Below are 230686 nucleotides of genomic sequence, written 5' to 3' on the forward strand. Positions count from 1 at the left end.
CACAGCCTTAACAGAATCACCTTCGCGGTCTAATACTTCTTCTAGTTTTTCAGGAGTTAACTTGAAATTATCTTTAGAAGTATCAACATTGATTACTTCACCACCCAGCAACGTTACGATTGGTTCGTAAAGTGCAAAAATAGGTGTGGGTAAAATAACCTTGTCCCCAGGATTTAAAATGGTTTCAAAAGTAGCATAAAGCGCTTCTGTGGCCCCAATTGTAGCCACAATTTCAGTTTCAGGATCGTAATCAAGACCATGGGCAACTGATAGGTAATGATGAATTGCATTTCTAAGTTCAATCTTACCAGGTTGAGCTGAGTAGTGCGTATCATTGTTCTTAATCGCTTCAATAGCAGCTTCTTTAATGTGATCAGGAGTATTTAAATCTGGTTCCCCAATCGTTAACTTAATGATGCCATCAATATTAGAAATTTGCTTATCGAAACTTCTAATTCCAGATGGCTTAACTAAGTCGAGACGCTTGTTGTAAACGTCGGTTAGCTTTGGTGATAAATTAGGCATATTACTGATTCCTCCCGTAATGTTTATCAAATTGATGAATTGCGTTCATCGTAAAACATTAGAATTATCTTAATTTTACAAAAGATTTTCTAATCCGACAACTAATTCGCGTAAATTTTTAACATTCTTTATAGCAACCTTAACTCCTTGCATAAAAGACGAACGATCAAATGAGTCTTGGCGAATTGTGAGGGCTTCTCCCGAACCACCAAATAATACTTGTTCGTGCGCAATGTAGCCAGGTAGTCGAACTGCGTGAATCCGAATTCCGTTGTAGTCTCCACCACGAACGCCAGGCATCGTTTCCTTGGAATCACCTTGTTCATGTGGCTTACGGACTTCGTTGATCATCTTAGCAGTGCTTAATGCCGTCCCGGATGGGGCATCCTTTTTATCTTCGTGATGCATTTCAATTACTTCAACATCTGGGAAGTATTCAGCAGCTTGTTTAGCAAACTTCATCAATAGAACTGCGGATAACCCAAAGTTAGGTGCAATCAAGCCCCCGAGTTGTTTATCCTTTGATAGTTGAATCAATTCGCTTTCTTGATCATCAGTTAATCCAGTAGTTCCGATGATGGGATGAAAACCATGTTCAATTGCGAACTTAGTGTTTTCATATACGGAATCTGGGGTAGTAAAATCAAGCCAGATATCAGCATCAGAATCGATATCTGCTAATTGATTGTAAACGCTCACTGAATCGGCTAAGCCATAGTCAGCAGCTGATTGATTAGCTCGTGGTGAGTAGACTGCTGATAATTCAAAGCCTTCCGTTTCGTTGATCATGGTAATTGCCTTTTGGCCCATTGAACCGGTAAATCCGGCTAACAAAATCTTCGTCATTATCCTAACTCCTCTAACTTATGATTTAGCGCATCTGCGTCTAAGCCTAATGCTAACGCAAGGGCTTGCTTTTCTTCATTATCAAGTGGCAAGATTGGTAGTCGACAATCACCAACTTGATATCCTTCGGCATTCAAGATTGCCTTAACGGGTGCTGGTGATGGGTACATAAACATTGCAGCCATCTTAGGGGTCAAGTCACGTTGTAATTCACCAGCGCGCTTGTAATTGCCTGTTTCTAATGTATCATACATTTCACGCATTTCAGAACCATAAACATGGGAAGCAACGGAAATAACACCAGTGGCCCCAATTACCTTCGCAAATAGTGCTTGTGGATCTTCACCACTGAAGACTGCAAAATCAGCCGGTGCATTTTCAACTAAGAATTCAAGGTCTTCCATCGAAGTACATTGCTTAACCCCAACGATTTTTGGATTTTGCGCTAGTTGTAAAACGGTTTCGTTACTCATGGTAACGCCCGTCCGACCAGGGATGTTGTACATCACGATTGGCATATTGCCCTTTTCAGCTACGGCTGTAAAGTGCGCCACCATCCGCCGTTGGTCTGGCTTATTGTAGTAAGGAACTACGACTAAGGCTGCATCAATGCCCTTGATGTGACTAACTTCTTCAGTAAAGGCAACGGTTTCGGCGGTATTGTTACTACCAACGCCGGCAATGACTGGGACCCGACCGTTTACGATTTCACCAAACCGGGTGTATAGTTCAATCTTTTCATCGTGGGTTAACGTAGGGGTTTCACCAGTGGTTCCACCGATAACGAACCCGCGATTCCCTTCCTTAATGTAGCGTTCAGTTAAAGTTGCTAAAGTGTCATAGTCAATTTGCCCATCGGTTCCAAATGGGGTAATAATGGCTGTCATTAAATCTGCGTTTTCAAACATAATTAAGCCCTCCTTAATTTTGTTGCATTCGATAATTCAAAAAATCAGTAATTGCTTGGATTCCGGGTTCCAAAGCTGCTTCCTTAGGTGTGAAGTCAGCAGAATGGAGTTGGGCATTATCATCGACACCGAGCCAAAACATTGTTCCGGGAATCTTCGATAATAAGTAACCAAAATCTTCACCAGTCATTGCTGGTTTCGTTTCAATAAAGTTAACATGTTCATTTGATTGCATGTAATGGATAAAATTAGCGGTTAATTTAGGATTGTTTTCAACTGGTAAGTACCCACCCTGGTTCAACTCCACGTTGACTTCACAGTTATAACTGCGGGCAATTCCAGCGGCAACATCTCTGATTCGTTCGTCAATCGTTTCAATCATGGTTTGAGTTAATCCACGAATCGTTCCTTCAATGCGGGCGTTTCCAGCAATCACATTTCTGATGGTCCCGGCTTGAAGTTTACCAAAAGTAATGACCCCACTTTGAATTGGGTCAATGCTTCTAGAAATGATGGTTTGGATTTGGTTGATGAATTGAGCTGCAACCACTACCATATCATTGGCATTTTGCGGATAAGCAGCATGCCCACTCTTCCCAATTAAATCAACGTTGACTTCGGTCGTACCGGCAAATAAGGTGCCCATTCGGCAACCAATTGCACCGGCTGGTAAATCTGGTGTGTCGTGTAAGCCATAGAATTCATCAGGACGCCATTGACCTTCAAAGACGCCTGCTTCGTAAGCTAACTTACCGCCGTTCTCACTTTCTTCAGCTGGTTGGAAGAAGAAAATGAGGTTATCTTTAGGTTGATGGGTTGTAAAGTAACTCAATACCCCTAAAGCAACGGTCATGTGCATGTCATGGCCACACGCATGCATTGTATTAGCATGCTTAGAAGCATATTCTAGGCCAGTCGCTTCCGTTACTGGTAATGCATCAATATCAGCCCGATAACCAATCGTTCTGGTTGGTTGACTACCTTCGATTCGAACCAACAACGCCGTTGGTAGTGAATCAATTTCCTTCATTGTTAAGTGTGTTTGATCAAATCCACTAATGATTTGTTTCAAGTACGCATGCGTCTTAGTTTCATGTAACGCTAATTCTGGAATTTGGTGTAAGTGCCGGCGAATTTTAATTAAATCTGCTTCTTTTAATGTAGCCATTGAAATCACAACTTTCTTAAATCGTCTTCTAAACTAGTCTTAGATTGAGTTCCTGCATCAACATCTTTGATCTTACGTGCTGGGGTTCCAGCAACCATTGTATATGGTTCCACATCGTGGGTTACGATGGCACCGGCAGCAACTACGGCACCCTTTCCAACGTGAACTCCTTCGATTACTACGGCGTTAGCACCAATTAATACGTCATCATCGATCCGAACTGGTTCAGCAGATGCTGGTTCGATCACTCCGGCAAGAACGGCACCGGCACCAATGTGGGAATGTTCCCCAACGATGGCACGACCACCCATTACAACTCCCATATCGATCATGGAATTAGCACCAATTTCACAACCGATGTTAATGATGGCTCCCATCATTACTACGGCATTGTCACCAATTAATACTTGGTCTCTGATGATGGCACCGGGTTCGATCCGTGCGTTAATGTTCTTTAAATCAAGTAATGGAACGGCTGAGTTACGAGTCCAGTTTTCAATTTCGTAATCATTAATTGCAGCTTCTTTTAATAGTGGTTCAACCACTGCCCAGTCACCAAAGATAACTGCGGAATCAGTTCCCTTAAATACCTTTACATCTGCTGGGAAATCGATTTGGTCAATTTGACCGTTTACGTATACCTTAACTGGGGTTTGCTTCTTTGCAGTTGAAATGTAGTTAATGATTGATTTTGCATCTAATTGTGCCATGTTTAAATTACTCCTTTAGGGTTATAAATTTATTTTTCTACTATTATATAGTTTATCTTATTTACCATCTAATCCATAATCAAGTCGTTCAAGATCCGCTGGGGTTTCACGACGGGTTACTAGCGTGGCCTTGCCGTTATCCACAAAGACAATGGCTGGTTTTGGATTTAGGTTATAGTTAGAAGCCATTGCATAACCGTATGCTCCGGTATCTAACATTACTAATACATCCCCTGGTTGTGTCTTTGGTAGGGGTTGGTCTTGAATCAAGATGTCACCTGACTCACAGTACTTCCCGGCAATATGAACATGTTCTACAATTTCATCTGCGGGCCGGTTAGCAACTACTGCTTCGTACTTAGCATCGTATAGTGCTGGCCGGATGTTATCACCCATCCCACCATCAACGGATACATATGAACGAATGCCTTCAACATCCTTGCGAGAACCGATCGTGTAAAGGTTGTATCCAGCAGGACCGACAATGGAACGACCGGGTTCAATCCAAACGGCTGGGGTATCAAGACCGTGATCTTGGCTAGCTTGTTTAATGGTCTTAATGATCGTATCCACAAATTGTTCTGGCTTAAGTGGTTTGTCTTCATCGGTATAACGAATTCCAAATCCACCACCAACATCGATCACTTTTGCTTGGTAGTTAAAACGTTGCTTCCAATCAGCAGCTAATTCTACTAACTTGTTAGCTGCCATTTCAAACCCGTTCAATTCAAAGATTTGTGAACCGATGTGGGCATGAATTCCAATTAGGTGCATCCGAGAATGTTTCAACACCGTTTGTAATGCGCGTTCAGCTTCGCCGGATTCTAAGTCGAACCCAAACTTACTGTCAACTTGACCGGTTTGAATGTATTCATGCGTATGAGCTGAAATCCCCGGGGTGATACGAAGCATTACTTCGATTTCAGCATTGGATTTGGCAAGCACTTGTTCTAACAAGTCAATTTCATGGAAGTTATCTAAAGCAATTACGCCAATGCCATTGTCAACTGCCATTTGCAATTCGGCTAATGACTTGTTGTTGCCATGGAATGTCATCTTACTAGCGGGGAAGCCAGCGTGTAATGCCATGCTCATTTCACCAGCTGACACCACATCGATGTGACAGTTCATTGAATCAACTAATTGATACATTGCCGTGTTAGCAAACGCTTTACTTGCGTAACAAACGGCATAGTCAACGTCGTTGTTTTTGAAAACTTCTTGGAAGTGTTCAATTTGTGATTTGATCTTGTTCACATCGTAAACCACTAATGGGGTGCCAAATTCATTGGCTAATTCCACTGCATCGCAACCACCAATGGTAAGGTGGCCTGCTTGGTTAATATCGGATTGACTAATTTGCTCGTTCATAAAATTTCCTCCTGAATTTAAATGAGGTCGCTAATATTGCACAAAAAAGGATTCCTTCGTACGAATGTGGTAAACACGTTCATACAAAAGAATCCTAATGGTTTTAGACATTTTCATTATTAGTTTCTTATTGTCGAAAGCGCTCCACAAGCTTTTCCTTGTGACAGTCCGTGACCTCTTAAATCACGTCCCAGAAAGTATTTAGCTGTAACTAAGTACTAACTTCGGCAACCGCGCTGTTCGATTAATCTCGATGTCATTACAGTGACTCAATTAATCTAGTAGTCTTGGATGCGACCTCTTCGATTACTTAAAATGTTATAGCATCTCACCCGTTTCGTCAACACTTTTACTCAAAAATTTTTTTATTTTTTTTATTACTATATATGATTTTTTGAAACGCCCTGGTCATGCGGTTATCGTTGTTGATTAAATTTAATTTCATGATAGAATGCAAATTAATCAATGTGAAAATTATTAGAGGAGTGTATCCCGTGACTAAAATCATTAAATTTGGTGGTAGTTCACTAGCTAATGGTGATCAATACCAAAAAGTTATCGACATTATCAACGCAGATCCCAAAAGACAAGTAATCGTAGTTTCCGCACCTGGGAAACGGTTTGATGGTGATATCAAAGTAACCGACTTATTAATTCAATATGCAAACGAAACCGTTGCCGGCAAGGACAGTAGTAAAACCCTGGCAACCATCATTGAACGGTATCAACAAATTGCTGATCAATTTAACGTGTCCGCTGATCAATTTAAACAAATTGCTGACACATTGACCAACCTACCTAACCAAAAATATCCAAATAATGAATATTTATTAGCTGCTTTTAAGGCACATGGTGAAAAATTAAATGCTGAACTAATGGCGATGGTCTTAAATCAACTAGGCGTTGAATCCCGCTTTGTTGACCCTAGCGAAGCTGGTATCACCGTAAGTGATGATGACCCTAACGCAGCTACGGTACTGCCAGAAACCTACGAAAACCTAGGTCACTTTGGCTATGGCAAGGAAAAATTAGTCTTCCCTGGTTTCTTTGGTATCACTAAGGAAGGTAACATTGCCACCTTTGCCCGGGGTGGTTCCGACATTACTGGTTCAATCATTGCCCGTGGATTAAACATCCCCCTATATGAAAACTTTACCGATGTTAGTGCTATCTATGCCGCTAATCCAAAGATCATCGATCATCCCATCGCCATTAAAAAGATGACTTATCGTGAAATGCGAGAACTATCATATGCTGGTTTCTCAGTCTTTAACGATGAAGCCATTATTCCTGCGATTGAAGGTAAGGTCACCATTAACGTGCGTAATACGAACGACCCCGATGCTCCCGGCACCCTAATCGTTCCAGAAGGTGGCTTCCAAGCTGAACACCCAATCACGGGAGTAGCTAGTTCGAATCACTTCGCAGCACTTTATCTCCACCGTTACCTCTTAAATAAGGAAGTTGGGTTTACATTAAAACTCCTCCAAATTTTTTATAAGTACGGAATTTCATATGAACACATGCCATCTGGAATTGATGATTTAACAATTATTTTCGATAAGAACCAGTTAAATCAAGATAAAATCAAAGCAATGTGTAATGATATTCATGACATTTTGCATCCCGATAAATTACAATGGATCGACGACTACGCCATCATCATGGTGGTTGGTGAAGGCATGGTAGATCAAACTAACGCCTTAAGTAAGTCCATCGACCCACTCGCCGCAGATAATATTAAAGTCAACATGATCAACCAAGGTGCTTCCCAAATTTCCATCATGATTGGAACTCGTAAATCAGATGCTAACCGCGCCGTCGTTGATATTTATAATCAATTTTTCAATCAACAGGAAGGTGAATAACAATGGCTCAATTATTAAAGGTCCATGGTTCCGAAAATCAATTTTTTATCTTAGATCAAACTGCATTAACCACTAAACTATCCGCTGACGAATTAACTAAGTTAGCCCAAACCATCTGTAAGCCAGATAGCTTATTAGATGGTGCAGATGGAGTATTAGTTGTTGATAGCTCCAATCATGCAGACGCAATTGGTCGCATGGAAGTGGTTAACGCCGACGGGAGCCGGGCTTCAATGTGTGGGAACGGTTTACGTTGTGTTTCTCGGTACCTATCCGATCAATCTGGTCAAAATGAATTCAAGGTGGAAACTCCGGCTGCCGACCTATTCGTTGAACGCCAAGCCCCTCTAGCACCAGACGTAACTGCTTTTGCAGTTGAAATCTCACCCGTTCGTTACCAAAAGGAAGCTTTTCCCTTTGATAACTTGGGCATGGATAAAATTATCAACCAACCACTGCCCCAATTAAACGATCACCTTAAGTTCACGACGATTGCCGTACCAAATCCACACTTAATTAGTTTTGTGGATAATGACCATGATTTAAACGATACATTAGGTGAATTAGGACAACGTTTAAACGGTGAAAACAAGTACTTCCCAGACGGGGTTAACGTCAACTTCGCTAAGATCTTAGGTAAAAACCGCCTATTCGTAAGAACTTACGAACGTGGGGTTGGGTTTACCAACGCATGTGGAACTGGCATGTCAGCTACTTCCCTTGCCTTTGCGCTTAACTACCCCGATCAAGTCGACATCGATCAACCAATTGAAGTGACTAATCCTGGTGGAATGGTCAAGACTAAGGTCCACCCAAATGACGCTAAACAATGGATTCAATTGATTGGAAATGCTACGTTTACCCATCAAGTTACCATTGATGAAGCCGACTTACACCATGCCAATATTAATCAGGCTAACACTACCGTTACCGATACTGGTGAAGAAGCCGCATATCAAAAATTTGTTAAATCATTACAGTTAAATTAATTTTCATTGGAAGCGATTGAATAGCAATCGCTTTTTTTATTGCTCTAAAATGCGTTATCATGAAAATTAGTTGCGGGTACCCTAACTTTTATTTTGTTAATATTAAACGCTTTACAATTCATCTTAATAAGAATATAATTTATATTAATTAATAATGATTATAAAGTGATAATTAAAACAAAAAGGGAGTTGTTAGGAATGAAGAAACAATCATTAGCACAGAAAATCAACATCATCCGAGCTAGCGTTATGGGGGCCAATGATGGGATTTTATCAGTTGCTGGGATCGTTATTGGGGTGGCCGGAGCCACTGCCAATTCATTTGCCATTTTCATTTCCGGAATTGCCGGAATGATTGCCGGGACGGTCTCCATGGCGATGGGGGAATGGGTCTCAGTTAGTACTGAAAAGGATTCACAACGAAATGCAGTCAGCACCCAAAAGAAGGCCCTCGAAAATGACTACCAAGGTGAATTCAACTTAGTTCAAAAAAAATATGAAGCAATTGGCATCACGCCCGAATTAGCTGCCCAAGCCACTTCTGAAATGATGCATAAAAATTCATTAGTTACCACGGTTCGTGAAAAGTACGGCTTTAACGTTAATGAATTTACCAGTCCTTATGCAGCCGCAATTGCTTCTATGATTTCATTTCCTACCGGTTCAATCTTACCACTAGCCGCCATCGCCCTATTTCCAAGTCAACAACGGGTCATCATGACCTTCATTGCCGTCTTAATCGCCCTAGCGATTACTGGTTATTCAGCTGCCGTATTAAGTAAGGCTAATCGCGGCCGCTCCATGTTAAGAAATATCATCTCGGGCATGTTGACCATGGTCGTTACATACTTAATTGGTAAGATCATCGGTGCATTATAATTCGAAGGGAGCTATTAAAATGAAATCAAAGACAAAACAAACCATGGCTGAAAAATTAAATACGCTCAGAGCCGGGGTGCTGGGATCCAATGACGGGATTTTAACCGTTGTCGGCGTTCTATTCTCCGTGGCAATTGCCACCCCGAACCCGTTTACCATCTTCATTGCTGGGTTATCCGACCTATTGGCATGTGCCTTTTCAATGGCATCTGGTGAATATGCATCGGTTAGTTCTCAACGGGATGCTGAAGGGGCTGCCGTAGCATCCGAAAAGCAACTATTAAAGACCGACTTTGCTGGTGAATTAAAGGCCGTTCAAGATTACTACGTTGCCCGGGGCATCACCCCAGAAACTGCCCATAAGATTGCTCAGGAATTATTAGATAAGAATCCCCTCGCTACGATGGTCAATGTTAAAAATGACATTCAACTTGGTCACTACATGAATCCTTGGAACGCTGCTTTTTCATCTCTCTTTTCAGCAGCATTAGGTGGCATCTTACCACTAGCTGCCATGTCATTGCTCCCTACTGGCATCGAATGGCCAGGGACGATCTTAGCCGTTATTATTTCAGTGGCCATTACCGGGTTCTTGAGTGCCAAACTAGGTAACGGGCTCGTTAAAACCGCCATCATTCGTAACATTATTATTGGAATTTTAACCATGATCATTCACTATTCCGTAGGAAAATTAATGAACCAATTTTAAACTACCGACCTCAAATTAATTTGGGGCCGGTTTTTGATTGAAATCGATAATTTTATCCAATATAATTGTTATCAATATGTATTTTACAAACGTTAATCATTTTTACGGAGGAATTTTATACCCATATGGAAAAAGAAAAGAAAATCAAGATTTTAAAGGATCTCATCGATATTAAATCAGTCAATGATAACGAAGGTGCCGTTGCTGAATATCTACTCCATCTCTTCCAAGAATATGATATCAACGCTAAACTAGTGGCTGAATTCCATAACCGCAGCAATATCATTGCTGAAATGGGAAATGGACAACATCCCAAACTCGGGTTAAGTGGTCACTTAGATACTGTTCATCAAGGAGATGAGCGGACCTGGCATTCCAATCCATTTGAAGGTACCCTTAAAAAGGGCCGGATGTATGGACGAGGAACGACCGATATGAAAGGCGGAATTGCTGATTTAGCAATTGCGATGATCGAATTAAAAGAAGCTAATACGCCCATCAATGGAACCATTCGATTCATTGGAACCATCGGAGAAGAACTATCAGCCGCAGGTGCTAAGTTCCTGACCGACAAGGGCTATGTTGATGATTTAGACGCAATGGTAATTGCAGAACCCAGTGGGGTTTCACTTCATGGGCTCCGTTCCTATGTTAATAGTGATGGAGTCACGATTGATAAAAAGGTCTTAAAGGATCTCTTGAAAAAGGCCTTCCTATCAGATGCATTAGAACAACATTTTATCATTAAGGCTCATAAGGGGTGGATGGCATACCGGGTAACAGCCCGAGGAAAAGCCGCTCACAGCTCGATGCCACAAATGGGAATTAATGCGATTGATTCATTGATCAAATACTACCTCGCAGAAAAGGAATTCTACGCTAACTTGACCGAATCAGACCCTGAATTAGGGCGGACGGTTTATTCCCCTGATATTTTCCACGGGGGCGAACAAATCAACTCTGTCCCCGACTTAGCCTATGAAATCGTTAAGGTCAGAACGATTCCACAAGTCTCCAATGAAGAACTAATTCGCCGGCTTAAAATTGTAATCGCTAAACTCAATGCGCAACCAGGAATCGAATTGGAACTAACGGTAGAACACAGTGAACTACCGGTTAAAAGCGATAACCACACTAAGCTCTTTAACATCTTCCAAAAGCATGCTAAGCACACGTTGCACGAACCAGATGCCCTCCCGGCAATTGGGGTTTCATTAGGTACTGATGCCTCTGAATTCAGACGCCACAATGAAACCATGGATGTGGCGGTCGTAGGACCTGGCAACACCACCGCCCATAGTCCCAATGAATACGTTGAAATTTCCACTTACCTGGATATGATCAAACTCTACAAGGCCACCATTGTTGACTTTTTAGACCACAATCAAGACTAGGAGCTTAAAATGCGCGATTTTTTTAAGGAACATGGCATGATTATTTACGCCATTACCGTTGCCACTGCCATTTCAATTGGCGGCATCGTGTGGGTGTTAATGTCCATTTAAAATTAAAAACGGTTCCGGCTGATGATAATCAGTCGAAACCGTTTTTTTGATGCTTATTTAATTTCGTGGTGTAAATCTTGGGGCTGGTATAACTTCAATCCCTTAGTAAAAATTAGATTAACGATGATGCCAACCACAATCGGTACCACCACCCAGGTAATAATTGCCGGACCAATCCCTACCAAGTGGGTAATAAATTCACGTTCGCCTTCATCGGCCACTACCGATTGAATGGGTGACCCCCAGCCAATCCAGCCTAATCCAGCTGAAGTGGGCGTCCCCTGAACGTTAAACAGCGCGACTGGAATCGCAGCGATTCCCGCAGTCAACATAAATGCTAAAATCATAATCGGTTTTTTGAATACCGTTGTCATCATCCCCATCATTGCCCCTAAGAAGATGGCCAACGTAGTCCCCTTCTTATTCACAAATAGTGAGTTGATCAATAATACGACCGTAGTTGAAACAACGCCCACCCCAGCAGCACCAGCGCCTAGTTCTGACAATGAAATGGCGAGGGCAATTCCAACGGTCGAAATCGGCGTAATCGTTAAAAATGCAAAGAACATTGCAATAATCACACTCATCAACATTGGTTGAAAATCAGTGAAAAAGGCAATCAATTCCCCTAACTTAGTCGTAATCATTCCCACCGATGGGGATAACAGATAGCCGATCAGCCCAATCAATCCGCCCACCACTAATGGGGTTAGAATAATTGAAATCGAGCCGAACCCGTTGACATAGCGTTGTAAGAACTTAATCGTAATAATGGCTAAACTAGCAACGATAATCGAATTAATTACGTCCCCCGAGCCATTGGCAACGTAAAACGTACTCGCGACTGGATTATCAATATTCGTAATTGGATCCGTAAAGCCAGGCTTAGTCGTTACCCATTGAATCGATCCCGACGCTGCGCCAGTCGCTAGCATGACTGACCCCGTTTCTAACGAATGCAGCTTAAATTGATTCGCAACGGCCATCCCAATTAGAATTGGAATAAAAACGTTAAATAAGACTAAAATTGCATTTAAGTGCATCGCCCATTGAATCTTACTATGCACCAATGGGCTTAAAACATATTTTAAAATGGCGGCTGGTAAGACCCCCATCAAAATTCCTTGAGCAGAGCCGGTCAAAAGTCTCACGATAAACTTTTTCATCGCTCTATGCGTACGCTGTGACAAATTTTTGCTTTCCATGTTCAATCAACCCTTTCGTTGGTTCCGGTCAAAGCGATTAATTTCTCACAATCATTAATTATATTTTAGCATATTCCACGCATTTTCTCAAGATACTTTGAACTTTGAGTATAAAAAAGAATCTACAACTAGTAGATTCTTTTTTAGTTATTCATTTAAATAGCGCCGGAACCATTCGGTAATGTCTAAGAGGCGTTGGACCCGTAAGTTAGGTAACCCATGTCGAGAAAGGCCATGGTAGGATTGCGGATAACGAATATAATCAACATCCGTGCCCGTTTGCTTAACCGCCGTAAAGAACGCTTCACTTTGGTTCGTAGGCACTCGCATATCGTATTCACCATGTTGAATCCGCACTGGGGTTTTCACATGATGGGCATACTTCAATGGTGACTTATCCCAATAGTATTCATCGGCATGATCAGCATATAGGTCCTTCCCTAATTCACCTGATGCATAGCGAATTCCAATATCACCGGTACCATACAGAGCTTGCCAATCAATAATTGGCCGTTGCACACTAGCAGCTTTGAATCGATCCGTGTGGCCAACGGCCCAAGCTGCAAAGAATCCACCATATGAACCACCGGCTAAAAAGACCCGGTCGGAATCTAAGTCTGGATATTGATTTAACGCAACATCCAAGCCCTTCATGATGTCATCATAATCGACTTCGCCATAATGACCCATTACCGCCTTTTCAAACTGTTGCCCATAGGTCGTTGAACCCCGTGGATTCATGAAAATAACGGCAAAGCCCTGACTGGCTAAGTACTGAAATTCATGCATGAATGATTCACCATAGGCATCGTGTGGGCCCCCATGAACATATAACACAACGGGTGATTTTTGCTTTGGATCAAAGTTTAGCGCATGCATTACCCAACCATGCACCTCAGTTTGTTCATCCGTCGTTGTGAATTTAAAGCCACCCACTTCAGCATACTGATGAGTGGCTTCGTAGGCTTCATTTGGATTATATAACTTGCGTTCGTTAAAGTTCTTTAAGTCCACGATTCTAAGTTCACTCGGTTGTTTCTGCGAGGAAGCACTAATTAACACGTGGTTAAAGTCAATGGGGACGAAGTCATAAATTTCACTGTGATTATCACGGACTAATTCGACCGTCCCATCTAGGTCACCAATGTAGAGGCGACTGTAGCCATGGTGGTAGCCATGGAATAAATAGTGGGTACTATCTAACCAATACACGGCTAAATTCGTGCGGTGTTGAGCAAAATCCGTACTTAACCCGGCCGAAAAGCCCGCATCTACATCATCACTTAGGTTCAACTGGTACAAATTCCCATCTTCGATTGGATATAGGTACACGTGGTTGACCGTAGCATGTGTATAGTGATTATCATTCCCAATCACGATCAAGTTTTCGCCGTTGGGTGAAAACCGGACGTCAGTGAAGATTCCACTAGGCATTTCGCTAGTGACCCAGGTTTTCTTTTTCTTTTCAATATCGTATAAATAAACGGCAGCCGTATCATCAATCGCATCGGTTAAGTTATGCAACGTGGATTGAATAAAAACTAACTTTCGTAAGTCCGGACTAATCCCTTGGAAGTCAAAGTCATAGTTACTTTCAAACAGCGTCACTTCTTGGTGGGTCTGTAAATCAAACATTACTAGTGAGTAGCGTTTATCGTTTGAGATCCAGCCAATTCCATCGGCGCGGTTTTGCAACTTAGTAATGTGGCGAATTCGTGGCCGATCACTAGTGGAAAACTTACTGGAAACGTTCGTGTGCACCCGCTTAAACACTAAGACGTTTTCGTCGGGCGTCATTCGCATTTGAACAATTGAATCCCCATTAGTTACCTGCAAAGCTTCACCACCAGTCAGGGGCATTTGCATCACTTGAAAGCGCCCCTTGGCATCTAAGTGACGATAATATAGATTCTTCGCCGTTCCGAGGGGTTGTAAGTTCAAGCCGCCTTGAGCCCAAACTTGATAGTTGCCATCTACATCTACACTGGCAATTTGGGAAGTATAACGATTTGATGCTTTATCAATCCCATTTTCAACAAAGAAGGCCCGTTTGCCAATTGGATTGGGTTGGGTCAAAGATTTAATGTGGTATAAATCTTGTGCTGTTACGCCTAATTTATTACTTGTCATGATCATTCACCTTTCTTTTCAATCGTCGCTGATGCTGTTGTGCCATTACCAATGAAGTAATTGGAATCGTAATGATGACCCCAATCAACGAGAAAATGATGATTACAAATTGAGCCGCGAATACCTTATCGTTCATGATACTGCCGAATGAGTAGTTTAAACCGGCAAACCAAATGAACAGGGATAACGAGCCCCCAAACAACCCAAAGAACAACGTATTTAAGGTCGTTCCAATGATTTGCTTGCCGACGGTAATCCCATCGTTAAATAGTCGCTGGGCGGTAATTTTGGGGTGTTGTTCCACAATTTCATCTAATCCAGACGCCACCGCCATCGTAGCTTCAGCAATTGCCCCAAGCGTACTCAAAATCGCGGTCGTGGTCGCTACCTTCACGTAGTTGATGCCGACTAGAATCGACATTCCTTCCAAGTCATCACTATCCTCAAGGCCAAAACCTTGTACCTGAGCCCAATGTTCGACTGGGATGATCAACAAAATTAATAATCCCAATACGAATAATGACGCTACGAACGCAATCTGGCTGGTTTCATCGCTCGTCCCACTTAAGAAAATGGTGATGGCTAAGATAATGACTCCCGTTATGATCGTTACTAGTAACGGGGGAAAGTGAAATGCAATTAACACAATCGCAAAGAATAAGAATCCAAAGTTCAATAATAAACTAATGAACGATTGGAACCCCTGTTTGCCACCCACAATCACCATCAACCCTAATAATAGCAAGCCGAGCGCTACAATTGTACTCATTTGACTTCACTTCGCTTTCTATCAATCCATAGGGCCGTCAGTCCACTCGCCAATGGAATTGCTAATACGATTCCAATCCCACTGATCAAGCTTTGGACCATCCCTAACGACATGTTCATTGAGAACGAATACCCCCACGTGTTCCCATTCTTTAAGAACAGTAACGCCATGGGTATCGTTTCACCCATAAAAATAAAGAACAAGACGTTTAAGAGTGGTCCCATGATCGACTTACCAATTTGTTGGCCCGACTTAAAAATCTGGAGGCGTGATAAATCAGGTCGTTCTCGTTTCAACGCAAAGAGCGATGACACAATATCAGTCGATTCATCCATCACGGCCCCGAGTGAACCAATCATTGTCTCGGCTAAAAATAACGGCCGCGGCAACTGGGTCACATACTGCATTGATTCGTAATAAACGCCGCGTTCATGCGTCAATGCAAAGACCACTAACGCCAATAAGATCGAAGCGAGCGTGCCGAGTAACGTTGAGGCTAGCGTTACCATCATTTGGCGGGTAAACCCTAAAATTAAAATTAGCGTCACCACTGAAAAGACCACCGTTAATATTGAAAAGACTAATAGGACCTGGGTTCCTTGACTATGGCCGTTCAACATCACTGCAATGTAGAACAAAATCGTATTGATTCCGATGCTCAAGAGCGCCGTTAACCCGCTTAGTTTTAAGAACACCAAGAGTAAACAAACGGCTAATAGGACCAAGAACGTAATGGGGACATCGCGCTTATAGTCTTGAATCGTTGCGCGAAAATCTTCACTGGGGTGGATGACTACGAACGCCTTTTCACCGACTCGATACCGATGATCCATCGTCTGAGAAGTCGAATACGTATTGGTGATCGTTAATCGATGGCCGCGGTACTTACCATTCAATACGACCCCCTTTAGGGTTTGATTAGTCTGAGTATCTGCATTTTGAAACTCATCATTGGTCTTAGACGGTTTACCTTCCGTCACCGACTGCACTTGCATGATGGGTTGTTGGTATAGCCCATCATCATGCATGACCCCCACTAAAATGACCCCACTAACTATAATGAGGCCCAAAATTAGCTTCCAGGGGATTTTATCTATCCATTTTTGCACTAATATCATCTCGATTTAAAAAAACTTATAATTCATTCTAACATACTAATCTAATTACGATTGTCACTAACTATTAGTACTCAAAATAACCTAAAGAATTTGACACGTTCCTTAATTTTCATTAAAGTTATATATAGAGTTCAGCTAGTTAGGACAGTTTAGTCCTGCAAATAAAAAAGTGTCACACCGGCATTTTGATAATGACAGTTAGATAGGATCACACGTCCTATCTTTATTTTTGTCTAAAATAAGGAGGAATTTTATGACCAGCAAAATTGAAGTCAAAGGTTTGACTAAAATCTTTGGAAGACACGTTGGTAAAGCAGAAGAAATGATCAGAGACGGTCGTTCCAAAGCTGATATTTTGAAAGAAACGGGTAGTACCGTTGGGGTCGACCGGGCCACCTTCGATGTTAATGATAACGAAATCTTTGTTATCATGGGACTTTCCGGAAGTGGAAAATCCACTTTGATTCGGATGTTGAACCGGTTGATCGAACCGACCGAAGGGGACGTACTATTAGATGGCCAAAGCGTTACTAATGCTTCCAAGGAAGAATTACGTAACATTCGGCGGACTAAGATGGACATGGTATTCCAAAACTTTGCCCTCTTCCCCAACCGGACAATCTTGGAAAACACGGCCTACGGATTAGAAATCCAAGGGATGAATAAAGATGAACGGCTAAAAAAGGCTCACCATTCATTAGAACTAGTTGGTTTAAGCGGATACGATAACGAATTTCCTAGCCAACTATCAGGTGGGATGCAACAACGGGTCGGCTTAGCACGTGCGCTAGCCAATGATCCTGAAATCTTATTGATGGACGAAGCATTCTCTGCTTTGGATCCATTGAACCGAAAAGAAATGCAAGATGAACTGCTCGATTTACAAGAATCAGTTAAAAAGACCATCATCTTCATTAGTCATGACTTGAACGAAGCCCTTCGAATCGGTGATCGAATCATGATCATGAAGGATGGTGAAATCGTGCAAATCGGTACTCCAGAAGACATCTTACAACATCCTAAGAATGAATACGTTGAAGCCTTCATCCAAGGGGTTGACCGGACTAAGATCTTGGCTGCTAAGAACGTAATGGTGCGGCCAAACACGATCAACGTTGAAAAAGACGGTCCACGGATCGCACTACGTCGAATGCGTGATAACGAAATTTCCAGTATCTTTGCTGTCGACAACGACCGGCACCTAGTGGGACTTGCTGATGCCCAAGCGGTTGATGATTTAATTCAAAATAACGACCGTGACATTATGAAGGCCATTCGCAAGAACATCCCAACGACCTCCGTTGATACCCCAATTAAAGAGTTGTTCAAGACGGTCTCACAAACTGCTGTTCCAGTCGCAGTATTGGATGACGAAAAGCGGCTGCGCGGCATTATCATTCGCAGTTCCATTCTAGAATCACTTTCAGGAAGTCAGGTGGCTAAATAATGAATTTTACAATTGCACAAGCAATCCCAGTTGCAGACTGGGTCAATAATTTCGTTAACTGGTTAACTCAATTCGTGACCTTCTTTAACGGAATCACTAACTTTATCGGCGCAATCATCAATGCATTCCAATGGGTCTTTGATTTATTACCAATTTGGTTATTCATCATTGCCGTATTAGCAATTACGTTCTATGCATTGCGTGGTGGCAAGTATCTCGGGCTGATGGCCTTTGAATTAATTGGATTATTGTTCATCTGGAACCAAGGGTTCTGGCGGGACATGACTCAAACGCTATCCTTAGTGTTAACATCTAGTTTGTTAATCGTGGTAATCGGGATTCCCCTTGGAATTTGGATGGCTAAGTCCAAACCGGTTGCGGCAATCTTAAAGCCCATCTTAGACTTTATGCAAACGATGCCTGCCTTCGTTTACTTGATTCCAGCCGTAGCCCTATTCGGAATTGGAATGGTCCCCGGGGTCATTGCATCATTTATCTTCGCATTACCACCAGTAGTTCGGATGACGAACTTAGGGCTCCTTCAGGTGCCTGATGACTTGATTGAAGCTGCGGATTCATTTGGTTCCACTGGTTGGCAAAAGCTAGTTAAGGTGGAATTACCATTAGCAAAATCCACTTTAATGTCTGGTGTTAACCAAGGAATGATGTTAACCCTATCCATGGTAGTTATCGCTTCCATGATCGGTGCCATGGGACTTGGTTCTCAAGTTTACTTCGCCGTTGGACGTAACAATGCCGGAGCTGGTTTCACAGCCGGTTTAGCAATCGTGATCCTAGCAATTATCTTGGACCGCATCACGCAAGCATTCAATCGTTCTAAACAACCAACTAAGTAAGGAGGTCCAGCATGAAACGCAAAAAATTATTAATGATCGTACCCCTTTTATTGGTATCCATCATTTTAACGGCCTGCCAAAGTGTGACTGCTCCTTACAACCCCAAAGAAAAACTAGGGCCACAAATTAACTACACCATTACTGGAATTGATGCGGGGGCCGGAATTATGGCGTCAACGCAAAAGGCATTGACGGTCTATCCCTTAGCCCAAAACAAGTGGCAACTTCAAACTAGTTCCACGGCAGCCATGACCAGTACTTTGGAAAAAGCCGTTAAGTACAAACAACCCATCGTAGTTACCGGTTGGCAACCCCACTGGATGTTCAAGAAATATCCATTGAAGTTCTTAAAGGATCCCAAAAACGTTTATGGTAAGGCTGAACAAATTCATACCATTACGCATAAGGGCTTCAAACAAAAGAACCCCGGCGCTTATAAGTTATTAAGCCAATTCCACTGGACTGCTTCAAACATGTCCGATGTGATGTTGCAAACTAACGCTGGGGTGGACCCTGCCAAAGCGGCTAAGGATTGGATCAAGAAGAATCCAAAACTAGTTGCTGAATGGACTAAAGGTGTGCCAAAGGGCAATGGTAAACCAGTTAAGATGACCTATGTCGCATGGGATTCAGAAATTGCTTCAACTAATGTGGTTGCACAAGTTCTTGATTCCTTGGGTTATAAGACGACCATCCAAGCAATGGAAGCTCAACCAATGTGGTTATCCGTTGCGAAGGGATCCGCTGATGCCACTGTATCGGCATGGTTACCAAACACATCCGGAATTTACTACAAACAATACAAGAATCAAATCGACGATGCCGGAATTAACCTCCAAGGTGCTAAGGTCGGCCTAGCCGTTCCGAAGTACATGAAGAACATTAATTCAATCGACGATCTAATTAATAAATAATTATAAATCTAAAAGCGGTTCACGTTACTTGTGAGCCGCTTTTTTGTATACTATAGTTAACATTATTTTAATTTCGGAGGGATTTATATGAGTGATAAAGTAAATACTGCATTAATCAAAGATGACATCTATGAAGCCGTCAATGGAGAATGGCTCAAAGATGCTAAAATCCCAGCTGACCACTCTTCAACTGGTGGTTTCATGGACTTAGTCGATGGGATTGAAAAGACCCTACGTGCTGACTTTAAAGCCCTTGCTGCGGGCGAATGGGAACCAAATAACGCTGAAATGGCAGAATTCAAGAAGTTCTACCAATTAGTATTTGATTTTAAACAACGGGATCAAGCTGGCGCTGAACCAATCAAGCCCATTATTAAGCGCATTGAAGAACTGGAATCATACCAAGACTTAGATGCTCAACTGAGCGACTGGATTTTATCTGGTCTTCCCCTACCATTTAACTTCGATATTGAAGCGGATATGAAAAACGCTCAGGTCAACGCCCTCTTTGCCGGGGTGCCTAGCTTAATCTTGCCTGATAAGACTTACTATGCTCAAGGTAATCAAGCTGCAAAACAACTTATGCCCGTCTACACTGAAATGGCGCGCAAGCTATTAACCATGGTCGGCTATTCCGCAGACGAAGCTGAAGCCATGGTCGAAGAAGCTAAGCACTTTGATGCTCAAATTGCCCCACACGTTAAATCAGCTGAAGAAAGCGCTGATATGACTAAGATGTACAATCCAGAAGCATTCAGTGACTTTGCTAAGGCCACCAATAAGGTCGACTTGGTCAAAGCCGTTAACGGTTTGATCGGTACCACGCCTGATCAAATCATTGATACTGAACCAGCTTACTTTGCTGCACTAAAAGACATCATGGACGACAACAACTTCGTTTTAATGAAGAGCTGGATGATCGTCAAAACCGTTATTGCATATAGCAACGTGCTATCAGAAGACTTCCGGGTTACCGGTGGTACTTATCGGCGTGCCCTATCTGGTCAAAAAGAACCCGCTAGTCAAAGCAAGGCTGCTTACTACTTAGCAACTGGGACCTTCGATCAAGTCGTAGGTGACTACTATGGTCACAAGTACTTTGGTGAAAAAGCCAAGCAAGATGTTCATGACATGGTCGTTAAAATGATCAATGTTTACAAGCAACGGTTGACCGATAACGACTGGTTGGGCGAAGATACCCGTAAAAAGGCCATCGTGAAGTTAAACGCCCTCATGATTCAAGTTGGTTATCCAGACGCTATTGACCCTATCTTCAAGCAATACCAAGTTGATACTGCTGAAGATGGCGGTACATTGGTCAGCAACGTTCAAAAATTTACAAAGATCAATACCAAGGATCAATTTAGCAAGTGGAACCAACCAGTAGAACGTGGCAAGTGGGAAATGAGTGCTAATACCGTTAATGCTTATTACCACCCATTTAAGAACATCATTGTCTTCCCCGCTGCCATTTTACAAGCACCATTTTACAGCCTAGATCAATCATCTAGTGAAAACTTTGGTGGGATTGGTGCCGTAATCGCCCACGAAATTTCACACGCCTTTGATAACAATGGTTCTCAATTTGATGAATTTGGTAATCTTAACAACTGGTGGTCCAAATCTGATCATGAACATTTCGACCAACTAGCCCAAAAGATGATCAAGGAATTTGATGGCATCCCATTTGCCGGCGAAAAAGTTAACGGTAAGCTCACCGTTTCCGAAAACATTGCAGATGCCGGCGGTCTTAGCTGTGCCGAAGAAGCTGCTAAGGGTGAAGATGATTGTGACCTATCGGCTTTCTTCATTAATTGGGCCCGTATCTGGCGGAACAAATCAACTGAACAACACAAGCAACTCTTACTATCAATTGATGTGCATGCGCCTTCTGAACTAAGAGCTAACGTTCAAGTAAAGAACTTGGCGGACTTCTACACGACCTTTGATGTTCAACCAGGTGATGGGATGTACATGGCTCCTAGCGACAGGGTTAATATTTGGTAATTAATAAGGATAGTTAAGAGGAGGAATTAGCATGAGTCAAGGCGTTGCCAATCATGATTTATTTAAACTAAAGTCAATCACCCAACCCACTCCCGTTGGTAAGCGGTACTTCTTTGTTGAAAACAGCATTGATGAAGCAACTAACCAATACCGTAGTAAAATCGCCAGTGTTGATGATGAACAAAACTACACGGTGTGGGCAAATGAAGGGATCAATGTTAACCCAATTGTATGTAAGGATAAGCTATTTTACTTGCATCGGGATGCAGATAAACACTTCCAAATCGTGGAAATGCCACTAGCTGGTGGGGCTGCAAAACAGCTCACGAGCGGTGATAACATTCAACAAATGAAGCAATCTAGTGATCAACAAACCCTGGTGTTAAAGATTACGAAGTCCCGGGTCAAAACTAAGTACGATACGTCGGACTTTCCAGTGCCCCGACACGTAAATAAAATTTTTAACCGGTTAGACGGAACGGGTTGGTTACCTAATGATTTAAGTTACGAATTAGTATACTTTGATGTGAATACTCATCAAACCATCACTTTATTTGATGTAAAACAAGATTTCGACTTAAAATCAATTAGTGCTGATAACACTAAAATTGTTTACACCAAACCCAACCATCCCGAACTAAAGACTGACTATGACCCAACTGAAGGGGTCTACATGTACAATGTCGATACCAAGGAAGAAACCTATCTAACTAAGGATGTTGATGGTGGGATTTTTGCTGATGCCCAATTCTCACCAGATGGTAAACAATTAGGCTTAATCGGGAATACTAATGAACACCCTAACTGTACCGTTAATAATTTCTGGCGCTATGATTTTGCCACGGGACAATTAACTAACGTTACGGCTGATTTGGATGATTACGACTTTGGCTATGCCACTGGTTTAGCTGCTGACTTTGTTCAAAACCGGACTGATAAGGGTATCCAATGGCTAGATAATACTCACTATTTAGTCCATGCCTATCACCATGGCCGCAGTGTGTTAGTCGCTGGGTCAAACGATGATTATCACGTGGTTCACGATGGCATTGAAGAAGTTTATGACTTTAAGGCCATCAATGATCACCAAGCCATCATTAGCGTTTCCAAGCAAGCTAAGCCTAGTGAATTACAAATTTTAACGATTAACGAAAATGATGATGAAGTCGTTACCATTTATAACCCTAACACTAACTATGAAAAGGACCATCAATACGCTAAGTCCGACCATTATGTTTACGTAGCAACGGATGATGAAGTTCAATTAGATGGGTGGGTCCTACACGCCAAGAATGCAGATGCTACTAAGCCAAGTCCAGTTATTTTATACATTCATGGTGGCCCCCATGCTGCATATGGTGAAACCTTCTTCCATGAATTCCAAGCCCTTGCTAACCATGGATACGCCGTTGTCTTTGTGAATCCCCGCGGTTCCACATCCTACGGTCAAGCCTTTGAGTCTGACGTAATCGGTCATTACGGTGAACATGACTATGCAGATGTGTTAGCCGGCCTAGATTATGCCATCAATAACTATGATGACTTAGATGGCGACCGGCTCTTCGTAGCTGGTGGCTCATATGGTGGTTTCCTATCCAGCTGGATCATTGGCCACAACGATGCCTTTAGGGCTGCTAGTGTCCAACGACCCGTTGTTGATTGGCAATCCCTATATGGAACCAGTGACATCGGTTTTTGGTTCAACCGGACTGAACTAGGTGTGGATCTATTTGAAGATGCTAACGCCCATGCAATTTATTGGGATAAATCACCCCTTAAGTATGCCCATAATGTTAAGACACCCGTACGGATTCAACATGGTGAATACGACATGCGCTGTCCAACTAACCAAAGTGAAGCCTACTTTACAGCCGTTAAGCAAACCGGCACTGATTGTGATTACATTCGTTATCCTCAATCATTCCACGGCTTCTCACGAAATGGTTTACCGAACTTACGAATCCAACGGATCGATGATATCTTAGAATGGTTCAACCGTTATAAAAACGAACCACTGCAATAGTGAAACCTAAAAAAGACTGATGAATGTACATTCATCAGCCTTTTTAATTTGGTTCAATTTATTTTTTATGGTGATGCTTACGATAGGAAGCATAGACGCCCCAAACTGATTCGGAGAACATCCCAATCCCCATCATTCGCATCGCAATCATTTGCGCTTGCATATCGTTATTAAATGAGAAATAGAGTAACACGGCATAGAAAACTAAGAATAAGATTGACACTACTTTCGAATCGCACATAATTTTAACCTTCTTTTGAATTAGTTTGTGAACGGAGCAATAATGCAAAGATAAACCCAACAATTTCTAAACAAAGCATCGTGACGAATACAATGTGGTATGCATTGTGAGAAGCAACCATGGCTGAAACACCTAAACTTTGTTGATTCCGCGCTACGTTCGTTAGAATCAAAGTCGCCACTGCCACTCCGGTTGAACCTAAGATTTGACGTGCCGTAGTAGTTACCGCCGTTCCATCTGCAACCACATCCCGGGGCAATGAATTGGCCCCTAACGTTACGGCCGGCATCATGACGAAGGCATTCCCACCTTCAATTAGCATTGCTAATAAAATCATGATCCAAAGACCGGGTTGCCCTGGAATAATGGCTAGTAATAACCACCCTAAGACGATCATGCTCATTCCAATTAACATCGTCTTCTTAAAACCAATGCGATCGGCTAACTTACCGGTCAATGGATTTAAGAAACTTAGGAACGCTGCGCCGGGAACTAATGCCATCCCCGAAACAAATGGTGACACCCCTAAGACGTCTTGGTAATAAAGCGGAAAGACAATCGTTGTTACGATCAATGCAATGTATGAAATTCCAGTTAATAGCACTGATAAATCATAGTTAAATGTCTTTAACACCTTTAGTTGTAATAATGGTGACTTCATTGTCCATTGCCGATAAACAAAGATGGCAATGAATAATAAACTAACCACTAAAATAACGATGGCTTCGGGCAGGTTAACGTTGGGTTTTCCAATCATGTTAACCACGTATAATACCCCGGCAAACCCAATTAATAGGAAGGTTGAAATATAATCCAAGCTGCTCTTCTTGTGGGGCATGACGTCTTTAATCGCATGAAAACTAAGGATTAAAATAATCGTTGCCGTCACGATGAAGAATACGAACAGCCCGTGCCAATCAGTAAACTTCAATACCACTCCGGAAATAATGGGCCCAACTGCTAAGGCTGACCCCATTACTAGTCCGGCTAGTCCCATCGTACTCCCCCGCTGGTCCTTCGGCGTAATGTACAATAACACCGATTGATACGAAGGGAACAAGATCCCAACCGCAATGGCCTTTAAGATTCGACCGAACATCATGATTGGAAACGTGGGCGCAAACAAAATAATGGTAGAGCCGATATCAAACAAAATGATCACGGAGATAAATAATGTCCGAAAGCCAATATTGTTCAATAACCAAGGACTGATCGGCATCATAATACACATTACTAACATAAACGCAGTCGTTAGCCATTGAACCGTCGTCGCCGAAATATGGAAGTAGCGCATAAAGGTCGGATAAACGGTCGAAAGTGATGATTGACTAATCGACATCGTAAAACTACCTAACAATAGGATAAAAATGAACCATGCCCGGTTAAAGGGCTTCCCATGTAAATCGTAGCTTACGTTTTTTGCCGCATTTTGATTCATAAGATTTCACCTCAAATTATAATCATTATAAATTATGATTCTATTTTATAACGATTCTAATTAAAAGTAAAATATTTTAACATTTATCAAACAGTGAACGTTCAACTAGCCGATCCACGACTGGATGATTATTCAACCCATTATGGGAGGCATCACTACCAGTTAATTTCACGCCTTGATAACTATCAGTACGTTCATGAACTAAGTATTTCAATGATTCAGCCGAGTTAGTGGTGATCACACCATCATTGTTGCCCTTGCCGGCACTGTTACCATAAATGTTTAGGATTTTAACATCCTTTGGTAACGTCTTCGTGTTTAAGGATAATTCCTTATATGAAGGATATTGAGCAGTCTGTTTACGCATGATCAGCGGTTTACCACTGCTACTTAAGTGGTTAGAGTTAGCCTTATCATTTACCTTCATGATTCCGTTGTAACCAGCACCAATGGAAATCAATTCACTAAGGTCGGGGATACTAGTATCCTTATCACTGGCCACTGCTAGGGCGGCTACGGCGCCCCCACCAAACCCAACGATATTGTAGTTATCGTAGTCATATTTAGACTTTAGGTGTTGGAGCACATGGTACAAGCCGCGTTCTTGATAGAACACTGATGTTTTCGGATTGAAAGTCACTTTAATTAATGGTTGACTCGTCTTTTTAGTCAACTTCCCCTTATAAACGGGATCGCCCTGCTTATCAAAGGTAATTTTTAAGCTCTGCGTCCCTCCATCACGATCACCAATCGTCAACAAATGATTAGCGGCATTCGTAGTCGTATTAGCACCGTTAACGTATAGGGTGGGCACTGGCTGGTCGGCCTTCTTACTACTCTTACTATCATTATTTTTTACATTATAAAAAATCGCTGCACTTAATACTACGATCAGTGCAACTACCAACATAATGGTCTGCTTCAAATGTTTACTCACTAGAATCAGTCTCCTTTATATATCTAGTTATAAGAATACTAGAAATGAAGCAAAATTTCATTAAAAAGGCGAGATTTAATTAATTTCCTTAAAGTGGTTTAACTAGCATGATAGCGTTAAAAGTAGTAAATTAGAGTATGAGACAATAAATCTAAAGGAGCGAATTAAATGATTACATTAAAATCACCTCGTGAAATCGAAAAAATGGCTGAATCAGGCGCAATTTTGGCTGGGGTTCACAAGGGACTACAAAAGTTAATCAAGCCCGGGTTAGACACTTGGGAAATTGAAGAATTTGCCGACAAATACATCAAGGACCACGGTGCTTATCCTTCCGAAAAGGGATTCGATGGCTACAAATTCGCTACTTGCATCTCCATTAATGATGAAGTAGCACATGGAATTCCCCGTAAGGGCCTTAAGCTAAAGGATGGCGACATCGTTAAAGTCGACCTTTGTGTTAATAAAGACGGCTTCGAAAGTGATTCTTGCTGGACCTATGCCGTCGGGAATGTTTCCGATGAACTCAAAAAGTTAATGCAAGTAACCCACGATGCACTATACATTGGTATCGACCAAGCCGTAATTGGTAACCGGATCGGTGACATTGGAGCGGCCATCCAAGATTACGTTGAAAACAAGAATGGCTTTGGTGACGTTCGTGAATTAATCGGTCACGGAATTCAACCTACCATCCACGAAGCACCCAACGTGCCTGCCTACGGTAATGCGGGTCAAGGAATGCGGCTTCGTGAAGGAATGACGATTACGATCGAACCAATGGTTAATACCGGTACTTGGCAAATTACTGATCGTTATGACAAAAAAGATGACTGGACTTATTACGTTTCAGCTGATGGCACTCCTTCAGCGCAATACGAACACACCCTTGCCATTACCAAGGATGGTCCTAAGATCTTAACTTCACAAGACCATGAAGCTGATAAGAAATACATGCTTTAATTAATAAACAAAGCACATCTAGTTTGTATAAATTAGATGTGCTTTTTATAATCATAGTTAAAACAATAAGGATGTGCTTTAAATTAGACCATCATCTAAAAAAATTCAATTTGCTTTATTTAAGCTACTCAAAGATAATGAATTTGATCAGATTAAAGTAACGGACATATGCAAATTAGCTAAAATTAATCGGTCTACTTTCTATAATAGCTACGAAGATATTTACGCATTAAAAGATAATATCATTAATCATTTATTTAAAAAATACAGACAATTAGAAAAAATTCATAAGTCAAATACTTTCCTATTTTTATTAAACAACATTCAAAAAAATAAACATCTCTACCTTACTTTTTTCAAATTAACTGCTTCTAGCACTCCAATCTTTCATTCAGAAATTAAATTAATTCAATATCCTGAATTATATGGTAAGTATGATATTCTATTCGTTCAGGCCGGTATTCATTCAATTATATATCAGTGGTTATTAGACGATTGTAAACAACCCGCTGAAAAAATAAATAATATCATTATTAATAATTTAAAAAAATTAGAAATTGATAACTTAAAATAAATTCCATACATTTCCCAACAAAAATCAATTTATTGTTGGTGTTTATATGATATTTCCCTTTGTATAATAATAAAGAATAATTATTATTTAGGAGGAATTGGTATGGCATTATTTATTAATATAATTATTGGTGTAATCATGGGAGCGGGTGTTTCCTATTTACTAAATTTAGTAAATCCTAATCAAAATGGACCAGCTAGAGTATTAACATTGAACCTAATTTCAGTTATTTTAGGAGGATTAGGTTCAGTGTCTGCTGATCAGTTACTTAACTATGGACCAACAATTCTAGGTGTTAATTTCATCCCCTCAATCGTTGGAGGAATTGTACTATCATTAGTTTGGGTATTTGCTGCTAAGAAATGGTTTCATTTATAATTAATCAATATAAAAACACTCGTTAATTAAATTAACGAGTGTTTTTTATTATTGTTTTAACTGATTGTTTTTAAAATACCGCCAGAACAAACCACCATTTATAATCGCAATCCCAATTGCTAGTAATGTAAAGTTATGAAGGCCATTGGCAACACCAAACTTAGATTGAAATAATGCCCCGACAGTGGTCCCTAGTGCGCCCATAAACATCTGAAAGGTTTGAATGATTGCCGTAGCATCTGATTGCTTCACCTGTGGTTGAGTAGCAATTGCTTCGGTTTGGGCACTATTATATGCCATATTCCGTCCGATAATAAAAACGATGTACATAATGATTAATATCCAAAGACCCAACCAATTTCGTAACCCAAACATTAATAGGACCGCAACCATAAAAATCACGTTTCCTAAATACACAGACTGCTTTGGCCCGTACTGGTCATACATTTTACCAAATAACGGATTCATAAATGCCCCCACTAATGAACCGGGTAACAATAAGAAACCCGCGATAAAACTGGAAGTACGTAGCACGTTTTCTGAAAAAGTAGGAATGATTAAGTTTAGCCCTAGCATCGCAAACATATATAGTGCAATCGGAATAAACATCCTCACGAATCGTAAGTCTAAAAACAACCCTAAGTCCAGAAACGACTGCTTAGAACGCATCCCCCGCCAAATGAACAGGCATAACATCGCTAGCCACAAGCCGGCTGCCCCCCAGTTAATCTGGCTGCCTTCCAATTGATTAACGATCAATAGGCTTAACGTTAACGTCCCTGCGAGCAGACCAAATGCTAATAAATCAAACGTGTGCGTCTTGACCCGTGGATTCACGTCCAAAACGGTCCGCCACCCAATTATTAATGATGCGATTGGTGCAATTAATAGGATAAAGAAAATTGCTCGCCAACCCAGTAAGTCTAAAATTAATCCGCCATAAGTGGGGCCAAACGATGGCGCTAAACTGACCACCATTGAGGATACCCCCATCCAGGTCCCAATCTTAGCACTCGGCACTGTATACATCACAATGTTAAACGATAGGGGCATCGCAATCCCAGCTGCAATGCCTTCTAAAATCCGTCCCAACAGCAATATCCATAGGTTCGGTGCCGTTCCACCAATCAGCGTACCCACGATAAAAATTGCAATACTGGTTAACCATAAGTTCCGCAGACTATACTTTTTAACCAGGTGGGCACTTGTCGTAATCATTATGGTGACTGATAGTAAGTACGCCGTTGTGACCCATTGAATCGTGTTCAAATCGGTGCCAAACTGCTTGGCTAATAGCGTGAACGTTACATTCATCGAAGTTTCGGCCATGATGCCTGAAAACGTAACTAATGCCACCGCAACAATACTCAACACCGTTGACTTAGACACATTGTTATTTTCCATCTAAAATCCCTCCAGTTCTAAAAAAAAAGCCGAACTAAAATGAATTAGTTCAGCTTTTATTACTCGCTAGATTGAGTCCCACTCGATCGATCAAGTGGTGTTAAATTTGTTATTGCTCATTATAACGGAAATTACTTCTGATTGGAATCATGATTTTGATCATCTGGAGATAAAATCAAGTCGCCATCCACCGCATTTCGTCTTTCAACCGTTATCTTTTTGCGGTTAATGCGGTTCTGCCGTTTCACTTCACGCCATTCAGAACGTTTGACCTTCATGGTCTTAATGGATTCATCATTGCGCAGCATCTTCCAGATGGAGTAAATGATAAATGGGACCACGAACATCAATGGGAACCCGGCCAGCGTACAGAAGGTTTGAATCGTCTCAAACCCACCGACCATGACCAAACTAAATGAAAAGATAATGAAAATAACGACCCATGTCATTCGGTTGGCCCGGCTAGGTTGTTCACCCCGCGCTAATGGTAAACTGGTGAATGATGATAACACGTAGGCAGACGATGAAATCGTAGTTGCCAAGAAAATAAAACATGAAATACAGTAAAGCGCAAACATGATAAATTTAAGTGGTAATGTTGATAACACGGCTGCAATCACTGCTGATTGGCCCTGGGTGTTTAAAATATGAATTAAATTCAACGTCCCAGTCCGTTGTAGCCAAAGGGAGTATCCACCTAAAATCGCGTAGAAACTCATACATCCCAAGGCTCCATAAGTAAGCATCCCTAATACGATTTGGCGAATGGTCCGGCCCCGTGAAATCCGGGCAATGAACAAGCCCATAAATGGCATGTATGATAACCACCAGCCCCAATAGAAAATGGTTTCTTGTTGGGTCGTATCTGGAGTCCCATTTGGAATCGTATTCGTACTCAATGGGATAAACTTTTGAATTAGTAACCCAATACTGTTGGTTTCTGAATTCAAGATGTACACAGTTGGTCCAATTGCTAAAACGATCGCAAGGAAAATCAAAGCCGTCCAAATATGCATATTACTTAGTTTGTCAATTCCACCCTTTAGGCCCTTAAAGACGGTAAAGGTAAAGATAACGAACAAGATTGCGAATAAGACCATCTTAAGTAAGAGGTTATCTGGAATTCCAGTTAATGAACTTAAGACCTTTGAAATAATGGGAATTTCTAGGCCGACTGAAGCACCGACCCCACCCATGATTCCAAGCACCACTAGGATGTTAACGACCGTCTTTAAAATACTTTGCCAAGGTTTATCACCATCTAACATGATAATGGCATCACTTAGTGATTGAACCTTGATTTTTTTAACGTATAGGATGTACCCAATCGCAATCGTAGGCGCCGCAAACATCATCCATGCCATGGGCCCCCAGTTATATTGTCCCAGCATATGGGCTAGCCCGTATGCTTCTTCTGAGTATGGCTTAGCCCCAAATGGGGGATCTTGAATGTAACGCAATGGATCGACCATACTAAGCATTAGGATACTAGCATCAATGGCAGTCGCAAAGACCATTGCCCCCCATTGAAAGTTCCCATACGCCGGCTTTTCGTCCTTGTCCCCTAACTTAATGCCACCATATTTGGTAACGATTAAAAAGACAAAGAACGCAAAGTTAATTACGTAAATCCACATGTAGCCCCAACCCATTTCGCTGGAAACCCAGCCTAAAATGGCATTTAGGACTCCTCGTACCGAGGAACCCCCGATCATCAAAATAATTGAGACTACCACGAACAAAATGACCGTTGGAATAAAAATAATCTGATTGATTTTTTTATTTTTAAAAATAAAAAATCCTCCTCAAAATTTAAAAATGAAGCCAAACTTAATTGGTTCATAGTAAAATTTGAAACTAAACAGCTCGCCACAAGCGTTATGTAATTAACCACAACTATTGTTGGTGGGTTGAAAATGACTATCAAATTTTAGGTTTTCATTTTCTATAATTTATTATAACGCTATCATTAACAGATATAAAATAATAAATAACAATGTTGTCCCCCAAAATAAAAAAGCCAGTCACATCCGTAACTAGCTTCTAAAAGATTTAATTTATTTAACCGTTTTGATCACGTGAGCGGGATTACCAACGATCACTACGTTGTCACCAAAGGACTTCGTAACGACTGAGCCAGCACCGACCACAACGTTATTCCCTAGGGTCACCCCTGGTAAGATAGTCACATGGCCACCCATCCAGACGTTATCACCAATCGTAATGGGCGCACCCATTTCAACGTCTTGGCGCCGTTGGACTGGATCAATGGGATGAACTGGTGTATATAATCCAACATCTGGTCCAAAATAACAATGATCACCAATTGTAATCGGACAGGTATCCAATAGGGTCAAATGGTAATTCCCATAAAAATCATCACCGATATGAATGTTAAATCCATAGTCAAATTCAATTCCATTTTCAACGAATAGGCGGTCACCACATTCGTTAAAAAGTGGTTTTAATTGGCGATTAAATTCTTGGTTATCAGTAATTTGATTTAAAGCCCCTAATGTTTTACGCATTTTAGCCCGTTGTGCTTGTAATTCTGGATCGAACTGGTCGTAATTTTCACCAGCGGTCATTTTTTCACGTTCAGTTGTCATACTCCACCATCCTTATCAGTTTCATGATAGCACTTCTAGTCGTTATTATCATGATTCTGGTTTAAGTTTTTCAACGATTCACTGATGTTGCGTGCTGATTCATCAGGTGAAATGCGTTGATCATCATCAGAACTAGGATGTAATTGTTTAGGTGCTTCTTCACCATTTAATACCCCATTAATGTTATTAATGGCATCTTGTTTTAGTTTTTCATCCGCAACCGGCATTGAATCCTTGGGTGCCGGTTTTGATACTTTAATCGTCCCGGATTGACCCATTTGATCCATGGCTTGATTTAATAACTTATCCACGAATTGATTCCCCCGATTGTTAGCGTGGCCCTTGGTCCAATCTAATCGCAAATCTTTAAACTGGGGCAGGAGTTGATCAATTTGTTGCCATAATTCTTGATTTAAAACGGGCGCTCCGTTACTCCGTTTCCAACCACGGCGCTTCCAGCCGGGGAGCCATTGCTTGGTTGACTTTAAAACGTATTCTGAATCAGAGATAACTTGGATGGCTTCATTGGCTTTTCCTTGGTCTAACAGCGCCATTAGCGCATTGCGTAGTGCCATTACTTCCATTCGGTTATTCGTTGCCCCTAATTCACTGCCGGCCTTACTTTGGGCGTCTTGATCATCACTAAATTCAATTAAGTATGCCCACGCTGCCTTATCCGTTGGCTTAACTTGACCATTCTTGTAATTTCCATGGTTTCTAGAACCACCATCAGTGTAAACCGTAATGGTAGCAGGAGTAGCGTAAGTTTGCGTAGGTTTAGCTTCATCCTTGCCCTCAAGAAACGCTCTTGCTGCGGCTTCTGATTCAAAGCCCTTAAACCGTGGGTTCTTAAATCCGTCAACTTGTTCTTTACATGCGGCCCAAGTAGTGTAAATTCCTGGTTGGTGCCCTTTTCGAACTGCATAAAATTTTTGTGCCATAATACCGCCTCCGATAGTGGTTTAGACTTTGTTTTTAAGCCTGTTTGTGAGAAAATAAAAGTAAAAGGAGATTTTTCAATGACTAAGTTAGATACAACCTTAATCACAGTTGATGATGCTTGGGCAATGCTAAAGGATAAAAAGCAACAGCAAAATGAACGTTTTCCCCAATTCCAAAAGAATGGCAAGTTCATTTTACCTGATTATAAGCTTACCCGTAAGCGAGAAGCTTTCAAAATCCGCAAGCGGACATTTTTAAAACGGCATGCCCGTTCCTATGTCGCCTTTGACTCTAATAATGGTCAGACCCTTTGGCTCCATAACTTCCCCAGTTTATCCGAAGCCTTATTTTGGCTCGACACTGGGTTAAAATCCAATGACACGGATAGTCATTCATCCTATCGTCAATGGAAGGATCGCCATCTTGATGACATTAATGAATTTAAAGAACAACTGCGGAAGAAATCAAAGCATCGCCACATTCCAAAAGCTGAATCAACTGATTAAATAAATAATGACAAAAAAAGCCCAGTATTAGATACTGGGCATTGTTATTATTTAGCAGGACTTTGCTTTAAGAATTTTTGTAATTCAGAAATTTCTTTGTTCTTCTTCTTGTCCTTCTTTTGGTTAACTGGACGACGGCCTTGAACACCGTTTGGATGACAAATACGCATAACTCTCATCGCTCCTTTTCTCTGTCTTATTCTTGAAATATACCTACCAATTATAATACAAAGCACTATCAAAAATCAAATTTTGAATTAGCATTCTACCCTAAGCGGTCGGGTGCTTTTATTTTACCACTTATCGGGGCTCCAAATTCGACCATCTAATTCATCGTTAGCCTGTTGAATCCGCTTTGCCTGTTCGGCCACTAGCCGTTGGGCCGCTTCGTATAAACAGCGATCAGTAAAATCAGTCTCATTGGTAGCAAACTGGGCTAGTTGTTCTTTTAACCATGCTTCATTTTCCATTATTCATCATCGCCTCGCTTAATCATTGCAATTTGATCCTTTAGTGCGTCTAATTCATCCCCATTGTTTTCAATTTGATCAATGGTTAGATTTAATAACGTTCGTTGTTGTTGATCATCGATCCGGGCTGCTTTAGCGCGTAGGCGTTGAATCAACCACTTTTGTTTGCCATTAAACGAAAATGGCGTGGGATTAGCAATGTAGTTTTGATAATCAGATAGTAACCGCGCCTTTTGCGCAGCCGTCATATAACTAAATTGATCGACCGTAAATGGTGGTAAAAAGTCCATCCCCGCCTGTTTAGCAATTGCCTGATATGGCTTCACTAATTCAGAAATACTTACCCCTTCGAAACCACCTGCCACGTAGTTTTTTAAGGGATTGCCTAACGTCATGACGATGCCCAACTGTTTGCCCGCTAGCATGCCATCTTGATCGCGATAAGTAAAGTTTCTGGTCAACACATCATCTTGCCACTTTTTTAACAACGCGGGCGAACTGTACCAATATAGTGGAAATTGAAAAATAATCCGGTCTGCAGTCGATAACAATTGTTGTTCTTTTTGTACATTAATTGCAAAATCAGGATAGTCGGCATCTAAGCCGTGCCATGTAACGGCATCTAAGTACCTAGTGGCTGCCCGTAAAAACGATTGGGTCCCTGAATTAGCTAGCTCTGGGTGAGATACGATAATTAGCGTTTTCAATGGTCATCACTCCTTCCTATAAATCGTGTCCTATCAATATTTTACCGTAAAAAATATATTAATTCATTGATTGACAAATCTTCATATTACTGGTATTATAATACCAATGTGTTACGTAGTTTCGAGTTTTTAAGGTACTTGTTTTGCATAAAACTTCCTTATCAGATTCAAGCTTAATGATACATAAATTTTTTCACAATGGAGGTTCTATATTATGGAACAAGGTACTGTAAAATGGTTTAACGCTGACAAGGGATACGGATTTATTACTACTGACAATGGTGACGTTTTTGTTCACTACTCAGCAATCAACAAAGATGGCTTCAAGACTTTAGACGAAGGCGAAAAAGTTACTCTTGATGTTGAAGATGGCGACCGTGGCCCACAAGCTGCTAACGTTACTCCAATCGAAGGCTAATCCCTTCTAAATCATCGCTATGAACTTAACCATAGCTTTAAAAAACCTAGCTGTTCGCAGCTAGGTTTTTTTGTTGCATCATTTTCTTTTAAAAGCCCCCGCTCATTTGTTTGAACGGGAGCTTTTTAGATTAATTTTTAAAGTGCATGTATTTAGAAGCAAAAATCACCAATGATTCAACCGGTTCTTTCATTCCATCATTGGTCCATGTAATTAAGATTTCGGTCAAGCCACCTGAAATTAATGATACTAATAATTTAGATGAATTAGCCCGGACTTCTAGGACGTGTTGATCGATTAAGCCACCAATATAATACCGTAATCGTTCTCGTAACACCATGGTCAAATCGTTTTGAATCAATAACTCCATAACGTGTTGGTCTTGTTTAATTAGGTTAAAGAAAATCGTTGCAATATTAAAAAAGGTCCGGTCATGGCTGGACGACACCTGCTGAATGAACTCAGTAAATAATCCATCAAAATGATACATCAATAATTCATTCTTATCATGAAAATTACGGTAATAAGTCATTCGCGAAATCTTAGTTTCCTGACAGATTTCCTTTACCGTAATATCCTTATAGTCCATTCGATCCATTAGCTTAATCATTCCAGCAACAATTTTACGTTTTGTTGCTAACTTATCTCTCATATCTTTAACCCACCACTTTTCTTTCTTCTGCAATATTATATTACAATCAACAAAATTTCAAATTATTGCTATTTTCGAGTCATTTTACTAAACTATTTTACATAAGTGTTGTACAATAATAATCGAGTTCTATATATTGTAAAGGAGATTTTTATTATGGCATATGAAGAAAATACTGTTTTAGATAGAAAAATGAGTGAAGTTTATGATTGGAGCGACTCAGATACACCTGTTAGAGATGCATTATGGGATCACTTTATGGAAAACAATAACCATGACACTATCAAGACATCCGATGAAATGGATAAGTATGAAGACATGTCAGATGACGATGTTAAGAAAAATGCCGAAAAGCTATTGAAGAAATAGTTGGTTCTCCAACAAGCTCAATATTCTAACTCATTAATGGGTAAATCACAATCTTAATGGTTGTGGTTTACCCTTTTTTATTGGCATTATCCATTAACCGTGTTTAGCAGTCTCAACTAACGCTGGACTCACGAATTCGGATGTAAAGCGTTGGAGCGGTGTGTATTCGTGACGGTGGTTAAAAGCAACTGGTTCGTAGTCGATCACGGCTACCTTCATGTTATTTTCCGTTAGAAAGATTTGGCCCACCTGTTTGAACTTGCCGTTCGTGTGCTTACCAGTCCGCCAATCATGCAGTTTAAAACTACCATCATCATCCCGCTTAATTTGATAATTACCAGAATTATCCGTTTCGACCGGGACGCCAATGTAGCGATTCACCTTATATTTACCCTTCATTAATATCACTCCTTTGTGCATTTCTTTCTATCATACCATTATTTGATATTGTATAATAATCAATTGTGAGGAGATGAAACTATCGATCATCAACATAACAATTCAATGCCGGTGCGCATTATCGCACTAATCGCTGGGTTGATCATTAACGCAACTGGCAATGCCTTTACCATTATTTCTGGTGAAGGCTCCGGAATTTGGACCGCATCAGCTGTCAATTTACATATGATTACCCACGTCCAAATCGGGATCTTTATCTTAGGGTTTGGGATTTTCAACATCATCGCCAATCAAATTTTGATTCGGCGCTTAGACGTGATCCGCATCATTCAGGAATTAATTTACATCTTCTGTTTTAGTTACCTGATTGACTTTATGACCGCCCTCTTTCGGCAACTGCACTTTCAAGACGCCAGCCTCCCCATTCGAATCTTAATGGCGCTGTTGGGCGTTAACCTCTTTTGTTTAGCCATTTCATTGTATCAACGGGCTAATTTGTTTATGCATCCAAATGACGACATGAGCAACATCCTTCGGTTCAAGTACTGCCATAAGAGTGCGGTGGTGGCGCAGTTTTTAGACATGGTGATTCCCATTATTATTATCATTGCCTGTACAATTTATCAGGGCAAAGTCTACGCAATCAACATTGGGACGGTTTACTCCGTGCTCGGTAACGGCATTTTAATTGCTACGGCCGATAAGTACGTGTTCCCTAAGCTTGTGCATAATTTTAACCCTCGTGATCATTTCGACTAAAAAAAGTTGGCATTCGCCAACTTTTTTTTAGGTTAATCTCGTTTTAGTTTTCGATAGATAACATAACCAATTACGGTTAGGTAGGTCACGACTTCGACTGCTACTAACGCCTTGAACCAACGACTAATGTGATAACCAATCGTTAAGGTGTTCTTGCCAGGATGTGACTTAACGATCAATGCCCCGATCTTAGACGTACGGTAGGCCTTAAAGGCATGCCCATTCCGACTGACCGTTGTGTGGCCATATTTAAAGACTGGGATGCGAATTGATTTCACATGACGGGTTGGATTAGTCCAAGTCACCTTCAAGCCATGCTTAGTAACCTTTTTATGCACGTGGTAGTGATTCTTCTTCACTGCCGTTACGGTGTAAGCATGGTAAGGATGAAATGGGAAGTACTTATCAGGCGCTAATTTAGCCTTAATTGGCAAGTAATCAGGCGTTGACTTCGTCATATACTTCAACGCTAGTTTTAAGTTATGGGACTGCAAGGAATCCCGCAATTTAGTGACACTCTTAGTGTGCACCTTTAAATTAGTGTTGTTATCAATCACTCGTTGTGCATGATAAGATTGGGTTCCTAAAATAACCGTCCCTTCTGCGTATGCGAACACACTTAAGAGGACTAATGAGGTAATCGTCCAGTGGGCCACTTTTAGCTTATGGTCAGATTCGTTGGAAATAATCATCCCCACCGTTAGGAACATCAACGCAAATGACACGACATAGAACCGCGCTGGCATTTGAATGTAATAAGCAACGCCCGGAATAAACTTAGCAATCCAATTCCATGGGAAGTAATATGATGATAACCACATAAAGAGAATGGAGTTCCCAAAAATTACTTTAATGTATAGGTCTAATTTGCGCCACTTAACGATCATATAAATGATCACCAATAAGTATAAGATACTATACATTGGTAAGAGAACGTATGAATTCGTATTAATAATGTTAAATGCATTCGTACTCATGTCTAGTTGCGGTGCCACTGGTAACAAGGTGTTCGAACTAAATAGTTCTAACATCCCACCCCAAACATTTGCGGTCAATAATAAGGTCAACCCAATGGCTTCACAAAGGTGCAATACCAAGCGCTTCCGGTTTTGACTGTAAATAAACGCAATCACGAAAAACGGCACTAACGCTAACGCACAGATGAGACTAGTCAACAAATGCATTTGAATGACCAGCGTCATTGACAGTGCTAACGGCAATACGGCAATTTTATCATTGCGCATCATCTTAGTCCCGGCCAGCATTATCAAGGGGGTAAACATCGCCCCAAGCCCTGTGAATTGAGTCCCAGACACCCATGACAACATGGGTGAGGATAATAAGTAGATTGCACTCACCACGACCGCGGGCCATTGTTTGACCCGGTTATCAATGGCGAGTTTATACATCAACCAGCCGGCAATCGATAGGTACAACCAACTCGTTAACAATTGGAATTTAAACCACGTGCCTACGATCAATAACAAAATTCCGTTAAAATAGGCAAACAACGGGCCATAGAGGGCATTGATTACCCGTCCCGTTTGTTGGTACCCAAAGAACGATTGAAAGTAGTTGTAATGGCCGGTTTTAATCTGCATTGCCGTATCATAAAACCGGTTCATATGAAAAATTGAATCAATCCCCACAATAAACGACTTCGTCATTATTTGGGGGAGAATTTCAACCAATGCTACGATGGTGATCAATAAATACGGCCACCATCGTTTCCACTTGGCGTTAATCATTTTAAATTGCTCCCTCACTATTAAATTAAGTAAAAAAGTATCCGCAACCACATTAGCGAATACTTTTATTATAGCTTAAAAGATTAGTTTTGATACTATTTCTAATGATTCTTAAATTTTATCATCGTGCCGTGAATGAAATACTTGTAAGAGACAGATTGCAACTACCACTAATACGGCACCCACAATTTCGATAAATTTGGGCCGGAGACTAAAGAAGATGATACTTAGGATAAAGGTCACGACTGGTTGAGTCGCATCCACTAAACTAATTACTTCAGAAGTCGCGAACTTAGAAGCGTGTAGTAGTGATAAGAATGGAAAGACCGTTCCAAATAATACCACCCCAGCAATTGCAATTAAGGCCACGTTAATCCCTAAAAAGCTCATATTTGGTAGCTTAGGTGCGGCCGCCCAAAATGGAGCATGGTTACGGATAATAAAGTCCGCATTGAAAATGATCCCGGCAATTAACGTTCCCCAACCTAACACTACGATTGGTGGATTATCCTTTAATACGGGCCGTGGTAACACTACGTACAATGCAGCGGTAATTCCAGAGCCAATTCCCCATAACAATGAGCTCATTGAAATCGAAAGCTTTGAAAAATCACCCTGTGTAATGGATAAGAATACCCCGACTAATGCAATCGCAAATACTAATAAATCACTTGGAATGGGGCGTTTGTGTTGAAACAACACACTCCCCAATACGATGAAGATTGGTGCTAAGTACTGTAAAATGGTCGAAGCAGCAGCATTTCCGTCTTGGACACTAATGTAGAACGTTAACAAATTAGCGCCTAATCCAAAAATCCCATATGCGATCAACCACAGGAGTGTCTTAGAGTTCTTAAACACATTAAAAATTGCGCTCCGATACATAATTGCTGCAAGCAATAGTAAAATCACCCCGGAAGAAATGGTCCGGACTGATAAAAACCAAGGTGCTGGCATTGAAAATCCCGTCTTAGGATTGGAAATCAATTGCAGGATCGTCCCCGAAACACCCCACAATGCGGACGCAAAGACCGCCCATAAGATTCCGCCCATCGTCGACTTTTCTGCCGGCTGAAGCTGTTGGTTTTCCATTAATTTCACCCCATAATATTAAAATGACTAGTAAACAATATATTTTATTCTAATTGAATTCAATCAAATGTCAATCCTTTTCAGTAGACCACTTCAATTCAGATTGGCCCTGATTACGTTACGCTACAATCTTAGAATCAACTGAACCAATTCAAAAACGCCGCGAATTAAATCTTCGCGACGTTTATCGTTAATTATTCCATTGGTGGTAAATCATCAACGTGATTCTTGTGAATCCGTTGTAATAAGTAAATCGAATAGATTACCAATGCAGCCCCAATGAATTCAACTAGGTTAAATGGTACCCCTAATGATTGAATCAAGGCGATTGGAATGAACGTACAGATCAAACTTAAAATGAACGTCATTGCTGGTTCCACCGCATCCACAATACTTAATACTTCTGAAGAAGCAAACTTCAAACTGTAAATCATTGAAGAGAATGCACCAATCGTCCCCACTAAGATCACTCCACCTAATCCAACTAATACTAATGGACTAGCCGTTACTTGCTTAGGTGCAGATAAGAAGAATGGGGCGTGATGAACGGCAATGTAGAAAATGTTGAACGGAATACTAGCAATCAAAGTTCCCCAACCTAACACCACGAATGGTGAGTTTTCCTTGGAAAGTGGTTGTGGGACTGAGTAGTAAATGGCAGCAGAAACCGCTGAACAAAGCCCCCAGAAAATTGAAACAACTGGAATTGATAGTTCGCCTAAATCACCCTTGGTCACCGCTAACACGATTCCCACTAAGGCGATAAAGAATACCAATACGTCAGACTTTAATGGTCTGTGGCCTTGGAACAAGAACTTGTATAGCACAATAAAAATGGGTGCTAAGTATTGTAACAAGGTAGCAGTTGGTGCATTTCCAGTTTGGATGGCCATGTAGAATGTCGACATGTTAACTGCCAAGCCGAACAAACTATAAATCAATAGTAATGTAATTGATTTCTTATCTTTAAAGACCTTAAAGACGTCCTTCTTTACATGGAACGCTCCAATTACTAATAGTAAAATTCCGGCAACCGTGGTTCTGGCAGAAATAAACCAGTCCACTGGAATGGCCCCATTTTTGGCAACCATTTGCATTAAAATTCCAGAAAACGCCCATAGGGTCGAGGCCATTGCGGACCAAAAAATCCCCTTGGCAACGTTTTCCTTCAATTGTTGCTTGTCTTGCATTATTACACCTCAAATAATCATAAATTAATCTCAATGTATATTTTACACAACTAAAATTAAATTTAAATGTGATTCTTACTAATTTTTATTTAGTAAGCTGTGCTTAATTCCGTAACTAAAGTAAATAACTAACCCGATTACGAACCAAATTCCAGCAATCAAGAAGGTATCTTCAGGTAATTGCGTTGCAATTGCGACACTTAAGATAGCTGACAAGATTGGTAAGAATGGGTAAAGTGGTACTTGGAATCCAGCATTTGGAATATCTTGGCGTTTCCGCAATGGAATAATTCCTAATGAGATCACGATAAAGGCGATCAACGTTCCAATGTTAACTAAACTAGCTAATTTATCTAATGATAAGAATCCACTCATAAATGCGATCACTACCGTTACAATGAACACACTCCGGCTAGGAACACTCTTGTTATTGACCTTGTGTAAGCCCTTTGGCAATAGGCCATCCCGGCCCATGGAGTAAAGCAATCTGGAGCCACCGTAAATCATGGTCAACATCATAGTGAACATCCCAGCTAATGCCCCGACCGCAATAATTCCGGCCACAGCATTTTGGTGAACTAATTGCAATGCGAATGATACTGGATCGGCAACGTTTAAGTCCTTGTAGTTAACCATTCCGGTCAATACTAATGACACTAAGATGTACAATACCGTACAAATCATTAACGTCCCTAAAATTCCAATGGGCATGTTCTTCTTGGGATTCTTAACTTCAGATGCAGCTGATGATACACAGTCAAATCCTAAGTAAGCAAAGAAGACTAGGGATGCACCATGAAACACACCCTTAACCCCGAATGGTAATAATGGGTTCCAGTTGGTAGGCTTAATAAAGAATGCCCCCACCACTAGGAATAAGATGATAATCAACACTTTAACCGCAACAATGATGTTATTTAACTTCGTGGATGATTTCGTCCCCGTAGTTAAAATAAAGGCAATCAAAATCACGATCAAGATGGCAAATACGTTAACGTACGTCCCCTTACTAGGGTCGTAAAACCCACTGATTGCTTTGGGCACGTGAATCCCAAACCCACTCAAGAAGGTTTGGAAGTACGCCGACCAACCAGCGGCCACCGCAGCCACCGATAGGGTATATTCAAGCACGAGGGCCCAACCTAACACCCAACCGATAATTTCACCAAAGACCACGTTTCCGTACGAGTATGCACTCCCGGCCACTGGTAGGGATGATGAAAATTCAGCATAACACATTGCACTTAGTGAACAAATCAAGGTCGCCACTAAGAACGAAAACATAATTCCAGGACCGGCAGTCGTGGAAGCAACCGTTCCTGGTAAAATAAAAATCCCAGCACCAATCACGGTTCCGACCCCCATCGCAACTAAGTCAAACGCCCCTAAGGAACGCTTTAAGTTACTATCTTGGTCAATGTAATTATCCAACGTTTCTTTTCTAAACATCTTAGATAATAAGTTCATAAATTTCCCTCCTTAAATCAATTAATAATCGATAGTGAATAAAAAATAGGACCATACTAGAAATTCTAGTATGGCCCTATTCACCAACTAGAAAATAATCGCGCTATTTCCTAGTGGCCGAAGAATGTATGCGTAATACCCCTCTCCCTTAACCAGCAAATAGCTTTAGCTGAAAAAGAAGAAGGCCCGATTAATATTTTTAATTAATAACATCGAAGTACACATAACATAATCTCCTATCTGATTTTTAATTAATATTATTTTAACTTATTTCTCATTGTTTTGCAATTCCTTTTTTGTACTTTTTTGACTCGGAATGGCTAAAACAAAGACGGTACTTAGGATTAACAATCCCCCAATTATCTCGGGGCCGTTAAAGCTCGTGTTCAAAAACGCAATTGAACCAATCGTTGCAGAAAGTGGTTCAAAGGTATCTAACATTCCAGCTACCGTTGGTGAAACGTACTTTAAACTACTCGTAAAGCAAATAAATGAAACCATCGTGCCAAAGAATACGATGAAGGCAACGCCCAACACTCCACCGACCGTAAACTTAGGTGGATTGACCCAAAAGGGATGCACGATGCTAAAGACGATTCCGCCAATCACCATGGCCCAGCCGACAATGACCATTACATCATATCGCTTTAATAAACTAACCGGTAACATGGTCTGTAATGCACCAGATAGTGCTAAGAGCAGCCCTAACGTTAACGCCCGGCCACTAATTGCCAGATGAAATAAGTCTCCTCGCGTTACTAACAACCAGGTCCCAATTAGGGCTAACCCAACGGCAATCGCCTCATTGCGTGATGGTAGATGGTGATAGATCAACGCCGTTAAGATCACAATAATAATGGTCCCCAGGCTCTGTAAAATCGTTGCGGTCCCCGCGTTACTGGCACTAACCGTCACTAAGTAAAAATATTGAACTGCCGCCAAACCCAATAATGCATATAAGAACAATAGTCCTAAGTCACGCTTTTGCCGCCAGATATGCGTAATTGATTGCCGCTTGATTGTTTTCGTAAATAATAAGATCAAGACGCCGGCAATCGACATTTTGATTCCCATTAGCCACTCTGGCGAATAACTGGCATCTTGAAATAGGAATTGTGAAACCGGCCCCTGAATGCCCCAACAAATCGCTCCGATGATTGCTAGGATGGCCCCGATTCCCTGTCGTTTCACTTGCAAACCAATCGCTCCTTATTTTTAAAATCATAATTATTAGTATACCACAAAAAAAAGCGAGAAATTAATCTCGCTTTTTTTGATGGTTCTAATATTTAACCATTAATTATTGCATTTTATCGTTCATGGCCTTAGCTTCATTGACCACGTGGGTAATATCATCAATAGTCTTGGTCTTATTGGCTTGAATTTGATCCGCATCATCAGTTGAATCAAATTGACGTTTAGCATCATTAACTAATTCCTGAAGCGCATCCTTAGTTGGTTCTAGGATCACTTCATTAATATTGCTAATTTGAGCTAATTGGTCATCGACCGCTTTTTGAATGTCAGCCATTGCGTCTTCACGACTTTGGGCTGATTTTATAACCACGTTTGGTTGGGCAGAAGCCGGTTTTGAATCAGCACTCGATGTCGCTGTTGACTGGGCATCAGAAACTGGACCTTGTGAATTGATTACTTCTGGAATATCAGTTCCAAAATTATTGTTACTCATTTTAATCGATTCATTGATCATGTTTTCAACGTTCATGCTCGTTGAATTCTTGGCCCGGTTCACTTGATCTACAGACGTAGCACCATCGATTTGTTTCAATGCGTCATCAACAAAGTTGCTTACCGTTTCAATTGCTGGATCCCGAACCATTTCATTTACGTTCGCTAGACTAGTAACGCTTTGTTGCTTAATCTGTTCTAATTCATTATGCGCAGCTTGTTTAGCTGTCCCTAATTCATCTGATTCAGCATTCACAACTGGTTCGTTATCATCCACACTCGCACTTGATGGTTCAGCTGGTGTTGGAGCTTCAACTGAATCATTTTGACTAGCATCAAATGCAGATTGTTTTTGATCCATTAACACGGCTTCACGGGCAACCCGACTGATGTCATTACTGGTCTTGTTATTGATTTCAGTAATATTTTCAACCGTCTTGGCAGCATCGATTTGCTTAAAGGCATCATCGATTAATTCATGAATGGTAGATACGCCCGATTCATGAACTTGATCTGACAAGTGATCCAACTTACCAATGGCGATATCGGCATTGCTAGTTAGCACTTGCTTAGCCGCCTTAATTGATAATCTAAGTTCATTGGTGTTCACACTAGTGATCTGGGCTTCAAATTTATCTTTGGCACCCTTTACAATATTGCTAATTTCAATGGAACTATTGGATTCGTTCACCCGCTTGTTCAACGTATCAATTTCAGCATTGATAGAACGCGTAGCAGATTGTTTAGCAATTGCACTTAGGTGGGCTAAGGATTCGATCACGTCATTTGCAATCACGCTAATCTTAGCCTTAGCACTAGCCCGAGTTCCATCTAGCTTACTAAAGTCATTGTCACGAATTAACTTGTTCAAACTACCAATCGTTAGGTCAACTAACTTGTTGGCCCGATCAGAATCGCTGGTCCCCCGTAATTCAATCTTAGTTCCTTCCACGATTTGTGAAATTGACTTATTCATTGAATAACGAGTTGCTTCATCGAACGCATCGGTCAACATGAAGGCAGAGTTAGCAGCTGATTCGACTTGTGAACTAGCACTGGAACGAATATTTTCAGTGTAAAGGCCTGCAGCGGAATTAGTAGCACTGTGAAGGGCTGCAATTCCGGACCGGGCAATTTCGTTCACGTCATCTTCATTTTCAGCCACTGTGATTTGCCGATCAGCAATACTTGCCGTCCGACTAACGTATTCATTTACCACGCTTGCGGCACCACTATCTAAGTTGGCCGTAGATGCATATGCTGCATCCGCTGCACTCTTAACTTGAAGCCGGACTGAATCCCGTTCGTTTTGCGCTGACAAGTTGTTAGCCATTGCCATTGCACTACTAATTACACTAGCAATCGTGGAGTCAATAGCAGAACTGATGGCACTCGTTCCGGTACTAATTGCAGCTGAAGCATCAGCAACGTTACGAGCCGCATTCAATTCAGCATTGGCAACATTCGCCAATGAACTAATTGTACTGTTAGCCAATGACTTATCAACTGGTGCCAAGGTCGTGGTCCGACCCGTAGCAGAGTTAGCAGCACTAGCAATAAATGAATTTCCGCTGGCCTTCACATTGCTTACGGCTACGCTAGAAGCTTCATTAATTGAAGCAATTCCGGCGCTCGTTAGCATTTGAATTTCAGCTAATTCGGCAGTTTGATCAATATTAGCATTGGCATCACTAGCCGCCATACTGATGGCAGCGTTAGTTAATGATTGAGCATTGGCATCTAGCCCACTAACCCCTTGGTAAGCATTCGTAGCGGCACTAAGGATTTGTTCCTTGTAGCCAGCCTTGATGTTCCGTAAGTTAGCAGATAATGCATCGCTAACCGTGCGCTTAATTTGATCAACGCACCGGTTTACTTCATCCACGATGGCCACCGTATTATTAGCCATGGAAATCCGTGCTTGGACGTTCGCCATTAACGTATCGATCGAAGCAATCACTGCTTGTTTAGCATTTGGTTCCATTGTATTCAAGGCTTGGTCTGCAGATTGGTTAGCATTTGCTAACTCAGCCTTCGCAGTCCCACGCGCAAAGTCAACCGCTACGTTAGCCACACTGCCAATTAAAGCATCAGCACGCCGGTAGGTAGCAGCCACACTACTAATGGTAGTAGCTACACTTACGCTAGCGTTAGCCGAGTTGGCTACTGAACCAGTCAAGCTGTTAATTTGACCACGGTTATTGATACTCAATACACGGGCTTGACTGTAAACGCCACCGGCAATACTGTCCATATCAGCAGCAAAGGATTGCTTAGCATCAGCAACCGCATTGCTGTTTTGCGCAGCGTATTTACCAACTAAGAACTTCATGCTGTCAGCAGCACTCTTCACGTTGGCAAAAATCATGTCCGGTTCGTTAGCGTTATCAACAAATGCTTGCTTAGCCTTGTCAACTTCAGTTGATACGGCATGGTTTGCAAGTTGCTTGAATTCATCATCCATTACGTCAATTTGTGCGTATGCAGAAGCAGCATAACTAGTGGTTGCATCATTAGCAGCAGCGCCTTCATACATATTAACGTAACTATTCATTGAACTAGCTGCATCATTAGCCAATTGTGAATCGAGCAACGAGTTCGCTGGGTTCATCGCAATTAACGTGTTAGCTTGCACTGCAGCACTCGAAACCGCATTACTCATGTCAGATAGATAGTTACCAGTTAAGTTCGCAGCCTTCGCATTAGCAGATGAAGCTGCACTAGCAACGACTGAGTGCGCAGATGCCACTGGGTCGCGTTGAATGTAGTCATTCATCAAGCTACTAATGGCACTTGCTGCTGAATTAACATCCGATAGCGTAGCTTTGGCTTGGCCGAAGTGGACGTTAACCGCACTGTGGGCTGCACTGGCATGGAGACTGATTCCATTGACCACGAGTGGCTTCAAGGCATCGTTTAACACGTCTGCCATCGAAGCTTGGGCACTGGCGTTGGAATCAATCATTGCATGAGCGTAGCTGTTTTCATTAGTCTTCACTAATTGATCAATGGCACTCGATGCGTTGTAAGCATCCAATGAGACCGTAGCAAAGTTACTACTGTCACTAGCCACTGCATTCATGGCTTCGGTCACTACATTGGCAACCGAGCTGTATACCGTTGCATTCGAATTATCGAACATAGAATCAAGGATTCGACTAGCATCACTAGCGGCACCATTAATTACTGATTGAGCAGAGGTAACCACGAAGTCACGCGCTACAGTATGCAATTGATCAACGGTGTTGGCCGTAATCGTTGCAATGGCGGACGTATCATTCGCAGCACTCATGAATTGCATGTTCGCAGAACCCACCACTTGTAAGATGGCGTTACTAAAGGCAGATTGTTTGTCTTCGTTCATACCATCCACATCAGCAGCTGCTGATGCAATTTGACTTGAAATAACTGCGTTCGCAGATGCATACGGATCAGAAGCCACTGCACTGGCAACCACACTACTGATGGCTAGCGAAGCATTGTCAGCATCAAGGGATGCATAGGCAACGTTGGCAGCATCATCATGAATTTGATCACTAGCCGTAGTTGCAATAACGTTAACCCGTTCGTTCACATCATTTCTGACGAGTTGGTTATCCAATCCTTCCACTTGAATGGAGGCCGAATCAGTAACCGAACTAACGATTGAGTTAGCTGAATTAGCCACATAGCTATTGGCAATGGAGTTAAATTCAGCATTGGCTGAACTAGCCCGTTGGCCAATTGTATCAGCGTTACCAGCAGCCGCACTGATGGAACGGTTGGTTTGATCCACAATGTTTAGAATCCGGTTGTTTAATCTAAATTCTTCGTTTGGATCGATCAATGGTTTCAACTTCGCAACTACATCATCGGCTGCCTTAGCCACGGCAATGATGGCACTGGCAACAGCATCTGATTTAACTGCGCGTTGCGTAACCTTAGCAATCTTAACGGCTGCATTTTGTGCATCCAAGTATGCAAAGAATGAATTATAGCCGTCTTGTTGGATTAGTTTCCGCGCCTTACTAGTTTCCGCACCGATTGCAGAAATCGTTTGGTTCCGGCTATGAATATCATCAATTTCAACCGCTTGGTTATTGGCGATATCTAAGGCCTTATTTACAATTTCATTAGCAGTTTGCATTACAAAGCGACTTGCCGCTTGAACTAATGCCTGTTTGGCGTCCGTTACGACTTGGACCGTATCCACACTAGAAATTAATTCATAACTAGCGGAACTTGCGATGCTAGCGTGAACAGATGCATATGAATGCTTAGCATGGCCTGATAATTCAGCATCACTAAGCAATGAATCTGCAGTCTGATCAATTGAGGCCAATGCCGATGCCTTTGGATCAGCATTGATCGCATTGATGGCAATATAGTTAGCTTGGCTCGCCACTTCATCCAATAGTAATGCCACAACATCTGATTCGTTTTGATTAGCTACAATTGCTGCGCTCGTTACACTAGCAGCACTGCTAATTGCTTGTTCAGCACTGGCATAACTAGCTACCATAGCCGTCTTAGCGTTGGCAGAGTCAACAATCGATCCTAATGACTTAACCGCTGAGTCTAAGATGTAGTCATTAGCCAGACTATTCATCGCACTTGCGGCACTCGCGATGGCTACATCGTGATTGCTAAAGGTTGCGATTTGCGTCTTAGTCCCGTTGGCAATCCGATCGGCAGCACTACTGAAGTTAGCAGCACTATGCGTATCCATCTTCCCAACCTTCGCACTGGCAGAACTAGCTTGGCTGATTAATTGCAAGTCTAAGGCAGCGGCTGGATTTTGTGCTAACGCTGTATCTCTGACGCCGACCAATTGACCAATGGCATTAGTAGCATCTAAAGCTGCCAACTTATGATCATGGGCATCGTTTTGAATGAACTGCTTAGCCCGGTTCGCAATAAATTGAACCTGTTGTTGTTCATTATCAGCTAATTGTACTTGTTGTTGAATATCAGCAGCAAATGAATCGATCATCGCATCCGCAGACTTTTCTACGTACTTACTTGTAACGCTACTGATCGTGTCATTAACGCTAGCAACCACACTTGCATTTACATCCGTTAATGAGGTGTTAGCTGCTTGTAATGACTTCGTTACCCGGGCAAAGTCGCTATCATAATTAGCAGCTAAACTTCCGGTCAACGCTGCCGTTTGAGCCGATGCACTAGCAGCAGCACTTGTCATTAGGCGACTAAATGCTACGCTGGCATCGTCAGCTAACGCTTGGTCCACTACGGATTGAATTGCTAAGCGGCCGTTATCAATGTCTAAGGCAATCAATGAATCGTTTGCTACGTCCTTAGCGATAACTTCGCTAGCCGCACTGGTTTCATTATTGATCCAGTTAGCAGCTTGAGACCGCGCTACGTTATTCTTGATACCATTGATCATTGTCATTGCTGAAGTTGCCGCTTGATTGATTAATTCACTAGCGGAGTCATTCGTGTATTGATGGGCGATGGAAGTAATTGCAGTCGCTGCACTGGCGGCAATACCAGCGTGGTCAACAACTGAATCATCAGCCCGCATTTGACTAACCGCTTGTTTACTAGTTTTCGCAACCGCACTTAAGAAGTTCATGTCAGCTAAGCTATCGCTCATTAACACGTCTCTGGTGGTTGCATCCACTAGTTGATTCAATGAATCCACTGCACTTGCAAATGGTTGGTCCGCAATTAAGCTATCTGCATATGAGTTAGCCGCGGTAATGCCATCATAAGCATATAGTGAAGTAGCCATTGAATTAGCGGAGTTACTAATAATTTGGTTGGTAGCATGGGCCATGGCACTCTTCAATACGGCATTTGCCGCATCATTGTGCAATAACGCAACCCGTTGACTAGCACTGGCTGCCACTTGGTCCACGTGTTCGATTGCCCGTTTACCAATGAAGTGGTTAGCAATCGAATCGATTTGGTGCATTACGCTAGCCGCAGTCGCACTCACTTGTTGTGGTTCAGTAACACTTAATTGAGCAGCTGAACTAACTACTTGAGCGACCGCACTACTAAAGCGAATTTGGTCATCCGCATCGAATTGCTTAGCCACTGCTGAAGTTTGAGCAGCAAACCGTTCGATTTGATATTGAACGGCAGCTTGTGGCTGCGCATTCACGGCGGATAGCGCTAACTTAGCTAGCGCCATTGACGCATTATCAGCATCAAGTGACGCAAATGCACTGACCTTAAAGTCCTTATTGATCAAGTTACGGTATGAGTTATGAACCGAACTCAATGAAGCGTTAACTTCATCCCCCGCAGCCAACGACATCGTTAACTGACTGGCACTACTAAACGCTTGGTCATTTTCAGCATTCGCCGAACTATTAACATAGCGGTCAGCAATTTGGGTAATATCATTTTGCACGCTTGAAAGTTGCGCTGCAATTGAATCATTATTCGTAACGGATTGATCAGTTGCTGAATAAGCATGAGAAATAACTGAGTTAACAGCACTACTGAAGTTAGCAGCTGCCCGTGAATCGCTAATGGAACCAATACTATTGGTTGCTGAATCAGCAACGGACTGTAATGCTAACTTATCTGATGCTACTTGGTTACCAGCTGTCACGTCGTCTACAAATTGTTGCATGGTATGACTAGCGTTTTGGCAGTCGAGGCGCACCGTAGCATAGTTATCAGCATCACTGTCGACCATACTGTTGAATTCACGAATAATGCCGTTCATTGTGGCATTAACGTCATCATCAACTAACCCAAAGCGGTTCAATTGTTGCGTGGTTGCACTTACCGCAGCATTCAAGGAAGCATATCCTGCATTGGCTACGTACTTACGAGCAACTTGGGAGAATTGTTCTGCAGCAGAATCAATTAAATCATTGGCCGCTTGGGAATCAACTACTAATCGTTGCACGTTAGCATCCGCATTTTGCTTCAAGGCGGCAACTTCACTGGTAAAGTTGGCTTGGTTACTACCGCTTAGAGCGGCACCAATTTGACCATTAGCCGCAGCAAAGGAAGCTACCGCAGAACTAGCAAACGCCTTTGGTGCTGCATTGATTACACTGGATGCAAGTGAGTCTAATTGAGCTTGACCCTTGCGCAATACCAATCCTCGTGCATCACGGTCGTGTTGATATTGATCAATTTGTTGGTTCAACGAATTAGTAAGCCGTTCAACCGTCGTGGATTGATCAGCAGCACTTGCTTGGTCAATGCCACTTAATTCAGCATTCACGCTGCTTGCTAGTGATGCAATGTGTTGGTGAGCATCACTGACTGCAAATTGGTTCGCTACACTGTTCATGACAGCAGCAGTCGAATCAACCGTTGCGTTGATCAAGTCATTGTTCATCCCCGCACTAGTAATGTCGCTCGTCGCCTTATCAGCGATGCGTTGCATTTCTAGTTGCATCCGTAATGCTTCGTGGTCGTTATCAATTACCGTAGATGCAATTAATGAATCTGCCACTGATTTTACGTGTTGGTTCGCAGTCGCATAAATGTCATGACTGATTGCTTCATCTACTAGTGAATCCAGATTGCGTTGAACGTTACGAATATCTAATGCTAGTAAATCATCATTGGTAGCATCAGCAGCAATCGTATCGAGAGCAGCGGATTGAATTGAATCCAACCCGTTTTGCACATCACTACGAACGCTTTGATCCGCAAAGAGACTTAGGCGTTCCGTTGCATTATCGGTAACGGAAGCAATCGTACTCTTCGCCGCATCCACTAGGTAATCGTCAGCTAACTTAGCTAACAATGAAGTCGTGGAACTAGTAGCAGTTGATACTAATGGGGCATCACTAGCCGCGTATGAAACTAAACCGTTAGTTTGACTAGCGGCACTGGTAGCAGCACTAGCAAAGTTTGCACCCGCACTAGTTGGTAGGTGCGCTAGCCGACTTGCTTCTTCGCTAACCGTTTGTGCTAAGGCTAAACTAGTGGCTACCGTTGGATCAGATAGCGTTGCCGTCTTGATGGTGGTATTGAATTGATCAATTCCGTTCCGTAAGTCTAAGTCCACGTAACCAGCACTGTAAGCATCAGTACTGATCAATGAACTGTAGTGTTGACTAGCTGAGCGTAATTCTGAGTTCGTTGTTGATTTTTGATCAGCATCACTTAATTGAGCTGCGATTTGCGCAGCAGATGCATAGGCACTGCCTAAGTTAACTTGGGCTAGTGATTCACGGTAATCAATGGCTAATTGGTTCATCCGGTTCGATGAAGAATTAGCGGCCCGATTAACCAGCGTCAAGTTCTTACTTACTAAGCTAACTGATAGGCTGGCTTGGTTGGCAACACTATTGATGGCACTGGTAAAGTTAGCTTCATCAAATTGGGTGCCGACCGCCATACTATCTAATGCTGAGTTTGCGGCACTGGAAATAATGTATTGACCAGCAGCGCCCGGTTCGCTCCGGACCATTGAATCAGCTAAGCTGTCCAACGTATTAATTCCATTTTGGACATCCACATCCACTAACGTAGCGTCGGCACTATCACTGCTGATATTTTGCTTCAAGTCAGTAATGACGTTATTTAGGATGCCAATGTATTCGCTGCGCCGGTCTGGATCAGTAATATGCTTGATATTATCAATTGAAACTTGCGCTTGATTATCAATGGCATTATTCGCATAGGTCACTACATATTGATCAATCATTGACGTAACTGCACTGGTAGCAGAACTAGCTAAGGCACTGTTGTCAGCATCGGCACCAAATGATGTTGATGCTGATTGACTAGCCACGGCTAAACTAAATTCGATTTGGTCATCGCGACTTAGGTTCGTGGCAAAACTAGCGGCACTGGCATAAGCACTGCTTACGACCCGCTTACCAGCAGCAATGGAATCATTAGCTACCGCTTGGTCTAAGACCGTATTAGCAGAACTAATGGCATTATCAGTATCCAATGATACAGCTGCAAAGTCAGCAATATCGCTATTGATACTCTTTTCAGCATTACTTGCGATTTGATGCACTGCACTATATGCAGATGATTGGGTCACAAAGTTACTTAAGTCCTTGATTTGACCATCAAGGCTTTGGACTTGCCGGTTCACCGTATCCATGGCTTGACTAGCAACATATGATTGCGTCAATAGGTGAATATCAGTAAAGGCTTGTTCCTTGAAAATTGGGTTGCCATTGCGGTCTGGATTATTTTCAAAGTCGCTGACCACATGGTTAACCGCACTACTAAAGTTCAAGTAGTCATCGTCATTAGCGGCACTAAATTGTTGTTGCACCGCTGCACTGGCGTGACTAGCAACTTCACTAAGCATTACTGCTTGTGGTTGGTCTTGGATCAATGATTGAACTAATTGGTCGATTTGCGTTTCGATGTTCATCAAATCAAGCTTGATTAGTTCTCCATCATGTGAATCCTTGTCTAACGTTGCCTTAGCATGACTAACAAAGTTATTGATGTTTTCTTGCGCTGATTCGTAATCATCACTATTGAGCAAGTGGCTCAATTGTTCATCAGCCGCACTGACTAATGTTGATAATTGTTGTTCAGCCGCATGCATTACAAAGTCAGTGGTGAAGGTCTTAATATCGCGCGTAGCATTATTTACAACTAAGTCGACATTATCGCCATCCCCAAGGTGTTGGTTAGCATCCGTTAACACATCATGGATTTGTTTGTTTAATTTAATCGTTTCACCTAGCCCAGCCGTTGCGGCATAAGCGGAATCGGCAGTGTTACTTAGGAAGATGTTTCCGGAAACGATTTCATCCGTCGTGGTGATAAATTGCGCTGCGGAATGAATCGAATCAATCGCATTTGCCGCGTCAAGAGCCATTAATTCGGCATTATCACGGTCTTGCGCAAAGGCAGTCGCAACTGAATTCAATGCCCGGTCGATCGAAGCACTAGCCGTTGAAGCAGCCGTTTCATTGTTGAACTGCTTGATCACTGCATCGGCAGAAGAAGTTGCGTGACTGATCAATTGACTAGCGGAACTTGCAACATAGCTGTCCGCAATATCGTTCATTGAACTAACCGTGCTGGATTGAATCCCACTAACCGTTGGTTCATCAATGCCACGCACTGCTAAGCTAGCCGTTGCTTGCTTCTTAAAGCGGTTCATAGCACTGCTTAAGTTAGCAGCGGCAAATGAATCTAGTCCTTGAACCCGTTGCATTGCAAAACTAGCTGTTGAATTGATCACGGAACTAGCACTAGCAACCGGTTGACTAGCGACCACTGAATCAGCATAGCTAGTAATGGATTGATTCCCTTCCTTAACGTCTAAGCTGATCAATTGGTCGTCACTAGCATCGGCACTGATCATTTGAGCCACGGAACTAGCAATTGTATTGATTTCCTTGGTTGCATCCAACTTCGTTTGATCATCAACCATTTGCATTGCTGAATTAGCTGCACTCGTAGTCGATTGTAGATGATCATAAGCAGAACGCGTTAGGTAGTTGCTTACCGTTGAGTTAATTTCTTGGTTGGTAGCACTCGTAATCGTATCTAAGGCGTGTTGATCAGTGTGTTGTGCTGCCGCATCGTTGGCTTGTCTGGCAACACTCTTGACCGCACTACTAAAGTTAGCAGCTAGACTTCCCGTTAGGTTTGCTGCCCGCCGGCTAGCATCAGCAACTAGTGAAGTTACTTGATACGTCGCACTGGCAACTGGTTGGTTATTCACCGCACTGGTTGTTACCCGGTTAAATGCTGATTGAGCATTTGATAAGTCCAATTGCACGAATGGTTGGGAGTAAGCGTCCGTTAGGATTTGCTTAGTCGTATATGCTTGAATCGTTGCCATTTCATTGTGAAGTGAATCCATGAAGTTACTGTCATTAATGCCGCTGAGTCGGTCATCAATAGCGGAACGCACATTGGCTAATTCAGCCGTAGCTGAGTTCACCACGTTCTTTTCAAACAATGCATCCATTTCACTAACGGCGGAGTTCATTGCATCCACAACTGAGCTTGGTTGATCACTAACTGAGTGCATAGCAGCAGCTGCTTGGCTGTTAATATCATTGACCGCACTGCTCATGTTGGCACTAGCAAGGGACGTAAAGTCACCCGCTTCAACGGCCATTGAGCTGGCATGGTGGTCTAATTGAGCCATCGCACTAGCAACGTAATCATTTTGCACGGCCGCCTTAGTAATGGCAGCAAATTGCTTCCGGGCGTTTAAAACGTCTAAGTTAATCAACGCGAGATTATTAGTATCGTTTTGAATCATCGTCCGGTAGTAATCTAATTGATCCGCTACCTTAGTTAAGGCGTCATTACGTTGTTGAATGTCAGCTAAGCGTTGGATGGTATGTTCAGCATCGGTTGCGGCTTGCTTAACTTGAGCAATCGCACCCTTAGCCGCATGGAAATTCGCCGTATTGCGCATTACTTGCGCGGCATTTTGCAATGCTTGTTGGTTCGCAGTCGCATCATCAGCCGTAAATTGACTAATGGCACTGTTAGCAACACTGGCGATTTCACTGTTAAAGTTAGCAGCGTTGCGACCCGTAAAGGAATCAGCAATCGTAGTGGCGGAACTTTGGACGGAGGCCAAGCTAGACTTAGCGGCCGCAATTGGTGAATCAGTCACTGCGGTACTGGTTAAGTTATCAACTACGTTCGCAGCCGCATTCACAGCATCGGCCACTAGTGAAGTGGACATACTGTGGGCACTGATTTGAGAATCAGCTGAGCTGATGGCACTGTCGATCTTGGTCTTAACGTTTAGTGAATCGTTAGCACTTAAGTCACGAAGTTGGTAGTTGGCTGATGAAGCTAGTGCATTGACCGCACTATAAGCCGACCGCAACATGTAACTGTTGGCAACACTATTCATTTGAGCAGCAGCATTGCTGATCACGTTGTTCTTATCCGCAAATGGACCAATCAATGAAACGTTGGCGTTCAACGTAATCTTTTCAATTTGCTTATTGAAGCGGAGGTGTTGATCAGCACTAAGCGTAGTCATCCGGTCGGTAACGGAACTAGCAGCCCGTTCGATAGATACGCTAGCTGATGCAACGGGGTCGCGTTCAATGGCATCGTTCACTAATGCCGCCACGGAACTAACCGCGTTGTTGGCATCAAGCGAAGCAAATTGAGAATGATTGGCATCCATTTCAATGGCAGCACTAGCCTGTTCAGCAGTCGCACTAACCATCTGAAGTAAGCTATGCTTGTTGTTATTATCACTGATGGCCTTAGCCCGGTCAGCTGCACTACTTACCGTTTGGTCAACCACTGCGTTAGCAGATAGTTTGATAAATTGGTTGGCAATTGAGTTTAAGCCCGCTTGGTAATCAGCAGGTTGATTAGCATCTAAAGCCGCAATTTGACTATCAAACGTGGTTGATTGACGACTCGATAGTGAACCTAATTTAGCATGCGCTGATGCTAATGCAGCCCGGTTGAAGAGCGCTTGACTGGCTGCTGAGTCCGCACTAAAGGCAGCCGCTGCGATTGAATGAACCGTAGCAACGGCATTGGAGGCGTCCAAACTAGCTAGGTGATAATCGAACGCATCACTATTGACCATTGAATTAGCACCGGTAATGGTAGCTTTAATGGTACTTGTTGCTTGACTCCGTTGGTCATCATTAGCGATTAGTGCCATGTCAGAACGCACGGCGGCAGTTTCCGTATCGATTAATTGTTGCGCTGAATCAGCAACCGCACGGGTTACTAACTTGTCAATTTCTTGTCCTGCATAATCGATTTCGTCGGTTACCCGGGCTGGGTTATCCAATTGATCAGATAAAAAGGCACTGGTCCGGGCATTGATACTACCGACGGCACTACTAAAGTTCGCGCTGGCCAATGAATCCAATGGTCCCACGTGACTGGCAGCAGAAGCCGATAGGTCCCGTAATGCAATTTCAGCACTAGCAGCGGCATTTTGCTTAAATTGGTTCACTGCAGAGCTAGTAATGGTTGATAACCCGGAAGTGGTTTCCATTGAAACCGTCACTGGGTAGTTAGAATGGTTATCAATTTGAGTTGCTAGACTATCGGCCGCATCCTTAATTGAACTGATCAACGTAACTTGGCTGTTACTGTCACTAATTAAGTGGGTGGCATCTGACATTAATGAATCAGCAGCACTGGTAACGGTAGCCCGTGCCGAACTAGCAACGACCCCATTGGCAATAGTGCTCATGGCCGAAGAAGCAGAGTTGATGACCATCATGACGGCGTTTAAGTTACTGTATACTGAGCCTAATTTTTCGTTGGCTTGGTTAGCCACACTATCCATTTGCATATCAGCAGTACTGTCAGTCCGGCCCATGATATCGGTCAAGACGGAGTTCGCACTACTAATTTGATCACTAATGGCAGAGTTGGCAAATGCAATTGAGTCATTGTAAGCCGCTTCAGAAGCAGCAGAACTAATGGCACTAACTGCGTTTTGTGCATCTAAGACGATTAAGTCAGCATTGGCACTGTCCAACGCAAATTGACCGTTAAAGTCAGTTTGAGCTTTGACTGCCCGTTGACTAGCCCGGTTACGGACTTCTTCGTTGTAACGACTAGCTTCGTTCAATAATGAGTCGGTAGCATAACTAACGGCACTATGAGCCCAGTTGCCATAGTATTGATTAGCAACACTAGTCAACCCAGCCTTAACTGACCCCACAAATGACGTGATCGTTTGGTCATCGTTTCCATTCAATTGATCAGCTTGGAATGAATCCGTCACGCTAGCAATTGCACTTGCATAGTTGTCAGCTTGGCTACTGGTCATTAAGTTGGCGTTGCTAAAGACTGCATCAGCAGCATTCTTAATATCGTAGCTAGCGGATGCAATTTGGTCGTTATCAACAGCTTGAGTAGCAATTCGGTTAATTTCTAATACTGCATTATTGGCGTCTAATGATGCTAGTGATAAGTCATTGGTATCACTTTGGATTAACTGTTTAAAACTATCAGCAACCCCATTGATTTGAGTCTTAAGTTGTTGTTGATAGTCATGGTCAGCAATCTTGCCCGTGTAGGCAGCCGCACTATTAACGGCAGCTTGCATTACTGAGATTGCAGAATCAGCTACAAATGATTGTTTGATCGTTGCTAACTTGTGATCAACAGCAGCTGCTACTGAACTCAAGGATTGGCGTTGCTTACCAACTGCAAAGGCTTCACTAGTAAATTGACGGGCAACACTAGCAGCCGCACTGCTTACGTTGGCATGATCAGCATAGCCAGTTGCAACCGCTAGGCTAGCTAATGAATCAGCCTTACCATCAATGGCAGTAACTTGTTTGGCTACTAAGTCCGTTTGGTACTTATCCACAATTGCATTCAATTGGGCTAACCCGTTTTCGATATCAAGGGCTAGGTAAGCTGGCTTTTCAATGTCCTTTAAGACGTTGTTCTTCGCAGTCGTTAAGCTTTCATCGATTGCTGAATAAGCATCAGCCCGGTTATCACTGGTGCTTAATTGGTTCCGCACCATCGTGGATGCTGAATCTAACTTAGCTTGCGCTGAATCTAAGATGTAGTGATTAGCAAACGTATTGATCTTGTCCGCAAGTGTTGGCATTGGGCTAGAAGTCCCGGCAGCTCTGTCCACTAATTGTTGAATTTGATTTGCAGCAACTAATGATTCAGATTCATTCATGGAGCCCATTCTAGCGTAAGCAGAATTGGTCAAACTAGTGGCAACACTAGCTAATGAAGCCGCTGAATCCTTGTCCACTGCTGATGAAAGTAACGTATCAATGGCCTTGATACCATCTTGGGCATCCAAGGCAGTATAACTAGGTTGAGCTTGGTCCGCACTGATCTCAGCATTAATGGAGCTAACCACACTATTGATGGCAGCAGACGTACTAACCTTAGTTACGTTGCTTAGTTGTAATACTTGTTTATGCGCATCGTTGGCCGCTGCACTCACTTGAGATTGAGCCACGGAAGCGTGGTAGGAGTTAACAACGTTTGCCATTTGAGCACTGGCGACGGTTGGTTGGCCATCAGCCACACTGACTACGTGGTTTAACGCACTACTCATGTTAGCAGAAGCTAAGCTGTCCATTTGACCAGCGGCAGCCGTAGCAGAACGCTTCAAGCGGTCAATATGGTATTGTTGGTCCGCTACTTCATTGGCAGCAACGGATGAACGTAAAATTTGGTATAACTTTTCAATCGCATTATTAGCATCTAATAATGAAAGTGATAAGTCATGATGATCTTGTTGAATCGTTTGTGCAGCATCACTTACTACGCCTTGTAATTGGTTCTCAAGGGCGTTCATGTCCACACCTAAATAAGCGCTGGCTTGGTGACGAATTTTTTGTGCCGCGTTATTAATTAAGTCGTTAGCATATGCTTCAACGTAGTTACCAGTAATGTCATCGATTGTTTCAATGGCATGGGATGTAACTTCTGATACTGACGTGGTCGTTGCTAATTGATCAGCATAGCTACTGTGCGCCTTTGCCACTTCACTATTTAAGTTGGCGGCAATGCTACCGGAAATTTCATCCGCCATGCGATTAGCGCTTTGAACGGATGCATTGACCTTCGTAGCAGCAATTGCCTTTTGATCATCAGCAATCGTTTGATCGGCAAAGGCTTCAATATCTTCCAACACGTTGTTAATGTCAGTATTTAATAGTGCTGGGTTTTTAATATCATTATTTAATTCAATGTTGATCCCAGAAGCAATTGCGTACAATTGTGGTTCAGCAGCAGATGGGTTTTCAATCACTGCTAAGCGCTTGCTTGCCGCATCCATTGCTGATTTGATTTTGGCATTAACGGCCGTTTTTACGAACCGGTTCGTAAGCGTATCTAATTCGAGAGTGAAAGCCTCTAACTTAGGATCAAAGGCTTCCGCATTGCTGGCCGTTTTAAGTTCCGTAGCCAATTGATCTGTCAAACTAGCAACCGCACTTTGGTAGCTAATCGATGGTTGGTCATAAATTGACAACCGATTGGCTGCACTATCAGCGTATGAGGCTACCGTAGACGTAGCAGATGCTACAAAGTCATCGCTAACTGCAGCAGCAGCTAATGAAGCTAATGCGGAACTAGTATTTTGTACATCGGTAGCAACCACCGTTGGGAATGCTTGGTCGGCTTGAACCAATGAAGTTCCATCATTCGTCGTGGAATTAATGACGTTACGGGCATCGATCAATTTGGATGTATCGTTAATCGTTGCCACTTGACTGTTGGCTGAACTAGCCGCTGCACTAATTTGGTGTAATGCATCAGAGGCAATGTGAGAATGCGCCACGGCGGCAATGCCACTGTTGGCACTAGCGGCAATGGATGCCATCGTTTGATCATCGGCAGCACTTAATTTGTCACTGAGGCCGCTCGTGATCCGGTAAACATCTCGCTTAAAGCCTAATTGATCATCAATATATTGATTCATCAAGGCGCTGGCGGAAGCAACCGTTTGGTCAATTTGATACCGCGCAGCAATCTTTGGTTGTTCATTTAACGCATCGAGCAAGTGCCGCTTTAGTTCAGCTTCTGCATTCCGCCGGTCTAAATCAGCAAATGCTGGGTGTTGTTGATCTGCATCAATGATGCCCTTGTACTTATCTAAAATGGTTTGAATCGTAACGTCTAAGTTCAACCCAAAGTGGTTCAATTGGGCCTTCATGTCATCGGCAGCAATCGCCACCCCATTCATGGCTGAAGCGGAAACGTTGGAACCAAAGTGACTGCCATTTTCACCAATCGCAAGACTAGTGATTTCTTCAACGGCACTATCGTTATCAACTAAGCCCGCTGTATGTTCAGCATCATGAGTGGTCTTATTGACCGCACTACTAAAGTTGGCGTAGTCAAAGTTTGCAGCAGACCGTTCTGATAATAATGTAGCCGCATTGGAATGTAATTTAACCGCAGCAGAAGCCACTGGATTTTGATCAATGGTGTCACTTAACACTGCGGATACCTTTTGGTGTGCATTGTGTAAGTCTAAGTCAACGACGGCTGATGACTTGGCATCTTTGGCAATTTCAGTTTGTGAATTTGCAATAATCGCTTTGATTTTCGCAACTGCGGCATCATCAGTAATCTTTAAATCAGTAAGCCGCTTAATAGCATCGGCTTGGATTTGGTTCAACGTTGCCTTGGCGTTGGCAAACATGTACCGATTTAAGATCGATGTAATCGTTTGGTTCGCTTGCCGTGCGACTTGGACGTGGTCGTGCGTGGAAGCTAAGTTGTGTTCCGCATTCATAATTTGCTTAGCTACTTCGCTACTTGCGTTGTTCCGATTATGGTCATTGAACCGCGCAGCATCAGAATATGCCGCACTGGCAATGCTATCCACACTCGCGTAAGCAGATGCTGCTACGTCAGTTCCGATGTAGCGCGCAGTAATGCTATCTACGGATGAGTACGCAGAACTCATGGCAAGTGAAATGGTGGTAATCCGATCAGATGCCCGGTTCAAAGTCGCCGTTAATGAATCTTGAATCATCACAACGGCTTGGGAAGCTTGCGTTGAAACTTCAGAGTCTGCAATGTGACGCATTTGATGGTGCGCACTTTGGGCTAGTGAACCCATTTCAGATTGAGCAGAGTTAACGTTGTAGCGGTTAACGATTTCATCCATGGCTCCAGATGCATTGGCCACATCTTGAGTCAACGCATTGGCATTTCCAATGTCATCGTTCATAGCGGAACTAGCGTGTACCATGACGCCGTTAAATTCACTATCCGCATTGGCACGTTGGGCCGCATTTAAATAAACCGCCTTATCAGCAGCGGAGCTAAATGCACTTTGGACCGCATAGTAAGCAGAGACGGTGGGGTCATTGGCAACTAGAGAATAAGCCGTTGACTTTAGTTCTGCCACACCAGAATTCGTTGTTAATTGTACGTCTGGTGATAATTGGATGGACCGCTTGATCGTAGTGTGGAGTTCAGCCACGGTACTAGCAGCATTGGATTGATCAGCCACGTTGCTTAGTTGGTCGATCATGGAGTCAGCTTGATCAGCAGCCTGACTTAATTGGTCAAACGCAGCTGAAGTCGCATAACTATTAATCACTTGATCGATCGTGGTGCTGATTTGCATCCCAATCCGCCCTAATTGGGTTTGATTATCCTTACTAATGTCTAATTCTTTGTACGCTTGCGTAGTTGCGCGGTTAACCGCACTCGCTGCATTGGAGTAAGCATCGCCACTAAGTAAGTTTAATTGATCATCAGCAGCTTGGGCCGCTGAGTCTACTGATTGCCAAGCAGAAGCATAGGAATCCCCTTGCACGGCTTGATCAGCAATTGATGTCACGGTGTTTACCCCAGAACGTAATGTCGAACGCATTAATTCTGGTTGGTCTAACAAACCGTTAATCTGAGTCCGAAGTTGATCTAAGTATTGGTTGATTTGCGTTGTTGCTAATGCTTGTTGATCATTGGATACCCGTTGAACAGCACTTTGGGCACTAGTAGCGGCCGCACTTAAATTAGCATCCGCATAACTAGCGTTAACGGAATGCGCAACGGATTCAATGGCAGCTGATGCAACTGGAATTAAGCTGTAAAAGCGGTTCACGGCATCTGAAGCATTCGCGTCGATATTATCGGCTGCAGCAAATGCTGAATCAGCAGCACTTGCGACTAAGCTATTGGCGTTAGCTAAATCATAGCCAGTTAAATAGTCCACGTTATTGTGGGCGGCTTTAGTATATTCATTAATCCCAGCGGCAATTAAGTCATGGCCGTAGCTGGTAAAGATGGAGTTCATGGCACTAACTGCTGAAACCGCATTGTGGCTGGCACTATCTGGATTAAAGGCATTGCCCTTAATTGATTCGTAAGCCGGTGCCACTACGTTTTCAATTGCACCCAAGGCACTTTGGGCCACGGAGTCACTCACTTGATTTAAGTCATCCTTGAACCGGTGATAAGTTGTCGCAACTTCATGGTTCGCGGAGTCCACCGTGACACTATTAACTAGGGAGTTTAGATAGGAAGTCCCTGAATGAGCCAGTGAACCCGCACTATCAATGTCGCTAGCGTGTTTGTTGATATCAGCAACGATGGCAACCACCGCACTAGAAAGCGCGGAGTGAGCAACATCAGATGCTGATGAGCCTAATGCAGTTGCCTTTCGATATAGGGCGTCGGCGGTATCGTTAACCACCCGACTAGCGGATGAGAACGTCGCATTATTAATCGCACTATCCAAAGAAGTGGCAAAATTAGCCATTCCAGAAGCGGCTTCAGATGGGGTCGCATAGTTAGACACTTCGCCATAGGCTGAACCTGAGAAATAAGAAATGGCAACCGTAGCACTACTTTGTGCGGTCGCATCTAATTCATCAGCTCGAACGCTAGCAGAGCTAGTGGCACTAGAAATGGTATCCTTAGCAAAATCCGCAACCACTGAACGAGCAGTTGCGCTAACTAAGGACACTGATTTTGATGTAAGTGACTTGATAGCTGCAGATTGATTATCCGAATGGGCCAAGTCAGCACCCATGGATTCAACGACGCTATCGATTGCACGTTTGGCTGATTGCCGATACTGCCTATCAATACCGCTAAATCCGGCTAGCACATCATTAGCCATCATCGATATGGTATTGCTAGCTGATGAATGTTTTTTATTAGCTTTTGATCCCATTAGTATTGCACCTTCCTGTTAAACGTTATTAATCATTAATTCGATCTCAAAAATGTAGTAATTTAGCGATTACTTGAATTGCTTAGCAAATTGTTCGTATAGTTTGTCGGCTTCTTGGATTGAAGATACGGTTTCGATTTGCGATTTCATGGTTTTACTTTGTTTTGCTAAGTCTTCTTGCATCACCTTACGGGTATTGTCATCAGGAGAAATCCGGTTGATGAGCGCTTGTAACTGAATATCAGAAAGCGACACGAACTTGCGGAGTTCCTGCTTTTTATCTGCTAATGTCATTGATTGCGAAGAATCAGCACTATGGCGATCAACATTTTTATCCGTCATAATTACCACTTCCTTATCGATAGAATTGTTTTTTAGGGTAGGACGCCCATTAAACGATTTAATAAATACTCCCTTATATTATAACACTAATGAAAGGGTGTTTGAAACACTAAAATTAAGTAAAAGAGCACTCCCGTGGAGTGCCCTTGATTTATTTGGATTCCCAAATTTTACGAATTTCTTCGGCCGCGGTCTGCGGGTCATCTGGATATAAACTATTGACCCTTGCTAAATCAGCCTTTAGCCGTTCAATTTCTTCAAAAAAGCCTTGCTGATCTGGATTTTGTGCCACCATGACTACCCCTCCTTTTACGTATTAACCCTAAATACGTAAAAAAGAACTAACAACTTGAACATTGCTAGTTCTTTTAAGTGTGTCATGAATTTATTTTAATCTTTGTAGTTAGCAGGTGAATCGTCCCACTTATCAACGTCATCTGGCGCACCCTTTGGATTGTGCCATGCGAACATATCATAAGTAAGGGTCCGCTTGTCTTCATCTAACTTATTGATGGTTTCAACGTCTTCATCGGAAAGTTCGAAGTCAAAAATATCACTATTTTCAACGATCCGCTTTTCGTGCGTGGACTTAGGAATGGTAACGATGCCGCGTTGCCAATCCCAACGTAAGATGATTTGAGCTGCGGACTTGCCGTACTTTTCAGCCAACTTATTAATGGTAGGGTTACTTAATGAAGCCCCACCACCAAGTGGTGACCATGCTTCAACTTGGACGCCTAGGTGGCCATCATGTTTTACGATGTCAGCATCTTGACCTAATGGATTGAATTCCATTTGGTTAATGGCAGGTGTCACGTTGGCATGGGCTAATAAATTGTCCATCCGTTCGTTATTGAAGTTAGAAACACCGATGGCGCGAACCTTGCCATCGTGGTAAAGCTTTTCCATTGCGCGCCAAGTATCAATGTATTTACCATCCACTGGCCAGTGAATTAATAGTAAATCAACGTATGATAATTGAAGCCGTTTTAATTGGCCTTCAAAGGCGTGTAATGTGGAATCATAACCTTGATCCCCGTTGAAAATTTTAGTGGTAACAAATAAATCCTTGCGGTTTAAGCCAATTGCATCCAGACCTTCTTTGATTCCTTCACCGGTCCCGGCTTCATTCCCGTATTGCTTAGCAACGTCAATCATCCGGTAACCATGCTTTAAGGCATCGATTACTGATTGCTTGGCAGTCGTATTATCAGTCTTCCAAACTCCTAATCCTAAACGTGGCATTTCAACACCGTTGTTTAACTTAGTCGTTGTGTGTAATCCATCCATGATGATACCTCCCTAAGAATTATTATTACGAGACTATCGTAATATAATTCATTAAGGACTTCAAACATATCGCTTGTTAATCTGCATAGCCGTTGGGATGCTTTTGGGCAAACCGCCATGCGTCGCCGATAATGGCTTCGATATCATCAAATTGGGGATGCCAATCTAAGACCTTGCGGGCCTTCGTTGAATCCGCTACTAATTCGGCCGGATCACCAGGCCGCCGGGGCGCATCTTCAGCGGGGATGGTTAAGCCAGTTACCTTACGGGCTGCTGCTAAAATCTGGCGGTTGGAGAACCCAGTCGATGAACCAATATTGAACGCATCACTAGTGCCCCCATTTAAGAGGTACTTCATTGCTAGAATGTGAGCGTGGGCTAAATCAACAACGTGCACGTAGTCACGGACGTTGGTCCCATCAGCCGTGGGGTAATCCGTGCCAAACATCTTAAAGACGTCGCGTTCACCATTAGCCACCTGTAAAATAATGGGGATCAAGTGGGTTTCAGGACGGTGGTCTTCACCAATCAAGCCGTTTGTGCTGGCGCCACCCACATTGAAGTAACGTAGAGCCACAAAGTGAATGCCGTATGCCGAATCAGCCCACTTCGCAAATTGTTCCATAATGTATTTACTTTGCCCGTATGCATTAGTGGGGTTCTTTACCGTATCCTCAGTAATTGGTAAGTGGTCGGGTTGCCCGTACACAGCCGCCGTAGAGGAGAACACTAACCGCTTCACATCGTAATCACGCATTGTTTCTAAGAGGGTAATCATCCCCCCATCGTTATTATCGAAGTATTTCAACGGATCCTTCATTGAATCTGCAACGATTGAATCCGAGGCAAAGTGAATTACTGCTTCAATTGATTCGTTCGTAAACACGCGATCCATAAAAGCCCGGTCACGGACATCACCTTGGTAAAAGGTCGCCGCTGGATTGACTGCTGATGCATGGCCAGTTGATAAATTATCAACAATGACCGTTTCAATGCCTTCATCTACTAGGCTGGCTACGGTTTCTGAACCGATGTAACCAGCACCACCTGTTATTAAAATTGCCATCCTATCCATCTCGCTTTCGCATTTAAGTAAGTATCCCCATTATTCACTATTCCCACTAGTTGCGCAATCCTCCTTAATAGTAATCCAACAAAATAAAGAAAATCCCAATAAACTAAAGAAAATCTTGACATTTAGAATTAAAATTGTATGATAATAGGTAACTAATATCTAAGGAGATTTTAATTATGACGATTACAACCCTAAAATTAAATATTAGTTATCGATTTTGGCGTAATACAGACTTTACATAATGGCTGTGTAACGTTAAAATTAATTTAAGTTGATTTTTAACACCCCACACAGTCAATTAAATGCGATTACTGTTGTGGGTGACATATTATTACAGGACATGAAACCACCCATGGATTATTCTATGGGTGGTTTCTTTTTACGCTAGGAGGATTTTTACATGAAGATTTTAATGTACGGGGCTAGACCAGATGAATTACCAGCAATGAACGAATGGGCAAAGGCCAATGACATCACGGTCGATGCAACTGAAGAACAACTTGATTTAGCGAACGTTGCCAAGGCTGATGGCTACGATGGCATTTCCGTGCTTCAATTGGAACCATTGGAAGACCCCAAGGTATATGAGGCACTTGCTAAAATCGGCATCAAGAACTTAGCCGTGAGGAGTACTGGATATGAATCATACAATTTAGCTGCTGCTAAGGAAAACGGGATCACCGTTACCAACGTCCCCGCCTACTCCCCCCGTTCAGTTGCTGAACATACATTAGCACTGACGATGAACCTATTACGGCATGTCCACATGATCGAAGTCAACGAACACCACAATGATTTCGGCTGGGCCGGCGTAGAAGCCCATGAAATCCATAACCTAACGGTCGGCATCATCGGAGCGGGTAAAATCGGGAGTACCGTTGCACGGATCTTCAAGGCCCTAGGCGCAACGGTCATTGCAAGTGATCCAATCCACCGCCCTGAATTAGAAGATACCCTCGACTACGTGGACTATGACACCCTATTGACTACCGCTGACATCGTAACGATGCACACCCCACTAACGGATGACATGTTCCACTTCATGGATGCTAAGCGCTTCAAGCAAATGAAGAACGACGCCATCTTCATTAACGCTTCCCGGGGGAAAGTGGTCAACACCCCTGATTTAATCGACGCCCTAAAGAACGGTGAAATTGCTTCGGCTGGATTAGATACCGTCGAAGATGAAGATGCCTACTTCTCACATAAATTACCTGGTAATAAGACTGGTAACAAATACATCGATACATTGTTACCAATGAAGAACGTGGTCTTAACCCCCCACATTGCCTTTTACACTGACATGGCAGTCAAGAACATGGTCCAAATCTCACTTAACAACACGAAACAAATCGTGAATGGTGAAACCCCATTTAGTCCCGTCAATTAATCGCAATGCACTTTACTTGATAAAAATTATCAAGTGGATTAAATTATAGATACTGATTATTTTAAAAAATGAAATAAAGAAGGTATTTAATATGAGTGACAAGAAAAGTGAAAAGAAAGAACCAGAAGAAGTTGCAAGAAGACTTCGCGAAATCAAGAAAAGTGCTAGAGAAGACAGCATTACCCCAGCCGATGGTTGGAACGACTTACTAGCATTATCCAAGATGGTTGATATTAGCCAATCTAAGGCTGCTGATTACCGCAAGACCTTAGTCGCTGAATTAAGCCGTAAGGATGACCGTGGTTTCTTAATCGCCGGTACTGGTAGAGAAATCAAGGCTGCTGTTAACGACAGTAAGTACTACAAGGACATCGATGTTGATGGTTTATCAGACCCAGATGCATACGAATTAGACGAAAAACGTAATTCATACCGTCCAATCGGTAAGGATTCCGTTGAAAGCGTTGTTGACAAAGTCCTCAAATAATTCATAACCACAAAAAGCCCCTGAATTAATGTTCGGGGGCTTTTTTATTAATGTGGTAAAATAACATCAATCATCAACACGAAGGAATGGATATCATGTCACTCAACAGATTCAAAGGATTTATTATCAGCATAGCCGCAATGATCACGATGGGTGTGGCCATGCCCCTGGCTAGTCCGACCACCGTGGTTCAGGCCAAACAAGCAACCACTAACCAAACCCTGGCGCAAATTAATAACACCCTCACCCGCTATCAAGTTGGCCAACGCGCCATCTACTTTGGGGATAATAACCGCGTCGTCTTGGACCACTTTCCAATCAGTGAAACCGATACACTAAGCCGGGTGCATAACGAACCCATCGACAACGTCAACGGGGTCAAGTTTGCCAAGGTCAAGATCGTAGCTACCAGGGTCGCAAAGTGGCAGGTCCGCTACTACTTAGTCCGCTTTGCAGATGGCATTGCCGGGTGGGTCAACAGTGGTGATTTACACCCCGTGGACTTCAATCAAAAGGATGTAGTGCAGTATAGCACCGGTACTTATCAAAAGGCTGCTAAATTAGCCCTTAAATATCTCAATGCGGTCCGGAAACAACATGGCCTGGGTCAACTTACCTGGAACGATCAATTCGCTCAAATCGCCCAATATCGGGGGCCTCAGATGGCAGCTAATTTTGCCCACGTCGATGCGAACGGCAATAAGTACCGCAATCTAGCATCGCAAGCCCTAGGCTATGGTGATTTAGGAAATGTAACGATCGAAAACATCGCCAATGCTAACAACTTTGCGGGGAACACCCCGAATAAAGCAATCATTCAGCGGATTAACAGCATGCTCTATGAAGATGGACCCGTTTCCAACTGGGGACACCGTAACGCCTTCTTAGACGCCAATATTAAGCAAATTGGGATTGCGATTCAAACTAATGGTAAAATGTTCAACATGGCATTTATCATGCAATAAGAAAAACGAGGTGGTTAAATTCATAACCATCTCGTTTTTTATTTTAATTAATGCCGTCTTTTACGTTTGGAACCAAAGAATAAAGCTGAAGATAAGCCTAACATTAATGCACCCGCAATTGAGGCATTTCGAGCTTGATTATCCTCACCAGTTTGCGGTAATTTTTGCTTATTCTTACGATATTGTTGACGCGTGGTATTAGCCCGCTGTTCTGATTGATGGTGCTTAGCTTGATCATTCGTAGTCTGACCAGATTGATGATGCTTCGTAGCATCAAAACCAGGATCGATGTCATCAGAATGCTTAGCGTGCGCTTTACTAGAATGATGAGTATCATTATCACTAGCAGCACTACTGTCACTACTATCACTGGCGCTACTGTCAGCAGATGAGTCAGTACTGCTGGATGCACTAGATGTATCACTAGCGGAGCTAACTGCAGATGAGTCAATACTACTGGAGTCTGAACTAGCAGCGGAACTGGCTGCAGAGCTAGCAGTTGAATCCGCACTACTAGTTGCGGAACTAGCAGCACTCGTCTTTACAACTTGAACTGAAATCGTTGAATTGTTAGTAAATGCATTCACTAAGCCACTTTGTGCTAGTTGATATCCAGCAGGCAAATCATTATTAACGTTAATTTGCGCTCCTGCTAAGTTAGTGTAGGTCTTAGAACCTAAAACATCACTGCCGCTCACAAATTGAACCGTAGTAGTGATTTGATTCTTAGCAATTGAAACGGGAACGGAGCGACTAACTGACCCTGCATTAACGGTTTGATTATTATCAGTTAAATGATAACCACCAGGAACCCCACTTTGGTAGTTAACATTAGCGTATGGAGAAGTTGTATAAGTGCTTTGTTCAACTAATTGACCATCTTCATTGTAATTAACGGTCGTATCAACACTCCCCGCTACATTATAAGTACTGTACCCATAATTAACCGCACTGGCGCTACTGGTTGAAACATTAGTTGTATTGGATGCACTACTAGCAACACTAACGCTATCATCGGCATGGGCATTAATAGATCCATATGTTTCCACACCAAGTGTAGCTACTGCTGCCGTAGCAGCAATCATTGTCCAATTTTGCCGTTTGGGTTTAAATGATTGATAATGAATTTTTCTTTTTTGCATTCGACAGGACTCCTTAAGTATATTTAAACTCATTATAAATAATTCCTTAAGAATACACAAGATTATTAAATTTATTAAAAACCAGATCAAGCTGCGAATAATCATTTAAATAGATATATTATGTAAAAATAAAAAGCATCGACCAGCGAAATCGATGCTAAATTATTAAGTGAGAGATATGCTTTATAATATGTGAATAATAAAAAGAGATACCTTTTCATTAGTTAGTGACCATTATCAATTCGCATCTGATTAATTTAACAAGCCAATGGTCAGTCAGCAATATTTCTATGGTTACAATCAGGAGCTCTATATCTATAAAGCATCGATGTATTTAATCAGCAATTGATAATGTCATTTAATATGTATTATTATATTAACTAATTCTAAAGATTTTCTCAAACGAACACTTTTTATACCGCAGTAATAAAAATGCTGTATGATAGGTAATATAGAATTGCAATTACCGATAATTTTAGACCACTAGTCAAAACGGTGTTATAATTATGTAACATTATATTAACACTATCGTAACAAAGGATGATATTAAATGATTAAAAGCAAAGACAAAATCGCTGACGCACTATTAATCCTTCTTGAAACCAAGAAAGAATATGAAATTACCAATAACGAAATTATTAATAAAGCTGGTATCTCCAAAGGAACCTTCTATAATCACTTTAGTGGTAAATACGAAGTTGGTGAATACATATTCGACCGCGAAGATAATAAAATCATGGATAAAATAAATGACTACAAGGAATACTTTAAAACTAAGAATATTACCTCCAGCGTCATCATCGATATTTTCGCCGAACATGCCCTACCAATGATTTACCGTAATCGTGAACGCCTACGAATTCTGTACAAAGGGTCACTAAGTGATCGTTGGAAAGACTTCATTGAAATGCGCTACATCCGCTTTTTAAAGAAGTGTAATTTCAACGTAAGTTATGATGATTTTGACGTCCGATTAGCCATTAACTATACCCTAAACATCATTTGTTTATGGATTTCAAGCCCAATTCCTGAAACCCCTGAAAAATTCCAAGAACATTTTAAACACCTCTTTAATATTAAGATCAAAGATATCCTAAACCTAGAAAAATAAAACCCCTCAGTTGAAAACAACTAAGGGGTTTTTATTTGTCATAAATAATTCCATAAAAAAAGCTCTCAACCGAAGTTGAGAGCTTTGAGAAAGACTTTTTAATAAAAGTTTGAAAAATTAATAATTAGAGTAAGCTAATTATTTAGTTGGTTGACCAGCATAGAAGTTTACGCCTAAAGCGTCAGCAGCTGATTCAGCAGCAGTAACGTTGCTGATACCAGTGTTAAGTTGAGTAGCAGCAGAAGCTACAGCAGACTTAGCAACTGAACTTGGAGCAGCCCAGAATGCACTAGCAGCTGAATTCTTAGCAGCAGAAGCTGAACTCATAGCAACCTTAGCATTTGAAGCAGCATTGGAGTAACCAGCTGAAGCAGCTGAGTTAGTACTGTTTGCAGTAGCTAATGAAGCATAGTAAGTGTAGTTAGCAGCTGCTGAGCTGTAAGCACCATCAGCAACACTAAATTGAACACGTGCAGCATATTGAGCTGAGTTGATTGCTGAAGATAAAGTAGTTAATCTACTGTTAAGTTGAGCATCAGAAGCAGCAAATACGGAGTTAACAGATGCATCAGATAATGCAGCTGAAGATACAGCTACAAATACTGATGAAGCTGAAGAGTAAGCAGAGTATGCTGATTTGTAAGCAACTGAAGCAACTGAGCTAGCAGCACGAGTATTAGCAGAAGCAGAAGTAGCAAGTGCTTGAGCTGAAGTAGTACCATATCCGCTACCGAATGAATTAGTTACTGATGCTGATAATGCAGTACCACTAAACAATGAATCGTAAGCGGACTTAGCAGCAGCATTAAAACTAGTAGCAGTATTGCTCCAACCAGTGTAGTAAGCACTCAATACTGTGTATGCTTGACTACCATTGTTTACAACTGCATTAGAAGCAAGATTTGCAACATATGAAGCAACTGATGCCTTGTATGAAGCAAGTGAAGCACCATCTTGTGCTGAAGCAGCATATGATGAGTTAGCAGATGAAGCACTTGAGTTAGCAATTGATACAGCAGCTACAATGTATGCAGATTGAGCATAGCTAGAGTTAATAGCACTAGAAGCAGATGCTGAACTAACTACAGAACTAAGGCTGTTGTTTGCACCTGATGCTGCAATTGCAGTACTACTAAATACCGCATCGTATGCATTCTTAAATGATACAGCAGATGAGTGTTGATCACTAACAGAATTAGCACTATTAATAACTACTTGAGCTGAATTAGCTACAGAATTAGCAGATGAAACAACACTATTAGCTGTACTGTAATCAGCAGAGTTGCTTAATGCAGAAGCTGCAATTGCACTGTTACGTGCTACTGAAGCTGTAACTGAAGCAGTAGATAATGCATCTTGTGCAGCTACCTTACTACCATTTACAGTAGTAAGATCTTGAATAGCTACTGCTGCAGCTGAACTATAAGCAGAGCTTACAAGACTTGCACCACTTGCAAAGTTATTGGTAGCAAATACAGAGTTTACATAACTAGCAACTGATGATTTAGCACTGTAGCTTGATGCAGTAGCAGAATCATAGTTACCACTCTTAGTAAAGGCAGCAGCAGCTGAACTTGCAGCAGATGATGCAACACTGTATGCCTTCAATGCAATGTATTGACTATTAGTAACACTAGTTGTTGCAAAGTTAGTAACTACACTACCATTAGCAACTAATGAACCATTAGCATCAATATATGCAGAAGAAGCATTGTTAGTACCATAGTAAAGTACAGCAGCAGATGAACCGTTTACAATACCAGTAGTAACATTTGAACCTTGGTAACCAACGAATGCTGAACCAGTTAATGATGAAACTAATGATACAGCGTTAGAAACAGCAGAAGCAGAGTTAGCGATTGCTTGTGAATCGTTAGCAGTACCTTCGTATACGTTCCGATCGTAAGTTAAAGTTTGGAAACGGTTAGCAACGTTTGAAGCAGCGGAGTAGAATGCAGCAGCACTTTGAGTGTTGTATGCACTAGCACCAGAAGCTTGAGCATTAGCAACGTAAGCACTTGCAACATCTGAACCTAAGTTGTAAACAGCTTGGTCAAAGTTAGTGATATCAGAGTTTGAACCGAAGTCACTAGCTGAGAATACAGCTGAGAAGTTACCTGATTGGTAAGCCTTAACTTGGTTAACGTAACCAGCAGCTGCTGACCAGTCTTGTGCACTAGCAGCCTTTGAAAGGTTAGTAGTAGCAACTGAGTAAAGATTACCAGCGTTGTTTAATAGTTGTGGTAGGTATTGGTAATCGTTACCACGGTTAGCATTTGAGAATACAACTTCGTTAGCACCATTAACAGTCACGCTAACAGCTGAAGCAGCTGAAGCAGCGTAGTTACTGATGGCACTAGCAACAGATGATTGAGTAGCAGCATCTGAACTGTTTGCTAAACCAGCACTTGCTGAGTTAGCAATGTTCATGAATGCACTAGTGTAAACAGCACTTAAAGCGTTGTTTGAACTAACATCGCTTGATGCACTAGTGTTTGCTAATGAGTCAAGTAAACGAGCAACCTTAACAGCAGCTGATTGGTTTACGTAGTTAGCATTAACAGACTTAGTGTTGTTACCATCTAAGCTGTAGTTGTTACCGTATAAGTTTCTGCTTACTTCTGAAGCTAATGAGTTAGCGAAACCACGGAATTCAAAGTTACTTTGAGCAAGCTTGTAAGCGTTAGTAAATGCGCTTGAAAGTGCTTGAGTATCAGTAAGTGCAGCTGATGAAGCTGATGAGCTGTTGTTAGCTGATGCGGCACTTGAAGCTTGGCTTGAGTTACTGCTTTGTGGAACAACAAGGTTTGAAAGGTCAACAGTGATGTTTGAAGTGTAAACACCTGACTTGTTGAATGCCTTACGGATCTTGTCAATCTTAGCGTAGTTAGCCTTAAAGTCCTTTAATGCGGTTTGTGCCTTAGTAAGGGTCTTCTTAGCTGACTTCTTAGCAGCAGCAGTCTTAGCCTTTGATAACTTGTAGTTAGCATTAGCTACGTTGTAGTTGTATTGAGCAACAATACGGTTGTAGTTGTATGGTAATACGTTCGCACCATCGTAAACCTTAGCTTGAACGTACTTAAGGTTAGCGTATTGAGCGTTAGCCTTTTCTAACTTAACCTTGTTTGCCTTAGTCTTGCTTGCAGCATAAACACTCTTAGCAGTCTTGTATGCAGCAGAGTAAACAGCAGCTGATTTTTCGTCAGCAGCCTTGATGTAAGCAGGGTCGTTAGAGTTTACAGAACTAGTAGCGCTTGAGCTTGAAGCAACTGAACTAGTAGCTGATGAGTTTGAGCTAGCGGATGAACTGTTAGCTGAAGAGTTTGAACTAGCGGATGAGCTAGAAACTGAAGAGCTTGAAGCACTTGAGCTAGTAGCTGATGAATCTGAGCTAGCAGATGAACTAGTAGCACTTGAACTTGAAGCGCTTGAGCTAGCAGAGCTGGTTGCTGATGAATCAGCAGCAGCGGATTGTGTTTGTGTAGTAGAAACGTTTGCAGTAGTGTCAGCGTTTGCTGAGACAGCTTCTACAGCAGAGAAAGTTAATAAGGAGAACGCAACAGTGGATAATACAACCCATTGTTTGTGTCTCTTATGCATAACCTTTTTATCGTTTTCAACACGATATTGGTTCTTATTGAACTTCATAAAAGATCACCTCAAATAATAATTTTAGCAAGACATATAAGATCTTACTTTCTAATATGCTAATACAGGACAAAACAAAATGCCAATTGAATGGCATTATGTAATCGCCATGCAACAATTACATAACAACTGGTATTATAGCATAAAGTGTTGTGATTTGTACAATATCAACTCCACTTTAACGAACTTGTAAAGTTCTTAACCAGCGTGTAAAGAAAAAAATGACGATTACGGCAATGCTTAATCCTTTAAACATTGTGCCTGTATTATAACATAACCAACAATGAAAATAGAGTTAAAAGTTAAAAATAATTCAATTTTTTTAAAATGGCTAAGCCAATTTGGAATTGCTTTCTATATATAATGAACGGATTAATTAATTCCGCACACGCTTAAATGCAAGCACGGCATTGTGACCACCAAACCCAAGTGAATTACTTAATGCAAAGTTCACTGGTTTGTTCTTATTTTCATCCGTCACAATGGTCGTTTTAACTTCAGGGTCTAAATCATAAAGACCAACATTAACTGGCATTACATTACGTTGTAATGCCCCAATCATAATAACAGCTTCTAATGATCCGGCAGCCCCTAAGGCGTGACCAGTTTGGCCCTTCGTGCTACTTACTTGCAAGTGGTCGTTAACCCCGTCAAAAAGTTTGGCAATTCCTTCTGATTCAGCAGAGTCATTGGCATGCGTAGCAGTTCCGTGCGCATTGATGTAATCAACGTCAGCTTCGGTCATGTCACTTTCTTCAATGGCTTGCTTCATCGCCTTAATTGCGCCACTACCATCAGGCCGTGGTGCCGTTAAGTGATAAGCATCCCCCGTTGCACCATAACCAGTAATTTCAGCCAGGATGTTAGCACCCCGCTGCTTAGCATGGTCATAATCTTCAAGGACTAAGGTACCAGCTCCTTCACCCATTACGAATCCATTCCGGTTCTTATCAAATGGCATCGAAGCACGTAGTGGATCAGTGGATTCTGATAAAGCAGTCAATGCCGCAAATCCAGAAATCCCCAGTTCATTAATGGAGGCTTCAGAACCACCAGTAATCATATAGGTCGCTTTACCACTCTTAATGCGTTCAAAAGCATCCCCAATTGCATTGGTCCCAGAAGCACATGCGGTTACAACAGCTTCATTAATGTTTCGGGTATCCAAGTTAATGGAAATGTTACCTGCTGCCATGTTAATAATGGAGTTAGGAACGAAGAATGGTGAAACCCGCTTAGGTCCCTTATCGTGCATCTTAATGGCTTGTTCTTGAATGGTCGTTAAACCACCAATCCCGGAACCATAGATAACCCCGATATCATCTGGGTCGTAACTACCCTTTTCTAGACCCGCCATTTCCATGGCTTCAAATGCAGAGTAAACAGCGTAGCGTGAAAAATCATCCATTCGTTTGGAGATTTTCTTTGGAATCCGTTTTAACGGATCAAAGTCCTTCACTTCAGCTGCCACTGTGATACCAGTATCAGTAGCATCAAAGTGGGTGATGGGGGCAATCCCCGTTTTATTAGCAAAGATATTGTCTAAGAAGGTCTTGGAATCGTTTCCCAATGGGGTAACGGCACCAATCCCAACAACAGCGACACGATGTTCCATGGTTAGACTCCTCCTTATTCTGGACGTTTCTTGTCTGGCACGATGAATGATAGTTCAGCTTGACAAGCCTTCTTATCGTTAACGTATGCAACACAGTCAACCGTTCCCATGTTACTGTGTTGTTTCTTCATTGTAATTTCAAAGCGGATCACATCGCCTGGGCGGACCATCTTTCTGAACTTAGCGTTCTTGATGGAACCCATGTAGGCCGTCTTATCCTTATACTTTTCACTCTTCAAAATTAAGATTGAAGCCGCTTGGGCCATTGATTCAATGATCAATACCCCAGGCATCACTGGGTTGCCAGGGAAGTGTCCTTGGAAGTAGTTTTCGTTGATTGTTACATTTTTGGTTGCCACAATCTTTTCATCAGGAACTAATTCGTCCACCCGATCAATGTATAGAATTGGGTAGCGGTTAGGAATTAAATCCATGATTTCAGTAATATCTAAAACAGCCATCAATAATCCTCCTATTATAATGAAACTTACTTTGCAAATTTAGCAATGGTGCCGATGTAATCAGCCCCTGCGTATAATGGTTCTAAATCAATTGCTTGTCCATAGCGATTGGCATGGGCGAGGGTCTCAAGATCAATTTGCATGCTCTTGACGCCCCCGGGAATGCCCATTCCGACTAACTTCAAAACGGCTTCTTTAATTGTCCATAGTTTCAAAGTCGCCCGAGTTTGCTCATCACCGGTAAACTGCGCTAGGTATTCACGTTCTTCACGGCGGAATGCCCGGTTGATCCGGTGATAATCATATGGTCGGATTTTTTCGAGGTCGACGCCGATTGGTCGCTTCGATATCGCAAGCACTACCTTATCATATGAATTCGCAATGTTATACTCAAACGCCCCACTTTTTAGGCGTGGTTTGCCATGGGGACCATGGTCAAATAAGACGCCACTAGCAATGGTCGCGGGCGTTTGCCCTAACCAATCAGCTAGCATATATTTACCAACAATGGATTGGCGTTTGTTATACAGATTGCCAACATTGTAACGAGCAAATGCAGCTTGGTAGCGTGGATTTTGAATCGAATCAATGATTAACGTGGTCATTGGACTAAACGATTAAGTGCACACCATTATCAACGTAGATAACGTCACCGGTAACTCCGGAAGCTAAGTCACTCATTAAGAATGAAGCAGACTTACCAACATCCATTGGGGTAACGCTCTTTCCGTTAACCGTAAAGCCTTCAGACATCTTAAGTAAGTCACCGTGGTGTTTGATTCCAGTAACAGCAAGTGTCTTGATGGCACCAGCTGAGATGGCGTTTACTCGAATGTTCTTTTCTGCCCCTAATTCAGCAGCTAAGTAGCGCATTTCAGCTTCAAGGGAAGCTTTCGCAACCCCCATCATGTTGTAGTTAGGAATGGCACGCACTGCACCAATGTAAGTTAGCGTAGCAATGCTACCCCCTTCATTCATGATGGCACTTGCGTACCGTGAAACGGAAATGAAGGAATAAGCACTAATGTCTTGAGCTAAGTTAAAGCCATCCTTCTTTACGTTCTTAACGCCGCCTTCAAGGGTTTCCTTGTCAGCAAAGGCAATCGCATGGATTACCCCATCAATGTTACCAACGGCATCGTGGATTTCGTTAAATGTCTTTTCAACGTTAGCATCATCAGCTACGTCACATTCAAACATCTTAACGTCAACGTCGGCTAATAACTTATCCAATGAACGCTTCATCCGTTCGTTTTGGTAGGTCAAGATCACTTCAGCTCCTTGATCTAAAAGCGATTGAGCACAACCCCACGCAATACTTTTCTTGTTCGCAACTCCCATTACGACAATTTTTTTACCATCTAAAATTCCAGCCATGAGTTTATTTCCTCCAGTCATTAGTTAAACTTCCGATAGCGGGCATGTCGATCAGCAATTAGTTGATCGATTGGTTTAATTTGTAATTCTTTAATTTTAGCCGTTAGGGCTTCCTTGAACGCAGCGACTTGATCCGCCGTCTTCACTTCTGGAATCACACGATCAATAATGTGATTGGCCAGTAGTTCTTCTGGGGTCAAGCCCATTTGTTCAGCGGCTTCCTTCGCCCGACTAGCATCCTTCCACAAAATGGTGGCAAATCCTTCGGGCGAAAGAATCGTATAGGCACTGTCTTCAAAGGCCCAGACTTCATCCCCAACTGCAAGAGCTAAGGCTCCCCCACTCCCAGCTTCACCAACGATGACGCTGATGTATGGGACGGTGAGGTTTAACCCCTGCATAATGGATTGGGCAATCATATACCCTTGGCCATGGTATTCGGCTTCGACGCCTGGATAGGCACCAGGGGTATTAACTAATGTAATGATGGGCCGATTGAACTTTTCAGCGGCCTTCATTAACCGTAACGCCTTGCGATAACCATCTGGTTCAGCTGAACCAAAATGGCGCGCTAGGTTTTCTTCAGTATCCTGCCCCTTTTGAATCCCGACAATCGTAACCGGTTTGCCATTAATGATTCCAATTCCACCGTAAACGGCCGGATCGTCACCATAGGCACGGTCACCATGTAATTCTTCAAAATCTTCAGTAATGCCAGCCACTAATTGTTGGATACTAATTTTTTCACTACTGCGGGCTGCCAAAACACGATCATACGCTGCCTTTTTAGTCATTATTAGTCCTCCTTCATTAGTTCCAAGCCAACATTTTAGCTAAGTATTGCTTTAAAGCCGGGCGCCGGACAATTTGGTCCAAGAACCCGTTTTTAAGTAGTGTCTCAGCTCGTTGAAAGTCCTTGGGTGGGACTTGTTGAATCGTTTTTTCGATGACCCGCCGACCAGCGAACCCAATTAATGCATGGGGTTCACTGATCATGATGTCACCTTCCATTGCGAAACTGGCGGTTACCCCGCCGGTAGTTGGGTCGGTCAAAACGCTTATGTATAATAAGCCTTTATCACTGTGATCAGCTACGGCTGCTGAAACCTTTGCCATTTGCATCAATGAATTAATCCCTTCTTGCATCCGTGCACCCCCAGAGGCGGTGAACATGATAACGGGAAGGTCTTCTAACGTACACTTTTCAAATAAGCGGGTAATCTTTTCACCAGTGGCAGTCCCTAGACTCCCCATGATGAAGCGCGCATCCATCACGCCAATGCCGACTTTGTGCCCGTCAATGGTCCCAATGCCCGTCAAGACACTTTCATCTAAGTCGGTCGTCTGCCGTGCTTTTTGCAACTTACCCATGTACTTGGCATCACCGCTAAAGCGGTCAGGGGCCTTGATGTGCGCATCCATTTCTTCGAACGAATCAGGATCACAAATCAATGCAATCCGTTTTTGGGCCCCAATCCGAAATCCGTAGTGACACTCAGGACATTCGTTGTACTTACCAAGCTTCTTAGAATAAAAACTACTGCCACAAATTGGACATTTGACAAATAAGTGGTCTGGAATTTGGTCCATCCGCGCTTGGTAATCAGTTGATTGCGCATTATTTGGTTGGGTCATTTTTATTCAACCACGCTTTCAAGAAAGAATTCTCAATATAAACATTATTGAAGTCACTTGCTTTGAAGTGTTCATCATCTAATAAGTCGTAGAGGAATTGTTGATTGGTATGAACCCCTTCAATCTTAAATTCCTTTACGACCCGCCGCATCTTATTAACGGCTTGGGCCTTGGTTGGCATGTGGACAATGATTTTAGCAATCATCGAGTCGTAGAACGGTGAAATCGTATCACCAGCTTCGACGCCCACATCCAAACGGACCCCCTTAGTTCCGAATGGGAAGCGTAATGCTTTGATCTTACCAGGCGATGGCGTAAAGCCCGTTGCTGGGTTTTCAGCATTAATCCGACATTCGATGGCAAAGCCCTTCGGTGCACAATCAGCTTGGTCGTAAGGCAATGGTTCGCCTGCCGCCACCATAATTTGTGACTTAATGAGCTCGACGCCAGCGACTTCTTCCGTTACGGTGTGTTCAACTTGAAGCCGCGTGTTCATTTCCATGAAGTAGAACTGCATATTGCGTTCGTCCAATAGAAATTCAATCGTCCCGGTATTTTCATAGCCAATTTCCTTCATCGCTTTGACCACGAGTGAACCGAGGTAGTCGCGTTGTTCTTGACTCACTAGCATACAAGGACTTTCTTCGATGATCTTTTGATGGCCCCGTTGGAGCGAACAATCCCGTTCGGGGAAGTACACGATGTGGCCCTGTTGATCTGCAATTGCTTGCATTTCAATGTGCTTGGCATCGCTTAAGTCCTTTTCCAAATAGAGGGTATCATCATCAAAGGAAAGTCTGATTTCACGCTGGGTCGTGGGGTAGATATCACGCATTGCATCGTCATCAACGATTTTACGGATTCCCTTGCCACCCCCACCAGCAGCGGCCTTTAGCATCACGGGATACCCAATTTGATTCGCAGCTTTGATGGCTTCATCCACCGTTTTAACTGCGCCATCACTACCGGGAATAGTGGGCACACCCGCTTTTTTCATGGTTGCCTTAGCATGCGCTTTATTCCCCATCAAATCAATGACCTTAGAACTAGGGCCGATAAATTTGATGTGGCACTTTTCACATAGTTCGGCAAATTCGGCATTTTCGGATAAGAATCCATACCCTGGGTGAATTGCATCACAACCGGTTAATATGGCGGTATCAATGATGGCCGGCATATTTAAGTATGATTCACTAGCTTGATAGCCCCCGATACAAACTGCTTCATCGGCAAGCTTGACAAAGAGGCTATCCTTGTCAGCAGTTGAATATACAGCAACTGATCGGATGTCCATTTCACGTAAGGACCGAATAATTTGCACCGCGATTTCACCACGGTTCGCAATCAATACTTTCTTAAACATCTAACCATCCTTTGTTATTCAATCGCAAAGACTAGGTCAGCAGTACAAATTACTTCGCCATTGCGCGTAACGGTACCGTGACCTACCCCAATTTGGCGTTTTAACTTAGTCATTTCAACTGATAACGATAGTTCATCGCCGGGGCGAAAGTCATCTTTGTATTCAGCATCCTTGATGCCCCCAAAGAAGACGTTGCGTCCTTTATATTCAGGCATTGATAACAACGATACCACGCCCGTTTGTGCTAGACATTCTAGCACGATTGGCCGTGGCATTACGGGATTTGATTGCCCTTGGAAGAACCATTCGTTAATCGTTAAGTATTTTGTTGCTTTGGATCCCTCACCCGGCCGCACTTCTTCGATTCGATCGATCATTTGAAATGGGTAGCGTTGTGGGATATATTTATCAACTTCAAAACTCACGCCTTAGTCCTCCTCGATCGCAAAGATGGGTTGATCGTATTCAACCATTTCACCATCGGAAACCAGTTGTTTCGTAATGGTTCCAGATACCGGACTCTTCACGTCGTTGATAACCTTCATGGCTTCGATCACACAGACCGTTTCACCCTTTTTAACGTGGTCGCCAACCTCTTTGAAGACGGGCTTATCTGGACTAGGGGCAAAGTAGACGATCCCAACTAGTGGTGCCTTGATCTGTGCCCCTTCATTATTAGCAGTAGCAGCCTTTTGTGGTGCTGCTGGATTGGCAGCTGGTTGGGCATTATTGCCAGTTGGTTGAGCCACTACCTGTTGGGGATGGTCAAGCTTACTGAAGTAAATTTGACCATCGATTCGTAATTCAGTTAAATTGGATTGATCGAACTTATCGATCAGTCGTTCAACATCTTGTTCATCCATAATTAAAAAACTCCTATGCTTCCTTAAATTGTCAAGCCACCATCAAGGGTGAGTACTTGACCGGTAATGTAACTATTTTCCATTAGGAACTTGATTCCATCAGCAATGTCTTCTGGGGTTCCAAATCGACCTAATGGAATTTGTTTTTCCCACTTTTCAGCATTGCGGCCACTAAGCTTATCGGTCATGGCCGACTTAACCATCCCAGGTGCAATCGCATTACAACGAATCCCGCGGAGGGCGCCTTCTTGAGCCGTAGTCTTAGTCAAGCCAATTAAACCGGCTTTACTTGCAGAGTAGTTAGCTTGTCCAATGTTTCCGTGGGTACCGGAAATACTGGATAGGTTCACAATGCTACCCGTCCGCTTCTTTTGCATGATCTTCATGGCAAACTTCGTCATGTTAAATGCACCGACTAAGTTTGTGCGTAAAACGGCTTCAAAGGAATCCGTACCCATCCGCGTTAATAACTTATCTTGGGTGATTCCGGCATTATTGATCAAGCCATCAATCGTCCCATGGCGTTCAACGATGGTATCGATCATGCGCTTAGCGTCTTCTTCTTTGGCAACGTCACCGATGACCACATCAATGTCATTAGCAAATTGTTGCTTTAATTCAGCGGTCTTTTCGCTACCAAGGGCGTTGTGGGCATTTACCACAACGAAGTTATCTGGGTTTTCAGCTAATAACTTAGCGGTTGCTAACCCAATTCCCTTGGTTCCACCAGTAACTAAAATGATGCGTTTGTCTGTCATAATTAGAATTCCTCCAACTTGGCTCTAAAATCATTTAACGTATCGACACTTTCAACATTGAAAGTTGGTTTTTTAGCAGTCTTTTTAGCCAGCTTGCTTAGGGTATTGCCAGGACCGATTTCAACAAAGGCATCGATGCCCATTGCATCGACAGCTTGAACGTCACCCATGAAATGAGTTGGTCGCACCAACTGTTCAACTAAGGTGGACTTTAAATTAGCCTTAGTGAATGGTGCTTCCAAAGTATTACTCATCACGGTGGTGGCTGGTTCAGCAAAGTCAACCGTTTCAAGGCGTTTAGCTAGTTGATCACTAGCTGGTTGCATCAATGGGGTGTGTGAAGCGACGGCCACTTTGATTGGCACCACTCGCTTAGCCCCCTTGTCTTTTAATACCGCACTGGCTTGTTCAACTGCTTGAGCAGTCCCGCCGATTACGGTTTGCTTGCTCGTGTTGAAATTAGCTGGATACACACCATCAATGTCCGCACACACTTGAGCAACTACTTCTGGTGCTAAGTTTAGCACTGCTGCCATTGCGCCCGGATTAGTTTGACCAGCGGCATCCATATACCTAGAACGATCCCGAACTAATTTTAGTCCAGATTGAAAAGAAAGTGCTTTAGCAGATACCAAAGCACTATACTCTCCCAGACTGAGTCCAAACATTGCTTTGGGCATTGGTAAATCGGCGTCTAATAGACGCGCAATTCCAGTGCTCATGGTTAAAATCGCAACTTGAACGTTTGCTGGATCATCAAAATTTTTAGGATCGGCTAGGTTTAAATTCAATACATCTGATGCTTCATCCACCGTTTGTTTGTAAAGCGGTTCGGCCTGATACAAGTCTTGACCCATGTTTGCAAACTGACTGCCTTGGCCACTAAATAAATAACAGAGATTCAAAGTTTAAACCCTCCTAATGAAGAAAAAGCTAATTAGTCAGCGTCGTCAACTTGACCAGCAACGTAATCAACTAATTGTTGAACCGTTGACATGTCGTTGTCACTGTCGATTTCGATATCGTATTCATCTTCTAATTCATCGATGATTTCGAAGATATCTAAACTATCTAAGTCTAAGTCTTCCTTAAAGTTAGTGTCTAACTTGATGTCGTCAGCCTTTACATCATCAGTTTGGTCTTCCACGATTGATTTGATCTTGTCGAAAATTGCGTTCTTGTCTGCCATAATATATTCACTCTCCAAATAAATTTAAAATTCTAGTATTTAAGCAATACGGTCCCGGTCGTTAAACCGCCACCGAAGCCGGACATTGCCAGAATGTCCCCACGTTTAATTTTACCATCTTCCACTAGCTCAGCTAATAGGATTGCTTCACTTGCAGCGGATGTGTTCCCGTATTCATCAATATTAATTGGGAACCGGTCATCAAATGGTAATTTCATCTTACGTGCCACGCTCTTTACGATACGTTGGTTAGCTTGATGTAAAATAAAAAAGTCCACATCGGATAACTTAAGGTGAGCTTGATCAGCTGCTGCTTGAATGGATGCTGGCACTTTACGAATTGCGAAGTCAAAGACCCGATGTCCATCCATATGAAGGGGTAAATCAGCCTTGTCATCCACCGTCACAAATGGGGATTGATTGGCAATGTGCCCCATCGTCAGGGCATCCCCGTCAGCGCCATAAGCATCAAGCTGACTGCCCAAGAATTGGCCATTTACGTCATTGTCACGATTCGTGACTAAGACGCCCCCAGCACCATCCCCGAATAATACGGCGGTCGTCCGGTCGTGCCAATCAATGAGCTTACTTAATGCTTCACTTCCGATTAATAAACCGGTTGAATTAGGATGCGTAGCCATTAGCGAATGCATCACATCCAACCCGTAGGAAAAGCCAGAACACGCAGCACTGATGTCAAATGCCATGGCCCGATTGGCCTGAATTTGACCCTGCACTGCAGCGGCCGTAGATGGCATCATGTAATCACCTGACATGGTAGCAACGATGATAAAATCAATCTCCTCTGGGCTAACGTGGGTCTTCGCTAATAATTGCTTAGCTACGTTTGTCGCAAGCGAGGTATTGGTCTCATCGGTCACCACATGGCGGCGCTTGATGCCAGTCCGGCGGCTAATCCATTCATCAGAAGTATCCATTATTTGAGCAAGATCATCATTAGTTACCACTTTGTCTGGAACAGCCTTAGCGGTAGCCATAATTGAAAAAGTACTCATAATATCTCCTTAATATCCTTTTGTCATCGTATCCAAATTGATACAACGGGATTTGATGTTTCAATATTAATCATATCTCAATCATCAATGAGCGCCAAATAAATTTTGCAAATTTAATTGACAACGACATATTATAACATGAAAACGCCCATTTACTATAATCTTTGCGGAATATTAAGTTGCCTTTTATGATGTGATACATAATTATTTTTGTAACATCTATTTTGCGCAAATGTTTAAGGCTCATTAAATATGCCCTATTTTTTATTAAGTTAAAAATCCTGAATTGACTTAAATTCAAGGATTGAATTATAATTTGAAGTGGGATTAGGAAATGCCCTAATTCAATATGTAAAGATATCGCTACATATTATATCGAATCAATATTCCATTCAAAGGGGAATTAATTATGGACAAAAAAATTGAATCAACCTACAAGCAATGGATGGCAGAACCAGATATGCCTGCCAATTTAATGCGTGAATTAGAAGCCATGGCTGGTCATGACGATCAAATCGAAGATGCATTTGGCGCGACCCTATCGTTTGGAACGGCGGGGATGCGGGGCATCATTGGTGCAGGGTTAAACCGGATGAACATTTACACGGTTCGCCAAGCAGCAGAAGGCCTAGCAATGTTAATGGACCAATTAGATCCAGCGACTAAGCAACGTGGGGTCGCAATTAGTTTTGACCCCCGGTATGGCTCACGCGAATTTGCCTATAACGCAGCCCAAGTGTTAGGCGCACATGGGATTAAATCCTTTATCGTGGATGATATTCGGCCCGTACCAGAACTATCATTTGCCGTTCGGCATTTACACACGTACGCTGGGATCATGATCACTGCTTCCCATAACCCAAAGCAATACAATGGATTTAAAATCTACGGTGAAGACGGTGGTCAAATGCCACCAAAGGAATCTGCCATTATTACAGAATCCGCGCATCAAGCTAACGACCTATTCGCAATTAAAATTGCTGATATCAGTAAGTTACGTGAAGCAAAGCTACTCAGAGTCGTGGGTGAAGATATCGACTTAGCATACCTTGCCGAAGCCAAAAAGGTTAACATCGACAAAGATTTAATTGACCGCGTTGGTAAAGATTTAAAATTTGTTTATTCCCCCCTGCACGGTGCTGGTAAAATCATTGGCCGGCGCGCTCTATCAACAGCTGGTTTTAAAAACTTTGAGATGGTAACTGAACAAACGATTGCCGATCCTGAATTTCCAACGACGCCCCACCCAAATCCTGAATATCGGGAAGCATTTGACCTTGCAATTAAGCAAGGTAAGCAAGTGGGTGCTGACATCTTAATTGAAACTGATCCAGATGCCGACCGATTAGGGGCCGCGGTCCGCCAACCAGATGGTGAATACAAGCTCATGACCGGAAATCAAATCGCAAGCGTGATGTTGAACTACATTTTACAGGCCAAGCAAGCTAAGGGGGTGCTTCCTGAAAATGGCATCATCGTTAAATCGATTGTTTCAACTGAACTAGCAACTAAGATTGCTGAACACTACGGCGTTGATACTAAGAACGTCTTAACTGGATTCAAATACATTGCTGAACAAATTAAGCAATTTGAAGAAAGTGGTCAACACAGCTTCCAATTTGGCTTTGAAGAAAGCTATGGTTACTTGATTCGTCCATTCGTTCGTGATAAGGATGCCATTCAGTCCACCATGATGTTGGCTGAAGTGGCAGCTTACTACAAGGACCGGGGGATGACGCTATACGATGGATTGCAAGAAATGTACACGCAATACGGCTACTTTGAAGAAGAAACCATTTCCAAGCTATTTGAAGGACTAGATGGTAAGCAAAAGATGGCTGCCATTATGGATAGTTTACGTAATGATCCAATGACTGAGTTTGCTGGTGAACACGTGGACTTCATCGAAGATTTCCAAACTGCCGTACGGACTTACGATGATGGTAAGACTGAAGCCATCGACATGCCAACCTCAAATGTATTGAAATACTGGTTAGCTGATGGTTCATGGATTACCATTCGCCCTTCTGGAACCGAACCTAAGGTTAAGTTTTATGTAGGGGTAAATGATCAATCTGAAGCTAAGGCTAAGGGCCGGCTTGACCGTTACGTTAGTGCCATTCATAAATTAATTGAAGAATTAACCAAATAAAACTAAAGGGACCAACGGCTAGTCAAAAGCGTGGATCCCTTTAGTTTTGTATCATTATATATAGTAAAGAAAAAAAGAGCAGCTGAATCATGAATTATGATTTCAGTTGCTCTTTTTGATTATAAATTAACTTAAGATTTATGCAGATGCTTTCTTAGCAGCTTTTTTAGCTGCACTATATTTCTTTTCAGCAGCTTTAAGGCGCTTGGCTGACTTAGCTTTAGCCCGCTTAGATCTAGCCTTTTTAGCTTCACGTTTAGCCTTATTTAAAGCAGCATTATCAAATTACAAATAAATAATAAATAAATAAAAAAAGTAACTGGCGAATGCCAATTACTCTTACAAAAAGTATTAACTATATTAATTAATAATTGAAAAGGTTAATATTAAGCTTTCTTAACAGCTTTCTTAGCTGCAGTGTATTTCTTTTCAGCAGCCTTAACCTTCTTAGCAGCCTTAGCCTTAGCCTTCTTGGTCTTAGCTTTCTTAGCTTCCTTCTTAGCCTTAGTTAAAGCAGCCTTAGCTTTCTTTTCAGCCTTCTTAGCTTTTTCCTTCTTAGTTTCTTTCTTTGTCTTCTTAGAAGTAGCAGCAGAACTCTTAGTTTCTGATGCACTTGAAGTAGCTGATGATGCAGCACTAGAAGTAGTTGAAGCTGATGATGAAGTTGCTACACTTGAACTAGCAGATGATGAAGTGGTTGCAGATGATGATGCAGCCTTTGAAGTATTAGTAGCAATTTGAGCTGATGAAACTTGGCTATCAGTTGAGTTACTAGAAGAACTTGAAGTAGTTGATGAACTAGAAGTAGATGCTGCGTAGTAGTATTGATTACCATTTGCAAGAACAGCCTTAACATGATTTGAATTTGCAGTTGAGAAAATACCTGAGGCTGTATTAAAAGTACTAGAATCATTAGCAGCTACAGATGAATTAGATTTTGATAATGCATTACTTGCAGTAGTGTATGCAGTAGCAGCTGATGAATAAGCAGCACTTGCAGAAACAAAAGCATCACTATTTCCAGTAGAAACAGCACTTGATGCGGATTGTGCAGCATTAGATGCTGCGTTTGCTGCATTTGTTGCTACAGATGAATTAGATGAATTAATAGAATCAGCAACAGCGTTTGAGTTTGCAGTACTTGCAGAACTGAAAGTACTTGATGCAGCATTTACATTACCCGATGCATCATTAAGATTGGAACTGATACTACCATTAGACTCAAGAGAAGTCCCACTAGCACTCGTAAATGCAGCACTTGCAGAATTGTATGTTGATACATAACTAGCATATGCAGAACTTGCAGAATTATATGCTGATACAGCACTAGAGTAAGCTGAACTATTTTGTACGTTAGAAGCATTGTTCGATGCAATAGTTGCTTCACTTGATGCAATTACTGCAACACTTGATGCTGCACTTGCAGCATTACTTGCCGCAGTTTTTGCAGTTGTTTGAGCATTAGTATCATCAGCATGAGCAGTAACAGCAAATGGAACGTTTGCTCCACCGTTGTTAGTAGCAGCAACAGCACCAACTGATACAACTGCACCAGTCATGATCATTGCGGCTAACCATTTTTTACCAGATTTGTATAGACGATAGTGTTCTTTGTAATTATCTTTTTTCATGTAAACACGCCTCCATAAAATTTAAACAAATATGTAATCAATTTATAATTACACATTAATGATAACACTATTTTCATATTTGTCCATAAAATATACTCAAATTATTTAACATAAAGAATATTTAAAACCTCTTAATGTTAAAATATCAATAATATATGAGTATAATAAAATATAAATACTTTGAATTGCGGGAGATAAGAATGAAAAACTCAACAGTACAAAAATTAATTGCTGGCAATCAACAACTAACTTCAGAGCAACAAACAATGTTAAATAACATTCAACAATTTACAATTACTCACCTGCATGATCAAAAGCATGCCGTCTATGTGATTTATGGTGATGCGGGGACTGGCAAAAGTGTTATCTTAAGTCAGTTATTCTATGACTTCCAACAACTAGCCAGTTCAAAAAGCGGGCCTCTTGCTGGTACCCACAACTACTTTTTAGTTAACCATCCCGAAATCCTCAAAGTATACAAACAAATCGCCGGCCAAGAAACCCACGTTTTAAAAAAGAACTTCCAACGGCCGACCTCATTTATTAATCAGATGAATAAAAACGATGGTCACGCCGACATTACCATCATCGACGAAGCCCACCTATTACTATCGCGCCGTGATGCCTATAATAATTTCTATCAGGATAACCAACTCCAAGAAATCATTAACAGCTCCCAAGTTACCATCCTAGTCTTTGACCACCGCCAAGTGCTTAGGACCAAGAGCTTTTGGACCGATGCGCGGCTGAAAAAACTCATCGCCCCATACACCGTGGGCGAATATCACTTGACCCATCAGTTTCGCATGAACGCTAGTCCGGAACTGGTTAAATGGATCAACACATTTACAGATGGGCAATTAACACCCATCCCAAAGCAATGTGGGCCAGGCTACGACTTTCGCATCTTCGATGATGCCGAAGCAATGCGCCAATTGATCGTCAAACGTAACCAAGAAGTCGGGATATCCCGCATCGTGTCGACTTCTGGTTATCCATCAACGTTAGATGGTGGCAAGCACTACATCGTAGAAGGTGATTTCAAAATGCCATGGGACCAATACAACTATACTCAAACCCCCTGGCCCGAAATTCCGGCCACCATCAATGAAGTCGGCTCCATGTTCACCTGCCAAGGCTTTGATTTGAACTACGTCGGCGTTATCTTAGGTCCACCAATCAAGATCAATGACCAGGACCAATTAGAAGTCGACCTCACTAAGTTCACCGATGTCGAATCACTCAAGCGACGCTCTGATATCACCGACCCTAAAGAATTCGCCGCCATCAAGCAACGGTTAGTCTTAAATTCCGTGAACGTCTTAATGAAGCGTGGTATTAAAGGTCTCTACATCTTTGCCCACGATCAGGTATTACGCCAGCGGTTACTCGACTTATGGCACGCCCACCAAGATCAATAATCGTGTATAATGAAACTAAATTCTAATTGAGGTAGGTGCTTTCATGAGTAAGCTTAATTTCTTCCGCATTGCCCTAGTCGTCGTCGCCGTTTTGATCTTGGTTCACTATGCTTTTTTGACCCGTTTCTTCTCAAATGGTATTAATACCACCATCGAAGTCGGACTATCCGTCATTGAAATCATCTTAATCTATGGCTACGTCAAATTAATGCGCAATGCCAAATGCTAAAAAAATAGAGTTGTTGGACTGAACTTGTCCAGCAACTCTATTTTTTTAGCATTTCAATCACTTGGGAGTTAAGTGAGTTCTTTAATTTCTTCTTGAAGTCGCGTTGATCCATTGGGATTAAACTAGAGATCCAGTATGAAACGATTAAGTGTACATACTTGATGAACAACAAGAGGTTAAAGTCCTTATCTTCGGGGAATAGCTTCTTTAAGACCCGTACGTAATGGGCTTCTAAATAGTGACTCCAGATTTCATCAACGTCACTGCTGATCAATACCCGCACTTGATCCCGGTTTTCATAGATGATGGGAATCACCGCATCGGCAAAGATATCGATAAAGACATCCGACGTTAGTTCTGGTTTTCCTAGCTTACGGTAGCGGGTGATAAAACTATCCACGATGGCATGGGTCAAATTCGATTCATAGTATCGCAAGATATCCATCTTTGTATGGAAGTTATGGTAATAAGTCCCCTTCGCAATTCCCGCTTGCTTAATAATCTCACCACTGGTAATTTGAAAAATCGACTTCTGATTAATTAAAAATAAAAAGGCGTTTACAATTTTGGTTTTTGATCTTGTCATAGGCAGCTTCTCTTTCCTCAATTCTACAATAGTCCGTTAATGGTCTTTTTATAAAGGTTACAAAATGTTGATTTAAATTCCTGGGCATCCGTGGGTTGGTCATCTGTGATCCATGATTCGATAATAATCATCGCAAAGCTGATCAACAGTGAATAATCAATGTTTGAATCCTTAAAGTGTTCGACCATTGGGGCTACGAACTTGGCACATTCTTTTTTGAGTGACTTTTCCCAAAGGTGGTTTAAATCACACCGGTTCAATAAACTAATCATTTCCCGTTGTTCATAGATAGCTGGCACGAATACTTCAGACATCACTAAGATGGCCTGGCCCGGACTCGTTTGTTCAATTGGAAACTTAGTGAAGTAATCATCAATTTGATTGACCAAGCGTTCGTTCACTTTGACTTGGACATAGTCTAAAATATCCTTTTGATCGGTAAAGTTGTTATAAAAGGTCCCGCGTGAAACGCCGGATGCATCAATAATTGCATCATTACTTACGTTTAAGATCGAATTCTTGGCCACTAATTTAAGATATGCGTCGGCAATATTCATCTTAGTTTTAAGCATCCCTTTTCCCCCTTGCTTGTTCTTATAAATAAATATGCACTAATTATAAACCGTTTTGCGCAAATTGTCCTTTAAATTTAGATCCCTTTAAAAATCCTTATGTAAATTAAAAGAGAATCCAAAACAGCAATTGGATTCCCCCCTGTAGTCAGTGTTCTTATTAAACTTAATATTCGTCACTAGTGGGTTAGTAACGAATTGCTTTATAATAAATTTGATTCAATACATTGTGTAAAAATGATAACATTTTTTCATTAAAAAGGATAAGGGGATGCCTAACAAGAAGACCAACTAATGCAATTATATTCTATGAGTATAAAAGTTCAATTATTTTGTATGAAAACTTTTAGCACCTTTTTTATCTTGTGTATTAATAAATCGTTGTAAATATATTGATATTCTTTATTGTTATGATACTAAGTATATAATAAATGAAACATTTTTTTAACTTTTGTGTAATATGTTTGTAATATTTAAAACGAGTCAATATCATTAAATTAATAGTAAAAGCACAATGATTATGTTATAAATTAACTATATCGATCTAATAAATATTAAAGGGGCCTTAATATGAAAAAACAACCAACCGAACGTAAAGTTCTCCATAAAGTTAAAAAGCAATGGGTCGCCATTTCCACCATTGCATTGTTAGGAATGGGTGGCGTCGTTAGTACCACTGCCCACGCCGCTACTACCACTAGTGCGGCGACTTCATCGAGTGCTAGTTCAACAGCTAGTGCCGCTGCATCAGATAGCACCAGTGAAGTGGCTGCATACTCCACTGCTATTCAAGCCGTAACTGGTGGTATCGCGAATGCTGCCGAACAAACCAGTAGCTACAATTCCATGGTGAACAGCTTTGCTAGCAAGGCCACATCTGAATATAATGCTGCTAAATCAGCGGCTAGCGTTAATTCCACGGCTAGTTCATACGCTAACTCCGTTAACGCCTATCAATCATCCGTTAACTACTACGCTAATATGGCGAACGCGTATAACTCGATGGCCCAAGATGCTAGTGCCCAGGTCAGTACCGCAAACGTTTACGCTAGTCTCGCCCTATCGACCGGGGGCTCACTTCAAGCTGCTTCCAGTGCCGCAACGCAAGCTAGCACTGCCAACTCCAATGCCTTTGCAGCCTTAAACGGCATTACGGGATTACTATCATCACTATCAGCAGCTACCAACAGCGTCACTTCCGCTGCATTCATGGCACGTTATGCTGCTAACCCTAATTTCAGTGATTCTAGTTCAGCCACTTCTGCATCAGCATCCAGTGCTGCTACTAGTTCATCTGCCACCAGCAGTAGCGCATCCAGTGCTAGCAGCAGTTCCGCTAGTGACGCTACCAGCAGCATCCATGATGATAACCAATCTAGTTATGCCGATGATCCAGTCACTGGCGCTGAAGATCAATTATCCAGTGCTAATCAAGCATTAAAGCAAGCTAAGACTGCCTCAGCCATCAAGCAGGCTAAAAAGCAAGTCAACCAAGCTGAAAAAGCCTTGCAAGTAGCTAATAATAACTACAATAACAAGTATTATTATTCATTTGACGTTAGTTTTAAGAAGGTTAAAACTAAAAAGACCCTCTACACTTATAGTCGTCAGACCTTGAATAAGAAGTACCGGGTAAGTAAAATTAAGAAGGGCACCACTTTATCCGTGAAGTCCATCATTACATCTGATAACTCTTCCGTTATCAAAATCGCTGGTAATAAATACATTACCGGGCTCAAGAGTTTCTTTGTTAAATAACCGTTTTCTTATTGAGCGTCATCTCAGATAATAATTTGCAAAAAAAATACGCCGACTAATTAGTCGACGTATTTTTTTAGTTTGATATTAACCTAACTTGCTAAATGCATTACTTAATCCGTTTAAGAAGTTAATGATTAAGTTCCATTCGTTGTTAACATCAGCGCTAGAACTCTTGGCGTTCACGGCATTTTGTTGAACGGCATTAATGGTACTAGTTAAGTTATCATTGTCATAACTAGAGAAGTAACCCTTGAAACCTTGGTATAAAGCTAATGATTGTTGAGCAAATGCTTGCACAGCTGAGTTACCGTAGTTTTGGGCATCGTATTGATCAGTGCTTCCCATGTTGTTAACCATGTCATTGATGGCGTTCTTAATGTTTTGGTTAACATCACTATCGTTGAAACGAGTACCATCCCCAACAGTGTATGAAGTCATGTTACCTGGGTTAGCGTATTGACCTAATGAAGCTACCGCGTTGTTGTAAACTTGAGCGGCGTTAACGGAACTAGTAGCTTGGGTAGTAGCAGGCGTACTAGTTGTCGTGGTCGTTTGCGTTTGGACAGCCGTCTTCTTCACTTCTGGTTGGGCACTAGTAGCACTACTGGAAGTCGTGGTGGTAGTGGTCGTCGTAGTAGTAGTCTTCTTAGCATGCTTAGCTTTCTTGTGGTGCTTCTTAGTCGTTTTCTTAGCAGCTTTCTTCTTAGTGGTCTTCTTCTTGTGGTGCTTAGCGGCGTTAACCGTTACTTGGTTTTGACCGTCATTGATCACGCCGTAGGCCACGGGGGCTGCCAAACTAGCAGCAAGTAAACTTACTAATAATGTCTTCTTTAATTTCATGGTATGTACATCTCCTTAAGATTTATATAATAAATATAGCATTATCTTAAGGAAATTACAAAACAATTTCAACGCAATTTTTTAGTACCCCGCTAATACGTTGTAGTTGTTCGTTTTTTGATGCAACTGTTTAATTACTGCCGCTGGGGCGTGCTTGATGCTGGTGGTGTGGACTAACTTCCCCCGCAGCAATAGGCGCTTGCTACCACTGTCGTTACACGTGATCAGCGTAATCAACGCCTGCTTGGTGTTATCCACTACTTGAACGGCGTAGGGACTGATGATCTTGCGTTGCGTAATCTGGTATTCATAGACTTTGTGCATGTCGGTCAAATAGACCTTCATCCCCACTTTTCCCTTTACGTACAACGGCGAAAATAATGCCTGTTTGTTGATCATATGGTGGCCGGCTAACGCATAGTTACCCTGCCCCATTTTTTGATCCGCGCGCATCGTCCCAGCAGCCAGCATTAGCGTTTCGTTATCGACACCGAGGCCGATTGGTAAGTGTAGTCCCACTGATGGCACTAACATTTGCCCGACTAGCTTTACGTTCTTGGCATGCAAGCGGGCGTTGATGACTTGATTCATCGTCACCGCTTTAACTTGGTTCATGTTATAATCCGCACGCTTGGCCTGAGCTTGGTTATGTTCGACTGCTTGGCGGGTAATCGTAGGCCGGTAGGTCGCCACTAACATCGTCTTGATCGGTTCTAAACTAATTAATCCGATCCCGACCACGAACAAAACGATTGCCAGCCATAGTTGCCATTTTCGTTTCATCTTCATCAACTCCATGCATTCAGTATAAACTAAAACGGGACTGGCTCCAATTGCCAATCCCGTTAGTTATTAGTAAAGTTTTGCAACTTGTTTTTGAATGTCTGCGTTATTTAAGAAGTCATCGTACTTCGTTTCGGCCCGTTCTACGATGCCCTTATCAGAAATTTCGATAATGTGATCAGCAATCGTTTGAATGAACTGGTGGTCGTGAGAAGTAAAGATGATTGAACTAGGGTATGCAATCAAACTATCGTTCAACGCGGTAATTGATTCCATATCCAAGTGGTTCGTAGGGTCATCAAATAAGAGGACGTTGGCCTTTTGCAACATCATCTTGGATAACATACAACGCACTTTTTCACCTCCGGAGAGCACGTTGACCTTCTTTTCGACGGCATCCCCTGAGAATAACATCCGGCCTAAGAACCCGCGGATGAAGGTATTGTCACTTTCATCCTTTTGGGCGTATTGACGTAACCAATCCATGATCGTTAAGTCAACGCCATCAAATTCAGCATTGAAGTTCTTAGGGAGATATGACCGCTTCGTAGTTTGGCCCCAGGTAACGGAACCAGAATCGGGTTCGAGTTCCCCGGAGATAATTTGCATTAACGTTGTCGTAGCCAAGTCATTGCGACTGATCAAGGCCGTCTTTTCGCCAGGCCGTAACGTAAAGGTCACGTTATCTAAGATCTTAACGCCATCGATGGTCTTTGAGACTTTATCCACGCGAAGTAAGTCGTTCCCTAAGTCGCGTTCCTTATCAAAGCTGATGAATGGGTACTTCCGTGAAGATGGCTTGATGTCATCTAAGGTAATCTTGTCCAATTGCTTCTTCCGCGAAGTTGCTTGCTTGGACTTGGAAGCATTCGCACTGAACCGCGCGATAAATTCCTTTAATTCCTTGATTTGATCTTCCTTCTTGGCGTTGGCATCGGACTTCATCTTAGTGGCTAATTGACTGGACTTGAGCCAGAAGTCGTAGTTTCCAACGTACATTTGAATCTTTTGGAAGTCCACATCACACATCATCGTACATACTTGGTTTAAGAAGTACCGGTCATGAGAGACCACGATCACGATGTTAGGGTAGTCGGCTAAGAAGTCTTGGAGCCATTCGACCGTGTGGTTATCTAGTCCGTTGGTTGGTTCGTCCAATAGCAAGATATCTGGTTTCCCAAATAACGCTTGGGCTAATAAGACCTTCACCTTTTGGCCTTCCGTTAATTCACTCATCTTTAAATTGTGCATGGATTCTGGAATCCCCATGCTTTGGAGTAATTGGGACGCTTCAGAATCAGCGTTCCAACCGTCCATTTCCGCAAATTCACTTTCTAATTCAGCGGCGCGGACCCCATCTTCATCGGAGAAGTCAGGCTTCGCATAAAGCGCATCCTTTTCCTTCATGATGTCATAAAGCTTTTTGTAGCCTTGAATTACGGTATCTAATACGGTGAATTCTTCGAATGCGTAGTGATCTTGATTTAAACTAGACATCCGTTCATTTTCACCAATTGAGATATTACCGCTGGTGGGTTCTAATTCGCCTTCAAGCAACTTCAAAAAAGTTGATTTACCAGCACCATTGGCACCAATCACCCCGTAACAATTACCGGGCGTGAACTTTAAATTAACGTTTTCGTAGAGCTTCTTGCCGGAGAAATGAAGTCCCATATCACTAACTGTAATCATAGATTGTAACTCCCATAACATAACAAAGCGCCCTGGCCATCGGTCGATGAACTAGGACGTCGTTTCGTTCCAATAATATTTATAGAATAACTTTAACACAAGTCTATCAACTACTCAACTTGAAAAACGTTGTTAATGGGATCGTCCCCACTCGTAATTTGGTAAATCTTGCGTTTAGTAGCTGGGTTCGCAAGGACTGCCACGACAGTGGATGCTACGTCGTCACGAGGAATGGAACCGCCAATGTGGTCACTGTCAACGGCAATCTTGCCAGTGCCAGCATCGTTACTAAGCGTGGTTGGCCGAATGATGGTGTAGTCTAAGTCACTGGCCTTTAATGCACGGTCAGCATAGTGTTTAGCCACGTAGTATGGGTGTAATTCACCCGTTTGAGGCCAAAAAGCCCGGTTATCCGCACCAGCGGCACTGACCATTACGTAGCGCTTAACGCCAGCTTGCTTAGCCGCATCCATCGTCTTGATGGCCCCGTCTAAGTCGATCAATAACGTCATGTCGTCACCAGTATTACCACCGGAACCAGCACTAAAGACGATTGTATCGATTTCGTGGTCGGTAAAGACCTGCGCAATAGCTTCTGGACTTTCCGTTAGGTCAAATTTAACCGGCGTTACGTGCGCTAAGTTAGCGACCGTCGTAAATTGACGATCATCCCGAAAGCCAGCAAAGACTTGGTCGCCAGCTTGGGATAACTTCGATACGATTAAGCGACCCACGTGACCATGAGCCCCCACAACAAAAATTCTTGACATGTAAATTGCCTCCTTCGATTTAATTAACTAATGTTTATTGTATCAACGATTGAAAGTGAATTATACTCAAGCGACTTATAATTTGGCAACAAAAAAACCGCCTTTGATTCAAAGACAGTTCGTTTGCAAATTATTGTTTAGGCGTGGTGCGATCAAGTAGAGCAACCCCGGAGTCAATCAACCCAGAATCGTTTTTCAACGTTAATTGGTTAAATTGAACATCGAGCTTGAGGCCCGGATCATCAATATATTGTCCTGAATAACCCTTGTAGTAAACCGGACCCATGTTACTATCAATGGCTTTATCGTAATCCGGGGTATCTAAATCAGCATTTACAACAACTAGGTCGAATGATGTATCAACTGAACAAGAACCTTCGTCTGAGAAGGGACCTACCCCGTCGTCTAAGCTCAATAGTAACTTATCATTGCTATTGAAAACTTGATCAATCTTTGCCTTTGCTGCATCAGTAATTACCATTTTCATGAATGAATCCCCCTTTTTAAAATTACACTCTTAATCCTAACGCTTTTTGAGAATAAGTCAATTATTTTGTACACAAACTATTTTAGCGTCGGTAGTGACTACGGAACGTACTCCGATGCGTCGTAAAGTTACGCCGTTCTTCCCGATATTGTTGGCGTTGCTTATGGTGTTGATAGGCTTTATAAGCCCCGTATGCACCCAGTGCAGTGCCCACTCCCGAGTGACTGCGGTGGCTACTGTTGTATCGTGGTGCATTGGCCGGCGTTGGTACGTTCATGGTGTGGTCGATCTTCGAACGCCCCGTAGCATAGTCAAATTTAATGCCCGGTTGGACGTTAAACAGGTAGACGTTGAAGTTTAACTTCCGGTCGGTCGAAATGGCTTGAATGTGTACTCCACGGGCCATCAGGTCTTGGCCCCGAAAGATTGGTTGGACCTGATAGATGACCTTTTTGTTATCCCGTAAAGCGTTACGAACCATTGTCTCATAAATTGTTTGCACCTTTTGGTTACTGAATGCAGATTGGGTAAATAAGTTCTTCGGGTTATTTTGATCCCCCGATGTTTGGTTAGGTTGATACGTCCCGTTTTGACTGATTCCCTTGGAGAGACTATATGCAATCAAGTGCCCCCGGTTCACGATGGCATCGTTGTTCACGAATTTTTGGTGCCAGCCGGTCGGATAAAACGTTTGGCGGGTCCGTAAACTATCGTTAGCAACGTTGCGTTGTTCTAAGTAGGCCGTGTTCCCGGCAGAAGTGCGGTTCAAATTATCTAAGTTAGCGTAATTGACTTTATTTTGTTGCCAGTCACTTGGATTCAGCGTACTCTTGCCGTTATTAACGTTGACGAACGCCTGACTCCCATTTTGATAGTCTAGCGATTTTAGTTGATCATCGGTAATCACGCTGCTGCGCTTGGCGCTTTGTTGCTGACTGCCTGATTGATTCGAATTAGTCGAACAGCCGACTAACCCAACTGCAACCGTTATCGTAGCAAGTAGTGCCCATAGTTTCTTCATGTTCATTCTCCTATTCAATATCATCTAATCCGTTGATCGCTTCCATTTCCAGTAGTTGACTCTTCATTGCTAAGCCGCCGCGGACGACGTTGTCTAATTTTTCTTCACAAATAATCCGGTGGACGGGAATGATCATCATCAATGGCGACTCCTTTAAGGCATGCTTGACCGTGGCTTCATCCACGCCCGCTTTTTGCGCTAGCTCAGCGACTGACATAATGGATCCATACGGAATCGTTTGAATCAACTGCCACACCCGTTGCAGCTTAGCATCCCCCGCTTCTTGAATATCGATTGGTAGATCAAATTGTTTAATTTCTCCTAATAGGAAGTCCTCAAATTGATCCACATATTCCGCGGTCACCTTCCGTTGATTGCGAAACTCGAATTGCCCCTTGGGGTAAAATTGATAGATTTGTGAGATGCCCTGGTCAGCATCCGAAATAAAATTCAACCCATTACTATTTACGGTAAAATATAGTTTTTTATCATTAATTTTAATTGTATCCCAGTATAATTTTTCCATTGTGCTCTCCTATGTTACTAATGTTACTATTTTAACATATTGGCCTTAAATACAAAAAAGGACTAGCCATTAAATGACTAGTCGCAATTGTTATTCAGCTCTGGAATACCCCACCGTATTCCACCAGGGGGAATCAATTTTTTCGGTGATCACACCCCGGTTTTGGGCGTTGATCATCTTGCCATTGCCGACATAGATGCCGACATGGCTGATGCTACGTTTGCTGTAGCCGAAGTAGACCAAGTCGCCTTTTTGTAAGTTTTTGCGCGAGACCTTCTTCGTAGTATCATATTGAGCTTGCGCAGTTCGCGCAATATTAATGTTAGCTTTTTTATAAACGTATTTTGTGAATCCTGAACAGTCGAATCGATTCGGCCCCACGGCACCGTATACATATGGCGAACCCAATTTAGACTTAGCGGCGCTATAGATCTTGTCATAGTCTGGATGGGCACCTTCTGCATCAGCATTGGCAGAAATGGTGTTGATGCTAAAGATGGCAACGGTGGCAAATAATACCGCAGTTAAAACGGCTAGCAAGCGGGGCTTGAAATAAGTGGTCATAATTGAATGTTTCGCTCCTTAATTAATTGAATGACTTCATTATAGCCAACCAATGATACAGCGAGGATGCAGTCAGGTTTCAATTCAATAAAGAAAGATTACATAAAATCGGGTTTCAGTCACATTTGTAACATTCGCCCATTTGAACGAGTAGTAAATTTGATACATTTCAATTATAATGTACATATATCCAAAATATTTTATGTTAGAAGTGAGTTTAATGAATCTGTATTCGTATCACTACCTAAGCCAAAACTTTAGTAAGGCTGGCTTATGGATGGTAATCATTGCGGCCGTTTTTGTCGTTGGATTCTTTATTCTAGGTCTGATGTACATGCGAAACCGGACGAACTTGAAGTATCGTGATTTCTTCATCTTCCTCGGTTTTCTGGCCATCTTATTTGCTAGTTTACAGGTCAGTAACCTAGCGAATATTCAATCTAGTAATAGCCAATCCGGCCAAACAGCAACGATGTTGAAAAACATCAGTAAGCAAAAGCACGTGCCGCTAAGCGAGGTCTACGCTAATTCGACCTCCTTGCAAAATGGGATGACGATTAAGGCTGGTAAGCAATACTACCAAGTTGACTTTAATAATGACCAAAGCGGTTATACATTAACGCCAACTGCGCTGGTTTATAACCAACCTAATTACATCACTGCTAATCACTTTAGCTTAAACTTCTTGAATAATGAGTACGTTGAAATTGCATTTAAACTAATCATTGGATTTATCATGTTAGTAATTCAAATCAACCTCTCCGGGAAGGGTAATTTAATGCCTTCCAATGCGATTGATCAACTCCAAAACTATGTTTTAGGGGGTATCATCGGGGGGATGATTTACAATAGTGCCATCACCGTACTCCAATTCTTCATCGTCTTGTTGATCTGGTCATTGATCATCTTCGGTAGTAAGCTGCTGATTCGACAATCGGACTTCTTCAAACGCATATTAACCGGGAATCCGCAAAAGATTATTGCGAACGGAAATATCATTGTTGATAATGCCTTGAAGAATGGGATGTCTGCTTCCGACCTTGCATTTAAGCTGCGGTTGGAAAACATCAGTAGTTTCAAAGACGTTAAGAGCGCGACACTCGAACAAAATGGTCAATTGACCATTACCGGTTACGGTAGTGAGTCCATCAAATACCCCATCATTACTGATGGAAAAGTTGACGATTCCGTGCTAGAGCGTCTCAAAAAAGACCATGCTTGGGTTGAAGAACAGGTTAACAAGCAAAACCTTACCATTGAACAAGTTTACCTAGCCCAAATCATTGATGGTCAATTCGTAATTGTGCCATATCCACAACACAAGAAACGGATTACTGATCAATTAATTGATTTCGCTAATAACCACAATTTAACCAGCAGTAGTCGTAAAAACTAACATAAAAAGCCAATCCATTTACGGATTGGCTTTTTATTTTGGTGTTATTGATTTAATGAGGCAATGACCGTCCCCATCGTCTTCATCCCTGATTTAATTTCTTCAACGGAACGGTTGGAATAGTTCAACCGCATTGTGTTAACTTCAGGATTGTCAGGGAAGAATGGAGCGCCGGGCACAAATGCCACGTCGTGTTTAATACATTCATCAAATAGTTGGTCGATATCGATGTTCTTTGGTAGCTTAGCCCAAATGAACATGCCCCCTTCTGGACGGGTAAATTCAGTCTCAGCCGGGAAGTAATCTTGAATTGCTTGAATCATTGCAGCGCCTCGTTCTTTATAGGCAGCTGTAATCTGATCAATGTGGGCTTGCATATCATAATCTTGCATGTAACGTGCAATAATGCATTGCGTGAGGTTATCAGTATGCACATCTTCAAATTGTTTTAGTAGCGTCATCTTAGCAATCAATGCAGGATCAGCACTTGCCCATCCTAAACGCAAACCGGGCGCTAAAATCTTAGAGAACGTTCCCGTATAGATTACGCGGCCAGCATCGTCTAGTGACCGAATTGGGGCAATTGCTTCGCCAGCATAGCGGATGGCCCCGTATGGATCATCTTCGACGATGATAAAATCATATTCATCGGCTAGTTCGACTAAGCGCTTCCGCCGGGCTAGTGACATTGAATTGCCAGTTGGGTTTTGGAAGTTTGGCACCACGTAAACGATTTTAGTGTCAGGATTTTGTTTTAACGTTGCTTCTAATTCATCCATCTTCATCCCATCAGCATCCATGCCAACGCCAAGGGTTTCGGCACCATAGGTCTTAAAGACGTCTAAGGCACTTAAATAAGTGGGCCGTTCGCTAATGACCTTGTCACCAGGGTCGATCATCATTTCAGCGATCACGTCTAAGCCCTGTTGGGAGCCAGTCGTAATTAACATATTAGCAGGATCTTCGGTTAAACCGCGCGTTTGCATGTACGCAGCGATTAATTGACGCAATTTTAAATTCCCCTGCGCGACGCTGTATTGAAGGACCTTTTGCCCATCATCGTCAAAGATGCGGTCGGCAACGGCTTTCAATTGAGCAACTGGAAATAGTTCTGGGGCGGGTAAGCCACCAGCAAATGAAATAATGCTAGGCTTGCTGGCGACAGTCAACACCTCACCAAATGGGTTGTCATTACTTAGCGGAACGCGGCTGGAAAATTTATATTTTGTCATTTTGGAACCTCCTAAATTGAAATTTATTCATGTTAAATAAGATTATAATACAAACTTTCAATCATTGCTATTTTTTGCGCAAAAAAAATCAGGTTCATTAACTGAACCTGATTTTTAAAGCATTAATTTAATTATTTGAAAACGCGGAATCTTTCGCTATCTTCCATGAATTCCTTGTCGCCAGCTGGGGCTTCAATGGAACCAAAGTTTAATTGAGCACGAAGACGCCAACTCTTAGGAACATCAAATTCCTTATCGATTTCAGCATCGATTAGTGGGTTGTAGTGTTGTAAGTTCGCACCAATACCGTTTTCAGCTAAGGCAGTCCAAACCGCGTATTGAGCGTTACCTTGAGCTTGTTCTGACCAGTCGTAGAAGTTGTCCTTGTATGTTGGGAATTGTTCTTCTAAGCTGTGCACAACATCCATGTCAGTGAACCAAAGGATGGTTGCGTAAGCATTCTTGAATGAGTCAATCTTTGGCTTAGTGTTAGCTTCGAATGCTTCGTCGTTGTTCATAACCTTCTTTAAGTTAGCAGCAGTGATGTCCCAGATCTTGTCTTGAGCTTCACCAAATGCAAAGATAGCCCGGGTAGTTTGGCTATTGAAAGCTGAAGGGGCTTCCTTAATTACATCTTCTAAGAATGGTACTAATTCTTCAGGAGTTTGATCAACCTTGTCCCCTAAAGCGTAAATGGTCCGACGTTTCTTTTGTAAATCTAAAAATTCTTTTTTCATAAATAAATTCCTCCTCAAACGGGTTAATATTTAATTGATGAATCTATTGTAGCACACGTGCTTACTTTTTGTAAGTGTTTTGCTCAAAAAGTTTTTAAATCGTACAAAATAATTATTCTGTACTATAATGAAAGCGTTACAATCTCAACTAAGGAGCTGTTCGCAGATGTATTATTACGTATTCTTATTGCTGGCAATCATTGGTGAAATGATCGGCACGAACCTCCTGAAAGCCTCACTCGGATTTACCCGCTGGCTTCCTGCCGTAGGTTCAATCGTCGCATTCACCCTGTGCTTTTATTTCTTATCATTAGCCATGGTGAAGATTCCATTGAACGTAGCATACGCAACGTGGAGCGGAGTCGGTTTAATCCTTGCCACCGCCATTTCCGTGCTCATTTGGAAAGATCAAATTACACTCATGACCGTCATTGGATTAGCCCTCATCGTTGCCGGCGTCATCATTCTAAACTTATTCACGCCAAAATAAAAGGCAAAGCACCTTACCGGGCCTTGCCTTTTTCGTTATACATAAAAATAAATTGAAAAATACATTAATACCGTTCCTAATAAAACGAATAGATGCCAGATTACATGGCCAAACGGAATCCGTTTGAAACTGTAGATGACCGAACCCACTGTAAACGCAATTCCACCCGCTAACAATAAGCCAAACCCGGTAGGGCCGAGGCCACTCCATAGGCGTTGAATCCCCAAGAGACAAAACCAGCCCATGACCACGTAAATGACGGTCGAGGCGACTTTATATCTCCCCATCCAAATCGATTTATAAATGATCCCACAAATGGCCATGATCCAAATGACCCCAAAGATGACCCATCCAAGGGTCCCACCAATGGTCACTAGTGAATACGGGAGGTAGGTCCCGGCAATCAAGAGGTAAATGGCCGAATGGTCAAAAATCTGAAATAAACGCTCCGCCTTGGTAAAGTAGAGGCTATGAAATAGCGTGGACGCTAGATAAAACAAGATTAACAAACCCCCATAAATGGAAAAGGTCGTAATCCGCATCGCACCACCCTTATGGACCCCATGCACAATTAACACCACGGCGGCGGCAATACTTAATCCGACCCCAATTCCGTGGGTGATGGCACTGAAGATTTCGTTCATTATTAGATATTTTTTATTGGTTAAAAAACTAGGCATGTTTTCCATCACCAAGATCCCCTCTAATCCAAATTAATATCTCTATTATACAAAAAAACGCAAAAAAAGAACCATGTTTTCAACAGAAACATGATTCTTTATGGTTAAGTTTATAATTTTAATACCAGTTGTGTGATAACCAGTGCTTCTTAGCATTGGACCAGCTACCATAACGACTGATAACGTACTTATCAGCAACTTTTTCTTGGTTGGCAGGAGAATAATTACCATGTAATAAACCAATTCCTAATTGGTACTTACCGTAGTAACGACCATTATTAGCACTGTATGAATTTTTGGATTCGCGCCATGCAATCCATTTTTTAGCAGCAGAGTCACTGCTGGATAATTTAGTTGTACTTGCACTTGCGGTTACTTGACTAGTTGATGTGATGAAGGCTCCCATCATTGATACAGAAGCTAGGATTGTTAAAACGATTTTTTGAATTGACATATAAGAAACAAGATCCTCCTTGATGTGACACTCGATTTATTTTTTCGTTCGTTGATTCAATAGTTAGTACTTTACATCATAATTCTTACGCAACCGTTATCAGACTATTACAGATTTGTTACATGATATTACGATTATGCAATAAAGGGGGTTGACGTGACATCAAAAACTGTTATAGTTAGTTACATAAGTAATTAACTAAAGGAGAACTAAAATGACAGTATTAAAGGTTGCAAACTTAAATAAAAAATACGGCAGCAAAAAGGTGTTGCATAACGTTAGTTTTGCAATTCCTAAGGGGAGCATCTTGGGATTAATCGGTCCTAATGGAGCCGGTAAGTCAACGATCATGAAGACAATCGTTGGCTTGACCAGCGCTAATTCTGGGTCGATTGAAATTGATGGCAAGCAATTAACCAAGCATAACCGCAAGGCCCTAGCTAGTGTAGGGACCATGATCGAAACCCCCGCCCTTTATGATAACTTGAGTGGAATCGAACACCTCCACTTATATAATGAAGGCCAAACTACGAACGCAGAAATTGAGCAAATTATGCAAGAAACCCAAATTGCATCGTTCGCCAAGCGCAAGGCAAAGAAGTATTCGCTGGGAATGCGGCAGCGACTAGGAATCGCAATTACCCTATTGAACCATCCCAAACTATTAATCTTAGATGAACCCATGAACGGACTCGATCCACAATCCACCCATGATTTACGGGACTTACTATTGAAGTTAGCCCAACGTGGCATCAGTATTTTAATCTCTAGTCATCTATTAGATGAACTCGCGCGGATTGCTGACTCATACGTAGTGATCAACCACGGGCGCGTGGTTCAAGAAGCACCGGCTGACGAATTTCTATCCACTGGAAATCAACTCGTTAAAATTGAAACGACCGATGCAGCCAAAGCAGCTGAAGTATTAAATGCAGCTGGGTTAGATGCCCATGTTAACGACCGCAAAGTCGAATTTCCCGCTGCCGATGATGCGTTGAACACCGGATTGGTCGCCTTAGTTAACGCCCACATTAAGATTACGAACGTTGAACAAAGCAATGCGGACTTAGAAGAATCCCTATTAAAACTATTGACCAGCGATAATCAAAAGGAGGAACAATAATGCTAACGTTATTAAGACAGGAAGCCTACAAGGCTTTTAAAGGCAAGGCCATTTACATCTCATTGATTCTATTATTAATCTACCAAGGGTTAATTGCATTTGGCACTAAGCAATACCACATTATTTCACCGAACGAATTTATCACCACGGCGGGGAATGCCGAACAAATCGTTGAAATCATCATGGTCGTTATCGCAAGTACCATCATTACCAATGAATTCGTGAACAAGACGATCAAAAACTTACTCTGCCGTCAGTATTCTCGCTTGCAAGTCTTTTTAAGCAAGTTCATCACCCTTGTTTGGATGTATGTATTAATTGTGGTGGTTAACTACTTGTTCACCCTTATTTTCAAAGTACTCCTATTTCGTTCCACTCAGGTCACTTCGCAGATGATTCACGCAACTGCCAATAACGGAATTGGGCAAACCCTATATGTATTCTTGATTACCGCCTTTGTTATTTTAATTAGTAACATTGCCAAAAGTTCTGGCGGGGCCATCGGAATCGGGGTTGCTACCATTTTAGCTAGCCAAGTCCTAGCCACCGTGTTATCACTGTTGATCAACAAAATGAACCTAGTTAAGTTCAACCCCTTCAACTTCTTCTTAGTTAGTTCTCAATATGGATCCGATGCGGTCAAATCCGTTACCCACTTGAGTCTAAATGCCATGACTATCGGCGCATTAATCTACGGGGTCATTTTCTACGCGATCGCGTACATGATTTTTAACCACCGGAACATTTAATCTAACCAAAGCTTAGGCCGTTTCATAATAATGGTTTAAGCTTTTTTGATTGCGCCAGTGCGCTATTGACTGGACCCCAAAAAGTGATAAACTCTAAATATTATATTAGGATCAGGAGGTCCAAATTTTGTTAACTGCACTTAAAGAAACCTTTGCCAAAAAGAATAAAATGACCCTAATCATGGGCATCATTTTAGCCGCGTACATTATTTTAGTAGCGCTCGGTGGTACCTTTGGTAATTTAATCAATGCCTATAATTTTTTGGGGCAACTAGGAACCGCTAGTAACATTATTGAATTATTCATCATGATTTTAGCTAGTTTAGCGTTTACCAGTAGTAATTCGAGAACCTTCCTCGATGGTCTACATCAAAAGGGAATTGCCAAACCCGTGATATTTATCGCCCAATTAATTCACATGGTCGTGGCGTACTTATTTTTCATGATTATTAGTGTCATATTAACGTTGCTCTTGCAAGTGACCCTCTTCAAGGGCGCTGATATGAGCTCAATGTCACAATTTTATGTGGCGATTTATGCTAACGCGATTCATATGTTCATTATGGCCGCATTGATCATCTTTGTATTAATGATTTTCAGTCGCATTAAGGGCAGAATGGCTGCAATTGCTACTGGAATTGGGGTCAACTATGTGGGTCTGGCATTTGCCTGGATCGGATTTCTATTCGTTTACCACCACCGGATGCTCAAATGGGAACCATTTAACTTCCTAATGGTCGAAAACCAATTAGTTAAGCCAATTAATCACACGTTGACTAAGTTATACATGAACGAAGCCATCACCGGGAGTATTATTTACGGGATTGTGTTCCTAATTTTAGCGTTTTGTCTCTTTTCATTTAGAAAGCTAAGAAAGCCTTAAAATTCACTTTTAATCTGGTATAATTAAGTTTGCATGAACTTGGATTTCGAATTATCAAGGAGGAAAATCGTGAACTTTAGTATTGATTTAGACAAACAACTCTGTTTTCAAATATCGCGTACTCACCAACTTTATAATAAGCTTTATCAAAAACCTTTAAAGCAATTTAATTTGACTTATGTTCAATACATTACGTTATTAGCGCTATGGAAGGAAGACGGCGTAACGGTTAACACCCTAAGTCGTGAATTAGATCTCACTAATGGGACGCTAACCCCCCTTCTAAAGCGGCTTGAAAAGGCTGGTTGGATTACCCGTGAACGTGATAAAAAAGATGAACGCCGGTTAATCGTTTCCTTAACTGAACGTGGTAAGCAACTCCAAGGTGAAATTACTAATTGTACTGAAATGTGCTTAAACGAAATGGGGTACACCCCAGAAGGATTCAACCAAGCATTAGCTAACGTTCAAGATATTCAAAATCGGTTGAAGATGGCGATCGAACGTCAAGCTGATTAATTAAAGTTCCCGTTTACGGGAGCTTTTTTTTTGCATTGAATTGAATTTATGCAACCATTTTCCGAATATTATCGACATAATATTTATTTTCATTCGCGTTTGCGTTAAAATAAAAGATGTTAGCGTTGTATTTTACAATTTTATAGGGTTGACTATTTTATGGTTATTCTTGTAAGATACTATTACAATTTTTAAAATCTTTTAAAGAAGGTGTAAATGTGTCAGAAAAAAACGAAGAACTAGAACGTAAGTTAGCTCCTCGTCATATGCAAATGATTGCCCTAGGGGGAACCATCGGGGTCGGACTATTTATGGGGGCATCATCCACCATTAATTGGACCGGGCCTTCCGTGTTACTTGCCTACGCAATCGCCGGGATTTTCCTTTACTTAATCATGCGGGCGCTTGGTGAAATGCTATATGTTCATCCCGTAACGGGAGCGTTTTCCCAGTTCGCGACCTTATACATGCATCCCGTCTTCGGTTTCCTAACCGCGTGGAGTAATATCTTCCAGTGGGTGCTAGTTGGAATGAGTGAAGTGATTGCCATTGGGACCTATTGTCACTTCTGGTGGCCAGGATTGCCTGGTTGGGTTCCCGGTGTTATTGCCATCATCAGTCTTTGTTTAGCCAACCTCTTCTCCGTTAAGTCATTCGGGGAATTGGAATACTGGTTTGCATTGATCAAGGTGGTTACCATCGTATTGATGATCGTAGCTGGACTTGGCGTGATCATCTTTGGTTTCGGTCACAACATGCATCCCGTTGGAATTAGTAACCTTTGGAAGTATGGATTCTTCACTGGCGGGGTCAAAGGATTCCTATTCGCCCTTGCCATTGTGTTAGGTTCATACCAAGGGATCGAACTAATCGGGGTTACGGCCGGAGAAGCTGACAATCCTAAGAAGTCCATCGTTGAAGCCATTCAATCCACCATTGGTCGGATCTTGATCTTCTACATCGGTGCCATCTTCGTTATCGTTTCCATCTACCCATGGGATAAGATCGGAACGCTTGGTTCACCATTCGTACTTACTTTCTCTAAGTTAGGAATTACTGCAGCTGCCGGAATTATTAACTTCGTGGTCTTAACGGCTGCGCTTTCTGGTTCTAACTCCGCAATCTACAGTTCTAGTCGGATGACATACTTACTTGCCAAGGAAGGCAAGTTACCAAAGAAGTTCTTAGAACTAACTAAGAGTGGGGTGCCACTTTACACAGTTATCGCGGTTTCTGCCGGAATCTTTATCGGAGTTATCCTAAACGTGATCTTACCAGCATTCGTTAAGAACGCTTCTGACATCTTCGTGTTAGTTTACAGTTCTAGTATTTTACCAGGAATGGTGCCATGGTTCGTCATCTTAGTCAGTGAAATTCGCTTCAGAAAGTTACACCCTGAAGAATTAGAAGGTCACCCATTCCAGATGCCATTCTCACCATACTCAAATTACTTGACCCTCTTCGTATTGTTCGTTACTTTGATCTTCATGGTAGTCAACAACGATACACGGATCCCAGTAATTATTGGTGCCATCTTCCTAGTAATTATGACCATTATCTACTTCGTTAAGTACAACAAAACGGACTTAGAAGAACGCCGGAAAAACCAAGGCAAAGAAGTTTTTGATAAATAATTAGTTCAGCAAATAACGTTCCCAATTAAGTTGGGGGCGTTATTTTTTTATTATATAATTGACAAATGAACAGTTGTTCAGTAATATTGAACTTGTTGATTTAAATTTGAGGAAGTGTTTAAAGTGGCAGAAAAAGATTCAGGTTTGAAGCGTGGCCTTGCGCCTCGCCATATGCAAATGATTGCATTAGGTGGGACGATTGGGGTCGGCCTGTTCATGGGTTCTACATCCACGATCGGCTGGACCGGTCCATCCGTTTTACTTGATTACGCAATCGCAGGAATATTTTTATACTTAATTATGCGTTCATTGGGGGAAATGCTTTACGTGCACCCCGTTACTGGTTCCTTTGCTCAATTTGCGAACCAATATATGCACCCCGTGTTCGGTTACTTAACCGCATGGAGTAATATTTTCCAATACATTGTGGTCGGCATGAGTGAAGTGATTGCCATTGGGACCTATTGTAAATTCTGGTGGCCATCGCTGCCCGGTTGGATTCCAGGGTTAGTGGCAATCGTGTCACTAGCCATCGCCAACTTGATTTCAGTGAAGGCCTTTGGGGAATTGGAATACTGGTTCGCCATGATCAAGGTGGTTACGATCGTCTTAATGATCATCGCCGGACTCGGCATCATTCTCTTCGGGTTTGGTCACGGAATGCATCCCGTTGGCATTAGCAACATCTGGAAATACGGGTTCTTCACTGGTGGCATCAAAGGATTCTTCTTTGCCCTAGCGATCGTGCTAGGTTCCTATCAAGGAATTGAGCTGATTGGGGTAACCGCCGGAGAAGCCGAAAACCCACGGAAGTCATTGATCGAAGCCATTCAATCCACGATTGGCCGGATCTTGATCTTCTATATTGGGGCCATCTTCGTGATCCTAAGTATCTATCCTTGGGATAAACTAGGCCAAGTTGGTTCCCCATTCGTGGAAACCTTCGCTAAGTTAGGGATTACTGCGGCGGCCGGAATCATTAACTTCGTGGTTTTGACTGCAGCGCTTTCTGGTTCCAACTCTGGAATTTACAGTGCCAGTCGGATGACGTTATTGCTAGCCGAAGATCACAAGTTACCAAAGCGGTTCTTGCGGATCAACCGGCACGGAGTCCCATTCTATGCAGTGGCATCCATTTCATTCGGGATTTTCATCGGAGTCGTATTGAACTTTGTACTCCCATTATTCTTTAAGAATGCGGGCGAAATCTTCGTAATGGTTTACAGTTCAAGTGTGCTCCCTGGGATGGTGCCATGGTTCGTGATCTTGATCAGTCAAATCCGATTCAGAAAACTCCACCCAGATGAAATGAAGGGTCACCCATTTAAGATGCCCCTTTCACCTTATACTAACTACATCACCCTATTCTTCTTGGTCGTAACTTTAATTTTCATGTTCTTTAATGATGCTACGCGGATTCCATTGATTATCGGAATCGTTTTCCTAGTCATCATGACGATCATCTACTTCGCTAAGTACAACCAAAGCGACATTGAAAAGGCCAAAAAGAGTAGCGACGATCTATACTAAAATAAAAACGTTTGTGAATGGAAATACCACTCACAAACGTTTTTTAGTACCGTTTTACTTCTGGGACCCGCCATTTAATCATAATTAAGTTAATGATCATCACGGCAGCGAAGTAAAAGACTCCGCTATAGCCAACAAAGTTGGAGATTACCCCACCGATGATGGAGCCAATTACCGAACCGATTGCTTGGGCCCCTTGGTTCAAGCTAAATGCCATCCCCGTCATGTTAGCAGGCGTTCCCTTCGCAAAGAGCGTCTGAATCGATGGGAAGACTCCAGCGTTCCCAATCCCATTGGTAAAGCGGAAAATCCCTAAGATCCAAATGCTACTAGCAAACCCCTGGGGGAAATACGATAGGATCACAATGATAAACCCAATCGTAAGCACCCGTGAGGCCCCATGTTTATCACCATAGCGCCCGAAGAATGGTGAACTAATCACCATCGCCATCCCTGGCAATGCGGTAATTAGTCCCGCCACAATTGCTACGGGCCCGTGGCCACCCAGTAATTGTTTTACATACAGCGTAATAATGGGAAAGACCGCGTTCAACCCACTTTGGACGATGACGGAAGTCAATAGCATGTAAATCACGAACCGGGGGTTAGGAAAGCGTTTGAACAGGTGCCAACCATCATCATCGGCATCTGGGTCCGGCTGATAATGTTCAGACACCATGAACAATGCCATCAAGAAGAATGCGAATAGAAAAATCCCCGTTAAGAAGAACGTGACCCGAATCGACAGAAAGCTAACTAAAATCCCGCCGAAAATAGGGCCAATCAAAAAGCCACTGGTGTATCCCGTTGATAGAATACTTAAGGCGTATTGGACCTTATCCCGCGGTGTTTCAGTCGCAATTAGGGCAATACAGTTCGGAATTACCCCATCAAAGAACCCCTGGAGAAACCGTAACAGGATAAATTGCCAGACGTTAGTGACACAGCCCATCAACGCAATCGAGATCGCCGACCCCAATGCCGTTTGTAAAATCATCCGTTTACGGCCGTGGCGATCTGCGAACTTACCCCCAAACGGTGCGGTGAATGCCACGACTAAAAAGGATGCCGCATAGACGATTCCACTTAAAATCGATAGTTCGCCAGACGAGAAATGGCCTAAATCACTAATGTATAACGACATGAACGGGATCACCTCGTTAAACGCGACCCCCGTAATAAAAGTTCCAAACAATAATACAATTAAATTTCGTTTCCAGTTTTGATTCGCTGAGTGCATATCATCAATTCCCCTTCTCTAAGCTTGAGCGAATAAAAAAAGTAATACTAAGCAAGTAGCATTACTTTTCAAACCTATTTTAATTCAGTTAATTCTTTTTCATAACCATCTACCATTACTAATGAATCAGCATCCTGATGATTTTCAAACTTCCGGTGTAATTGGGCGATAAAGCGTTCAATGAAGTAGCCCACTGACATTTCCCGGTGAAAATGTGCCTTAGCATCCGTCCTGATGGAATCGAACTGTTTGAGATAGGCATCGATGGCTTGATCTAAGTACTGGTCATATGGTTGTTCCGCATCATACGTATCTGAATCTTTATGATACGAAGCATACTTAGCAACGTAGATGCCTTGGTTTTCAGATTTATACTGACTCTTATACAGTAGTTCGCGTAGTTTTTTAGCTGGTTGATTCACGGCTGGTTGGGCCATTAAATCACTGGGAAGGCCACTATCAGCTAGTTCAACGATTCGTAAGTTTTTTGCCACGATTAATCCTCCTTTTTTGGATGTGGGTCTGCGGAGCTCCAGCGTAATTCAGGAACCCGCCACATAATTAATCCTAACACAGTAAACAACATGATGGCATTAAAGACAAACACACCACCGTAATCAAAGACGTTGGAAATAATCCCACCAATCATCGAACCGACCACGGCACCTAATGCCTGGGCCGCTTGGTTCAAACTAAAGACCATCCCCGTTAACAAACTTGGCGTTTCCTTAGCTAACATCGTTTGGATCGTGGGATAAACGGCGGCGTTGGCCGCACCACTAGAAAGCGCAGGATTCCTAAAATCACAACGCTCGTCGTAAAGGCTTGGGGGAAGTACAAAATCCCGGAAAAGACGATTCCTAGAATCAATACCTTATGCGTTCCGCGGGCATCCCCAATCCGCCCCCAGATCGATGACGTCATGAACATCGAGATTCCGGGCAGCGATGCAATTAACCCGGCCACGATCGTAATTGGCCCGTGATTATGCATTAATTCCTTCACCAACAAACTAATGATTGGATAAATTGAGAATAGACCGGCTTGAATGATCACCGTTGCCAATAGCATCCAAATTACAAAGTGCGGTTTGGGAAAGCCCTTTAATAAATGAATGTCGAACAACGATGTCTTCGCTCGTTTGGGATCTGGTTTAAAGGTTTCTTTGACCAAGAACCAGGTAATAAAGAACGAGATCAACAATAACCCCGCCGTGATCAAGAACGTAATCCGAATGTTGAAGATGTGGGCTAACACCCCACCTAAAATTGGCCCGATCAAGTTACCACCGACATAACCGGTCGTAATAATCCCCATTGCGTATCCAGCGTGTTCCTTAGGCGTTTCCGTTGCCACCAGCGCCGTGGAATTTGGAATTACACCGGCGAAGAACCCCTGAAGCGTCCGCAGTAAGACTAACTGCCAGACGTTGGTAACGAGCCCCATCAACCCCAGCGTAATCGCCGAGCCCAATGCGGTTTGTAAGACCATTCGCTTGCGTCCGTGCCGATCGGCAAAGCGGCCCCAAATCGGAGCCGTAAACATGACCACCACAAAGGAAGCTGCATATACCAAACCACTTAACAGTGATAATTGGCCCTTTGAATAGTGGCCGAGGTCACTAACATATAATGATAGAAATGGGATGACCTCACTAAAGCCCATTCCATCAATAAAAGTACCAAACCAAAGTACCCATAAATTCTTTTTCCAAGAATCAGCTTCAGCCATCTGAATGATGCCCTCTTTTCTAAAAAAATATTAAGATTGTGGTTTTCATTATAGCACACATGAATTAGCGCAAAAAAATAATATTGGTAAAAAATTACCAATATTATTTTTAACATCATTAAATGAACTTAACGAACTTCTTATTACCAGTAATATATTGATTTTTATCAATATAGAATCGGGTCAAGCCCTTATATCTAACGACATGGTCGACTTTTAATTTGGTGCCCTTCTTATAAAAGTGCCCACCTTGGCCGAACTTAAGATGGTTATGCAACCGCGCTCCAGCCCGGTTAATGACCTTAACCGTATGGCTATTGGCAGCGTCCATTTCATCTTGCCGGTAATAAGCATTCACGATCCGTTCATGACTAGTCGTGAGGTAACCGCGATTGAGATTATCATCAGCGGTCAAGTGCCCAACGACGTAGTAACGAAGGGTCCCGTCACTAGTCATGACCAGTTTTTTGACCTTAAATTCATTCACTTGATTTTGAGGTTCATGTTTATACTTCTTGATCCGGTTGCCCCGGACAAATTCAGTTGAATCATGTAGGAAGACCCGTTTGGTATTGTAAATATAAACCGGTTTCTTACGCAAAGCAGCGTTAAAGGCATCGACATATCCGCGCTTGAATCCGGCTGATTCACCAGCTAGATTTTCGCGGGCTAGATCATCAGCTCGAGCCGCCTTGGCCCCAACTCGTTTAGCCTCATTGTATGCTGCCCGGCCGACCCGGTAAGCCTTAGCGTAATCGGATTGATAAATGGCAGCACGGTCTTCAAAGTACCGTTTAGCTTCCTTCCCATTGAACGCATCCATATAACCATCGTATGCACCCGCATAGGTTGGTTGGGCATCATGATGATCATCATACATATAACCACGTTTGGCATCCGCTAATCCCATGTGATAGTAATCCACAGTCTTAGCATTTGCTGGCGTTTCGTTAGTGGCACTAACCGTAAAGATCAACTTAGCAGCTCTAATGATGGTTGCATAGTCACTTTGGGCACGCTGAGCGGCACTACTTGCAATGTAGGTTTCATCGACCAGTTGCATGTTAGCACTGTCAACGATTGAGCTTGCACTCAAGGCGACACTGGCCGCGGAACTAGCGGCGGCCGCTAAGCTGTTCCCAGTGGCAATATCTCCATTCATGTAGGCGATCGCAGCACTATTCTTGGCTGCTTGAGCCGCTGCGTTGGCACTATTGACCACGTTAGTAGCACTGGATGCCGCATCAATGGCCATTGCAGCAGCTTGGGCGGCCGAACTAGCGATTTGATTAGCCACCACTGCATCTGCCGAAGCCGAGGCAATGACGTTGGCCACTGAATTGTTATGGGCAGCATAGCTAGCTAGGGATGGACTGTTGCTGTAACGACTAGCTTCAGCAATTGCATAGCTAGCTTGTTGTTGAGCAGAGTCTGCTGGATTAACGGTCAACGAAGTTACTGAGTTAGCATTCGCAGCATAGCTGGCAGCTAGGTTATTACGATTAAAGCCGGCAAATCCAGCGGGCCCGTTGCCGTTAGTCGTAGCAGTGACGCTACTGTAAGCTGAACTAGTTTGGGCGGCATATGGAATGGCGGGGTTGGATAGATGCGTGATCCAGTACGCTAATGAAGCGTTAGATTGAGCAGTCGCCGTAGCAGAACTAACTACTGCTGCGTTAACACTCGCAACGGATTGAGCTGAACTAGCGATATCGGCATTATTAGCCGCAACCGTATTGGCGGCACTCCCGTCATTAGCATAGGATTGGACTGCTGAATTAGCGCTGTTAGCACTGGCTTCAGCAGCTGAAGCAGCAGCGGAATCACCATTAATGGCCTGACTAGTGGCAATTGAAGCGTAATGAGCAGCCGCACTCGATTGGGCACTGGCGTTACTGTAATCAGCACTGGCCCGGTTATTAGCACTGGATGCAGCGGACTTAGCACTTTGCGCAACTGAGTTAGCACTGTTGGCTTGGTTAGCGGCAGAGCTAGCCACTGCCGATGCAGAGTTAGCTAAGTAGGCATATGAGCGAGCCGAATGATTAGCTGGTGCCCCACTGGCATCGCCATTGGCATTCGAAGCAGCAATTGAAGCGGCGCGGTCATTGTCCTGGGCGCTATTATTAGCGTCACTAGCAGCACTGGCATGGGATGACGCATCATTATTGTTGGAACTAGCGGCTGAAGCAGCAACACTGGCTGATTGATTACCAGCATTTGCGCTGTGGTTCAAACCATCAGCCGCACTCAGCGCACTGGACTGTTGGGCAGCCGCATTACTTGCGGCGACACTCGCTGAACTAGCACTTGCTAATGCAGCGGAAGCAAGGCTTTCGTCTGATTGGGCCCGACTGGCTGCACTAGTAGCCGCTTGGTTAGCGGCTGAAACGGTCGCAACCGCTTGACTGGCTTGATCCATATTAGCACTAGTAGCAGCAGCATAGCTGGCAACTTGAGCACTAGCTTGGCTAGCGGCTGGTTCGTTTCCAGCACTAGCTAGACTAGCCGCTTGACTAGCATTGGAACTAGCAGCTGAATTAGCTGATTGAGCCGTACTAGTGGCAGCACTAGCTTGTTGGCTAGCCGATTGGGCAGCTGAATTAGCAACACTGGCATCGTTAGTAGCACTATTGGCAACTGACACTGCGGAGCTTGCAACCGTGGCCGCTGATTTAACGGCTGCATTGGATGGATTCCCGGCTGCTAAGATGTTAGTTTGAGTTGCAACCTTTGCAACCGAAGCACTGTCATTTGCGGTATTACTATTCGCAACACTAGCTTGACTGGCAGCTCGATTGGCTTGGTTATTAATGCTAGATGCACTGTTAGCACTAGTAGCAACCGCCTGGTGTTGGTTAGCCGCTTTACTTGCATCCGTATCAGCATTCGCAGCATCCCGTAATGCGTTGCTCGTAGCAGTGGCATTGCTTTGGGCAGCTTGGGCAGCAGCCGCAGCGGAACTAGCTAGGGATGAATCCGTGTTTGCCCGGTTCGATGCTGACTTAGCGGCATCGGCGGCGTTACTAGCATCCCGATTAGCGGCTGAAGCCGTATCATTAGCAGACTTCGCAAGTGAAGCTAAGTGCGAAACCGTTGCTGAATCGGATGGCGTAAATGGATTTGCATTGCTGGCGATTGAAGCGGCAGCTTGGGCAGCCGAACTAGCGATTGAAGCCGCATTAGAAGCGGCAGTCGTAGCAGAACTAGCCGTATCTGAAGCCACGCTAGCTTGACTGGCGGCAACTTGCCCGTCGGCACTAGCAGAACTAGCCGCACTATTGGCTAATGCAGCCGAACTAACGTCACTTTGTAGGGCTGAATTACTTGGGAAGTCCTTGGCAATGGAGCTGGTCAAAGCAGTCGCCGAACTAGCAGTATTCGCAGCCGAACTGGTCCCCGTAGTAGTTTGATCAGTGGCCGTTTTAGCACTCGAAGTGACCTGGTTATAATTACTCATTGCAGATGCATAGCTATTAGCGGAACTAGCCGCACTACGAGCCCGGTCAACATTTAGTGTTCCATCTGCAGAATTAATTACAGCTGCACGTGATTGGGCATCGTCGGTAGCGGAGCTAGCTTGCGCATTGGCTTGACTAGCAACACTGGCGGCAGAACTACCCGTATTAGAAGCCGTGTTGATGGTTGCGTTAGCTGAATCAGCAATTGACTGCGCATTTGCAGCGGAACTGGCCGCACTCGTGGCAATGGAGGCCTGCTTGGATGCCTCTGCACTAGCAGTTTGGGCAGCAGAGCTGTTACCGGTAGCAGCTGCACTGGCGGCCGTACTAGCAGCACTAGCTGCAGCACTGGCAGCATTGCTGGCGGCTGACTTAGCAGCACTAGCTGCAGCGTTAGCACTACTTACCGCGTTGGAAGCAACCGTCGCAGCACTGGCGGCATTGCTGGCCACTTGGGCGGCACTAGATGCAACTTGCTTAGCCGAACTAGCAACTGAAACATCCCCACTGATGGCAGCATCCCCTGGTTTAACCGTGTTGGCAATCGATTGGGCTCGCGAAGCAGCGACGCTAGCATCACTAGCATTGGATGCGGCCTTTGAAGCGACCTGTTGATAGCTACTGGTATCAGTGTTGTTGCTAGTAGCGCTTTGATGCGCTTGGTTAGCAGTAGCAGCGGCTGAACTAGCCTGTGCTGCTGCGTTAGCGGCATCACTGGCATCCTTTTTAGGTCCGTTGGTCAATGCTTGGGCCGCACTGGCAGCAGCGGCAGCATTATTCAACGCTGATTGAACTTGGTTGGCCGCATTACTTGCAACAACCGAAGCGGAACTAGCCGTAGTTGCAGCATGCGAAGCATCTTGAGTTGCTTGACTAGCGGCAGTGGAATCTGAACTAGCGGCACTGCTTGCAACTTGGGCTGAATTAGCAGCATTACTTGCTTGGCGAGCATACCGATCACCGGCGTTCGTATTCCCAGCGGCATAAGCGGAGCTAGCTTGACTAGCGGCTTGTTGTGCCGTGTTGACTGCTGATTGAGCAAGTGAATTTTGTTGTTGAATGTCATGATTAGCAGCATCAGCAGTGGACTTAGCAGTCGCAGCAGCTTGGTTAGCAACATCGGCAGTCCTTACAGCAGAACTAACCACTTGATTAGCGGAACTAGCTTGTGTTGCCGCACTGACAACCGATTGATTATTAGCGTTAGCAGCCGCAATTTGACTCACTTGTTGATTCATTGCACTAGCCGTGCTGGATGAAACGTTGGCATTACTATCTGATGCACTAGCTGATTGAGCATAACGGCTAGCCGCACTGTCATCTGGATTCGTTGAACTCGTTTCACCACTAATTGCACTGGATGCTGATTTAGCAACACTGACCGCACTGGCGGCGGTACTGTTACCAGCACTAGATGCTGCAGATTGTTGAGCTGAGTTCAAACTGACCAATGAACTCGAAATCGAATTAGCGGTACTATCTGCGGAGTGGGCTTGGGCTGCGAACATGCTAGCCGTATCGTTGGCACTATTGGCCCGGCTAGCGGCATCAGAACCCGCAGCAATCGCGGATGATCCCGCAGCAATGGCAGCGGATGCTTGATCTGCATCTCGTTGGGCCCGAACAGCGGCCGAAGCGGCTTTTGCAGCGGCACTGGATGCCGCATCGACGTTGTTAGCCTTAGCAGCGGATGCTTCAGCGGCACTGGCGGCACTAAAGTCTGCATTGGCACTACTAATGTCGCCGTTAGCACTCGCAGCATCGGCGGCGGCACTAGCTGCAGTAGACGATGCAGTCGAGGCATCTTTAGATGCTTGGTTAGCAACGCCAACGGCAGCACTAGCGTTAGAAGCCGCTTGACTAGCAATCGTGGCCACACTCTTCAATTGGCCATTATCAGGCGTTTGAGATGCTAGACTAGCCGCATCTTGAGCATCGTCATTGGCCTGATTAGCGTGATCACTAGCACTTGAGGTCGCCGCACTAGCCGTACTTGATTGAGCCGTGGTGGCGTCACGATCCTTACCAGTATCAACGATGGCTTGACTCCCAACTCCAGCGGCACTGCTAATCGTATTGGATGCACTTGAAACTAGATTGTTAGCACTAGTGACTCCATTGGCAACGGCATTCGAAGCGTCATTGGCAGCATTGGAAGCTGCTAGTGCGGCTGCAGAAGCAGTCGTATTGTCATTGGTATCCCGTAATGCAGCACTGGTGGCACTTTGATCCGCTTGGTTAGCAGCATTCGAAGCGGTTTGGGCACTTGATAATGCAGCATCAGCATTAGCGGCAGCACTAACGGCTTGGGATGCCAATTGCTTAGCGTTGTCCCCATGGGCGGAGGCCGCTACCTTAGCTAGGGATTGAGCCGTGGAATTAGCAGAGTAAGCCGCCGTTGATGCTGCCTTGGCACTGGCAACGGCTGAATCTGCAGCACTCTTAGCACTGGTAGCGTCATTTTCCGCAACCTTAGCATCAGATGCTGCAGAACTAGCGGTTGTCATTGCACTGGCCGTTACTGAAGCGGCGCTGGCAACGACACTGTTGGACTGGTTATTAGTGGCTAAGCTGTTAACTAATGCATTCGCCGAGCTAGTATGTTGATTTGCCATCGCGGCTTGACTAGCTGATTGGCCAGCTTGACTGGCTTTGAGGGATGCATCATTACCGTTAATAGTAGCACTTCCGGCCGCTTGACCGGCTTGTACGCTATCATTACTTGCCTGCTTACCAGCATCACTAGCAGCAGAACCATACCCAGCATCAGCCGCTTCACTAGCAGCTTGACTAGCATTTTGAGCAGCTTGGTCCGCACCACTAGCAACTGCATTAGCACTCGCCGCCTTAGCAGCTGCACTTGCTAATGCACTGGCGGCTTCACTAGCGGCCCTACTTGCCGAATTAGCTGAATTAACAGCTGTTGAAGCATTATTTGCCGCATCACTGGCAGCATTAGCTGCAGAGCTTGCTCGACTAGGATCTCCAGCAGCGGCATATGAACTAGCGGCATACGAAGCACTCGCCGCCGTTGATTCGGCAGCGGAAGCAGCGGAACTAGCTTGGTTAACAGCTGAATTGGCAGCAGTATACTTATCCTGAGCATCCTTAGCAGCAGCATTCGCCGTATTCGCATCACTGGCAGCGGCACTAACGACGGCACTGGCACTAATGGCGGCTGAATTGGCACTAGCAATCTTAGAATCATCAGGCCGGACGGAGGCTAAACTGTTAATGTAAGCAGCAGCACTGTTGATATCACTAGCATGGCTGTTAACTGCATTACTATCACTATTAATTTGTTGTTTATTAGCATCGACCGATGATGAACCGGCATTAATTGAGCTGGCAACCTTAGATACAGTTGGGGCGGCACTACTAGTTTGGACATGCGCTGAACTAGCGGCATCATTGGCACCTTGGCCAGCTGCAATATTAGCGCTAGCTGAATTAGCGGCATCGCTAGCAGCTTTAGCGGCACTGGCAATTGCACTCGATGCTTCAATCGCTGCACTCGATGCATTCGATGCATCCTTAGCAGCGGTTTGGGCTGCCGTCCGATCACTTTGAACAGTTACATTAGCTGATTCAGCACGGTCCTTGGCCGCAGATGCAATCGCTGCTTGACTAGCGGCATTGCTACCATCCCCTAAGTTAGCATAACTAGAAGCTAGGGCCGCAGCAGAATTGGCAATGGATGCCTGCTTACTTGCAAACGCAGGTAATTGATCGGCATCCGCTGCTTTTTCACTCGCTACTACACTCGCTGAATGAGCAATACTTGATGCATTAGTGGCAGCAGTTGAAGCAGAACGCATTGCACTTGATTCCCTAGCAATTGCATCGGATGCACTCGTAACCACTGTATTATCAGCATTGTGATTATGCATATCTGTAATTGCATCGGTAGCAGAGCTAACCATACTTACATTGCCATTGGTTGCCTGCGAAGTTGCACTCGTTTCGGATGAGTAACTAGCAGCAGATTGATTAGCTTGATCAGTATCACCGGTTGCCGCAGCAACTGAATTGGCATCCGTTTTAGCAGTATCGGCTGCATTGGATGCATTGGCGCTAGCCCGTAGTCCTTCAGCAGCGTTAGATGCAGTCTGATTAGCACTTTGAGCCACTGTATTAGCATGATCAGCCATAGAACTTGCGGAATCAGCGCTTGATGTAGCGGCACTGGCTGCACTTGAAGCCTGTTCAGCAATTGCATTGGCCTTATCAGCATCCGCTGCTGCTTGCTTAGCAATTGCAGCATTATTACTTGCGATGTCGGCTGCCGAACTAGCATGACTAGTATCCCCACTAGCAGCAAAGTCACTAGCAGCAACCGAGGCAGAATGAGCAGCAACATTAGCAGAGCTAGCAGTTGATGCCGCACTGGCAGCTAGTGCTGCTTGTGACATGTATACACTTTGGGCTGATTGAGCATTGACATAGGCATTGGAAGCCTGCGTATTAGCACTGGCAGCCGATTGAGCAGCATCATTGGCTTGACTAGCGGCGTTACTAATGATGGAGTTGTTCGAATTAGCTGAATTAGTCGCATTAGCTAATTGTGCAGCTGAACTTGCACTAATGGCATTCGAACTTGTAGTTTGACTATCAGCTTTAGTTTGGCTAACCGCCGCATTAACAGCTGATGAACTAGCATTAATTTGCTTTGCAACATCTGAAGTATGCGTAGCAGCACTAGCTGTTACCACGGTCGCAGAACTAGCCATCTGGTTAGCAGCATTCCCACTAGCTACGTTTTGACTAGCGGCATTGGAAGCATTACTAATGGTTCCAGCTGCACTAGCAATTTGACTAGCTGCATCGACCGCTGCATTGGAAGCATCAGCAGCATTGCTAGCTGCCGTACTAGCAGATGTATGAGCTGATTGAGCAATGTTATTATCATTTTGTGCAGCACTGAGGGCAGCCGCAGCAATGGAAACTTGTGCTTGCGCTCCACTAACGTCACCACTGTTAGCCATATCGGAAGCTGATTGAGCAGCATTCGATGCTTTTACATATTGACTTTGCGCATCAGCATCAGCAGCACTGGCCTGGGATGCATATGATGATGCGTCTTTACTGTTTGATTGAGCCTTATCATTAGCAGCCTGAGCGGATTGAGCAGCGGTACTAGCAGCACTAGCAGCGGCAGTAATTGCACTGTTGGCACTACTTACAACTGTATTGTTAGCATTATCACTAGCTAATTGACTGGTTGCAGTACTATTAGTAGCAATCGAATTCAGATTCGACTGCGTGTTACTTACAGTGGTGCTAGTCTGATTAGTAAACTGACTGGCACTACTGTTGTAACTATTCACTCCGTTACTATCATTAACGGCACTATTTGCTGAATTAGCCGCTGAGCTAGTTGCATCACGATCACTAGCTGCCGCACTGGCAGCCGACACTCCTGCATTGAAAATTGAATTAGCAAAATCAAGCGCTGACTGAACCTGACTATTAGCAGATAAAACCACATTCGCACTACTAGCAAATGCATTCGCAAAATTAATAATGTCAGTAGCATTAGCTGATGAAGCTGAACTTGCGCTAGCAACAACACTAGATTCATTAGATGCACCACTTAAATTATTTCTAACTAGTGAGCTATAAATAGACTGCGCAGTTGAACTATCGCCCTTTGCAGCCGCATTAGAGATTGCCGCATAACTATTTGATCCCTCTGCCGCTTGACTCTGCGCCTTATTATTAGCAATTGAAGTATTACTATCAATATTGCCAGCTGATAAATTGGCAAAGTCACTTCTAAGATAATCCAAATTAGCAAATGCATAAACTGCATTTCCTGCATGATAAGCAGACTGAGCGACTGAGGCTACTTGTTTCAGTGCACTGTTACTAGGCGCTTTACTAGCAAGAGATTCAATCGTACCTACTGCCGAGGATAATAAACTAAATTGACTATTCATCGCTGCAGAGTAAGATTTAGTGGCTATTACATCCGCACTAGCAAGTGATGCTTGAGCACTAGCATTGGAATAATCTGATGAAGCTTGAGAAGCAAATGTAGATGTGGTTTGATAAGCAGAGCTAGCATTGCTCATAATGGAATTAACCACCGATACATTATTAGTAGCAGTCGGATAATTATTAGTTGCATTCTGATTGGCATTCGATATTATGATGCTGTTAGAACTAGCAACCGAATATACCGAAGATACAACACTAGCTTGAGATGACGCTACTAATTGTGCAGAACTAGCAGTTGAAAAATCAATTTGTGCACTTGAATCGGCAGCCCAAGCAATATTAGATGCCGATTGAGCAGATGATAAATTACCAGCATAAGCATAACTAGATGCTAACACAGCTGCTGAACTAGCAATGGATGCTTGCTTATTGGCATCTGAAGTAGCTGATTGGGCAGCTAAACCAGCAGTGGAAGCGGTTGAAGATGCAACACTAGCAGTTGAAGATGCACTGGAAATATCTGCTGAAGCAGCTGCAATCGCACTACTAGCGCTACTAATTAAGGACGCCACACTATTAACAACTGAATTACTAGGATTAGCCTTTTGCAATGCCGCAATACTTGAACTTAAATTATTAATGTTTGTACTAGCACTACTTGTATTAGTAACATAAGCTGCGATTGATGATGCCGATTGAGTAATGCCTGAAATAAGTGATTCAGTTGCAGAAGCAGTACTATAGGTAATTGATGCCGCTGAGCTAGCTGCACTCATTGCTTGTTCTGCTGAGTTACTAGCGTTTGATGCAGTTGAAGAACCACCGTTCATAACCACTTTGGCAGCAGAAGTAAGTGAGCCAACATCCGATTGTAAGCTAGTGACCTCACTAGCATAACTATTAGCAGCAGATAATTGACTTTGCGCAAGTGCATCATAACTAGATGCCACCACATTCGCACTGTCAACAGATGATGAGGCCTGTTGAGCTTGACTAGCATTTTGACTAGCTAAATCCGCATATTTGAGAGCAGCTGAGCTATCATGATTAGCAAGTGCTGAAGATGCTAATGCAGAATTACTGGCCGCAGCCGCAGCCGCATTACTAGCCGCGATATTAGCGCTACTAGCTGCAGCATAAGCACTAGCTATCCCGCTATCAGTACTATTAACACTGTCAGAAAGTGATAATCCTGTAACATTATACGCCAAAAAGTTTGCCGACGTAGCTGCGGCACTAACACTATTAGCTATACTACCCAAGCCCGGATTATTGGCCAAAATATCATTTAACGATGTAGAAACACTACTCATACCTGTGGAAATAACGCTTAGACTATTAAAAATCGTATTAACATCGTTCCGTGCTTGATTATAATTCGAAACATGATTTGAGGCAGCAGCGGCATTAGAGGATCCGTTAGTTGCATAATTAGCTGCTGATGCGGCTTGTGATGCAGTTGAATTAGCTGATGTTGCTTCGCTACTTGGATTGATGATTTGATTATATGCAGATTGAGCTGATGATAAAGTTGCATTAGCAGCATTTTGATTATCAATAGCTTTAGAAGCAGCCGTTGAAGCGTTAGATTGATAAGAATGGGCACTAGAAAGTGCTACCGTTGCATTACTAGAATCAACAGCAGCATTGCTTGCCGCCGTCGATGCTTGTTCCGAAAGTGCCACCATTGAGTCATGGTTAACGTACGTATTCGCACTTTCGGCAGATGCATTATAAGAAGCCATCAATGCGCTAACGCTACTTGCAATTGATGCTTGTTGACTAGCGGCTAACGCTTGACTATTGGCTTGCGCTGCAGCACTAGCTGCAGCATCATTATCGGCAACGATTTGGCTACTTTGGGCGCTAGCAGACTGTTGATACTTAGCGAATGATTGGCTAGCTGCGTCCATTACTGACTTAACAGAAGCAAATGATGGATTCTGTTGAGCGGATGAACTGCTACTAATTACATTCGACATTGAGTTAAACACTTGTGCGGTACTATCCAACGGCAGCAGAAGCCGATGATGCAGTTAATGAATATGAACCAGTATTCATTGATCCAGCAGTATTAGCTACTTGTGCAGCGGCACTAGCTGCCGAATCAGCAGCGCTAACTTGTTTATCAGAATCATTGGGTACGATTACATTATCAGCTAATGTCCCAGTAGCATTCCCCGTATTATTAGTAACGGCACTAGTACTAGGGTTATGCGTAGTACTGGTAAATTGGGTATTACCATTGTTGTCACTAATGGTGGCACTTTGATTGGTAACTCCGTATTGAGCATCAATCGTAACCGATGTTGGGGCTGTATTAGTCGTGTTTAAAGTTTGTACGTATTTGTAGTAATAGGAACCATCACTATTTTGAGTAAAGGCACTAACTGGAACCTTTACCGTATAAGCATTCCGATAGTCGCTATCACTACCATTACCAGTTTGTTGATCTGGATCACTCAACATGGTCGTTGATCCCGTTGGTGTTTCGTCAGCAGTATTAGTAGTGGTTCTTAAGTAGACATAGCCATTTGAATCTTCAACATTACTTAACTTTACATTGGCCACAACGTCATAGCCACTCTTTGTATTACTATCTGCTGCTAATTGTGGCAATCCACTAAAGTAAACAGTTGGAACCGCCGTAAATTCTAAGAATTTAGAATTACTGTTATTAAAATTATTTAAAGTTGTATATTGGGCCTGATTATCGGATTGGCCGTATTTGTAGTAAACAACATTGCCATTACCTAAGACTTTAATCATGGATTGAGCAGAACCGGTATCCTTACCGTCAAGTGAACCCTTGGCAGAATAAGCAACGATGTTTCCAGTGTTCTTAAAGAACGTTCCTGCTGCAGTACCGGTTCCATCATTATTCAAGCCGTTTTTACTAAAAACGATGTTATTTCCTGGGGTGTTGATTAAAACATTCCCTGAATTACTAAACAGTGTCAAATCACCATTAGTATTGGTACCATCTGCATAAACGTAAAGGTTCCCCCGATTAATAACATTTAAGTTCCCAGCCACACTAATCAAGTTACCACCGTAATTCGTAACTCCCTTTGTAGCATGAGTAGTTAGCGAACCACCATTTTGGACCGTGACTGAACCTTGGATGTTAGTGGGATTAGTATCATTCGGATTTTGATTATAAACAATGTTAATTGAACCACCATTAACATTTATGTTACTACCAGCAGCCGTATAGATGGCATCAGCACCACTATCTTTGGGGACGATTGATAAATCAGCCCCTTGACTAATATTTACATTAGCACCAGAACCCTTTAGCGCAATTCCTTTGTTTCCTGAACTACCATAGCTTCCGGCATTTTCACCGCCACTACCACCTGGCCGTAAGATCATCTTAGCACCGGCATCTAGAATTAAATTACCACCTAATTCAATTACATTACCATCTTGCGTTTCACCATTATAGGTAGCGCCTGGTAATACCTCCAGGTTAGTAACTTCAAGGTTTTGTTGATTATAGTTATCAGTATTCCGAGAGCCCCAAATACTAGTGTATTGCCCTTCACTAATGACGTTGACGCCACCATCGATATAAACGTTGGGTACCGATGACCCGTAGAATAATTGTGAGCCTTCATAGTTGATGTTTTTATACTTTAGGGAACCAGTTGTGGAGTTATACATATTGATTTGACCATAAACATTCGTTCCATACATCTTAGCGAAGTTTTCAATCGTCAAATTAATATTAAAAGGATTATTATGCATGGTCGTTAAATCAACCACGTGATTTTGCCCATTCACCGTTACGTAGGTATCAGTCCCCGTTAAACTAGCAGAGCTACTACCAGAAGTACTTTGCATATCCTTGGTAATTCTAATTTCACTTTGGTGGCCATTATTAGCAGAATCGGCTAGATAACTATCAAGCATCACTGGATTAGCCGCAAAGTAAATATATGTTTTATTGCCTTGCGCATCGACATAGCCATTATTAACCTTATTTGCAACGTCATTGTATCCATAGGAATAATTAACACTATTATTGCCAGTCAAGGCATTAACAGACCGATAGCCACCACTATTCTCATCATCAATGGCTGCCTGAGCCCCGTTATATGCTTGAACATATGGATTATTAGAATTTTTAGTAGCATCAAGAGCTGAAAAACTACCATTCTTATCGGTTCCATTCCAACGCCCACTTTCAGCATCGTAAGCTCCTTGCCGACTTAAGAAGAAGTCGACAGCATAATTATAGGCAGCTGATTGGCCTTCAGCGGAGTCACTAGCTAAACTAATGTTACCAGATGATGCACTTTGCACATCGTTACCAGAAGTGGCTTCCGCAGAGTCAGAAGGTGAATTAACCACAACAGCGGATTTACTCCGATCAACACTACCACTAGCAAAATTAGATGTAGTAGCAGATGCACTAGTGCCATAAACTGATGACCCAGACTGAGTTCCAGCACCAGAGTTCAAACTATTATAAGTACTATAAGCATCATTAACCGCATTAAATCCATTGGCATAGTAAGCATTATTAGATGCAAAGGTGTCAGTAGAGTTAGCAGATTTTAAATCATCTGGATGCAAGGAGTTCCATGCAGAAATTGCCCCCGCATTAGCGGCGTAAAATGCTTGCACCCCACTATTAAATTCACTATCTGCACTAGTAGCTACAGAACTGCCACCGGCAGCCGCCGCAACTGCAGCTGAGAACCCATTACTAAATGCTGCAGTCTCAGAGCTTTGTGAACCAGTACTTCCCGTATCAGTTGCTAAACGAACACTTAAGTTTGCGTCATCAATACTCAAAATGTCATTTGAAACGTTTAATGTAGTTACATTACTGCTGCTAGCACTACTACTACCGTTCAAGCTAGTTCCAGACGCACTACTACTATCACTGCCACTTGTAGAGCTAGCAGATGAACTCGTAGTACTATTTTCTGAACTAGCATTTGAACTACTAGATGCACTAGTCGACTTGGCACTAGCACTACTGGTGACTGAATGATAATCTGAACTAGTTGACTTATCACGATTCGATGAACTAGCAGTTATGTAATCATCTTTAGTACTGCTTTGGGTATTACTACTACTACTTTGGGCATTGCTACTACTGCTACTTTGCACATCATTACTACTACTGCTTTGCGCATCACTACTAGCGCTACTTGATTCCGCATTAGTGCTGCTGGCACTATTTGAGCTGCTGTTTGCTGCGGAACTAGTATTAGTATCAACACTAGCTGACGATTGGTTAGTTGCATCATTATCAGTATTTGTTGTATCAGTGCTAGTTGAACTAGCCGTGGGAAGATTGCTTTGACTAGCACTCATAGTGGCCACGCTATCAGAATGATTGGCACTTTCAACATTGGATGCACCACTTTGATTAGCATTAGTGGCTGAAGCATTATCAACGGGCTTGCTTTCAACTGCTGAAGTTACGTTGGCATCACTACCACCTTGATCATCTGCATGTACAATTGATCCTTCTAGTGCAAATCCACCACTAAGTAAAGCTAATACAGACATGGATGCAACGACCCATTGTTTCTTTACCTTCTTAAGAATCTTCTTTTCATTCTTTTTACTAAAATGAAGTTTATCATAAGGCATACATGCACTGCACCCCAAAGTTTGTACAAAACTTTGGGGTGTTTTTTTGTGTCTAAATATAAAGTAGAAGATAAATTAAATGTAATTAACGCATACCTAAACGGTATGGGATCGCAAATGGTGGCTAGAAACTTTGGAGTTAAAAGTAGAAATACTGTTTTATGTTGGGTTAAGAGTTACAAAAAACATGGACTAAATGGTCTTAAAAAAAGAAAGAATATAATCGAATACTCTACCAAAGAGAAACAATATATATTAAACTGGATGAAAACGACTAAATCATCTTATCCAGAGGCAGCTTATCATTTTAATATTCCTTCTCCATCAACTATCTGGACTTGGGAAAAACGACTAGAGCAAAAAGGTATTGATGGTTTATTGTCCCGAAGGGAAAGAAAAGCCATGACAAAAAGGAAAACTAACAAAGCCGAATCAAACAATACTAATACCGATAAAGAAAAATTGAAGAAGATTGAAGAAGAAAATTTAATGTTGAGAATAGAGAATGACTTCTTAAAAAAATTGAGGGCCTTAGACGACGAAGAAGACCAGAAGTAATTATTAAAATAATCGACGAACTAAGGCTGAAATACCATACCACTAAAACATTAATACTAAAGGCATTAAGGATATCTAGAAGTACTTATTATTATATTAGATCAATCCAAAATAAGCCTGATAAGCACGCTGAAATCGCTAAAATTATCAAGGATATTAAAGATAAAAATAAATCCTACGGATATAGAAGAGTGTGTTTAGAATTAACTAATCGTGGATACCGTGTTAACCACAAACTAGTATTAAAGATAATGAAAAAGAATAATTTACTATCTTCATCATATTCAAGAAAAACACGTAAGTATAATTCCTATCGTGGTCAGGTTGGAAAACTTAAATCAAATCAATTAAATCGAAGATTTAATACTGACAGACCATATCAAAAGCTCTGTACTGATATCAGTGAATTCAGATATGGAAATTGTGATATTAATCATCGTATTTATCTTTCACCTATTATGGATTTATTTTCTGGTGAAATAATATCCTATAACATTAGCAGCCATCCAAATATGAACTGTGTTATGAAACCGTTGAAAGAAGTTATTCAATTAGTTAAGGATTTACCATACAGAACGACAATTCATAGTGATCAGGGAGCTCAGTATCAAAGTCATATCTGGCAAAAAGAGCTTAAGAAGAATAAGATATTTCAAAGTATGTCCCGTAAGGGGAATTGTATAGATAACTCACCTATGGAATCATTTTTCCATATTATGAAAGCTGAAATCATGGACTGTAATTATGACTTTAAAGAAGATTTAATGTCGTCAATGAAAATATGGATTGATTATTACAATAATCATCGTATTAAAACAAAACTAGGCGGAAAGTCACCGGTTCAATACCGGAAACTTTCCGCCTAGGAAAAACAATATAATAATGTACAACTTTTGGGGTGCACATCAACAAAATCCCCCTTTTTGTTTAATAAATATACATATCATTCACTAATAATACACAAATGTAAAACTCTATTCACGGCTATTCTATCACTGTTAAACATTTTTTTCATCATAAGCGCATTCAAATTAAAGAATTACATTATTAAATTTTCATATTATTTTTAAATCGTTATTGAAAATAATTGTATAAAAAATAAACCGCCAATGATTAGCGATAATTCTAATCATTAGCGGTTTATTTTTAGTTAAGCAGAAATTAATTAAACGAATTTAACAAATTTCTTGTTACTTGTGAGGTACTTACCATGGCCAATGTAGAACCGAGTAAGTCCCTTGTATTTAACGATCCGGTCAACGTTTAGTTCGGAACCTTGTTTGTAGTATTTTCCGTTCTTAGATGTGAACTTCTTACTACCGTGTTCACGAACCCCACTGGTTGCAATTACCTTCACCTTTTGACTATTGGCAGCACTCATTTCAGCTTTGCTGTAGTAAGCGTTGACAATGTACTTCCGGTTAGCAGTAATGTAACCCTTGTTCTTGTTGACACTAGCAGTCAAGTGATTCTTAACGTAGTAACGTACCAAACCACTCTTCGTAACTGAGATCCGTTTGATCTTGAATTCATGAACCTTATTACGAGGTTGCTTGCTGTACTTCTTGATCCGACTATCAGTACCGAAGGTAGCCTTGTTGTGAACATAGACCGTCTTGGTATTGTAGATGTATAGTGGATGCTTCTTCAACTTAGCGTTGAAGGCCTTAGCATAACCATACTTGTAGCCGGCAGATTCACCAGCAAGTGAACTCTTAGCAGCGGTATCAGCCTTAGCAGCCTTCTTACCAGCAGCTACAGCCTTCAAGTAAGCTTCATGACCAACTTGGTATGCCCGCGCATAGTCAGATTGATATTCAGCGGCCTTGCCAGTGAAGTCCGTCTTGGCCTTCTTACCGTTAAAGGCGTCCGTATATCCATCAAAGGCACCGGCATACGTTGGTTGACTACCATGAGTCGTGTCATATTGATAACCATTCTTGGCATCAGATAATCCTTGAGCATAGTAATCACCACTACCACTACCATTGCTAGATGTTGAGCCAGCAGCATTATTGCTACCAACAAAGATCATCTTAGCGGCCTTGATAATGGTTGCGTAGTCACTAGCCGCCCGGCTAGCAGCAGAACTAGCAATTTGGGTAGCCGTTACAATCGTCATGTTAGCATTTTCAAAGGCAACACTAGCACTCGCAGCCGTTCCAGCAGCGGAACTGGCAGCTGCAGCATAGCTATCTCCAGCAGACTTATCGCCACGTGCATAAGCAGCAGAAGCTTGTGCGTTGGCGCTGCTTGCCGCAACGTTTGCACTATTAACGGTGCTGGTTGCAGCGTTAGCAGCGTTAATTGCAGCGGAAGCAACAGCAGCAGCAGAATTAGCTTGACTATTTGCAATGATTGCATCAGCAGAAGCGGAATTAATAACTGCAATCGCGGAACTAGCTTGAGCAGCATAGCTTACCAATTGTGGGTTGTTGCTGTATTGAGCAGCTAAGCTGATTGCTTGACTAGCTTGTTGTTGAGCAGAGCTAATTGGCAATGCAGTTTGAGAAGTACTACTGTTTGCGTTGTTAGCATAACTTTGTGCCAAGTTATAACGAACAGCAGCAAAACTAGTATTTTGACTTAAGCTACTGTAAGCAACACTAGCTTGTGAAGCATAGGAGCTAGCTGGGTTAGCGTAGTGGGTAACCACATCAGTTGATGAAGTAGCACTTTGAATTGATTGAGCAGCTGAATTAGCAACTGCGGCTGCGGAAGTAGTGATATTTTGAGCAGCACTGGCAATTTGAGCATTAGCAGATGCAGCACTATTTGCAAGACTTCCTGCATTAGCGTAGCTAGCAGCCGCTGCATTGGCAACGGAAGCACTAGCATTGGCAGCACTGGCACTCGCACTATCACCCTTGGCAGCATAGCTAGCAGCACTATTAGCAAAGGCAGAAGCAATGCTTGCAGCTGAACTTGCATTGGAGTAAGCCTGAACAGCGTTACTACTATTAACTGATGCATTGGAAAGTGCAGATTGGGCAACACTATTAGCACTTGAAACTAGGCTCGCAGCTGAACTAACCGTTGCGTTAGCAGAACTTGCAATTGCTGCATATGAACGAGCAGAACTATTTACAAATGCGTTGCTTGCATAAGCACTGGCCAAACTAGCAGCTTGTGATGCAACGGTTGAGTTACGTTGCGTGTTGTTTTGATCATTAGCAGCTGATTGAGCATATGAGTTAGCAAGACTAGTTGATGATGCAGCACTATTAGCAAAGGCACTAGCAGAACTGTTTTGTGCAGATGCACTACTGTTGTAACCACTAGCCTGATTAATAGCTGATGATTGAGCTTGGGCAGCTGAACTAGCAAGACTATTAGCACTGGTTTCAATGTTAACCATGTTGTTAATAGTAGCAGCAGCATTTGAAGCAACCACAGAAGCACTAGATGCAAGACTAGCAGCAGTCGATGCAGCATTTGATTGATCAACGGCTTGACTAGCAGCACTAGCAGCTGATTGAGCAGCACTCAATGCAGCAGCGTTAGCACTGGATGCATTAGAAGTATCTCCATCATTAGCATAGCTTTCAGCAAGTGATGCATAACTACCAGCGCTCACATTAGCACCACTAGCGTTAGCTGCAGCTGAATGAGCTGATTGAGCAGCAGCGGATGCGGCAGCCTTAGCTGATTGAGCATCTGTATTTGCTTGGTTAGCAACTGAGTTAGCTGAACTAGCATTAGTAGCAGCTGAATTAGCAATGGAAGCAGCCGTACTGATTACTGCATTCGTGGAGTTAGCAGCGGCAATACTGTTAACTTGAGCAGCAGTAGCAGAAGCAACTCCATTTCCAGAACTAGCTTGATCAGTAGATGCACTAGTTTGTGATGCATACTTAGCTGCAGCTGCAGCGTTTTGATCAGCGCCGTTAGCAGCATCGGTTGCAGCAGTATTAGCTGATGAAGCATTATTAGATGCCTTAGTTGCATTTGAAGAAGCATCATTACCAGCTTTGGCAGCGGCACTAGCATTGCGATTAGCATCATCAGCTTGTGATGCAGCCGTGTTAGCAATTGATTGATCACGACTTGCCCGAGCAGCAGCACTATTGGCAGCATCGGTTGCATTGGATGCATCGTTAGCAGCTTGTGATGCAATTGCTTCTTGACTAGCAGCACTATTGGCAGCAACTGCAGCACTCGAAGTAGCAGCAGCACGTTGGGCTGGCGTTAAGCTTTGATCAGCAGCTTGGCTAGCAGCAACTGATGCACTAGCATATGCTGATGAAGCAGCGCTTTGCGCAGTCTTAATTGCATTAGCAGCGGAACTAACAGTACCAGAAGCACTGCTGATGATTCCACTAGCAATCACAGCATCAGAAGCAGCATTCGATGCAACTACTGAAGCTGACTTAGCAACTACGTTAGCACTCGCAATCGTTGAATTCTTAGGATGGGCTGATAATAAGCCAGCAGCTGAGGCAACAGCGTTAGATGCGTCGGTTGCAGCAGTTTGAGCTGAAGCTAAGGCTTGTGATGCATTGTTACTGTAGCTAGAAACGGAACTACTATCAGTGGCAACATCACTAGCATGAGCATCAGTAGCAGATGAAGCGTTAGAAGCCCGCTTCTTGCTTTGGTTAGCATCATAACTAGCGGCTCTAGATTGAGCGTCAGAAGCAGCACTGGATGCAGTATCTGAAGCTTGACTAGCAGCAGTTGAAGCACTATCAGCGGTTGAACTAGCGTCAGCAGCGACTTTGGCAGCACTGGATGCATTCGCGTCAGCAGATTGAGCAGCTGAATTGGCAGCACTTGCTACATCAGCAGCAGATTGCGCAGCCTGGTTAAGGTTATCAGCAGCACCACTATCACCGGCAAGAGCAGCGGAAGCAGCTTGACTAGCTAAGCTAGTAGCACTAGATTTAGCAGCAGTTGCATTATTCCGAGCAGCACTTGCACTAGCAGCAGCAGTTGATGCAGCAAATGATGCATTATCAGCATTAGTCTTAGCTTGGTTAGCACTACTGTAAGCATTTTGAGCTTGGGTAGCAGCACTGGAAGCAACTGAATTGTCGCTAGCAATTTGACCACTAACCGTTGGATCAACGTTGTTAATTGATGAAGCAAGGGAAGCAATTACACTATTAGCTTCACTCGCATCATTAGCTTGAGAACTAGCTAAGTTAGCAGTTGAAGCAAGCTTCTTAGCAACTGAATCAGTTGCACTGGCATTGCTTGAAGTAGCAACGTTGTTGCTACCAGCACTCGTACTTGCATCAGAAGCAGCATGTTCCGCAGCAGATGCAGAACTAGCGATTCTAGCAGCTTCACTCGTTTGTGCATTTTGCTTCGTAATTGCATTGTTCAAGTCATTTGCAGCATTTTGCGCATCAGTTAAGGCTTGACTAGCAACTGATGATGCTTGGCTAGCTTGAGTAGCAGCTGATGAAGCACTATCAGTCGCCGTCTTAACGGCAGCAGCAGCGGAACTAGCAGCAACGCTAGCCTTAGATGCATTGGTTGCAGCATTAACTGCAGCACTAGCATAGTTATTACCGGCAGCGTAGTCCTTAGCTGCATAAGCAGAAGCAGCATTGGAGCTGGCTTGACTAGCAGCAGTAACTGCACTTTGGGCAAGTGAGTTTTGATAACTAGCGGCGTTATTAGCTGCATCGGCACTGGCCTTTGCACTAGCGGCAACTAAGTTGGCAGCACTAGCACTAGCAGCAGCACTGTTGGCAGCTGAGTTAGCTGAACTGATCTTAGCAGCAGCTGAACTAATTACAGCATTACTTGGGTTGCTTGCAGCAACGCTAGCAGCAGATGTGTTCAAACCACTAACTGCACTAGAGTTGTTAGTAGCGCTAGTATTAGCAGCACTAGCAACAGCAGCGTAACTAGCTGCTAGGCTGTCATTAGCACTTGCATCCTTCGCACTAGCGAAAGCTCCACTAGCAAACGATGGTGCAGCACTGTTGGCACTAGTTGCAGCAGAAGATCCAGTTACGGCATCACTGGCATTTGCAGAACTAGCTGAGGAAGCAACCTTACCGTAGTTGGATGCGTCGGTTGCAGCACTAGTGGCAATGGTTTGGGAACTATTAGCCCGACTAGCAGCAGCAGCGGCATCCTTCGCAGCTTGAGCAGCAGCATTTGATGCGTTAGTAGCAATTACGGCTTGAGCGGCAGCAGCTGAAGCAGCGGCTGAAGCAGCATCCGCATGTGACTTAGCAGCTGACATGTTACCAGCAGCAGATGCATCATAAGCAGCCTTAGCTTCGTTCAATGCCGTAGCAGAGTAACTACCAGCTGCAACGTTTGCGCTAGATGCATTGTTATTAGCACTAGATGCAGTTGATGATGCAACCCATGCATCGTGAGATGCAGATAAAGCATCACCGGCAGCACTAGATGCAAGACTAGCAGCTGAACTAGCCTTAACTGCATTACTTGCAATGGATGAATCAGTTGGGTTATTTGAAGCAGCCTTAGCAGCAGCAGATGCATCGTCTGAAGCATTCGATGCAGCAGCTGAAGCAGTATCATTAGCCCCACTAGCAACCTTGTAGCTACTATCAGCAGCACTACTGTTACCAGAAGTACCAGCAGATGCAGAACTAGCAGTTGTAGATGCACTACCTGCAACTGGTTGTGCAGCACTAGCTTCATTAGAAGCAGCACTATTAACGCTAGCAACAGAAGCAGCTAAACTAGCTTGAACACTAGCAGCATTCGATGCAGCAACTGAAGTTGCACTCTTTGCAGTAGCAGCATTTTGAGAATCAGTAGTTGCATTTTGAGCAAAGCTGTTAGCTTGGTTTGCATAAGCAGAACCGGCAGCAGCGGCATTCGATGCAGCTGAAACTGCTGACTTAGCTAAGCTGGTGTTAAGTGAAGCATTATCAGGATCACCATTTTGAGCAAAGCTGTTAGCAAGTGCAGCATAACTATTCGCAGCATTGGATGCAGCAATTGCTGATTGATATTGATCACTAGCTTGTTGAACGGCAACGCTAGCAGATGCACTATCGTTAGCAGCATTGGATGCGGCAGTAGAACCATTAGCAGAAGCACTAGCACCAGCAGCGGAGTAACTAGCAATTGCACTAGATACAGCAGCAACAGATGAATCACTAGCATTTGCACTAGCAATACTATTAACAACTGAACTTGCAGCATTAATTACATTCGTATCACTACCAGTCAATGCGGCACTAGCAATTGCAGAAGCGGCATTGGAACTAGCAGATGATAAGTTTGGTTGTGCATTACTTGCAGCAATTGAAGCAGCACTTACATAACTTGATGCGTCTGGTTTGTTATTAGCAACGTTATCAATAGCTTGACTAGTTGCAATTGCATGCGCTTGGATAGCCTTGGCAGCATCAGCAGCAGAACTAGCATTAGCTAAGTCAGAAGCAGCCCGAGTTGATGCAGATTGAGCAGCAACAGCAGCAGCACTGGCATTATCAACTGCACTTGAAGCAGCATCATTAGCAGACTTAGCAGCACTAGCAGCATTAGCAAGTGAGTTTGCGTTGTCATGCGTAAGTGGCGTTTGAGCAGCAAGTGAAGCTGCAGCACTATTAGCGGCATCAGCACTAACCTTAGCAGCACTAGCAACTGCATTGGCACTATCAGCCTTGGCCTTAGCGTCAGAAGCTTGGCTAGATGCAATCACAGCATCGGCACTAGCAGATGAAGCAGTAACAACTTCATTTGAAGCGTTAGTTGCATCTTGTTGTAGTGATGGGTTGTTTGGATACTTAGCAGCGATAGAATCAACCACACTATTAGCAGTGGTGGTTTGATCAGCTAATGAACTAACTTGGTTTTGAGATTGACTAGCACCACTAGAAGCCTTAGAAGCAGCCTGTGCATAACTATTTGCTGCAGTAGCGTAGCTATCAGTAGCATTAGCAGCACTCGATGCCCGGCCAGCATTTAGTGAACCGTCACTAGCGTCCATGCTAGCAGCTCTAGATTGAGCATCATCAGTAGCTGAAGAAGCAGCTAATGCAGCAGATCTAGCAGCGGAAGCAGCTTGACTAGCTACTACAGATGCACTAGACATGCTAGTAGCAGCATCATTAGCTGATGAAGTAGCAAGCGCAGCAGCAGAAGCAGCTTGACTAGCTAGGCTAGTTTGATTTGCAACTTCGGCACTTGCGGAACTAGCAGTAGCAGTATCACCCTTTGCAGCAGCAGAACTGGCTAATGCAGCTGTTGATGAAGCAATTGAAGCAGCATTCGATGCAGCTACATTAGCACTACTTGCAGCACTATTGGCAGCAGCAGCTTCCTTACTCTTAGCATCAGCAATAGCTGAAGCACTATTAGTAACTGATGAGGCTGATGAAGCAACTGCAATCGCAGATGAAGCTAAGCTAGCATCGTTATTAATGTCACTGTTGCCACCGTTCTTGTCAGCAATGGACTTAGCATAAGCAATTGCTGAAGAAGCAGCATTAGCAGTTGATGCAGCACTGGTTGCAACTGAGTTGTAGCCACTCACATCATTACTACTATTAGCAGCATTGGCACTAGCAGAACTAACCGCACTACTGTTAGCACTAGCAATTACTGCATATGAGCCAGCCTTAGAAGCATCAGTAGCAGGACCGGTGGTGTATTTAGCAGCACTGGCAGCAGCATTGGATGCATCTGATAATGCTGAGTTAACTTGCGCAGCAGCATTCGATGCAACAACGGAAGCAGAAGTAGCACTAGCAGCGGCAGTCGATGCAGATTGAACAGCTTGCGCAGCATTACTACTATCGTTAGTAGCAGCACTAACGGCTGAGTTAGCATCATTAGCAGCAGCACTAGCTTGACGTGCATACCGATCACCAGCAAGTGTATCACCAGCAGCATATGCAGATGAAGCGGACTTAGATGCTTCTGTAGCAGCGTCTACAGCAGACTTAGCAACACTGCTTTGTTGACTAGCATCAGTAGCAGCAGAAGCAGCAATTGATTTAGCAGTCGATGCAGAAGCATTGGCAACACTTGCGTCATGGTTAGCAGCACTAACAAGTGCATTAGCAGAACTAGCAGTTGTTGATGCACTAGTGATTGCTGTGTTAGATGGTTTAGCAGCAGCTAAGCTGGCAACCGTTGAGTTAGCAGAACTGGCGTTGCTGGATGATGTGTTAGCTTTATCAACAGCATTACTTGCATCTTTGGCATAGCTATCTGCAACGCTGGATGCACTATTAGCACCATTGCTACTGTCTGATACTGCTTGGCCAGCATTAGCGGCATCATTCGATGCAGCAATTGATTTTTGTTTAGCATCGTTCACGGCACTAGCAGTTACCCCAGCAATATTATTGATTACATCGTTAGCAGATTGAACCGCACTATTAGCACTCGATACCTTACCTTGCGCAGCAACTACATTAGCAGATGCTGAGGCAACTTTTGATTCAGCGGTACTTGCGGCATTGTTGGCATCAACAGCTGCTGAAGCAGCACTCTTAGCATTTTCAGCATATGAGCTAGCTAGACTAGCGGCACTAGATGCAGCACTTTGTTCACTACTCTTAGCAGCACTAGCAGCAGCATCAGAAGCACTGTTTGCTGAGACGTTAGCGGTAGAAGCAGCAACATTAGCTGAGGAGGCATTCTTTGATGCGGTATCTGCATCACTCTTGGCCGATTGAGCAATACTATTAGCAACTGATGCATCGTTAGCAGCGGATTGAGCAATTGAGTTTTGTTCGCTAGCAATTGATGCTTGATCAGTTACAGACGAGTTACCAGAGTTTTCCTTTGCGTATGATTGAGCATTAGTATTTGCATTTGATGCATTAGCAGCTTGGTTACTTGCATCAGAATTATTATTAGATGCACTTTGCGCATCTGCATTAGCAATACTTGCCCGGGAAGCGGCATTTGAGGAATCTGATGAATCCTTACCAGATGCAGCACTAGATGCAACTGAACTGGCACTAGATGCGGTACTAGAAGCTTCAGATCCAGTTGAGTTAGCAATACTTCCGGCAATGGAATTGGCAGTACTAGTAGCACTAAGTACCTTTTCCTTCGCATTAGAAGCAGCCGTACTATTAGCAGCAACAGAAGCTTCAGCATTTGAAACCGCAATGTAAGCAGAACTAGCACTTGCACTTGCGCTATTAGCACTTTGAATTGCACTTTGCGCAACTGCATTAGCACTTTCGGCTAAGATTGCAGCTGAAGAAGCCTTTGCGATGTCAGACTTATCATAACTAGATGCAGCTTCTGATTGAGCGATTGCATCGGAAACAGCTGATGATGCAATACTGGATGCAGTCGAAGCTGCCTTGCTTGCATCATTAGCTGCTGATCTAGCAGATTGAGCAACTACGTTAGCGTTACTACCAGCAATAGCAGCAGAACTAACAATTGCAGTTTGACTACTATCAAAGTCATTGGCACTCTTAATATCAGCATTGCTTGAATAGATTGAAGCTAGTAGTGAAGCAGCAGATGATGCTGAATTAGCACTTGATAGGTAGTCACTAAATGAGGCATTTTCTGAGTCAGCTTTACTACCTAATGATTCAGCATTAGAAGCAGATACAGATGCACTATTAACAATCGTATTAACTGATGTTTGAGCATCTTGGGCACTTGTAGCAGCTGAACTAGCCTTACTATTAGCTGTATCAGCATTCTTAGTATAAATACTGTCAGCATCGTTAGCTGCACTTGATGCAGCAGATAGTGCTGACTTCATAGCACTTGCAGCTACCACAACTGCTGAACTGGCACTACTTGCTACTGATGAATCAAATTGAGCAGATGAAAATGCTGCACTAGCTAATGCTGCGTAAGAAGAAGCTGAAGCCGCATCACTATTAGATGGTCCAAAGTCATTATTGTATGGCTTAGCTTCCGCATTGTCATTTGAAGTAACATTGTTAGCATATGAGGAAGCTAAATAAGCATACGATGAAACAGCGCTAGATTTAACACTGTATTCAACAGATGCACTTTGAGCAGCTTTAGAGTTAGCTTGGGCAATTGAGTTTTGAGCACTAGCAACTGCATTAGCAGAAGAAGCAGCAGAAACGGCACTACTCATTGAACTAGCAGCATTTGCAGCATTAGAATTACCACTTGCAGCGGATGATGCTAATGCAGATGATTGACTAAGAGTAGCTGAATATAAGCTAGATGCACTATCATTATCACTTGCAATACTATCTGCCACGCTAGAAGTTGCACTTGCATCGCTACTAATTTGGGCACTAGAAGCTGAAGCAAAACTACTCATGCTAGATTGTGCAGAAGCAGCAGATGATGCAGCTGAATTAGCTGAATCAATTGCAGCTTGGTTCGTTGGGATGATTGCTGTCGCATCAGCTTGATTCTTTAAGCTACTGTAAGGTAATGAACTATTATTAGTTGTAATAGTTGGAGAATTAGGAGCTGGGTTAGTAAAGGTTTCTGTTTGATTAGCGTTGGAACCATTGGAACCATCAGTAATCTTATTATTAACAGTTGAAACGAAATAGTGCGCAGTTGCAGTAATTGTGTTATTGCTTGAATTTAATTGACTAGCTGGGAAGAGATATGAGAAGTCAAGACTTTGGGTGTCACCCTTAGATTTATCAATGGTAACTGGGATTGTATAAGTGTAAGTATTCCCATCTCCATCGTCATCATTAGTTGTGCTATCAACAACCCCACCGTCTTTTAACTGTTGATTACCGTTTACAGAAATGTTCATGTAAATTGGTTTGTTCGCTAGATCATCTGGAACATTACTAATATTATTAATGTTTATCTTACCACTAACTAAATATTGATCAGTTCCGTATTTTTGTAAGGTTAATGGGCCATCAAAGTTTGCAGATGGTGAAGCGGAGAATGATAGATAATTTGAACCACTAACGGAATTAGAATCGTTTGTATTAGTAGTTGGTAAAGACTCAAATGTCTTATCTTTAGCGTTGTAATAAGTAATTATCCCACTCTTAGGAATATTAATAGCATAATAAGCACCCTTATTATTACCATTATTGTTAACACTTACTGAATATGCATTGAATGATAAATTAGAAATTTTAGATCCGGATGCAGGAGATTTTTCGGATGGATTTGTGTGAGTAGTATCCAAATCAAATACAACTGTTTTTCCAGGGTTATTAATATTAACAGTAACATCGTCACCATCAGATTGAAGAAGGGTCGGATTAGTTGTACCATCAGAATCCAACTTTAGATTCCCTTGATTAATAATATTAACAGTGGAACCACTACTCATTTTAAGAAGGTATGGATTTCCGGTTGCAGTCCCTTTATTAGTAGAAATATGAACTAAACCACCAGTTTGCGAGGTTAAAGTCCCAGCAACATAGGTAAAAATATTAAGATAATCAGCAGTATTATTAGCAATTACATTAAGATTACCATTGTTTTGAACAGTCAATGTACCTTCAACATCAACTGGATAAGCAGCGGGTTTACTATTGATCAGAACATTAATCGTTCCACCATCAACAGACATGTTAGAACCCTTAGCAAGAAAAAGAGCACTAGTTCCCCAACTACCATTTCCAGAATTTGATTGGTTTCCAGTATGTTTGTCACCAGTATTAATATTAACAGTTCCATTAATTACAACATTTCCACCAGTAACATATAATCCTTGTGCTCTAGAACTATTGGAACCATGTGCAATACCAGGACCATTAGAATTGTCATCACCCTGTGGGTTTAAATTAACCGTAGCACCTTTAGCAACATTAAATCCACCACCGAGTTCCAAAACATTACCACTTGTAGTAGATCCTGTATAAGTTGCTCCAGAATTAACAGTTAAAGAGTTAACCTGCATGTTTCGTTGATTTTGGTCATTGCCAGTATCAACACCAGAATGTTGACTAGTATCGCCTGGAATATTTTGAGGCGTATAACTGTTAACCGAAGACAAATTAACACTATTGTTCATAAATACATTACTTGACTTAGCGTAAATTGGCTGACCACCAGTGTAGTTAATATTATCAACATATATTGGTGTATTTCCTAGTGAAGTAGTCCCACTATCAGAAATAAATCCATATCCACTAGTACCGTATACATTTTGATTCTGCATCGTATACGTCTTAACGTTTTGAATATCATAACCGACACCAACGTAGTTAATGGTCGACCAGTTGCTACTATCATTTGAAGACTTACCAAGTTGCAATCCATTAATTACAAAATCTTTACTAGAATCATTTTTAGTAGCGACTACAGTCTTATCAGTATCACTATATCCGGCATCCTTTAAACTAATGTTGCTTAAAACATTAACGTGATAAACATTCGGATTTTGCACAGCTGCATCAAATTGAGCTGCTGTATTAACGTTAACCGTCGTATTAGTAGTAGTTCCAGCATTTTTACCCGCAGTATCAGCATTAGCGTAGGCACTAGAAGTAGCTGAATATTGACTATTCAATGCAACCACTGCATTACTTGCAGCCATTGAAGCTGAAGAAACTGCAGCATAGTAACTAGAATTTAAACTAGATAAACTATCGACATTTATTTGGAAGTAGCTAACATTACTACTATTTATTTGATTACTATAAGATCCAGCTTGGCTACTTGCAGAGCTACCTTGTGAATTATAGGCACTAATAGCATTATAAGCAGACGTAAATACGGATACGTTGTTATTCATTGCACTAGCAGAGTCAATCCAAGCTCCACTAGATTGAACGTAAGCACTGTATGAATTAACTGCTGAGCTAGCTGAAGACATTGCAGAGAACCATGCAGAAATTTGGGCAGCACTACTATTAACAGAAGAAAGTGAGGCCTTTAATGAGTCAACACTAACTGAAGAAGAGCTACCAGAAGTGCTGCCACTAGAACCATCAGATCCAGAACGACTAGTTAAACTATCAGCAGAAGAGTTAGTTACGCTAGCGGAACTAACGCTGTTAGCAGAGCTTTGATCTGAGCTAGATGCAGAACTGCTCTTAGCAGAGCTACTGTCTGAACCCTTAGCAGAGCTAGATGCATTGCTGCTGTCGGCAGAACTACCGTCTGAACTCTTAGCAGCGCTGGAAGTAGCATTGCTACTATTGGCAGAACTACCATCTGAGCTCTTAGCGGAGCTAGAATCAGCATTACTACTGTCAGCAGAGCTATTATCTGAACTCTTAGCAGCACTAGAGGTGTCACTACTGCTGCTTGCGGAGCTGCTGTCTGAGCTCTTAGCAGAACTAGAATCGGCACTACTACTTGCAGAGCTACTGTCTGAACTAGTTGTGGCACTACTATCAGCAGAGCTACTGTTGGCGCTTACGTTATCACTGCTTGATGAAACAGTATCATTATTGCTTGCACTGGTACTAGTAGCATCAACATTATTTGATGCAGAACTAGTGGTATTAGTTGTTGCGTTATTATCAGTGCTACTGGATGCAGCTACTGAATTATTAACAGTGCTACTATTGGTCTTAGCGCTATCATCAGCGGCGCTAGAACTATATGTAGAACTAGTATTAGCGTCAGCTTTTACAGTTGTCTTATTCATCGCAACTGCGGTTCCACCAAGTAAAGTCAACATGGATAATGACACGACTACCCATTGTTTCTTTACTTTCCGGAGAACCTTTTTATCATTTACTTTATTAAATTTAAATTTATTATAAAGCATGAAAAATCTCCTCCCAACTTAATTTATAATCTAAATTATAAATGTATAATACACAATCTTTATTCTAGCACTTATTTCTCCCTTTTTCATGGATTTAATAGCCTAAAAATCAGAATTAAAACGACCGGATAAAATAAACTAATCAGCTTGCAATTTAATGAAGCGTTGTTGCTCAAAATCATATAATCCCTGATCGGTTAGTTTAATTGTTGGAATCACCGTTAACGTTAAAAATGACAGGGTAATGAACGGATTGAACGAAACGGATCCACTAATTTGATGGTAAGCATTAGTGATGGCAGTTAAATCCGCACTGGCCGTCTGCCAAGGTTGAGCGGACATTAATCCGGCGACAGCCAATGGCATCGTAGCTAAGGCCCGTTCATTATCTACTACGCTAATACCGCCACCAGCGTTCGTCACTGCTTGAATGGCCCGTTCAATTGCCGCATCGTTTGTACCAACTACGACTAGGTTATGTGAATCATGCGCAATCGTAGTTGCCACTGCACCCTGTTTTAAATTGAACCCATGTACCAATCCAATGCCAACGTTACCTAAATCATGATGGCGTTCTACTACGACCATCTTTAAAATATCATGATCCAAATCAGCCACAAAGTGTCCTGACTCTACCGGCACCGGTTCAATTAAGTGATCAGTTTCAATATGGTTAGGTTGAATTCCAATCACGTGGCACTTAGGATGACTGCCAGATAATGGCAACAATAAGTCGGATTGTTGACAGTGATGATGCACTGTATCAGCTTTAAACTGTAGTGGCTTAGTATCCATATCAGCGGATGTGATCCAGTGTCCCCGTTTCATCACCCGTTGCACATCAACTTGATAGGGATCATTGACCACCACTAAGTCAGCCACATAATTAGGGTTCAATGCACCTAATCCCTTCACTCGATGGGCAATGGCGGCATTATAACTAGCCATGGTGTATGCTATTTCTGGGCGAATCCCAGCTTTAATTGCCAGTTGAATGCAGTCATTAATGCCACCCTCATCTAGAATCGTGTTCACGAATTTATCATCAGTACAGAATGAAAATTGTTGGGCATTGCCTTCGTTGACCACCGGAATCGTATTTTGCAAGTCGCGTTCTACCGTCCCCTCACGCAGAAATACATTGAAACCTTCTGCGAGCCGATCTTGAATTTGGGCTAGATTAACACTTTCATGGTCAGTATTAATGCCGACTTGTCGGTATGTATCTAACATCGACCGGGTAAATCCAGCGCCATGGCCATCGACTTGATAGCCACGGCTTAATGCATCATTGATTTTATCCATGATGCCCTTTTGTCGGTGCAACACGGCTGGATAATCCATTACTTCAGCTAATCCTTTAACTTCTGGTTCATCATAAAATGGTCTTAAATCTGCAGCCGTTAAAGTGGCCCCGTTATTTTCAAATGGCGTAGCTGGTACCGATGATGGCAACATCACGTTCACGTCCAACGGCGTTTGTCTGGCATCATCAATCATATACTGAACCCCATCAACGCCACTAACGTTTCCAATCTCATGGGGATCAGTAAAAATAGTGGTGGTCCCACTTGGCAGAATTACCTTCGCTAGTTCTGATGGAACGACTAATGAACTTTCTACGTGGACATGACTATCAATGAACCCGGGTACAACGTATTGATTGCCCGCATCAAATGCATCCCTAGCTGAATAGGGTTGATCACCAGTGGCGATAATTTGGCCATCATTAATCCACAATTGGTTGCTTTCAAACCGTCTGGAAAAGACATTTAAAATATGATTCCCGGTAACTAATAAATCGACTTGCATAATTTCAATCGCTCCAATCAAATTAAGTATAAAATTATCCCAATTATCAACCCTTAAAAATTCATTGTCAACGCCAAAAAGCGCCCTACCCATCAACGGTAGGACGCTTAACTTAGCGACGGATTTAATTAACTATGGTTGAACTACAATGGCTGATTTAATTGCCTTACGATCAGTCATCGCTTGATAAGCTGCATTAGCTTCATCTAAGGTAAATTGTTGGGTGAAGACCTTGCCAGGGTTAATGGAACCCTCTAAGACGGCCTTCAATAAGAAGCCCTTGTCATAGGTCGTTACGGATGCGCCACCACCAGCTAGGGCAACGTTGCCGTAGAACATAACCGTATTATCAGCATCCCCATGTGGTAACCCAACGCGACCCACGATCGCACCTGGTGCAGCTACTTTAAGGGCGGTATCAGTTGATAATTCAGTTCCCACACATTCTAAGACGGCATCAGCACCTAAGTCATCAGTTAATTCCATAACCTTAGCCACTGCTTCATCCCCACGTTCGGAAACAATATCAGTTGCCCCGAATTCACGAGCAATTGCTTGACGGTCTGCATGCCGGCTCATTGCAATGATCCGCTTAGCACCACGTAGTTGCGCAGCAATTACCGCACATAGCCCAACGGCTCCGTCACCCACAACGACCACCGTATCACCACGTTGCACCCGTGCTGAGCGGGCAGCATGGTAACCAGTTGCCATTACATCGGCTAAGGTCAAAAACGAGTTCAACATGGATTCCTTGTAGTCTGATGGTTGACCTGGAATCTTGATCAATGCCCAATTAGCGTGTTGGAAGCGAACGTATTCAGCTTGGCAACCGCTACTGAAAATGGCGTCAGCATTGTTCTTACAGTTAGCATCATAACCAGCTCGACAAGCGGCACAGTGCCCACAACCATGGGTGAATGGTGCAATCACAAAATCACCTGGCTTCACCGTAGTGATTGCACTCCCTACTTCGGACACGATTCCAATGGCTTCATGCCCACCATTGGCTGAGTTAGCGGGTTTGTCATTGAGGCCACGGTAGGCCCATAAATCTGAACCACAGACGCTGGCCCGCACAACGTGAATGATCACGTCATCTGGTTGTTCGAGCTTAGGCATTGCTGTATCTTCGACCGCTACTAATCCGGCATGTTTAAAAATAGTATTTTTCATTCTAATTCGCTCCTTGTTGGTTTAATCATTGTTTTTAAATTCATAGCGCATTAATTATGATAGACCTTCAAGTTAGCTTTAAGACAAGCATTAATTGCAAATTAATTTACCCAAATAAAAAACACCATTCAAAGTAATGGTGTTTGAATTAGCGTTCTTCATTATATTCCCCATCAAAATCCATCATTAGGGCTACCTTACCATTCAGATGATTTTGAATCGCGTATTTGATGGCCGATTGAACATCATTGATGGAAAAAGTCTGTTCAATATAGGGACGAATGGATTGGCGTTGAGCTAGGTTCGCTACTTTCCATAACCAATCTGGACGAACGATTAACCGTTCAAAGTGGCCCCGGTTCCAGCGCACGCCCGTCTCCATCATATCGCCGAACGGATTCTTACTAATTTCAGTTTTATTTTGATGTACTTCAACATAGTACCCATTCGGGGTCAATAATCGACGCATTGCCCCGAGTGAACGACGCCCATTTAAGATAATGATACTATCGAACTTAGTGGTGACGCCCTTCGCCCAGTTTTCCCGTGCTTCAATGACGTGATCAGCGCCGAACTTTTGAACCGTTTTAAAGCCAGCTGGTCGACTAACTACCGTCACTTCAGCACCTAGGGACTTAGCTAACTGGAGCGCATATAAGCCAACGCCACCGGTGGCCCCTACTAATAAGACCTGTTGGTTCACCGATACCTTAGCCCCAGTTACCAAGCTAACCGCCGTCCCGGCAGCCATTGGTAATGCTGCACATTCTTTAAACCCTAGGTTGGATGGCGTAAACGCCAATTGCGACTCATTAACGCAGACATATTCAGCCCAGGCCCCAAAGTGAAAGTCATTGGTGATGCCAAAGATCTTGTCACCAACTTCAATATCTTGTACCTGCTTGCCCACTGCCTCAACAATTCCAGCAAAGTCGCAGCCCATGACATTGTTAATTCCTGAATCCAAAAAACGTTTAAATGACAATCTAGGCCCAATTAAGCGCCGGCCCTTAGTAAAGTGCTTTTCGAACGGTACATAGTCAAGAAAGTTAATTGAGGAACTCTTCACCCGCACTAAGACTTGATCTTCAGCCGGTACTGGCTTATTCACTTGATTCATTTTGACCCCGTCCAACTGCCCAGACTTAGTATATACAATTCCCTTCAACTTTCTCACCTACTTATTTATAGTTTTAATTTTAAATTAACGCTCGCCGAATTTGTTCTAAAATTTGCATCTGTAGGGAATTAAATTTATGTGAACGGCGATAAACAATGCTTGTTACAAACCGAGGCACATCTTGGTCCAATAAGTCTAGCTTGACTAATTGGTCGCTGGCATCTGACATCAACGTACTAAATAATCCAATGCCGACATTATTTTCAATCATTTTCAACATACTATGCGAACTCCCCGAGCGAAAGATCACCTTAGGTCGGAAATGATTACGTTTAGCCATTGCATTGAACACGTTGTTATGAATAAAGCCATCTTTAAACAAAATGAAGTCCTCTTTTTTTAAGTCCTTAAAGTATACACCTTTTTGCTTGGCAAGGGGGTGTTTTTTTGAAACATAAATGGCAAATGGTCGCCGATCAAATTCTTCTGCATAGATGGTCGATTCCACTAACGGATTAATTGAGCCCATCAAGGCTAAATCAATTTCACCATTTTTTAAGGCCTTCAATGTCGCTTCTGAGCCAATTTCAATTGTTTCAATCTTATCAAGGAGCCCATTATCTTTCAATAATGTTGAAACCTGTGGGAAGTAGTTATTTTCAATTACCGGCGGCAAGCCTAACACTAACTTGTCTTCCTTCATGTTTTCGATTTCAGAACGGGCTAATTGGTAGTGTTTAATAATGGCCTTAGCGTGCAGGAGTAGTTGATCGCCGCTATCCGTAATTATTAATTCTTGATTGCGGTGGCGAATAATTAACTTACTATTCATTTCCCGTTCTAGTCGCTGCAACGCAAACGTAATCGTAGGTTGGCTAACGTTAAATTTGTGGGCAACCTTCGAAAAGTTTTTAATTTAAGTTAAGCTAATAAAATATTCTAAATCACGAGTGTTCATAAATCCCCCTTGTATCAGCATCTAGCAATTACTTATAAGCATATTTTATCATAAATCACATTTTTGACTATAAAATAACCTTAGGCTTAATATGAAGCTATTAATTAATCAACGCAGCACTTTAGAGGAGGAAATTTCCATGGGATACAATATTTTAAACGATCCATTTAAGAACAAGGGCACTGCCTTTACAATGGAAGAACGGAAGGCACTAGGGCTTGAAGGCCTCTTGCCACCATACGTTCAATCATTAGACGAACAAGCAACTCAAGCATATGGTCAATACCAATCCAAGCCATCTGATCTTGAAAAACGGATTTTCTTGATGACCATCTTTAACGAAAACCGCGTTTTATTCTACAAACTATTCAGCCAACACGTTGTTGAATTTATGCCAATCGTATACGATCCAACAATTGCTGAATCAATCGAAAACTACAGTGAATTATTCATCCAACCACAAAACGCAACCTTCCTATCTATTAATGATCAAGATTCCATCGAACAATCATTAAAGAACGCTGCCGATGGTCGTGACATTCGCTTAATCGTGGTTACCGATGCCGAAGGAATTCTAGGAATTGGTGACTGGGGAACTAACGGGGTCGATATCGCCGTTGGGAAGTTAATGGTTTACACCGCTGCGGCTGGCATTGATCCATCCCAAGTGCTACCAGTAGTCTTAGACGCCGGAACTAATAATGAAGAATTATTGAAGGATCCCCTCTACCTTGGTAACCACCAAAAGCGGGTTTACGGTGACAAATACTACGCATTCGTTGATAAGTTCGTTAAGAGTGCTGAATCATTGTTCCCAGATATGTACCTTCACTTTGAAGACTTTGGTCGTTCCAACGCTGCCAACATCTTAAACAAGTACAAAGATCAATACACCATCTTTAATGATGATATTCAAGGAACTGGAATCATCGTGCTTGCTGGAATTTTAGGCGCATTAAAGATCTCAGGTGAAAAACTAGCGGATCAAAAATACCTTTGTTTCGGAGCTGGAACTGCCGGTGCCGGAATCGTTTCACGGGTCTGTGAAGAATTTGTTCAACAAGGCATGTCAGAAGCAGAAGCTAAAAAGCACTTCTACTTAGTTGATAAGCAAGGACTATTATTCGACGATGATGACACCCTTACCCCAGAACAAAAGCCATTCGCTCGTTCCCGGTCCGAATTTGACAACCCAGATGAATTAACTAACCTAGCAGCAGTGGTCAAAGCAGTCCATCCAACGATCATGGTCGGAACTTCCACTCAACCAGATTCATTCACTGAAGACATCATTAAGGACATGGCAGCCCATACTGACCGGCCAATCATCTTCCCAATTTCTAACCCAACTAAGTTAGCGGAAGCTAAGGCTGAAGACCTCTTGAAGTGGACCGATGGTAAAGCCTTAATCGGAACTGGAATTCCAGTAGACGACATCGAATACAATGGGGTTACTTACCAAATTGGACAAGCTAACAACGCCCTGGTTTACCCTGGATTAGGACTAGGGGCCATCGCTTCAACTGCCAGCGTATTAAACGATGAAATGATTTCAGCCGCTGCCCACTCACTCAGTGGCATCGTTGATACCACTAAACCAGGAGCTGCCGTATTACCACCTGTTTCTAAGCTATACGTATTCTCAGAAACAGTTGCTAAAGCAGTTGCTGATAGCGCTATTCAACAAGGCCTTACCCGCGAAGATATCAAGGACGTGGATCAAGCCATCCAAGATACTAAGTGGACTCCTGAATATCCTGAAAACTAAATTGTAGTTATAAAAATAAAGACTGGACTAGCTTTACAGCTAGCTCAGTCTTTTTTAGTTTGGGTTATTTAGTTAGCCACTTCATGGCCTTGACCATTTGCATCGTAAACCATGTGATAGCCATTTTTAACGTAAATTTTGACGCCATCAGACGCTGTTTCAATATGATGCGTAGAATAGAAGTAGTCATTGGTAATCTTATATCCCAATTGAGTTGGGGTGCCGACCCAACCACCACCAGCATTGGCTTGATAGGTCATAAATGGTGTATCGGTAGGTACTTGCCCCAATGCGTCATATTGTTTTTCATGCTGAGTATTAAACTTACCCATGTCTTGAACTGTATGCACATCACTAGCCTGAATCGTAGATTGATCTGCGGACCCACTCTGTGCAGTAGAAGTGCTATTATCACTACTATTAACTGTAGAAGTGCTGTTATCACTACTATTATTAGTAGTGTTAGTAGTGATCGTTACCGGACTATTCGATGAACTGGAAGAATTGTTTTGACTTTGATCAGCAAAATCTTCCGCATCATAAGTTACTGCTCCGTAATCAGAACTATTAGTGTAGCCAAAGCCAATCCCAATTGATCCATAGGATGGATTAACTAGCGATTGATAATGCCCATGTTCTTTGCCATCCCCCTTGTCAGGCCCTTCATCAATATACATTTGCGTAAGGTCATGGGCGGCACTTTGCGGCGTCTCAAGATCACCACCGCTAGCAGCTAAGTTTTCACCATCTGGTGCACTGACCCCTAATTGCTTAGCAACAGAATCACCAAGGAAATTACCATTACTGTCATAGTGACTGATCGACATGTTTCCTAGGTCAATGTTTTGTTGAACTCGAACATCAGCCACTTTATCTAAATCAGCATTATCCTGTAATGGCGCCACTCCCAATGAAGCTCTTAGTGCATTAATTTGTTTTAATGCTGCTGCGCGGTAGGCACTGCGATATGCATCCAAGTCAACGATTTTACCATCCGTTTGATCAAATCCATCCACAACGACATGCTGTTGGTTGCTATTCGAACTTGCGTTAGCATTAGCGTTAGAGGTTGTATCAGTATTAGAAGTCGTGTTAGCATCAGCGTTATTATATGTATCATTACTACTCTGACTGCTATCATTCTGATTACTATCATCTTGTGCAGCTTGCTTTTGTTGGCGTTTGATCTTGTGTACCTGATGCTTAGTGGCCCAACCATACCCCTTTAAATAGATATACCCGTGTGCCTTAGCCTTCTTAATATTGATCTTCTTGCCGCTAATCGTGTAGCCATACTTAACCTTTTTCTTCGACACCTTTTTCTTCGACACCTTTTTCTTCGACTTAGTAACATGCGTTCTAGCCTTACTGGCCTCCACGTTGATCAAAGAACCATTAACGCTTATGACCGCGGCACATACCGTTAATGCATAAATATATTTTTTCATTATTAAACCCACCTTTATCTTTAATATAAATTAATGATAATACATTTGAATTAATTTGTATAATCAGCTGCTAAGCAAATACTTTGTACACAACCGAACTAAATGCTAGAATACTTGTGTATGAAAAATGTATAATAAAGATAGTAAATAAAACTTAATTGGAGGCATTTTCTTATGGCTACAAATTATGATTATGATGTTCTTTACTTAGGTGCCGGTCACGGTACCTTTGACGGTGCAATTCCCCTTGCTGCTGCCGGCAAGAAGGTGGCCGTAGTCGAAGCAGAAGCAATCGGTGGGACTTGTCCTAACTGGGGTTGTAACGCCAAGATTGCGCTTGACGCGCCCGTTGAATTGACCCGTGAACAAGAACGCATCAAAGATCAATTGAACGGTGAACAATTATCAATTAACTGGACTGCTAACATGTCACGTAAGCACTCCATCATTGACGTTCTTCCTGGTGCTATCGAAGGCTTCATGAAGGATGCCGGCATTGACGTAATTAAGGTCTACGGTAAGTTTGCTGATGCCCACACCGTTGAAGTTGATGGCGAAAAGAAAACCGCTGACAAGATTGTAATTGCCACTGGTTTAACTCCTAACAAACTAGATGTTCCTGGCACTGAATTAGCTTTCAACAGTAAGGACTTCTTAGCCCTCACTCACCTACCAAAGAACATCGCCATTGTTGGTGGTGGCTACATTGCATTAGAATTTGCAACCATTGCTAACGCTGCTGGTGCTAACGTAACCGTATTATTACACAGTGACGTTGCACTTCGTAAGTTCTACCAACCATTTGTTAACAAGGTCTTAGTTGACTTACAAAGACGTGGTGTTCACTTCATTAAGAACAGTAACGTTAGTGGCTTTAAGAAGACTGATGATGGTTACGCAGTTGAATACGGTGATAACCAAACCCTTGCTAGTGACTGGATTTTAGACGCCACTGGTCGGGTACCAAATGTCAACGGCATGAATTTAGATGAAATTGGTGTTAAGTACGATGAACACCGTGGAATTGCCGTTAACGATCATCTTCAAACTAGCGTTGACAATATTTACGCTTCTGGAGACGTTATCGATAGTGACCAACCTAAGTTAACTCCAACTGCGATTTTTGAATCCAGTTACTTAACTTCCCTCTTCACTGGTCAAACCACCGATGCAATCGACTTCCCAGTAGTTGCTACGAACGTCTTCACTTCTCCTCGGATTGCCGAAGTCGGGGTTCCCGTTGCCGAAGCTGAAAACAACGACGACTACAAGGTTGTTAAGACTGACCTAAGTGGTGATTGGTACTACCAAGTTGATAACGATACTAACTCTGCACGCGCATTGGTATACAACAAGGCTGGTCAATTAGTTGGGGCATCTGAAGTTAGTTCCCATGCTGTTGACTCAATCAACACCTTAATCCCAGCAATTGAATTTAAGTACACTAAGGAACAATTAGGACGGATCATTCAAATCTTCCCATCAATTGCTAGTGATGTTTGGGGTACCATTTAATTCATTATTAAAAAATAAATAAACATTCAAAACGAAGTACAATCTACTTCGTTTTTTTAATACCTTAGGAGGAATTTTTATGTCAAAATCAAACTACGATTACGATGTTGTATTCATTGGAGCCGGTCATGGTTCCGATGGAGCCCCACTTCTCGCCAATCAAGGCTACAAAGTGGCCAAAATCGAGGCGGAAGCCGTCGGTGGAACCTGTACTAATTGGGGCTGTAACGCTAAGTTAGTTTTAGATGGCCCCGTTCAACTATCTCGCACCCAAGAACGGATGAAAAACGTGGTCAACGGCGACCTCGCCATGAATTGGGCTGCCAATATGAAGTACAAGCACGAAGTCATTGATCCACTTGCCGGTGGACTGGAAAATAAGTTCATTAAAGCCGGCATTGACGTGCTCCATGGTTGGGCTACGTTAAAGGATCCCCACACCATCGATATTGATGGCACCACAAAGACTGCCGACAAAATCGTCATCGCCACTGGGCTTCATCCCAACCAACTTGATATTCCCGGCACCGAACTAGCACACAACAGCAAGGACTTCTTAGCATTAGATAATCTACCCGCCCACATCGTCATCGTCGGGAGTGGCTACATTGCAATGGAATTTGCAACCATCGCTAATCAATTTGGTGCTGACGTAACCGTTATGATGCATGGTGATAAAGCCTTACGTAAATTCTATCAACCATTTGCTGAAGCAATCGTTGATGACTTAACGAAGCGCGGTGTTAAATTCGTGCGCAATGCCAACGTCAGTGCATTTAAGGAATCTGATGGAAAACTTAGCGTTGAATATGGGGATGGACAATCCCAACCAACTGATTGGATCTTAGATGCTACCGGCCGGGTTCCGAACGTAAGTGGCTATGGTCTAGATGAACTTGGTATCAAGTATAACCGCCATGGCATCGAAGTTAATGACCACTTGCAAACTAACGTTCCAAATATCTTCGCTGCCGGTGATATTACCGATACGGTTTATCCTAACTTAACCCCATCAGCAACTTTCCAATCTAAATACATCGCCCGCTTCATCAGTGGCGAAACCAATGAACCAATTGACCATCCGGTAATTCCATCCGTGACTTTCACGTCGCCACGCATTGCTGAAGCCGGCGTGCCCGTTGCCAAAGCCATCGATGATGACCGCTACCAAGTCGTCTTTACCGATTTAACTAAGGATTGGTTCCGCCAAGTTGACCACCAAGACCTAGCTAAACAAGCATTGGTATTCAATCAAGACCACCGGTTGGTCGGCGTGACTGAAATGAGTGAACAAGCGGATAATGCAATTGATTCATTGTTGCCAGCCATCGCATTGCAGATGACACCTAAGCAAATTCAATCGATCATCCCACTCTTCCCGTCCATTACCCATGAAGTTTGGAAGAAATTATAATTAAATTCCAAAAAAAGATCGCGCTATTTAGCACGATCTTTTTTATGCATGAATCAATAATTTAATTAAAATCAACGCTGCGACCACTTGAATGGCCCCAACCCCAATACTGTAAATTGCAAAGCGTTTGCCGGCCTTCAAAAAGGCGCTTAGGTTCAGCCGTAAGCCAATTGCGGCTAGGGCAATGATTTCACACCAACTACTCAAGAAGTGGGCGAAGGTACCGATAAAGTTAGGCAAGTGAACCAAACTGTTGGCAATACAAAAGATTAAGAACCAAAGCACGTACCAAGGTAGAAAATCAATTTTGTGTTTTTTAACATCTGTTTCAACTGCTTCCACAGTTTGTTCAGCACTCACGTTATGTTGGTGAATCCGTGAAAAGACGAGGACAATTACGACCAACATAATGATTCGCATAATCTTAAATAACGTCGCAAATTCAACCGTTGATTGGTTAACCATGGTGGCACTGGCAATTACCTGTCCTACTGATTGAACGGTTCCTCCGATCAACGCACCGCGGGTTAAGTCAACGTTGCCAAACACAACCGTTCCTAAGATTGGTAGCAACAACATTAAGACGGTCCCCATTAGGTTAACCAACGTGATGGCCATCCCGGCGTCTTCATCGCTAGCCCCAATGACTGGTTTAATCGATGCAATGGCTGACGAACCACAAACGGCGTTTCCACCCGCCATGGATAGGTAGATTCCATCATCGAATTGCAGCCACTTTCCAATCATGATGGCAGCACAAATGGTAATCGTCATTTGTAAGATGATGAACAATAACCCGCTCCAATGAAGTTGCAAAATGGTTTGAAACGTAATCGTTAATCCTAATAGCATTACGGAATACTCTAGTAACCGTTTTTCTGCGAACTTGGTTCCGGCCGTAAGAATTGGCTGGCGAACGAAGGTATTCCCTAAAATGATTCCGAGTAGAATTGCAATCGTTGCCGCTCCTAAGTCTGGAATGACCAGCGTTAGGAGTTGGCTAATAATGGCAATTAATAGGGCCACCCCAAATCCTGGCACCCGTTGTTTAATTGTATTAACCACTTTCATCGTCTCCCTTATTTGAACTATGCTTAAATTATAGCAAGCCTCTTTTAATAAGAGAAATTAATAATTATAATAATTACTATTACCAAAACGAATTAAAGGAGCCATTAACCATGTTCAAATTTTTCCCCGCGTTTCGCGCCGTTTATGAGAACCGTAATTTTTCACTGGCAGCTAAGCAAATCTTTGTGTCCCAATCATCCGTCTCCCAACAAATCAAAAAGTTAGAAACTTTACTCGGCGCCACCCTCTTCACCCGTAATTCACGCAGTGAGGTCACCCCGACTGAATTAGCTGATCAACTGTACAACGAAGGCGTTAGCATCTTTGAACAAGAACAAGCGCTTCAACGCCAGTTGACCAACCATCATCCCCATCGCATCCAGTGCCGAATCGGCGTGTCCAATACCACCGCTGACGTTGTGGTGCCTAAATTACTACAAACCCTAGCAATTCCCAATGCCGTTAAACTCAGCCTAACGGTTACTAATTCCACAGTGATTGCCGAACAAATGGCCAATCATCAACTAGAATTCGGCCTAATCGAAAAAGCAATCGTCACGCCCAACATTCAACGCACTGCATTTCATACTGATAAATTGGTGCACGCTGGCAATCCCAAAAGTGATACCTGGCTCGAACGAGAAAATGGTTCTGGCGTTTATCACTATACAGAAGAATTTTTTAAACAGCGCAATTTAAAACCCAAGAAGCGGATTTTAATCGACAATAATGACTTAATCGTCCGCTGCTTAGCAGCCGGCATTGGCCAATCAATCATTTCAAGAGATGTCCTACCCGCAGGGATCCCATTCGAACGCTTGAACCACAATTTTGAACGACAATTCTTCCTATTAAATCGACTTAACTATCCGTTTTCAGAACTACAAACGATTGGTCAACAAATGCAAGCCCTTTTAAAGTCAGTCAATCACTAGTAACTTAATGAATTCTTTAATAGTTGAGATGAGTTTGGTATAATAGATATGACACATATTTAGGAGGAATTATTTTGAAATTTGCTGATTTAAAAGCGGAAGCCAAGGGACAATTAGCCCCACATTACGGTTTTTTTCTGTTGTTATTATTACCAGCGTATATTTTAAGCATTATTAGTGGCGGAAGTTACGTTACACAATTCTCATCTCAAGTTAGCCAAATGACTAGCAATGCTAATGGCGTTTATAACACTCAAAACGTATCATCTTCTGGAGGTCTTTTCTCCATCTTTGCCAATGTATTATTACTTAGTGCCTTTTTCGTCATGATCAAGGTGATGCGTGGTCAAGATACCACCTTTAAGGGCGGATTCAAAAAGGCCTTCAATATCTTCACTCGTGGTGATTACTTCTTTGGCGCCTTTATGGTTGGACTACTTAAGTATGTTTATATTTTCTTGTGGTCACTACTTGGTTATATCCTAGCAATAGCTGCAGTAGCTGTAGCAGTCACATTGAATCGTAATCAAGCGGCATTTTTTGCCCTTGTCTTTCTTGCTGCTTTGTTATTAATTGCTACCTCAGTGGTTACCACAATTAAGTCACTTGCTTACTCACAAGCCCAATTTATCTTTCGGGATGGGTTAGACAATGACCAACCAGTTAGCTACAATCAAGCAATAACGAAGAGTCGGCAATTAATGGATGGTCACAAAGGGGAATTTTTCCTATTGATCCTTAGTTTTATTCTTTGGTACTTACTAGGAATCATTACGTTAGGCCTTGCCAACATCTTCTACGTAACCCCATATACTCGTTTAACATTTGCTAACTATTACGTTCATTTAACTGAAAATAATATTACTAGCGCTGAATAATCATCACTGAACCTCTGGTTTGAACCAGGGGTTTTTTGTTTACCCTTTTTTTAGCATTTATTCACTTACCAAAAATATTTATTAAAAATTAGTAAATAATAATAGTATTATTCGTCTAGTTCTGGTATGATAGTGATTAATCTAAAGGAGGTGTAGCACATGGATAGTGGCCCTGATCTCATAAGACCAAGGTTCATCATTGCCCTTCATTATTTCCTAATGGAATAGTTATTATGACTAACATAACAGCTATTTTACATTTACAAAGGAGATTATTTTTATGAAGGATTTTAAATTATCGGAAAAAGAAATTCAGAAAAAGTATCAGATTAAAGATATTGAAAGCGGACTGACTAGCTCACAAGCGAGTGAACGATTAGCCCAAAACGGTCCTAACGAACTCCAGTTCAAGAAGGATTCTAAGCTAAAGCTATTTCTACGCCAATTTAATAATGTCATTATCTATGTACTAATTCTTTCTGCAATTCTAACTTTATTAATGCGTCATTACTCTGATTCCACCATCATTGCATTAGTGGTATTAGTAAACGCAATTATTGGTTACTACCAGGAAGCCAACGCTTCAAACGCACTTGAAAAAATCAGGTCGATTCTATCAACTACTTCTACCGTTTACCGTGATGGCAAGCGAATTGACATCCCCACCAAAGACATTGTCGTAGGAGATGTCGTCTTCCTTGAAGCCGGTGACCGGGTCCCCGCTGACTTACGGTTGATTGACACTGATAACCTTCGGATTCAAGAATCAGCATTGACTGGTGAATCCGATTCAATTGAAAAAAATGCCGATGTCATTACTGCGGACAACCCATCGTTAGCCGAACAGACTAACGTGGCCTTCTCCTATACTTCCGTTACTTCTGGAAGTGGGACGGGGATTGTTACCGCAACTGGAAATGATACTGAGATCGGTCAAATTTCTAAGGAAGTTAATAACACGACTGAACGTAAAACACCCCTAATGAATGAATTAGACCAATTAGGGAAGTGGGTTTCATACGTGATCATGATTGCTTCCGTAATCCTATTCTTAATTGGATTATACTTTGAAACTTACTCCGTTTCCGTCCTAGCATTAGCCGTTGTGGCAATGGTCGTGGGTTCCATTCCGGAAGGATTACCCGCTACCACTTCCGTAGTCCTCTCCCGTGGGGTGAGTGACATGGCTAAGAACAAACACACCATCGTTAAAAGCCTACCAGCTGTGGAAACATTAGGATCCGTGGACGTGGTAGCCACTGATAAAACGGGGACGTTAACGCAAAATGAAATGACTGCGACCGATGTCTTATTACCAAATGCTACTTATCACGTGACTGGAACTGGTTATCAACCAGAAGGGCAAATCTTAGATGACAAAGACCAACCCGTTGTCCATAATAAAGCCTTAGACCTCTTCTTAGAAGCTGGGTTCGAGGCTAACGATACAACGTTGAACCATGAAGATGGCAAGTGGGAAATCAACGGTGAGCCAACTGACGGTGCATTCCTAACGCTTTACCATAAGGGGATGCAAACGAAAGCTGCTCCTAAGAACCAAGAAGTCGACTTACTACCGTTCGATTCCGCCTTTCGTTACATGGGGAAAGTGGTTCAAAACGAAGCTGGTCAAAAGACCCTGTTCGTTAAAGGTTCTCCCGATAAGATTTTAGCATTAGCGAAAAAGACCGACGCTAACTTCGATATTGATGCGTGGGAAGCTAAGGTCCACGCCCTTTCTAAGACTGGAAAACGGGTCATTGCCGTTGGTTATAAACCAGTGGCCGCTGATGTGAACGAAATTTCACATGACCTAATTAATTCTGGAGTTCAATTCCTGGGATTAGCCGGAATCATTGACCCTCCACGCGAAGAAGTGGTCCAAGCCTTGAAGGAAATGAATGCCGCTGGGGTGGAAGTGAAGATGATCACTGGTGATAACCCCGTTACCGCCAAAGCCATTGGTGAAAAATTAGGGTTAGCCCCTACGATTCACGCCATTACCGGTGCTGAATTAGATGCATTGGATGAAGCCGCCTTTACTAAGGCCGTTTTAGAAAACCAAGTGTTTGCTAGAACGACACCGCAAAATAAGCTACAAATCATCAAGGCATTACAGGCTAGTGGTAAGGTTACCGCGATGACTGGAGACGGAATCAACGATGCCCCCGCCTTAAAACGAGCTGATATTGGAGTGGCCATGGGAATTAAGGGAACCGACGTTGCGAAGGATTCCGCTGACATGGTCTTAACCGATGATAACTTCGGTACGTTATCCACTGCCATTCGTGAAGGACGGCGGATTTACGATAACATTAAGAAGAGTATTCAATTCTTACTACCAACTTCGTTTGCGGAAGGCTTAATCATTGCCTTTACCATTTTGACTAAGAATGACATGCCGTTAAACGCAACCCAATTACTTTGGATCAACATGGTCTCCGCCATTACGATTCAATTCGCGTTTATCTTCGAACCGGCTGAAAAGAACATCATGGATAAAAAGCCGCGTGATAACAATAGTTCATTACTAGGCAAGGGTGATATGTACCGCATCGCCTACATTTCTTCATTAATGGCCATTTGTGGGATTGTGGTCTTCGATCTGTTAACCAATAGTGGTTGGAGCGTTGAAGTCGCAAGTACCGTCGTGGTGAACGTAATTGTCTTTGGTAAGATTTTCTACCTCTTCAACATTCGGACAAGTGAACCACTATTTTCAAAGGCCCTCTTCAGTAATCCCGCTGCATTCTGGATTATTGGATTAATGATTTTACTACAAGTGCTATTAACTTACGTGCCATTCATGCAAGATGCGTTCAAGACCGCAAGTATTCCTGCATCCGGTTGGATTATTTCCATCATTGCCGGAATCGTGGTGCTAAGTGTTACCGAAATTGATAAAATTATTTCCAAGCGCTTTGCTGCAAACCGCTAATCATTAAGCTGGTGAATTTAAATTCACCAGCTTTTTTTATGGTAAAATATGGTTAAACTATTTCAGGAGGATCAGCATGCAAATTCGTAATCTTAAGACAGCTGCCAATCAAGAATTCATGAAGCACTTTCGCTTCTATTTTATCTTATTCTTACCCTATTTAATCTTAGTGACCCTTAGTAATATGATTGCCCGGAGTGTTTCTGACGCCCTCTTCGTTGCAGTCAATAATGGTGATTCCGTCATGGATGCCTATGCTACCCTCGCACGAGGCCCAGTATATCTAACGCAATTAATTGGGATTTTAGGCGGCCTAGTATTAATTGGCCTATCATTCAATATTTTAGATTTAATCCGACACCGTAGCGATTATCAAAACCCCATTGGTAAGTCGACCGCCCTATTCGGCAATCGAATGGTGCTAGGCGTACTGGCAATTGTATTATTACAATTCCTATTTACGTTCCTATGGACGTTATTATTCATTGTGCCAGGGATCATTAAGAATTATTCATACTCCCAGGCGGTTTATATTTATCGGGATGCCATCAAGAATGGTCATCCGATTTCACCACTCGCTGCCATTACCGCTAGTCGGAAACTAATGGTTGGTCATAAGGGTGAACTATTTATCCTACAACTATCATTTATCGGTTGGTTCTTCTTATTATATTTATCAACGAACTTGCTAGTATTTCCAATTCTAGGAATCTTTATTTACCCATATTTCCAAATCACCCTTATGAATTACTACCGTCAATTAACTAATTCATAATTAAAAAATGCCACCCTGAAATTAATCAGCGGTGGCATTTTTGATATCGCCATTTGCCATAATATTGAAGGTGCCCACTTCACCATCAGCACCATTTTGAATGGCTAATTTATCAAGAACTTGAATAATAAAGATCAGATTCGTCGGATCATAACCCAATGGAACTAACACCGTATCGGTAGTTGATCGACCTAAGTGTTGAAGTAACGCCTGGTCAGCATCGTCAAATGATTGAATGGGATGGTTACCAGTCAGATTCGTGGTCGGCCAGAAGTAACCAAATTCACCGCGATACTTCACTTTAATTAAGTTACGATGACGCTCTAAGACTTGAATGATTTCAGCCATTTGTAAATCCTCCCTTCACCATACCGCACAATGTAATAACCGATTACCACGCCAATTAAGTTCGACATGACATCGTTGACATCCACCGTTCGTTGAAAGTTCAACCAATTATCTAAGAAGAATTGGCCCATTTCAATAAATAATCCCGTTAATAATCCAATCCCTAACACTTGCCAGAAACTGAGATAGCGACGATTCAACAAGCTAATGAATCCACCAAGCGGCATCGTCATCACCACGTTAAGCCAAAAGCCAAGGGTGCCCAATTCAATCAGTGGTAAATAAACAATTGATGCATGACCATAGGTTAGTGCATGGAGATCCGGGTAACTACCGAGTTGAACGCTAACCGGAAAGCGCGGGGTAAAACAAATGTAAGCGACGCATAATAGGTATAGTCCACATAGAACTTGTAATAACTGCGTTTGCCATTTTTTAAACGTAAACATAATCAGCCTTCCTTTGCATCTATTATAACTAAAAAACTGCCATCCCCAAACAGGAATGACAGTTTTATTTAATAATAATTATCTAATGACCATTACTGAAATTGGAGCATATTTAGCCATGTATGCGGCTTGACTCCCAAAGTGACGGGCAATCCCTTTTTTCGAATGAGAACCAACCACCAATAGGTCCGGTTCAACATGCGGAATTACATCCTTCACGATGGCTTCACCAGCAGATCCAGAAGCAACTACTGCTTGAACGTCTTTTACCCCAGCATCTTGTGCTTGTTTAACGTACTTTTGCATATGAGCTTCTAGTTCTGATTTTTCACCATGAACATAGTCCTTAGTAAGTGCTTCGTAAACGTTAATTTCTTCCGTTTCCAAAACTGATACTAACACTAGTTGAGCATCGTCACGTTTAGCACGTTCGATGGAATACCGAAAGGCTAAAATCGCATCGTCAGAGTCATCGACACCGACTAAAATTCGTTTAAATTCATCCATAACAGGCACCTCTTATTTAAAATTGGTTAATTATGCGTTCTTTTGAGCATTAGCTTGATTTTGTTGTTCAGCTTCAATGCGCTTGTTACCAAAGTAGAATTCAACCATCGTCCAAATTAATAGTCCTAAGATCAAAATATCTAAGGTATATGCAATGATATTAGCTTCATTGGTTTGAGAAGCAGTTGGGTTATCACCGAAGAATCCAGCAACTGAACCAGGAAGACCGTTTAAGTTTAAGTAAATTAAACCAATTACTGAAACCCAACCTAGGAACTTAACCCAAAGGCGGTTCTTGAATTCCTTCCCCATTTGATGAGCATTATCAGTCATCAAGATCAATGGCAACATGGAGAATGGTAATGCCAATGCTAAGAAGATTTGTGAATTTTCCATTAAGTTATTCAATGCGGTATGTTCTTGTAGTTCTGATTCACCACTAGTTAATGCCACACAAATCAACACTGGAATCACTGAAATTAAACGAGTAATTAGACGCCGTAACCAAAGTGGCATCTTCATGTGAATGAATCCTTCCATGATTACTTGACCAGTTAAAGTTCCCGTAATCGTGGAATTTTGTCCGGAAGCTAATAGGGCAACCGCGAACAATGTAGATAAGATTCCTGACTTAGCAACGCTAATCAAGATTGGGTTACTCAAGGTTGCAGTGTTGTTTAAGGCATCAAACAATCCGAAGAATGATGAGTCCTTAACGGCACCGGTCTTGAATACGGCAACCCCCATAATCAATAGTAATGCATTAACGAAGAATGCAAACGTTAATTGAATGTTAGAATCCCAAGTAGTAAACTTGATGGCTCTAGCAACATCCTTTTTATCCTTAGGATTATAATCACGAGTTTGTGAGATTGCTGAATGCAAGTAAAGGTTATGTGGCATCACAGTGGCCCCGATAATCCCTAATGCACCATTATAAGGAGTTAATCCATCAGCAGCCTTACGACTTTGTGAAAGAATATCAGGTGTAGGAATTAATCCTTCGAATGCAGCTGACCAGTTAGCATTTGATAATGCTACTTGGTAAGCAAAGACAACTAGAATTACTAAGATTAAACAAACCACGATGGCTTCAATCTTTCTGAACCCAATCTTCGTAAGTAATAACAATAGTAAAACATCAAAAACGGTAATGAAAACGGCAACGACAAGTGGAATATGGAATAACAAGTTTAACGCAATCGCTCCACCAATAACTTCGGCGATATCAGTCGCCATGATGGCAAGTTCTGTCATAATCCATAAAACAATTCCTAATGGTTTCGAAGTCCGCGCACGAATGGCTTGCGCTAAATCCATTTGGGTCACGATCCCAAGTTTAGCCGCCATGTATTGCAGTAACATCGCAATCAAACTTGAAATCAAGATAACAGACATCAATAGGTAACCAAAGTCTTGTCCACCGGTGATTGAAGTCGACCAATTACCTGGATCCATATAACCAACGGCAACTAATGCCCCTGGTCCAGAATAAGCAAATAAAGTCTTCCAAAAACCCCAATCTCTAGGTACGCTAACGGTATGGTTGATTTCTTCCAACGAAGGACCATTAGCGTAGTGAATCATACTGTGTTTTTCACTCACGTGAAACTCCACCTTTCTGTAAGGTATCATTTTTTGAGATACAAAATATAAAGTTTTATTAACCAATGAACATTTTACTCTTTTTTAAAAAAATTTAAAGTCTTTTTTAGGCTAGTCGAAAAATTTTAATTTTTATGTTAAATTTTTTTCATTTTATTCTAAAAATCGTGTCTGATTGTTTAACTTAAAAATCTTTTGACATGCTTTTATTCCCATTATTATAATAGTAATAAACACATTGAAGGGATTGGTTTAGTTGGAATATCGGATTGAAAAGGATTCATTAGGTAACGTGAAAGTACCTAAAACCGCTTTATGGGGGCCCCAAACCCAACGGAGTCATGAAAACTTTAAAATTGGGCAACAAATGCCCACTGCAATCATTCATAATTTATTGCAAATTAAAAAGGCCGCTGCAATTGTTAATTATCAATTAGGGACTCAAACAAAGGCGAAGGCTGATTTAATTACCCAAGCAATTGATCGAATTTTAACTGGTGACTACCAAAGTGAATTTCCATTAGTCGTTTTCCAAACGGGAAGTGGTACCCAGACAAATATGAATGTCAATGAAGTCATTGCCCACATGGCAGCTCAAATCAATCCACAAATTAGCATCCATCCAAATGATGATGTTAACCAGTCCCAAAGTTCTAATGATACCTTTCCAACTGCCATGATGATGGCTGCTACAATGGCCATTGATAAGTTAATGCCAACCTTACAGGCGCTGATCGATTCATTTGATGCTAAAGCCCATCAATTTCAAACGGTCGTTAAAATCGGTCGGACCCACTTACAAGACGCCACGCCCATTACGGTAGGCCAAGAAATTAGTGGCTGGCGTAGTGCTTTGCAACACGATCTAGAATACTTGCAAACTAATCGAGCCACCCTCTTAGAATTGCCCATTGGGGCGACTGCAGTTGGAACTGGCTTAAACACGCCCGCTGGATTCGATACCGCAATGGTTGCACAACTAAGCAAGCAGGTCGGCATTGATTTCAAACCAGCCCCCAATAAATTTCAAGGACTAGCTAATCACACTGGCATTACCATGGTACATGGGATTTTAAAAACCCTAGCGACTGATTTAATTAAAATTGGAAACGATATCCGATTCCTAGCCAGTGGGCCTAGAGCTGGTTACAATGAATTTAACATTCCAAGTAACGAACCTGGTTCATCCATCATGCCGGGAAAGGTAAACCCAACGCAAGTAGAAGCGTTAACGATGGTCTGTGCCCAAGTAATTGGTCACGATACCACCATTAACATTGCTAACAGTCAGGGAAACTTCGAAATGAACGTTTACAAACCCATCATTATTTATGATTTCTTAGACAGCAGTAATTTATTAACGCAAGCCATTCATTCGTTTGACGTGCATTTAGTTCAAGGTCTCGAAATTAATTCAGATCGAATGAGCGAACTATTAAACAATTCATTAATGTTAGTAACTGCATTAAGTCCCCACATCGGATACGAACGCAGTGCTAAAATTGCTCAACACGCCCAACAAGCTGGCTTAACATTAAAACAAGCTGCTCTTGATAATGGAGTTACCGAAGCTGAATTCCATGATTGGGTCAACGCAAGAGCCATGACCAATATTGATCAAGACCATAACAACTAAATAGAAAGTAGGATTTAATTGAGATACTTCACCGGTAAAAATCAAGAAAAACGAGCGCGCAAAGTTGAAACTAAGGATCGAATTGAAAGTTTCATTTGGGCGGCAATCGTTACCGCATTAGTATTCTGCTGGAAACTAATTAAATGAAAAAAAGCATTAGGTTTTAGAATTATTTTAATAAAACTTAATGCTTTTTGCTTGCAATTTTGCATCAACAAGAGAACTGTTACCAAACAATTACAATCAGGTTGTAAATACATTGCAATGGCAATTCTGGGCGTTTTTAATGTTAAACTATCAAATAGTAAATAATAAAGATGGAGTGACAAATCAATGAAAATGTTCAAAGCGCTTTGCACAATGGTCGTAGTTTTAGGGCTCGCCATTATTGCACCGGTTGTCAATGCTAGCGCAGATACTAGCAACACCAAACCGATTTATGATTTATCAGAATGGCAAGGAACCATTACTAATAGTCAAGCTCAAAAATTAAAAAATGAAGCTAATTTCTTAATTCTACGGGTTCAATATGGATCATCATATAAGGATAAGGTATTCCAAAACAACGTTAAGACCCTTTCCAAATATGGTGTTAAATATGGAGTATATAGTTACAGTCTTTACAGTAGTGCTAGTAACGCTGCCAACGAAGCAACTACTTTAATCAAGTCCGCACCGAATGCATTATTCTACGTTAATGATGCTGAAGCGAACCACGTTACTTCTGGTTCACTAAACTCAGCTACGGTTGCTTGGGCTAACCGGGCACGTCAATTAACTAAGCGGCCAATCGTGTTATACAGTTACCAATCATTCATGAGTAACTTTACCACTGCTAAGAGTGCCTACGATGCCATTTGGTTAGCAAGTTATACTTCTGCTACGCCAAATACTAGTTATCACTACGACCTATGGCAATACACTGATAAGTATTACAGTGCTGCATTAGGAAAACGCGTTGATGCTAGTCGGATTCCAACGAATGGTAAGCCCCTTTCATTCTGGTTAGGTGGCAGCACCACTTCATCCACTGCCGATGACAGTGATAGTGATGATGACGATAGTTCTTCTGTTAGCACCACGGTTGATAACCCAGTTAACAATCCACACGTCATTCAAATTTCACCAAGTAACTACGTTTCAACTGGAACTCGTTTTAAGGTTCTCAGCAAGAACTTAAACGAATACAAGAATGTTTCACTATCTGAAAAAGCAACTCAAGTCCTACACCGGGGCCAAGTAGTTAGTGGAACGCCCGTTAAATACGGTCAAACTTACCGGATCAAAACTGCTGATGGTACTTACTTCTCTGCCAACAAAAAGTTAGTTCAAATCATTCAATAATTCAAAAAGGACCCCTCATTTTTTATGAGGGGTCCTTTTTTACATCAAAATAAAAGATGACCCTAAAATTAATTAGGGTCATCTTATTTATTATGGTCTAGAGTAACCAACGATACTCCACCAAGGGGCATCAATGTTTTCAGTAATAACGCCATTATTTTGCGCATCGATCATTTGACCATTACCGATGTAAAAACCAACGTGACTAATCGAATCAGAACTATCACCGAAGTAAACCAAATCCCCCTTTTTTAATTGGGTTCTTTGGATGGGCTTAGTGGTTTCATATTGACCTTGAGCAGTCCGGGCAATATTAACATGTGCTTGTTCGTATATGTACTGAGTAAATCCTGAACAATCGAACGTAGTAGGACCAGATGCACCGTAAGTGTATGGTGAACCTAGCTTAGATTCAGCAACTTGATACGCAACTTTAACTGCTCGTTTACTGGCAGCATGTGCTGCTGGTTGATGGTTATTATTAATGCCGAAAAACATTGAAACTGAAAATAATGGAACTAGTAGTAACTTGCTTAATTTTTTATAATTCAATATCTTCATCCCCAAATAATGATATTTTTTAATTTATTTATAATTTATTTAACATTTTTCATTATAGGGACGAAATAATACTAAACTAAAACAAAAGTAATACAGAGCAATTTCATTTATGTTACAAAACAGTTACAAAATAGACTTGTGGAACAAAAAAAGGCTAAGCATTTCGCTTAGCCTTTCATGATTTGTAACTTATTTTCGATCAATTTCTTCTGCATCAATATCACGATAATTAGGTTTATTCGGAATAATCAAACCAGCAATGATGTAGAGCACCACGCCCGGGAATCCAAAACTAAGGACGGTCAATGCTGCATAAATCAAGCGGGTCCAAGTTGCATCAAATCCGAAGTAGTCAGCAATTCCACCTAACACACCTAAAAAGATCCGATTGTCTGATCTATATAATTTTTTCTTCATTTCAAAACGCTCCTATTTAGTTAAAAATAATTGAATCAACCCAAATGATGCTACCAGATTGTTCAATATGTGAAATGCAATGCTTGCCTTAATGTTACCAGTTCGATGGTACAAGTAAACTAATAGTGCCCCCATCACTGCGTAAATTAAGAAACTAATGATGTTACTATTTAAGTGTCCAGATGAAAAGATAAATCCGCTGACTAACATCGGCCAAATCACGCGGCTACCCTTGAAAAAGCCATCAACAATAAAGCCACGAAATAATAGTTCCTCTACGATAGGACTCAAAATAATAATTCCCACTAGCATTACGCATAATACGATGCTATTCGAAGTTGCCAATTTTTGAATCACTACATTATTTTCAGACTGACCTTGATGATAGATCACTTGTAATAACATTAACATGATCACCTGAAATGCCATAAAGATTACATATGCAATCCCAACTAAGCCCATGTTATCACTGGTCAACTTAGTTAACGGCGCTTGGTGGTAGTAACGATAACGATTCATTAAAACAGCAATTAAGCCGGCATAACTAACAAAGTAGACTAACACCCACCCTAAATTGACCAGCAGCGGATTAGAAGTTTTAATATGCAACATTGGTAGTTGCGCCGCGCCAACCCATAGGTATAATACCGCGAATAGGACTGCGCGTGAAAAATATTCCCCAAACGTTAAATGTTTCTTCATTTTAGTTCATCCCCTTAAGCAACGGTAGTAACCGCCATTATAATCATGATGGCCCCCATTAACGGGCGCAATACCTTTGTAACTTTCCGTGAATTAAAACGGCTTAACAAGGCAGGCATTAGCGCTGAACCAATGATGGCCCCAATCATTAATGCAATTCCGGCTCCCCACGCAATATTACCCTCAGTTGAATGCATTAAAATTCCCACAATGGAGGTAATGATCAATGCATATGAGGACGTAGCTGCGGCTTCTTGCATGGATAATCCCATCAACAACATCCCGGCAACCAGTGGACTACCACCACTCAATCCGGCAATGCCGACCATTAACCCACTAAGGGTCCCAAAAAAGTAGGCCTTCCCTGGATTTAGTTGTGCCGTCATTTGCGTATTTTTTGATTCATGATGATGAAACGATTGCCATATCACTTGTAAGCCTAATAATAGAAAGACTAAGAAAATTAACCACTTATAGATATTTTCATCCAAAAATTCAGCAATGATACTCCCGATAATTGTGGCTGGAACTGCTGCAATTAACATTCGATTACCGAATTTAAACCGCATGTTCCCAGTTCGATAATGACTATAAGCCCCAATACATAGTGAGGGTAATGCCGTAAACAATGAAGTGGCTGCGGCACTGGCTGGTGCAATATGCACTAATCCGGTCAAGATGCCTAAGTAAAAGGCAGCGCCACCACCACCCATTGCGATCACAAAGCCCCCAATTATAAAGCCTAGGACTAATAATAAGATAAACACCGTTATCAATCTTCCTTTCTAATAATCAATAATAACATAACAGCCACATCCTAATGAATGTGGCTGTAATTGTTATTTAAATGGGTTGTAAAAGCGCCCGCCATCTAACATAAAGAATAAAATGCCGATGATTACGATAATAATGGTTGATAGCCATACTAGCCAATCGTTCAATGTAGTGGGTCGTTGCATGTACCAGCTCCGCTTCCGGTTACGGCCAAAGCGACGTAGTTCCATTGCTTGGCTAATCGTATCAATTTTAGCGATACTGGTAAAAATCAGCGGCATGATGATTTGTACCGCCCCCTTCAACCGTTGTGATAGTTTACCCTTTTTGGATAATTCATATCCACGCGCCTGTTGCGCCATACTAATTTCTTGATAGTCATTTTGCACATCCGGAATATATCGTAGTGCTAATGAAACGGAGTAACTAATTCGATATGAAACCCCGAGCCGGTTTAAACTAGCTGCAAATTCACTCGGGTTCGTCGTGATCAAGAAAATCAACGCTAATGGGACGGTGACAAAGTACTTCAATGCCAAGTTAAATTCATAAAATAGTTGTTCTTGGGTAAGCGCATAAAAACCATGTCCAAAAATAATGTGCTTAGTGCCATAAATGGCAACCCCATTTTCTGGTGAAAACACGTAAATCATAATTAAATTTAATAGTGAAAAGACCACGATTAATTTCACCACGAGTCGGACCTGATGCCATTTAATATGGGATTGCTGTAATAAAACAAGCGAAAGCACGAGCACAAGCGTAATAAAACGAGTGTCGTAACTCATCATCGCAATAATGGATACTAATAGAAAGAAAAATAACTTACTACTTCCGCTCAAGCGGTGAATCCAAGTGTTTTGTCGATCGTAACCAAATAAATTCTGGTTCATAATTACTTATCCCCCAATTCATATTGAATCACCCGGTCGGTAAACGCCTGTGGATCTAAGTTAAAGCGTTGGGCTAGTTGGTATAAACTCGTGGGCCGTAAGTCAGCTTGTTGACAAAGCTTAGCGTCTGATAGCACCGCGACGGGTTTGGTATCGGCTAAGATATTTTGATTGCCTAACACCACCGCACGATTAGCATATTCCAGCATCAAGTGCATATCATGCGTAATCGTAATCAATGTATTGCCCTGTTGATTTAACTGGGCTAAGAACTGCATCATTGATTGGTAGTGTTTGAAATCTTGACCTGCCGTTGGTTCATCCAAAATTAATACTTCCGGTTCTAAGACTAAGATACTAGCAATCGTCACCCGTTTCTTTTGGCCAAAGCTAAGGGCTGCAATGGGCCAGTTACGATATGGGTAAAGTCCACAAACTTTAAGGACTTGGTTCACCTTAGTTTCAATGGTTTTAGCATCGTAGTCACGCAGTTTTAGCCCTAACCCAACTTCGGCTTTTACCCCCACTTGGCTAATCATCTTATCTGGATCTTGCATTACATAACCGATTTTATCGGCCCGTTCCTTAATAGTATCATCCGCCAAGTCATGGTTAGATAACTGAATTTGACCACTTGTAGGGGTTAAAAAACCAGTAATCAACTTACTGAGCGTGGATTTACCAATCCCATTCCGCCCAATCAATGCTAAATGATCACCACGGTTAACGGTTAGATTTAAGTTGTTGAACAGTTTTGGTTGATCTGCGAACCCAAATGATAAATCATGAATGCTCAATAATGGGGTGGCTGAATTAGGCTCCACTTGAGCCGTTGGCTTTGCTAGTGGTGCCAATTGCGTTGCTAAATTAGCAGTATCCACGCGATCGACATTTGATAAGTTATCCACTTGGTTCAAGTCAATGTCAGCCGCCTTCAACGCTTCGATATATAGTGGTTCACGAAGCCCTAATTTAGGCATAATGTCTGTCTTTAAGATGGCATCTGGTTTGTCATTAGCCACAATTTGACCATCGTTTAACACGATTAACCGGTCAACGGATTGCGTTAGCACTTCTTCTAAGCGGTGTTCGATAATGACGACCGTCATGTTAAATTCACGATGGAGCCGATCGATTAATTCAATGGTCTTGTAACCAGTAGCTGGGTCAAGCGCTGCCAATGGTTCATCAAAGAGCATAATATCGCCATCGTCAATTAAAACATCCCCCATCGCAACCCGTTGCTTTTGGCCACCAGATAGGTTTTGGGGCGATTGATTCAATTGATCATTTAAGTTCAAATAATCCGCCCACTTAGCAACTCGCGCATGCATTTCATCAGTCGGCGTGTCATCATTTTCCATACCAAACGCCAAATCTTCAGCCGTTGTTAACCCAACGAACTGCTCATTAGCATTTTGCAATACCGTCCCGACCTTTAATGACAGATCAAAGACGCTTGATTCAGCAACGTTGATTCCATCAACGTTTACCGTTCCGGATAAGTCACCACGGTAGTTATGCGGAATAATCCCGTTAATTAAATTGCCTAATGTTGACTTCCCGGATCCAGATGGCCCGACGATCAACACTTTTTCCCCCGGTTGAATGGTTAAGTTAATATCCTTCAATGTGGGTTCAGCCTGGCTATAGTATTGAAAAGTTACGTGTTCAAACTTAATTCCAGCTGGTTCAGTCATCTAATCTTCCTTTCTAAGGCTGCCCTTTTTCAAACGGGTCGCTGCATATGATGCTAATAGAATCGTACCAATCACACCAGTCGAAACACTGTTTGAAATGGTGGAAATAAAGCCTTGGAGATACACTTTATTTGCTGGTTCAGCATAAATTAAAATATCACCGGTGGGCGCGATCAACGTCCACGCAATTAAGTTAATAATCACTTGCCAAACGTTATAAATCACCATTTTACTAACGGTAAACATGCCATCTTCAATGCCCAGGCGGTTATGTAGCATCCCCATACCGAGCCCAACAAATCCAGTTGCAATGACCCAACTCCACCATGGCATTCCATATTGCGTAAAGTCAGTTAATGCATGGCCCAAAAAGCCCATAAATAGTCCGGCAATCGGCCCAAATAACACGGCAGCAAAGCCTAAGAAACCGTATGAAGTATCAATATTGGTGTTCGGGACCCCACTTGGAATCGATACCCACCGTTTTAATAAGAACACGATCGCCGTTCCAATCCCAATTGCCACAACGGTCCGAATGCTCAAATGCTTGCGCTTCATTATAAATCCTCCATTTCACTAGAAAAACCCGCTCCTTTGATTTCAAGGAGCGGGCTGCTCTAACTAATCAATCGTTAAGAATATCTTAATGATATCTAGTTACTATTTAAAAGTCAATTTGTGTTTAATGGTGGTCTGATTTTCGTTTTTGAATCAATTTGTTAACACTACTAGCGGCTTTTTGATTCAGATAGTATTGAAAGGCCCATACAATCAAGTAGATGATGGTCACTTGAATAGTATATGCTAAATTGTTAGTTGCCCAGCCATTATAAGCGCCTAGGATAAACATTGAAATCAATATTATTCCGTAGTGAATCAGCAGCCTGATTGAAAACGGCAACCACCAAATATGAAAAATAAATGTGCCTTCACCAACTAACGCCGTGGTCACTAACAGACTGATAATTTCTGATTGGCTTACTTGGGCGTGTGAATAAGTTGCCAAAATGATTAAAAAGATAATCGATCCGGCCCCCATCCCAATCAACGCATATTTAATAATTAGATTTAGGATTCGTCTCACATCCGCAACCTCGCTTTCAAATCCGGTAGGTATTTCCGACTAACACTCAACTTAATGTTATGGTCTAAGAATGCGACCATATTACCAGAAAACCCAGCTTCTAACGCATTGAGATGGTCAATATTAATTGCTGTCCCCCGGGCAATCTTAATGAAGCGTTGGTCATCGATGCGCGCTAGGATGGTTTTCAATTGCCCCCGAAATGAATAATCATGTTCAGTGGTGGTAACCGTTAAATCAGTGCCAAAGACCTCAATTGATATAATGTCATCTAAACTGACCATATCGACGCGATCGTCAATAGTCAATGGCAATACATTCGTCGTGGTTTCATTTAAGTCGGATAGTTTATTGATGAGTGCCACTACGTCCGGAGTTAGTTGCTTGGCACTAACCGTTAGTTTAATTTCAGCTGGTGATAATTGATCATCTTGGTGAAAATCAACCTGCATGCACCAAAACTTCCTTTCTTCTGAGATAGTTTACTATTATTAACAATACAATAAACAACAATAAGAAACCACTCAAAAGTAAGATTATTTGGGCCATCGATAATACAGTTGAACCTAATTTTATATCCACCCCCATTGATAGGCGGAAGTTCTTTAAGACTGTCGTTGGTAAGTGTTTAAATGATGATGATAGTTGATTATCCATCAACACTTGCCGAAATGCTGCTGAAACGTATGGCGCCGGTGTACACTTCATCACCGTTTGGGCAATGCTTGGGAGGGTGCCAATTGGGACATACGTTCCTGCAAAGAATCCAGAAGCCGTTCCAATTATGGAATTAACCGTTGAAATTGATTTAACCCGATTAATGAATGAATAGATCAAGAGGTTAAAACTAGTCCACACTAAGCTACTCCCGATTGCAATCGCTAGGACTAAGTCGAAGTGGCCCCAGCCGATATTAATATTATCCACTAATTGGAAGTAGCCACCCATCAAGCCAAAGGCAACCATTTGATTAATGATTCCCACTAGCATCGCACTAATTAAGTACGAACTTTGAATTTGCCACGTTGATAAATCCGTTAATTTCAAGTCATAAATCCGTCCGGTTTCGCGATCCGTAACCATTTGGGATAGTGCCGTACCAGTACTCGTTAGTCCGGCTACGGCAAGGGTTCCAGAAATCAACCATGGATCCAATAACTTGGTGTTGCCTGGGATATGTTGCCATTCTTGTTGCATCCCGGTCTTTAAGAACAAGAGGTAAAGCACAAATGAGATCAACGCCGCTAACATTGAGAAAAAGACCATCGTCCGGTTAGCAAAGTATAGTTTTAAATTTCGTTTTAATAAGCTGAGCATTAGCGAATCTTCTTTCCGGTTAGGGCCACAAAGATGTCATTCATATCACCGCGTTTGTATTCCATCGCAGTAATGAGTGGCCGAGCTTTAGCTAAGAATTCAATCGCAGTATTAACGTCTGGCAACTTCAATTGTAGTTGCTTAGCATCGACTGAGACGATCCAATTAGCATCTAATAATTGTTTTACGGCATCAACATCCGTTACATCAATCGTAAGTAAATCACTGGCGTATTCTCGTTTTAAGTTAGTGACCGTATCCGATGCGATAATTTCACCATGGTCAATCACGTATACATAGTCCGCAAAATTGGTTTCTTCTAAGTAGTGGGTCGTTAAAATGATCGTTAGATGCTGTTCCTTGCGCAACTGGTTTAAAACTTCCCAAATCTTATTGCGCGTTTGAATGTCCAATCCAGTCGATGGTTCATCTAAAAACAATAGATTGGGTTTATTAACAAGGGCACGGGTAATGTCGACCCGCCGGCGTTGCCCACCTGATAAGGAGCCATACTTCTGATTAGCAATGGCTGCAATATCAAAGGCCTGCATTAAACTAGCAATGAATTGTTGATCAACATGTTTGTACATCTTAGCGCGCCACATTAAGTTTTGGCGCACCGTTAGTTCTGAATCTAAGACGCTGTCTTGAAACACTACGCCGATTTGGTGGCGGTATTTAGCATCCGTTGGGTGGAGTCCCGATAGGCTGATGCTGCCTGATTTTGGTTGGGTAATTCCAGTTAACATTTTAATTGTAGTTGATTTACCAGCACCGTTAGGACCTAGGAAAGCCACTAGTTGGCCGGCGTGAATTGATAGATTAATATGGTTAACGGCAATTTTGCTGCCGTAACGTTGGGTTAAATTTGTAGCAGTTAATAATTCCATGGTGATCCCTCCATCTCGATTAATGTTGATTATAGCAAGTACTACTATGTAAATGGCGATTATCGGATAAGTGGTATTAAAACCATGGTAAGTGGTCAAAAACGACAAATAAAAAAGTCGCAATTACATTGCGACTTTTGATAATCCCTATTCACCATATACTGATTTAGCAATGCCAAATGCTGACCATGCTTTAGGCCAACCAACATAAAATGATAAATGCGTAATCATTTCGGCGATTTCAGATTGGGTAATGCCGTTTTGCTTCCCCATCTTTAAGTGAGCTTCTAGTTGGGCAAAATTGCCACCAGAAATTAATGCGGAAATTGTAATCATACTGCGGTCATGGGCAGATAGTTCTTTAGTCCGTGACCACACTTCACCGAATAATACATCATCATTTAGTTCAGCGAACTTAGGAGCAAAATCTCCCAAGTTATCATGCCCTGCGGTTTGTTTAGCCATTATGCATTCCCCTTTCCTTGTTCAAATGCGGTTTGGAACTGTTGATCAGAAACTGCTTCCAACCATTCTGGAGTTCCAGCGGTAATCGCGATATGGGAAAACCAGCTATCAGGAGTGGCGCCATGCCAGTGTTTAACGCCATCATGAGTGACCACTACGTCGCCAGGCGTTAGTAGTTGGGCTGGTTTGCCATCCTCTTGGTAAAGGCCTTCGCCACCAGTAACCAGTAAAATTTGGTAGCCATCGTGATGGATGTGCCAGTTATTACGACATCCTGGTTCAAATGTCACGTTGCCGACCCCAACATTGACATCTTTTGATGGACTAACCAGTCCATTTAAATAGCTTTGACCAGTAAAGTATTGGGCGTATGCATCGTTTTTAGCCCCGCGCCCAAAGATAATTCCGTTTGCTACATTTTCATTTTGTGTCATTTAAATCATCCTTTCGTTTTAACCGTTGTAAATAATGTGAAAAGTCTTCTGTAATCGTATGATCGAGCTTGCCATCATACCAATCAATCTTGTGTGATAATACCGCTAGGTTTGCCTGCTTTTCTGCAATTTCAGCTAAACTACGGGCTTGGACCATGGCTAGTAATTCACGGCGTTCGCTAATGGTTGAATCGCCGATTGCTCGTAATTGAACATACTTAATGATTTCGCTCATGGTCATCCCCGTCCCCTTCAAATGCAGTAAGAAGCCGACCCACTTAATATCATGATCAGTGTAATAGCGGCGGCCATTTGCATCCCGATCTGGTACGATTAATGATTGTTTTTCATAGTATCTCAGCGTATAAGTTGTTAACCCAACGATAGTTGCGAATTCGCTAATTGAATATTTTTTCATCGATGAACTTCCTCTGTTAGTGAAATCAATTGATTAACTATAAGTTACTACTTAGAGTTAACTCTAAGTCAAATGAAAAATAAAAAATCCATCACCTTAATTTCGGTGATGGATTTTAATTATTGATTGCGTTGATATAAATCATATTGAACATCATATAAATTAGTTGCTGAAGTAAATTTCAACGCCTTCGTAGTATCAACTAAATGATAATGGGTGCGTAACGTCTTATTATTAGCTAAGTCACGAACCAAGCGTCTAGTGGCTGGTGTTTGCGGCTTAGTGGGTTGAATCGTTAGCACAAAGTTATTCTTTAATGACTTCAACTGTTTGGCTTGTGATTTAATCATTGGTTGATAGTTCAAATTGTTTTTTACAAAGTACTTATTATTCGGTAACGTGCCTAATTTAGTGTATAAACTAACATCAATGTTTTTATAAACCAATAGTGACCGGTCTTTACTACGGTCAATTACCTTAGCAAAACGCATTTGATATGGCTCCGTTGCCCGGTGATCTAAACTATACAATGGATTATGTGGAAACAATCGCGAATAACGATAGTTTTGATTCATCAACAATGTAGCACATGCTGATAACACAATTAGTAAGCATGGTAAGAATGGATTTTCAATGACCATATTAGGCAAAATCTTCTGGAATAAAATTCCAATCCCAACTAGGATAAAGATTGAAAAAACAGCCATTAAAGTGTAATAGTATGTGGCCGTTACCTTGACCGTAATAATTGAAATAGTTTCTAAAATTAAACCAATCTCCAATGCAGCTTTAGTACGCCAATTCAACTTAGGAATAATCGCAATCATAATAATTGTAATTAACACCATTATTTCTACCCATCTAGCGACTGGATCAACTTGTGGTAGCTGAATCAACTGCATTAAATCAAAGTTAGAACGATTATAGTACTTTAGATTAAACATAAAGTAAACGTCCAACATTTCAAATAGGATATGGTGAACGTTGTACAGAACTAAGATGGGCACGGTAACAATTGCATAGCCTAAGCCACCCCAACCCAACAAGCGGAATAACGACTGAAATTGTTTTTTAAATAGGTAGGTTAATGCAATGACTAGCCCAATGCCAAACCAAGGAATTAAAAATGTATATTTAATCCAAAACGCAATTCCTACGAATAAACCTTGTGAAAATATCGCCAATCTTGAAAAATGAAAATCAGGATGCTTAATCAGTTGATAGATCATCGCCAATAGGAATGGAATGACCATGCTTTCTGGCGTATCGCCATGTTGAAAGAAGAATTCATTAAACATCAATGGGACGATAAAGAAAGTTAATGGATATGCAATCGTACTTCGCATAAAGTGGCGCAGGATCTTAAAGCCTAAGATTAGATCAATAAACAGCCACAATGCTTCTAAAATAAACACCAGGGTAAACGAATGATAGTTAACTAGGGCGACCAGAGAATAGAATAGATAAATTAATGGTCCCCGATTATCAAACAGATCATGATACGGCATTAAACCATGCCAAAACCCCTTGCCAACTGTCATCATAATGTTGGCATCTGGGGATGGATTGACCAGATACAAAGGCGATGACGTTGATAAAAAGGTCATAATGATAAAGCTTGCAATTAATAAAAACAGCAAACTAAACCAGTTCATATTAAGTTGTTTCAGTTTCATTTTTAACTCTCCATGTTTCAAAAAATAGTTACTTCTTATTATAGTCTAATTCACAATAATTTGCCTTTAGTTCTTAGCAAATCGATATGAAACAGTGAATATTATTTTGTTCGGCTTTTCACAATATTTGATGAAAACATTGATACGGCAATCCTTTTCTTGTATAATTTTGCATTGTATTATTAAGGAGTGTTATTTATTATTCAACCCGATAAAAAAATCGAAAATGATCAACCTAAAATAACTAAACAACAAAAAATATTACAAATACTATACTACTTAATCGCCATTTGGATTATCCCTAGTTACTTAGAATTCCTACACGTTAATGGATTGCACTTGCCGATAATTACAATAGTTTTGGTTGGACTATCATTAATTTTTGCAATCGTTCATTATCAACATCTTATTACTAGTGATAATAATTACAATTACCGTTTCTTATTCACTTGGTTGACGATGTTCATCTTCAATACTACCGTCCAATTCCTAAGCAATACCTTAATTTCATCATTTATGAACCTAGACCAAACTTTTGAACTAGGCTATGTGTTTGGTCTACTTTGTTTTATCCTAGTGTTATCGTATGCTATGAGCATTCTAATCTTTTTTGAGCCTAATCATTTTACGTTAGATTGACCCTTGTTCGTTAAAACTATTGACTCAGTGATCGTTTGAGAGTAATATAATACATGAAAAACAAACATATGTTCGTTATATAATATAAAAAAAGATTGCCTCCCCCAAGGCAATCTTTTTTGCTATCTCACGATAATTTTCATAGCCCGATAACCAAATTTAATTCGCATTTCTGGATCAGCAATATAAACATCTAATTCGGGTTTACTACTAAATAGGACCGCATATTTATTAATTTGGCGTCTAGTATTAACCATTAAGATCGAACCACTACCATCTTTTTTAACTAATCGATAGATTTCATCACAAATGGCTTGGCGTTGTTTACGACTATGCGTGAACAACTGAGTTTGTTTTGAATAGCTACCGGTAATTACATCAAAGCTATCAGAATCAAATGGCATTTTCGTAATGTCAGCACTAATAACGTTAGCACGACTACTAACTTGACGCTTAAATAAATTATTTCGAGCTCGGTTCGCGGTATGTTGGTAAGCATCTTCAATCCCAGTCACTTTGGCATTTAATGCTGCTCGCGCTAGCCGGGTTGTAGAATAACCCGTCCCCACACTCACATCCAATGCATTTTTAGCAGGTAATAATGCTTGATCACTTAACAACGTATTTATAATTTGAAATTTACGGGCTGTTTTTAATACAGTCAAAATTGCAATTAGGATGAATATCACGCCTATCAACCACAGCTTTTTAAAATCGGACGCAAACATAACAATTGCAGACACTATGCTCACGTAAAACCAATACGGGTTATCTAGCCCATACATAAATAATTTTTCGGTCATCTATAATCACTCTCGTTCGTATTTATTAAATTTATCATAACAAATTATATCTTTATAAACAAAATAAGTCATCGTAATTTTAACGATGACTTCAAAAATTTAAATTTAATTATACTATTTCATACTAGTTAAGTCAGATTGTGCCAACCATTTGTGATTCTTGTAAGTAACATTACTATTCGTAGCCTTAAAGTTAACCATGTAGGCAGGACCCTTCTTGATTGAAACAATCTTACCTTTGGCACCCTTCATCCCAGTCATATGATCGGCTTCAACAGTAATTTGTTCACCCACTTTAAGTTGACCCTTTTTAGCAGTCTTGATTTCTGGAGCAACTAAGTACTTGTGGTTCTTAACTTCCTTGCCACCATTAGTTGGAGTGTAGTCAATGGTATATAAATCAGTATTGTAAGCACCAACTACGGTCGCCATGGCGCCCTTCATGCCTGACATATGGTTGGCCTTAATCATTACTTTAGCGCCCTTCATATATTTAGCATTAGTAGCCATTTTAAGCCCCTTAGGTGCTTTTCCACCATTGGTCTTCATCATCATGCCACTCATGCTCATGGATGAGCCACTACTCATCTTCATTGAAGAGCTGCTGCTCATTTTCATGGATGAACTGGTTTGTTTAGCGTTGTTCATACTTGAATGACTCATCGCACTTACTCCGGCTGGTACCACTAACAATGCTGCAACGGCAGCAGTAGCCACTCCGGTAATTAATTTTTTATTGATCATAATCAAAGCACTCCTTTAGCTTACACATTATTAAGAACTAATTTACGTTTACTATTGTAGACCAACTAGAATCCTAACGCAAATATATTGTACACAACTTATTATGTATCCGCTACCTTAGACGCATCGCCGCATCCATGTTAAAATGTACCAAGTCATAATAATAAACATGGAGGAATTTAATAATGAACTATAAACACGCATTAGTAGCACTAGCTGCTACAGTTACCTTAGGTTTATCACCAGCATTAAGTAGTAATGTACATGCTGCGACTCCTAAGGCAACATCAAGTTACTGGAGTAAGAAAAATACTGTTTACTCTGTTAAAATCAAGAAAAATGTTAAAGCAATTAAAGCAACATATGTTACTGGTAAAGGTTTAAACCTAACTAAGAAAACTGTTACTTTAAAAAAGGGTAGAATTGTAACATTATTAAAGAATAATAATGGAGATTGGGTATGTATTACCAGTGGTAAGAATAACGAATCTAACTACTATATCGTAACTGACAGTAACCTTGTAAAATCTACCAGTTGGTTCAAATTACAAAAAGCAATTAAGACTAATAGCAGTAGCAGTAGTAATAGTAATAATTCCAGCAACAAAAATAGTAGTAGTAATAGCAGCAGTAGCAGTAAAAAAACAAATACAGTTACTACTGTTAATAGCGCATACAAAACTGCTCAAAGTAGTGTTCCATCTTCAACTGACTTCCAAGATGCATTTGTTTCACCTAACTCAAATGCCGCAAATATTAATGGAACTACCATAACTCCAGGAAACAAGTACAGTGTAAAGTTAATCGATATGGGTGGTAGTGCTGTTTATCAGATTAAATTATCTGATAACAACATTGTTACAGTCCCATACAGTAACACTAGTGACAACACATTCGTATTTCTAACCACTAATGTTTACAACTATGGTAATGATGGTAATACTTTCATATCAGCATACTCACCAGACTCAAGTGATGCCGTTGTTTCAAGTAGTTTTAAACCAACTAGTGGCACAATCTGGTATACTACAAGCAACATTAACTCCAGCCAAGTAACTCCAACCGGTGCTTACGTTTACAATGCTCAAAGTAATAACTGGTCTAAAGTAAAATAAAAATTAAATTTAAAAGCCATGCTTTCAATCGAAAGCATGGCTTTTTTGATGCTAATTTTTAATTATTCAGCGTGTTCAATTGCGCCTTCAATATCATCCTTTGAGAAATCATGATCCATATATTCAGCATTATCAATTGGTAATTGTTGATCCAAGTTACTGAAAACTTGTAATTCAATCTTACCGGTGAAGCCAGTAAAATCAAGAATATGGCCACCTTGAGACTTATCATCAGCTAAGAAATGACTGTGGAAACCACCAACAGCGGCACCATTAAATAGTTGTGGTGAGAAGTACGATAGAACCGTTCCCTTCTTATTTTCACCATCAAAAACGTGTTGTTTGTCTGAACATTCTGCCAATGTAGGATATGGTTTACTTTGTTTAAAGACAGAACGCGTCTTCATCGTTTTAAATTCACCCGTTAACTTAATTGAGAAAAAGGCGTTAGCAAGGCTCTTAGCACCTAATACTGCTTCTGGCATCCCAGCTAAGTCTAAGTTATCAACCGACTTAAATGGTTTGTAATCAGCAAAGTGCATGTTCCCAAATGGAACGGTGAAGTCATCACCGAGTTCATTAACATTGCCATCACCATCAATTTGATAAGCAACGCCATCTAAAATGATCAATTCACCATCAAGACCTTCACCGGTCCCGATTCCAGTGTCACCATGTTTTAGAAAATCAGCAATCTTAATCGTTCCAGTTAATAATCCGGGAACTAATAATGCTAAGGTTCCATGTTGAAATAATGTATTAGTATCTTTCATTGTTTACATCCTCCTAATCCGTAGTGTTGAATAATCAACACTATGTAACTATTATTTCATATATATTTATAATATACAAAAATTTAAACCATTAAAAAAAGAACCACCAAATGGTAATTCTCATTTTAACTAAGCTACTCGTCTAACAACGTGGTTAAATCGCTTAGACCAATGTGGATCAGACAAGCTAGAAACGTCAACTCCATGACTATCAGTCGATGGTGAATCGTTTAAGAATAATCCATTGCCTAAATAAATTCCAACGTGACAGAATGCTCCTTCTTTTTTATCATTAAAGAAGAAGATATCACCACGTTTCATATCTTTATAATTAACGGCGCGCCCTTCGTTTTTAAGAGTGTAGGTAGTTGCAGTTACTGAACCTAAAGTCACTCCAGCCTTAGCGTAGATATAATGGATAAATGAGGAACAATCAAATCGACGTGCTGCGATACTAGCAGCAGTCCGACCACCACCCCATGAATAAGGTGATTTACCAACTAATGCCATTCCGGCACTAATTGCTTTTTCGATTTTGGTGTTGTTACTCTTTAAACCATCTAAATCAAATTTCATATCTTTACCATTAATGTAGTAGTTTTGGCCATCTTTAGTTACCCGGAAGTAACCGTCTTTAGTATTCGTATACTTACGATAGTTTACATTTAACAATTGATCACTTAATCCTAGACTATCGGCCGTTCCCACTTTTTGGGCTCCCTTAGTGTTAGCAGGGGCAGAGTAAACTGCAGCATCACTACTATTGACCTTCATCTTAGCACTCATACTACCTTGTTCTGTCACGTATTGATTAAAAGCATCGCTACTAATCCAACCGCGATCAGTTTTATAATACGTATCCTTATTAGTCTTAGCTACTCGACTTAACTTAAAGCTCTTGCCATAACTACCCTTGGCAGATGAAAGCTTATCAACGTTATTTAAATCCTTGTAGAAGTTATAACTAGTCTTATATAATTTCTTAGTAGCACTGTAAGGCTGATTATATGTAGTCGACTTAGTTTGTTTTTCTTTTGTTACTCCATTATCATTGGTTGTAGTTTTAGTCTTCTTAACCGTTTTTGAAGCACCACTTGATTCAGTGGTAGTAGAACTTTCTTCCGTACTGGTTGAATAACTACTAGTTGTATCATCAGCAGATTGATTTTGCGCAGCACTACTATCAGTCTGTGAGCTACTTTGGGATGCACTACTAGCGCTTTGGGATGCATCTTGAGATGAGCTACTAGCTACCTGTGATTGACTAGTGCTATTAGCAGTAGTATCGGCAGCAGCGCTGGTAGGATTAGTAAGTGTTAATCCTACAATTGATGCGGTAGTAATTCCAGCTACCGCTAATAATTGGTTTATTTTATTCATAATTTATCGATCACTCCTATATCTTTACATAAATATTATATAATATTAGATAACAATCAATAAACTAAATCTTTATGATGTAAACAAAATGTAATAAGCACACAACCAATTAATTTAATTTGTGATTTTCCAAATTTTCTTTTATGCTAACAATCGTTGACTTAACAGTCATTTGCAACAAAATAATAAAATGATAAGTAAATTAAATCATTATAAGTGTTGACATATTTCTCTAACCATATTATTATATAAACATAAATTAAATCGAAACTAAAAGGAGGCGAAACCATGCTAAAGGCTAAGATGATTTCAGCAGTTCAATCAAATAATAATACCAATGCTAATTACAATAATAATAATAATAGCAATAATAATAATTGTAATTCGTATGGGTATTTCTTTAGCGTGGTAAACGCCTAAAACTAACTTGTATCCATACTTTGATGAAAAGCGTGGATACCCTTTCTTAAAATTCTGCAATACCAAAGGACCCGCATTTCATCTTAAGAATGCGAGTCCTTTTTCTTTGATTCAATTTCAATTATTGCCCCGTAGTTCAATGGTAGAATACCGCACTGTTAATGCGTAGGTTGTTGGTTCGAGTCCAACCGGGGCAGTTGATCCTTCCTTAGGATCTGTTCATTTTCACTTCTTGCTCAATAGTTCAATGGTAGAATACCGCACTGTTAATGCGTAGGTTGCTGGTTCGAGTCCAGCTTGAGCAGTTCGTTCCCCTTTGGGAACGGCTTCATATCTCTCTTTTTGCCCCGTAGTTCAATGGTAGAATACCGCACTGTTAATGCGTAGGTTGTTGGTTCGAGTCCAACCGGGGCAGTTGATCCTTCCTTAGGATCCGTTCTTTCTCTCTTTTTGCTCAATAGTTCAATGGTAGAATACCGCACTGTTAATGCGTAGGTTGCTGGTTCGAGTCCAGCTTGAGCAGTTCGTTCCCCCTTGGGAACGGCTTCATATCTCTCTTTTTGCCCCGTAGTTCAATGGTAGAATACCGCACTGTTAATGCGTAGGTTGTTGGTTCGAGTCCAACCGGGGCAGTTGATCCTTCCTTAGGATCCGTTCTTTCTCTCTTTTTGCTCAATAGTTCAATGGTAGAATACCGCACTGTTAATGCGTAGGTTGCTGGTTCGAGTCCAGCTTGAGCAGTTCGTTCCCCCTTGGGAACGGCTTCATATCTCTCTTTTTGCCCCGTAGTTCAATGGTAGAATACCGCACTGTTAATGCGTAGGTTGTTGGTTCGAGTCCAACCGGGGCAGTAAAAAATCCCATGCTGTTGATCTCAGGCATGGGATTTTTGTTTTACAATTATTTAATTGCGTTTAATGCATGGGTGAAACAATTGAGCGAACAATTAATTTCAGCCTTAATGATTGAGTAATTATAATCAACGTCTTTTTCAGTAATTTCTGATAATGGGGTTTCATTTAAAAATTTAACAAATCGGTCAATGTCTTTAATTACATTACTATTTTCATTGGTTCCGTCTAACGCGTTAATAATATGGGAACGGGTTCTCCGTAATGATGTTAATACCTCTGTTTGTCTTGCTTGATCCATTTTAAAATCCCCTTTCATAACTATCTTTTTAACATTATAAATATAAATGAATATTAATCAATTAATTAGCACACAATCTATTTAACTAATTTCAATTCCCTTTGCCTTTAAATTGTCTCGGCAAACGATTAAATAAGCTAAGTCATGCTCAATGTAAATCGGCGTTGTTAATGCGACCGGCTTCAAATCTGAATATGGCGCACAACTATTACCGCGATAGTTTGAATCTAACCAACGCAAATCTGGATGGTAACCACGAATTTACATTTCATTCATCACCAACTGATGAAATTGAAACAATTTATATGGTGAATAGTCAAATACATAATCAACGGTGGCGTGACGGCGTCCCCACCCATTGCCACGTAGTGCACAAAGTTCGCGGTGCTGTCCTAACAACTGTTGACGGGGGAGCCGATTAATTAAATCCTGGTGCCATAGTCGCATTATCAATCCCTCAATTCTTGAATTAATCGTGATTGTTTCAAATACTGAACATTATACTTATCAGTTAGTTGAACTAAAAACGGGCCAAGTTGATCATTATCAGGGGTCAATGTAGCTAATGATGCTAAATAAAATTGCTTTTCAGCTGGCGTTGCTAATTTTTTAAAATAACCCCAAACATGTTGGTAGGCAGTGGTTAACGTTGCTCGTGTTGGCGATTGAACTGATGCGGTTGCTATAATTTCATGATACGCAGCCTGTTTTGCAGGGGTCCAATCGTTATGCTTCGCCAGTTGGCGAATCTGGTTATACGCTTGTTGAGAGTGCGCCATTACCCAGTACTTATTGGCTGCCCATTCTGTTTGCCAATGCATAATTTATTCCTCCATTATTGTAAAAAAATAACAGGTAATAGTGACTTAACACCGTTTACCTGTTACAAAGCTTAGCCGATATAATCGATTCGTTCTTGATTACTTCCTATCATACCGCATTTTATTTATTTGTCAAATTAAATCACAGAAGCATATTAATATTATCTTTGTTATGTCTGTGCTACACTAAAAACATAAATAATATATCAATAAGCAAGGTGATAATTATGGCTAGAGATGACGATGACGAATACATGGATTTAGACGAATTAAATGATTTAGATGATTATAGCGATGCTGACGAGGATCCACTAGAAGACCTATCTGGTGATGGCAATCGCATCATTGATGATAATGCACCCGATGATACTGATGATGATTGGGACGACAACGACGATGACACTACCGATGATTTTGATACTGACACCGCTGATGATGACGATCGTGACATTGTTGATGACTTAGGCGCTGATACCGCCGAAGATAGCGATGATGATGATAATCCAGTTGATGAACATCCTGATGATTCAGATGAACAAAACTTTGATAATCCCGATGACACCGATGCGTGGGAATAGTTAATAGGAGGAATTAAATAAAATGGAATACTTTGAATTAAATGACGGTAACAAGATCCCTGCAGTGGGATTTGGAACTTATAAACTAACTGATCCTGATGAAACTGTAAAGGCAGTTGAATCTGCAATTAGTGCTGGATACCGTTTAATCGATACTGCTAAGGTCTACACTAACGAAGCCTTAGTTGGTGAAGGAATTAAAAACAGTGGTATCGCTCGTGACCAATTATTCGTTACTTCTAAGGTATGGATTAACGATAGTGGTTATGAAAAAACTAAGCAAGCCATTGATAATTCATTAGAAAAACTACAATTGGACTATCTAGACTTATATTTAATTCACCAACCATATGGTGACAACTACGGTTCATGGCGAGCAATGGAAGAAGCTAGAGCCGCCGGTAAGATCAAGTCAATTGGAGTTTCTAACTTCCCAGACTATCAAATTACTGATTTAGCCACTTTTAATAAGGTTAAACCAGCTATTAACCAAATCGAAATTAATCCATGGAACCAAGAAAAAGCAACTGTTGACTACCTAAAGAGTTTTGGTATTCAACCAGAAGCTTGGGCGCCATTTGCACAAGGGTATGACCATATCTTTACTAACCCAACGTTAACTGAAATTAGCAATAACCATAATAAGGGTGTTGGCCAAGTGATGCTAAGATGGTTATTCCAACGTGGGATTGTTTCAATTGCCAAAAGTGCTAAACCAGCTAGAATTAAAGAAAACATTGATATCTTTGATTTCAACCTTTCAGACGATGAAATGAAAGCCATTAGTGCGCTTGATCGCAAGGACGGAGTCTCAGCTGATCATACTGATCCTAAGACGGTATTACGGCTTAGCGGTTACACTGATAACTTAAACGGATTAGATTAATCTAATCTAGCTAAAAAAGCCAAGAACGATGCAATTCGTTCTTGGCTTTTTTTAATCCGTAATGTATTTATATACCTGTTGGCCAGCTTGCCGTCCAAAAATTACGGTTTCGGCAATTGAATTACCACCAATTCGGTTATCACCATGCAGACCACCAGCAACTTCCCCACCGGCAAATAATCCCGCAATTGGTTGGCCAGCATCAGTTAGCACCTGGGTTAGTTGATTGACCTTAATGCCCCCCATGGTGTAATGAACTGCTGGGGCCACATGAATGGCAAAGTATGGACCTTGACTTAAATCACGATCCATCCCCGTTGAACGATGAAATTGCTCATCATCATGATTAGCGACCGCTTGATTCCAATGTTTAATCGTCTGGGTTAGCTCTGAAGCAGGTGCCCCAATGTTTTGGGCTAACTCATCAATAGTTGCACCATGAATCACGAGGCCAATGGAATCATAGAAATCAATCGCCTTTGCATGGTCGCGGACGCCCTGGTTAAAAACTAGGTATGCACTTGGATGTGCTAGTCGATTAATTGCATCAGTCACGTTCTTGCGCGTATCCAATTCGTTAACAAAGCGTTTACCATCAGCATCAACCAAAATAGCGCCTTCACCACGAACTGCTTCTCCAATTAAAAATGCATGGTCATTATCTTGTTGCACCGTTGGATGGACTTGAATCTTATTCATATCCACTAATCCAGCCCCCACATCAGTGGCTAACTTTAAGCCATCCCCAGTTGCTCCAGGTTGATTAGTCGTTCGATAATGAACTAAATCCTGCCGATACTTACCAATGATTGCTTTACTAGCACCAAATCCTCCGGTAGCCAATACTACGGCCTTAGCATGAATCTGATGAACGTTCCCATCACGATCTTGGGCATTAACGCCATCAATGCGGCCATTAGTAGTCAATAGTTGCTTAACATCAACTTGGTTAAACACCGGAATCCCCGCGGCTTCAATCAATTTCAAGAACGAAGTTACTAGATAGTTCCCGATTGGTGCCATGCTGCTTGGCCGATGGGTGCGCTTAGTGTGCATCCCTCCAGTAATCGTAACATCGTCTAATTCAATGCCATGATCAGACAACCAATCAACAGCTAATGCCGCATGGGTAGTGAAATAGCGTAACATCGCCTTATTGTTTTGTTTATCGCCACCAATGAACGTGTCATTATAAAAGGCTTCATAACTATCTACAATGTGGTGATGCAACTGGGTCTCCGTTTCTGCTGCGTTCATCCCGGACGAAGCCCGGTTGGAATTACCACCTAATCGATCCATTTTTTCTAAAATGACCGGCTTTAACCCTAATTCATGCGCCTGTAAAGCTGCTACTAAGCCGGTTGAACCAGCCCCTACGATTATCAAATCATATTGATCAGATAGTTGGTCAATCGATTGCGGCTGAAATGTGTTCTTATCCATAAATAAGCCCTCCTAATTGTAATTATTACCTTCCATTTTACAATAGCTAGCCTTTAAATGCTGTTCAAGCGTATTAGTTTACATATGTAGACTACGATGATATATTAATCATTGTACGAAATATATAAAAGGAAGTGATTCAATGAGTGCACCTACGAGCATTACCAATTCCGAATGGTCCGTAATGCGCATTGTTTGGACACTAAAGCAATGTACTAGCCATCAAATTATTGATGAACTAGCGCATCAAAATGATTGGAAACCGTCAACCGTCAAAACATTGATCACACGGTTGAAAAATAAAGATTATTTGAACGTGGATAAACAAGGTAATGGCTATATTTATTCACCTAAGGTTAGTGAAAAAGATGCCATGAATGCCGTTTCCATTAATCTCTTTGATAACATGTGTGAAATGAAAGTCGGTAATGAAATCGGCACCATCATTGATCACTTTGCGATTAGTAAAGATGATATTCAAATGCTAATGGATAAGTTAGCTGAAAAACAAAAAACTGCCCCGGATAAAGTTAAATGCAATTGTCTAGACAATCAATATATGAAATGTGGAGATGATATGAAATGAAAGACGATGATATGAAGGGCATGAAAATGAACAAAGACGATATGAAAAACATGAACGGTAATGATCACGATATGAAAAACATGCATCACGATCAAAACAACATGAACCACGATGACCATAACATGAAAGATATGAATATGGATCATGATCATAACAATATGCAAGGCATGGACATGAGTCATGGAAATGGTAATGGCGGGCCATGATATGGGCAATATGAACATGAGTGGTGGCGGCATGATGATGATGCATGGTGGTCACATGATGAACATGGGGAATCTAAAACTAAAGTTCTGGGTCTCATTTATCCTCATGATTCCCATTTTGATCATGTCCCCAATGATGGGCATGCGCTTACCATTCCAATTCTTCTTTAAGGGTTCGGACTGGGTCGTAGCCATTTTAGGTAGCATCCTCTTCTTTTATGGTGGTAAACCATTCTTTAGTGGTGCTAAGTGTGAATTGCAATCTAAGAAACCAGCCATGATGTCTTTAATTTCCATGGGGATTTCAGTAGCATACGTTTACAGTATCTACTCAGTAATTCACAATAACCTGACGCACAGCAGTGCGACCGTCAGCAATTTCTTCTGGGAACTATCAACGTTAATCGTCATCATGTTATTAGGGCACTGGATTGAAATGAATACGATCATGAATGCTGGTTCTGCAGTTGATAAGTTATCAAACCTTCTACCAAATACGGCCAACGTTAAACAAGCTGATGGCAGTTTCAAAGCTGTCCAACTAAATACATTAAAAAATGACGATATCGTATTAGTTAAAGCCGGTGAAAAGATTCCAGCTGATGGGATTATCGTTGATGGTAGTAGTAAGGTCAACGAATCATTAGTAACTGGTGAATCCAGAAGCGTTACTAAAAACGTTAATGATAAGGTTATTGGTGGTTCCAATAACGATGATGGAACCATCCAATTCAAGGTAACTGGAACCGGTGATTCTGGTTACCTATCCAAGGTTAAGGACCTAGTTACCAATGCTCAAAATAGTAAATCTAAGAACCAAAACATTGCCGATAGGGTCTCAGGATACCTATTTTACGCTTCCCTTAGTATCGCCATCGTAGCTTGGATCGTTTGGAGCTTCATTAATGGAGTTTCATTTGCAACGACAACGGCGGTGACCGTATTGATCATTGCATGTCCCCATGCTTTAGGACTCGCAATCCCATTGGTTACTTCACGGACGACTTCATTGGCAGCTACGAATGGATTATTGATTAGAAATCGGGATGCCCTAGAAGGTACTAAACATTTAAAATATGCATTAATGGATAAGACTGGGACGTTAACCCAGGGACAATTCAAAGTCAACTTAGTTAAGAGCCTTGACAGTTCCCTTTCCGATGATGATGCATTGCAATTAATTGCCAGTGCCGAACAAACTTCTAGTCATCCACTAGCAACCGGAATTTTAGCTGCTGCTGATCAGAAATCAATTAAGCTCCTTCAATCAGATAACGTTCAACAAATTACTGGATCCGGATTACAAGCTGAAATTAACAATAAGAATTACCTAGTTGTTTCCAGCAGTTATCTAAAGGAACACCACATTGCATTTGATCAAAAGCAATTTGACGACGTCGCTGCACAAGGTAACACCGTTAGTTATCTAGTTGCTGATAATAAGGCGCTTGCCATCGTTGCTGAAGGTGATCAAATTAAGCCTAATTCAGATAAAATGGTGAAGTATTTATTATCACAACACATTCAACCAGTAATGCTAACCGGTGATAATGAAAAGACCGCCCAAAAGGTAGCTAACACATTAGGAATCACTAAGTTCGAAGCTAACTTAAAGCCTGAAGATAAGCAAAAATTAGTTACCAAGTACCAACAAGATGGTAATGTAATCTTCATTGGTGATGGAGTTAACGATGCACCTAGTTTAGCTAAGGCCAACTTAGGAATTGCGATCGGTTCTGGAACTGACGTTGCCATCGACTCAGCCGATGTCGTATTAGTTAATAGTGACCCTCTTGATGTCATCGCCCTCTTGAAGTTAGCCAAGGCCTCTGAAGCTAAGACCATCGAAAACCTATGGTGGGGAGCTGGTTACAATATTGTAGCCCTTCCATTAGCAGCCGGGGTACTAGCATTTGCGGGCATTATCTTAAGCCCAATGGTCGGGGCAATCTTAATGTCATGTAGTACAGTCATCGTTGCAATTAATGCAATGACGCTTCATATTGAAAAATGAGACGCTTAAACTTGATTTTTATCATATTTTATTTATCATAGTAGTTGATAAGCGGATATTGGATATATCAAGATTGTAAATAAAGTAGTGGATGATTTTAATTATCATCCACTACTTTTTGATTACCATGATATTGAATAAATTTTTGTTGATGCTTTTTTTAAGGTATACTTATGATAAAAACAATGAAGGAGTCTTTTACAAATGAAAGTTAAACAATTAGTGATTGCTGGAATTGCCGCGCTATCTTTTACTGGCGCCTATCAATTATTAGCTAACGCCAAAACTACTACATACACCGCCAAGGTCAGTCGCAGTACTTTATACCGTAAGCTACCCACTACTAAGAATGTTAAAACTAAAAAGGATTACAAACTAAGTGGTGATTATACTGCTAAGTCAGTAAAGACAGCCCATGGCGTCCGCTACGCCTTTCTAGTTAAGGGCAGTCAAACCATTGGCTGGTTTAAGCTTAGTGATTTAAAAACGACAACCACTAAAGATAAACAAAAGAAGGCTGATAATAAGCAAACCACTAGTGCTGCCCAAGATGACAGTGATACCACTAGTAGCAACAGTACTACGACCACTACTAATACTAATGCCAATAGTCAATCCAGCAATACTAGCACTCCTGCCACGACTAGTTCAACGACAACCAGTACGACTCCTACCATTTCAACATCAATTCCTAATATGGACTATTCCTATTCAGCATCTAATAATCCTTCCAGTGATGTCACTAACTTAATGAACCAAACCGGTGTAAACTGGAATAGCATCAACGTTCAATCTGCAGCTGCCCAAGCCACATTCAATGCGATTAATCGGGCCCGGGCTGGTGCTGGAGTAGCACCTCTAACCATCAATGATGAATTAACTAAGATTGCTCAAACCCGTGTTAAACAAGTGGTTACCAATTTTACCCACTATGATTCTAATAACTACATGATTGCAATGGATGATGCCAATCAATTAAACCTAAACATCACTCAATGGGCTTCCCAAATCAGCGAAAACCTAGGTGAAAGTTATTATCTTGATAATGACACGCCAACTACTGCCGCAGAACGAATTGTTAATCAATTCCAAGCTGAAGGTCCCGATAACGGTGACGGTAAAGAACACGGCCACTATGTAGAGGATATGGATCCTACCAATACCCAAGTTGGAATCAGCTTCTATCATGGTAATAATAATGATACCTTTGTTGCAATTATCTTTGCTGCTTATAAAAATAATTAACCCATTCAAAAACAGATTAACTAACCTTGTTAATCTGTTTTTTTAGTTTTCAATGAGATAATTAAAAGAGCAGCATCACAATAATCATCAATATCCCCGTTAATAAAAATTAAAAAATGGGTGTTGACATTAAATTAAATTAGTTTATAATTAGAAAACAATTAGAGTTACCTATCACATATTTCAGGAGGATTATCGACATGCTAAAACCTATTAACTTCAACGCGAATATTAATAACATCTTATTATCTAACGTTGCGTTATTAATTAACTTAAATCACAATGTGGATAATCAGATGGCGTTTTAGTTGTCGAATAATCTCTGTCCACGTTCAAAAACTGAATGAGTGGACCATTTAAAACATAGCTTTACCATGGTCCTATGGGTATTCCATTAGGACCTTTTTATTTATCATTTTAGAGGAGTGATCAATGTGCCAGATTCAAATCAACAGCTACACGAGCAAGAACAAACATACTATGCGAAGGCATCTCGAATTAAGTATTTCGACATTGTCATCAAGTCTGGAAAGGGAGCCATTTTAACCGATGCAGATGGAAATCAGTATATCGACTTACTATCTAGTGCCTCGGCAACTAACACTGGTCATTCCCATCCTAAGGTTGTAAAGGCCATCCAAGATCAAGCAAGTAAGCTAATTCAATACACCCCTGCTTACTTTGCAAACGAACCAGAAGTAAAGTTAGCTAAGCAACTCGCTGAACTAGCCCCAATCGATGGCCCCGTTAAGGTTGCATGGGGTAATTCAGGATCAGATGCTAACGATGGAATTATTAAGTTTGCCAGAGCGTATACCGGTCGCCAATACATAGTTAGCTTTACCGGTGCTTACCATGGCTCAACATATGGATCAATTTCCACATCTGGCGTTAGTCTTAATATGACTCGCAAAATTGGGCCATTATTACCAGGCGTGGTCAAAGTTCCATTCCCAAGTCCATGGTATCGACATCCTGATGAAAGCGAAGACGAATTTATTGATCGGATGTTCGAAGCGTTTAAATTACCATTTGAAACCTACCTCCCTGCTGATGAAACTGCATTGATCGAAATCGAAGCTATTCAAGGTGATGGTGGATTTGCTAAGGCCCCTGCTCGTTATCTCCAACAAGTCTACGAATTCGCCCATGAACATGGCATTTTGTTCGCAGTGGATGAAGTTAACCAAGGAATGGGCCGGACTGGAAAAATGTGGTCAATTCAACACTTCCCAGATGTACATCCCGACTTAATTGCCGTAGGTAAATCCATTGCATCCGGATTACCATTAAGTGCCGTAATTGGACGTAAGGAAGTCATTGATGCCCTTAGTTCTCCTGGTAACGTATACACTACTGCTGGGAATCCTGTAACAACTGCTGCCGCCATTGCGACACTAGAAGTTATCAAGGATGAAAAACTAGTCGAACGGAGTCGTGACTTAGGCCAATATGCTGAAAAGTTCTTTAATCAATTGGCAGCCAAATTCGACTTCATTGGTGACGTTCGATTATACGGCTTAAACGGTGGAATTGATATCGTTGATCCAAATACTGGTAAGGGCGATAACGAATCTGCTACTAAGTTAATCTATCGCATCTTCGAACTAGGCGCCTTGATGATTACGGTCCGTGGTAACATTTTAAGATTTCAACCACCATTAGTGATCAAAAAAGAAGACTTAGATCGTGGATTATCTATTATCGAACAAGCCATGCAAGAGTTGAAAGATGGTACAATAAAGAGTCCGTCTGATCTCAATGAGATTGGTTGGTAAACATTAAAGGAGTTTTTGCTTATGTCAATTTGGAAAAGAATGAATGAAAAAGTCGATTTTCATTTCTATGCTCAGAAGGATAAGTCACTTGAAAAGACCCTAACGGTTAAGGATTTCTTAGCCCTTGGGTTAGGGACGATTCTTTCTACCTCAATTTTCACCCTTCCCGGAATTGTGGCCGCTAACTATACCGGTCCTTCCGTTGTAATTTCATTTATCGTTGCTGCAATCGTGGCTGGGTTAGTTGCTATGAACTATGCTGAAATGGCTTCTTCCCTCCCATTTGCCGGTTCTGCTTATTCTTGGATCAGCGTGGTCTTCGGTAAGTTCTGGGGCTGGATCGTCGGTTGGGCGTTGCTCGCCGAATACTTAATTGCGGTGGCCTTCGTTGCCGCTGGACTGTCATCAAACGTGCAAGGGTTAATTTCACCGTTCGGGCTTAAATTACCGAACTCACTAGCCTTTCCACTTGGAACTAATGGTGGAGTCGTTGATATCATTGCCGTAATCATCGTGGCAATCGTTACGTTTATTCTCTTCTTAGGGGATGACAAGAGTTCTAAGGTTGCGAACCTATTGGTTGCATTAAAGCTGATTGCCATCATCGTCTTCATCGTAGTTGGAGCAACTGCAATTAAAGCTCAAAACTACGTACCATTTATTCCTAAGCCGCACCTTAATGCTAATGGAACTACCTTTGGTGGTTGGGGCGGTATCTATGCCGGGGTTTCCACCATCTTCCTTTCCTACATTGGTTTTGATTCCATTGCTTCTAACTCTGCTGAAGCTAAGAATCCACAAAAGACCATGCCACGAGGAATTATCGGTTCCCTAATTATTGGAACTATCTTCTTCATCTTGGTATCACTAGTGCTTGTTGGAATGTTCAAGTACACTAACTACGCTAACAACGCTGAACCAGTTGGTTGGGCATTGAGACAACAAGGCCACGTGATTACCGCTACGGTGGTTCAAGCCATTGCCGTGCTAGGGATGTTCACTGCATTGATTGCAATGATGATGGCTGGTTCCCGTTTGATTTACTCATTTGGTCGTGACAAGATGCTACCAAAACAAGTTGGTAAACTAAACAAGAACCACCTTCCAAGTGTTGCCCTTTGGATCATTACCATCGTTGGAATTGTAATGGGTGGAATCTTCCCATTCACATTCTTGGCTCAACTAATTTCTTCCGGGACGCTAATTGCATTTATGTTCGTATCCCTTGCAATGTACCCACTTAGAAAACGAGAAGGTAAGGATCTTCCAATGGCGCCATTTAGAGCTCCATTCTACCCAGTTTTTCCAGCACTTGGATTCCTTGGTTCCCTCGCTATCTTCTGGGGACTTGATATCGAAGCCAAAACTTACTCTGTAGTTTGGTTCATCATCGGGGTTATCATCTACTTCGTTTATGGAATTAAGCACTCACATGCCCCAATTCCTGATGAAAAAGATGCTGAAACTGAACAAGAAGTTAAATAGTTTTCAAATTAAATCAGCTTAGCAATATTGCTAAGCTGATTTTTTAGTTGTAAGCCTAAATCTTTGTATTTATAAATTAAAATCGATATGATAGATTTAAATTAGTTATACACAGAAAGGTTTGTGAATTATGGATATTACAATCTTTGGTAAGGGTAACATGGGAACTGCAATTGGTAAGAATTTTGAAGCAGCTGGCAATCAAGTTGCTTACTACACTTCAAAGGATCACGTTGATTCATTCGGTGACCTCGTAATTTTAGCCGTTCCATATCCAGCTTTAGCAAGCATTGCTGATGAATATGGTGACTCATTAAAGGGTAAGGTCGTTGTTGATATTACCAACCCATTAGATTTCAATACATTTGATAGTTTAGTCGTTCCAGCCGATAGCTCTGCTGCTCAAGAACTACAAGCTAAATTACCAGATAGTAAGGTCTTAAAAGCATTCAATACTAACTTTGCGGCTACGTTAGAAAGTGGCAGCGTTGATGGCGTTACTAAGACAACCGTTATGGTTGCTGGTGACGATGATGATGCTAAGCAATCATTCAAATCCGCTTTAGCTGACAGCCAATTAGCAGTAATTGATGCTGGAAAGTTAAAACGTGCGCGTGAATTAGAAGCCTTTGGTTTCTTACAAATGACAACCGCCGCTAGCAAGCAAATCAACTGGACCGGTGGATTTGGTGTTATTAAATAAATCAATCAATTATAAAAGACTAGTTACCGTTCATGGTAGCTAGCCTTTTTACTATGCTTTAAATTGATTAATCATTTGAAGTAATTGATCGACTTGTTGATCAATATCCATTGCTCTTAATTCATCTGCATATTTAGGATTAGCTGCTCGCCATTTTGCTTGAAATGTTTTTAAATCATCCATATTAGTAAAGTCCTCCATTAAACCAATTCCATTTTTAGTATCATAATAACAAACGTTAGTTCATAATGCTTACATTAAGCAATGTTATAATACTAATGAATTTAAATTACCATATTAAGGAGTAAATCATGAATATTACATTCCAACATGCTACCAGTGCCGACTTAGACGCAATCATGCCGATTGAACAGGCTGGCTTTAACGCCGATGAAGCTTCTTCACGGAATACCATGTTAGACCGGATCAACAACTTAAGCGATACATTTATTGTTGCTAAGGCAGATGGTAAAGTTGTCGGCTTTATTGTTGGTGCCGCTTATAATAAACGGTATCTAGACGACCAGCTATATGAGAAGGCAACGCCCAATGATCCAGCTGATGCTTATCAAACCGTACTCAGTATCGCAGTCGCCCCTGATCAACAAGGACACGGCATTGCTAGTCAGTTATTAACTCATATCGAAACAATCGCGAAACGTGATCACAGAAAAGCAGTAACCCTCACTTGCCTACAACGGTTAATTCCATTTTATGAAAAAAATGGTTACGTAAACGAAGGTGAATCAGATTCCAGTCACGCTGGTGAAGTTTGGTACAACATGGTTAAACCATTAAATTAAAAACAGTGTTTCAACGAATTAAACGTTGGAACACTGTTTTTGTATAATCTAATTCATCCTCGTTGACAAATGTAAACAGTAGGTTTATGCTGTAGTTAATCAAGTTTACATATGTAAACACAACTTATTAAGGAGGTGCGAAATGATTAAAATAATTGTATTAATCATTGGGTTAGCCCTAATTGCATTCATTAGTTGGTGGTTCTTCGGCCACCACGTAGCGGATGCAGCAGATTCAAAGGTCGTTAATCATCATCAAAATGTCGATATCAACGTTAACGGTGGTTACTCCCCCGAAGTAGTGACACTAAAACGTGGGATTCCAGCGACTTTAAACTTCACTAGACAGGACGCATCCAGTTGTTTGGATCACGTGGTCTTCCCAGATTGGGGAATTAACCAAGCGCTTCCCAAGAATCAAACTGAATCAATTCAAATTGATACTGATAAACCTGGTACATACCAATGGGCATGTGGCATGGATATGTTCCATGGAAAAGTAATTATTAAATAAATGGAGGAATTCAATATGCAAAATGATAAACAAGTTGTAACTGTAACTGTCAATGGTGGGTATCAACCAAACGTGGTCACCTTTAAGCAAGGCCAACCCGCTGCCATCAAATTTATTCGGACTAGTGACCAGGGTTGCCTAGGCACGGTTCAATCTAATGATTTTAACTTTAAACGCGCCTTACCATTAAACGAAGCCGAAACAATGCCTGTTGATACCAGCAAAGCCGGTGAATATGGCTTTAGTTGTGGAATGGACATGGTGAAAGGAAGGATTGTGATTCAATAATGACGATTACGAAGCGTTTTTGGATTTCGTTAGTCCTATCATTGCCCATGCTAGTTCAAATGGTGATGATGCCATTAACGGGGTGGATGCTACCAAGTGGAGACTGGCTTTCGTTGATCTTAACCACCATCATCATGGCCATCTCGGCACGACCATTCTTGCAGAGTGCCTATGCTTCATTTAAAAAGCACCACTCTAACATGGACACGCTGGTGGCGGTCGGGACTGCTACTGCTTATTTCTTTAGTATCTACGCCATGTTCACTAAGCAAGCCGTGTTCTTTGAAACGGCGGCATTCGTGACCACGTTCATCCTATTGGGACAAGTCTTAGAAACTAATATGCGGCAAAATGCTTCCAACGCAATTGAGAAGCTATTAGATTTACAGGCCACCACTGCCGAAGTCTTACGCAATGGTCAATTCGTTGAGCTGCCAATTAACGAAGTTCAAGTCGGTGACTTACTGCGCGTTAAACCTGGTCAAAAAATTGCCGTGGACGGTGTGATCACCGATGGTGGGTCTTCCATTGACGAATCAATGGTGACCGGAGAAAGCATGCCCGTAACTAAAAAGGCGGGAGATGCCGTAATTGGGGCAACGATTAACCAAAACGGAACGTTAACCTACCGGGCTGAAAAGATTGGCAGCGATACTATGTTATCTAGAATCGTAGACCTAGTTAAAAAAGCTCAAAATAGCCATGCGCCCATTCAAAATTTAACCGACCGGGTTTCAGATATTTTTGTGCCAATCGTTATGATCGTATCCATTGCTACCTTTCTAGTGTGGTACGTTTTCTTGGGGGCTTCAATCGAGCAATCATTAATTTTTGCGGTAGCCGTCATGGTGATTGCATGTCCATGTGCATTAGGACTGGCTACCCCTACAGCCTTAATGGTCGGAACTGGCCGGGGCGCTAAGATGGGGATTTTAATTAAAAATGGTGAGGTCTTAGAAAAGGTAAACGAAGTTAAAACGGTGATGTTTGATAAAACCGGGACCATTACCGTGGGCCAACCCAAGGTTACCGATGTGGTTGGTAATCGTGACGAAGTCATTCGCTTAGCAGCATCACTTGAAGCGGCTTCAGAACATCCCCTCGCCATCGCAATCAATCAACTGGCTAAACAGGATCAACTAGCTTTAGCACCCGTCCAGGATTTTAAGGCCATTGAAGGCCAAGGCATCACCGGCGTGGTGGCTAAAAAACACATTGCAGTTGGTAATCAACGGATGTTTAACGAACATCAGGTTCCAAATGAACTAACGGCTCAAGCAACCCGCCTGCAAAACGAAGCTAAAACCGTTGTATATGTCGGCGTTGAACAACAGGTCATGGGCTTAATCGCCATCCAAGATGCGCCGAAGCCTACTTCCAAGGCAGCCATTGCAGCTCTTAAGCAGCGCGGGTTAAAAACCGTTATGCTCACTGGTGATAACCAACGAGTGGCCGATGCGATTGCTAGTCAGGTCGGTATCGACGATGTAATCGCCGAAGTCCTGCCTAGTGAAAAGGCCACCTACGTTAAGCAACTCCAAGCCAATGGCATGGTAGCATTTGTAGGAGACGGCATTAACGATGCGCCCGCATTGACCACCGCTGACGTGGGGATTGCTATGGGTGCCGGAACTGACATTGCAATTGAATCCGGTGGCATCGTCTTGATGCGCAATGACTTGCGGGATGTTGATCGAGCATTAAGTCTCAGTCGTAAGACGTTCAACCGCATTAAGTTGAATTTATTCTGGGCGTTTATCTATAACGTCATTGGCATTCCAATTGCAGCTGGTGTCTTTTATGGATTAGGCATCATCCTTAGTCCGGAAATTGCCGGAGCAGCAATGGCATTAAGTTCCATTTCAGTTGTTGCTAGCTCACTGTTGTTAAACAAAAGTAAATTAACGAATGCATAGCCAAATTAAAAAGCATCCCTAAGGTTAACCTTAGGGATGCTTTTGTGTTAATTATTATTGAATATTAAAGAAATGTACGATCAAAGCTGCCACAACGGCAACAATAACAATAATAACTAACAGGATGAGCGTGATTTTACGTTGCTTTGGCGACTCCTTACTAATGTCATCAGTGGTCTTGTCATTAATATTTTCTGGCTTCTTCTTGACCAGTTTATTATTAATATTAACAATGTCTTTTCTTTTGGAGATGTTAATCAACCCTCTTTAATGATTAATATTAGTTATCGTCGTGATTATAAATTAATTCAAGACCAATTTCAAATTGAAATCCATTCTACAAATTAATCCGTCTTCATATCACGATATAGTTTAACTAGTCCTTGGGTGCCGTCATTACCAAGCCCCATTTGGTCAACCATTTTTTCATAGAGTTCCTTAGCCTTTTCAGTTGCTGGTAATGGAATCGCCATCTTTTCTGATTCTTGTAATGCAATTCGTAAATCCTTTAGGAAGTGCTTAGCTGCAAACCCCGGCTTAAAGTCACCTGCTAAAATACGGGGGCCATAGTTATCAAGGCTCCAGTTGTCACCACTACCTTGCGAAACGGTTTTAACCAATGCTGATAAGTCCAATCCAGCTGCCTTCCCATATGCAAGCATCTCGGAAAGTCCCGTCATGGTCCCAGCAATCATAATTTGGTTCGCCATTTTAGTGTGTTGACCCTTGCCATGTCCACCAAACAAGTTCACGTTCGAACCCATTGCACTTAGGATTGGCTTCATTTGATCAAAGACGGCTTGTTCACCACCAACCATAATGGTAAGCGTTCCATTTTTAGCACCAACATCACCACCAGATACCGGAGCATCCAAGGTATTGATGCCCTTTGCATCAGCCGTTTGCGCAATTTTAGCCTCTAGACTAGGCTTACTGGTGGTCATTTCAATTAACGTTTGCCCAGCTTTAGCAGACTTAAATAATCCGTTATCGCCATAATAAGTTTCTTCAACGTCTTGTGGAAAGCCAACGATGGTTATCACCACGTCGACTACTTGGGCTAAGTCCCGTGGTGAATCTGCCCACTTAGCACCTGCGTCGATTACCGTTGCTGCATGTGCTTTGGTCCGGTTGTAAACCGTAACATCGTAGTTATTTTTAATTAAGTTAAGAATCATGCCCGTTCCCATAACGCCAGTTCCAATAAATCCAATTTTCATCAGTATCCCTCACTTATCATTAGTATTTATCTATATTATATGCAGGAATTAAAATGTAGTTCAATCAAACAGCTTAGCGCAATAAAAAAGATGAACCGGTATTTGGGAACCGGTTCATCTTTGCTTATTTATCATTTTTACATTTTTTATTTGTTGGCTTCTTACTTCTAAATACAAATCTAACTAGCGCTAGATATGCCACCCAGAAGCCAACGATTAAAATTGCGCGAAAAATGTAATTGTCGAATAGTGCCATATCTAATCACTCCTAAGTTAAATTAATTAAATCGTTTTCCGTACGTATGGGTCAGTACTGATCTTTTGATCTAAGATGGTGTTAGCCCATGCCTTAGCTGAGAACAATGAATGATCACGCCAGTTACCACATGTTTCCTTAGTGGTTCCTTGGACATCCTTCCATTCCACGTTGTTAGCAATTTCTTCCAATGAACTCTTAAGGGCCTTGGCCACTTCTTCAGTGGAATGAGAACCCCATGTGATTAAATGAAAACCAGTCCGACAACCGAATGGTGAACAATCAATTACACCTGATAATCGATCCCGAAGTAACCCTGCTAATAAATGTTCAATCGTGTGTAATCCAGCCGTTGGAATTGCTTCTTCATTTGGTTGAACCAATCTTAAATCAAAGTTTGAAATGGTATCACCATGTTCCCCATGTTCTTCAGTAATTAAACGAACGTATGGTGCCTTTACCTTTGTGTGATCGAGAGTGAAACTTTCTACTTTAGCCATAAATAATCAACCTTCCTGTGTTTTAAAATTTAAATGTTTGTTATTGTAATTAATAATTAAATGCTGGAACATCAACGCCTTGATACTCTTTCTTGATCAAGTCGTAAACTGCTTTAGAATTGTATGCCTTAACCACCTTCTTAAATGTAGGATTATTCTTTTCAGACTCACGGGTTACTAAAATGTTAATCCAAGGCTTGTTATATGGATCCTTCAGGTTTGGTGCAATTTGATAAATTGCATCCTTTTCTGGATTCATATGGTTAGCTTGTACAAAGTTAGCATTAGTAATTCCTGCTGCAAAGTTTGGTAATAGTTTCAAAATTGCTGCTGGATCAACTTCGATGATCTTCAAGTGCTTAGGATTGCTGGTAATATCCGTTAGTGTTGGTGAATAGCCCTTAGCTGGATTGGTCTTAATTAACCCCGCTTTTTCAAGAACTTTTAATGCGCGTCCAGCGTTGGTAGGATTATTTGGAATCGCAATCTTATCGCCATCCTTCAAGTCCTTCACACTCTTAATCTTCTTTGAGTAGATGTTTAATGGTTGGATGTAGGTTTGCCCAATTACCGCAAATTTATAGTGCTTTTGTTGTTCTTCTTGTTTTAAGAACGCGTAGTGTTGGAATGAGTTAATATCAATTTGGCCATTAGCCGTTGCTTGGTTCAATGCTTCACCATCACTGAAGACCTTGACCTTAGCGTTAATGTTTTCCTTAGCTAATTGCTTATTGATTTCCTTCCAGATTGGATCATCGGTTGCGCCAACGACCCCAACGTTAACGGTCTTAACGCTGCCGCTAGTAGCGGTTGATTTTTGATGCCCCGATAGGATAATGCCACCTAAGACAATGATTAACACCCCAACGATGCCCAGTGAGGTTAACTGTAAACGTTTCTTTTTATTCATTTTATTCCATCCCCTAATGACTTAATATTTCCGAAATTAACGTTCCTAAAATTTGAACGATCGTAACAATGATTAACAATACAATGATGCAGGCAAGCGTAACGTCAAATTGGTTTTGTTGATACCCATATTGAATGGCGAAGTTTCCTAATCCTCCACCACCGACAACGCCGACAATGGCGGTCAAGCCGACCAAACTGACAATCGTGGTTGTCGTCATTCTAGTTAAACCGGCAACACTTTCATGTAAATAAATAGCACGAATAATTTGTAGATTAGTTAGGCCGATTGCTTCACCAGTTTCAATCAAGCCATCGTCAGTATCATTTAGTGCTGATTCAACTTGACGGGCAAAGAATGGAGTAATCCCAATGACTAATGGGAAGATGGTTCCTTTAACTCCAATTGCAGTTCCTGAAATGGCAGTGGTCAGTGGAATCAACGCAACGATTAAAATAATGAATGGAATCGACCGGAATAGGTTAATTAACTTATCAACGATGTTCCAAACAACTCGGTTCGGTGCAATTCCATCTGGTTGCGTTACCACCAATAGAATGCCTAAGAATAAACTAATTACAAATGCGATAATCCCTGAAATTACCACCATCTCTAAAGTTTCAATAATGGACTGGGTAAACGCGGTCCAATTACTAGCTACATTTGGAAAATACTTACTTAGCATTTTCAATCACCTCTATGTCAACGTCTGTTTGTTGTTCTAAGTATGCTTGTGCGGCAGCAACCTTATCTGTTGTTCCTTCCAACACAATGATCAATCCACCTAAGAATTGTTTTTGAATCAACTTGATATCACCAATGATGATATTGGCATTAATGGAAAATTTACGTGAAATTTCAGAGATTAACGGGGTAACGGTTTCGCCATCTCGATAATTCAACTGAATCAAGCGTTGGCCGGTCTTTAAATGAATGCTGTTGATCAACTCACTTGAAATGTTCAAGTTCGAAGTCGTATTGATAAAGCGCTTCGTCAATTGATTTTGCGGGTTCGAAAAGACAGCATAAACATTTCCTTGTTCAACAATGCGTCCCTTATCTAAGACCGCAATATCATCACAAATCGATTCAATCACGTGCATTTCGTGGGTCACAATGATAATCGTAATTCCATAGTCGTGATTTAATTGTTTCAATAAATCTAGAATCGAATCGGTCGTTTCTGGATCCAATGCACTCGTCGCTTCGTCACAAAGGAGAACTTCTGGGTCATTAACCAACGCCCGCGCGATCGCCACCCGCTGCTTTTGACCACCGGATAGCGCTGCTGGATAGGCACTGCCCTTATCTGGGAGACCAACTAGTTCTAATAATTTGTTGACCTTATCCGTTACCGTTTGCTTATCTAGTCCCTTGTACTTGATAGGTAGGGCAATATTTTCAGCAATTGTCCGCCCCGGCATCAAGTTGAACTGTTGAAAAATCATGCTAACCTTACCCCGGAGTTGTAACAAGTCATGATGATTGAGTTGATTAACCGTTTCATCATTGAACGTTACCGTACCGCTGGTCGGTTTCTCTAATCCATTAATGCAACGAATCAATGTTGACTTCCCAGCACCACTGTAACCAATCACCCCAAAGATTTTGCCTTTGGGAATGGCTAAGTCAATATCCTTCAACACGTGGTTGACGCCCGTATCGGTATCAAATGATTTATTTACTTTGTTAAAATTAATCACGTTTGTTTCTGTCATTGTTTTATCCCACCTTTGATTGTTAGTACTAAAAAACGCTCCTAAGTCCAGTTATGAACTTAGGGGCGTCATTAATACGCGGTACCACCCTACTTAACAATCGTGATTGTTATCTTAGGCATCATTACGATGCGCGTCGACTAACGGTGACCAGCCGTAGTTAATTTATCATCAGACTCATTAACTAATTACTCCAGGACCATCTTCATCAAATCATTTGGGCTGCATCCCATCAACCACAGCTTTCTGAACCAAATGATATGATTACTCATCCCTTCAACGTAATCGAATTAGTTATTTACGGTCTGCCAAACTTGATCAGCAGTATCAATTACTAGTTTAATCTTCTTCCATTGTTGCTTTTCAGTTAAGTGATTTCCTTCTTCAGTTGAAGCAAATCCACATTGGGTACTTAATGATAAGTGATCCAATGGTACATATTGTGATGCTTCGTGAATCCGTTTGATTAGATTAGCGGAATCTTCCAATTCCGGTTTCTTACTGGTAACTAATCCAAGGACCACTTCCTTACCAGGAGTAACTTCCTTTAATGGTGCAAAGTCACCGGAACGTTGATCATCAAATTCTAGGTAGTAAGCATCAACGTTTTCTTCAGCGAATAACGTGTGGGCAACTGGTTGATAACCACCACTAGCGGCCCAAGTGGATGCATAGTTCCCACGGCAAACGTGAGTACTGATTCTAAGGTCATCTGGTAAGTCCTTGATGGCTTCGTTGTTGAAACGAACGTAGAGTTGTTGAAGTTTTTCAACATCTTCATAGTTATCAGTCATCGTCTTCCAGAAATCTTTATCAGCAAGCATGCCCCAAGTACAGTCATCTAACTTCACATCGCGACAACCAACTTCATAAAGTGCAATGATTAGGTCATGGTAAGCTTGGCCTAAATCATGAATCAATGCATCAGTGTCATCACCGTAAACTCGTTTCAATGCCGCCACGTTTTTAGGTCCGCGAACTAATTCGGCATAGCATTGAGCTGGTGATGGAATGCTTTGGCGAGCAACGATTGAATCATCGTCCTTTATCAATCCATAGAGGAACTTGTAGGCTAATAAGTCTGGATGGTTGGGATTAAATTTAATCTTGCCTTCAACTTGTGCTGAGTCATTTCTAGTTTCAAGATCATGGAAGATGTATCCATGTTCTTGTTTAGTGTGCCGAATCCCTTCAAATCCCCAGAAAGTATCAAGATGCCAGTAACTACGCCGAAATTCACCATCAGTGACAATCTTTAATCCAACTTCTTTTTCCTTGGCCACCAACTTAGTTATTTCTTCGTTTTCAACTTTAAGGAGTCGATTACGATCAATTTTGTGATCAGCAAAGTCTTTCCGTGCATCCTTTAATTCTTTTGGTCTTAAAAAGCTTCCTACAATATCATAATGTAATGGTTGTCCTTTAAATTCTGGCATATTAATAACTTCCCTTCAGTTTTAATTCAAATAAAAAAATCCGCTCCTAGTGTATAACTAGAAGCGGATTCCGCGGTACCATTCTATTTCGATAATTGCTTACACAATTATCCTCACTAACGTCTATCAACGTGTGCAGTGAATAATGGTTGCCACCCCATCGGCATTTAAATATCAATGCCGCCAAATTACAGGCCATCTTCACGACTATCGAATCGGTCTACTCACAGCAAACGTAGACTTTCTGAACCATCTTTAATCGTTACTCTCCTGATCATCTTGTTTATTTGAATTCGATTTGATTAATTGACTATATTCTATGAGCATTAACATTGAATGTCAACACTTTTCTAATTATTTTTTAATTTAATTTGTGATCAAGCATTAAAGATAACTCATTATATGGATATAAATGCTGATATAGAAGCATTAACAGGCAATCACACCTATGGATTATAATTAGTAATCTTTTTGACTTATAAGTTAATAATTAGAATAATATGAACTAAAAATTGTGACTAACCATTTTTTTGTTTTGGTTTAAGAAGATAATTAATTTGTTCAATTAATTTTATAGTCTGAGATGGAGATAAATCATATTTTTCTTTATGAATCTTTTCACATTCAGGTGGATCTTCACAAACAAGATACCATTTCATAACCATCCCAAATAATGAATTTACACCACTACTTTCAGTGTATTCATCATTATCGCTATATTTAATCAATACTTGATAGTATTTAAAATTTTTCTGATTATTAAAGAATTTTTTATAACAATCATCATTTTCATTACTTTTACTTGGAGCTGTGATTTCTTTGACTTCATATTTAAGTGGTTCTCGTTCAAGTGAATCATGGTTTTCAAAACTAAAGGTATTATTTTCATCAGCTATAATAAGCACATGTAATATCAAATGCTCTACTAAATCACAATTAACCATATAATCACTACTATCCCATTTTTTTAGCTCATTCTTGCTTACTCCATTAATCTTATTCTCTTTTCTTATTTTATTTTTATTAATATTTGGGACAATAAATTCCATAATATGATGTTTATAAAAGCCTATTTTTTCTTTTTTGCTTTTAGGCTTACCATTTTTATGTATAACCTTATAAACTGCTTCTTTGTATGAATTTGATTTAATAAGATTCATATAATAACTAAGCTCTTTTTTACTGGAGTCGATAATAATCACATCCTTTAATTTTATTATATTTTAACGTCATCCATTTAAGTGTAAACATCATTTTCTAACATATTAAACATAAATTTAATTATGCATTATATTATCATTAATTTTTAATTATACATCCTATTATAATCCAAAATACATAATCATCAATGAATTTTAAAATTATCCACTAAGTGCAAGTAACTGAGTTAACACATTTTATAACAATTTATATGTCACAATTTTAAATTAGTCATCCCTTTTGCTGCATTTAGTACTAACAGTGAACCAACCCCTACTGGGATGTTCGGTTCATCAGCAGCCTTTAACATGGGTCACTTTGCTAACAAGAAGAACGATCAATTGCTAGCTAACATGAACAATGATAAAGCATGGAACCAATCATACAGAGTTCAACAATTCAAGGATTGGCAAAAGTTCATGAACGATCAAACCGCTTACGCACCTAACGGATTCTCACTTAGTTGGGCGCCAGTTAACAAGCGGGTGGTTAACTACACTACCTCTCCTGCTAACAACTACTTCTGGAACAGTCTTCAATTAGACAGTGCTACTATCAAGTAGTTAAGCGTAAACAAAAAGACGAGCAAACGCTCGTCTTTTTGTTTGCCTAATAACCCTTACTAAAATCAACTTGGTTAATTGCCACGGTACCATCTTGTTTAAATTGTTGTAGATTCTTTTCCAAGATGGCTAACGCTTCATCCATGTATTCAGCATGTAGTCCTGAGATATGCGAAGTAATGAGCACATTGGGTTCACGCCATAGTGGATCATCAGCTGGTAGTGGTTCTGGGTCGGTAACGTCTAACCCAGCCGCCCCCAAGCGATGATCTTGAATGGCAGCTAATAGGTCAGCAGTATTTGTACTTGGCCCCCGTCCAATACTTAAGAAAATCGGTTGATTGGTTAATCGATTGAAGAAGTCAGCATTGTATAAATTAGTTGTCGCTGGCGTTAATGGTAATGCATTCACAATGATGTCGGCGCCAGTAATTAGTGGATTATCTAAATCGTCAGTGCTGGCGGTTTGTTTGAAGGCTGCAGCGGGATGGCCACTGTGGTTCACCCCAATTGGGTTGGCTCCAAATGCATCTAATAGTTCTGCAATCCGACTCCCAATGTGCCCGGTTCCAAAGATAACCGCATTTTTATTTTTAATCATCTTTAATTGATGGGTTGGTTTAAGCCAACCTTGGGCACGCGCTGCTTCATTTAAGAACCGGTATTGACTTAGGATCATTCCCACTGTCGATTCAGCAATGGGTTCGGCATGAATTCCCTTTACGGTTGTCAATATCACATTATGCGCTTGGAGTTGCTTAAGTGGTAAGTAGTCGACGCCAGCTGAAAGGGCTTGAACCCATTTCAAACGTGAATTAGGACTCGCTAACATTTGATCTAATAATTTACCATCGTAACCTACCAGTACATCAATTTGATCTAAATCAATATCTGGATGTTCCACATTATAATAAACATGATCATTCGCAAAACTATGGTTAGCAGCAAAACTCTGCTTAATATCATCAATATTAAAATTAGAATTTGGAACTGCAACTAAAATATTCATTTATATCACCTCTTTAATAATTTACGCTAATTTAATTGGCAGCTCAATCATATTGAATGCATAAATATAATATACATCCAGGAGTGCTTTATTCATTTATAAAGCATATATATTCAAATATGTTCAAATAATCAGAATAAAAATACAAAAAAGTGTTGATTTTATAAAATGGCAGTGTTATATTATGTATAACAATTCAAATAAACAACGATATATACAATTTATTTGTATATATGACCCAAACGGAGGTAACATTATGCAAAATCAGTTCGACTTTTTTTCAAATCAATTTTACGGTAAAAGCTTGTTAGCCGAAACCGATCTTACACCTAGCGAAATGGAATACTTAGTGGACTTTGGTCTTCATTTAAAGGCCGAATCCAAACGCAACGTTCACACCAAATACTTAGCCGATAAAAATATCGCCCTTGTTTTTGAAAAGAATTCAACTCGGACTCGATCTGCATTTACCACCGCTGCATTTGAATTAGGCGCTAATCCAGTATTTCTAGGTAACAACGATATTCACATTGGTCATAAAGAATCCGTTGCTGATACCGCTAAGGTATTAGGCAGCATGTATGACGGAATTGAATTTCGGGGTTATAACCAATCAGATGTTGAAACGCTTGCTAAATATTCAGGCGTTCCCGTTTGGAACGGATTGACCGATGCTTGGCATCCAACCCAAACCATTCCCGATTTAATTACGATTAAGGAAAACTTTGGTAGCTTCGATGGAATTAAACTAGCTTATCTTGGTGACGGTCGTAACAACGTTGCGCACAGTCTTTTAGTTGGTTGTGCAATGGTCGGCATTAACGTTGCCATTGTCAGTCCTGAAGAATTAATGCCAGCAGATGATGTGATCGATATTGCCAAACAATACGCTCAACAAAGCGGTGCCAAAATTGAAATCACTAGTGATCTCGCATCTGGACTAAAGGGTGCTAACGTAGTCACAACAGACGTCTGGGTTTCAATGGGTGAAGATAACTGGCAAGAACGGATTGGCATGCTCAAGCCATACCAAGTTAACATGCACGCCTTAGAACTAACAGGTAATCTTGATGGCAAGTTAATCGTTATGCATTGCCTTCCCGCCTTCCATGATTTAAATACGGAAGTTGGTAAAGAAATCTACGTTAATTATCAAATCTCAGAAATGGAAATCACCGATGAAGTGTTCAACAGTAAGTATGCACGTCAATTTGACGAAGCTGAAAACAGAAAGCACGGTATCAAAGCTATCATGGCAGCGACACTCGGTAGTATGTATATCCCCCATATTTAGTTGAAAGGAAGTTTTCACATGCAAGTTGCAATTATCGGCATTACTGGTTATGCCGGCATGGTGCTTTACGGTCTCTTAAAAAAGCATCCTGGCATCATTCAAATTAACTTATACCAACACGACTTAATTGAACCAACTCCATTAGAAGAATTGGCTCCCCAATACGAAAATACAAATAAAGCGGTCCAACCATACGACAGCGCTGAAATCATTAAAAATAATGATGCGGTTTTCTTTGCTACACCAGCGGGCGTGACATCTAAATTAGCCCAACCATTCTTAGACGCAGATTTTCCAGTTATTGATTTATCTGGCGACTTTCGGTTAAAAAATGGCGCTGAATATGAAAAGTGGTACCATAAACCAGCTGCCGATAACGATGAACTGGCTAAATCATATTATGGTCTAGCGGACTTAAGTACCAATCCTGGCAAGAACTACATTGCTAACCCTGGTTGTTACGCTACTTCAGTACTTTTGGGATTAGCCCCATTGGTACAAAGTGATTTGATCGATCCAGATAGCATTGTTATTGATGCTAAATCTGGTTTATCAGGTGCCGGTAAACAGCTCAGTGAATCTAGTCACTTCATACAATCAAATGAAAACTTACAAATTTACAAACCCAATGAGCATAAGCATATTCCAGAAATTATGGCCCAACTAAAGCAGTGGAACCCAAAGGTCGACCACATTCAATTTATGACCACCCTAGTGCCTATTAACCGGGGGATCATGAGTTCCATCTACGTTAAAGTTAAGCCAGGCGTCACTGAAGCTATGATTAAAGAACATTTTGAAAATGTCTATCATAGTAGTAAGTTCGTCAAAATTTATAACCATCTTCCAACCATCAAGGGAGTCGTTGGGACTAATGAATGCCATATTGGATTAAGTTATAACCCAACCACGCATTACTTATTAGTTGATAGCGTAATTGACAACATGATTAAGGGCGCCGCCGGGCAAGCCATTCAAAACTTTAACCAGTTATTTGCATTTGATGCAGACTTCGGCCTCCAACTTAATCCAGTTTTACCATAGGAGGAATTCATCATGAAAGTAATTGATTTTAAGTGGCCCAACGGGTTTAAATCCGGTGCCGTTCATGCTGGCTTTAAAGCTGGCGACCAATTAGACCTTAGTTGGTTAGTCTCAGATACCATCAGTGCCGCAGCAGGTGTTTACACTAAGAACCAGTTTCAAGCTGCTCCCGTTCAAGTGACTAAACACACCATTAATTTAGTCCACCAGTTAAAAGCCATTATCATTAACAGTGGGAACGCGAATTCGTTTACAGGTGATCAGGGAATCACTAACGCCCATCGCGAAGCTGAATTAGTTGGTAAGAAGTTGAATGTAGATCCTAAATTAATCGGAGTGGCTTCTACTGGAATCATCGGTAAGCAACTGGACATGACAACCTTTACCGATGGTTTAGATCAACTCACCCTCTCCGATAGCATTGATGCTCCAGAAGCCATCATCACTACCGATACGACTTCTAAAAAGGTCTGTGTTGAAACGCAAATCGATGGTCATCCCGTTACAGTGACTGGGTTTGCAAAGGGCTCTGGAATGATTCACCCTAACATGGGGACTACCCTTGGCTTCATTGCCACTGATGCTGCAGTTGATAAGGACACCCTTCAACAACTATTAAGTGCTAAGATCGTTAATTCATTCAACCAAATTACGGTAGATGGTTGTATGTCCACTAACGACATGGTATTAACGATGGCGAATGGCGCTGCCGGTAACCAAACCATTACTGCTAGTCATCCCGAGTATGCACAATTTGTAGATGCATTTACCTACGTTTTAACTAGCTTAGCCAAAATGGTGGCTAAAGATGGCGAAGGTTCATCTAAGTTCGTTGAAGTTGATGTCCACCACGCTGCTAACCAAGCGGATGCCAATCACGTTGCACGGGCAATCGTGGGTTCTAACTTGATTAAAGCAATGTTGTTTGGTGAAGACGCTAACTGGGGACGGGTCGTTCAAGCCCTAGGGCAAACAGATGCCCAAATTAACCTAACTGGGTTAGCCATTTCAATTGCCGGAGTTCAAATCATCAAAAATAGTCAACTTCAGCCCGTTAATATGGATGCATTAAGAAAGTTGCTTGGCCAAGACCACATATTAATTGAAGTGGATTTAGGTAGTGGTGACTTTAGCGGGGTTGCATGGGGATGTGACCTTACTTATAAATACGTTGAAATTAACGCAGCTTACGAGGAGTGATCATCATGATTGTAATTAAAATTGGGGGGAATTCAGTTAAAAGCCTAGACGATGCCTTTTTCCAACAGATTGCTAAATTGCAGGATGCTGGAGAATCGATATTGATCGTTCATGGTGGCGGAAAATTAATTTCCCAATGTGGTGAATTCATCGGCCACCCTGCCAATAAAATTAATGGAATTCGGGTAACTGATCCCCAAATGATGGCAATTACGGATAATGTCTTAACAAAGATAATTCAACCTGAATTACATAGACAACTTGCCGCCCACGGCATTAGCAGTAATATGATGAATGCAAGTGAAATTCCATTTGTTAGTGGTGATTACATCGACCGCGCTAAGTATGGTGAAGTTGGCAATATCAAATCACTTGCTGCTGGCTACTTTGATGTAATGACAAATCATTCTGTGGGGCTCTGTGCATCCATTGCTACAGGCGTTCAAAACCAAAAATTGAACGTGAATGCGGATACTGCAGCAGCTGAAATTGCTAGTTTACTCCATGCTGACCAACTCATATTGCTGACGGACGTCCCAGGCGTCATGCTAGATGATGCGGTCCTTACCCAGTTAGATCATCAAACTGCTCAGCAGTTATTTGAAAGCAAAAAGCTGGTGAATGGGATGATTCCAAAGGTCAATGCCGCCTTTAGTGCACTAGATCATGGCATTGATAATATTTCGATTACTAATAATTTAAGCCACGTCGGCACTGCCATCGTGAGCTAGAACGGAGCGATTTATAATGACAAAGTTATTAAATACCTATGCCCAATTTCCAATTGAAATTGTTGATGGCCATGACTACCACTTAGTCGACGCAAATGGCAAAAAGTATATTGATTTAACCAGTGGAATTGGGGTTTGTAACCTGGGGTATAGCAACCAAGCGATTAAAGACGCTGTCAGTGAGCAGCTAAATCATATTTGGCATACCTCTAATTTATACATTAACAGTAAGGCAGAAGAAGTCGCTGATAAACTATGTCCAGATGACTACCAAGCATTCTTCTGTAATTCTGGAACTGAAGCGAACGAAGCTGCAATTAAGATTGCCCGTAAGGCAACTGGTAAGCACCAACTAATTGGTTTTAACTATGGATTCCACGGTCGGACTTACGGCTCCCTATCAGTTACTGGATATCCACACATCAAGGACGGGTTCAGTCCCCTCGTTCCAGACATTACCTTTGGTGAATATAACGATAATGCATCGCTTGATTTAATTACTGCTGATACAGCTGCTGTGATTATGGAAGTGGTTCAAGGTGAAGGGGGCGTAAACGTTGGTGATTATGACTGGCTCCAAGCTCTTCAAGCCAAATGTAAGGCTACTAACACGTTACTCATCATTGATGAAGTGCAATCAGGGATGGGCCGGACTGGTTATAAATTTGCATTTGAACAATTTGATATGGATCCAGACATCATTACGGTTGCTAAAGGACTTGCAAACGGCCTCCCAGTAGGCGCAATGATGGCCAAGCTAGCAATCGCCCCTGCTTTTGGCCCTGGTTCACACGGCAATACCTTTGGGGGCAACAAGGTCGTAATGGCTGCTGCTAACCAAGTATTGACGCAACTTACCCCTGAATTTTTAAAAACAGTGCAAGCTAAAGGCGCTCAATTACAACAATTATTAGCAGACCAAATTGCACCATTAGCGAATGTAAAGTCAATTTCTGGGAAGGGCCTAATGATTGGAATTCACTTAAGTGACGACATCAAAGTCGCAGATGTAATTAGCACCCTCCAAGATAATGGTGTGCTTACTCTTTCTGCACGGGGCAATACGTTAAGATTGTTACCACCATTGATCATTGATGAATCCGCATTACAAACTGCAATCGAACGGATTAAAATTGCATTAGCTTAAGCTGACAATAAAAAAGACGTTACTAACAATTGAAGTTGCTAACGCCTTTTTAGTTTTACATTAAATCGTTTTCATCATCCCGTTCAACATCGCTAGGTTGATAGTTAAGCGGTTTTACCACTTTTTCAATGATAATCTTATCGTGGTTAGTTTGAATGGAGACTTCATCCCCAGCCCCGATGTTTAAACGCTCCCTAATTGATGCGGGCAGGACAATTTCACCGTTGTCCGCCACTTCAACGATAAATACTGGATTATAAATAATTACTCACCTCACTTTTAATAAAGTTCAAATGAAATGGCAACCAAACGCCAGGGGTTGAGCGGCGATTGGTTGCCATTTAAAACTATTTGGTTAAATACTTACTTTGTAATTTTTGAATGTCAGCATTGGTTAAGCCTAAGCCTTGTTTAAGGTAGCCCATCATTGAACCATACTTCTTTTCAGCTAATGAATAGGCTTTATCTAAGTATTCTTTTTCAACGATATCATTGTAATATTCGTTTTTAATTTCCTTTTTAGATGCACCATTTTTCTTCATTGCATCTAAATCAGCCTTGGTTGAAGCTGCACGATACTTATTAGATAGTAAGTAGTCCTTATAGATTGCTTTTTTATCAAACCCAAGGGCCGTTAAAATTAATGCCGTTGCAAATCCAGTCCGATCCTTGCCATAGCTACAATGGTACAGCACTGATTTATTCGGGGGTGTACTCAATAGTTCGTTGAACAGCTTCCGATATTCAGCTCGACCTGTTTTGTTAATGAAGTAAGTGTAGTAGAGAATCATTCCCTTTTCACCATCTTGATTAAAGACCTTAATATCAGCTTCATTTTCAGCATCTGATACTACTGGTGCTTTAACGTACTTCACACCACTAATTTTAGGATCCTTTGCTTTTGCTATTTCTTTAGGGGTTCTAAAGTCCACATCAACACCAACGTGATATTCCTTCGTTAGTTTATTAATATCGGCCTTAGTTAAGTTATTCATCTGTGCACCACGAATCAACATCTTGGATTTGATGGTTTGGCCCTTACTGTTAGTGTAGCCACCCAAGTCACGAACGTTAACTGCTCCAGAAAGCTTAATTTGCTTACCAGCTTGTTTCTTTAATGCTGTAGTTGCACTCGCATTAGCCGTAGTGGTTAGTGTATTTGTAACTACTGGGGCGATACTTGCGAATAACGTTAAGGATGTTGCGGATACATAGACGAACTTCTTAAATGGTTTATTCATTAGCTCAACTCCTAATTTAATATGGCTTTATTATATTAAACTAGCTTAAATTTAAGGTAAAAGGATTGTAAAAAGTATGTATAGAATAAAAAAACGGGCTTAGCCCGTTTTTTTAAAGTTTATTATGCAAAATTTGTTGCTTTGATTGTTCGTAATCTTCACGATCAATCACACCTGTATCAAGTAATTCTTTAAGGTGCTTTAATTGAACTTCAGTGTTATCAGTGTCTGTAATCGTGTTCACACTATCATTAACTTTTTTAGTGTGTTCATTTTGGTTGCGATTAGTCCGCCAAAAAGCAATGGCAAAAATAATCACGATAACGGCAATAATTATAATAAGCATAGATTTAATCTCTCCTTACATATGCCTAATTATATCGACTTTGCAATTAATAGTAAATTAATTACCATTACTTTCGGGTTAAATGGTCTCGGTTTCGATTAGGATTCATCTGATGGAACAATTCATTTTTAGGATCTAGACCTGCAACAATCTGATCAGCCATTTTACGTGCCCGGTCATCGATAAATTGATTAACCGCCGTGAAGTTTTTATGATCTAAATCGTTAAAAATTTCAGTAAATTGCGCTTCACTAAAATAGTCAGACTCTTTCCGGAGATTATCGTAATCAACAAATTTATCATCATCGTTGAATTCGTATAGGGTTTTATTATTCTTTTTATTATTTAAAGACTTAGGAAGAAACATGCCATTGCCTAAACTAGCAGCATGAACTACCTGAGGCTCTGGATCATTTTCTAAAATCCGCGCTTTAGGAATTACATGTTCAAATTCATAATCTTCACTAGCGGGTAAGCCATTGGCCAAATACGTAAAATTAGAATGAATTGTTATTAACGCTCTTACTTCATTATTAAAGTTCTGATGGATATTAGGATTATCCTCAATCCAGTTATTAAAAGCCATCTTAAAGTCCCTGGAATTAAGTGGTCTTAAGTAGCTCCTAGTATTCTTTACACTATAATAATCAAACAATCTTGTATCACCATGTGCATTCCAAGATTTATTAATTCCATCAAAAACGTAATATGCTGGAATATTCTCTAAAGTAATATTAAGATCATCTTCATCCAAAGACCAAGTACTTGCGAAGTAGGATAATATCTTAAACGTAGATGATAATCCGTATGCATATTCATCTTGATTAGCATTAAATCTTCCCGAAAATGAAATATTCTTTTTTAATATTTTACTAAATCTAGAATTAATACGTTTGGATAGTCGATCTGCTTTGTCCAGAATTGATTTTATATTATCTTGAATGAAGTCTCTTTGATTATGAATAGTGGCTATTTTCTTATTATCAACACCAGTGATTATTCCCATAATTCCAAACCCAATTTCATTTATACTATTTTGAGTTGGCTTTACTAATGCAAATAAATTATTAACTACTAGCGCTCCTAATGCCTTTGAAAATTCAGCTAGATTTATTTCACGACTATTGGTAATTTCATCTTCAGAAAAATCTGAAATTGTAAAAACGCCATCTTGGATTAATCGATTGTAGTATTTCTTCACTAAATCTAAAATAGTATCACCTAATGGATAATCACTTGGAATTTTAATTTTTTCATCAAACCAGGAAGCACTTAAAATTTCATACTTATTTAATGGAACTCCACCCTTATTTAAATTTTCATAAACTTCAGGTAAATCTTCTTCATTTCCAGTAAATTCTAATACTGGAATTTCTAAATGTTCTAAATCAATATATCCATTTATTTCTGATCGAGCTGATTTTAAAAATTCATTAATAGATTCAAATGTCTTCAAAAATTTAACAGGGACACTTTCGCCATCACCCTCTTGACTAATCTCATCCAAAAAATTAATTCTCCATTTTTCAAATTCATCCTGATTTAACAAGATTAAATCAAAAAATTCTTCACTTACTTTATGAATATCATGATCCTTCAACATTTGGTTAAACTTATAAAAATCGTTTTTATAGTTTACTGGTTCTAATTCTTTCCAATAATCAATTCGATTCTCATCATAGTCTTTTATTGTTGAAAGTCGTTGCTGTCCATCCAATAAATTATATTCCCTAGCACTACCTCTAGCTGGAGTGACTAGTAAAGCACCGAATGGAAAATCTTTATGCAAAGTTCTTAGAAGATCCAGTTTTTGCGATTTTTTCCATACTAATGAACGTTGAAATTTAGGGATTTTAATGTCACTTAAATCTTTACTATAAGACATTTTTTTATAATCGTAATTACTCATAAACTAAAATTACCCTCTTTAATGCCAAATATTAACAACATTTCTGCCGAGTTCATTTTGGCGCTCCTCAATATCAGATTGTGTCCATTGGTAGTTATTCAAACGAATTCGTTCAGCAATACGGTGATTAGTTTCTAAGTTGGAAGCCTCTAATAAACTAACCATTTTTTCCATATCATACTTGGAATCCTTATTTCCATGGAGGGTTCCTTCAATAATGGTCCAATTGCCTAGATAATTCTCAAGTTCTTCAAATTCCATTGAACTATTAATGTGAATTGGTACATAATCACCATTATTAAATACCCTTTCATACATTTCTTTATCAGAATTAAAGTCAGTAAAACTTTCTTCATATATGCTAGCAAGCAAATAGTTTAATACCCAACGTTTTTGTCCAGTCAATGAACCTTCTTTTTGTAGTGTCATAAACGAAGATTTAACTTCTGCATCGCTAACATTATATTTATCTAATTCATTAATAATAGACTCAGATGATACTAAATCACCTCGCCAAATTTTAATCGCAACTGTTGAAAAAGCCCCTTCAATAAGGTTAGTTGTTCGATTACAAATGAGTCGATATCTAATAAAAATTGAGATAACTTTATTTAAAACTTTAAGGATCACATCTTCAGAAGCACGAAGATGTTCTAAAGACAAAATAATAGGATAATAAAGTGTAAACTTTATCTTACCTAAAATATTTAAAGCATGGTTAATTCGTGGGTTATTAAAGTAATTTTTTCTACCCGTTCCTTGAATGTTTGCATATACTCGAACCAAATCAGCAGTGTCACTTAAAAATTCCTTGGCTTCTTTTTCGGTATTCAATGTTTGAATAATTTTTCTATATAACTTACTAGCAGTAACATGACTATTTTTTGCTGACCAATAAGAACGAATAAAATTATTTATTTTTTTACTATCACTATCTAAAGTTTCATCTAATTGAGACCACTTAGAACTAGCCCAGTCAATGTTTTCTTGTTCTAAGCTTAATAACGAGATAATATGGCTCTTAATAATATCAGACGCTGTTAAAACCGCACCACGACTATTTAGAGTTTCAAAGATTGTAAAGGCATCTTGACGGTTGGGTGCCAAGACTTTAACAATGTAAAACTTGTTGAAGAAAGAATCAAAAATGTCACTTAGTCGATTAATTTGATCATTGATACTAAGCCCTTTCAAGTCCTTTTTAATCCATTTATAGAAGTTATCATATGCATCCCACATATTATTAATTGCTTTGTTCTTAGTCTTGCTATCAATTAATCGTCCGTTCAAAACTAAGTTAACAAATGCAGCTTGAATATTCTCTTCGTTACTGGACTTTTTAGTAACTAATCGATTTCCGTCATCTAGTGCTCTACTGCTCTCTTCATATGTTTTAGAGTTATGAGAATAGATCGGTAATAATTCTTCAAAGCCTACTTTTGCTTTACCATCAAGTTCTTTTTTTATTTCTCCTGACACGTTTTTAATTGCAGCTAGTAAAATTTGACTAGTCGTAACCCGTTGTTGCCCATCGATCAATTCTTGAAAATCATCTTCAGCATTGAAAGTAACTATCTGGCCAAAAAAATGAGAGTCACGTCCACCATTAACTACTTCCATTAAATCTTCCCATAAATCCAATACCTGGTCATTCCCCCAAGAATAGCCACGTTGATATACTGGAATCCGATACTGATTAGCACTAAATAAATCAGAAATGCTTTGAACACTAGGGTTTACTTTTTCTTTAAAGTCCATGATCTATCTCCTTATGTACATGTGGATCAATCGTATTATATTTGTTAATTAAATTCTAACAAAGTTCGATCGGCCGCGCTAGATCTAACCGCAAATTTCCCTAGAAACGAAAAAAAGACCGCATTCCTCTCCGGAAAACAGCCTTAAACATACCATGAATAATTAATGTCCTGTATTAACATACTGGTATACCAATAATAATACTATATTTTTGCCGCAAACGAAAGGAATTAAGAGAATGTAAAAATCTCTTAATATAATTTAAGACGTTTTTTGTATTTTAATCTTCTTAATGATATGTTATTCATATGAGGTGATTAAAATATGACAGCTAAATTTAATATTGATGACCAGCACCTGCTGGAAATTCAAGATATTTTCAAAATCCTTAGTAACATTAATCGCATTAAAATTTTAAGTGTCTTAAAAAACGAAGCTCAGACCGTTAACGAGTTAGTCGATAAAATTGGTCTAGAACAATCAGCAGTTTCACACCAACTACGTATTCTTCGTGATTTCCAATTAGTAAGCGTTAAACAAGTTGGTAAATCTAAACAGTACCGAGTCGATGATCCTCATATTTTTGACATTATCAACGAGGCACTGGAACATTCAGACCACGTGATTCGTGGAGTGGGCCATGGCAAATAATAATATTGTTACACGTGAAACAAAATCGTCAATCATAAACTAAAATATGATTGACGATTTTATTTATAGATTCAATTCATAAGCATAGCGATTAGAATCTCTGGGTTCATCCACTTGGGTAATTCCACGGTAACTAAAGTTAAACCGTTTGCCAATCGCTTGCATCCGTTTGTTAGTTGGATGCGTATCAAAACGCACATTGTGCACACCCATTAACGTAGTAATCGTAATTAGATTAGAGAAGAAATAGCTGCTTAAATGTTGCCCTCGATAGTGACTAGAAATGGCAATTCGATGAATGGTGGCATATTGATCGTCACTTTTCCATGATCCATCAATTGTTGCATAATTAGGCTCAGGAGTCGTAATCAAAGTTGCCGTACCAGCAACTTTACCATCAACAATCAACACAAAGTTAGTGTGGTTATCAATATCAGCTTGTAACGTCTCTACATATGGATAACCATCTTGCCATTGGGGACTGCCATCTGCCTTTAAAAGTGCTTTAGCTTCATTAATAATCTGCATAATAGAATCTAAGTCAGAAGCGGTCCCCCGTCGTACATAAATTTCAGCCATTTCCATTCCTCCGTTATTCCTTTTTCATCATAATGTGTGGTGTTTGTTCATGGATAAATACATCCCCCTGTGCAACAAAACCAAAACGTTCATAGAACCCTTGCTTGTCAGCTTGGGCCGTAATAATAATTGATTGGTGGGGATGATTTACCAACTCAATTTGGTGCAACAGATAATCCATCAGTTGCTTACCAATCCCTTGGCCCCGCACAGCTGGGACCGTAAGTACCCGTCCAAAGTCTAAATGATCACCTTCAGAATAAAAGCGCGCGTACGCCACCAATTTATTATCATCATTAAACCCTAAGACGTGTTGAGCAACCAAGTCATTTTCATCCGCATCTACGAAAGTGCGGTGCTGTTGAACACAAAATGTTTCAGCACGAATGTGATACATTTCCCAAATTTGATAGTTCGTTAAATCATTAAAGTTTCGACAAATCCATTTCATATTTAAACCTCTGCTTTCATTTTTCAACTAACACGAAATCAAAGCTGGGCTTAACACCATTCTGAGGCGATCGATAACAATGACAATAATATTTAATTTTTTAGCAATGATTGCTCGATGAATTTGATCTTGTATCGCCATTTGATCGCCTCCTTTTAATTTTAGTTAATATTATAATCTTTTTAAGCAATAATTGCATAAAAAATAACCGCCCTTAAATGGACGGTTACTTTTCATAAGGTTAATTATTTAACTGAGTTATTTGATTCTTGATTATTAATGGCTTCCTTTTGGTTCTTGGCAGCAGCATTAATTTCAATTTCATGTTTCAAGTCTTCATAACCTGGCTTACCTAATAGTGCAAACATGTTTTTCTTGTATGCTTCCACACCAGGTTGGTTAAATGGATTAATCCCATTCAAGTAAGCAGAGACCGCAATTCCAAATTCGAAGAAGTAAATTAATTCTCCTAAACTATAAGCACTTTGGTCCTTAACGTTCACCATCATATTAGGCACGCCACCGTTTGTGTGCGCCAAAATAACACTTTCGAATGCTTTTTGGTTAACGTAGTTCATGGTCTTACCTTCTAGATATTGAATTCCATCCCCATTGTTACCAGTTTCTGGAACATCAACATCAAATGGTGGTTGTTTGATTGAAACAACGGTTTCCATTAGATTCCGCATTCCTTCTTGAATGTATTGTCCAAGGGAATGCAAATCAGTGGAGAAGTTAGCGGAACTAGGGTAAATTCCCTTATTGTTTTTCCCTTCTGTTTCACCAGCTAGTTGTTTCCACCATTCAGCTAAGAACCGTAAGTTAGGTTCATAGTTTTCTAGGATTTCATTAGTGTATCCTTTCCGGTATAAGATATTCCGGTAAGCAGCATACTTTAATGCCCCATTTTCAGCTAATGGTTTCGTTGTGTAGAAGTCTTGCGCATCAGCAGCTCCTTGCATCAATTCGTCAATATCAACTCCGGAAGCAGCAATTGGCAATAACCCTACTGGGCATAGTACCGAGTAACGGCCACCAATGCCATCAGGAATAATGAATGATTCATACCCATTCGCATTCACTTCTTGTCTAAGGGCACCGTTTTTAGCATCTGTGGTAACGTAGATGCGCTTTTTAGCGTCTGCTTCACCATACTTTTCAACTAATAACTTTCTGAACACCCGAAAGGCAATGGCTGGTTCAGTGGTCGTCCCGGACTTAGAAATCACGTTTACTGAAAAGTCACGGTCACCAATTAACTTAATGAGGTCATGAATGTAAGAACCACTAATTGAGTTTCCCGCAAAGATAACTTGTGGGAATTCACGTTGATCATCTGGAGTGGATTCGTAGAAGTTATCGTGTAGGAAGTCGAGTGCCATCTTAGCACCTAAATACGAGCCACCAATTCCAATTACAACTAAAACCTTGGAATCGGATTGAATTTGTTTAGCAGCCTTTTTAATCCGGTCAAATTCTTCACGGTCATAGTCCTTTGGCAAGGTTAACCATTCACGCATTTGGCTTTCAACCCCGGTCCCGTTGATCAATTCATCGCGGGCCGTGTTCAACATTGGTTGAATTTCCTTTAATTCGTTTGGTTCAACAAAGTTAGTTAATGCTGATTCATCAAATGATACGTTTGTCATATTATCACCTCGTGATTAATGTGGTTAAATTTTAACGATGTTTTCTTTGTAGTATTGTTTGAGTGCTAACGAGAAATTACCGACCGTTGCAGACCCATTGTGGGCTACCTTTGGCATTTGAATGTATTCATTCAAGTCACCAACTGCAACATAGTCATTAAAGATTTCTTTGAAGTGGACTCTGACCATGTCTAGGAATGGCTCGCTTACCACGCCACCACCAAAGATGATCCGTTCTGGCCGAATGAATAACGTTGCTTGAACCGCAGCTTGTGCTACGTAGTATGCAACATAATCCCAGGCTGGATCGGTCAATGGAACGTCCTTACCCTTCTTACCAGTCCGCGCATCGAACGTAGGACCTGAAGCAAGGCCTTCTAAACAATCACCGTGATAAGGACAAATCCCTTTGAAGTTTTCATCACCCTTAGCTCTCTTTAATTTAACATGTCCGGCTTCAGGGTGACCAATTGAACCGAGAAAGTGGCCGTTATTAACGATTCCAGCTCCAACTCCAGTTCCAATCGTGTAATATACTAATGAATGAATTGGATTGTGGTTTTTAATCGATGTAATGTATTCGCCATAAGCAGATCCATTAACATCAGTTGTCCAATACATTGGCACATCAAAGTATTTCTTCATGGTTCCTAAGAAATTAGTGTTTGACCAGTGTTTCTTAGGGGTATCCGTGATGTACCCATATTTTGGATTATCAATCCGAACTTCAATTGGTCCAAACGAAGCAATTCCAATGGCTTTAATGTCAGGAAACTTCTTGAAGTATTCAACACATTTGCCAATCGTTTCTTCTGGAGTAGTAGTTGGAATGTGAACACTATCTCTAATGTTGAAATCTTCATCCCCAACTGCACATACGAACTTAGTTCCACCGGCTTCAATACTTCCAAATAGCATTGCCATCACCTCTGATTATTTAACTTCAATTTTAATTCTCGTTTAACTTATATTATACACTGTAGAAAGCTCTCTTTGCTTTTCTACAACTAAAAGATAGCACTTATTGAAAGCGGTTTCAACAATAAACAACGATTATTTTTTATTTTTATTTTTTAGTTAAAATCATTGAAAGCGCTTTCCCATTGTGCTATTTTTAAAGTGTAAATTAGCTTAGCAAACCTGAAAAGAGGGATTGGCATATGTTATTATTAGGCAGTATTGAATTTCGTGACGAAGACGTCACCTGCGCCGTTGGTGATGGCCACGTTAAAATTATTGATAAAGTTGAATTCCCATTGACTGATCCTAAAACCACCTTGGGAAATGTAATTCGGTATTTTCAAAAATTTGATGATGTTAAAGCAATTGGCGTGTCATCATTTGGTCCATTGGAATTAAGAAATTACTCATCTAAATATGGATACATTCTAGATTCTTCGCGGCCCCAATGGTCAAACGTTAATTTATTGGGAACGCTTAAGCAATACCTCAAAGTCCCAATCTCATTCACTACTGACGTTAACAGTACTGCTTATGGTGAGTACATCACTTCCGTACTTGCCAACCATCCAGTGCTCTCCCTTGTATACATCACCATTAGTAAAGGGGTTGGTGCTGGGATCGTTAACGATGGTGAACTCATTGGTTATCAGGGTAGTCCTGAAATCGGTCACATCTACCCTGAACGCCATCCAGACGATCAAACCTTTAAGGGAACCTGTCCTTACCAAGGTGATTGTCTAGAGGGCTTGGTTGCTGAACCAGCATTTGAAGCGCGATTCGGCAAGAGCTATAAGGAAATCTCCATGTTCGAACCGATTTGGGACATCGTTGCTTACTACATTGCCCAATCTGCCATTCAAGCCACCCTATTAATGCGTCCACAAAAGATCATCTTAGGTGGCGACATTGTAAATGAAGTGGAATTACAAAAGATTAAACAACAATTTCAGAAACTATTGAACAATTACGTTGACGTTGGCCCTATCGATGACTACCTAGTTGCCCCTTCTAATTCTAGTCGTAAGTTATCTATTATCGGTAATTTATCTTTGGCTAAGAAGGAATTTTATTCGGCATCGGATGTGACGATTGAATAAGAAAATCCGATCCACATTTAAAAACTAATAATGACAAGCATAATAAATAAACAGTTCCGTTAATAGTAATAAGGAATAGCCTTCCTTTTATAGTTAACGAAACTGTTTTTTATTATATTAATTTAATTCCTTAATTCTGGCACTAAAATAATTAAGATTTTTTACCACTAATATCCATACTTAATCGTAATTTTGTAATTTGCTTAGCTCTTTTTTTAAAAAATCAATACTAGAACTATAATAAACAATTCCATAATCATATGTAAATTTATGATTATTATTCATGCCATTATTTTTCCATTTTTTTAAATTTAATTTTAATAAATCTAATTTATGTTGTTTCATATTTATTTGTTTCTCAATTAGTTTTATTTTTTCATTCTTTGAAAAATTCACACCAAAATACATTTTCATCAAAAAATCTGATTTAAATTCATCTTCCTCAAGATTTGTATGAAGAGCTTTTTTTAATTCTTTTTCACCTAAAGGGAGAATAGAAAAAATATTTTTATTAGGTTTTCCTTCTTGAGAAACCTTTTCTTTTTTTACGCATTTATTATTCTCTAATGTCCTTAGAGTTGGATAAATCATTCCATAACTACCTTCATAGAAATGATCAAATTGATTCTGAAGAATTTCGTTTATTTCATAACCGGTTAATGGTCCTTTAGAATTAAGCAATCCTAGTATAATATCTTTACCTTTCACTTAATCACCCGCTCTTTTTGCATTATACACTTAATAATAAAATTCCGTCTTTTATTTTAAAGTATTTAAACATTGCAGTATATAGTAAATTATTAAAGCTAAAAACAAATTTATTGTTTTTAGCTTTAATAATCTTAATTGAATTAATCCAATGAGTTAAATCGAATACAATAATTTTAGATGCTGACTATTTAATAGTTCATATTTTAGTTCACTAAATATATTTTTGATATTCAAGAATCATAGTTAATAATATTTTTACTTATTTCGTTAACGTCTGCACCTAATGAAGATGTTATTGAAATCTTTGTAATAACAGATGTCATTTCCTATCCACACTTTTTTTCTTAAAAAGGAATACTGATAATATTGTTATTATCATAAAAGGTAAAGCCTTTTTATACAATTCCTTAAAAGCTAATGAATAATTATATTTGCTAACGTTCTTTATTTTGTCTAACTGTTTGTTAATGCTATTGTCCATTTGCACAATGCCAGTATTAACTTTTTTAACATTCTTAGTGTTCCGATTTTTAATACTTTTATCAGTTTCACTAATTATTTTATTTTTAATATTTGATGGAGCTTGTATATTATAAATACTTTCATTGGAATATTTTAATGATTCATTTTGAGCATTATTTAGGTTTATATATAAGAAAGTTACAAAAATCGATACTGCTAATACTGATCCAAATTGTCTTAACACACCTGCTACACTTTGAGATGAATTTAATAAAGAACCATTAAAGTCTGATGCAGCAATAATAGTTATTGGTCCTGTAATAATTCCATATCCAATTCCCATTAAACATCCAAATATAATTGCCAATTTTACTGAATCTAAACCATTATTCGAAAATCCATAGTATCCAATAATCATAAAAATAAATCCTATACTTATAAGTAATCGTGCACCTATTTTTTTTAATGCAAATCCTGAAAGTGGGGCTGTTACAAATATCATTAGAGTTATAGGAACAAGCATCATGGATGATTTTAATGAATCGTAATTTTCAATATTTGAGTAGTATGTAGGCAAAATAACCGTAACAGCTACTAAAAATAAATTACTTATTAAAATTACTAATGCTGCTCCCACAAATTGTCGATTTTTAAAAAGATTCATTGGAATCATTGGATCTTTTTGTTTTATTTCTGTGAATATGAATAACATAAAAGAAATTATAGAAATTACAAATGTAATTAGTATTTTATATGAATACCAACCCCACGTTCTCCCATTAATCAGTCCTAATGTTAATGAAAACAAAAAAGTAATGATTAATAAAGATCCAAATAAGTCAAAATTAGCTTTATTCTTCTTTTCATCTTTGAAATTAAATAATAATAATCCAAGAATTAATATGAATAAAACAATAGGTATATTTACAAAAAATATCCATCTCCACGAAAGATAGTTTGTAATAATACCTCCTATAACTGGACCTAGTGCTGCTGCTAATCCTTGCGTTACTCCCAAACTTGCAATAACACCAGTACGATCTCCATCACCTACAATCTTAATACCTAAAGTCATTGATAATGGAAAAACTATAGCGGCACCTATACTTTGAATTGCTCTACTTAAAAGTAATAATTCAGTCACGTTAGATATACCAGATAGTAAAGATCCAATTCCAAACAAGAATAAACCAATTATATAAAATTTATATTCACCAAATCTTTCTGAAAGTTTTGTTAATGGAATTGTTAGTGATGCAAAAAGAATTGTATAAATATTTAATGCCCAAGAAAGACTATCTAGACCAGTATGAAAATCTGATGCAATAGAAGGCAATGAAACATTCATAATAGTGGTATCCAACATACATATAAAAATACCAAACATAAATATGATATGTTTAAAAAACTTACTTCTCATAATTATCCCCCTTATATTATTAACATCAACCATATTAACATCATTAATATAGTTGATGTTAATAATATACATTTTATTTATAAAAAAAGCAATGACCATTTTTATTAAAGTA

The 230686-nt window shown here is 41.3% G+C and carries 187 protein-coding genes, 7 tRNA genes, 3 pseudogenes, 1 riboswitch and 2 other annotated features (2 of these 200 cut by a window edge); of the genes and pseudogenes, 75 read left to right on the forward strand and 122 right to left on the reverse strand.

Annotation, left to right across the window (positions count from 1 at the left end; all coding sequences use genetic code 11):
• From R4146_RS00870 to lysA, 6 genes are all read right to left on the reverse strand, one after another.
• On the reverse strand, positions 1-525 hold the 5' portion of the coding sequence (locus R4146_RS00870; protein WP_339959582.1) for an aminotransferase class I/II-fold pyridoxal phosphate-dependent enzyme. It extends 660 nt beyond the left edge of the window; only the first 525 of its 1185 coding nucleotides appear in the window; the start codon lies at positions 523-525; its stop codon lies beyond the left edge, outside the window.
• 75 nt (positions 526-600) lie between these two features.
• Entirely contained in the window at positions 601-1371 is a 771-nt protein-coding gene (gene dapB, locus R4146_RS00875; protein WP_339959583.1) for a 4-hydroxy-tetrahydrodipicolinate reductase, read from the reverse strand.
• Positions 1371-2279: a 4-hydroxy-tetrahydrodipicolinate synthase gene (dapA, locus tag R4146_RS00880; protein WP_339959584.1), complete on the reverse strand. Its 909-nt coding sequence runs from the start codon at positions 2277-2279 to the stop codon at positions 1371-1373. Before dapA ends, dapB begins: the two co-directional genes overlap by 1 nt.
• 13 nt (positions 2280-2292) lie before the next feature.
• The gene (locus R4146_RS00885) at positions 2293-3447 is read right to left on the reverse strand and encodes an N-acetyldiaminopimelate deacetylase (protein ID WP_339959585.1); all 1155 of its coding nucleotides are present in this window, start codon (positions 3445-3447) and stop codon (positions 2293-2295) included.
• Between the two features lie 5 nt (positions 3448-3452).
• Positions 3453-4157, reverse strand: coding sequence for a 2,3,4,5-tetrahydropyridine-2,6-dicarboxylate N-acetyltransferase (gene dapD / locus R4146_RS00890; RefSeq protein WP_339959586.1), 705 nt, complete (start codon positions 4155-4157; stop codon positions 3453-3455).
• A 57-nt stretch (positions 4158-4214) separates the two neighbouring features.
• Positions 4215-5528 (reverse strand): diaminopimelate decarboxylase, encoded by a 1314-nt coding sequence (lysA, locus tag R4146_RS00895; protein ID WP_339959587.1) that lies wholly within the window; start codon positions 5526-5528, stop codon positions 4215-4217.
• A gap of 128 nt (positions 5529-5656) precedes the next feature.
• Positions 5657-5839, reverse strand: a riboswitch (Lysine riboswitch).
• A 183-nt stretch (positions 5840-6022) separates the two neighbouring features.
• Between lysA and R4146_RS00900 the strand changes: the two genes are divergently transcribed.
• From R4146_RS00900 to R4146_RS00920, 5 genes are all read left to right on the forward strand, one after another.
• Positions 6023-7396 (forward strand): aspartate kinase, encoded by a 1374-nt coding sequence (locus R4146_RS00900; RefSeq protein WP_373695324.1) that lies wholly within the window; start codon positions 6023-6025, stop codon positions 7394-7396.
• 2 nt (positions 7397-7398) lie between these two features.
• Positions 7399-8385, forward strand: a complete 987-nt coding sequence (dapF, locus tag R4146_RS00905) for a diaminopimelate epimerase (protein ID WP_339959589.1) — start codon at positions 7399-7401, stop codon at positions 8383-8385.
• Positions 8386-8583: 198 nt separating this feature from the next.
• The gene (locus tag R4146_RS00910) at positions 8584-9264 is read left to right on the forward strand and encodes a VIT1/CCC1 transporter family protein (protein WP_339959590.1); all 681 of its coding nucleotides are present in this window, start codon (positions 8584-8586) and stop codon (positions 9262-9264) included.
• A 19-nt stretch (positions 9265-9283) separates the two neighbouring features.
• Positions 9284-9973: a VIT1/CCC1 transporter family protein gene (locus tag R4146_RS00915; RefSeq protein WP_339959591.1), complete on the forward strand. Its 690-nt coding sequence runs from the start codon at positions 9284-9286 to the stop codon at positions 9971-9973.
• A 125-nt stretch (positions 9974-10098) separates the two neighbouring features.
• Positions 10099-11367 (forward strand): M20/M25/M40 family metallo-hydrolase, encoded by a 1269-nt coding sequence (locus R4146_RS00920; RefSeq protein WP_339959592.1) that lies wholly within the window; start codon positions 10099-10101, stop codon positions 11365-11367.
• A 164-nt stretch (positions 11368-11531) separates the two neighbouring features.
• Here the strand turns inward: R4146_RS00920 and R4146_RS00925 are convergent, their stop codons facing one another.
• The 4 genes from R4146_RS00925 to R4146_RS00940 all read right to left on the reverse strand — a co-directional run bounded on the left by R4146_RS00925 (position 11532) and on the right by R4146_RS00940 (position 16700).
• A complete protein-coding gene (locus R4146_RS00925) occupies positions 11532-12644 on the reverse strand; it encodes a PTS sugar transporter subunit IIC (protein ID WP_339959593.1) in 1113 nt (370 codons plus the stop codon).
• Positions 12645-12830: 186 nt separating this feature from the next.
• Complete coding sequence (locus R4146_RS00930; protein ID WP_339959594.1) at positions 12831-14813, reverse strand: S9 family peptidase; 1983 nt, start codon at positions 14811-14813, stop codon at positions 12831-12833.
• Complete coding sequence (locus R4146_RS00935; protein ID WP_339959595.1) at positions 14803-15582, reverse strand: YibE/F family protein; 780 nt, start codon at positions 15580-15582, stop codon at positions 14803-14805. The genes R4146_RS00930 and R4146_RS00935 overlap by 11 nt, the downstream gene beginning before the upstream one ends.
• Positions 15579-16700 (reverse strand): YibE/F family protein, encoded by a 1122-nt coding sequence (locus R4146_RS00940; protein ID WP_373695325.1) that lies wholly within the window; start codon positions 16698-16700, stop codon positions 15579-15581. Before R4146_RS00940 ends, R4146_RS00935 begins: the two co-directional genes overlap by 4 nt.
• A gap of 253 nt (positions 16701-16953) precedes the next feature.
• Here R4146_RS00940 and R4146_RS00945 point away from each other — a divergent pair, with 253 nt between their 5' ends.
• The 5 genes from R4146_RS00945 to R4146_RS00965 all read left to right on the forward strand — a co-directional run bounded on the left by R4146_RS00945 (position 16954) and on the right by R4146_RS00965 (position 23948).
• On the forward strand, positions 16954-18147 hold the full coding sequence (locus tag R4146_RS00945; protein ID WP_339959596.1) for a quaternary amine ABC transporter ATP-binding protein: 1194 nt from the start codon (positions 16954-16956) through the stop codon (positions 18145-18147).
• Complete coding sequence (locus R4146_RS00950) at positions 18147-19004, forward strand: ABC transporter permease (RefSeq protein WP_339959597.1); 858 nt, start codon at positions 18147-18149, stop codon at positions 19002-19004. The genes R4146_RS00945 and R4146_RS00950 overlap by 1 nt, the downstream gene beginning before the upstream one ends.
• Positions 19005-19015: 11 nt before the next feature.
• Positions 19016-19918 (forward strand): glycine betaine ABC transporter substrate-binding protein, encoded by a 903-nt coding sequence (locus tag R4146_RS00955; protein ID WP_339959598.1) that lies wholly within the window; start codon positions 19016-19018, stop codon positions 19916-19918.
• Positions 19919-20005: 87 nt separating this feature from the next.
• The gene (locus tag R4146_RS00960) at positions 20006-21925 is read left to right on the forward strand and encodes a M13 family metallopeptidase (RefSeq protein ID WP_339959599.1); all 1920 of its coding nucleotides are present in this window, start codon (positions 20006-20008) and stop codon (positions 21923-21925) included.
• Positions 21926-21956: 31 nt separating this feature from the next.
• Complete coding sequence (locus R4146_RS00965; protein ID WP_339959600.1) at positions 21957-23948, forward strand: S9 family peptidase; 1992 nt, start codon at positions 21957-21959, stop codon at positions 23946-23948.
• A 58-nt stretch (positions 23949-24006) separates the two neighbouring features.
• On the opposite strand, the gene R4146_RS00970 is transcribed toward R4146_RS00965, so the two are convergent.
• From R4146_RS00970 to R4146_RS00980, 3 genes are all read right to left on the reverse strand, one after another.
• Positions 24007-24189 carry a hypothetical protein gene (locus R4146_RS00970; protein WP_339959601.1) on the reverse strand — a complete coding sequence of 61 codons (183 nt, stop codon included), beginning with the start codon at positions 24187-24189 and terminating at the stop codon, positions 24007-24009.
• Positions 24190-24193: 4 nt separating this feature from the next.
• Positions 24194-25627, reverse strand: coding sequence for an MFS transporter (locus R4146_RS00975; protein WP_339959602.1), 1434 nt, complete (start codon positions 25625-25627; stop codon positions 24194-24196).
• A gap of 76 nt (positions 25628-25703) precedes the next feature.
• Positions 25704-26564 carry an alpha/beta hydrolase gene (locus R4146_RS00980; protein WP_339959603.1) on the reverse strand — a complete coding sequence of 287 codons (861 nt, stop codon included), beginning with the start codon at positions 26562-26564 and terminating at the stop codon, positions 25704-25706.
• Between the two features lie 168 nt (positions 26565-26732).
• On the opposite strand from R4146_RS00980, the gene map reads away from it, so the two are divergent.
• A complete protein-coding gene (gene map, locus R4146_RS00985) occupies positions 26733-27527 on the forward strand; it encodes a type I methionyl aminopeptidase (protein ID WP_339959604.1) in 795 nt (264 codons plus the stop codon).
• A 676-nt stretch (positions 27528-28203) separates the two neighbouring features.
• Positions 28204-28479 (forward strand): hypothetical protein, encoded by a 276-nt coding sequence (locus R4146_RS00990; RefSeq protein ID WP_339959605.1) that lies wholly within the window; start codon positions 28204-28206, stop codon positions 28477-28479.
• A gap of 48 nt (positions 28480-28527) precedes the next feature.
• On the opposite strand, the gene R4146_RS00995 is transcribed toward R4146_RS00990, so the two are convergent.
• From R4146_RS00995 to R4146_RS01010, 4 genes are all read right to left on the reverse strand, one after another.
• Complete coding sequence (locus R4146_RS00995) at positions 28528-29883, reverse strand: MFS transporter (RefSeq protein WP_339959606.1); 1356 nt, start codon at positions 29881-29883, stop codon at positions 28528-28530.
• 131 nt (positions 29884-30014) lie between these two features.
• Positions 30015-31640 (reverse strand): BCCT family transporter, encoded by a 1626-nt coding sequence (locus R4146_RS01000; protein ID WP_339960623.1) that lies wholly within the window; start codon positions 31638-31640, stop codon positions 30015-30017.
• Between the two features lie 300 nt (positions 31641-31940).
• Positions 31941-32492 (reverse strand): sugar O-acetyltransferase, encoded by a 552-nt coding sequence (locus tag R4146_RS01005; RefSeq protein WP_339959607.1) that lies wholly within the window; start codon positions 32490-32492, stop codon positions 31941-31943.
• Positions 32493-32527: 35 nt separating this feature from the next.
• Positions 32528-33433, reverse strand: coding sequence for a ribonuclease H family protein (locus R4146_RS01010; RefSeq protein ID WP_339959608.1), 906 nt, complete (start codon positions 33431-33433; stop codon positions 32528-32530).
• Positions 33434-33511: 78 nt separating this feature from the next.
• On the opposite strand from R4146_RS01010, the gene R4146_RS01015 reads away from it, so the two are divergent.
• Positions 33512-33940, forward strand: coding sequence for a hypothetical protein (locus tag R4146_RS01015; protein ID WP_339959609.1), 429 nt, complete (start codon positions 33512-33514; stop codon positions 33938-33940).
• A 47-nt stretch (positions 33941-33987) separates the two neighbouring features.
• Here the strand turns inward: R4146_RS01015 and R4146_RS01020 are convergent, their stop codons facing one another.
• The 3 genes from R4146_RS01020 to R4146_RS01030 all read right to left on the reverse strand — a co-directional run bounded on the left by R4146_RS01020 (position 33988) and on the right by R4146_RS01030 (position 35117).
• Positions 33988-34110, reverse strand: a complete 123-nt coding sequence (locus tag R4146_RS01020; protein WP_339959610.1) for a hypothetical protein — start codon at positions 34108-34110, stop codon at positions 33988-33990.
• Positions 34111-34233: 123 nt separating this feature from the next.
• A complete protein-coding gene (locus R4146_RS01025) occupies positions 34234-34410 on the reverse strand; it encodes a hypothetical protein (protein WP_339959611.1) in 177 nt (58 codons plus the stop codon).
• Entirely contained in the window at positions 34410-35117 is a 708-nt protein-coding gene (locus R4146_RS01030) for an NAD(P)H-dependent oxidoreductase (protein ID WP_339959612.1), read from the reverse strand. Before R4146_RS01030 ends, R4146_RS01025 begins: the two co-directional genes overlap by 1 nt.
• A 214-nt stretch (positions 35118-35331) precedes the next feature.
• Between R4146_RS01030 and R4146_RS01035 the strand changes: the two genes are divergently transcribed.
• Complete coding sequence (locus tag R4146_RS01035) at positions 35332-35535, forward strand: cold-shock protein (RefSeq protein WP_339959613.1); 204 nt, start codon at positions 35332-35334, stop codon at positions 35533-35535.
• A 130-nt stretch (positions 35536-35665) separates the two neighbouring features.
• Here the strand turns inward: R4146_RS01035 and R4146_RS01040 are convergent, their stop codons facing one another.
• Entirely contained in the window at positions 35666-36187 is a 522-nt protein-coding gene (locus tag R4146_RS01040; protein WP_339959614.1) for a TetR/AcrR family transcriptional regulator, read from the reverse strand.
• 156 nt (positions 36188-36343) lie between these two features.
• On the opposite strand from R4146_RS01040, the gene R4146_RS01045 reads away from it, so the two are divergent.
• A complete protein-coding gene (locus R4146_RS01045; RefSeq protein ID WP_339959615.1) occupies positions 36344-36556 on the forward strand; it encodes a P8 family protein in 213 nt (70 codons plus the stop codon).
• A 93-nt stretch (positions 36557-36649) separates the two neighbouring features.
• Here R4146_RS01045 and R4146_RS01050 read toward each other — a convergent pair whose 3' ends face one another.
• Complete coding sequence (locus tag R4146_RS01050) at positions 36650-36955, reverse strand: DUF7671 family protein (protein WP_339959616.1); 306 nt, start codon at positions 36953-36955, stop codon at positions 36650-36652.
• Positions 36956-37066: 111 nt separating this feature from the next.
• Between R4146_RS01050 and R4146_RS01055 the strand changes: the two genes are divergently transcribed.
• Complete coding sequence (locus R4146_RS01055; RefSeq protein WP_339959617.1) at positions 37067-37714, forward strand: DUF6198 family protein; 648 nt, start codon at positions 37067-37069, stop codon at positions 37712-37714.
• Between the two features lie 32 nt (positions 37715-37746).
• Here R4146_RS01055 and R4146_RS01060 read toward each other — a convergent pair whose 3' ends face one another.
• The 10 genes from R4146_RS01060 to galE all read right to left on the reverse strand — a co-directional run bounded on the left by R4146_RS01060 (position 37747) and on the right by galE (position 67144).
• Complete coding sequence (locus R4146_RS01060) at positions 37747-39462, reverse strand: glycosyltransferase family protein (RefSeq protein WP_339959618.1); 1716 nt, start codon at positions 39460-39462, stop codon at positions 37747-37749.
• A 111-nt stretch (positions 39463-39573) separates the two neighbouring features.
• Positions 39574-40554 (reverse strand): DMT family transporter, encoded by a 981-nt coding sequence (locus tag R4146_RS01065; protein WP_339959619.1) that lies wholly within the window; start codon positions 40552-40554, stop codon positions 39574-39576.
• A 194-nt stretch (positions 40555-40748) separates the two neighbouring features.
• Positions 40749-41744, reverse strand: coding sequence for a DMT family transporter (locus R4146_RS01070; protein ID WP_339959620.1), 996 nt, complete (start codon positions 41742-41744; stop codon positions 40749-40751).
• 78 nt (positions 41745-41822) lie between these two features.
• Entirely contained in the window at positions 41823-43211 is a 1389-nt protein-coding gene (locus R4146_RS01075) for an APC family permease (protein ID WP_339959621.1), read from the reverse strand.
• 267 nt (positions 43212-43478) lie between these two features.
• Positions 43479-44402, reverse strand: coding sequence for a DMT family transporter (locus tag R4146_RS01080; RefSeq protein WP_339960624.1), 924 nt, complete (start codon positions 44400-44402; stop codon positions 43479-43481).
• A 109-nt stretch (positions 44403-44511) separates the two neighbouring features.
• Positions 44512-64446, reverse strand: coding sequence for a hypothetical protein (locus R4146_RS01085; protein ID WP_339959622.1), 19935 nt, complete (start codon positions 64444-64446; stop codon positions 44512-44514).
• A 69-nt stretch (positions 64447-64515) separates the two neighbouring features.
• Positions 64516-64788 (reverse strand): hypothetical protein, encoded by a 273-nt coding sequence (locus R4146_RS01090; RefSeq protein ID WP_339959623.1) that lies wholly within the window; start codon positions 64786-64788, stop codon positions 64516-64518.
• 151 nt (positions 64789-64939) lie between these two features.
• Positions 64940-65083 carry a hypothetical protein gene (locus R4146_RS01095; protein WP_339959624.1) on the reverse strand — a complete coding sequence of 48 codons (144 nt, stop codon included), beginning with the start codon at positions 65081-65083 and terminating at the stop codon, positions 64940-64942.
• 95 nt (positions 65084-65178) lie between these two features.
• The gene (locus tag R4146_RS01100) at positions 65179-66078 is read right to left on the reverse strand and encodes an aldo/keto reductase (RefSeq protein ID WP_339959625.1); all 900 of its coding nucleotides are present in this window, start codon (positions 66076-66078) and stop codon (positions 65179-65181) included.
• 76 nt (positions 66079-66154) lie between these two features.
• Positions 66155-67144: a UDP-glucose 4-epimerase GalE gene (gene galE / locus R4146_RS01105; RefSeq protein ID WP_339959626.1), complete on the reverse strand. Its 990-nt coding sequence runs from the start codon at positions 67142-67144 to the stop codon at positions 66155-66157.
• Positions 67145-67553: 409 nt separating this feature from the next.
• Here galE and R4146_RS01110 point away from each other — a divergent pair, with 409 nt between their 5' ends.
• The 3 genes from R4146_RS01110 (at position 67554) to R4146_RS01120 (ending at position 69995) form a co-directional block, all read left to right on the forward strand.
• Entirely contained in the window at positions 67554-68543 is a 990-nt protein-coding gene (locus tag R4146_RS01110) for a D-2-hydroxyacid dehydrogenase (protein ID WP_339959627.1), read from the forward strand.
• 91 nt (positions 68544-68634) lie between these two features.
• Entirely contained in the window at positions 68635-69030 is a 396-nt protein-coding gene (locus R4146_RS01115) for a hypothetical protein (protein WP_339959628.1), read from the forward strand.
• Between the two features lie 95 nt (positions 69031-69125).
• Positions 69126-69995 carry a CAP domain-containing protein gene (locus R4146_RS01120; RefSeq protein ID WP_339959629.1) on the forward strand — a complete coding sequence of 290 codons (870 nt, stop codon included), beginning with the start codon at positions 69126-69128 and terminating at the stop codon, positions 69993-69995.
• Between the two features lie 47 nt (positions 69996-70042).
• Here the strand turns inward: R4146_RS01120 and R4146_RS01125 are convergent, their stop codons facing one another.
• Complete coding sequence (locus R4146_RS01125) at positions 70043-71137, reverse strand: LPXTG cell wall anchor domain-containing protein (protein WP_339959630.1); 1095 nt, start codon at positions 71135-71137, stop codon at positions 70043-70045.
• Positions 71138-71687: 550 nt separating this feature from the next.
• On the opposite strand from R4146_RS01125, the gene R4146_RS01130 reads away from it, so the two are divergent.
• Positions 71688-72248, forward strand: a complete 561-nt coding sequence (locus R4146_RS01130) for a TetR/AcrR family transcriptional regulator (protein WP_339959631.1) — start codon at positions 71688-71690, stop codon at positions 72246-72248.
• Between the two features lie 138 nt (positions 72249-72386).
• Here R4146_RS01130 and R4146_RS01135 read toward each other — a convergent pair whose 3' ends face one another.
• The 14 genes from R4146_RS01135 to R4146_RS01200 all read right to left on the reverse strand — a co-directional run bounded on the left by R4146_RS01135 (position 72387) and on the right by R4146_RS01200 (position 86173).
• On the reverse strand, positions 72387-75896 hold the full coding sequence (locus R4146_RS01135) for a beta strand repeat-containing protein (RefSeq protein WP_339959632.1): 3510 nt from the start codon (positions 75894-75896) through the stop codon (positions 72387-72389).
• Between the two features lie 376 nt (positions 75897-76272).
• Positions 76273-77511 carry a beta-ketoacyl-ACP synthase II gene (fabF, locus tag R4146_RS01140; RefSeq protein ID WP_339959633.1) on the reverse strand — a complete coding sequence of 413 codons (1239 nt, stop codon included), beginning with the start codon at positions 77509-77511 and terminating at the stop codon, positions 76273-76275.
• A 14-nt stretch (positions 77512-77525) separates the two neighbouring features.
• Positions 77526-77972, reverse strand: a complete 447-nt coding sequence (gene fabZ, locus R4146_RS01145; protein ID WP_339959634.1) for a 3-hydroxyacyl-ACP dehydratase FabZ — start codon at positions 77970-77972, stop codon at positions 77526-77528.
• A 26-nt stretch (positions 77973-77998) separates the two neighbouring features.
• Complete coding sequence (locus tag R4146_RS01150; RefSeq protein ID WP_339959635.1) at positions 77999-78577, reverse strand: 4'-phosphopantetheinyl transferase family protein; 579 nt, start codon at positions 78575-78577, stop codon at positions 77999-78001.
• Positions 78578-78581: 4 nt separating this feature from the next.
• Positions 78582-79349 (reverse strand): enoyl-ACP reductase FabI, encoded by a 768-nt coding sequence (fabI, locus tag R4146_RS01155; RefSeq protein WP_339959636.1) that lies wholly within the window; start codon positions 79347-79349, stop codon positions 78582-78584.
• Positions 79350-79369: 20 nt separating this feature from the next.
• Positions 79370-80143, reverse strand: a complete 774-nt coding sequence (accA, locus tag R4146_RS01160) for a carboxyltransferase subunit alpha (protein WP_339959637.1) — start codon at positions 80141-80143, stop codon at positions 79370-79372.
• 16 nt (positions 80144-80159) lie between these two features.
• Positions 80160-80984, reverse strand: coding sequence for an acetyl-CoA carboxylase, carboxyltransferase subunit beta (accD, locus tag R4146_RS01165; RefSeq protein WP_339959638.1), 825 nt, complete (start codon positions 80982-80984; stop codon positions 80160-80162).
• Positions 80968-82347 carry an acetyl-CoA carboxylase biotin carboxylase subunit gene (locus tag R4146_RS01170; protein ID WP_339959640.1) on the reverse strand — a complete coding sequence of 460 codons (1380 nt, stop codon included), beginning with the start codon at positions 82345-82347 and terminating at the stop codon, positions 80968-80970. The genes accD and R4146_RS01170 overlap by 17 nt, the downstream gene beginning before the upstream one ends.
• Positions 82348-82361: 14 nt before the next feature.
• Positions 82362-82772: a 3-hydroxyacyl-ACP dehydratase FabZ family protein gene (locus R4146_RS01175; RefSeq protein WP_339959641.1), complete on the reverse strand. Its 411-nt coding sequence runs from the start codon at positions 82770-82772 to the stop codon at positions 82362-82364.
• 3 nt (positions 82773-82775) lie between these two features.
• Complete coding sequence (locus tag R4146_RS01180; RefSeq protein ID WP_339959642.1) at positions 82776-83210, reverse strand: acetyl-CoA carboxylase biotin carboxyl carrier protein; 435 nt, start codon at positions 83208-83210, stop codon at positions 82776-82778.
• A 23-nt stretch (positions 83211-83233) separates the two neighbouring features.
• Positions 83234-83968: a 3-oxoacyl-ACP reductase FabG gene (fabG, locus tag R4146_RS01185; protein ID WP_339959643.1), complete on the reverse strand. Its 735-nt coding sequence runs from the start codon at positions 83966-83968 to the stop codon at positions 83234-83236.
• A gap of 2 nt (positions 83969-83970) precedes the next feature.
• Positions 83971-84873 carry an ACP S-malonyltransferase gene (locus tag R4146_RS01190; RefSeq protein ID WP_339959644.1) on the reverse strand — a complete coding sequence of 301 codons (903 nt, stop codon included), beginning with the start codon at positions 84871-84873 and terminating at the stop codon, positions 83971-83973.
• A 32-nt stretch (positions 84874-84905) separates the two neighbouring features.
• Positions 84906-85157, reverse strand: a complete 252-nt coding sequence (locus R4146_RS01195; RefSeq protein ID WP_339959645.1) for an acyl carrier protein — start codon at positions 85155-85157, stop codon at positions 84906-84908.
• Between the two features lie 32 nt (positions 85158-85189).
• Positions 85190-86173: a beta-ketoacyl-ACP synthase III gene (locus tag R4146_RS01200; RefSeq protein WP_339959646.1), complete on the reverse strand. Its 984-nt coding sequence runs from the start codon at positions 86171-86173 to the stop codon at positions 85190-85192.
• Between the two features lie 409 nt (positions 86174-86582).
• Between R4146_RS01200 and R4146_RS01205 the strand changes: the two genes are divergently transcribed.
• On the forward strand, positions 86583-88325 hold the full coding sequence (locus R4146_RS01205; RefSeq protein ID WP_339959647.1) for a phospho-sugar mutase: 1743 nt from the start codon (positions 86583-86585) through the stop codon (positions 88323-88325).
• A gap of 386 nt (positions 88326-88711) precedes the next feature.
• Here R4146_RS01205 and R4146_RS01210 read toward each other — a convergent pair whose 3' ends face one another.
• On the reverse strand, positions 88712-89956 hold the full coding sequence (locus R4146_RS01210) for a KxYKxGKxW signal peptide domain-containing protein (protein WP_339959648.1): 1245 nt from the start codon (positions 89954-89956) through the stop codon (positions 88712-88714).
• Between the two features lie 200 nt (positions 89957-90156).
• Here R4146_RS01210 and R4146_RS01215 point away from each other — a divergent pair, with 200 nt between their 5' ends.
• The gene (locus R4146_RS01215) at positions 90157-91377 is read left to right on the forward strand and encodes a DUF2075 domain-containing protein (RefSeq protein WP_339959649.1); all 1221 of its coding nucleotides are present in this window, start codon (positions 90157-90159) and stop codon (positions 91375-91377) included.
• Positions 91378-91420: 43 nt separating this feature from the next.
• Complete coding sequence (locus R4146_RS01220) at positions 91421-91606, forward strand: hypothetical protein (protein ID WP_339959650.1); 186 nt, start codon at positions 91421-91423, stop codon at positions 91604-91606.
• 37 nt (positions 91607-91643) lie between these two features.
• Here the strand turns inward: R4146_RS01220 and R4146_RS01225 are convergent, their stop codons facing one another.
• Together R4146_RS01225 and R4146_RS01230 are read right to left on the reverse strand one after the other, a co-directional pair.
• Complete coding sequence (locus R4146_RS01225; protein ID WP_339959651.1) at positions 91644-92192, reverse strand: TetR/AcrR family transcriptional regulator; 549 nt, start codon at positions 92190-92192, stop codon at positions 91644-91646.
• A 23-nt stretch (positions 92193-92215) separates the two neighbouring features.
• On the reverse strand, positions 92216-92764 hold the full coding sequence (locus tag R4146_RS01230; RefSeq protein WP_339959652.1) for a TetR/AcrR family transcriptional regulator: 549 nt from the start codon (positions 92762-92764) through the stop codon (positions 92216-92218).
• A 570-nt stretch (positions 92765-93334) separates the two neighbouring features.
• On the opposite strand from R4146_RS01230, the gene R4146_RS01235 reads away from it, so the two are divergent.
• Positions 93335-94522: a DUF5776 domain-containing protein gene (locus R4146_RS01235; RefSeq protein WP_339959653.1), complete on the forward strand. Its 1188-nt coding sequence runs from the start codon at positions 93335-93337 to the stop codon at positions 94520-94522.
• 87 nt (positions 94523-94609) lie between these two features.
• Here the strand turns inward: R4146_RS01235 and R4146_RS01240 are convergent, their stop codons facing one another.
• From R4146_RS01240 to R4146_RS01275, 8 genes and pseudogenes are all read right to left on the reverse strand, one after another.
• Complete coding sequence (locus R4146_RS01240) at positions 94610-95365, reverse strand: hypothetical protein (RefSeq protein ID WP_339959654.1); 756 nt, start codon at positions 95363-95365, stop codon at positions 94610-94612.
• Between the two features lie 81 nt (positions 95366-95446).
• Positions 95447-96148: a class A sortase gene (locus tag R4146_RS01245; RefSeq protein WP_339959655.1), complete on the reverse strand. Its 702-nt coding sequence runs from the start codon at positions 96146-96148 to the stop codon at positions 95447-95449.
• Positions 96149-96217: 69 nt separating this feature from the next.
• Complete coding sequence (locus tag R4146_RS01250) at positions 96218-97840, reverse strand: ABC-F family ATP-binding cassette domain-containing protein (protein WP_339959656.1); 1623 nt, start codon at positions 97838-97840, stop codon at positions 96218-96220.
• Positions 97841-97950: 110 nt separating this feature from the next.
• The gene (locus R4146_RS01255) at positions 97951-98610 is read right to left on the reverse strand and encodes an SDR family oxidoreductase (protein ID WP_339959657.1); all 660 of its coding nucleotides are present in this window, start codon (positions 98608-98610) and stop codon (positions 97951-97953) included.
• A gap of 130 nt (positions 98611-98740) precedes the next feature.
• The gene (locus R4146_RS01260; protein WP_339959658.1) at positions 98741-99097 is read right to left on the reverse strand and encodes an iron-sulfur cluster biosynthesis family protein; all 357 of its coding nucleotides are present in this window, start codon (positions 99095-99097) and stop codon (positions 98741-98743) included.
• Between the two features lie 265 nt (positions 99098-99362).
• A pseudogene (locus R4146_RS01265) lies at positions 99363-100124 on the reverse strand (DNA/RNA non-specific endonuclease); the annotation flags it as partial.
• Positions 100125-100128: 4 nt separating this feature from the next.
• Positions 100129-100644 carry a methylated-DNA--[protein]-cysteine S-methyltransferase gene (locus R4146_RS01270; RefSeq protein WP_339959659.1) on the reverse strand — a complete coding sequence of 172 codons (516 nt, stop codon included), beginning with the start codon at positions 100642-100644 and terminating at the stop codon, positions 100129-100131.
• 90 nt (positions 100645-100734) lie between these two features.
• On the reverse strand, positions 100735-101208 hold the full coding sequence (locus R4146_RS01275) for a C40 family peptidase (RefSeq protein WP_339959660.1): 474 nt from the start codon (positions 101206-101208) through the stop codon (positions 100735-100737).
• A gap of 220 nt (positions 101209-101428) precedes the next feature.
• Between R4146_RS01275 and R4146_RS01280 the strand changes: the two genes are divergently transcribed.
• Positions 101429-102604, forward strand: coding sequence for a DUF3290 family protein (locus R4146_RS01280; RefSeq protein ID WP_339959661.1), 1176 nt, complete (start codon positions 101429-101431; stop codon positions 102602-102604).
• A gap of 44 nt (positions 102605-102648) precedes the next feature.
• Here R4146_RS01280 and R4146_RS01285 read toward each other — a convergent pair whose 3' ends face one another.
• Both R4146_RS01285 and R4146_RS01290 read right to left on the reverse strand, forming a co-directional pair.
• Positions 102649-103836, reverse strand: coding sequence for an aminotransferase-like domain-containing protein (locus R4146_RS01285; protein ID WP_339959662.1), 1188 nt, complete (start codon positions 103834-103836; stop codon positions 102649-102651).
• A gap of 131 nt (positions 103837-103967) precedes the next feature.
• The gene (locus R4146_RS01290) at positions 103968-104573 is read right to left on the reverse strand and encodes a nitroreductase family protein (RefSeq protein ID WP_339959663.1); all 606 of its coding nucleotides are present in this window, start codon (positions 104571-104573) and stop codon (positions 103968-103970) included.
• Positions 104574-104739: 166 nt separating this feature from the next.
• Between R4146_RS01290 and R4146_RS01295 the strand changes: the two genes are divergently transcribed.
• A complete protein-coding gene (locus R4146_RS01295; RefSeq protein ID WP_339959664.1) occupies positions 104740-105063 on the forward strand; it encodes a DMT family transporter in 324 nt (107 codons plus the stop codon).
• 35 nt (positions 105064-105098) lie between these two features.
• Here the strand turns inward: R4146_RS01295 and trhA are convergent, their stop codons facing one another.
• Together trhA and R4146_RS01305 are read right to left on the reverse strand one after the other, a co-directional pair.
• A complete protein-coding gene (gene trhA, locus R4146_RS01300) occupies positions 105099-105707 on the reverse strand; it encodes a PAQR family membrane homeostasis protein TrhA (RefSeq protein ID WP_339959665.1) in 609 nt (202 codons plus the stop codon).
• A gap of 154 nt (positions 105708-105861) precedes the next feature.
• The gene (locus R4146_RS01305; RefSeq protein ID WP_339959666.1) at positions 105862-106197 is read right to left on the reverse strand and encodes an aggregation-promoting factor C-terminal-like domain-containing protein; all 336 of its coding nucleotides are present in this window, start codon (positions 106195-106197) and stop codon (positions 105862-105864) included.
• 214 nt (positions 106198-106411) lie between these two features.
• Between R4146_RS01305 and R4146_RS01310 the strand changes: the two genes are divergently transcribed.
• The 6 genes from R4146_RS01310 to R4146_RS01335 all read left to right on the forward strand — a co-directional run bounded on the left by R4146_RS01310 (position 106412) and on the right by R4146_RS01335 (position 112635).
• Entirely contained in the window at positions 106412-107320 is a 909-nt protein-coding gene (locus tag R4146_RS01310; RefSeq protein ID WP_339959667.1) for an ABC transporter ATP-binding protein, read from the forward strand.
• The gene (locus tag R4146_RS01315) at positions 107320-108069 is read left to right on the forward strand and encodes a DUF2705 family protein (RefSeq protein ID WP_339959668.1); all 750 of its coding nucleotides are present in this window, start codon (positions 107320-107322) and stop codon (positions 108067-108069) included. The genes R4146_RS01310 and R4146_RS01315 overlap by 1 nt, the downstream gene beginning before the upstream one ends.
• Positions 108070-108196: 127 nt before the next feature.
• The gene (locus R4146_RS01320; protein ID WP_339959669.1) at positions 108197-108952 is read left to right on the forward strand and encodes a hypothetical protein; all 756 of its coding nucleotides are present in this window, start codon (positions 108197-108199) and stop codon (positions 108950-108952) included.
• Between the two features lie 69 nt (positions 108953-109021).
• Positions 109022-109471, forward strand: a complete 450-nt coding sequence (locus R4146_RS01325; RefSeq protein WP_339959670.1) for a MarR family winged helix-turn-helix transcriptional regulator — start codon at positions 109022-109024, stop codon at positions 109469-109471.
• Positions 109472-109737: 266 nt separating this feature from the next.
• Positions 109738-111105, forward strand: a complete 1368-nt coding sequence (locus tag R4146_RS01330; RefSeq protein WP_339960625.1) for an amino acid permease — start codon at positions 109738-109740, stop codon at positions 111103-111105.
• A gap of 171 nt (positions 111106-111276) precedes the next feature.
• Positions 111277-112635, forward strand: coding sequence for an amino acid permease (locus R4146_RS01335; protein ID WP_373695344.1), 1359 nt, complete (start codon positions 111277-111279; stop codon positions 112633-112635).
• 43 nt (positions 112636-112678) lie between these two features.
• Here R4146_RS01335 and R4146_RS01340 read toward each other — a convergent pair whose 3' ends face one another.
• The 5 genes and pseudogenes from R4146_RS01340 to R4146_RS01360 all read right to left on the reverse strand — a co-directional run bounded on the left by R4146_RS01340 (position 112679) and on the right by R4146_RS01360 (position 130620).
• Complete coding sequence (locus R4146_RS01340; RefSeq protein WP_339959671.1) at positions 112679-113875, reverse strand: MFS transporter; 1197 nt, start codon at positions 113873-113875, stop codon at positions 112679-112681.
• Between the two features lie 74 nt (positions 113876-113949).
• Entirely contained in the window at positions 113950-114369 is a 420-nt protein-coding gene (locus R4146_RS01345) for a hypothetical protein (protein ID WP_339959672.1), read from the reverse strand.
• A 2-nt stretch (positions 114370-114371) separates the two neighbouring features.
• Positions 114372-115606, reverse strand: a pseudogene (locus R4146_RS01350) (MFS transporter).
• Positions 115607-115724: 118 nt separating this feature from the next.
• Complete coding sequence (locus tag R4146_RS01355; protein WP_339959673.1) at positions 115725-127019, reverse strand: DUF5776 domain-containing protein; 11295 nt, start codon at positions 127017-127019, stop codon at positions 115725-115727.
• Positions 127012-130620 carry a beta strand repeat-containing protein gene (locus R4146_RS01360; protein WP_339959674.1) on the reverse strand — a complete coding sequence of 1203 codons (3609 nt, stop codon included), beginning with the start codon at positions 130618-130620 and terminating at the stop codon, positions 127012-127014. Before R4146_RS01360 ends, R4146_RS01355 begins: the two co-directional genes overlap by 8 nt.
• Positions 130621-130668: 48 nt before the next feature.
• Here R4146_RS01360 and R4146_RS01365 point away from each other — a divergent pair, with 48 nt between their 5' ends.
• Complete coding sequence (locus tag R4146_RS01365; RefSeq protein ID WP_339959675.1) at positions 130669-131178, forward strand: helix-turn-helix domain-containing protein; 510 nt, start codon at positions 130669-130671, stop codon at positions 131176-131178.
• An 11-nt stretch (positions 131179-131189) separates the two neighbouring features.
• A complete protein-coding gene (locus tag R4146_RS01370) occupies positions 131190-132044 on the forward strand; it encodes an IS3 family transposase (RefSeq protein WP_339960627.1) in 855 nt (284 codons plus the stop codon).
• A 299-nt stretch (positions 132045-132343) separates the two neighbouring features.
• Here the strand turns inward: R4146_RS01370 and R4146_RS01375 are convergent, their stop codons facing one another.
• From R4146_RS01375 to R4146_RS01395, 5 genes are all read right to left on the reverse strand, one after another.
• Positions 132344-145789, reverse strand: a complete 13446-nt coding sequence (locus tag R4146_RS01375; protein WP_339959676.1) for a DUF5776 domain-containing protein — start codon at positions 145787-145789, stop codon at positions 132344-132346.
• A 138-nt stretch (positions 145790-145927) separates the two neighbouring features.
• A complete protein-coding gene (ade, locus tag R4146_RS01380) occupies positions 145928-147601 on the reverse strand; it encodes an adenine deaminase (protein ID WP_339959677.1) in 1674 nt (557 codons plus the stop codon).
• A gap of 132 nt (positions 147602-147733) precedes the next feature.
• On the reverse strand, positions 147734-148777 hold the full coding sequence (locus R4146_RS01385; protein WP_339959678.1) for an alcohol dehydrogenase catalytic domain-containing protein: 1044 nt from the start codon (positions 148775-148777) through the stop codon (positions 147734-147736).
• A 148-nt stretch (positions 148778-148925) separates the two neighbouring features.
• Entirely contained in the window at positions 148926-149945 is a 1020-nt protein-coding gene (locus R4146_RS01390) for a quinone oxidoreductase family protein (protein WP_339959679.1), read from the reverse strand.
• 31 nt (positions 149946-149976) lie between these two features.
• Positions 149977-150813 carry a LysR family transcriptional regulator gene (locus R4146_RS01395; protein WP_339960628.1) on the reverse strand — a complete coding sequence of 279 codons (837 nt, stop codon included), beginning with the start codon at positions 150811-150813 and terminating at the stop codon, positions 149977-149979.
• Positions 150814-150994: 181 nt separating this feature from the next.
• On the opposite strand from R4146_RS01395, the gene R4146_RS01400 reads away from it, so the two are divergent.
• Positions 150995-152623 carry a malolactic enzyme gene (locus R4146_RS01400; RefSeq protein ID WP_339959680.1) on the forward strand — a complete coding sequence of 543 codons (1629 nt, stop codon included), beginning with the start codon at positions 150995-150997 and terminating at the stop codon, positions 152621-152623.
• Positions 152624-152691: 68 nt separating this feature from the next.
• Here the strand turns inward: R4146_RS01400 and R4146_RS01405 are convergent, their stop codons facing one another.
• Entirely contained in the window at positions 152692-154071 is a 1380-nt protein-coding gene (locus R4146_RS01405) for a CAP domain-containing protein (RefSeq protein WP_339959681.1), read from the reverse strand.
• A gap of 174 nt (positions 154072-154245) precedes the next feature.
• On the opposite strand from R4146_RS01405, the gene R4146_RS01410 reads away from it, so the two are divergent.
• Both R4146_RS01410 and R4146_RS01415 read left to right on the forward strand, forming a co-directional pair.
• A complete protein-coding gene (locus R4146_RS01410; RefSeq protein ID WP_339959682.1) occupies positions 154246-155586 on the forward strand; it encodes a dihydrolipoyl dehydrogenase family protein in 1341 nt (446 codons plus the stop codon).
• A 79-nt stretch (positions 155587-155665) separates the two neighbouring features.
• Positions 155666-157000, forward strand: a complete 1335-nt coding sequence (locus R4146_RS01415) for a dihydrolipoyl dehydrogenase family protein (RefSeq protein WP_339959683.1) — start codon at positions 155666-155668, stop codon at positions 156998-157000.
• 42 nt (positions 157001-157042) lie between these two features.
• Here R4146_RS01415 and R4146_RS01420 read toward each other — a convergent pair whose 3' ends face one another.
• Positions 157043-158071 (reverse strand): YeiH family protein, encoded by a 1029-nt coding sequence (locus R4146_RS01420; protein WP_339959684.1) that lies wholly within the window; start codon positions 158069-158071, stop codon positions 157043-157045.
• A 110-nt stretch (positions 158072-158181) separates the two neighbouring features.
• Between R4146_RS01420 and R4146_RS01425 the strand changes: the two genes are divergently transcribed.
• From R4146_RS01425 to R4146_RS01440, 4 genes are all read left to right on the forward strand, one after another.
• Complete coding sequence (locus R4146_RS01425) at positions 158182-159006, forward strand: LysR family transcriptional regulator (protein WP_339959685.1); 825 nt, start codon at positions 158182-158184, stop codon at positions 159004-159006.
• A gap of 74 nt (positions 159007-159080) precedes the next feature.
• Positions 159081-159884 (forward strand): DUF975 family protein, encoded by an 804-nt coding sequence (locus R4146_RS01430; RefSeq protein WP_339959686.1) that lies wholly within the window; start codon positions 159081-159083, stop codon positions 159882-159884.
• A 274-nt stretch (positions 159885-160158) separates the two neighbouring features.
• Positions 160159-162822 carry an HAD-IC family P-type ATPase gene (locus tag R4146_RS01435; protein WP_373695345.1) on the forward strand — a complete coding sequence of 888 codons (2664 nt, stop codon included), beginning with the start codon at positions 160159-160161 and terminating at the stop codon, positions 162820-162822.
• A 76-nt stretch (positions 162823-162898) separates the two neighbouring features.
• On the forward strand, positions 162899-163597 hold the full coding sequence (locus R4146_RS01440) for a DUF975 family protein (RefSeq protein WP_339959688.1): 699 nt from the start codon (positions 162899-162901) through the stop codon (positions 163595-163597).
• A 21-nt stretch (positions 163598-163618) separates the two neighbouring features.
• On the opposite strand, the gene R4146_RS01445 is transcribed toward R4146_RS01440, so the two are convergent.
• The 4 genes from R4146_RS01445 to R4146_RS01460 form a co-directional block, all read right to left on the reverse strand.
• On the reverse strand, positions 163619-163945 hold the full coding sequence (locus R4146_RS01445; protein ID WP_339959689.1) for a hypothetical protein: 327 nt from the start codon (positions 163943-163945) through the stop codon (positions 163619-163621).
• Entirely contained in the window at positions 163921-164394 is a 474-nt protein-coding gene (locus R4146_RS01450) for a VanZ family protein (RefSeq protein WP_339959690.1), read from the reverse strand. The genes R4146_RS01445 and R4146_RS01450 overlap by 25 nt, the downstream gene beginning before the upstream one ends.
• 78 nt (positions 164395-164472) lie before the next feature.
• Entirely contained in the window at positions 164473-164901 is a 429-nt protein-coding gene (locus tag R4146_RS01455; RefSeq protein ID WP_339959691.1) for a universal stress protein, read from the reverse strand.
• A 30-nt stretch (positions 164902-164931) separates the two neighbouring features.
• Positions 164932-166536, reverse strand: coding sequence for an Nramp family divalent metal transporter (locus R4146_RS01460; protein ID WP_339959692.1), 1605 nt, complete (start codon positions 166534-166536; stop codon positions 164932-164934).
• A 226-nt stretch (positions 166537-166762) separates the two neighbouring features.
• Between R4146_RS01460 and R4146_RS01465 the strand changes: the two genes are divergently transcribed.
• On the forward strand, positions 166763-168142 hold the full coding sequence (locus tag R4146_RS01465; RefSeq protein ID WP_339959693.1) for a class II fumarate hydratase: 1380 nt from the start codon (positions 166763-166765) through the stop codon (positions 168140-168142).
• Positions 168143-168475: 333 nt separating this feature from the next.
• Positions 168476-169486 carry a GH25 family lysozyme gene (locus R4146_RS01470; RefSeq protein ID WP_339959694.1) on the forward strand — a complete coding sequence of 337 codons (1011 nt, stop codon included), beginning with the start codon at positions 168476-168478 and terminating at the stop codon, positions 169484-169486.
• 90 nt (positions 169487-169576) lie between these two features.
• Here R4146_RS01470 and R4146_RS01475 read toward each other — a convergent pair whose 3' ends face one another.
• The 15 genes from R4146_RS01475 to R4146_RS01545 form a co-directional block, all read right to left on the reverse strand.
• Positions 169577-170038: a C40 family peptidase gene (locus tag R4146_RS01475; RefSeq protein WP_339959695.1), complete on the reverse strand. Its 462-nt coding sequence runs from the start codon at positions 170036-170038 to the stop codon at positions 169577-169579.
• A 198-nt stretch (positions 170039-170236) separates the two neighbouring features.
• The gene (locus R4146_RS01480) at positions 170237-170464 is read right to left on the reverse strand and encodes a PspC domain-containing protein (protein WP_339959696.1); all 228 of its coding nucleotides are present in this window, start codon (positions 170462-170464) and stop codon (positions 170237-170239) included.
• Between the two features lie 12 nt (positions 170465-170476).
• The gene (locus R4146_RS01485; RefSeq protein ID WP_339959697.1) at positions 170477-171166 is read right to left on the reverse strand and encodes a CPBP family intramembrane glutamic endopeptidase; all 690 of its coding nucleotides are present in this window, start codon (positions 171164-171166) and stop codon (positions 170477-170479) included.
• A gap of 14 nt (positions 171167-171180) precedes the next feature.
• Positions 171181-171933, reverse strand: a complete 753-nt coding sequence (locus R4146_RS01490) for a sulfite exporter TauE/SafE family protein (RefSeq protein ID WP_339960630.1) — start codon at positions 171931-171933, stop codon at positions 171181-171183.
• Positions 171934-172005: 72 nt separating this feature from the next.
• Positions 172006-172833, reverse strand: a complete 828-nt coding sequence (locus tag R4146_RS01495) for an energy-coupling factor transporter transmembrane component T family protein (RefSeq protein ID WP_339959698.1) — start codon at positions 172831-172833, stop codon at positions 172006-172008.
• A gap of 2 nt (positions 172834-172835) precedes the next feature.
• Positions 172836-174533: an ABC transporter ATP-binding protein gene (locus R4146_RS01500; protein ID WP_339959699.1), complete on the reverse strand. Its 1698-nt coding sequence runs from the start codon at positions 174531-174533 to the stop codon at positions 172836-172838.
• Entirely contained in the window at positions 174534-175094 is a 561-nt protein-coding gene (locus R4146_RS01505; protein WP_339960631.1) for an ECF-type riboflavin transporter substrate-binding protein, read from the reverse strand.
• A gap of 121 nt (positions 175095-175215) precedes the next feature.
• A complete protein-coding gene (locus R4146_RS01510) occupies positions 175216-175617 on the reverse strand; it encodes a DUF3021 domain-containing protein (RefSeq protein ID WP_339959700.1) in 402 nt (133 codons plus the stop codon).
• Positions 175614-176069 carry a LytTR family DNA-binding domain-containing protein gene (locus R4146_RS01515; RefSeq protein WP_339959701.1) on the reverse strand — a complete coding sequence of 152 codons (456 nt, stop codon included), beginning with the start codon at positions 176067-176069 and terminating at the stop codon, positions 175614-175616. Before R4146_RS01515 ends, R4146_RS01510 begins: the two co-directional genes overlap by 4 nt.
• Positions 176059-176934 carry an ABC transporter permease gene (locus R4146_RS01520; protein WP_339959702.1) on the reverse strand — a complete coding sequence of 292 codons (876 nt, stop codon included), beginning with the start codon at positions 176932-176934 and terminating at the stop codon, positions 176059-176061. Before R4146_RS01520 ends, R4146_RS01515 begins: the two co-directional genes overlap by 11 nt.
• Positions 176934-177824: an ABC transporter ATP-binding protein gene (locus tag R4146_RS01525; protein WP_339959703.1), complete on the reverse strand. Its 891-nt coding sequence runs from the start codon at positions 177822-177824 to the stop codon at positions 176934-176936. Before R4146_RS01525 ends, R4146_RS01520 begins: the two co-directional genes overlap by 1 nt.
• A 147-nt stretch (positions 177825-177971) precedes the next feature.
• Entirely contained in the window at positions 177972-178292 is a 321-nt protein-coding gene (locus R4146_RS01530; RefSeq protein ID WP_339960632.1) for a carboxymuconolactone decarboxylase family protein, read from the reverse strand.
• Positions 178289-178723, reverse strand: coding sequence for a cupin domain-containing protein (locus R4146_RS01535; protein WP_339959704.1), 435 nt, complete (start codon positions 178721-178723; stop codon positions 178289-178291). The genes R4146_RS01530 and R4146_RS01535 overlap by 4 nt, the downstream gene beginning before the upstream one ends.
• Positions 178710-179141, reverse strand: coding sequence for a MerR family transcriptional regulator (locus tag R4146_RS01540; RefSeq protein ID WP_339959705.1), 432 nt, complete (start codon positions 179139-179141; stop codon positions 178710-178712). The genes R4146_RS01535 and R4146_RS01540 overlap by 14 nt, the downstream gene beginning before the upstream one ends.
• A 119-nt stretch (positions 179142-179260) precedes the next feature.
• Positions 179261-180817 carry an ArnT family glycosyltransferase gene (locus tag R4146_RS01545; protein ID WP_339959706.1) on the reverse strand — a complete coding sequence of 519 codons (1557 nt, stop codon included), beginning with the start codon at positions 180815-180817 and terminating at the stop codon, positions 179261-179263.
• Between the two features lie 189 nt (positions 180818-181006).
• Between R4146_RS01545 and R4146_RS01550 the strand changes: the two genes are divergently transcribed.
• Positions 181007-181456 (forward strand): hypothetical protein, encoded by a 450-nt coding sequence (locus tag R4146_RS01550; protein ID WP_339959707.1) that lies wholly within the window; start codon positions 181007-181009, stop codon positions 181454-181456.
• Between the two features lie 122 nt (positions 181457-181578).
• On the opposite strand, the gene R4146_RS01555 is transcribed toward R4146_RS01550, so the two are convergent.
• Both R4146_RS01555 and R4146_RS01560 read right to left on the reverse strand, forming a co-directional pair.
• Positions 181579-182121, reverse strand: a complete 543-nt coding sequence (locus R4146_RS01555; RefSeq protein WP_339959708.1) for a class I SAM-dependent methyltransferase — start codon at positions 182119-182121, stop codon at positions 181579-181581.
• Positions 182122-182373: 252 nt separating this feature from the next.
• Positions 182374-183003 carry a YdhK family protein gene (locus R4146_RS01560; protein ID WP_339959709.1) on the reverse strand — a complete coding sequence of 210 codons (630 nt, stop codon included), beginning with the start codon at positions 183001-183003 and terminating at the stop codon, positions 182374-182376.
• Positions 183004-183188: 185 nt separating this feature from the next.
• Between R4146_RS01560 and R4146_RS01565 the strand changes: the two genes are divergently transcribed.
• Positions 183189-184118 carry a hypothetical protein gene (locus tag R4146_RS01565; RefSeq protein ID WP_339959710.1) on the forward strand — a complete coding sequence of 310 codons (930 nt, stop codon included), beginning with the start codon at positions 183189-183191 and terminating at the stop codon, positions 184116-184118.
• 62 nt (positions 184119-184180) lie between these two features.
• On the opposite strand, the gene budA is transcribed toward R4146_RS01565, so the two are convergent.
• Both budA and R4146_RS01575 read right to left on the reverse strand, forming a co-directional pair.
• Entirely contained in the window at positions 184181-184891 is a 711-nt protein-coding gene (gene budA / locus R4146_RS01570; protein WP_339959711.1) for an acetolactate decarboxylase, read from the reverse strand.
• A gap of 129 nt (positions 184892-185020) precedes the next feature.
• The gene (locus R4146_RS01575; protein ID WP_339959712.1) at positions 185021-186271 is read right to left on the reverse strand and encodes a C40 family peptidase; all 1251 of its coding nucleotides are present in this window, start codon (positions 186269-186271) and stop codon (positions 185021-185023) included.
• 288 nt (positions 186272-186559) lie between these two features.
• On the opposite strand from R4146_RS01575, the gene R4146_RS01580 reads away from it, so the two are divergent.
• From R4146_RS01580 to R4146_RS01615, 8 genes are all read left to right on the forward strand, one after another.
• Positions 186560-186691, forward strand: a complete 132-nt coding sequence (locus R4146_RS01580; RefSeq protein WP_339959714.1) for a hypothetical protein — start codon at positions 186560-186562, stop codon at positions 186689-186691.
• Between the two features lie 125 nt (positions 186692-186816).
• A tRNA-Asn gene (locus tag R4146_RS01585) sits at positions 186817-186888 on the forward strand.
• A gap of 36 nt (positions 186889-186924) precedes the next feature.
• Positions 186925-186996 (forward strand) — tRNA-Asn (locus R4146_RS01590).
• 38 nt (positions 186997-187034) lie between these two features.
• A tRNA-Asn gene (locus tag R4146_RS01595) sits at positions 187035-187106 on the forward strand.
• A gap of 36 nt (positions 187107-187142) precedes the next feature.
• A tRNA-Asn gene (locus tag R4146_RS01600) sits at positions 187143-187214 on the forward strand.
• Between the two features lie 38 nt (positions 187215-187252).
• Positions 187253-187324 (forward strand) — tRNA-Asn (locus R4146_RS01605).
• Between the two features lie 36 nt (positions 187325-187360).
• Positions 187361-187432 (forward strand) — tRNA-Asn (locus R4146_RS01610).
• 38 nt (positions 187433-187470) lie between these two features.
• Positions 187471-187542: transfer RNA gene (locus tag R4146_RS01615), tRNA-Asn, on the forward strand.
• A gap of 49 nt (positions 187543-187591) precedes the next feature.
• On the opposite strand, the gene R4146_RS01620 is transcribed toward R4146_RS01615, so the two are convergent.
• The 3 genes and pseudogenes from R4146_RS01620 to R4146_RS01630 form a co-directional block, all read right to left on the reverse strand.
• On the reverse strand, positions 187592-187843 hold the full coding sequence (locus R4146_RS01620; RefSeq protein ID WP_339959715.1) for a hypothetical protein: 252 nt from the start codon (positions 187841-187843) through the stop codon (positions 187592-187594).
• Between the two features lie 81 nt (positions 187844-187924).
• A pseudogene (locus R4146_RS01625) lies at positions 187925-188290 on the reverse strand (TIGR02328 family protein).
• A gap of 2 nt (positions 188291-188292) precedes the next feature.
• Positions 188293-188664 (reverse strand): YbgA family protein, encoded by a 372-nt coding sequence (locus R4146_RS01630; RefSeq protein ID WP_339959716.1) that lies wholly within the window; start codon positions 188662-188664, stop codon positions 188293-188295.
• Between the two features lie 227 nt (positions 188665-188891).
• Between R4146_RS01630 and R4146_RS01635 the strand changes: the two genes are divergently transcribed.
• Together R4146_RS01635 and R4146_RS01640 are read left to right on the forward strand one after the other, a co-directional pair.
• Positions 188892-189242: a hypothetical protein gene (locus R4146_RS01635; RefSeq protein WP_339959717.1), complete on the forward strand. Its 351-nt coding sequence runs from the start codon at positions 188892-188894 to the stop codon at positions 189240-189242.
• A 22-nt stretch (positions 189243-189264) separates the two neighbouring features.
• A complete protein-coding gene (locus tag R4146_RS01640) occupies positions 189265-190128 on the forward strand; it encodes an aldo/keto reductase (protein WP_339959718.1) in 864 nt (287 codons plus the stop codon).
• A 51-nt stretch (positions 190129-190179) separates the two neighbouring features.
• Here the strand turns inward: R4146_RS01640 and R4146_RS01645 are convergent, their stop codons facing one another.
• Positions 190180-191571 (reverse strand): flavocytochrome c, encoded by a 1392-nt coding sequence (locus tag R4146_RS01645; protein ID WP_339959719.1) that lies wholly within the window; start codon positions 191569-191571, stop codon positions 190180-190182.
• A gap of 142 nt (positions 191572-191713) precedes the next feature.
• Between R4146_RS01645 and R4146_RS01650 the strand changes: the two genes are divergently transcribed.
• The 7 genes from R4146_RS01650 to R4146_RS01675 all read left to right on the forward strand — a co-directional run bounded on the left by R4146_RS01650 (position 191714) and on the right by R4146_RS01675 (position 199588).
• Positions 191714-192157, forward strand: a complete 444-nt coding sequence (locus tag R4146_RS01650) for a CopY/TcrY family copper transport repressor (RefSeq protein WP_339959720.1) — start codon at positions 191714-191716, stop codon at positions 192155-192157.
• Positions 192154-192363, forward strand: a complete 210-nt coding sequence (locus tag R4146_RS08900) for a hypothetical protein (RefSeq protein ID WP_373695326.1) — start codon at positions 192154-192156, stop codon at positions 192361-192363. The genes R4146_RS01650 and R4146_RS08900 overlap by 4 nt, the downstream gene beginning before the upstream one ends.
• Positions 192338-194377: a heavy metal translocating P-type ATPase gene (locus R4146_RS01655; protein ID WP_373695327.1), complete on the forward strand. Its 2040-nt coding sequence runs from the start codon at positions 192338-192340 to the stop codon at positions 194375-194377. Before R4146_RS08900 ends, R4146_RS01655 begins: the two co-directional genes overlap by 26 nt.
• A gap of 204 nt (positions 194378-194581) precedes the next feature.
• Positions 194582-195622 (forward strand): CAP domain-containing protein, encoded by a 1041-nt coding sequence (locus R4146_RS01660; protein WP_339959721.1) that lies wholly within the window; start codon positions 194582-194584, stop codon positions 195620-195622.
• 428 nt (positions 195623-196050) lie between these two features.
• The gene (locus tag R4146_RS01665) at positions 196051-197400 is read left to right on the forward strand and encodes an aspartate aminotransferase family protein (protein WP_373695347.1); all 1350 of its coding nucleotides are present in this window, start codon (positions 196051-196053) and stop codon (positions 197398-197400) included.
• A gap of 21 nt (positions 197401-197421) precedes the next feature.
• Positions 197422-198885: an APC family permease gene (locus R4146_RS01670; protein WP_373695328.1), complete on the forward strand. Its 1464-nt coding sequence runs from the start codon at positions 197422-197424 to the stop codon at positions 198883-198885.
• Positions 198886-199015: 130 nt separating this feature from the next.
• Positions 199016-199588, forward strand: coding sequence for an NADPH-dependent F420 reductase (locus R4146_RS01675; RefSeq protein ID WP_339959723.1), 573 nt, complete (start codon positions 199016-199018; stop codon positions 199586-199588).
• 51 nt (positions 199589-199639) lie between these two features.
• On the opposite strand, the gene R4146_RS01680 is transcribed toward R4146_RS01675, so the two are convergent.
• Entirely contained in the window at positions 199640-199771 is a 132-nt protein-coding gene (locus R4146_RS01680; protein WP_339959724.1) for a hypothetical protein, read from the reverse strand.
• Positions 199772-199899: 128 nt separating this feature from the next.
• On the opposite strand from R4146_RS01680, the gene R4146_RS01685 reads away from it, so the two are divergent.
• The 4 genes from R4146_RS01685 to R4146_RS01700 all read left to right on the forward strand — a co-directional run bounded on the left by R4146_RS01685 (position 199900) and on the right by R4146_RS01700 (position 203109).
• Positions 199900-200391 (forward strand): GNAT family N-acetyltransferase, encoded by a 492-nt coding sequence (locus R4146_RS01685; RefSeq protein ID WP_339959725.1) that lies wholly within the window; start codon positions 199900-199902, stop codon positions 200389-200391.
• A 142-nt stretch (positions 200392-200533) separates the two neighbouring features.
• Positions 200534-200905, forward strand: a complete 372-nt coding sequence (locus tag R4146_RS01690; protein ID WP_339959726.1) for a cupredoxin domain-containing protein — start codon at positions 200534-200536, stop codon at positions 200903-200905.
• Between the two features lie 15 nt (positions 200906-200920).
• Positions 200921-201193 carry a cupredoxin domain-containing protein gene (locus R4146_RS01695; RefSeq protein WP_339959727.1) on the forward strand — a complete coding sequence of 91 codons (273 nt, stop codon included), beginning with the start codon at positions 200921-200923 and terminating at the stop codon, positions 201191-201193.
• Complete coding sequence (locus R4146_RS01700; protein WP_339959728.1) at positions 201193-203109, forward strand: copper-translocating P-type ATPase; 1917 nt, start codon at positions 201193-201195, stop codon at positions 203107-203109. Before R4146_RS01695 ends, R4146_RS01700 begins: the two co-directional genes overlap by 1 nt.
• A gap of 54 nt (positions 203110-203163) precedes the next feature.
• On the opposite strand, the gene R4146_RS01705 is transcribed toward R4146_RS01700, so the two are convergent.
• From R4146_RS01705 to R4146_RS01740, 8 genes are all read right to left on the reverse strand, one after another.
• The gene (locus tag R4146_RS01705; protein ID WP_339959729.1) at positions 203164-203370 is read right to left on the reverse strand and encodes a hypothetical protein; all 207 of its coding nucleotides are present in this window, start codon (positions 203368-203370) and stop codon (positions 203164-203166) included.
• 83 nt (positions 203371-203453) lie between these two features.
• Positions 203454-204329 carry an NAD(P)-dependent oxidoreductase gene (locus R4146_RS01710; protein ID WP_339959730.1) on the reverse strand — a complete coding sequence of 292 codons (876 nt, stop codon included), beginning with the start codon at positions 204327-204329 and terminating at the stop codon, positions 203454-203456.
• Positions 204330-204611: 282 nt separating this feature from the next.
• On the reverse strand, positions 204612-205085 hold the full coding sequence (locus R4146_RS01715; protein WP_339959731.1) for an S-ribosylhomocysteine lyase: 474 nt from the start codon (positions 205083-205085) through the stop codon (positions 204612-204614).
• A 49-nt stretch (positions 205086-205134) separates the two neighbouring features.
• Positions 205135-205995, reverse strand: a complete 861-nt coding sequence (locus R4146_RS01720) for a MetQ/NlpA family ABC transporter substrate-binding protein (protein ID WP_339959732.1) — start codon at positions 205993-205995, stop codon at positions 205135-205137.
• Between the two features lie 13 nt (positions 205996-206008).
• Positions 206009-206680, reverse strand: coding sequence for a methionine ABC transporter permease (locus R4146_RS01725; protein ID WP_339959733.1), 672 nt, complete (start codon positions 206678-206680; stop codon positions 206009-206011).
• Entirely contained in the window at positions 206670-207713 is a 1044-nt protein-coding gene (locus R4146_RS01730) for a methionine ABC transporter ATP-binding protein (protein ID WP_339959734.1), read from the reverse strand. The genes R4146_RS01725 and R4146_RS01730 overlap by 11 nt, the downstream gene beginning before the upstream one ends.
• 58 nt (positions 207714-207771) lie before the next feature.
• Positions 207772-208002, reverse strand: a binding site (T-box leader).
• Position 208003: 1 nt separating this feature from the next.
• The gene (locus tag R4146_RS01735) at positions 208004-209149 is read right to left on the reverse strand and encodes a 5-methyltetrahydropteroyltriglutamate--homocysteine S-methyltransferase (protein ID WP_339959735.1); all 1146 of its coding nucleotides are present in this window, start codon (positions 209147-209149) and stop codon (positions 208004-208006) included.
• A gap of 56 nt (positions 209150-209205) precedes the next feature.
• Positions 209206-209436, reverse strand: a binding site (T-box leader).
• Positions 209437-209667: 231 nt separating this feature from the next.
• Positions 209668-210309 carry an SAV1803-related protein gene (locus R4146_RS01740; RefSeq protein ID WP_339959736.1) on the reverse strand — a complete coding sequence of 214 codons (642 nt, stop codon included), beginning with the start codon at positions 210307-210309 and terminating at the stop codon, positions 209668-209670.
• Between the two features lie 321 nt (positions 210310-210630).
• On the opposite strand from R4146_RS01740, the gene R4146_RS01745 reads away from it, so the two are divergent.
• Positions 210631-210912: a hypothetical protein gene (locus R4146_RS01745; protein WP_339959737.1), complete on the forward strand. Its 282-nt coding sequence runs from the start codon at positions 210631-210633 to the stop codon at positions 210910-210912.
• A gap of 46 nt (positions 210913-210958) precedes the next feature.
• Here the strand turns inward: R4146_RS01745 and R4146_RS01750 are convergent, their stop codons facing one another.
• Positions 210959-211921: an NAD(P)-dependent oxidoreductase gene (locus R4146_RS01750; RefSeq protein WP_339959738.1), complete on the reverse strand. Its 963-nt coding sequence runs from the start codon at positions 211919-211921 to the stop codon at positions 210959-210961.
• A gap of 256 nt (positions 211922-212177) precedes the next feature.
• Here R4146_RS01750 and argF point away from each other — a divergent pair, with 256 nt between their 5' ends.
• From argF to argD, 5 genes are read left to right on the forward strand one after another with little or no spacing between them, the layout of a single operon-like run.
• A complete protein-coding gene (gene argF, locus R4146_RS01755; RefSeq protein ID WP_339959739.1) occupies positions 212178-213215 on the forward strand; it encodes an ornithine carbamoyltransferase in 1038 nt (345 codons plus the stop codon).
• A gap of 18 nt (positions 213216-213233) precedes the next feature.
• Positions 213234-214259, forward strand: coding sequence for an N-acetyl-gamma-glutamyl-phosphate reductase (gene argC / locus R4146_RS01760; RefSeq protein ID WP_339959740.1), 1026 nt, complete (start codon positions 213234-213236; stop codon positions 214257-214259).
• Between the two features lie 12 nt (positions 214260-214271).
• Positions 214272-215459, forward strand: coding sequence for a bifunctional glutamate N-acetyltransferase/amino-acid acetyltransferase ArgJ (gene argJ, locus R4146_RS01765; protein ID WP_339959741.1), 1188 nt, complete (start codon positions 214272-214274; stop codon positions 215457-215459).
• A 5-nt stretch (positions 215460-215464) separates the two neighbouring features.
• Entirely contained in the window at positions 215465-216190 is a 726-nt protein-coding gene (gene argB, locus R4146_RS01770; protein ID WP_339959742.1) for an acetylglutamate kinase, read from the forward strand.
• Between the two features lie 16 nt (positions 216191-216206).
• Positions 216207-217337 carry an acetylornithine transaminase gene (argD, locus tag R4146_RS01775; protein WP_339959743.1) on the forward strand — a complete coding sequence of 377 codons (1131 nt, stop codon included), beginning with the start codon at positions 216207-216209 and terminating at the stop codon, positions 217335-217337.
• 55 nt (positions 217338-217392) lie between these two features.
• On the opposite strand, the gene R4146_RS01780 is transcribed toward argD, so the two are convergent.
• The 5 genes from R4146_RS01780 to R4146_RS01800 form a co-directional block, all read right to left on the reverse strand.
• Positions 217393-217572, reverse strand: coding sequence for an AbrB/MazE/SpoVT family DNA-binding domain-containing protein (locus R4146_RS01780; RefSeq protein ID WP_339959744.1), 180 nt, complete (start codon positions 217570-217572; stop codon positions 217393-217395).
• A gap of 112 nt (positions 217573-217684) precedes the next feature.
• Positions 217685-218578 carry a tyrosine-protein phosphatase gene (locus R4146_RS01785; RefSeq protein WP_339959745.1) on the reverse strand — a complete coding sequence of 298 codons (894 nt, stop codon included), beginning with the start codon at positions 218576-218578 and terminating at the stop codon, positions 217685-217687.
• A 112-nt stretch (positions 218579-218690) separates the two neighbouring features.
• Entirely contained in the window at positions 218691-218924 is a 234-nt protein-coding gene (locus R4146_RS01790) for an SHOCT domain-containing protein (protein WP_339959746.1), read from the reverse strand.
• Positions 218925-218991: 67 nt separating this feature from the next.
• Positions 218992-220833 (reverse strand): DUF262 domain-containing protein, encoded by a 1842-nt coding sequence (locus R4146_RS01795; RefSeq protein WP_339959747.1) that lies wholly within the window; start codon positions 220831-220833, stop codon positions 218992-218994.
• Between the two features lie 18 nt (positions 220834-220851).
• Entirely contained in the window at positions 220852-222591 is a 1740-nt protein-coding gene (locus R4146_RS01800; RefSeq protein WP_339959748.1) for a DUF262 domain-containing protein, read from the reverse strand.
• A 324-nt stretch (positions 222592-222915) separates the two neighbouring features.
• Here R4146_RS01800 and R4146_RS01805 point away from each other — a divergent pair, with 324 nt between their 5' ends.
• On the forward strand, positions 222916-223242 hold the full coding sequence (locus tag R4146_RS01805) for an ArsR/SmtB family transcription factor (protein WP_339959749.1): 327 nt from the start codon (positions 222916-222918) through the stop codon (positions 223240-223242).
• Positions 223243-223305: 63 nt separating this feature from the next.
• On the opposite strand, the gene R4146_RS01810 is transcribed toward R4146_RS01805, so the two are convergent.
• The 4 genes from R4146_RS01810 to R4146_RS01825 all read right to left on the reverse strand — a co-directional run bounded on the left by R4146_RS01810 (position 223306) and on the right by R4146_RS01825 (position 226839).
• Complete coding sequence (locus R4146_RS01810) at positions 223306-223821, reverse strand: GNAT family N-acetyltransferase (RefSeq protein ID WP_339959750.1); 516 nt, start codon at positions 223819-223821, stop codon at positions 223306-223308.
• Positions 223822-223834: 13 nt separating this feature from the next.
• Positions 223835-224272, reverse strand: a complete 438-nt coding sequence (locus R4146_RS01815) for a GNAT family N-acetyltransferase (protein WP_339959751.1) — start codon at positions 224270-224272, stop codon at positions 223835-223837.
• A gap of 245 nt (positions 224273-224517) precedes the next feature.
• Positions 224518-225921, reverse strand: a complete 1404-nt coding sequence (locus R4146_RS01820) for a glucose-6-phosphate isomerase (protein WP_339959752.1) — start codon at positions 225919-225921, stop codon at positions 224518-224520.
• Between the two features lie 24 nt (positions 225922-225945).
• Positions 225946-226839, reverse strand: coding sequence for an ROK family protein (locus tag R4146_RS01825; protein ID WP_339959753.1), 894 nt, complete (start codon positions 226837-226839; stop codon positions 225946-225948).
• A gap of 242 nt (positions 226840-227081) precedes the next feature.
• On the opposite strand from R4146_RS01825, the gene R4146_RS01830 reads away from it, so the two are divergent.
• Entirely contained in the window at positions 227082-227981 is a 900-nt protein-coding gene (locus R4146_RS01830) for an ROK family protein (protein ID WP_339959754.1), read from the forward strand.
• A gap of 180 nt (positions 227982-228161) precedes the next feature.
• Here R4146_RS01830 and R4146_RS01835 read toward each other — a convergent pair whose 3' ends face one another.
• Together R4146_RS01835 and R4146_RS01840 are read right to left on the reverse strand one after the other, a co-directional pair.
• Complete coding sequence (locus tag R4146_RS01835; protein ID WP_339959755.1) at positions 228162-228689, reverse strand: PadR family transcriptional regulator; 528 nt, start codon at positions 228687-228689, stop codon at positions 228162-228164.
• A gap of 322 nt (positions 228690-229011) precedes the next feature.
• Positions 229012-230574, reverse strand: coding sequence for an MFS transporter (locus R4146_RS01840; protein ID WP_339959756.1), 1563 nt, complete (start codon positions 230572-230574; stop codon positions 229012-229014).
• A gap of 111 nt (positions 230575-230685) precedes the next feature.
• Here R4146_RS01840 and R4146_RS01845 point away from each other — a divergent pair, with 111 nt between their 5' ends.
• Position 230686, forward strand: a 1-nt sliver of a protein-coding gene (locus R4146_RS01845) for an ROK family protein (RefSeq protein ID WP_339960634.1). The gene runs 500 nt beyond the window's last position; just 1 of its 501 coding nucleotides falls inside the window; the start codon is cut by the window's right edge — 1 of its three bases falls inside, at position 230686; its stop codon lies beyond the right edge, outside the window.

The sequence above is a fragment of the Nicoliella lavandulae genome (genome assembly GCF_037546185.1).
GTDB lineage: Bacteria > Bacillota > Bacilli > Lactobacillales > Lactobacillaceae > Nicoliella > Nicoliella lavandulae.

Bases quoted from the DNA above. Each gene is read 5' to 3' on its own strand.
- R4146_RS01670 (WP_373695328.1), top strand. From the start codon at position 197,422: ATGTCAATTTGGAAAAGAATGAATGAAAAAGTCGATTTTCATTTCTAT.
- R4146_RS01005 (WP_339959607.1), bottom strand. From the start codon at position 32,492: ATGACAACTGAACGTGAAAAAATGACCGCTGGTGAAAATTACGACCAG.
- R4146_RS01440 (WP_339959688.1), top strand. From the start codon at position 162,899: ATGCAAATTCGTAATCTTAAGACAGCTGCCAATCAAGAATTCATGAAG.
- R4146_RS01330 (WP_339960625.1), top strand. From the start codon at position 109,738: ATGCAAATGATTGCCCTAGGGGGAACCATCGGGGTCGGACTATTTATG.
- lysA (WP_339959587.1), bottom strand. From the start codon at position 5,528: ATGAACGAGCAAATTAGTCAATCCGATATTAACCAAGCAGGCCACCTT.
- dapA (WP_339959584.1), bottom strand. From the start codon at position 2,279: ATGTTTGAAAACGCAGATTTAATGACAGCCATTATTACCCCATTTGGA.
- R4146_RS01290 (WP_339959663.1), bottom strand. From the start codon at position 104,573: ATGAAAAAAGAATTTTTAGATTTACAAAAGAAACGTCGGACCATTTAC.
- R4146_RS00960 (WP_339959599.1), top strand. From the start codon at position 20,006: ATGAGTGATAAAGTAAATACTGCATTAATCAAAGATGACATCTATGAA.
- R4146_RS00945 (WP_339959596.1), top strand. From the start codon at position 16,954: ATGACCAGCAAAATTGAAGTCAAAGGTTTGACTAAAATCTTTGGAAGA.
- R4146_RS01075 (WP_339959621.1), bottom strand. From the start codon at position 43,211: ATGAACTTATTATCTAAGATGTTTAGAAAAGAAACGTTGGATAATTAC.
- accA (WP_339959637.1), bottom strand. From the start codon at position 80,143: ATGACTAAAAAGGCAGCGTATGATCGTGTTTTGGCAGCCCGCAGTAGT.
- R4146_RS01545 (WP_339959706.1), bottom strand. From the start codon at position 180,817: ATGAAACTGAAACAACTTAATATGAACTGGTTTAGTTTGCTGTTTTTA.
- R4146_RS01675 (WP_339959723.1), top strand. From the start codon at position 199,016: ATGGATATTACAATCTTTGGTAAGGGTAACATGGGAACTGCAATTGGT.
- R4146_RS01515 (WP_339959701.1), bottom strand. From the start codon at position 176,069: ATGCAGGTTGATTTTCACCAAGATGATCAATTATCACCAGCTGAAATT.
- R4146_RS01125 (WP_339959630.1), bottom strand. From the start codon at position 71,137: ATGCAAAAAAGAAAAATTCATTATCAATCATTTAAACCCAAACGGCAA.
- R4146_RS01130 (WP_339959631.1), top strand. From the start codon at position 71,688: ATGATTAAAAGCAAAGACAAAATCGCTGACGCACTATTAATCCTTCTT.
- R4146_RS00965 (WP_339959600.1), top strand. From the start codon at position 21,957: ATGAGTCAAGGCGTTGCCAATCATGATTTATTTAAACTAAAGTCAATC.
- fabI (WP_339959636.1), bottom strand. From the start codon at position 79,349: ATGGCTGGAATTTTAGATGGTAAAAAAATTGTCGTAATGGGAGTTGCG.
- R4146_RS01455 (WP_339959691.1), bottom strand. From the start codon at position 164,901: ATGGATGAATTTAAACGAATTTTAGTCGGTGTCGATGACTCTGACGAT.
- R4146_RS01200 (WP_339959646.1), bottom strand. From the start codon at position 86,173: ATGAGTACTTTTTCAATTATGGCTACCGCTAAGGCTGTTCCAGACAAA.
- R4146_RS01295 (WP_339959664.1), top strand. From the start codon at position 104,740: ATGTATTATTACGTATTCTTATTGCTGGCAATCATTGGTGAAATGATC.
- R4146_RS01150 (WP_339959635.1), bottom strand. From the start codon at position 78,577: ATGACCACGTTAATCATTGATTCGATTCAAAATCCACGCTACCAAGCT.
- R4146_RS01785 (WP_339959745.1), bottom strand. From the start codon at position 218,578: ATGAATAAACCATTTAAGAAGTTCGTCTATGTATCCGCAACATCCTTA.
- R4146_RS01085 (WP_339959622.1), bottom strand. From the start codon at position 64,446: ATGGGATCAAAAGCTAATAAAAAACATTCATCAGCTAGCAATACCATA.
- R4146_RS01480 (WP_339959696.1), bottom strand. From the start codon at position 170,464: ATGAAGAAAAAATTATATAGATCAGACAATCGGATCTTTTTAGGTGTG.
- R4146_RS01840 (WP_339959756.1), bottom strand. From the start codon at position 230,574: ATGAGAAGTAAGTTTTTTAAACATATCATATTTATGTTTGGTATTTTT.
- R4146_RS01800 (WP_339959748.1), bottom strand. From the start codon at position 222,591: ATGGACTTTAAAGAAAAAGTAAACCCTAGTGTTCAAAGCATTTCTGAT.
- R4146_RS01540 (WP_339959705.1), bottom strand. From the start codon at position 179,141: ATGAAAAAATATTCAATTAGCGAATTCGCAACTATCGTTGGGTTAACA.
- R4146_RS01305 (WP_339959666.1), bottom strand. From the start codon at position 106,197: ATGTCAATTCAAAAAATCGTTTTAACAATCCTAGCTTCTGTATCAATG.
- R4146_RS08900 (WP_373695326.1), top strand. From the start codon at position 192,154: ATGAAAGACGATGATATGAAGGGCATGAAAATGAACAAAGACGATATG.
- R4146_RS01385 (WP_339959678.1), bottom strand. From the start codon at position 148,777: ATGAAAAATACTATTTTTAAACATGCCGGATTAGTAGCGGTCGAAGAT.
- R4146_RS01820 (WP_339959752.1), bottom strand. From the start codon at position 225,921: ATGACAAACGTATCATTTGATGAATCAGCATTAACTAACTTTGTTGAA.
- argD (WP_339959743.1), top strand. From the start codon at position 216,207: ATGACAAAGTTATTAAATACCTATGCCCAATTTCCAATTGAAATTGTT.
- trhA (WP_339959665.1), bottom strand. From the start codon at position 105,707: ATGAACGAAATCTTCAGTGCCATCACCCACGGAATTGGGGTCGGATTA.
- R4146_RS01655 (WP_373695327.1), top strand. From the start codon at position 192,338: ATGGAAATGGTAATGGCGGGCCATGATATGGGCAATATGAACATGAGT.
- R4146_RS01205 (WP_339959647.1), top strand. From the start codon at position 86,583: ATGGACAAAAAAATTGAATCAACCTACAAGCAATGGATGGCAGAACCA.
- R4146_RS01015 (WP_339959609.1), top strand. From the start codon at position 33,512: ATGACTAAGTTAGATACAACCTTAATCACAGTTGATGATGCTTGGGCA.
- budA (WP_339959711.1), bottom strand. From the start codon at position 184,891: ATGAAAGATACTAATACATTATTTCAACATGGAACCTTAGCATTATTA.
- R4146_RS00930 (WP_339959594.1), bottom strand. From the start codon at position 14,813: ATGACAAGTAATAAATTAGGCGTAACAGCACAAGATTTATACCACATT.
- R4146_RS01470 (WP_339959694.1), top strand. From the start codon at position 168,476: ATGAAAATGTTCAAAGCGCTTTGCACAATGGTCGTAGTTTTAGGGCTC.
- R4146_RS00995 (WP_339959606.1), bottom strand. From the start codon at position 29,883: ATGGAAAATAACAATGTGTCTAAGTCAACGGTGTTGAGTATTGTTGCG.
- R4146_RS01580 (WP_339959714.1), top strand. From the start codon at position 186,560: ATGCTAAAGGCTAAGATGATTTCAGCAGTTCAATCAAATAATAATACC.
- R4146_RS01360 (WP_339959674.1), bottom strand. From the start codon at position 130,620: ATGCCTTATGATAAACTTCATTTTAGTAAAAAGAATGAAAAGAAGATT.
- R4146_RS01425 (WP_339959685.1), top strand. From the start codon at position 158,182: ATGTTCAAATTTTTCCCCGCGTTTCGCGCCGTTTATGAGAACCGTAAT.
- R4146_RS01730 (WP_339959734.1), bottom strand. From the start codon at position 207,713: ATGACAGAAACAAACGTGATTAATTTTAACAAAGTAAATAAATCATTT.
- R4146_RS01410 (WP_339959682.1), top strand. From the start codon at position 154,246: ATGGCTACAAATTATGATTATGATGTTCTTTACTTAGGTGCCGGTCAC.
- R4146_RS01565 (WP_339959710.1), top strand. From the start codon at position 183,189: ATGAACTATAAACACGCATTAGTAGCACTAGCTGCTACAGTTACCTTA.
- R4146_RS01690 (WP_339959726.1), top strand. From the start codon at position 200,534: ATGATTAAAATAATTGTATTAATCATTGGGTTAGCCCTAATTGCATTC.
- R4146_RS01560 (WP_339959709.1), bottom strand. From the start codon at position 183,003: ATGATCAATAAAAAATTAATTACCGGAGTGGCTACTGCTGCCGTTGCA.
- R4146_RS01740 (WP_339959736.1), bottom strand. From the start codon at position 210,309: ATGAATCTTATTAAATCAAATTCATACAAAGAAGCAGTTTATAAGGTT.
- R4146_RS01115 (WP_339959628.1), top strand. From the start codon at position 68,635: ATGAGTGACAAGAAAAGTGAAAAGAAAGAACCAGAAGAAGTTGCAAGA.
- R4146_RS01725 (WP_339959733.1), bottom strand. From the start codon at position 206,680: ATGCTAAGTAAGTATTTTCCAAATGTAGCTAGTAATTGGACCGCGTTT.
- R4146_RS01280 (WP_339959661.1), top strand. From the start codon at position 101,429: ATGAATCTGTATTCGTATCACTACCTAAGCCAAAACTTTAGTAAGGCT.
- R4146_RS01070 (WP_339959620.1), bottom strand. From the start codon at position 41,744: ATGCAAGACAAGCAACAATTGAAGGAAAACGTTGCCAAGGGGATTTTT.
- R4146_RS01255 (WP_339959657.1), bottom strand. From the start codon at position 98,610: ATGTCAAGAATTTTTGTTGTGGGGGCTCATGGTCACGTGGGTCGCTTA.
- R4146_RS01335 (WP_373695344.1), top strand. From the start codon at position 111,277: ATGCAAATGATTGCATTAGGTGGGACGATTGGGGTCGGCCTGTTCATG.
- R4146_RS01170 (WP_339959640.1), bottom strand. From the start codon at position 82,347: ATGTTTAAGAAAGTATTGATTGCGAACCGTGGTGAAATCGCGGTGCAA.
- R4146_RS01120 (WP_339959629.1), top strand. From the start codon at position 69,126: ATGTCACTCAACAGATTCAAAGGATTTATTATCAGCATAGCCGCAATG.
- R4146_RS01485 (WP_339959697.1), bottom strand. From the start codon at position 171,166: ATGAAGAAACATTTAACGTTTGGGGAATATTTTTCACGCGCAGTCCTA.
- R4146_RS01035 (WP_339959613.1), top strand. From the start codon at position 35,332: ATGGAACAAGGTACTGTAAAATGGTTTAACGCTGACAAGGGATACGGA.
- R4146_RS01195 (WP_339959645.1), bottom strand. From the start codon at position 85,157: ATGGCAGACAAGAACGCAATTTTCGACAAGATCAAATCAATCGTGGAA.
- R4146_RS01260 (WP_339959658.1), bottom strand. From the start codon at position 99,097: ATGAAAATGGTAATTACTGATGCAGCAAAGGCAAAGATTGATCAAGTT.
- R4146_RS01090 (WP_339959623.1), bottom strand. From the start codon at position 64,788: ATGACGGATAAAAATGTTGATCGCCATAGTGCTGATTCTTCGCAATCA.
- R4146_RS01810 (WP_339959750.1), bottom strand. From the start codon at position 223,821: ATGGCTGAAATTTATGTACGACGGGGGACCGCTTCTGACTTAGATTCT.
- R4146_RS01495 (WP_339959698.1), bottom strand. From the start codon at position 172,833: ATGAACCAGAATTTATTTGGTTACGATCGACAAAACACTTGGATTCAC.
- R4146_RS01720 (WP_339959732.1), bottom strand. From the start codon at position 205,995: ATGAATAAAAAGAAACGTTTACAGTTAACCTCACTGGGCATCGTTGGG.
- R4146_RS01445 (WP_339959689.1), bottom strand. From the start codon at position 163,945: ATGGCTGAAATCATTCAAGTCTTAGAGCGTCATCGTAACTTAATTAAA.
- accD (WP_339959638.1), bottom strand. From the start codon at position 80,984: ATGACCCAACCAAATAATGCGCAATCAACTGATTACCAAGCGCGGATG.
- R4146_RS01575 (WP_339959712.1), bottom strand. From the start codon at position 186,271: ATGAATAAAATAAACCAATTATTAGCGGTAGCTGGAATTACTACCGCA.
- R4146_RS01285 (WP_339959662.1), bottom strand. From the start codon at position 103,836: ATGACAAAATATAAATTTTCCAGCCGCGTTCCGCTAAGTAATGACAAC.
- R4146_RS01750 (WP_339959738.1), bottom strand. From the start codon at position 211,921: ATGAATATTTTAGTTGCAGTTCCAAATTCTAATTTTAATATTGATGAT.
- argB (WP_339959742.1), top strand. From the start codon at position 215,465: ATGATTGTAATTAAAATTGGGGGGAATTCAGTTAAAAGCCTAGACGAT.
- R4146_RS01520 (WP_339959702.1), bottom strand. From the start codon at position 176,934: ATGCTCAGCTTATTAAAACGAAATTTAAAACTATACTTTGCTAACCGG.
- R4146_RS01245 (WP_339959655.1), bottom strand. From the start codon at position 96,148: ATGAAACGAAAATGGCAACTATGGCTGGCAATCGTTTTGTTCGTGGTC.
- R4146_RS01700 (WP_339959728.1), top strand. From the start codon at position 201,193: ATGACGATTACGAAGCGTTTTTGGATTTCGTTAGTCCTATCATTGCCC.
- R4146_RS01315 (WP_339959668.1), top strand. From the start codon at position 107,320: ATGCTAACGTTATTAAGACAGGAAGCCTACAAGGCTTTTAAAGGCAAG.
- R4146_RS01375 (WP_339959676.1), bottom strand. From the start codon at position 145,789: ATGCTTTATAATAAATTTAAATTTAATAAAGTAAATGATAAAAAGGTT.
- R4146_RS01790 (WP_339959746.1), bottom strand. From the start codon at position 218,924: ATGCTTATTATAATTATTGCCGTTATCGTGATTATTTTTGCCATTGCT.
- R4146_RS01045 (WP_339959615.1), top strand. From the start codon at position 36,344: ATGGCATATGAAGAAAATACTGTTTTAGATAGAAAAATGAGTGAAGTT.
- argF (WP_339959739.1), top strand. From the start codon at position 212,178: ATGCAAAATCAGTTCGACTTTTTTTCAAATCAATTTTACGGTAAAAGC.
- galE (WP_339959626.1), bottom strand. From the start codon at position 67,144: ATGGCAATTTTAATAACAGGTGGTGCTGGTTACATCGGTTCAGAAACC.
- R4146_RS01745 (WP_339959737.1), top strand. From the start codon at position 210,631: ATGTTCGGTTCATCAGCAGCCTTTAACATGGGTCACTTTGCTAACAAG.
- R4146_RS01420 (WP_339959684.1), bottom strand. From the start codon at position 158,071: ATGAAAGTGGTTAATACAATTAAACAACGGGTGCCAGGATTTGGGGTG.
- R4146_RS00990 (WP_339959605.1), top strand. From the start codon at position 28,204: ATGGCATTATTTATTAATATAATTATTGGTGTAATCATGGGAGCGGGT.
- R4146_RS01095 (WP_339959624.1), bottom strand. From the start codon at position 65,083: ATGGTGGCACAAAATCCAGATCAGCAAGGCTTTTTTGAAGAAATTGAA.
- R4146_RS01525 (WP_339959703.1), bottom strand. From the start codon at position 177,824: ATGGAATTATTAACTGCTACAAATTTAACCCAACGTTACGGCAGCAAA.
- R4146_RS00940 (WP_373695325.1), bottom strand. From the start codon at position 16,700: ATGATATTAGTGCAAAAATGGATAGATAAAATCCCCTGGAAGCTAATT.
- R4146_RS01645 (WP_339959719.1), bottom strand. From the start codon at position 191,571: ATGGATAAGAACACATTTCAGCCGCAATCGATTGACCAACTATCTGAT.
- R4146_RS01715 (WP_339959731.1), bottom strand. From the start codon at position 205,085: ATGGCTAAAGTAGAAAGTTTCACTCTCGATCACACAAAGGTAAAGGCA.
- R4146_RS01415 (WP_339959683.1), top strand. From the start codon at position 155,666: ATGTCAAAATCAAACTACGATTACGATGTTGTATTCATTGGAGCCGGT.
- R4146_RS01685 (WP_339959725.1), top strand. From the start codon at position 199,900: ATGAATATTACATTCCAACATGCTACCAGTGCCGACTTAGACGCAATC.
- R4146_RS00920 (WP_339959592.1), top strand. From the start codon at position 10,099: ATGGAAAAAGAAAAGAAAATCAAGATTTTAAAGGATCTCATCGATATT.
- R4146_RS01020 (WP_339959610.1), bottom strand. From the start codon at position 34,110: ATGCGTATTTGTCATCCAAACGGTGTTCAAGGCCGTCGTCCAGTTAAC.
- R4146_RS01225 (WP_339959651.1), bottom strand. From the start codon at position 92,192: ATGACAAGATCAAAAACCAAAATTGTAAACGCCTTTTTATTTTTAATT.
- R4146_RS01215 (WP_339959649.1), top strand. From the start codon at position 90,157: ATGAAAAACTCAACAGTACAAAAATTAATTGCTGGCAATCAACAACTA.
- R4146_RS01535 (WP_339959704.1), bottom strand. From the start codon at position 178,723: ATGACACAAAATGAAAATGTAGCAAACGGAATTATCTTTGGGCGCGGG.
- R4146_RS00975 (WP_339959602.1), bottom strand. From the start codon at position 25,627: ATGAATCAAAATGCGGCAAAAAACGTAAGCTACGATTTACATGGGAAG.
- R4146_RS00955 (WP_339959598.1), top strand. From the start codon at position 19,016: ATGAAACGCAAAAAATTATTAATGATCGTACCCCTTTTATTGGTATCC.
- R4146_RS01825 (WP_339959753.1), bottom strand. From the start codon at position 226,839: ATGCTATTTGGAAGTATTGAAGCCGGTGGAACTAAGTTCGTATGTGCA.
- R4146_RS01735 (WP_339959735.1), bottom strand. From the start codon at position 209,149: ATGCCAGAATTTAAAGGACAACCATTACATTATGATATTGTAGGAAGC.
- R4146_RS01060 (WP_339959618.1), bottom strand. From the start codon at position 39,462: ATGATTAACGCCAAGTGGAAACGATGGTGGCCGTATTTATTGATCACC.
- R4146_RS00885 (WP_339959585.1), bottom strand. From the start codon at position 3,447: ATGGCTACATTAAAAGAAGCAGATTTAATTAAAATTCGCCGGCACTTA.
- R4146_RS01100 (WP_339959625.1), bottom strand. From the start codon at position 66,078: ATGGATGGATTACACACAACGACTAAGTTAAACAACGGTGTTGAAATG.
- R4146_RS00910 (WP_339959590.1), top strand. From the start codon at position 8,584: ATGAAGAAACAATCATTAGCACAGAAAATCAACATCATCCGAGCTAGC.
- argC (WP_339959740.1), top strand. From the start codon at position 213,234: ATGCAAGTTGCAATTATCGGCATTACTGGTTATGCCGGCATGGTGCTT.
- R4146_RS01640 (WP_339959718.1), top strand. From the start codon at position 189,265: ATGGAATACTTTGAATTAAATGACGGTAACAAGATCCCTGCAGTGGGA.
- R4146_RS01620 (WP_339959715.1), bottom strand. From the start codon at position 187,843: ATGGATCAAGCAAGACAAACAGAGGTATTAACATCATTACGGAGAACC.
- R4146_RS01815 (WP_339959751.1), bottom strand. From the start codon at position 224,272: ATGAAATGGATTTGTCGAAACTTTAATGATTTAACGAACTATCAAATT.
- R4146_RS01180 (WP_339959642.1), bottom strand. From the start codon at position 83,210: ATGGATGAACAAGATGTTGAACGACTGATCGATAAGTTCGATCAATCC.
- fabG (WP_339959643.1), bottom strand. From the start codon at position 83,968: ATGACAGACAAACGCATCATTTTAGTTACTGGTGGAACCAAGGGAATT.
- R4146_RS01210 (WP_339959648.1), bottom strand. From the start codon at position 89,956: ATGAAAAAAGATAATTACAAAGAACACTATCGTCTATACAAATCTGGT.
- R4146_RS01680 (WP_339959724.1), bottom strand. From the start codon at position 199,771: ATGGATGATTTAAAAACATTTCAAGCAAAATGGCGAGCAGCTAATCCT.
- R4146_RS01405 (WP_339959681.1), bottom strand. From the start codon at position 154,071: ATGAAAAAATATATTTATGCATTAACGGTATGTGCCGCGGTCATAAGC.
- R4146_RS01830 (WP_339959754.1), top strand. From the start codon at position 227,082: ATGTTATTATTAGGCAGTATTGAATTTCGTGACGAAGACGTCACCTGC.
- R4146_RS00950 (WP_339959597.1), top strand. From the start codon at position 18,147: ATGAATTTTACAATTGCACAAGCAATCCCAGTTGCAGACTGGGTCAAT.
- fabZ (WP_339959634.1), bottom strand. From the start codon at position 77,972: ATGGCTGTTTTAGATATTACTGAAATCATGGATTTAATTCCTAACCGC.
- fabF (WP_339959633.1), bottom strand. From the start codon at position 77,511: ATGGAACATCGTGTCGCTGTTGTTGGGATTGGTGCCGTTACCCCATTG.
- R4146_RS00970 (WP_339959601.1), bottom strand. From the start codon at position 24,189: ATGTGCGATTCGAAAGTAGTGTCAATCTTATTCTTAGTTTTCTATGCC.
- dapB (WP_339959583.1), bottom strand. From the start codon at position 1,371: ATGACGAAGATTTTGTTAGCCGGATTTACCGGTTCAATGGGCCAAAAG.
- R4146_RS01065 (WP_339959619.1), bottom strand. From the start codon at position 40,554: ATGGAAAACCAACAGCTTCAGCCGGCAGAAAAGTCGACGATGGGCGGA.
- R4146_RS00915 (WP_339959591.1), top strand. From the start codon at position 9,284: ATGAAATCAAAGACAAAACAAACCATGGCTGAAAAATTAAATACGCTC.
- R4146_RS01270 (WP_339959659.1), bottom strand. From the start codon at position 100,644: ATGGAAAAATTATACTGGGATACAATTAAAATTAATGATAAAAAACTA.
- R4146_RS01630 (WP_339959716.1), bottom strand. From the start codon at position 188,664: ATGCATTGGCAAACAGAATGGGCAGCCAATAAGTACTGGGTAATGGCG.
- argJ (WP_339959741.1), top strand. From the start codon at position 214,272: ATGAAAGTAATTGATTTTAAGTGGCCCAACGGGTTTAAATCCGGTGCC.
- R4146_RS01235 (WP_339959653.1), top strand. From the start codon at position 93,335: ATGAAAAAACAACCAACCGAACGTAAAGTTCTCCATAAAGTTAAAAAG.
- R4146_RS01040 (WP_339959614.1), bottom strand. From the start codon at position 36,187: ATGAGAGATAAGTTAGCAACAAAACGTAAAATTGTTGCTGGAATGATT.
- ade (WP_339959677.1), bottom strand. From the start codon at position 147,601: ATGCAAGTCGATTTATTAGTTACCGGGAATCATATTTTAAATGTCTTT.
- R4146_RS01450 (WP_339959690.1), bottom strand. From the start codon at position 164,394: ATGTTTACGTTTAAAAAATGGCAAACGCAGTTATTACAAGTTCTATGT.
- R4146_RS00925 (WP_339959593.1), bottom strand. From the start codon at position 12,644: ATGAAAAAGTTTATCGTGAGACTTTTGACCGGCTCTGCTCAAGGAATT.
- R4146_RS01710 (WP_339959730.1), bottom strand. From the start codon at position 204,329: ATGAAAATTGGATTTATTGGAACTGGCGTTATGGGAACGGGCATGATT.
- R4146_RS00935 (WP_339959595.1), bottom strand. From the start codon at position 15,582: ATGAGTACAATTGTAGCGCTCGGCTTGCTATTATTAGGGTTGATGGTG.
- R4146_RS01220 (WP_339959650.1), top strand. From the start codon at position 91,421: ATGAGTAAGCTTAATTTCTTCCGCATTGCCCTAGTCGTCGTCGCCGTT.
- R4146_RS01660 (WP_339959721.1), top strand. From the start codon at position 194,582: ATGAAAGTTAAACAATTAGTGATTGCTGGAATTGCCGCGCTATCTTTT.
- R4146_RS01050 (WP_339959616.1), bottom strand. From the start codon at position 36,955: ATGAAGGGTAAATATAAGGTGAATCGCTACATTGGCGTCCCGGTCGAA.
- R4146_RS01650 (WP_339959720.1), top strand. From the start codon at position 191,714: ATGAGTGCACCTACGAGCATTACCAATTCCGAATGGTCCGTAATGCGC.
- R4146_RS01025 (WP_339959611.1), bottom strand. From the start codon at position 34,410: ATGGAAAATGAAGCATGGTTAAAAGAACAACTAGCCCAGTTTGCTACC.
- R4146_RS01230 (WP_339959652.1), bottom strand. From the start codon at position 92,764: ATGCTTAAAACTAAGATGAATATTGCCGACGCATATCTTAAATTAGTG.
- R4146_RS01340 (WP_339959671.1), bottom strand. From the start codon at position 113,875: ATGCACTCAGCGAATCAAAACTGGAAACGAAATTTAATTGTATTATTG.
- R4146_RS01010 (WP_339959608.1), bottom strand. From the start codon at position 33,433: ATGGCACAAAAATTTTATGCAGTTCGAAAAGGGCACCAACCAGGAATT.
- R4146_RS01135 (WP_339959632.1), bottom strand. From the start codon at position 75,896: ATGAAGTTCAATAAGAACCAATATCGTGTTGAAAACGATAAAAAGGTT.
- R4146_RS01275 (WP_339959660.1), bottom strand. From the start codon at position 101,208: ATGACCACTTATTTCAAGCCCCGCTTGCTAGCCGTTTTAACTGCGGTA.
- dapD (WP_339959586.1), bottom strand. From the start codon at position 4,157: ATGGCACAATTAGATGCAAAATCAATCATTAACTACATTTCAACTGCA.
- R4146_RS01310 (WP_339959667.1), top strand. From the start codon at position 106,412: ATGACAGTATTAAAGGTTGCAAACTTAAATAAAAAATACGGCAGCAAA.
- R4146_RS01695 (WP_339959727.1), top strand. From the start codon at position 200,921: ATGCAAAATGATAAACAAGTTGTAACTGTAACTGTCAATGGTGGGTAT.
- R4146_RS01500 (WP_339959699.1), bottom strand. From the start codon at position 174,533: ATGACTGAACCAGCTGGAATTAAGTTTGAACACGTAACTTTTCAATAC.
- R4146_RS01250 (WP_339959656.1), bottom strand. From the start codon at position 97,840: ATGATTACAGTTAGTGATATGGGACTTCATTTCTCCGGCAAGAAGCTC.
- R4146_RS01805 (WP_339959749.1), top strand. From the start codon at position 222,916: ATGACAGCTAAATTTAATATTGATGACCAGCACCTGCTGGAAATTCAA.
- R4146_RS01635 (WP_339959717.1), top strand. From the start codon at position 188,892: ATGGCTAGAGATGACGATGACGAATACATGGATTTAGACGAATTAAAT.
- R4146_RS01110 (WP_339959627.1), top strand. From the start codon at position 67,554: ATGAAGATTTTAATGTACGGGGCTAGACCAGATGAATTACCAGCAATG.
- map (WP_339959604.1), top strand. From the start codon at position 26,733: ATGATTACATTAAAATCACCTCGTGAAATCGAAAAAATGGCTGAATCA.
- R4146_RS01795 (WP_339959747.1), bottom strand. From the start codon at position 220,833: ATGAGTAATTACGATTATAAAAAAATGTCTTATAGTAAAGATTTAAGT.
- R4146_RS01460 (WP_339959692.1), bottom strand. From the start codon at position 166,536: ATGATACCTTACAGAAAGGTGGAGTTTCACGTGAGTGAAAAACACAGT.
- R4146_RS01240 (WP_339959654.1), bottom strand. From the start codon at position 95,365: ATGAAATTAAAGAAGACATTATTAGTAAGTTTACTTGCTGCTAGTTTG.
- R4146_RS01400 (WP_339959680.1), top strand. From the start codon at position 150,995: ATGGGATACAATATTTTAAACGATCCATTTAAGAACAAGGGCACTGCC.
- dapF (WP_339959589.1), top strand. From the start codon at position 7,399: ATGGCTCAATTATTAAAGGTCCATGGTTCCGAAAATCAATTTTTTATC.